Raw genomic sequence first — 230,686 nt, 5'->3', positions numbered from 1 at the left:
AGTCAGGACTAAGAACCGCAAACTTAGACTATAAGACCTACAAGATAAAAACGGAGCTAGTGGTAAAGGATAACAGTGTGGCCGTTAAGTTGATAAGCGCAGAGCGTCCTGATTGCGGCAAAAAGAGTTGTAAAGTCGACATGGACAAGGTGGAGGGCTGGTTGGTTAAACTGCGCCGGAGTATCGCTTACGATGTCACACAAGCTGTAAGGGATGATGCGCTAAAGCGCAGATTTGCTCAATAGGGTTACGATGATTTTTAGGTATAAAAAAACGCACTCCAAGGAGTGCGTTTTTATGCTCTATCATACGAGCCTAACTCATAGTGTTCGCTATGAATTAGTGCTTGAACATAGCAGAGATTGACTCTTCGTTGCTTACGCGGCGAATTGCTTCAGCCATAACCGTAGACATTGTCAACTGAGACACTTTCTCTAGAGCCGCAATTTCAGGGCTTAGTGGGATAGTGTCAGTCACAATCACTTCATCAATAACTGATTCAGCGATGTTTTTAGCGGCATTGCCAGAGAAAACTGGGTGAGTAGCATAAGCGAATACGCGGTTTGCACCGTGTTCTTTCAATGCTTCTGCTGCCTTACACAGTGTTCCACCAGTATCGATCATGTCATCAACAATGATGCAATCACGGCCTTGAACATCACCAATGATATGCATAACTTGAGCAACGTTTGCCTGTGGACGACGCTTATCGATAATTGCTAAGTCTGAATCATCAAGTAGTTTTGCTACGGCGCGAGCACGTACAACACCACCGATGTCTGGTGATACAACAACTGGGTTTTCTAGGTTTTTAGCTAACATGTCTTCTAGTAACACTGGGCTACCGAATACGTTATCAACTGGAACGTCGAAGAAACCCTGGATCTGCTCTGCGTGTAGATCACAAGTCAATACGCGGTCAACGCCAACGCTTGAAAGGAAGTCTGCAACGACTTTAGCAGTAATCGGTACACGAGCACTACGAACACGACGGTCCTGACGAGCGTAACCAAAGTAAGGAATAACCGCTGTAATACGACCAGCTGATGCACGACGTAGCGCGTCAACCATAACGATAAGTTCCATTAGGTTATCGTTAGTTGGAGCGCAAGTAGATTGAATGATGAATACATCCGCACCACGTACATTTTCATTAATTTGGACACTGATTTCGCCGTCACTGAAAACGCCTACGTCTGCGTCTCCAAGTTTACAAAATAGACGTTCGGCTATTTTCTTAGCGAGATCAGGTGTTGCGTTACCGGCAAAAAGTTTAATGTCAGGCACTGTATGAACCTCAGGCGTATGCTTCATGGTAGTGGCTGGGATTAAAAGATATCCCAGAATGTAGTTAACACTGAGCTAATCTCAGCATTAACGGCGATATGTTTGCCCCTTTCGCAACAAAGCCTTGTATCGATGCTGGCAACTTCGCCAATACATCTTTAGCTTCTTGCTCCTGTTCGAATTGACCAAAAACACAAGCTCCTGTTCCGGTCATTCTGGACGGCGCATATTCTAGCAGCCAGCCTAAGGTCTTGGCAACTTGAGGGTGGCGTTTTGCGACTAATGATTGGCAGTCATTTTGCCATGGGCTATTCATTAATGATTCAAGACTGAGCTTTGGCGTATTACGAGGCAGTTCTGGGTCTTGAAATACTTCAGCCGTAGAGACATGGACCTGAGGGACTAATACAAGATACCAGGGCTCGGCTGGTTCGACATTTTGCAGTTTCTCACCGACGCCTTCGGCAAATGCCGAAAAACCATTAATAAAAACAGGAACATCTGCGCCTAGCTTTAAACCTAACTCGCAGAGTTCCGTTGCAGACAAGCCCGTTTCCCATAGCTGATTCAGGGCGACTAAAGTCGTAGCGGCATCAGAGGAACCACCGCCGAGACCGCCGCCCATAGGTAAACGTTTATCGAGCCAAATTTCGACGCCAAACTGACATTTTGTATGCTGCTGTAGTGATTTTGCGGCTTTAAGAATTAAGTTATCGCTGTCAGCAACAACGCCAGCCAAATTTGAGTGTAATTTGAGCTCGGGTTTATCTAACACTTTAAAGTCTAAGTAGTCACAATGTTCGACGAACTGAAACAAGGTTTGCAGTTCGTGATATCCATCATGGCGCCGTGCATTGATATGCAGGAATAGATTAAGTTTTGCTGGTGCTGGCCAGCCCAATGAAAGTGGCGCGGTCATAAAGATGTCTCAGTATTTGATGTTTGTTTTATAAGAACCTGGCTCTGTGGTGCTAAGGCTTGCCATTGATTCAGTTGCAGCTTTAGGCGTATATCACCACGTTGCAAATTAAGTAGTCTAGGCACCTCTGCACCGCTTTGGGTTTGCCAACTTTTAAAATCAACCTCCCAAGGTGGAAGCTGCTCAGAGTTTACTAACTTAATCGGGCGCCCCCGGTTATCAGTGCTGATCAGTGTATCGCCCTTTGTGAGTTGGCCTGTGATCCATAGCGGTAGTGAGTCGATAGGAATCGACCAACCTGAGACGCGCGTCAACAGGCGTTGTGGATCATTGTCTGTATAGGTTTTGCCGTCAATTTCAAGAGTGGATTTACCTGCATGGCTTGAAAGTGACAGTACTGTTGTCCCCAGCATGGTCGTGAGCTTTAGTTCATCTCGCTCAGGGCTATGAAGCCAATATAGATTGGTACTAAATCTGTCTTCCGGTGTACTAACGGCGAGTTTTCCCTGCATTTCCCACGCAGAAGCCTGCTGCACTTTGTTAACAGAGACGGGAATTAGGTTGTCTGGTATGGTAGTTGAGCAACCGCTAATGAAAATAGTGCTCAATATCAACCATAGATAAGTGTTTTTTGTGAACCGGCTCAAATTATTCATCTATTACTGATATAAAAGAGACCTTATGATACGAGGGGTTGGATGAATTACCAATGCCCATATGCAAAAATATGCTTTTGTACAATGCTCAATGTCGTTTTAGCGTGACATAACTATATATGAATAGTTAAAAAAGTGATGCTAATTGAAAAAATGGGTAAGAACATAGATTATTATTCGGTTTTGTTAAGCGTATTCTGTTTTTAACAATACCAATTCAGTAGAATGGCACCAATAAATGAGATGCCCAAGAGTCCAGAACGAGTCAAATGAGCCTTGTAGCAATCGGAATTAACCATAAAACGGCCACGGTCGACCTGCGTGAGAAAGTCGCATTTGCACCAGACAGAATTCATGATGCCATGAAGAGTCTAGCGTCTTGTACTCAATCGGGCGAAGCCGTCATCATTTCCACCTGTAACCGCACAGAACTCTACTGTAATAACAGTGAAGCCGCTGATGTCGTCGCTTGGCTGGAAGATTATCATCAACTATCCCATGAAGATGTTGAACCTTGCTTGTACCAATATAAAGGTCAGGAAGCGGTTAAACATTTAATGCGTGTATCTGCAGGACTCGATTCACTCATTTTGGGTGAACCGCAAATTTTAGGTCAAGTGAAGCAATCTTTTGTGAAAGCAAAAGAAGCGGGTACTGTTGCTGCGACAATGGATCGCATGTTTCAAAATACCTTTTCAGTCGCCAAAAAAATTCGTACCGAGACTGAAATTGGTGCCGCGGCTGTTTCGGTAGCCTTTGCCGCGGTGAGCATGGCGAAACATATTTTCTCGTCGCTAAGCACGACTCAAGTATTATTGGTCGGAGCAGGTGAGACAATAGAGTTAGTTGCGCGTCACTTAAAAGACAATGGTGTTAAAGCCATGGTCGTGGCAAACAGAACGATTTCACGTGCAGAAGCCATGTGTGACGAGTTCGGTGCAACAGCAATTACACTCGAACAGATCCCAGATTTTCTCCCTAAGGCCGATATCGTGATATCCTCTACGGCTAGCCCATTACCAATACTTGGTAAAGGCATGGTAGAAAAAGCGCTAAAGCAGCGTCGTCATCAACCTATGTTGTTGGTTGATATAGCAGTTCCTCGAGATATCGAGGCTGAAGTTGCGGATCTAGATGATGCATTCCTCTATACCGTAGATGATCTGCAAAGCATTATTGAACAGAATATGGCGTCTCGAAGAGAGGCCGCCGAGCAAGCAGAATTAATTGCAGAAGATCAAGCTTATCAATTTATGGAATGGATCCGCTCACTAGAGTCGGTAGACAGTATCCGTGAATATCGCACTCAGAGTATGGCGATTAAAGATGAGCTGGTAGAGCGAGCGGTCAACAAGTTGGCCCAAGGTGGTAACAGTGAGCAAGTTTTACTGGAGCTAGCCAACAAGCTTACCAACAAACTGATCCATGCGCCGACACAAGCGCTTACCGCTGCGAGTCGACAAGGGGACCTGAATTCTCTTGGACAATTAAGAGCTGTGCTTGGACTAGATAAAGACTAAGGTTAGCGTTTTAATGAAGGACAGTGTGATTCGTAAGCTTGAAGGCTTACTTGAACGTAATGAAGAAGTGTTGGCGCTACTGAGCGATGCAAGCATTATTGCCGATCAGGAGCGTTTCCGCGCCTTGTCTAAAGAATATTCTCAACTAGAAGATGTAGTGAGAACATTTAAGTCCTATCAGCAAGCCGAAGAAGACTTTGAGTCGGCCAAAGAGATGATGGAAGAGGACGATCCTGAGCTAAAAGAGATGGCTCAGGAAGAATATAAAGCGACAAAAGAAGCGATAGCTACGCTTGAAGCTGAGCTGCAAATTCTACTGCTTCCAAAAGATCCGAATGATGACAATAACTGTTTTATCGAAATTCGCGCGGGCGCGGGTGGAGATGAAGCGGCTATTTTTGCGGGCGACCTGTTCCGCATGTACAGCAGATACGCTGAAAGCAAGCGCTGGCAGATTGAAGTTATGAACACCAACGAAGGTGAGCATGGCGGCTTTAAAGAAGTGATTGCGAAAATCAGTGGCGAAGGCGTTTACGGTAAACTGAAATTTGAATCAGGCGGACACCGTGTACAACGTGTTCCTGAGACCGAGTCACAAGGCCGAGTACATACTTCTGCTTGTACTGTGATTGTATTACCAGAAGTGCCTGAAGCTGAAGCCATTGAAATTAACAAGGCTGACTTGAAGGTCGATACCTTCCGCGCATCGGGTGCCGGTGGTCAGCACGTTAACAAAACCGATTCAGCTATCCGTATTACTCACATTCCAACTGGGATCGTAGTTGAGTGTCAGGATCAGCGTTCACAGCATAAGAACCGTGCCCAAGCGATGAGCGTACTTGCTGCGCGTATTCAAGCGGTTGAAGACGAGAAGCGTCGTAGTGCAGAAGAAAGCACACGTCGCAACCTAGTCAGTAGTGGTGATCGTTCTGAGCGTATCCGTACTTACAACTACCCACAAGGTCGTGTAAGTGAGCACAGAATCAACTTAACGCTGTACCGCTTAAACGAGTTTATGGAAGGCGACATCGATTGTGTTGTTGAGCCGCTTATCCAAGAAAACCAAGCGGATATGCTTGCAGCACTGGGTGAAGCTTAATTCTTCACTAATGTGATTATTGAGCTACAGATGAATAAGGATATTCCTTGCAATTAACTATCTCAGGGGCGCTTAAGTGGGCCTCTTCTCAGCTTGAAGGTATCTCTGACTCAGCATCTCTTGATGCTGAGGTCATGTTGCTGCACGTGATTAATAAGCCGCGTAGTTATTTATATACTTGGCCTGATAGAAGTTTAGAGCCTGAGCAGGTGTTTGAGTTTAAACAGATGCTAGCTAAGCGCTTACGTGGTAATCCTATTGCCCATATCGTGGGGGAAAGGGAGTTTTGGTCACTGCCATTTAGGGTCAATCCGACAACGCTAATTCCACGTCCTGACACTGAAATCTTGGTAGAGACCGCGCTTAACTTGCCTTTGGCTGAGAATGCTAAAGTACTCGATTTAGGCACTGGAACTGGAGCGATAGCGCTGTCATTAGCTCATGAGCGCAATGAGTGGCAAGTGTGCGCGATTGATAAAGTTGAAGATGCGGTCGCCTTGGCAAAAGTTAATCGTGCTAACTTGAAACTTGAACAAGTTGATGTGTTTCAAAGTGACTGGTTCGATGCCGTTGAGTGCTACGATTTTAACTTAATCGTGTCTAACCCACCTTATATTGATGAGGAAGATGAACACCTTTCTCAAGGTGATGTTAGGTTTGAGCCACAAAGTGCTCTCACTGCACCGCTGAAAGGGTTTGCCGATCTGTTTCACATTGCAGAGTCTGCTCGTGACTACCTTGCTCCAGGTGGCTATTTGTTACTTGAGCATGGTTATCAGCAAGCTATCGAGCTTAGAGAGAAGTTAATCGAGCTGGGCTATGAGAATGTTGCCACGGTTCGCGACTTTGGCAGTAATGATCGCTGCACATTAGGCCGCTTGCCTCGCTAAGTTTTTGGCGTTAGAAAACAAAAAAGGCACGATTGATAGTGCCTTTTTTATTTTAAGCCTAAAGGTAGCCGTTCAGACCCATTTCCAATGTTGCCAATTAAATTCAGCTATTTTACGTTTAACTGCTTAGTGATGGCTTAAGGCCATTTAGCTACCTCAAACATCATCCAAACTTCACGCGAGTATAGAGGGATGGTGTAACCTGTAAAACGCCGCCGTGGTTAAACTTTGTGCAGTTCTGCTTGTTGTCATCGCCGGATATTGGTTATGGATTAAGGTATGGGGTACACTAGCCGCCATTATCGGCTAATAGATCTTTATTCATGGAAACTTTTTACAGTTTATACCCTGCGTTTAAGCACCTGCATATGACGCTTATCGCGACTAGCGTATTGTTTTTCTTAGTCCGTTTTGTACTGCATTTACGTAAGTCACCCGTAATGGAAAAGAAAGTGATTAAGATAGCGCCTCACGTTATCGATACTTTATTACTGCTCTCTGGTGTGATCTTATGCTTCTCAATTAACCAGTATCCATTCGTCGACCCTTGGATGACTGAAAAGCTTGGTGCCGTTGCGGCTTACATCATATTGGCAACTATAGCGCTTAAAGCTAACCGAGGTACTTTATTTAAAGTGTTTGCAGCCTTGGGCGCAATCGGTTGGGTGGTTTACGCGGCTAAACTGGCAATGTTTAAGCAAGCGGTGTTACTGGGTTAATGGCTGATTTCAAAATAAACGACTCGATCCAACTTCCTGAGACTGCCTTAGATATTGCCCAGCATTTAGGTTTTTCAAAGGTTAAGAATGCTAACTGGGCATGGCTAGAATTAGCCGGGTCTGTACTCAGTTTCTATGTTGTTGATAGGCATGAACGATTAAAGGGACTGCTTAACTGGTTCTATAATGATTTAGGTTTTTGCCCGCGTGAGGACTATTACAGTGCCGAGGCCGCCGATCTCGGTAAGTGTTTAACCTCGAAGCAAGGTAATAGCACAACGTTAGCGACCGTATTAATGTTATTAGCAAAGCAGTTAGATCTTAAATTGGATTTACTGCTATTGCCCGGCCAAACCGTGTTATGTAGTCAAATCGATGATGAAGTTCGCTATATCGATCCACTTACAGGCACAGAGCTGACCAAACATCAGTTACATGTGTTTGTGCGTGGCGAGCTAGGTAATGGGGCTAGTTTTAAACCTAGCTATTTAAAGCCTGCAAGTATTAAGCGAATTATTTCTAGAATGCTACATGAGATGAAAGCGGGCAGCATCTTGGCTCACAAATTTGTGCCTGCGATGGAATGCTGTAACTTGCTGCTTCAATGGCATAGTGATGACTTGAATCTAAACCGAGAGCGTGCCTTTATTGCACAGCAATTGGGTTGTATTAGTGTTGCCGCGGCAGACTTGACTCACTTTGTAGAAAACAGTCCGCATGATCCGGTGATTGAACTGGTGAAAATGCAATTGAAAGAACTTAAAGAGGAAGTTGAAACTTTCCATTAAGAATCACAATAGGGCCTTAATGGCCCTTTTGTGTTGATGTAGCCGCTTCGAGTCAGGGCAAAATATTTAAAATAGAGCGCAACGCTTGAAAAAGTATAAAAACGCGCCGTTAAAAACAAAAATAAGATTAAAAAGTAATACCAACAAATTGAATAGCAAGAATAATAATTAGGCAAAAAATTGCCAATGTTAAGGGGATAGGATCATGAGTAGTACAGATTCAGTGACCAGCGCTCTGGTGACGAATGACGCTACCGCATTAGGTATTTTGGCGGTGGTGCTTGGTTTTGTATTTTATACCAGTAATAGCAGTAATGCGTTTTGGAAGAAGTTCTATACTTACGTTCCCGCATTGCTGATGTGTTATTTCTTACCATCGTTATTAAATACTTTCGATATTATCGATGGTAATACGTCGCAGCTGTATTTTGTGGCGTCACGATACCTGCTGCCAGCCTGCTTAGTGCTACTGATTTTGAGTGTCGACTTAAAGGCGATTCTCTCTTTAGGGCCGAAGGCGATTATCATGTTCCTAACCGGAACCGTGGGAATTGTGATCGGTGGCCCGATTGCGCTGCTTATCGTCTCGGCGATTAACCCCGAGATACTCAATGTGACTGGCCCCGATGCGGTTTGGCGTGGTATGACAACTCTTGCTGGTAGCTGGATTGGCGGCGGTGCCAATCAGGCTGCGATGAAAGAAATTTATGATGTAGGCGGTGATATATTCTCAATCATGGTCACGGTGGACGTTATCGTGGCGAATATCTGGATGGCAGTGCTGCTGTTTATGGCATCAAAGGCTAAAGAGATCGATGCTAAAACTGGCGCTGACACGACTGCACTTGAAGCTCTGAAAGATAAAGTTGAAAAGTATCATGCCGAGAATGCGCGTATTCCTAGCTTGAGCGACTTGATGATGATTGTCGCAATAGGTTTTGGTGTTACCGGCCTTGCTCATATCGTCGCCGATTTTTTAGGGCCATTTTTTGAAACCAATTATCCGTGGACTCGAGATTATAGCCTAACCTCAAAGTTCTTCTGGTTAATTGTCACGGTAACAACGATAGGCTTAATCTTGTCGTTTACACGAGTACGACATATCGAAGCTGCGGGTGCTTCAAAAGTCGCGACAGCATTCTTGTACATTCTTGTAGCCACCATTGGTCTGCATATGGATGTTTCAAAGCTGGCAGATCCTGATAACCTTTGGTACTTTGCCATCGGTATCATTTGGATGTTAGTACATGCTAGCTTCATGTTAATAGTGGCCAAGATTATTAAGGCGCCGCTGTTCTATATGGCGGTGGGTAGCCAAGCCAATGTTGGCGGCGCGGCATCAGCCCCCGTTGTGGCAGCAGCATTCCACCCAGCGTTAGCGCCAGTAGGTGTGCTATTAGCGGTATTGGGCTATGCTTTAGGCACCTATATGGCATGGATCTGTGGTCAGATTTTACAAGCTGTAGCGAGTTAGCACGACAGCGAAAACTTAGTTGATTAATGCCAAGGCATCGGCCTTGGCTCACGAAGAGAGAAGAGATTGATGAGCAATAAAATCATTAGTTTAGGTTCGATTGAAATCGCAAACGATAAGCCATTTGTGCTGTTTGGCGGCATGAACGTACTTGAGTCACGCGACTTGGCAATGCAAATTGCAGAAACCTATGCCGAAGTCACTCAAAAGCTAGGGATCCCTTATGTTTTTAAGGCTTCTTTTGATAAAGCAAACCGCTCATCAGTTAACTCTTACCGTGGTCCGGGCATGGAAGAAGGCTTAAAGATTTTTGAAGAGATTAAGTCTACCTTTAATCTGCCTTTGATTACCGATGTACATGAAGTTCAGCAGTGTGCTCCTGTGGCTGAAGTGGTTGATGTGATCCAGTTACCTGCATTCTTAGCTCGCCAAACCGATCTTGTCGTGGCGATGGCAAAGACTGGCGCCATTATCAACGTCAAAAAACCGCAGTTCTTAGCGCCGCATGAGATGCGTCATATCATCACTAAGTTTAATGAAGCCGGTAATGATGAAATCATGCTATGTGAGCGTGGCTCAAGCTTTGGCTACAACAATCTAGTGGTTGATATGCTAGGTATGGATGAGATGAAGCAAACGGGTTATCCGGTAATCTTCGATGCGACTCATGCGCTGCAGCGTCCGGGTGGCCGAAGTGATAGTGCTGGTGGACGTCGTGCTCAAGCGACAGAGCTTGCCCGTAGTGGTATGGCTCTTGGCTTAGCGGGCTTGTTTATTGAAGCACATCCTGATCCAGATAACGCTAAGTGTGACGGTCCGTGTGCATTGCCACTACATCAGTTAGAAAATTATCTAACTCAGATGAAGGCGGTTGATGATCTGGTTAAATCATTTGAGCCAATCGATACCAGTAAGTAAATTCTACGTGCTTTAAGCTGTTTTAGGCTTATTAAATAAAATAAAACCCTGCATCATGTCAGGGTTTTATTGTTTTGATCCATGTAAATTAAGTTTCGATACAGATTAGACATTTATTCTAGTAAGTTATAAAAAAGACACACGATTAAGCTGTGCCACCGATAGCTGGCATGCCTTAAGCGTGAAAGAACATAATAAATAGGTTGAATGATGAAAGCAGATAAACAGGCGCTTGAGGATCAAGGGCCGCAAGGGATATTAGGTAAGGCGTTAGACAGCATTGAAAGGGTAGGTAACAAATTACCCGATCCCGCAATGCTATTTTTGATTTTGATGTTTGCAGTGTGGGCACTATCAGCATTGTTATCGGGCGTAAGCTTTGATGCTATTGATCCAACCACTAATTCTCCAATTGTGGTTCATAACCTACTAACCGCAGAGGCACTGACTAAGTTCTTAACCTCGATGGTAACGACTTTCACTGCATTTGCTCCATTAGGTGTGGTATTGGTTGCCATGTTGGGTGTCGGTGTTGCTGAGCATTCTGGCTTTATTAACACTGCGCTAAAACGCATGTTAAAAATTACTCCGGCTAAGTTTTTAACTCCTGCTGTCGTGCTTGTTGGTATTATTTCTCACACCGCAACTGACGCTGGCTATGTCGTCGTTATTCCACTTGCTGGCGTGATCTTCTTTACCGTTGGCCGTCACCCGCTAGCGGGTATTGCAGCTGCATTTGCAGGTGTATCAGGTGGATTCTGTGCTAACTTTATCCCGTCAGGTATCGACCCATTACTGCAGAGTTTTACTCAAGCAGCAGCGCAGATTGTTGACCCCACAATTGAAGTTAACCCGTTAAATAACTGGTTCTTTGCGGCATCTTCTTGTATCCCTATTACACTTGTTATTTGGTATCTAACAGATAAAGTATTAGAGCCTCGCTTAAATCGCACTCACAAGGTTAAGCGTGACGAAGTGGATCTTCCTGCGATGGAAGAGGAAAAGCCACTTGAGATTAAAGCATTCCGCATAGCAACTTTAGTGATGGTCGTGGCTATTGCTGCCTTCTTCTCGTTAACAGTGCCAGAGACCTCAACGCTAAGAGATAGCAATGGTTCTTTAACGAGCTTTAAAGCGCCTTTGATGCAGTCCATTGTGCCACTGATTTTCATCTTCTTTATGTTGCCCGGCCTCGTCTATGGTTACATGACTGGCGCCTTTAAAACATCGGGAGATGTGGTGCAGGCGATGTCTAAATCGATGAGCGGCATGTCGCATTACATCGTTATGGCGTTTTTCTGCGCTCAGTTTGTGGCGGCATTTTCGGCATCAAACCTTGGTGCATTGATTGCGGTAGAAGGCGCGGGCGGACTTAAAGCCTTAAACTTACCGGCTGAAATTACCGTTGTCGGTATGATTATCTTAGTTGGCTTTGTGAACTTGTTTGTTGGCTCATCATCGGCTAAGTGGGCATTGATTGGGCCTGTATTAGTACCAATGTTAATGCAGCTTAATATTAGCCCTGATCTATCTCAGGCTGCTTATCGCGTCGGAGATTCTAGTTCAAACATTATCACGCCACTAATGCCATATTTCCCATTGGTAGTGGTCTATTGTCAGCGCTATGTGAAGAACATCGGTATCGGTACGCTGATCTCTATGATGCTGCCATTTAGCTTAGCGTTAATGTCGATATGGAGTGTTTGGTTGCTGGCCTACTGGGCGCTTGGTTTCCCACTCGGCCTAGGTGCTAGTTACACCTACGGACTTTAGAATTCTGGTTTTTTTAGCGAGTAAAATTACCGTGATTATTAAGGGCAACGTCTATACGTTGCCCTTTTTGTTAGCTCAGCTTTGCCAATGCTTCACTATCACCATGAGTTATACCAATCAGTATAAACATTTGGTCGCTCAGCGAGAGTTTAGCGGTTTTGAGGCAAGGCAACGAGTGCAAGGCATAGTTATTCTACGGTTAAGCTCGTTAACACAGCATCAGAACCGCTAAAACTCGCCATTCTGGAGCGTTTTTGGCTTCCTACTTCTGCGTTGAATAACTTAATAAGGGAATAACCATTATTGCAGCTATTCGTCTTGAATTAGTTTGCCAAAAATCGCTCTGAGTAGATCAAATTCTTATACTGATTGGTATTATTTTCAGTATCTAACATTAATCCCGCTTTCTATATGTAAGAGCGGCTCTGCTCAGGGCTATCGATAGCTGGGCACAAAATACTCCCAAAGTTGCACCGGCGAGCAAGTCACCAAGAAAATGATAATTTTGACCTAACTGGCCTGCTATAGCCCCAAGCATAGCTAACAACCATAACCAATAAAGCTTTGGGAAGTGCCACCAAAATACGCTGACTAATGCAAAAGTGAACAGAGCGTGCCCCGAGGGAAAGGAGTTATAGGCAGTACCCATAGCAAAAGGGTGAAATCCCTCTACGCCGTTGTGGATCCAGGAGAGGTTGCTGCCCGCTTCGGTATGGAGCCAGGTTTCTGGCCAAGTACGGCCAAATACAAATTTACCACCAACTCTAGCGATGCTAGCAATGACTATGGTTAACATCAATGTGAGCGCCATCGAGGCAAGTTTCTTACGCCAGGCTGAATTTAAGCAAGCCAGAATGATGATAGCTGAGAGACCTTCGAACAGCAACGGCATCTGGCTGAGTGGCTTAAAGATGGCGCTAGCATCAATATTGTGGTGTAGCCAAGTTGATAGTGGTCGGTCTAAAAGCAGCACGCTAAAAATAGTGCAGCTAATTGCGACTAGGTATAACCATAAACAGCTACGTAGCGAAAAAGTCTGGGGCAGGATTAATAGAGAGTTATTTGTCGATATTGGCTGTTTATCAGTTTGTTTCATTTATTCAAAGAGAGTCTCGAATAGGATAGTTGAGAGTGTATGGACTACTAGGCTTAACTACAAGTTCACCTGCAGGAATATTGCTTGGATACTAAGTTAACTAACTCTCTTAGAAATGCTTAGTAAAGCAAGAGTGTCTATTCTAGCCCCAACATCTTGTGAGGGGGCTTAACATGAACAGAACAATCATTGCGGTATCACTAGCTTTTTCTTCGTTATTCACTGCGGGAGCACAGGCTGAACTTATTCAGCATACAGACCAAATTGCAGAAGTTAAGTTTGAGGGCTCAAGTTATCAGTTAGGCAAACATGTTGGTGAGGTTGCCAAAGCTCAGATCTTAGATGGGATTGAGCGTTTTGATGAAACCCTGGGTGTTATGTTACCGGGCCTCAATGTTATCGCTTTGTCTAAGTCATTTGACGGTCAAGATGTGTTTGGCAAACTTCAAGCAAGCTCACCCGATGCCGCGGCATATATTCAAGGGTTATCCGAGTCTCTTAACCGTTCGCCAAACTTATTGCTGGCTGTAGGTATGTCTGATGAGGCTATTTTAGAGTCTCAGCGCTCAGGAGGGATGGGGTTCTTACAGGCAGAAAAAATGGCTCATGATCCAGCTGCACCAGCTAAATGCACTGTGATGGGCATGTCAGATCAAAAGGGGCGCGCATGGGGACAAGCTAACTTCGACTATATGGGAATTAATTATCAGGGTTTGATAGTGCTAAATCACACCGATTCTGATGGGAAAACCCGAGTTATTCAGACATGGGCTGGATTAATTCCTTATGGCGGTATTGCTAAAGGCGGCCAAGCCATACTGATGAATACCATGGCCGATGAAGGCACTGCTCGAGAGAAAGCTGGCGGCGAGATCTTAACGGCTAATTCAACGCCATCATATTATCTTAGCTGGGAAGCTTATAATATTGAGCAGCCAAGCGATTTGATCTCTGTGTTTAATGCTTACGATGAATACACCGCCTTTTTCACCTATACGGTTATTGACGCTGAAAAGCCCGTTATGAATATCGAGAATAACTTTAGTAGCAATGGTGGCAAGGTGAGTTACTCATATGCAGATAAGACGGTGCATGCTAATCACTCTTTGTATCAGTCTAAAACTTTCGTTGACGATACTTTTGGCGCTAAGTCTTTAGCGCGTCAGGCTGCAGCGGAAGCGTTTATGCAAAAAGCCACTGTGGATACAACGAAAGCCCAATCTCAACATTTTGCAGAGAGCTCTGTGCTTTGGAAGGGCCGAGGCGAGATGATGGGAACTGTCACTTCAACCCGTTTCGATGTTCATGGCGATAAGGTTGATATGTACATAAAAACCGATAGTGCTCATCCTGAGGTCCATATCAAGAACTACTAAATGTACAGCATGAATAAAGGAGCCTTAAGGCTCCTTTCTATTTTCAGCCCTAAACCACTTAATTCAATAGATGGATTTATTACTGTATTTATATGTCCAGCCCTAAATGTGGTTACCTATCAATGCTGTTCATTTCGTCTAGAGGCCCTCATTGCTATCGCTATGCAAACCGCTGCACCTCCCCAAGTAATTAGCAAAGCGAATATCATCATTATAATTGCACCGGTACTCATGCTTTAGGCTCCTTTGAGTTGTTGCCAGAAATGACGCTGATAAAGATGGCGACAAATAGCATGCTGGCCACTAATCCCCAGCCAAGAAATAGCTGGTCAACTATCGGATAGTCACCGTAGCCATTGGCCAATGTATTGACAAGGTTCTTAACGAGAATAATTGCCAGCATGATTGGGCCGATAAAGCGCAAGCAGATCTCAGCCCACTTACCGATACTAAACTCACTGCATCGATTGGCGTAGTCGCGAATATCGGCAATCTTAAATAGCCAGGCGAGAATAATCAGCTCTATTAGGCAACTAGAGAGTAAGGCGATGTTATTAATGAAGTAGTCGACAAGATCGAGCAGCAATAATCCGCCGTTGCTCGAAAAGGCCATGGATAAAATAAATCCAGTTCCGCAAACCAAGAGTGCGGCTTTTTTTCGAGAAATCGACAGTTTATCTATTACCGCTGAGACCACCGCTTCAATAATCGAGATATGTGAGCTAATGCCTGCCACGACTAAGGCTAAGAAGAATAGCGGACCCAGAATATAGGGGGCAGGCAGTAAATTAATGGCCGCAGGTATGGTGACAAAGGCGAGCCCTACACCAGATGACACCACATCTGTGATGGGTTTGGCTTGCTCCGCTGACATATAGCCGAGTACGGAGAAGATCATAATGCCGCCTAAGATAGAGAAGCCACAGTTGATCAGTACCGTCATAAAGGCATTGTTATTAATGTCGGACTTTTCTGGCAGATAGCTAGAGTAGGCCAGCATAATGGCGAAGCCGACACTTAAGGTGAAAAATATCTGACCATAGGCCGCGGACCAAACTCTAGCATCTAAAATTCTGCTGAAATCAGGTCTAAACAGGTAGTTAAGCCCCTCTAAAGCTCCGGGAAGAAAAATAATCCGCGCAATAAATAGCAGCACCATAATGAACAGTAGAGGCATCATTATCTTGCTGGCACGCTCAATACCGCCTTTTACGCCACTATAAACCGCCAAAGTGGTAATACTCCAAGCAATCGCCATCGGGATGGCAATATGGAACTGTATAGAGCCTAATTTGGTTGGGGAGTTATCGCCTAATTGCAGGTATTCGTTAAAGAAGAAGGCGTTGGTGTCGGTACCCCAGCTTTGGGTTATGGAAAAAGTGAAGTAGGAGATAGCCCAGCCAATGATTGCCACATAATAGATAGCGATGACTGCAGCGATAAATACTTGAAACCAGCCTAGCCACTCCAGCCGAAAACCAAGTGATTTACCGAGCTGGGCGAAGATTTTTGGTGCAGCGCCGCGGTACTTATGACCGAGGCTAAACTCCATTATCATAAAGGGAATGCCTGCTGTGAGCATGGCAAATAGATAAGGAATGAAAAACGCACCGCCGCCATTCTCGTAGGCCATATAGGGAAAGCGCCATATATTTCCGAGGCCGATGGCTGAGCCTACAGCTGCTAGAATAAAGCCTGTCCTAGAATTCCATTGTTCTCTTTGCATCGAACGCGCCTGTCTTCTCTGCCATTACACTATTGTAAATTGGGCCAACAGAATTAATTTTAGTCAGGATTGAGGATCCTGCTTGAGGTTTTTACTTTATGAAATACTTAACTTTTAGTTATAAACACAAGGAGGGCTAGTGCGTGAAAACAAAATTAATCTCACGTATGAGTATTAGCTGCGGTATTTAGCTTCTAGCGACTTTATCTGTTCGACGAGATCCTGATTATAAGGCGTTACAATTTTATGAGCCTTGGCTCGCTCTAAAACGAAGCCATTAATCGCATCTATCTCAGTTTGCCTTTGATGATAGACATCTTGATGCATAGAAGAGAAGTTTTGTGCAGTTAGCCCGATAACTTGATAAACACGCTCAATTAAAAGCGCTAGCTCTAGCTTGAGGCCATCGGCTGTGGCAACCTCAACTAGCTCTCTGACGGCTTTGTGGATCGTATCGCGATACTCAAGGTTGGCTAGCTCACCATTAGGGCAATTATGGATAGCCGTTAAGGGGTTTATTGCCGCATTGATAGCCAGTTTTTGCCAAAGCAGCGGTAAGATATCTGCATGCCATGTACTTTGGTCAATATTGCTCAGTAATAATGTCTTAAGTTCTTCACTCAGCTCGGCCCCAATAAATGGCCCAAGCTGAGTCAGGCCCGCTCCCGTCTGTTTTACCTGGTACCTATCTATTCTGAACGCGCCTTGTGAGGTTGTACCAAGGCTTAAGCTACGACCCGCAAGCTCTGGCTGAACATCTAGGTGTGGCCCCAGCCCATTATGCAGCAGCAGAACATGGGCGTCAGCAGGCAGGTAAGGCAATACAGCGCTAAGTGCTGCTCTGACTTGATAAGCCTTAACGCAGACGAGCAATAGCTCGGTATTGGCGAGCTCCTCGGCATAATCTTCAAGGCCGATAAACTTGGCGTGACGAGTGGATAGCTGGCCATCAAGCGCGGTAAATTTAAGCGGGATAATAGCGGAATGAGCCTCTTTGCCGATAAAATTTAGTCGCTCAGCCGTTTGCCGATTAGCCTTGGCAAGCTGATGGTAGATGAGCTGGCCAATGGCTCCTGCGCCTAGAATAGTTATCTGTTTAGCGGCTATCTGTTTAGGCGCGAGCGGAGTTGATGATATTGAAGACATGTTAGGTTACTGCAGGTCTGGCTCGGTGAGCTTAGCCGTTTTAAAGTAGCGACAATAAAGCCAATGAGTAAAGTAGAACAGCGAGATCCCTACCATGTCGGCAATAAAGTCGGCGAAAGAGGCACTACGATAAGAGAGCTGTGATTGCACAGCTTCGATAAATACCGCGTAGCCAGCTAAGATCACCGCAAGAGTGTACCATTTAGGCCTAAAAGCTAAATAGGTAAGGTATGACAAAACAAAGAAACTGCCAACATGGCCAATTTTATCAAAGTTAGGGATCCCCGTTGGGTAGCTAGGCTTAGAGAAAACCAAGTAACTCACCAGAATAAGCATTAAAGCTAGCGCCCATTTAAAAATTACTTGTCTGTTTATCACGTCATATTCATCTGTGTCATTTGTCTCAATCATAAGAAAACCTGCAGGTAAAGTCATTAATAACCCGCAATTTCATCTGCTTTTATGGTTTATTTACTTCAAGTTCAGCTGCTCTGTGGGTAAAATACGGTTACAAACATTTTTTAAGGACCAAACTTATGCCTTCAATGGATATTGTCTCAGAAGTAAATGAAGTTGAACTGCGTAACGCGGTTGATAATTCTGTTCGTGAATTGAAGGGTCGTTTCGACTTTCGTGGCAAAGAAGCCAGCATCGAATATAAAGACCACATTGTGACCTTAACGGCAGAAGATGATTTCCAGTGCCGTCAATTAGTGGATATTCTGCGTATGCAGATGAGTAAGCGTGATGTAGACCCTAAGTCGATGGATGTCGATGAGAAAGCGGTACACAGCGGAAAAACCTTCTCTTTAAAAGTGAAGTTCAAAGAAGGTATAGAAACCTTAGTCGCTAAGAAGCTAGTTAAGTTGATTAAAGATAGCAAGCTTAAGGTGCAGTCCTCTATTCAAGGCGATTCGGTTCGTGTAACGGGTAAGAAGCGTGATGACCTGCAACAGGTGATGGCACTGGCTCGCGAATCTGAACTTGGGCAGCCATTCCAGTTTAATAATTTCCGCGATTAATTACTTCGTGATTAATCGTTTTCGCGGCTAACGTGTAAACTTGGTTTTGCTGCGAAGAAAGAACATTAAAGACGCTTAAAAAATTGTATTTTAAGCGTCTTTTTTAATTCTAAGCTCTCACCTTATAAGCCTCGATAACTTAATAGAGTACAAACCTCTTTAGAAACTGGACTCTTTACTTACATCATTAGCCTCAACCTCAGCTTGTTCAGTAAGGCTTGGGTTGGGGGCATATTTCTGTACCAGCATAATAAGCCCAAGTACAGGGAAACCAATCAAGCTGGCAGCGATAAAGAAGCTGACATAATCATAAGCATCGATATAGGCGCCGGAGAAGCCGGCAACAAACTTAGGAAATAGCAGCATAATCGAGGATAGCAGTGCATATTGAGTCGCACTGTAACCACTACTGGTTAAACTCGATAAGTAGGCGATAAAGGCTGCAGTGGCGATCCCTGCACTGAAATTATCCACCGAGATAGCGAAGGTTAAAAAACTAACGTCATAGCCAATCATGGCTTGATAGGCAAAAAGCAGATTTGTCACCGCCACTAGAAATGCCCCTAAGAAGAGTATCTTCATGGTGCCATAACGGGCGATCAGTAAGCCGCCTGCACCAGCGCCTACCAAGGTCATTATCAGGCCATAGATCTTACTTAATGTCGCAATTTCAGTTTTCGAAAAACCCATGTCGACGTAAAAAACGTTAGCCATAATCCCCATCACGATATCTGAAATACGGTAGCAAGAGATCAGTAATAGGATAAGAATTGCGCTGCGACCGTAACGTTTAAAGAAATCGATAAAGGGCAGCACACTTGCGGTATAGAGCCAAGAAAGGCTAGCCGCGACGGCTTTAGGGTATCGCGCAGCAAACTCAATTTTTAATTTCGCTTCCTTCTCGTCAGCCTCTTTAGTTTCAACGACGGGTTCTTTACTAAACAGTGTGGTTAAAATGCCAACAGACATCAATCCGGCCATCGCTAAGTACGCTGTTTGCCAAGAAACTAAACTATAGGCCTCGTTATTCGGTTCTATCCAGGCGGCAATGGTTAAAGCCCCTGCCGTCGCAATAATCATCGCGCTGCGATAACCTACCTGATAGGCCGCTGCAAGAGCTGCCTGCATTTTTACTGGCGCAGACTCAATACGAAATGCATCGATAACGATGTCTTGAGTCGCTGAGGCAAATGCGACCATTAAGGCAAATAACGCTAGTCTTTCAAGATCGGCAAGAGGGTCGCTTTGGCTCATGCCGACAATGGCTGCAACTAGCAGCAGCTGTGCGAACATCATCCAGCCACGCCTGCGACCTAAAAGCCGGGTGAAGACAGGTAGTGACATCCGATCCACAAGCGGTGACCATGCCCACTTAAAACCGTAGGCGAGTGCAATCCAGCTAAAATAACCAATAGCGGTGCGGTCAACACCGGCTTCCCTAAGCCAAAAAGATAAAGTAGAGAAAACTAGCATCAGCGGCAGGCCCGCAGAAAATCCGAGTAACAACAGAATGAGAACTCGTTTGTGACAGTAAATTGAGGCGGCGTCTTTGAAGCGCTGAAAAAAAGAGGGCACGGATGCTGAAGACATAAGCGAGCTTTGCTGGAATAGATGTACTTAGCTTACGGCTGAGCGGAGTTAGGTTCAAGAGATTAATCTCAATGGACATTGATTTACGCTTTATGAGCAGGCAATAAAAAGCCCAAACCAAAATAGTGGTCTGGGCTTTGGTAGAGCTTAGAACGCCCTTCTGGTGGATATTTTGCGTATGGATACTAATATTTTAGCCACTATCGTTTTAGATGCTAAGGTCTAATCCCGATACAGCCTCGAGGTATTTGACCACCAATACTTAGGTAGTCACAGCAATCATCTATTTGCTTTCGCAAAAAATGATTGCCTCGAATGGTCCAACTCGGCCACCTGTCAAAGGCATGTAGTAAGTGCCAAAACACACGTTCCATATCTGTTTGCGCATCACCCTGATGATTGTACATCTGCCATTCTTCTAGGGTGTCCCATAGATATAGCTGGATCTCTTTGAAGTCGAGCTTATCGCTCAAAAACGCTTTTCCATAGAAAGCCAGCTGGGGCGCCTTGTTATCAATGAACTCGTTAGGTGTCATTGAGCCGCCTCCTTTTACTTAACGAAATAAGTATAGGCAGAAAGTTATAGCTTTTGCTCAAAATATTTCAAATTATTTCAAAATATTTCACAACTCATATCGGTAAAATATTTCAACCGACATATCTGCTAGTTTCTAGGTAGCAGGGTCGCCTTTTTTAGAACAATATCTTGCACTGGAAAGTCAGGCCACTCTATCTGAGTATTGAACTCTGTAGGAACCAGTGACATCGCTTGTAATACTTCCATGCCGGAGGTGACCTCACCAAAAACGGTATAGCCCCAGCGGCGAGAAGAGGGATCTAACTTCTCATTATCGACCACATTAAAGTAAAATTGGCTGGTGGCCGTGTGTGGCTCAGCTTCTCGAGCCATGGCTATGGTACCCGTTAGGTTAGACAGGCCATTGCCTGATTCATTGACGATAGACTTGTCAGTTGGTCTTTCTTGCTTATTTAAATCTAAGCCGCCACCTTGTACCACAAAGTCTGCGATCACTCGGTGAAACAGGGTGTTGTCATAGTGGCCTTTAACAACATAAGTTAGAAAATTATCGACGGTGATTGGCGATCGGGTTCTATCTAACTCCACCACAATTGTGCCCATGCTAGTGTCGAGTTCGACTTGTGGGTAAAGGGTGTTGGGCTGGATGTCTACCGCATAAGTAAGCTGGCTTGCAAGTAATAGGCTTATCGATACCAGCGCTTTTATAATCCAAGATCTCATAATGTTCCCTTAATAATGGTAAGCCACGACGTTATTGCTGTATGAACTGATTAAGCTCAGGATCATTGATGATGTCGCGAGTGAGTTCGCCCAATAATTTATTCATCTCAAGCTCGAGAGTTGCAAAGTCGGCACTAAATGGACCTTTTAATAAGCCTTTTGCACGATAGCGTTTTGTGAGTTCTTGATTGGCGTTCTTAGCAATCACATTGATGATAATCTGGCTATTAGCTTCAAAACCGAACGTACCTTCTTCGACATCTGTTAGTAACTGTTCTAACTGGAACTGCATGTGATTGACTGAACTAGGGTCTATTCGGTATCCAGCCTGGGTAAAGCCATCCCTAAATACTTGGTCCATCTGTACTCTTGGCGCTTCACTCGGGCTCACTAAGCGTGCGGCCTTGTCGCCGTCGTTAAAGCGGACAATAAAGTTAGCTGAACGGGTATCAATCGTTTCTAATGCGACGGGAAGTTCTATTTCAGTTTGCTGAGTAATGTTTGGCACCTCAGGGTTTAACGCTATATGAGATGGACCTTGGCTAGCGCAGCCTACAAGTGAGATTGCAGCGGTAATAAGTAAAAGTAGACGTTTCATTATCATAATAATTTATCAAATTTGAAGTGGCATCAGCATACCAGAAGATGTTTGAGATTCCAGATCCAGCTTTTAATTTTTCTATTTGACTGCTTTAGGCTCATTAAAGGTGGATTGCGTTGTCAAAGCTATTGCAGTATTTTATTTGTGCGATTTACAATCAGTTAAGCGTGCGGTGTAACAGCTTTGTGTTGAGTGCATTAAGGGATTTATATGCGTATTTTTACAATGCTTTTTATGGGTTTGTTAAGTTGTAATGTTGCTGCAGAGTCTCCCCATATTTTTGGGGGAAGTGTTGGTTACGGTTTTCAAGATTTAGATAAATCTGAAAGTCACAGCAGTAGCGGTGGTGACAATTTTGTTGCTGACATTTATTACCGCTACATGTGGCACAGTAATTTTGGTATTGAGGCTGGATACTTTGCTGGTAGTGGCGGAGTTGCGAGTATCTTTACGGGAATTATTAGCAGTGTTACGGATATTGAGTACTCTGGGTATAGAGCGACTTTGTATGGGGAGTACAGGCTATCTGCAAGTAATCGTTTGTATGCAAAAGTAGGTGCTAGTGCAAATGAACTTTCCTATGACGTTGGTCGCTGGGGCAGTGACGAAGTGAGCCATATAGAAACGAATGGGACCGACATATATGCCGCAGTTGGCTGGGGACTCAGATTTAATTCTGGAATAGGAATTAATATCGAGTACCAATATGTGCCAGTACAAACACTCGAAGTACAGAATTTGAATATAGGCATGAGTTATCGCTTTTAATTCAAGGATTGTTCGTCAATTTTTGTAAAATCGGGATCAATTAATAAAAGCGCCATTAAGGCGCTTTTATTGTTTTTAGCTTGTTTTAATGTAACGATTATTTTGTAACTTATCGCAGCTTGGTTGTTGCACGTTTTTGCTGGAGTAATAAAAAAGTTCAGCAGCTTTTAACTGGCGTCACTTCCAGCTAGAGTAAAGGTGTGACGATGCTATTGGGAACTTGATTTATGCCAGAAAATAACCCGACTTGGACACCTAAATTACTGACCAGTGCCGCCGCACCTAATAGTCTGATTGATGATACAGGTTGCCCGGTTTATGGCCATTTCGATGGCCCGGTTGAGCAACTCGCCATCGATAAGTTTGCTTACTTTAATGAGATGGATAAGCCTGCATCCTCATGGTCTAAGTATTTTGACTATAAGCAGTTTCAATTTGTCAGCATAGTAACGCCTCACTTCGTTATCGGTATGGCGATAGCCGATATTCGCTACCTTGGCAGCGCATTTTGCTACCTGTATGACATTCATAGAAATAGGCTTATTGAAACCCGTTGGCTAAGACCGCTTGGGATGGGCTATCAGATGTCGTCATCACCTATGCAGGGATTGGCCAAGATAAAAGGTGCTAAGGGCGGGCTTGAGTTTGCTATTGAGCAGGGAGTGTGGCGAATTAAATTAGATGCCCTCGGGATTGAGGCCGATTTAACTTTGCATCCAACAGCCCTAAGCTTACCGATGGCGATGTGCAACCCGACAGGCTATAGCGGCTGGACCTATACCCAAAAGCACAATGCCTTAAATGTGAAAGGCAGTCTGTTGATTAACCACGAACCACAGCCCCTACAGCGAGTCACAGCTGGATATGATTTTAGCGCCGGATACATGCGCCGTGAAACCAGTTGGCGCTGGGCAAGTATTAACTGTTTAACGGAGCTGGGGAGCATTGGGCTTAACTTAGCGGCGGGCGTTAATGAGACAGGGTGTCATGAGAATGTGTTTTGGCATGATGGTGAGCGCCATCTGCTCGGCCCGGTTCACTTTGAGTTTATTCGCCAGCGAGACAAAACTGAACCTGTGGGACACTGGCGGGTTTATTCTGACAACGGCCAAATCGAGCTATTTTTTACTGCGCAAAATTGTCGCCAAGAAAAGTTAAATCTATGGCTCTTGAAGAGTAATTTCAGGCAATATCTAGGCTACTTTGACGGTTACATTATTGATAACTTTGGGCAAAAGCATCTGTTACAAGCCGTACAAGGCTTAACCGAAGATCATTTTGCTCTATGGTAGCTTTTGAATGTGAGGTGCAAAGCCATTTCCCTTTGCCCATAAGCCATTGCTTATAACAAAAACCACCTTATTAGAAGGTGGTTTTTATTTTCGAGGCTAGAATAGATCAGGCTTTTGGTTTGCCGTATAAGGCACTTTGCGGGTGTGGAACTTCAGTGTTAGCGTCAAGCTTTGAATTAAGATCTGACTCTTGTTCTAGTTCGGGTTCTAGGGCCTTCTTGCTGATTTTCTGTGCCTGCAAAATAACAAATTTTCCATTCGATGCGACTGTGGTGCAGTTTTTAAAAATACGCTGTAACTTAACGTGATACGCCAAGTGACGGTTACCCACCACATGTAAAATTCCGCCATTTTTTAAGCGTCTAAAGGCATCTAAGAACATCTGCCATGCGATATGGTCGGTAATCGCTTCACCTTGGTGAAATGGTGGATTACATAAGATTAAGTCAGGACGAAACCCTTCGCTCATATGAGTCAAGCAATCATCCCAGCCAAAGGTAGCTTGCTCACCGACTAGTGCCGGGTTATCTAATTTATTGAGAGCCCAGTTTTCTCTGGCAGAGGCAACTGCCATCTCTGAGTCATCGATAAAGTGAATATAAGCCTCAGGGAATACCTGCTTAGCGTGTAAGCCTAAAATACCGTTACCACAGCCTAAGTCGACTATCGATTTAAAGTCGCCTTTGGGCATGTTATCGAGCATGATCCGTGCACCAATATCGAGTTTGTTGGCGGCAAAGACGTTACTGAGGTTGGTGATCTGCAGTTTAAATTCAGGTACAGACCAAGTCGTCGCTTTTGGTAAGGGACGCACTTTACCATCGCTAATACAGGTGATCACGCGGGTTTTTTTCCACGTCAGGCTGGCGCTTGCCGCTCCTAAATTCTTCTCGATCGTCTCTAGCAGTGACTTATTGATCGATTTTGCTTTAGCGCCAATTAACACTCGGGTGCCTGCTGGCAACACATGTGATAATCGATTTAGCTGGTGGCTAAAGTAGTTGAGGTTCTTTGGCAACTTCATTAGTACCAACTCAAACCCTTGAGGCAGCTCATCACAACTGTTGACCCAGGTAAGGGTGTCTGTGGGTAACTGATTACGGCTAAGGTTCTGCGTCGTGCCCAATAAGCTGGTCTTAGCGTCAGTCTCTAATGTGAGTGCCCAGCTTGGGTCGATTGACAATAGACCTGCGGTCAATGCTCCGAAGTTATCATTGATAATCGCAGTGTTGATGTTGGTTTGTTCTGTATCGATTAAGTGCTTTATTAGGTGCTCATCGGCAGCGTCCCATGCCTGCAAGTTAGACTCTTGTCTGCTAGGGTAACGGAGGAGTTCGAGTTCAATACCCGATACTGAAAATTGTGTCGTCATATGCCAATAAGTACCAAATAAATTAGGGCGCATATTATCGCAGATTTATGATCTCAGGTATATGATGTGAATTATGATATCTGCTGCAGGTGAGAGGTTTGACGATGAAACAGGAGGATTTAGGGCTCGTTAGGTCTGATTTTACCGATTTGGTCCCCTCTCAACAGGCATTAGTGACTTCAGTTGCAAGAGCTAAGCCCGAATCTGAGCTGCCTTACAGCTTAATTAAGGGCTATCTCAATAGCGCGCAACAAAAGGCGCTGATAACAGAGTCTGTAACTTATCCGTTCACCCGCCCAGAAGTGTGCGTTTATGGTTCGCAGCATCCTATTCCACGTAGCCAGGTGTGGTTTGCCGATAAAGGGTGTGACTATGTTTATTCCGGTTTATTTATACATGCCCTGCCATGGCCTAAATATGCGTATAAGCTGCGGCAAAAATTAGCCCGAGAGTTCGGGCTTAATAGTAATGGAGTCTTAGTGAACCGTTATGCCGACGGCCACGAGTCGATGGGCTGGCATAGTGATGATGAGAAGGAGATTGAAGCAGGAAGTGATATTGCTTCTGTCACCTTAGGTGCTAGCCGAGACTTTTTCCTTCGCCATAAAAAGACCCAGCAAAAAATAAGTCTATGCCTTGATAGTGGGGACTTACTTATTATGCATTGGCCTATGCAAGCGGATTGGGAACACTCACTTCCAAAGCGATTAAAGGTGACAGAACCAAGGTTAAACTTGACCTTTAGGCGCTTGATTGTTGGTTTCCATCAAACACCTTAATGTGTGGTGTTAACGCGTATGAGCTATCAAAATTTGATGTAATCGATATCGATAGTGCTGCTAGTTGATCTTTAAAGGTTATCGCAGTAACCTGCCGCAGTCGCATTTATGCCTATTGAGAACATCGTTATGTCAGTTGAACAGATCATTACCGAAAAACTCACCGCTGCACTTTCACCATCTCACCTAGAAGTGATTAACGAAAGTCATAACCATCATGTGCCCCCAAACTCTGAAACACACTTTAAAGTGATTATCACCAGTAGCGAGTTTGAAGGAAAGCGCCTTATTGGTCGTCATCGTGCAGTAAATGAGGCATTAGCTGAAGAGTTTGCTCGAGGCTTACACGCATTATCTATGCACACATATACTCCGCAGGAGTGGTTGGTAGAGACAGACGTTCCCGTATCGCCAAAATGTAAGGGGTAACCCATCCTAAGTTAGCATCACGATTATAGAGTGAGCTAATTGAATTAAAGCCACGGCTATCGCTGTGGCTTTTTTGTATCTACTCACAGCTCAAGCGCTTTAAATAGTATTTAAAAGTCGTTGAAGAGCTTGTTGTGTTATCTAATGCTAATCACGTATTTTGTATGGTTTGTGTAGGCAGGTGTTTTTAAAATGATGCGATAATAGGAAGGGTTTACGGCGTTTTTATTGACTACGAAGCGGCAGTACGTAAGTATCACTTAAGATCAGAATAAGCTTACAGTCGATTAAGGCTGTAGCTAGCATTATGCTCATGAGCTATTAGGCCGAATTTGGAGAATTAAAATGCCGTTATTAGATAGTTTTACCGTTGACCACACACGGATGAATGCGCCTGCAGTGCGCATTGCTAAATCGATGGTGACGCCAAAAGGCGATACGATAACGGTATTCGATTTACGTTTTTGTGTACCGAATAAAGAGATCTTAAGTGAACGAGGTATTCATACTCTTGAGCACCTGTTTGCCGGATTTATGCGTGAACATTTAAACGGTGATAGTGTCGAGATCATCGATATCTCTCCTATGGGGTGTCGCACAGGGTTTTACATGAGCTTAATCGGCGCGCCGACCGAATCTATTGTCGCTGACTCGTGGCTTGCTGCCATGCAAGACGTGCTTAAGGTTGCGGTCCAGTCAGACATTCCTGAACTTAATGAATATCAATGCGGCACCTTTGAGATGCACTCACTTGAGCAGGCGCAAGAGATCGCCCGTAATATTATCGCATCTGGTATCAATGTTAACCGTAACGATGATTTAAGTTTGAGTGAGGAGATCTTAAAAGGCCTTTAACTGACGACATCTTGATTACTTGATTCAAAAAAAGACGGCTGCGGTCGTCTTTTTTGGTATTGGAGTTAATACCAATCACATATTTATTGTGATTGGTATAAGTCTGCATTTTGAAACTTTAAGAGCTTTTTATCATTAAATGCTCTATTTCATTGTTTTTATGCTGTGCCTCTCTGAGTAAAGAGAGCAAATTTGCTCTGCTTCATTCGGCTCTTTTTTTGGCTAAATTAAGGCTAATTACGCTTCAAATTATCGATTTAAGCCTGATATTGGCTGGAATTTGATTTTGTGAAGGTGATCTCGTTAGGGTAAATAATCGGCACTTGGAAGAATCTTGAATTTTTATTATTTTTAGCTTGTTACTGAGCAGTCATCTGTGGCAAAAGATAATTAACCTCTTTAATTGTATGGGGAATGTGGCCTGTGGCTATATTAATAAATTCTTAATCTGCACTGATATTTAGCCTGTTTGTTACAAAAACAACCATAACCTTTTAAAACCGTCACATTTTTCATGGCGAGCTTGTGAAATTTGGGGTAAACTGCGCGCGACCAGCGTGATTACAGTCGCACTTTGGCGATAAATCTGCGCTAGCTCAACACGAATTAGAGGTTTGTTTAAAAACTTGTGTGTTTAGCAGGAACGCGGCGCATTGTCTTTCCTTCATAACGTAGTGCTTATGGATATGATTACAATAAAGAAAGGATTGGACCTGCCTATAGCAGGCGGGCCAGAGCAAGTTATCCATGATGGTAAAGCCATCAAACACGTAGCTATTTTGGGTGAAGAGTATATTGGCTTACGTCCTACCATGAAAATTAAGGTGGGAGACAAAGTTAAAAAAGGCCAGGTTATTTTTGAAGATAAAAAGAACCTTGGTGTTAAATATACAGCTTTAGCCAGTGGCATAATTAAAGAAGTTAACCGGGGCGCTCAGCGTGTTCTGCAGTCTGTTGTTATAGATGTTGAAGGAGATGAAAGTATCTCTTTTACTAAATATAACGCCACTGCTATCGACACGCTTGAGGATCAGCAAGTACGTGACAACCTGATCCAATCAGGTTTGTGGACTGCTCTGCGTACACGTCCTTTCAGTCGAGTACCCGCAGTAGATTCTACCGCTGCCGGCATCTTCGTTACCGCTATAGATACCCAACCTCTTGCCGCAAACCCCGAAGTGGTTATCGGTGAACATAAAGAAGATTTTGCCAACGGACTTAAGGTTCTGTCGAGATTGACCGAAGGTAAAGTGTATCTGTGTAAAGCTCCTGGAGCCGATATTCCGGCTGCTAATGCACAGGTAGAGGAATTTGCAGGAGTACACCCTGCTGGCCTCGCTGGTACACATATTCATTACCTTCTACCAGCCTCAGTTAACAGAACTGTTTGGCATATTGGTTATCAAGATGTGATTGCTGTTGGTCAGTTATTCACTACCGGTGAGTTAAATACTCAGCGTGTAATTGCTATTACTGGTCCCAAAGCGTTGAAACCCAGACTCATTCGTAGTCAGCTCGGTGCTTCTACCGCAGAGATGTCTGCTGGAGAGATTGCCGATGGTGATGTACGTGTGATCTCAGGTTCGGTACTTAGCGGTCGCACCGCTAACGGACCGCATGCCTACTTAGGGCGTTTCCATCAGCAGCTCTCTCTACTTGAAGAGGGGAGAGAGAAGGAGTTTTTCGGTTGGGCCATGCCTGGACCCAATAAGTTCTCTATCACTCGCTCTTTTCTAGGTCACCTCTCTCCTTCTCGTCTATTTAACATGACGACAAGTACCGGAGGTTCTGATCGAGCCATGGTACCGATTGGTAACTATGAGCGTGTTATGCCGCTAGATATTCTTCCTACCATGCTACTTCGTGACCTTGTTTCTGGCGACTATGATGGCGCAGCAACTTTAGGTGCACTGGAGTTAGATGAAGAAGATTTAGCACTGTGTACTGTCGTATGCCCAGGTAAGTATGATTATGCAATTTATCTGCGTGACTGTTTAGATACGATCGTGAGGGAAGGCTAATGGGCTTAAAACAGTTTTTCGAAAATATTGAACCGCAATTTGAAAAAGGCGGTAAATATGAGAAGTTTTATGCGCTCTTTGAAGCTGCATATACGGTGTTTTATACGCCGGGTCTGGTGAACAAGGGGGCAACCCATGTTCGTGATAATCTCGACCTGAAGCGTATGATGATCATGGTGTGGGCTTGCGTATTTCCAGCTATGTTTGTCGGTATGTATAATATCGGACTACAGGCTCAAATTGCGTTAGCGAGTGGCTTTGGAACACCAGATGTTTGGCAGGTCGGCCTGTTTGGGTTGTTTGGTACCGAGTTGACAGCAAGCTCCGGTATCGCTGCCTTAATGTGGTATGGCGCTTGTTTCTTCCTACCTATCTATGCAACAGCGTTTGCCGTAGGTGGCTTCTGGGAAGTGCTATTTGCTTCGGTTCGAGGACATGAAGTTAACGAAGGTTTCTTTGTCACTTCAATCCTGTTTGCACTGACTCTACCGCCATCGATTCCACTTTGGATGGTGGCATTGGGTATCACCTTTGGTGTTGTTGTCGCTAAGGAAATCTTCGGTGGAACTGGGCGTAACTTCCTCAACCCAGCACTTGCTGGTCGTGCTTTTCTATTCTTCGCGTATCCGTTAAGTATGTCGGGTGATACCTCTTGGGTCATTGCCGATGGCTACTCTGGTGCCACGGCACTTAGCCAAGCGGCTCAAGGTACCCTTGAGCTTGGCATTAACCAAGATTGGTGGGATAACTTCCTCGGCTTTATTCCTGGTTCGGTCGGTGAGGTTTCAACCTTAGCCCTGCTACTTGGTGGTGCGGTTATCGTCTATATGCGAATCGCTTCATGGCGCATCATAGCCGGTGTGATGGTCGGTATGATTGCCGTCTCAACGCTCCTCAATGTAATTGGTAGTGACACAAACCCTATGTTTGCAATGCCTTGGTACTGGCACTTGGTACTCGGTGGTTTTGCCTTCGGTATGATGTTTATGGCAACCGACCCTGTATCGGCCTCATTTACCAATAAGGCAAAATGGAGTTATGGGATCTTGATTGGTGCAATGGCGATATTTATTCGTGTCATTAACCCAGCATTCCCAGAAGGTATGATGTTGGCCATTCTGTTTGCCAACCTGTTTGCACCGCTGTTTGACCATTTTGTGGTTCAGGCAAATATCAAGCGGAGGATCGCCCGTGGCTAGTAATAAAGATTCGTTCGGCAGAACTCTCTTTGTGGTTGTCGGTTTATGCTTTATCTGTTCGGTTTTTGTATCAACCGCAGCGGTATTGCTACGACCAATTCAGATAGAGAATAAATTGCTCGATAAGCAGAAGTATATTCTTGAAGCTGCAGGCCTTATCAATACTAAAGTTGATAAGCTTGATAAAGCTGAAGTGCTTGCGACTTATGCTAAGTTTGTTGAAGCTAGACTTGTTGACCTAAAAACAGGTGAATGGGTTGAAGGTGATGCAGATTCATTTGATGCAGATAAGTCAGCTCGTGACCTGAAAAACTCATTCATACCACAAAATGACATCGCATCAGTAAAGCGTGTTGCTAATACCGCGGTTGTCTATGTGGTCAATAATGAGCAGGGCCAACCTAGAACCATTATCTTACCGATTAAAGGTTATGGTCTTTGGTCAACCATGTATGCATTCCTCGCGATTAAGCCTGACATGAATACCATTGAAAGTTTGGTTTACTATGCCTTTACAGGCTCTGGTGAAACGCCTGGTTTGGGAGGGGAGGTTCAAAACCCTCAGTGGATGGCGAAGTGGCATGGTAAAAAGCTTTATGACCCTCAAGGTAATTTAGCTATTCGCGTCACTAAGAATCCATCAGTTGCAGCTTCTGAGTACGGTGTCGATACGCTGTCTGGTGCGACGTTGACCGGTAACGGTGTTCAAAACTCACTTGAATTCTGGTTAGGTAAAGAGGGCTTTGGTAACTTTATCGAGAAGTTTCGTCGTAATGGAGGGCTGAGCTAATGGCTAACGCTAAAGAACTTAAGCAGGTCCTGACTGGGCCAATTGTGAGTAACAACCCGATTGCCTTACAAGTATTGGGTGTATGTAGTGCACTTGCTGTAACCAGTAAGATGGAAACGGCATTGGTTATGACGATAGCGCTAACCGTTGTTTGCGCATTCTCTAACCTGTTTATCTCAATACTACGTAACCATATCCCCAGCAGTGTGCGTATTATCGTCCAGATGACCATTATTGCATCACTGGTAATCGTGGTTGATCAGGTGCTACAAGCTTACGCTTATGATGTTGCTAAGCAATTATCTGTATTTGTTGGTTTGATCATTACTAACTGTATCGTAATGGGACGCGCCGAAGCTTATGCGATGAAAACGCCGCCAATGATGAGCTTTATGGATGGTATCGGTAACGGTATTGGTTACGGTGCTATTTTGCTCTCAGTTGGTTTTATTCGTGAACTCTTTGGTAATGGTTCGTTATTTGGTGTCGAGATCTTAAGCAAGGTTTCAGATGGTGGCTGGTACCAGCCTAACGGTCTGCTACTGCTACCACCGAGTGCGTTCTTCTTAATCGGTATGTTGATCTGGATCATCCGTACTTATAAGCCAGAGCAAGTCGAAGCAAAAGGGTAAGCGCGATGGAACATTATATTAGTTTGCTAATTCGCTCTATTTTCATCGAGAATATGGCTCTCTCTTTCTTCCTGGGGATGTGTACATTCCTAGCGGTTTCAAAGAAAGTGACCACAGCGATGGGATTGGGTATTGCAGTTGTAGTGGTACTGGCGATTTCAGTTCCGGTTAACCAGATCATCTATCAGGGGCTGTTAGCGCCTGGTGCATTAGCTTGGGCTGGTCTTCCGGAGGCTGACCTAAGCTTCTTGAAGTTTATCACCTTCATCGGTGTGATCGCTGCACTAGTACAGATCCTTGAGATGGTGTTGGATAAATTCTTCCCGCCACTCTATAACGCTCTGGGGATCTTCCTTCCACTTATCACCGTAAACTGCGCAATTTTTGGTGCGGTATCTTTCATGGTTGAACGTGATTACAGCCTAGTTGAGAGCATGGTGTTTGGTGTGGGTTCAGGACTTGGTTTTGCATTAGCTATTGTCTTGTTAGCTGGTATCCGTGAAAAGCTGAAATATGCTGATGTGCCTGACGGGCTACGTGGCTTAGGTATTACCTTTGTTACTGCGGGTCTAATGGCGCTTGGATTTATGTCGTTTTCTGGTGTGTCCCTATAACAGGGAGCCACTGGGTTCTTATTTCGGACTTTTAAGGATAAGTTAATGGATATTCTTAAATCTACTCCGCTCGAGGTTTACCTCGGTGTGAGTATGTTTACTGCTATTGTCTTAGGTTTGGTGTTAATTATTTTATTTGCCAAGTCAAAGTTAGTGAACAGTGGTGACATTACAATTGGTATCAATGATGACCCAAAGAAGGGCATCAAATTACCTGCAGGTGGTAAATTGTTGGGTGCACTTGCGGATAACGGTATCTTCGTTTCCAGTGCTTGTGGCGGTGGTGGTACCTGTGGTCAGTGTAAAGTACACGTAAAATCGGGTGGTGGTGATATTTTGCCAACCGAGATGGACCATATCACTAAAGGTGAGGCTCGTGAGGGCTGTCGTTTATCGTGTCAGGTGAACGTTAAAACCGATATGGAGATCGAGCTCGAAGAGGAGATCTTCGGTGTTAAAAAGTGGGAATGTACCGTTATCTCTAACGATAACAAGGCCACTTTCATCAAAGAGCTTAAGCTTCAAATCCCTGATGGTGACACGGTTCCTTTCCGAGCTGGTGGTTATATTCAGATTGAAGCGCCAGCCCACCATGTTAAATATGCAGATTTTGATATTCCTGCAGAGTATCGTGGTGATTGGGAGCATTTTGGTTTCTTCAACTTAGAATCGAAAGTTGATGATGAGACAATCCGTGCATACTCGATGGCGAACTATCCTGAAGAGGAAGGTATCATCATGTTGAACGTGCGTATTGCGACGCCGCCTCCACGTAACCTGTCACTGCCTTGTGGTAAGATGTCTTCGTATATCTTTAGCCTCAAAGAGGGCGATAAGGTGACAATTTCAGGTCCATTTGGTGAGTTCTTCGCTAAAGAAACTGATAATGAGATGGTTTTTGTCGGTGGTGGTGCAGGTATGGCGCCGATGCGCTCGCATATCTTCGATCAGCTTAAGCGTCTTCATACTAAGCGTAAGATGAGCTTCTGGTACGGGGCACGTTCTAAGCGTGAAATGTTCTATGTTGAAGATTTCGATGGCCTAGCGGCAGATAACGATAACTTCCAATGGCACGTTGCTCTTTCAGACCCTCAACCCGAGGATAACTGGGATGGTAAGACAGGGTTCATTCATAACGTTCTTTATGAGAGCTATCTCAAAGATCATGAAGCGCCAGAAGATTGTGAGTACTACATGTGTGGTCCACCAATGATGAACGCTGCTGTAATTGCTATGCTTAAAGATCTTGGTGTCGAAGATGAAAATATCCTATTGGATGACTTCGGTGGCTAACCGCTTCTTATAAAGTTACAATCCGCAAAAGTGTCGTCATCGAGTGTGGAAAGTGGAGGTTGATAAGCTCATGCCACTTTCCTTTCTAAGCCCTCGATAGTCTTAAGTGGAATATAAGGATTTAGGTCAATGCAAAAGATCTTGGTGAAATGGTTAGCAGTTATTGGGCTAGCCTTTTTTATTTCAGCTTGCTCAAAACCGCCCGAAATTATCTCTTTGTCTGGCAACACGATGGGGACGACTTATCATATTAAGCTTGTACCTAACGACGAGATGCCTGATGCACAGTCATTGCAAACAGAGATCGATTTAGCCCTTGAAAAGGTGAACGATCAGATGTCGACATATCGTCCTGAATCAGAGTTGTCTCAGTTTAATCAGATGATCCATAATGAGAATATGGAAGTATCGACCGATACGGCTAAAGTGATTGCCGAAGGCTTAACGCTTTATAAAAAAACCGATGGTGCCTTAGATATTACCTTAGGCCCTTTAGTTAACTTATGGGGCTTTGGCCCAGATAAAAGGCCGACGCAAATTCCATCTCAGCAAGAGATTGATTTGGCTATGGAGCGCATGGGTATTGAGGAGATTGCTGTTGATGGTAATAAAATCAGCAAGCAAAATCCTGATATCTATGTCGATCTATCTTCGATTGCAAAAGGCTTCGGTGTTGATAAAATAGCCGCCTTATTGGATAAGTATAACCTGACCGGATATTTAGTTGAGATTGGCGGAGAAGTCAGCCTTCATGGCACTAAAGCCGATGGTTCATTATGGCGTATTGCGATAGAGCAGCCAGATGATGACGGAACTGAGATCCAGCAGATAATTTCACTCAAAAATATGGCGATGGCAACATCGGGTGATTATCGTAATTATTACGAGGAAGACGGCAAGCGTTTTTCACACCTGATCGATCCTCGTACAGGCTACCCAATAAACCATAGATTAGCGTCTGTGACGGTACTGCATGAAGAGTGTATGATTGCAGATGGTTACGCGACTGCTATGATGGTGTTAGGTACTCAAGCATCACTAGAGCTGGCTAAACGCGAGCATCTAGCGATAATGCTTATTGAAAAGCAAGATGATGGCTTTAAAGTTTTCTATAGTGAAGCTTTCAAACCTCTCGTTACTCAGTAGTTGGAGTCGAATATGAGCACATTTATTGCGGCTTTTGTCGTGTTATTAGGTTTCTTTTTCTTAATGTCGATAGGCTATTTAGTCAAACGAAAAGCTGTAGAAGGAAGCTGCGGTGGTCTAGGTGCGCTCGGAATAGAGAAAGCATGTGATTGTGATGATCCATGTGATAAGCGCAAAGCCAAAATGGCAGAACAAGAGCGCCGAGAAAAGTTAGAACAGAATCGTATTATCTAGCTCGATTACTCTGCGCAAATTAAGGTTCCTTCGTTGGAGCCTTTTTTATTTTTAGCCTTAAACCACCTACTTTAGTCGATCTTATTTTTATAATTTTTGTTGCTAATAACCTTCTTCATTACCACTTTTACAGCTATTGATACTCCCCCTCCGTTTTTCTTCGCCTGTTCAATTTAAATCAAAATGACGTTAATACACTAGTTTTACTAGATAAAAACCTTGCAGAAAACTTGATAGCTCAACTAAGAATTGTAGTGATAATGAAAATCACTAAGGTTATTAAATTGTTGATATTTAACCTTATTTGTATTTGGTTGTTTTTTGCTCTAGGTTGTAAGTGTTGATATAGATCAATTTAACTAAGGATGAACAGATGAAAGGACAACCTAAGGTCATTAGTCAGCTTAATAAGGTGCTGACCAGCGAGCTTACCGCTATCAATCAATATTTTCTTCATGCGCGTATGTATAAGAATTGGGGATTAGGTGAACTAGACGAAAAGGCTTACAAGAAATCCATTCAGGATATGAAGCATGCCGATAAGTTGATTGAGCGAGTGTTGTTTCTTGAAGGACTGCCTAACCTGCAGCAGTTAGATAAAATTCGTATCGGTGAACATAGCCAAGAGATGCTCGAGTGCGACAAGGTGATGCTTGAGGAGGAGTTGTTAGTCCTTAGAGATGCTATCGCCCTATGTGAGCTGGAGTCCGATTATGTTAGCCGAGATATTCTAGAAGACTTGTTAGAAGATGAAGAAGGGCACTTAGATTGGTTAGAGGCACAGCTAGAGCTTATTTCCTTAACAGGTATTCAAAACTACCTACAGTCAAAGATAGATTAACCGGAGAACGTTATGAAAGGTAACCAAGATGTCATCGACACACTTAATAAGCTGCTCACCGGTGAATTGTCTGCAATGGATCAATATTTTGTACACGGTTTGATGTTTGAAGACTGGGGGCTAAATGAACTTCACGAACGAATTTCCCATGAGTCAGATGATGAAAGAGATCACGCGAAGAAGTTAGTGCAGCGTATTTTGTTCCTTGAAGGGACCCCCGATGTGGCGAGCAGAGAACCGCTTAATATTGGTAAAGATACAGAGCAGATGCTCAAGAATGATTTAGCCTATGAATATCAAGTGGCCGATAACTTACGTAGTGCAATTGCCTTGTGTGAGGTTAAAAGTGATTACGAGAGCCGTGAGATCTTAGAAGTATTACTCGAGGAAACGGAGTCCGATCATATGTATTGGCTTGAGAAACAATTAGGTTTAATTGATAAGGTGGGCTTACAAAACTATCTACAGAGCAAAATGTAACCCACATCATTAATTGATTAAAAAGAGATGCTTTAAGCGTCTCTTTTTGATTTCGCTTGTAATCTATTTTTGGCTTAAATAAAGAGCACTGCCACTTTGCTAAGTGCTATACAGCGAGTGTTCAGCTAGCTTGGGTTAGCCTAGAAACTGACAATATCTGTATCGACTTTACTGAGTTTGTTTTGAATAAACAGATGATGAGGTATCAGTCTAAAATTTTTATTTGACCATTGGGGAGCAGGCTATGTTGATTTCAGCGAAAGCAGAGCGGGTTTATCTCGATGGCGATAATCAATTACAGATGGATTACCTGCTGGAATATATTGAGCGCCTTGAAACCCAGCTTGCCAATGAAAAGGTGATAGCGGATCTTAGTCAGAGCTTCTCAACTCATATTAAGTCTCGATCCATTTTATCTACCGAAGAGCAGACAATGCTCAGTCAGCTATTTTACCGCGAGCCTAAAATGTAAATCATATTTTAGAATAATTACTTAGCGTTTTTACTAACCGCCAATTTCAAAAGTTAGCATTTGATCTGTGTGCTTTATATTGAATACTGTTTTTATATACAGTAATATTCTTTTCGGAGGATATTGGCTTGCAAAAAATTATTCACGTCGACATGGATTGCTTCTACGCCGCAGTGGAAATGCGCGACTTTCCTGAACTAAGAGGAAAACCTATTGCGGTGGGCGGACGCAGCGATCGCCGTGGAGTGATCAGTACCTGTAACTACGAGGCACGTCAGTTTGGAGTCCGCTCTGCGATGGCATCGGGGTACGCCCTTAAGTTATGTCCCGATTTGATTTTGGTTCCTGGGCGGATGCAGGTTTATAAAGAGGTATCAAACCAGATCCGAGCCGTATTTGAGCGTTATACCGACTTAATTGAGCCCTTATCTCTGGATGAGGCTTACCTTGATGTGACAGAGAGTTCTCATTGTAAAGGCTCTGCTACCTTGATGGCAGAGGCTATTCGTGCCGAGATCTTGGCTGAGACGGGACTAACCGCATCGGCAGGCATCGCACCGGTTAAGTTTCTTGCCAAGATAGCATCTGATTTAAATAAACCGAATGGACAATATGTGATCCGCCCTGAGATGATTGAAGAGTTTGTAAAAACCTTACCGCTGATAAAAATACCTGGAGTGGGAAAGGTCACGGCTAAAAAACTTGCCGATCTGGGGCTACATACTTGTAGCGATATTCAGGCTTACCCAGAGCCTAAGTTGGTTGAGCGTTTTGGCAAATTCGGTAGCGTGCTCATTGAGCGATCTAAGGGAATAGATAAGCGTGCTATTTTGCCCAACCGAGAGAGAAAGTCGGTTGGGGTTGAAACTACATTAGCTAAAGATATTCACACCCTAGAGCAGTGTCGGGCGGTGATGCCGCAGCTTATTCAAGAACTCGGTGCTCGCGTGAGTCGTAGCGCTAAAGATAGAGCGATCAATAAGCAGGTGGTTAAACTTAAGTTTGAAGACTTTAAACAGACCACGATTGAGCATAGAAGTGATGAAATTTCAGTAAACCTGTTTTACCAGTTGCTTGAGCAAGCGATGGAAAGGCAGCATGAGCGAGGTATTCGCCTCTTGGGGGTTTCCGTTGGACTCGCTTCTAATAGCATTGCTTCGGAACAGGCAGATGTAGACAGCTCGCAGATGGATTTAGGGTTTTAGGCGTGTCGCGAGAAATAGCTCAGATTCTAGAAATAATAAAGGCCACTTATGACTAAGTGGCCTTATTCTTATAAACCTGTTTTATTGGTTAACCTTTAACGGGTGTACGCTCTAGTACCGCTAATAATAGATCCCAGTATTGGCCAACGGTCGTGATGTTAACTTTTTCATCAGGGCTGTGTGGGTAGCGAATGGTTGGCCCAATAGACACCATATCCATCTCTGGATAGGGCTTCTTGAATAAGCCACACTCAAGGCCAGCATGGATCACCATGATAGTCGGCTCTTTGTTATAAATCGCCTTGTAGGTCTCACGTACGCTTGCCATAACAGGTGAGCTATTGTCTGGCTTCCAACCTGGGTATGCACCGCTAAACTCAACATTTGCACCTGCAAGGTTAGCAAGAGAGCTCAATACGCCTTCAATCTCTTCGCGGCCAGAATCAATTAGAGAGCGAATTAAGCAAATAATTTGCACGCTGTTATCACTGGTCTCGATTACGCCAACGTTAAGTGATGTCTCTGTAACGCCCTCTACTTCATCACTCATGCGAATGACGCCGTTAGGACAAGCATTAAGCACATCAATTAAGATCTGCTGTGACTCTTCACTCATGACCTGCTTTTCTGCCGGGATCTCTTCTAACGTTAGAATCGTACCAGGATCGGCAATGGCTAACTCTTGACGTACTAAGGCTTGAAACTCTGAAATACGTTCTTGCAGTAAAGATTGATTTTCAGGAGGTAACATAAAGCTAACGTCTGCTTCGCGTGGGATCGCATTGCGTAGTGAACCGCCAGTAAATTGAGTTAACTCAATAGCCAGTTCATCACCGTGATCAAATAGGAACCGCGCTAAAAGCTTGTTAGCATTACCACGACCTAAATGGATGTTAACCCCAGAGTGGCCACCCTTTAGGCCTGATAATGACAGTTTATAACTGGTATTAGTCGGCTCGGGGGACTGCCAAACTATAGGCACTGTTAACTGTGCGTCTACGCCGCCAGCGCAGCCCATATAGATCTCACCTTCTTGCTCAGAGTCTGTGTTGATCAGAATGTCAGCATCTAACATGCCAGCTTCTAGAGCAAACGCACCTGTCATACCAGCTTCTTCATCAATAGTCAGTAAAACCTCAAGCGGGCCATGAGCTATGTTGTCGGCACCTAAAATAGCCAATGCAGACGCCATACCAATGCCGTTGTCTGCACCTAAAGTGGTGCCTTTGGCTTTAACCCAGTCGCCATCAACATAGGCTTCGATTGGATCTTTTTCAAAGTCATGTACTTTGTCTGCGTTCTTTTGTGGCACCATGTCGATATGAGCTTGCAGGACGACGGTCTTACGGTTTTCCATGCCTGCGGTAGCTGGTTTCTTGATGATCAGGTTGCCAACTTTATCTTCGACGACGCTCAGCTGCTTGTCTTTAGCCCACGTTTGAATATAAGCACTCAATGCCTGCTCATGTTTAGATTGGTGTGGAATAGCACAGATCTGCTCGAACCATTGCCAAAGTGCTTGTGGTTGTAATTGGTTTAGAGTGGTCACTTAAAAATCCCCTGTTCTAATAAAATCACCCTATTCTAGTAAAATAGATAGGGCGCTGGTGCGGGTGTGGCTGAAAATGCAGACAGTCTAGCATAGTCTTTGTGCACCGCAGAGTCGTTTGCAACGGCTTTGTTGCGCTCTTGTCAGGCAAAGTTTCCACAATCGTTTTCATACTGGTCAAAGTCGTTGGATTCTTTAGCTCAATCTCTGCTATTGCCGTTTATGAACTTACTCAGTGAATCAAATTGAGGGGGATGAAAGTTAAATTCTGTAATAAAATAACGTAAAGTGGCTTTTTTACGCTTTTTTAATAAAAAAGCTTGTAATAAAACTACATTTATCTATAATTGCTTTCGTCGGGTAAGCAATGGTGCTTAGCGACACTTAGTCTATCCAGGATGGATAATTCTCCAAGGAATCGAGCGACAAGTTGACTCTACAAGCCAGCGAACGGCTTTTACGAAAGTAGAGTATTAGGAATTCAACTTTGTTTGGAGTATTAATTATGTATTTTAGTCACACTATTTATTCGCAGAGCTTTTGGTTAAACACAGAAATTTTGCGTGGCGGTTTATACGCCATGACTTTTAAGGGCTAACCCTCCTTTTATAAAGTCGCATCAGTTTCCATCAACCTTTATTGTATCTTTTAGATACTTAAGACCAAGTCGCAGATAGCCCAAGTTAGTATACTTTCGCTGTTTGCCATTGATTAACGCTAGCGCGCTAACCAATTTCCGCTAGGAACACTTGAAATGTCTTGCCCACTCATTGAGTGGGCTTTTTTTTATCTAAATTTTACTTCGGTGTTGAACAGCCCGCAGGGGGTTATCATTTCTTCTATTCTTCTATTCTTCTATTCTTCTATTCTTCGCTATGAACAAGTTTGCCAAAAACGCGCCGAGGGGATTAACTTCCTCTACTGATCGCTATAAGCATTTTTTAGTTTGTTTATTACCATTGTGCCTAGGCTTAAAATGTAGTTTTTTTGATCTTATTAGGTGTCTTATTGTGAAATAGAGCGTTTACGGCCTTGCTTCCGTGATCAATATCACCTTACCTTGTAGTTGAATTACCTTATACGCACTGTTTGAGTATTTTTTGATGCAAACACTTGTAATAAAATTACAGAAGCATATAATTACTCTCACTGGTTAAGCAGATGCTTTGCAGTTTTAAAGTCTATCCAGGAAGGATAATTCTCCAAGGAATCGAGCGACAAGTTGACTCATGAAATTAGTTTGGCTCAACCCCATTTGCTAATAATTTGAGATTCTATTTACAACTTTGTTAGGAGTACTGACTATGTCTTATACAGGACAAACTACGATTTACTGGCAAAACACTTGGTTTAATACTGATGTTTTGCGTGGCGGTTTATACGCCATGACTTTTAAGGGCTAACCCTCCTTTAAAGTAGTTTCATCATCCATCAACCTTATAACACCCTTTGGGTGTGTTTAGACTCAAGTTGTATATTGACACTGTCGATATGCCATTGATTAACGCTGGCGCGCTAACCGATTTCCTTATGGAACACTTGAAATGTCTTACCAGCTCTCTTTGAGCTGGTTTTTTTTTGCCTGTGATTTAGGATTTAGGATTTAGGATTTAGGATTTAGGATTTAGGATTTAGGATTTAGGATTTAGAGTTTAGGATTTAGAGTTTAGGATTTAGAGTTTAGAGTTTAGAGTTTAGAGTTTAGAGTTTGAGCTAGCTTATCTTCAAGGAATGACACCCATAATATCTTCAAGGAATGACACCCATAATAAATGACAAGGTTTGCTTCCTACGGCTAAGCTATAGTGAATGCTGAAGTAGGAGGTTGTTATGCCCCGCGCAAGAAGTACGTTAATAAGCCTAGAAGATACGCCTTACTATCATTGCTGTAGTCGTGTCGTTCGCCACGCCTACCTGTGCGGTTATGATAAATACACTGGCAAGAACTATGACCATCGCCGTGCCTGGGTAGAAGCACAAATACTGAAGTTAACAGAGGTGTTTGCGATTGATGTGGCTGCATTTGCAGTGATGAGTAATCATCTGCATGTCGTGCTTTATGTTGACTTAGAAACAGTGAATAGCTGGTCAGATAGAGAGATCGTTGAGCAGTGGCATAAGCTGTTTAACGGTACTGATTTAACAAAGAAATTTGTCAACGGTGACGTGATTGAAGAGTGCATGGTAGCAACACTGAAACACTTGATTGCGACTTATCGTTCACGCCTAAGTGATATCAGTTGGTTTATGCGTTGCCTTAATGAACCAATTGCACGACAAGCCAATTTTGAAGATGACTGTACAGGACACTTCTGGGAAGGGCGGTTCAAAAGCCAAGCGTTACTTGATGAAGCCGCAGTGCTTGCCTGTATGGCATATGTGGAGCTTAATCCTATTCGAGCCAAGATGGCAAAAACGCCTGAAAAATCTGACTATACCAGCTTGCAACTGAGAGTGAACGCAGCGCTCAAAGGTAAGCAACCATCCAAGCTATTGCCTTTTATCGGTAACGAGAAAAAGTATCAACCAAAAGGCATCAATTTTTCGCTTCAAGATTACTTAACGCTTGTTGATGAAACTGGCCGAATCATTCGTGATGACAAACGAGGTGTAATCTCCGCTAATGCGGAAAAGATACTGAATAGACTCAATATCCATAGCGATAACTGGATAAAAATTACCTCTGAATTTGGTAAGTTATTCCATGGCCCTGTAGGCACTCTACAGGAGTTAACTCACTACTGTGAACATTTAGAAAAGCGACGAAGGCACTTTGCGCATTGTTGCCAGTACCTTAAGGCAAGCTAAGCCATTCCTAAAATCATCTCTGCTCATAGAATTAATCTATGAGCCAATTTTTGCTGCCTAAAATCCATCATTTTACAGCTTAAACCATTACTAACTCATGTTTTGTCATCTTTAACACGCCCCCATAAGAATATGAGTCGATGGCTTAACGTGCCTTAGGGCCTAAGACTGGAAATCTGTAGTATCTTGTTGATTTATAATGGGTGGCTTTGCTTGTATTGATATCAAAACAGTAAGATAGTTATAACTGAAGTCTGCATTTTAAATGCGTAAATAAACAAGTGTTTAAATTACTGGTGATTTAATATGGGGGGCTTAGTTATATTTTAGATATATTTATTGATTTAATACGGGTGGCAGAGTGTTGCTATAGATGCTTGTGAATACATCAAGTAGGACACGAAATGCAATCGATTGCTTATTCTTATGAGCGGTTGACTCAAACAACACTCTAATTCACTATCATAAAGGATAATGACGCCTTGCGCGTTCAGAGGCTTGGGATAGCCCATTATTACTATTTCAGAAAAATCTGTTCCATTATAAGGAAAATAACGTGCAGACTATCAATGATTACCGCAGCAACTTTAACGTGTTGTTAGCGTTAACATTCTCTCTCACTTTCGTGACAGCTTGTGAAAGCGACGACAATGATACTCAAATACAGTCAGACCTTTTAACCGAAAAGGACTTTGCCAATAATAGTCGCTTACGTGCCAACCCTGAACAAGGTACCGTTGCTTTATTTCTCGAGCCACCTTCGGCAACTGTAGAGGGTGACTCTAATGGCGAGTCAGGCTCTGACATCATCCCCTACCAATATTCGCGTCCCCTCAAGCATACATTTTGCTATGAAGATGGTAACAGCAATTCAAATCACTCTATGGTGCTTAATAATAGCAGTGGCGATGAAGTACTTAGCGTTACAGCCAATGATGAATGCGCATCGGCAGTAATTCCTGCTGGGGAATATCAGCTGGTACTGACCCATGGTCAGCATGTAGATAGTACTGATACTACCTTCTTGGTGACGACGCCTGATAGTGGTTCGCAGCTAGAAGCTAATAGCGTTAATTATTCGATTGTTTCCAAACTACTGAGTACCATTGGCAATATCCTGATAAGCCCAGCTTATGCAGACACTGCAGATGATAATGTGACTACGCTTATTTCCACCAACGCATGCAAGAATTGTGATTTGTCAGGCGCAGACTTGGATAATGCAACACTCACATTTGCTGATCTTTCCGGCGCTGATTTAAGTGATGCCATATTAACCAATGTCGACCTTTTTGAATCAACGCTCACTGGAACCAACTTTAGTGGCGCCGATATGAGCAACGGTGATTTTCGTGGTTCGGAAATGACGTATGCAGATCTCAGTAATGCCAATCTAAGTGGGGCTTCTTTTTCCAGCGCTCAATTATCCCCTGCGGACCTTGATAAAGCGACTGTCACGGATACAGATTTTGATAACGCCAACCTCGTTGGCGCGACATGGGTCGACGGAGGCATTTGTGATATCACCTCTGTTGGCTTTTGTAATTCAACCGCGGTTGCCGAGTCTGACCCGTGCGATTCTGTTAAGCAGGATGTTACCGATGATGGCAACACCGTCTATAAATGTTTACTGCCAGCCGTTGATAAAGAAGTTTGTACCACCGAGTCTGGTGGTCTTGATGGTGGCACGTCAATAACAAGCTGTGAAGCAAAAGATACTTCAGAGCTGGTTATGTCTGTTAATCTTGTCGATATCTTCAGCCAGGTTAGCTCATCCTTTGATGCAACTCTGGACAACGACACTCCCATGGCCATTTTAGCCTGGGGGGGAGAAGGTGGCATTGGCTCTAGTGGTGGACTCTGGACCTCTGGGGGGGATGGTGGTAAGAGCGGTTTTGCATCAACAGTCACGACGTTATCTCATTTCCTAGACGATTATGGGCAAACATCATTCAATTTCTTCATCGGTGAAAAAGGCACACTGAGTAATATCGATGGTGACGGAGGCTCTTCGACACTGGTCATGATTGCAGAAAGTAGCCCTGCTTCACTTGAAGACGATATCATACTTATTGCTGGCGGTGGCGGCGGTGGTGACTCTTCTGGATGGCTTAACGATGGTACAGATGGCGGTGCTGGTGGCGTTGCAGCCTCATCAATCATCGGTCAGGGAACCATTGGCGTAGGCCAAGCCATTATCGGTGTAGCCGACGGTGGCAGCACGGATGAATGGGGGAATGGTGGAAGTGGCGCCAATGACGGCAAAAATGGCATTGGTGGTCAAGGCGGACAAGCATTTTTAGGGCTTAATAGTGAGTGGGTAAATGGCGATCCTGGGGTCGGTTCAGACGGCAGGGGCGGCAATGCAGATGATAGCTTTAGCGCTTCTGGCGGCGGTGGCGGCGGAGGTGGTTATGGTGGCGGTGGTGCTGGCGATGATGGAGCAGGAGCCGGTGGCGGAAGCTGGTCAGTCATCCCTGCCACAACCTGTAATAGCGCACCCACTCAAGACACTGCACTTTCAAACCCTAGTTCATCAGCTGATGACTTTGGCAGTAAAGATGGCGCGGTTGAAGTTTGGATATTTCCAAAGGGCTGTTAGTCACAGATAAAACAAGCTGAGAGTAGGGCATTTTTTTCCGTTCTCAGCCAGCTCGATTTACGTGTTAGCTCACCTGTTTTAATAAATGCCTGTATCTGTTTATTATTCATCTTCTTCTGCTACCAAATGGTGACTAACTGTAGCAAACAGTGATGGACAACCACAAAACCTACAACAGTAGGTTTTATAAGGGATTTATAAACAGCTTCAAACTAAGAAAAACACGACTCTTTCAGAGTGGGTTAAACCAGTTAAAAATTGGCTTGGTTAAATGTATAGCTAACAAGAATTTAAAGCGGGACTGCTATAATTGTTTGCTCGGTTTCACTTCGCTGCACATTTTAGCAAACAATTATCAGTCTCTTAAATGGACGTTATCCTATACCTGATTACCATACACTTGCTAATCTCACTACTCAAATTTTGAGCCTCAGTTCTAACGCATTTATGTCCAATAACGAGTTAGGGCTATGCCATAACCCTAAATTCCAAAGGTTGTGCTTTTCTAATTCGGTGTAGATACGGCTGAGGTCTTCGGTGGCATGGATGCCATCGCAGAGCTTACAGGGACGTACTTGTAGCGAGTCTCAGAAGTGTCTGCACATACGCCTGCCGCAGGCAATTGGAACCACTTTTGCTGATTATCATGCTCGGCTTAAAAACAACATTATAGATATGCTTTTTTCAATCATTCGGGGGCGGGCGAAGCGCCGTGACTTTAATTGTTAGACGCAGTCTAACTTATCGTAGAAATTCGACAGTTATTAATTGTCATCAACAGCAAAACAATCAAACGCTAAAGCTGAACTCAGTGGGCTCCCGAGTAGCCCAACTCACAAACGAACAGGTGTTTTAAATAACTGGTCTCTGACCTAACCGCCCCGTATAATCCCTTGTAAATGTACATCTTGAACGATTTTTGTGCATATCGGTATTCGAACTTTGTTAATTTAAACTTACTGTGAATCAAATGATGATTGTTTGCTAAATAGAAAAGTCTTACTTAAGTTACCAATGGTTACACCCTACAAATCAATATAATAAAAACCAAGGGACTGAGTTCCATGTTAGAAAAACTATTCAAATTAAAACAAAATCAAACAACGCTAAAGCAAGAGGTTGTGGCGGGTTTAACCACATTCTTGACCATGGCTTATATTATTTTCGTTAACCCTATGATGCTGGCCGATGCCGGTATGGATCATGGCGCCGTGTTTGTCGCCACCTGTTTAGCAGCAGCAATTGGTTGCTTAGTGATGGGCTTAGTGGCTAATTACCCCATTGCACTTGCGCCAGGTATGGGATTAAACGCCTTCTTTACCTATACGGTAGTCGGCGAGATGGGTTATTCATGGGAGACGGCCTTAGGTGCGGTGTTCCTGTCGGGGATCTGTTTCTTGGTGCTGTCTTTAGTGCGTATTCGTGAATGGATAGTTAATAGTATTCCTATGTCACTGCGGATCGGTATTGCTGCTGGCATCGGTCTTTTCTTGGCTTTGATAGGGCTTAAGAGTGCGGGGATTGTGGTTGCCAGCCCTGCAACACTCGTGACTATGGGGGATATAACTGCGTTTCCTGCGGTTATGGCTGTTTTGGGCTTTTTCTTGATTATCGCCATGGTACACCGAGGTATGAAGTCAGCAGTCATTGTTAGCATTCTTGCTGTTACTGCATTAGGGCTATTATTTGGTGACGTGCAGTATCAAGGTGTGGTTTCAATGCCTCCTTCAATCGCACCGACTTTTATGAAGATGGATCTTTCTGGCGTGCTTGAAATTAGTATGTTGTCGGTGGTATTTGCCTTTTTATTTGTCGATCTATTCGACACCTCTGGCACCTTAGTGGCAGTGGCTCAGCGTGGTGGTTTTTTAGATGATAAAGGCCGTTTGCCAAGGCTTAATCGTGCATTAACCGCTGACAGCACTGCAACCATTGCCGGCGCCATGCTGGGAACCTCAACCACGACTAGCTATATCGAGAGTACCGCAGGTGTGAGTGCGGGCGGGCGCACTGGATTAACTGCCGTTGTGGTTGGTTTGCTATTTCTCGGTTCGCTATTTATTTCGCCTTTAGCGGCAATGGTGCCTGCGTATGCAACGGCGGGGACGCTATTTTACGTGGCGATCTTAATGATGTCAGGCCTAGTTCATGTTGAGTGGGAAGATATTACCGAAGCGGCACCCGTTGTTGTGGTATGTATCTTAATGCCGCTAACATTCTCTATTGCCACAGGCATTGCGATGGGTTTTATCTCTTATGCTGTAATCAAGTTGATGAGTGGCCGCTATAAAGACTTAAGCTTTGGCGTGGTGATATTAGCGGCTCTGTTCATTGCTAAGTTTATTTATGGCTAGCACGTTCTGTGAGTGTGAATGGCGCGTTCAATAAATGCGAGTTGCACAATAGAAAAGCTGCACACAATGTGGCTTTTCTATTTATGGCGATTTAGAACCGACTGTTAAAAAATCTCGCGTTAAATTTCAATATTCTGCTAAATTTGCTGCAAATTCCATGAGAAATCCCTAATTCAGCTTTTTTTTCAGTTTCTTTGTTGGTGCTTACTACCATTTCAAACCTAGATTGGGTATAAGGTTTTATTCAATGTAATTTTGTTAGCAAATAATGAACTTAAGTGAGATTAGTTACCGCCGCGTAGTGGTTAAATTGGGAACAAGTGTACTGACATCTGGCAGCTTAAAGTTAGATAAAGCGCACATGGTTGAATTAGCACGACAGATGGCTTGCTTGATGAAAGCAGGTGTTGAGGTCGTATTGTGTACCTCGGGAGCAATCGCTGCGGGTAAAGAGCATTTAGGCTACCCCCAATTACCCGATACCATAGCCAGTAAACAGCTGCTCGCTGCGGTAGGGCAAAGCCAGCTAATCCTTGCTTGGTCTCAGTTATTTAGTATTTATGGTTTGCACGTTGGCCAGCTATTGCTGACCCGCGCCGATCTGCATGACAGGGAGCGCTATTTAAACGCTAGAGACTCTCTTAATGCGCTGCTTAACAATGGCATTATCCCAATTATTAATGAAAATGACGCCGTAGCAACGGCCGAAATTAAAGTTGGCGACAACGATAATCTGTCTGCTAGAGCCGCACTGCTATGCGATGCAGATTTGTTGATCTTATTGACCGACCAAAAAGGTCTATTTGACGCCGACCCGCGTAAAAACCCTGATGCAAAGCTGATCACCGAAGTCCAAAACATCGATGATAGCCTACGTATGTTGGCTGGGGGCGCGGTTTCAGGCCTTGGTACGGGTGGAATGGCGACTAAGCTTGAAGCTGCGGATATTGCACGTCGTGCAGGTGTTGAAGTGGTGATCGCATCGGGACATCATAAAGATGTCATTCAAAATGTAGTGTGCGCAAAGCCTGTCGGTACCCATTTTACTGCGCTTGAGCATCCGCTTGAGAGCCGTAAACAGTGGATTCTGGCCGGGCCTAAGGCTCGTGGTCAAGTCGTGCTGGATACTGGTGCAATTACAGCGGTAACCCAGAAAGGCAGAAGCTTGCTCTCTAAAGGGATCATCGAGGTTAACGGGCTATTTCAGCGCGGCGATACCATAGAACTTGTTGATACTAAGGGTAAGGTTTACGCCAAGGGCATGAGTCGATACGGCTCGCTTGATGTCAGTAAGATTGCTGGTAAGCACTCTGATAACATCGAAGAGATACTAGGCTACGATTATGGTGATGCAGTAGTTCACCGCAACGACATGGTGGTGTTATGAATAACGACGAATATTTAACGGCTTTAGGCCAAAATGCAAAGCAGGCGAGCTATGCCTTGGCCACGCTTTCGGGTCAACAGAAGTCAGCGCTATTACGCTGTATTGCCGATAAGCTTACGGCAGCTAAAGCTGACATAGTGAGTGCTAACCAACAAGATGTTGCAGATGCAAAAGCGAACGGCTTATCTGATGCGATGATCGATCGCTTGTTACTCGATGAAACAAGATTGATGGGCGTGATTAGCGACATTGATAACGTGATTGGTCTGACCGATCCTGTTGGTAGCGAAATCGATAGTCGCCTGTTAGATAATGGCTTGCGCTTATCTCGCAGACGTGTGCCACTCGGGGTTATCGGCGTTATTTACGAAGCTCGCCCAAATGTCACCGTCGATATCGCAGTATTGGCCCTTAAAACTGGTAATGCAGTTATTCTGCGTGGCGGCAAAGAGACGCTAGCGTCGAACAAAGCCTTATGCACAGTGATCCGTAGTGCCATGGTATCGCAAGGCTTATCAGAAGATTGCGTACAGCTTATCGATAACCCTGATAGAAGCTTGGTATCAGGGCTATTAAAGCTCGATAAGTATGTCGATATGATAGTGCCGCGTGGCGGGCAAAACTTGCAGCGTCTGTGCGCCGAGCAAGCCACTATTCCAGTGATCTTGGGCGGTATTGGTATTTGCCATATCTACGTTGATGCTGAGGCTAACCTCGAAAAAGCGGTTTCAGTGATTGAAAATGCCAAAGTACAACGACCGACAGTTTGTAATGCGCTCGATACCGTGCTTATTCATCAAAGCCATGCGAAGCAGTTTATCCCTGTATTAGCTAAGCACCTTAGTGGTTTAGGGGTTAATTTTTATGGCTGCGATCAGACACAAGCTATCTTAACAGCAGAAGGTCTAGATGTTTCTGCGGCAACCGATGAGAGCTTCGCAACAGAGTGGTTGTCACTGACTCTAGGCATTAGAGTTGTTGCTGACCTTGATGGCGCGGTTGAACATATCCGTCAATTCTCAAGTGGCCACTCAGAGTCGATTTTGACCGATAACATTCATACCGCGAGCGACTTTATGAACGCTATCGACTCGGCTGCCGTCTACGTTAATGCCAGTACCCGCTTCACCGATGGCGGTGAGTTTGGCTTAGGCGCAGAAGTTGCAGTAAGTACGCAAAAATTGCATGCTCGTGGACCTATGGGTCTAGAAGCGCTAACAACCTATAAATGGTTAGCGTGGGGCGATTATACGATTCGTGGTTAAACAGGGTTTACTTGATCTGTTTTAAGTCCACATAAAAAGCCGCATTGAGCGGCTTTTTTTATGACATATTTCCGGGGAGGAATGCCGTTAAGTGGTTAAGGACGAGAATACTCGCGGCTCATAAGTGATTATTTGGTGTAGGTATAACACAAAGTAGGTAAGGGTCATCAATACCGTATAGATCCTAAAGGATTTCAGTAGGTCCCGCATATGAAAGAAATGCCGATATCGGTTCTCTCGGGTAAAGTAGAGTGAGGGAATGAGAAAAAAGCAGTATATAAACGCAAAATACCAAGAGTAAGAGCGTCCTAGCTGTAACTCATTTAATAGCATCGCCACGGCAACTAGCATAGAGCTTAGTCTGATAAGCATCGCGACTTTGGGTTGTCTGAAAAATTTAAGTGCATCCATATATTTGTAATACATAACTAATATCCATTTTGTTACGCAGTTGTTACTTTATACCTGTGCCTAAGCTGATTTACAATTAAAGTTTAGTCTATTAATACCTTTGAACTAAAAAGCCGAACACTAGGTTCGGCTAAATGGTTAACTTATCTAATTTAGGTGTTTAAGCTGATATACGTTTTCTTGTGCGCCATTGGCCAACTTTAGGCAAAATCTGCTGTAATACCAGTGCGAGAATAATCAAGCCTAGACCTATATAGGTCGATTTTTCGATGTTTTCTTGCAATATCCAAGCGATAAAGCCTATCGACATAACCGGGGTAATAAACACTAGCGTACTGATACTCGCTGTGCGCTCAGCTTTCTTTAAGGCGACTAACCAAAGTACAAAAGTGACACCCATTTCAAATAGCCCAACATAGACGCCGGCGAACAAGGCTTTTACGTCCCAAGTTGGTAAAGACTGAGTCAGTAACAGTGCGATGACAATAAAGGGCAGACCCACTAAAAAGCTCAGCAAGAGACTAATAACGGGATCGCCTTTGTCTTTGGTATTAACGATCCAATAAAGCGACCAAAGCAGTGTACTGGTTAACGCAAGGATCACGCCCGTCATACTTTCAAAGTGAACGTTGGTGATATTGCCTTTTGTTGCAATAAAGAACACTCCAGAGTAAGCCACGAGCGCGGCTGTTATATCACTCTTTCTCAATTTTTGACCCAGTAAGGGTACCGATAGCAAAGGAAGCAAAATAGCCCAGGTGTAATTAAGGGACAGTGCTTGCTGCGCTGGCAACAGGTCATAGGCTTTGAATAGTACTAGATAGTACAAGAAAGGGTTGAGTAGGCCCGTTTGTAAATAGAACCAAGGTCTGCTCAAAAACTGCTGCTTAATCAGTGAAAGTTTTCTCTGTGCAAATAATATTGAACCTAAGGCAAAGATAGATGTGGTGACAGCAATAAACACCAATTGCAAGGGAGTATAGTGCGCTAAAGCTAACTTAAACGCTGTTGCGACCGTGGACCATAAGACAATGGCGCCGATACCGAACAGATAGGCTTGATGGGATGATTTCAATGTTTACTACTCTACAAAATGAGATGACAACTAAGCGTAAATTGACTCTTGATGAACCCAATTGACACGCTACCTCTAGATTGTATCCATTATACGTTTTGCCTCGAGTTGCGAACGAGTCACAGATCAAATTAATGCATTCTCAAGATAATTTTAAATTTCTCCCTTGTATTCATCTTAAACGTCCCAATATAGGGGTTAAGAGAAGATTTAGGGTGATAAAAAAAGACTTGAAAAGTATTCGGTCTGTCCCCACTTCATAAACCAGATAACAAATTTAGTTTTTAAAAGTTTTTCGGAGGACTCCATGGGTAGAATTATTGGTATCGATTTAGGCACAACTAACTCTTGTGTTGCAGTATTAGATGGCGGCAAAGCACGCGTATTGGAGAATGCTGAAGGCGATCGTACGACACCCTCAATCATTGCATACACTGCAGATGAAACTTTAGTTGGTCAGTCTGCAAAGCGTCAGGCTGTAACCAATCCAACTAACACTGTATATGCTATTAAGCGTTTAATTGGCCGTCGTTTTAAAGATGACGAAGTTCAGCGTGACGTTGATATTATGCCATTCAAAATCATCAGCGCAGACAATGGCGATGCTTGGGTTGAAGCTCAAGGCAAGAAAATGGCTCCACCACAAATCTCTGCTGAAATCTTGAAGAAGATGAAGAAGACAGCTGAAGATTTCTTAGGTGAAGAAGTGACAGAAGCGGTTATTACCGTTCCGGCTTACTTTAACGATTCACAGCGTCAAGCTACTAAAGATGCGGGTCGCATCGCAGGTCTTGAAGTTAAGCGTATTATCAACGAGCCAACTGCTGCAGCACTTGCTTACGGTATCGATAAGAAGCAAGGCGACAACATCGTTGCGGTATACGACTTAGGTGGTGGTACATTCGATATCTCTATCATCGAAATCGATAGCGTTGATGGCGAGCAAACGTTCGAAGTACTTGCGACTAACGGTGACACTCACTTAGGTGGTGAAGATTTTGATAACCGTATGATTAAGTATCTTGCTGACGAATTCAAGAAAGAGCAAGGGCTTGACTTACGTAACGATCCACTCGCTATGCAGCGCCTAAAAGAAGCTGCAGAAAAAGCGAAGATCGAACTATCAAGCACAACACAAACTGAAGTTAACCTGCCATACATCACTGCCGATGCAACAGGTCCTAAGCACTTAGTGGTTAAAATCACTCGTGCAAAACTTGAGTCACTAGTTGAAGATTTGATTAAACGTTCACTTGAGCCACTAAAAGTTGCACTTGCAGATGCTGATCTTTCAGTTTCTGACATCAACGAAGTGATTCTAGTGGGTGGTCAGACTCGTATGCCTAAAGTGCGTGAAGAAGTGTCTGCATTCTTCGGCAAAGAGCTACGTCAAGATGTTAACCCTGATGAAGCTGTTGCTATCGGTGCAGCAGTTCAAGCAGGTGTTCTATCTGGCGACGTTAAAGACGTATTGCTACTAGACGTTACACCGCTGTCTCTAGGTATTGAGACTATGGGTAGCGTAATGACTAAGCTTATCGAGAAGAACACTACTATCCCGACTAAAGCTTCACAAACATTCTCGACTGCTGACGACAACCAAAGCGCGGTAACTATTCACGTACTTCAAGGTGAGCGTAAGCAATCAAGCGGTAACAAGTCTCTAGGTCAATTCAACCTAGAAGGTATCGAAGCTGCTCCACGTGGCATGCCACAAATTGAAGTTGCTTTCGACATCGATGCTGACGGTATCTTGCATGTATCTGCTACAGACAAGAAGACAGGTAAAGCACAAAACATCACCATTAAAGCCTCTTCAGGTCTAAGTGATGAAGAAGTTGAAGCTATGATTCGTGATGCTGAAGCTCACGCTGACGAAGATGCTAAGTTCGAAGAGCTAGTTAAGTCTCGTAACCAAGCTGATGGCATGGTTCACGCAACTAAGAAGCAGATCGAAGAAGCGGGTGAAGCACTTCCAGCGGACGAGAAAGAGAAGATTGAAGCTGCAATGGCTAACGTTGAAACTGCTGTTAAAGGCAATGACAAAGAAGCGATTGAAAAGTCTACTCAAGAGCTAATGGAAGCATCTTCTAAGTTAATGGAGATCGCTCAAGCTAAAGCGCAAGCTGAGCAAGGTCAACCAGAAGGTGAAGCAAAGTCTGCTAAGCCTGAAGATGACGTAGTTGATGCTGAGTTTGAAGAAGTTAAAGACGACAAAAAATAATGACGGGTAACTCCTAAATTATTGTAGCGGGCGTTATGAGGAAACTCTAACGCCCGTTTGTGCAACTGCAACTTTAGCAAAGAAAGTATTTAACTATGTCAAAGCGCGATTTTTACGAAGTATTAGGTGTCGGACGTGACGCCAGCGAACGCGAAATAAAGAAAGCTTATAAGCGTTTAGCAATGAAATTTCACCCAGACCGCAATCCGGGTAATAAAGAAGCCGAAGCGAGCTTTAAAGAAGTTAAAGAAGCTTACGAAATTCTAACCGACGGCGATAAGAAAGCGGCCTATGATCAGTTTGGTCATGCAGGTGTCGATCCTAATCGTGGCGGTGGTGGTTTCGGCGGCGGCGCCGATTTTGGTGATGTGTTTGGTGACGTGTTTGGCGACATCTTCGGCGGTGGACGCCGTGGTGGTCAGCGCCAAGCTGCACGTGGTAGCGACCTGCGTTACAACCTAGAGCTGTCTCTAGAAGAGGCTGTTCGCGGCCTAACCAAAGAGCTACGTATTCCAACATTGGCAGCCTGTGACGCTTGTGATGGTAGCGGCGCTAAGAAAGGCTCTTCGCCAACAACTTGTGGTACCTGTCACGGCCAAGGCCAAGTACAGATGCGTCAAGGTTTCTTCGCTGTACAGCAAGCCTGTCCAACCTGTCATGGCCGCGGCAAGATCATTAAAGATCCTTGTAACAAGTGTCATGGTGAAGGTCGCGTCGAGAAGAGCAAGACCTTGTCAGTTAAGATCCCTGCTGGCGTCGATACGGGCGATCGTATTCGTCTTTCTGGCGAAGGTGAAGCGGGTGAGTATGGCGCACCACCAGGTGACTTATATGTTCAGGTCAGTGTTCGTGAACATGCTATTTTCCAGCGTGATGGCAACAACCTTTATTGTGAAGTGCCAATTTCGTTCAGCAAAGCCGCTTTAGGTGGCGAGATTGAAGTGCCAACACTCGATGGCAAGGTTAATCTTAAGATCCCAGCTGAAACGCAAACAGGTCGTATGTTCCGTATGCGTGGTAAAGGCGTTAAGTCAGTACGCAGCCATGCGGTAGGTGACTTGCTATGTAAGGTTGTGATGGAAACCCCCGTTAACCTTAACGAGCGCCAAAAAGAGCTACTACGTGAATTTGAAGACACCTTAACGGGTCAGTCAAAGAAGCACAGCCCAAAGGCTGAAGGTTTCTTCGATGGCGTGAAGAAGTTTTTTCAAGATCTAAATAGCTAAAACTGGATTCATCCTGTATATAATTTAAGCCTCGCGACTGCGGGGCTTTTTATTGTCTGACGTTTATTATTAACATTAGGCTATGCGTAATAGGGAATTTAGCCGATATGAAAGGAATACTAATACTGCTTGGCGCAACATTGCTGCTAACCGGTTGTGCAACGAACCAATCGCCTACAGGGCGCGGGCAAACGTTACTGTTCTCATCGCAAGAGATGTCGCAGCTTGGCGACTCCTCATTTGCCCAAATTAAGCGGCAAGAGAAAATTGGTCAGGATAAAGCGGTAAACGCGTACGTTAACTGTGTTGCCAATAGGATAACTCAGGCTCTGCCCAACCAAAGTTTGCCTTGGGAAGTGGTGGTATTTGAGTCTGATCAAGTTAACGCCTTTGCTTTGCCAGGTGGTCATATCGGTGTGTATACCGGATTGCTTAATGTGGCAGTAAATGCCGACCAACTCGCCACTGTAGTTAGTCATGAGGTGGCCCATGTACTGGCAAACCACAGTAACGAGCAAGTGTCGCGGGCACAGATGACAGGCGCAGGCATGAAACTGGCGGATCTGGCCTTAGGTGTAGGCGGCATTGCCGATAAAGAGCTTTATATGGCGGCCCTCGGTTTAGGTGTGCAAGTCGGCTACATACTGCCTTATGGCCGCGACCAAGAGTCTGAAGCCGATGTGATGGGGGTCGAGCTGATGGCGAAAGCAGGCTTTGATCCGGCCGCGAGTGTCGAGCTTTGGAAAAACATGTCAAAAGCGGGTGGCGAACAAGGGCCTGAATTGCTTTCAACCCATCCATCCCATGGACAGCGCATTGCTCAGCTGCAACAGATGCAGGCAAAAGCCCAACCTTTATATCAAGCCAGCAAAGGCAGTGTGAAAAATAGTTGCCAAAGACCAAAATAGCTACGGTTTTTAGGGCAACATCACAGAAATTATGATAAAGTTGCGCGCGAAAATTCATTTGAATCATTGAGAGTACAATCATTATGTCTGAGAAGTTCAGTACAATTGAAGCGCAAGCAAGCTACGGTGTTGGTCGTCAACTAGGTGAGCAACTAGCTGCTAACTCGTTTGAAGGTATCGATATTTCTGCTGTTCAATTGGGTCTATCTGACGCTTTCGAAGGTAAAGAAAGTGTTGTATCTATGCAAGATATGCAAATTGCATTCACTGAAATCAGCCAGCGTATCCAGAAAGTTCAAGAAGCTGCTGCTGCTGCTGCATCAGAAGTAGGTGAAAAATTCCTTGCTGATAATGGTGCTCGTGAAGGCGTTGTGACTTTGGACTCTGGTCTACAGTACGAAATTATTACTGAAGGTAACGGTGACAAGCCTAGTTACGACTCTACAGTACGTACTCACTATCACGGTACTTTCATCTCTGGTGATGTATTTGATAGCTCTGTTGCTCGTGGTGAGCCAGCTGAATTCCCAGTTTCTGGCGTTATTGCTGGCTGGACAGAAGCACTACAACTTATGCCTACAGGTTCTAAGTGGAGACTATTTGTACCACAACACCTAGCATACGGTGAGCGCGGCGCAGGTGCTGCAATCCCACCATATTCAACTTTGGTATTCGAAGTTGAATTGTTAGACATTATCTAAGTTAGACAATAAGCCTAAGTTAATACTTAGGCTTTTTTTTGACATTTTGCAGGGAGTACTGAGATGACTGAACGCGTAAGAGTGGCAATAACAGGCGGCAGCGGTCGTATGGGACGTACTCTTATTGAAGCGGCAAAACAAAATGGCATCATTTTGTTGGGCGCGGCGATTGAACGAGCTGGTTCGACCCTAATGGGTGTTGATGCGGGTGAACTTGCCGGTGTAGGCTCGATGAACGTGGCTATCACCGACTCATTGGATAAAGCGGTAAATGACTTTGATGTGCTTATCGACTTTACCTCACCAGAAGCGAGTGTGTTTCATACAGACTGGTGCGCGAAAAACGGCAAGGCAATCGTTATCGGTACCACTGGATTCAATCATGCTCAGAAAGAACAAATTTCAGCCTATGCAGATCAAATACCGATTGTAATGGCACCCAATATGGCCGTCGGCGTTAACCTGATGTGGAAACTACTTGAAGTGACTGCAGAGGTAATGGGGCATTACTGTGATATCGAGATCATCGAAGGTCACCACAGATATAAGAAAGATGCACCTTCTGGGACTGCGCTTAAGATGGGTGAGGTGATCGCCGAAACCTTAGGTCGTGATCTTGAAAAATGTGCCGTTTATGGCCGTGAAGGGATGACTGGTGAGCGTGACAGAGAAACCATAGGTTTTGCTACTGTTCGTGCTGGTGACATTGTTGGTGAGCATACAGCGCTTTTTGCCGATATCGGTGAGCGGTTAGAGATCACCCATAAAGCATCGAGTCGAATGACCTTTGCTAATGGCGCTATGCGCGCTGCCACTTGGCTGGTCGAGCAAGATGCAGGACTCTACGATATGCAACAAGTCTTAGGCTTGAAAGCATAAATATTTAAAACCGCTATTAGCGGTTTTTTTTTGCATAAAAAATTTTTTTGACAAAATACTTTCTTCAGCTATAGACAAGTTTTGTATTTACATATAAAATCGGCGGAATTTGTCAAAATTTCGTATTTTAGCGAAAGTTGGTATTTTAGAAACACTCAAAAAACAATTAAATTCAAAGGTTTGGCTCTTTTCGGAGGTCGCATTGACAAAGTCTGCCCTACTCGTACTTGAAGATGGAACCATTTTTTCTGGCACTGCAATTGGTGCTGAAGGGATGTCTGTTGGTGAAGTCGTTTTTAACACTTCAATGACAGGTTACCAAGAAATTTTGACGGATCCATCATACTCACGTCAAATGGTAACCCTCACTTATCCACATATTGGTAATACTGGTACCAATGAAGAAGATACAGAATCTGATTCTGTTCATGCATGTGGTCTTATTATTAGAGACTTGCCGTTAATCGCAAGTAATTTTCGTAATCAGCAATCTTTAAGCGATTATTTGATCGCTAACAACGTTGTTGGCATTGCTGATATCGATACTCGTAAATTAACTCGTATCCTACGTGAAAAAGGCGCTCAAGCCGGTTGTATCATGGTTGGTGATTTAGATGAAGCTAAAGCGCTAGCTGCCGCTAAAGCCTTCCCTGGTCTTAAAGGCATGGATCTCGCTAAAGAAGTGACAACAAACGAAACCTATTCATGGCGCAGCGGTAGCTGGCGTTTAGTTGGCGGTTTGCCATCTGATACGCCTGAAGCTGAGCTTAAATATAAAGTTGTTGCTTATGACTATGGCGTGAAGCGTAATATCTTACGTATGTTGGTTGACCGTGGCTGTGATGTCACTGTTGTACCTGCACAAACTCCTGCAGCCGAAGTACTTGCAATGAATCCAGATGGGGTTTTCCTATCGAATGGCCCTGGTGACCCTGAGCCATGTGATTACGCAATTACGGCTATTCAAGAGATCTTAAAAACAGAGATCCCTGTTTTTGGTATCTGTTTAGGTCACCAGCTGTTGGCATTAGCTTCAGGTGCGAAAACACTGAAAATGAAGTTTGGTCATCACGGTGCCAACCATCCTGTGAGTAATATTGAGCAAGGAAATGTGATGATCACTAGCCAAAACCACGGTTTTGCTGCTGATGAAACAACACTACCAGCCAATATTAAAGTGACTCACAAGTCACTATTTGATGGCTCATTGCAAGGTATTCACCTGACCGATAAGCCAGCATTTAGTTTCCAAGGACACCCTGAGGCAAGCCCAGGACCACATGATGCCGCACCGTTGTTTAATCACTTCATCGATTTGATTGAATTGTACCGCAAGAACGCCAAGTAGTTACCTCATCCGGGAGAAGATTTAAGCAATGCCAAAACGTACAGATATAAAGAGTATTCTTATCCTAGGTGCTGGACCGATTGTAATTGGTCAAGCCTGTGAGTTTGACTACTCAGGCGCACAAGCCTGTAAAGCACTACGTGAAGAAGGTTACCGAGTTATTCTTGTTAACTCTAACCCTGCAACCATCATGACAGATCCTGAGATGGCCGATGCAACATACATCGAGCCAATTCATTGGGAAGTTGTACGCAACATTATTGCTAAAGAGCGTCCAGATGCGATTTTACCAACGATGGGCGGGCAAACTGCACTTAACTGTGCACTTGAGCTTGAAAGCCGTGGCGTACTAAAAGAGTTTAATGTTGATATGATTGGCGCAACTGCCGATGCAATCGACAAAGCAGAAGACCGCAGCCGTTTCGACAAAGCAATGAAGTCGATTGGCCTTGAGTGTCCGCGTGCTGGTATCGCTCATACTATGGATGAAGCTCGCGCCGTTCAGGCGGAAGTTGGCTACCCATGTATTATCCGTCCTTCATTTACCATGGGCGGCAGTGGCGGCGGTATCGCTTATAACAAAGAAGAGTTTGAGGATATCTGTTCTCAAGGTCTTGAGCTCTCTCCAACGAACGAACTGCTTATCGACGAATCATTGATTGGTTGGAAAGAGTACGAGATGGAAGTGGTACGTGACCGTAATGATAACTGTATCATTGTCTGTGCGATTGAGAACTTCGATCCAATGGGCGTGCACACGGGTGACTCTATCACTGTTGCGCCAGCACAAACTCTAACCGATAAAGAATACCAGCTGATGCGTAATGCATCACTTGCAGTATTGCGTGAAATTGGTGTTGAAACAGGTGGTTCAAACGTACAGTTTGGTATCAACCCTGTTGATGGCCGTATGGTTATCATCGAGATGAACCCACGTGTATCACGCTCATCAGCATTAGCCTCTAAAGCGACAGGTTTCCCAATCGCTAAGATTGCAGCCAAGCTAGCGGTTGGTTTCACTCTTGATGAGCTAAGCAACGATATTACTGGTGGCGCAACACCGGCCTCTTTCGAACCTGCAATCGATTACGTTGTGACTAAAATCCCTCGTTTTAACTTTGAAAAGTTTGCCGGTGCCAATGACCGCCTAACCACGCAGATGAAATCTGTGGGTGAAGTGATGGCAATTGGACGCACATTCCAAGAGTCACTGCAAAAAGCTCTTCGTGGTCTTGAAGTGGGTAAGAATGGCCTGTGTCCACAAATCGATTTAGCGGAACCAGAAGCACTTTCTCGTATTCGCCACGAGCTAAAAGAGCCGGGCGCAGAGCGTATTTGGTATATTGCCGATGCATTCCGTTCAGGTTTATCGGTAGATGATATCTTCGCATTAACCAACATTGACCCTTGGTTCCTAGTACAGATTGAAGATCTGCTTAAGTCTGAAGCAGAGGTCGCTGAAGCGGGTTTTGCAGGTTTGAACGAAGAAGTACTTCGCAAACTTAAGCGCAAAGGTTTTGCCGACTCTCGCCTTGCAGCACTCGCTGGTGTGAGTGAGAGTGAAATTCGTAAACTGCGTACTCGTTTTGAAATTCACCCTGTTTATAAGCGCGTAGATACCTGCGCGGCTGAGTTTGCAACCGATACCGCTTATATGTACTCAACTTATGAAGAAGAGTGCGAAGCGAACCCATCAAATCGTGACAAGATCATGATTTTAGGTGGTGGTCCAAACCGTATTGGTCAAGGCATTGAGTTTGATTACTGCTGTGTGCATGCGGCGCTAGCGCTACGTGAAGACGGGTACGAGACCATCATGGTTAACTGTAACCCTGAAACGGTTTCTACCGATTACGATACATCAGACCGTCTGTATTTCGAGTCAGTGACATTTGAAGATGTGCTTGAAATCGTGCGTATCGAGAAGCCAAAAGGCGTTATCGTGCAGTACGGTGGTCAAACACCACTTAAACTGGCACGCGACCTAGAAGCCGCAGGCGTACCGATTATTGGTACAAGCCCTGATGCGATTGACCGCGCAGAAGACCGTGAGCGTTTCCAGCAAGCGATTCAGCGTTTAGACATGAAGCAGCCAGAAAACGACACGGTAACGACTGTCGAAGGTGCTGTTATTTCAGCTGAGCGTATCGGTTATCCATTAGTGGTTCGTCCATCATATGTACTTGGTGGCCGCGCGATGGAAATCGTTTATGACGAGCAAGATTTACGTCGTTACTTTAACGAAGCGGTAAGCGTCTCAAACGCATCTCCAGTGCTACTAGACCGTTTCCTAGACAACGCGATTGAAATCGACATCGATGCAGTATGTGATGGCGAAACCGTAGTGATTGGTTCAATCATGGAGCATATCGAACAGGCCGGTGTTCACTCAGGTGACTCAGGTTGTTCACTGCCTCCATACAGCTTGAGTCAAGAGATCCAAGACCGCATGCGTGAGCAGGTGGGCAAGCTTGCAATGGAGCTCGGTGTAATCGGACTGATGAACGTACAGTTTGCCGTAAAGGATAACGAGATCTATATGATTGAAGTTAACCCGCGTGCAGCACGTACCGTGCCATTTGTATCGAAAGCAACAGGCGTACCATTAGCTAAGATTGCCGCGCGAGTGATGGCGGGTCAAAGTCTTAAGTCACAGAACTTCACCGAGGAAGTGATTCCGCCATTCTTCTCTGTAAAAGAAGTGGTATTACCGTTCAACAAGTTCCCTGGTGTTGACCCACTACTTGGCCCTGAAATGCGTTCAACGGGTGAAGTGATGGGTGTGGGTGACACGTTTGCCGAAGCTTATGCTAAAGCGCAGCTTGGTGCGACATCAGAGGTACCTAAGTCTGGTCGTGCACTCTTGTCTGTTCGTGACAGCGATAAAGCACGTGTAGCAGATTTGGCGGCGAAGCTAATTGCGCTAGGTTACCAAATTGATGCAACGCACGGCACGGCAGTGATCTTGGGTGAAGCGGGTATTAACCCACGCCTAGTGAACAAGGTACATGAAGGCCGCCCACATATTCTTGACCGTATCAAGAATGGTGAGTACACCTACATTGTTAATACGACTGAAGGTCGTAAGGCGATTGAAGATTCACGTCAGCTTCGCCGTGGTGCGCTACGTTATAAAGTGAACTATACAACGACACTTAATGCTGCATTTGCAACTTGTATGGCACACTCGGCGGATGACCGTTCGAACGTGACATCTGTGCAAGAGCTACATAAACGTATTGTAAAATAAAGCGACGCTAAAATGAAAAGGCCGCAACTAGCGGCCTTTTTTATTGGCTTAATTTTTTGATTGAGTAGGGCTACGATAAATAAAAATTTATCTCCCATGGCTAGCAAGTCTGATGAAGGTTGAGTAAGCTCTACTGTCTCAAGTCGTGATTTGATTAGGTTGATTGATACTTAGATCGATACATAGATCGCGAGCAGGTATAGATTAAGGTGCATCGTTTGCCCTGTGCGTTTACAATAGCGCTATTCCACCAGATTATTTATCTCACTGACCGTTAGGCTCAGTGGGGCATGCTTTTGTTTTAAAGGAGACGAAAGAAGCTTATGAGTAAGGTTCCAATGACAGTTGTCGGTGCTGAACGACTGCGTAAAGAATTAGACCATCTTAAATTTGAGCGTCGCCCAAAAATTGCGGAAGCAATTGGTGAAGCGCGTGAACTTGGCGATTTGAAAGAAAATGCTGAGTACCATGCTGCTCGTGAAGAGCAAGGTTTATGTGAAGCTCGCGTTAGAGATATCGAAGGTAAGTTATCTCACGCGCAGATCATCGACGTGACTACGATGGATAATAACGGCCGCGTTATTTTTGGTTCTACAGTGACGATATTAAATTTAGACACTGAAGGCGAAGTGACTTACCGCATTGTAGGCGAAGACGAAGCAAATATTAGAGAGAATTTGTTGTCTGTGAGCTCTCCAATTGCCCGTGGCTTAATTGGTAAGAACTTAGATGATGAAATCTCCATTGTGACACCTGGTGGTACAACGGATTTTGAGATCATCAAAGTCGATTATATCTAATATCTCACCTTGGGGGGAGATAGCTGAATAAAACCGCTTTTTAGCGGTTTTATTATTTGTAACATGCAAAGATAGCTGCAATTAAGTGATTAATCGTTTGTATCAACGCTGTACAGCGTTTAATATATGCAACATAGTAAACACATTTTTAATAGGCATTAAGTGCAGTTATTTTGGCGGTTCAGATTTATCTTGTTGCTCATAGGGGGATTATTTCTCACGCCTATGGCTGCGAGTGCATCTGAGAATGTTCAAAATGATGACATGCGTTCAGCGGAACTGCTTTCGGCAGCCGTGCAGACTGAGTCCCAGAACAGTGCGGTCGTTGATATAACCAGTCTAAAATCATCTGGCTTAACTACTGACTTAACTAAAAGTATTCCTTTAACGCTTCAAGATAAGCAGGCTAGGCAAACAGACAAGAATGGCTCTGAGTATGCGCCACTTGTTTCGCAACGCTTTATCAGTTTTGCTCAGCATGATCTTCTGCAAACTCGTCCAGATTATCTTCTTGCTTTTGAATTTACCTCCCCCGCAGTGCCCTCTTTAACCGTTGGTTATCGCATAGACTTTACACCAGCTGTAGACTGGTCGCTGCATATCGAAAGCGCCTCACATCGACTCTGTGCATGGAAAGAGTCCAACCTTCTCTATCGTTTCTCTCAAGCTCGCTCACTTAGCTAACGACCGGTAGCCATTTGGCTTATTTATCGGTTGGTTTTTAAAGCAGTTATTGAGAGCGGCAGTGTTAGTTATTACTAACTTATTCCAGATGCATTGACCTACTAAGTATTTACTCACTTTGTTGTCAATTTAAGCTAATGGTGAAATTCGTAATGGCAGCTTACTTTTTTGTCACAAGCATGTGATTTAAATAGTGGCCCTCCTACCTCGATAGCTCTAAAAGCACTCTTACCAAATATCACGTGATATGAGTCCTGCGGTTTTAACCCGTTGGTCTTAATCAATGGGTATTAATTCTTCAGGTATTGATTTTTTAGGTATTAAATTTTTAGTACCAGCCCCGTTTCACTCTGGGGAACCTGTGGTTAATGGTGAGTTGCTATCACACGTTTAGTGAATTTAAAGAGCAAAAAATATGATAGAACAGAAAAAAGTGACAATCTTAAACCATTACAGTGCATGGAAGTATGTGCTATTAGTCGTCACTATCACCGTTATGTTATTCAGTGCATTACCTACTTTTTTTGGTGAAGACGCAGCGGTGCAGATCAGTGATAAGGCAGGGTTAAAAGTTAACGCTTTGGAGCTACACCAGCTGCTCGTATCTCAAGGTGTCAGCGTTAAGCGTATCGATCAATCTAATGATCAAACCTTGATTGTGCTCGACGACAATTCACAACAGAGTCGGCTTAAGACCTTACTTGCAAGCCAAGTTAACGATCCTTCAAAGCTTACCCTTACGCTAGCGCCTGCTGCGCCAAACTGGCTATTATCACTCGGTTTTAACCCTATTAAGTTGGGGCTGGATCTGCGTGGCGGGGTACAATTTCTACTCGATGTTGAAATTGAACCGGTCTATAAGCTGCACTCCAACACGTTTATTGAGTCCGTTAGGCAATTTGCACGTGAACAGTCGCTATATGGTGTCACGATTCGGGAGCGGGTTGACGGTAATGTTAATATAGCAACGACTGACTTAGCGCAAAGAGCGGCGATAAGGCAGTTTATCAATACACAATATCCCAATTGGCAAATCACTAATTCTGGAGAGCAATCCCTAGATGCTGGCCTGTCTGAAGCTGAAAAAACGAATATTCGCGATCTGACGGTGAAGCAAAACTTGCAGATCATGCGCAGCCGTATCGAGCAGCTTGGGATCAGCGAGGCTGTTGTTCAGCGTCAAGGAGAGCACCGAATTCGCATCGAGCTTCCTGGTGTACAAGATCCAGCGGCCGCCAAGTCTGTGATTGGCGCTACCGCAAGCCTAGCTTTCTATCAGGTAATGCAGCCGGGCTCAGTTAATGCCAAGGTATTGAAAGATGAGCAGGGCGCGCCTGTGTATGTCGCCAGACGTGCGGTACTAGGCGGTGAGCATATTGTCGATGCCAGAGCGTCACTTGGTGAGATGGGGCTACCTGAGGTGGTTATTCATCTAGACCGAGATGGCGGTAAAACCATGTCGGACTTTTCTCGTGACAATATTGGTAAGCCGATGGCAACCGCATACAGCGAGTATAGCCGTGGCGATAATGGCAAAATTAGACAAACAACAGAAGTGATCAGTGTCGCGACGATTCAAGCGCAATTAGGGGATCGTTTTAGCATTACCGGCTCCGCTGACTATGCCAGTGCACAGCAGCTGGCTTTATTGCTTCGAGCGGGCTCGATGACAGCGCCAGTGACTATCGTTGAAGAGCGCACTATCGGTCCAAGCTTGGGCGAAGAAAACATCACCAATGGTTTCTCTGCGCTGGCTTTAGGTATGGCGGTGACGTTGTTGTTTATGGGGCTTTGGTACCGCCGCTTAGGCTGGATAGCGAACGTGGCGCTTATAGCCAATATGATCCTTATTTTTGGCTTGATGGCACTGATCCCTGGCGCGGTTTTAACCTTACCTGGCATAGCCGGCTTAGTGTTAACCGTCGGTATGGCAGTGGATACTAACGTGCTTATTTTTGAGCGAATTAAGGACAAATTAAAAGAGGGGCGGAGCTTTGCTCATGCCATTGACAGAGGCTTTGATAGTGCATTTTCAACCATTGTAGACGCCAATTTCACCACGATGATCACCGCGGTGGTGCTTTATGCCATAGGTAACGGACCCATCCAAGGTTTTGCGTTAACTCTGGGTTTAGGCCTGCTAACCAGTATGTTTACCGGAATTTTTGCATCCAGAGCATTAGTTAACTGGGCATATGGTCGTAATTTTAGTCGTAACGTGAAGGTGTAATATGGAACTTAATAATTTTAATAAACTAAGCAAATTGACAAAAGCACGTTACCTCTCGAGTATCTTCTCTGTGCTGATTATGCTGTCATCGATAGGCATTATTTTAGTCAACGGTTTTAACTGGGGTCTGGATTTTACTGGGGGAATTGTTACTGAAGTCAAACTCGATCCTAAGATTAAATCGGCGCAAATTAGCGAGCTATTAGCTGAGACCTCAGAGCAGGAGGTCAGCGTGATTTCAGCGGGTGAGCCTGGTCGTTGGATTCTGCGATACGCAAAAGTAGACAACGCTGGAGCACACGATATTAAAACGGTATTGGCACCGTTGACTGATAATGTTGAAGTGCTTAACTCAAGTATCGTCGGACCGCAAATAGGTCAAGAGCTGGCAGAGCAGGGCGGATTGGCACTGTTGGCGGCAATGTTATGTATTTTGGCTTATCTGAGTTTTCGTTTTGAATGGCGTCTTGCAAGTGGCGCTTTATTGGCACTGTTTCACGATGTCATTTTCGTGTTGGCCTTCTTCTCGTTAACGCAGATGGAGTTCAATTTAACGATTTTGGCTGCGGTACTGGCTATTTTGGGTTACTCCTTGAATGACTCAATTGTGATTGCTGACCGAGTAAGAGAAGTGTTAATTGCTAAACCCAAGATGGCGATTGATGAAATTTGTAGCAGTGCGGTGCAAGCCACTTTTTCACGCACAATGGTCACCAGTGGTACAACCCTATTTACTGTTGCTGCGTTATGGATCATGGGCGGTGCGCCACTGCAGGGATTTTCTATTGCGATGTTTCTCGGGATCATGATTGGAACGATTTCATCAGTATCTGTAGGTACTTGTTTACCTGAGTATTTAAAGGTCAGTGCAGAGCATTACAAGGTTGAACCTATTAGCGACGCTCCGTAGTGTATTATACCAATCACATTAAATATGTGATCATTCAGCGGGAAGTCAAAGCCCTGTAGGCAAGGCGGATGATTGAAGCTAATAGTTATTCTATATCGAGAGCATCTTACGCAGTATACAGGGCTTTGAAACCCGCACTGCGTGAGCCTCGCAGGCATTCCACTTCTGCGTTGTACTAAATTAAAAGGGAATAACCATTTCTTCATCATTGCGCCTTGAATTGAAAAACCCGAGGGGCTCTGAACTGACCACATATTTAGTACGATTGGTATTATCCAAATTGACAAAAGTTGGATAAAAAAAGAGCCGCTGAATAAATCAGCGGCTCCTTTTATTTATCTTACAAAGGCTTTTTTAAATTAATGAAAAAGCTTTTGTTAATTACTTTGCCTTAGGCACAGCAATTTTCATTTCTTCAGACTGACGGAACAGTACTAAAACGTGACCGATAAGCTGTACTTTTTCAGCTTTAGTTTCACGTACAATGGCATCTACGATAGCGTTTTTAAGCTCTCTGTCACCAGAGGCTACTTTCACTTTAATCAATTCATGATGTGAAAGTGCATTATCAATTTCAGCCAGCACTCCCTCAGTCAAGCCGTTGCCACCAAGCATCACTACAGGCTTGAGACTATGCGCTAAGCCCTTTAAGTGCTGTTTTTGTTTGGTTGTTAAGTTCATTTATACCAACTTTATGCTGAGTTACTGTTGAAAACCCGCTATTCTACCCTTATATAGGCTTTGTGTAACTCTCAATTTTGTTGCGGATTTTAAATGTCAGGAAAAAAACGAACAGCCAGTTCTTCTCGCTGGATGCAGGAACATTTCGATGATCACTATGTCAAACTAGCGCAGAAGCGCGGTTTAAGGTCGCGTGCGGCTTTTAAGATTGAAGAGATCCAAGAAAAAGATAAACTCATTCGTCCGGGGATGACTGTTGTAGATTTAGGGGCTGCACCTGGTGGTTGGTCTCAGGTAGCCGTTAAATTGGCAGGAGACAAGGGTAAAGTTATCGCTTGTGATATTTTACCGATGGATCCGATTGTTGGCGTTGATTTCCTACAGGGTGATTTTCGCGAAGAAAAAGTACTGGACGCATTGTTGACCCGAGTGGGCGATGCCAAGGTTGATGTGGTGCTATCTGATATGGCACCGAATATGAGTGGTACAGGTGGTGTTGATCAGCCTCGAGCCATGTATTTAGTAGAACTTGCGTTAGATATGTGTCATCAAGTATTGGCACCTAACGGTTGTTTTGCTGTTAAAGTCTTTCAGGGGGAGGGCTTTGATGAATACATGAAAGCGGTTAAAGAGGCGTTCAAAACGGTTAAAACACGTAAGCCAGATTCTTCACGTCCACGTTCGCGTGAAGTCTATCTTGTGGCGACCGGGTACAAGTTGTAGTAATCTACCGTAAGTACTCTAACATTAGTTTTCGAAAGACTTTAAAAGAGGTCGAGTAATTTGAGTGACATGGCAAAAAATTTAATTCTCTGGGTTGTCATCGCCGTTGTGTTGATGTCAGTTTTTCAGGGCTATTCCCCCTCTTCTTCGACTAAGCAGAAGATGGATTATTCAACATTTTTAGATAACGTTAAAGATGGACAAGTCAATACTGCAACGGTTAAAAGCGACCAGCGCACTATTGAGGGAACAACGCGTACCGGTGAAAAGTTTGTCACTGTTATGCCGTTACCAGACTTAGATCTAATTAATGAATTAAATCGCAAGGGTATTACATTCAAGGGCGAAGAAGCTGAAGAGTCAGGGTTCTTAACTCAGATCTTTATCTCTTGGTTCCCAATGCTACTGCTTATCGGTGTGTGGATTTTCTTCATGCGTCAGATGCAAGGCGGTGGCGGTAAAGGCGCGATGTCATTTGGTAAGAGTAAAGCCAAATTGATGAGCGAAGACCAAATTAAAACGACTTTTGGTGACGTTGCAGGTTGTGACGAAGCTAAAGAAGACGTTAAAGAATTGGTTGATTACCTGAAAGAGCCGACTAAGTTCCAGAAGCTGGGTGGTCGTATCCCTACTGGTGTGTTACTTGTCGGTCCTCCTGGTACAGGTAAAACTTTGCTTGCTAAGGCAATTGCTGGCGAGTCTAAGGTTCCTTTCTTTACTATTTCAGGTTCTGATTTCGTAGAAATGTTTGTCGGTGTTGGTGCATCTCGAGTGCGTGACATGTTCGAACAAGCGAAGAAGTCTGCACCTTGTATCATCTTTATCGATGAGATCGATGCCGTAGGTCGCCAGCGCGGTGCGGGTGTGGGTGGTGGTCACGATGAGCGTGAGCAGACATTGAACCAGATGCTAGTTGAGATGGATGGTTTCGAAGGTAACGAAGGTATTATTGTTATCGCTGCGACTAACCGTCCAGATGTACTCGATGCTGCGCTACTGCGTCCAGGCCGTTTCGACCGTCAAGTGGTTGTTGGCTTACCTGATGTCCGTGGTCGTGAGCAGATCCTTAAGGTACATATGCGCAAAGTACCTTTGGCTGATGGCGTTAAAGCTAGTGTTATCGCTCGTGGTACACCGGGCTTCTCTGGTGCCGACCTTGCGAACCTTGTTAACGAAGCTGCGTTATTTGCTGCTCGTAACAGTCGCCGCGTCGTGGGTATGGAAGAGTTTGAAAGTGCAAAAGACAAGATCATGATGGGCGCAGAGCGTCGTACCATGGTGATGTCGGAAGAAGAGAAAGAGATGACCGCGTATCACGAAGCGGGTCATGCGATTGTGGGTTGTTTGGTTCCTGAACACGATCCTGTTCACAAGGTAACTATCATTCCACGTGGCCGTGCTCTTGGTGTGACTTTCTTCTTGCCAGAAGCGGATGCCATCAGTCAGAGCCGTCGTAAACTCGAGAGTCAGATCTCAGTTGCCTACGGTGGACGTATTGCTGAAGATTTGATTTACGGTAGTGAGAAAGTGTCTACCGGCGCATCACAAGATATTAAGTATGCGACATCTATTGCACGCAACATGGTGACTCAGTGGGGCTTCTCTGAGAAGCTAGGCCCTGTACTTTACGCTGAAGATGAAAATGAAGTGTTCTTAGGACGTAGCATGGGTAAGTCTCAGCATATGTCTGATGACACTGCTCGCGTTATCGACACCGAAGTGAAGTTGCTTATCGATGCAAACTACGGAAGAGCTCATACTTTCCTAACCGAAAATATGGATATCCTCCATTCGATGAAAGACGCATTGATGAAGTATGAAACTATCGATTCGAATCAAATTAGTGATTTGATGGCGCGTCGTGAAGTGCGTATGCCAGCTGAGTGGGAAAAAGACCTAGAGTCTGACGATAGCGATAACAATGACACTTCGTCTGAAAAGACAGAAGAGATCAAGGAAGTTAAAGAAGACAAGCCTGATGTCAACGATGTTGACGAGTCACCAGCTAAGTAATCTTTAGTTTAATAAAGAAAACCCCGTCTAGGGGTTTTCTTGTTTACGGAACTTTATTTTGTCTATATTAACCAGTGGTCATACATCTCTTGAATTGAACTCTCCCGTCATTATGGGGATCCTCAATGTCACGCCTGACTCATTTTCTGATGGCGGTGAGTACTCATCGTTCGAAACCGCCTGCCGACAAGCCGATCTAATGGTGGCTCAAGGGGCAAAGATTATCGATATCGGTGGCGAGTCGACCCGTCCAGGCGCGAAAGAGGTGTCTGTTGAAGATGAGCTGGCTCGAGTGCTTCCGTTAATCGATTACGTTAGCCGCACCCATAAGGTGTGGATCTCGATAGATACCAGTAAGGCGACCGTGATGAAGGCGGCTGTTGAGGCAGGGGCACATCTAATTAATGACGTTAGAGCACTGCAAGAGGCTGGAGCATTAGACGTTGCCGCCCAATTGGGTGTGCCAGTTTGCCTGATGCATATGCAGGGGCAGCCAAGAACGATGCAAGATGCCCCTCATTATGAAGATATTATCAGTGACATTAGCCAGTTTTTTTGTGAACGCATCGATGCTTGTCTTGCGGCAGGTATAAGGCGTGAGCAAATCGTGCTCGATCCAGGCTTTGGTTTTGGTAAATCTCTCGCTCACAATTATGAGCTGCTTAATCGAATGCCTGAGCTATTGCAATTGGGCTTACCTGTTCTTGCGGGTTTATCGCGTAAGAGCATGTTTGGACAGTTACTCGGACGTGAGGTATCACAAAGACTCAGTGCCACACTTACTGGTAATATGTTGGCAATACAAGCAGGTGCAAAAATATTGCGAGTGCATGATGTGCAAGAAACCAGCGATATGCTCGCGGTTTTAAGTGCAACAAGGAATTATAACGCTTTAAGCTAACATTAAGTGTTCAGCTAAAGTCAGTGTTTTTACGGTAGGATTGAAGGATTCAAACTACCGAGTGATAAGTCTGGAGTTAAAGTGAAGCAAAGACAATTTTTCGGAACTGATGGTATTCGTGGCAAAGTGGGTGCGGGCAAGATGACCCCAGAGCTTGCACTTAAGCTTGGTTGGGCTGCAGGGCGGGTTTTATCTCGCTCTGGCACGCAAAAAGTGATCATAGGTAAAGATACGCGGATCTCTGGTTACCTATTTGAGTCGGCGTTAGAGGCAGGACTATCTGCTGCTGGCTTAGATGTGATGTTGATTGGCCCAATGCCGACGCCTGCGGTTGCCTATTTGACGCGCACATTCCGCGCCGAGGCCGGGATCGTGATTAGTGCATCACACAATCCTTATTACGATAATGGTATTAAATTTTTCGCAAATGATGGTAGCAAGTTAGATGATGAAGTCGAGCTTGAAATTGAAGCCGAACTTGATAAGCCATTAACTTGTGTCGAGTCTCATGAACTGGGTAAAGTGGTTCGAATTGATGATGCCGCGGGTCGCTATATTGAATACTGTAAAGGCCATTTCCCTGCCGAGCAGACGTTAAGCGGACTTAAGATTGTCGTCGATTGCGCTCATGGTGCGACCTACCATATCGCGCCGAGTGTGTTTAAAGAACTAGGCGCCGAAGTGATTGCAATTGGTGATAAGCCAAATGGTCTGAATATTAACGATAAAGTCGGTGCGACATCGATGGGGCAGATCTGTGAGACCGTATTGGCTGAAAATGCCGATTTAGGTATCGCGCTCGATGGTGATGGCGACCGTATCATGATGGTTAACCGTCATGGACGTGTAATCGATGGTGATGAGATCTTATACATCTTAGCCTGTGATGCGCAAAAGCGTGGTGTGCTGCGCGGCGGTGTGGTTGGTACCTTGATGTCAAACCTCGGCCTAGATCTTGCTCTACAAGCGCTCGATATTCCATTTGTTCGCTCTAAAGTGGGTGACCGCTATGTGATGGAGCTGCTAAAAGAACATGACTGGCGCATCGGTGGTGAAAACTCCGGACATATTTTGAACTTAGATCATGGCACAACCGGTGATGGCATCGTTGCGGGTATTTTGGTATTAGCCGCTATGCAACGTCAAAATGCTACTCTAGAAGAGCTAACTGCTGATATTAAGATGTTGCCACAAGTCTTGGTTAATGTGCGTTTTGAAGGGGATAACGATCCACTGGTTTCAGAGATTGTGCTAGCAGCTAAAGCTGAAGTAGAGCAAAAACTAGGGGCTCGAGGTCGAGTATTATTACGTAAATCGGGTACCGAACCTTTGTTACGAGTCATGGTCGAGGGCGATGAGCAGGAAGCTGTGACAGAATATGCCCACTATATTGCTGACGCCGTTCGCAACTTAGTCTAATTACTTAGTCTAATTAATAGAGGTATTTACAAGGCATTATTGGCAAGTGCGGTTAATTTAGCAGCTAAGTAGCTATTAATCGTACTGCTCGCTTATTGGTAGCGTAAAAAACACGCGTTCTCGCCGTATTTTTGAAAAATAACGCCTTTAGGTATTGTAACTTAACAAGCGGTTCGCTATTATTCTCGCCGCTTTCAAAGGAGACAGTGATGGCACTCAGACGTCCCATGGTTGCTGGTAATTGGAAAATGAATGGCAGTGCGCAACTTGCGCAAGAGCTTTTCAAAAAATTCGCTACCAAGCTCCAAGATGATTCAGCGGAAGTGGTATTGTGTCCACCTTCTATTTACTTAGAGAGTGTACGACAGCTACTGGATGAAAATAAAGAAGCCTTAAATGGTTGCTTAGTCAGAATGGGCGCGCAAAACCTAAGTCAACATGACTTTGGTGCTTATACTGGTGAAATATCTGGTCAGATGTTAAAAGATTCCGGATGTCGATATGTTATTATCGGGCATTCAGAGCGTCGCCGTATGTACGGAGAGACGAGTGTTATCGTGGCAGAGAAATTTGCTGCAGCTCAGAAACATGGTTTGACCCCAATATTATGTGTTGGTGAGTCGGGTCCAGCTCGTGAAGCAAGACGCACTTTTGAAGTGATTGCCGAAGAGTTAGATGTGGTCATTGAAAAAAATGGTACCATGGCTTTTGACAACGCAATTATCGCCTACGAGCCATTATGGGCAGTAGGGACAGGTAAGAGCGCTACGCCAGAGCAGGCACAGGAAGTTCATGCGTTTATTCGCAAACGCCTCTCTGAAGTATCTCCATTTATCGGAGAAAATATCAGGATTTTGTACGGTGGTAGCGTAACACCGAGTAATGCAGCAGACTTGTTTGCTCAACCTGATGTAGACGGTGGATTGATTGGCGGTGTAAGCCTCAATGCTACCGAATTTCTCAGTTTATGTACGATAGCGATGAGCGCATAATATGTATGAAGTTCTAATGATTATTTACTTGATGGTTGCGATTGGTCTAGTTGGCCTTATCCTTATCCAGCAAGGTAAAGGTGCTGACATGGGGGCCTCATTTGGCGCCGGTGCATCAGGTACTCTGTTCGGTTCATCTGGTTCTGGTAACTTTTTGACTCGTTCAACTGCGGTTCTAGCCGTAGCGTTTTTTGCACTAAGTCTTACTATCGGTAACTTAAGTGCGAATCACACTAAAGCTGAAGGTGCATGGGACGATTTAGGAAGCGACGCAGCGCAAGTTGTAGAGCAAGTTCAGCAAGAAGCTGAAAAGTCAGAAGATAAGATCCCTGACTAAATCATAAGTAAGCTTATGATGGTATCAATCCGCAACGATTGATACCGACTGTAAAACTGCTATTAACCTCTCAAAGTAGCAGTCAAGAAAAAACAGTCAACAACACGGTTTTATGCGGATGTGGTGGAATTGGTAGACACGCCAGCTTGAGGGGCTGGTGAGCGAAAGCTCGTGGGGGTTCAAGTCCCCCCATCCGCACCAAATCTTTGATTTTGTTAATGACGAAATCGGAGATAATAAAGTGGTTAGATAAGCCCTTTATTATTGCAAGTTGAGACGATTCTCAATATACTTGCACAAGTTGTCGCGGGGTGGAGCAGTTTGGTAGCTCGTCGGGCTCATAACCCGAAGGTCGTCGGTTCAAATCCGGCCCCCGCAACCAGCTTCCCAGTAAAGAAATTTATTTCTATACTGTTACAGGTTCTGGATATATCAACCTCGTCATTACGGGGTTTTTTGTTATCTGCAACTTATAAAACTGTCACTCAAGGTGACGTGTACTGGGGCTATTAGGCCCTTTTTTGTTTTTCTGGGGGTAACCTTGGCTACATTAGAACGCAAACTGGTAGAGATGCTCAAAGCGCCAGTTGAAGCATTAGGCCATCAGCTTTGGGGTTTGGAATATATTCAAGCGGGTAAGCATTCTATCTTGCGTCTATATATAGACAATGAAAAGGGCATCTTCATTGAGGATTGCGCCGAAGCAAGCCGCCAAGTAAGTGCTGTGCTAGATGTTGAAGACCCTATTACATCTGAATACACACTAGAAGTTTCTTCTCCGGGTGTAGAAAGACTGCTATTCACTGCTGAGCAGTATAAGGCCTACATCGGTGAGACTGTAAAAGTACAATTAACGATGCCTGTAGCGGGTAGTCGTAATTTAAAAGGCACCGTTACTGGCGTTGATGGGCAAATGCTCAATCTGTCGGTAGATGGAAATGAACTTATTGTTGCTTTGGATAATATCCGTAAAGGCAACTTAATCGCTAAGTTTTGATGAATTCAAGGTGAACGAGGCAAGACAATGAATAAAGAGATTCTGCTAGTCGCTGAGGCGGTTTCAAACGAGAAAGGTGTACCGCGCGAAAAGATTTTTGAAGCGCTGGAAATTGCACTAGCCACAGCAACCAAGAAAAAATACGAAGGTGACATTGAAGTTCGTGTTGCTATCGACCGTAAGACAGGTGCTTATGAAACTTTCCGTCGTTGGATGGTAGTTGAAGATGCGGGTGTGCCATTAGAAAACCCGTTTCGTGAGATCACGCTTGAAGCTGCTAAATATGACGATCCAGAAATTGAGTTGGGCGGTTACATCGAAGATGAAATCGATTCAGTTGCATTTGACCGAATTACCACTCAAACCGCCAAGCAAGTTATCGTACAGAAAGTACGTGAAGCTGAGCGCGCACAAATTGTTGATCAGTTCCGTGATCGCGAAGGCGAGTTGATTGTTGGTGTTGTTAAGAAGAGCAATCGCGAGAGTGTGGTTGTTGATCTTGGCAATAACGCTGATGGCGTATTGTTTAGAGAAGATTTGATTTCACGTGAATCTTTCCGCCCAGGTGACCGTGTTCGTGCATTACTTTACTCTGTACGTCCGGAAGCTCGTGGTGCACAACTATTCTTGACTCGTACTAAACCCGATATGCTTATTGAGCTATTCCGTGTTGAAGTACCTGAGATCCAAGACGAAATGATTGAAATCATGGGCGCTGCTCGTGATCCAGGTTCTCGCGCTAAGATCGCAGTTAAGTCTAACGACCGTCGTATCGATCCAATCGGTGCCTGTGTTGGTATGCGTGGCGCACGTGTTCAAGCCGTATCAAATGAGCTTGGCGGTGAGCGCGTCGATATCGTGCTTTGGGACGATAACCCAGCACAATACGTGATTAACTGCATGGCACCAGCAGATGTGGCATCTATCATCGTTGATGAAGATAACCACTCGATGGATATCGCCGTTGAAGCAGACAGCTTAGCTCAAGCGATTGGTCGTAACGGTCAAAACATCCGTTTAGCGACACAACTTTCGGGTTGGGAGCTAAATGTCATGACTGTTGATGACATGAAAGCCAAGCATCAAGCTGAAAGTGTTAAAGTTGTGAATCTGTTCATCCAAGCGCTAGACGTTGATGAAGATTTTGCACAACTGCTATCTGATGAAGGCTTCACTTCTCTAGAAGAGATTGCCTATGTACCAGAATCAGAGCTACTAGAAATTGATGGATTCGACGAAGATATCGTTGAGTCATTAAGAGGGCGCGCAAAAGCGGCGATCTCTACTCGCGCACTTGCGACTGAAGAAGCACTAGATGGTGCTGAACCAAGTGAAGATCTTCTAGCATTAGAAGGTTTAGATAGACACTTGGCATTCGTAATGGCAAGCAAAGGCGTTATTACGCTTGAAGATTTAGCCGAACAAGGCATTGATGATTTGATCGAAATTGAAGAATTAACAGAAGAAAAAGCAGGTGAGCTAATTATGGCTGCCCGTAATATCTGTTGGTTTGGCGAAGAAGCATAAGTCGATCAGCAGAGGGGAGTTTTAATATATGGCAGATACTACAGTAGATAAACTAGCCACAGAAGTTGGGAAAAGCACTGATCGACTAGTCGAACAGTTTTCTCAGGCTGGTATCAAGAAGTCGGCGAACGATACGGTTTCTGAATCTGAAAAACAGCAGTTGCTTGATTTTCTTAAGAAGCAACACGGTGGCGATGCAGCCCCAACTAAAATGACATTACAACGTAAATCAGTTTCTACACTGAGTGTTGCGGGTAGTGGCGGACAGTCAAAAGACGTTAAAGTCGAAGTGCGCAAAAAGCGTACCTTCGTTAAGCGTGATGAAGCCGCAGAAGCAGAGCTAGCCGCTGCTGCAAAAGCAGAAGAAGCTAAGGCTGCTGAAGTCGCTAAGACCGCAGCAGAAGCAAAAGCAAAATTGGATGCAGAGGCGAAGGCAAAAGCAAAGGCTGATGCAGAAGCTAAGGCGAAAGCAAAAGTGTTAACAGAAAAGCCAGTTCAAGAAAGTGCTGAAGATAAAGCAGCCAAAGCCGAAGAGGCAAAATTGCTAGCCGCTCAAGATGCAGCAGCAAAATCTAAAGCAGACGAAGACGTAGCTGCAGCAGCAGAAGTTGCTCGTCGTTTAGCTGAAGAAAACGAGAAGCGTTGGGCTGAAGAAGAAAAAGCCCGTAAAGAAGCTGAAAAGACGGTTGATCATCACGTGACAACGTCAACTGAAGCTCGTGCAGCTGAAGACACGGCAGACGCTAATGCTGAAAAGCGTGGTCGTCGTCCACGCAAGCCTTCTGCTAATGCGGGTAATAACGCTAATGCAAACGCTGGTGCGGGTAAGCCTGGCGGTAAAGGTAAGCGCGGTAAAGACAACCGTCGTGACAGCCGTAATTCACGTAACTCACGTAACAACCGTAGTGTTGCGCCAGAGTCTATGGATCACGCATTCACTAAGCCTGCAGCAGTGGTTAAAGCTGATGTCAGCATCGGTGAAACGGTTTCAGTTTCAGAATTGGCTTCTAAGATGTCAATTAAAGCAACTGAAATCATTAAGCAGATGATGAAGATGGGCTCTATGGTTACAATTAACCAAGTCCTAGATCAAGAGACTGCACAGCTTGTTGCTGAAGAAATGGGTCATAAAGTTGTACTTACTCGTGAAAACGAGCTAGAGCATCAAGTACTTGCAGATCGTAACGGTGATGTATTAGCTGAGTCTCGTGCTCCTGTTGTTACCATCATGGGTCACGTTGACCATGGTAAAACATCGTTACTTGACTACATTCGCCGCGCGAAAGTTGCATCTGGTGAGGCGGGTGGTATTACCCAGCACATCGGTGCATACCACGTTGAAACTGAAAATGGCATGATCACTTTCTTAGATACTCCTGGTCACGCTGCGTTTACCGCTATGCGTGCTCGTGGTGCTAAGGCTACCGATATTGTTATTTTGGTTGTTGCAGCTGATGACGGCGTTATGCCACAGACTATTGAAGCTATCCAGCACGCGAAAGCGGGCGGCGTACCTTTAATCGTTGCAGTTAACAAGATGGATAAGCCAGAAGCTGATCCTGATCGCGTTAAGTCTGAGCTTTCACAGCATGGCGTTATGTCTGAAGATTGGGGCGGAAACAACATGTTTGTTAATGTTTCAGCTAAGACAGGTGCAGGTATCGATGAACTATTAGAAGGCATTCTTCTAGAAGCTGAAGTACTTGAGCTTAAAGCAATCAAAGAAGGTATGGCGGCAGGTGTTGTTGTTGAATCTAAGCTTGATAAAGGCCGCGGTCCAGTTGCAACTGTTCTTGTACAAGAAGGTACACTGAAGCAAGGCGATATCGTTTTATGTGGTCTTGAGTACGGTAAAGTTCGTGCGATGCGCGATGAGAACGGTAAAGCGATTACTGAAGCGGGTCCATCTATTCCTGTAGAGATCTTAGGTCTTTCTGGTGTGCCATCAGCGGGTGATGAAGCGACTGTTGTACGTGATGAGCGTAAAGCACGTGAAGTTGCACTTTACCGTCAAGGTAAGTTCCGTGATGTTAAGTTGGCTCGTCAGCAAAAGTCTAAGCTTGAAAACATGTTTGCAAACATGACTGAAGGCGAAGTTGAAGAGTTGAATATCGTGCTTAAGGCTGATGTTCAAGGCTCACTAGAAGCTATTTGTGATTCATTGAATGCTCTTTCAACTGCTGAAGTTAAAGTTAACATCATCGCACGTGGTGTGGGTGGATTAACAGAAACTGATGCTACACTTGCTGCAGCGTCTAACGCTATCATGGTTGGCTTTAACGTTCGTGCTGATGCACAAGCGCGTAAAGTCGTTGAAAGCGAAAGTGTTGACCTACGTTATTACAGCATCATCTATCAATTGATTGATGAAGTTCGTGACGCAATGAGTGGTCTGCTTGCTCCTGAATTTAAGCAAGAGATTATTGGTCTTGCTGAAGTTCGTGACGTATTTAAGTCTCCTAAGATTGGCGCAATTGCGGGTTGTATGGTTACCGAAGGTACTATCAAGCGTAGCGCTCCAATCCGCGTTCTTCGTGACAACATCGTTATCTACGAAGGCGAACTAGAGTCTCTACGTCGCTTTAAAGACGATGTTAGCGATGTTCGTAACGGTATGGAATGTGGTATCGGTGTGAAGAACTATAATGACGTCAGAGTTGGCGATCAGATAGAAGTCTTCGAGACCGTTGAGATAGCACGCACCTTGTAATCTATCTTATTATTTTATAAGGGCGGCGTTAGCCGCCCTTAATATTTATGGCAAATATATTATGGCAAAAGAATTTAGTCGTACACGTCGTATTGCACAGCAGCTTCAACAAGAGCTAGCACAGGTGTTACAGCGTGATATGAAAGACCCAAGAATTGGGTTTGTAACGGTTAATGATGTCGATGTTTCTCGTGATTTAAGCTACGCAAAAGTGTATGTGACTTTCTTCGAAGAAGATGAAAAACTTGTCGAACAGAAAGTGGCTGCATTAGATGCTGCTGCGGGTTATATCCGTTCATTGGTTGCTGGTCGTATGAAGTTGCGCGTAATGCCTGAGCTACGTTTTATCTACGATAGCTCGTTAGTTGAAGGTATGCGCATGTCTAACTTAGTTAGTCGCGTGATCAGTAATGATGAAGCAAAACAGAAGCAGCATGGCGTAGAAACTGACGCTGAACAAGGCGAAACCAAGGACGAGGGCGATAAGTAATGGCACGTCGTTCTCGCGGCCGTTTTATCGACGGTATTTTACTGTTAGATAAAGACACCGGTATGAGCTCTAACTTTGCATTACAAAGAGTGAAACGCTTTTTTAATGCAAATAAAGCGGGTCATACCGGCGCTCTGGATCCGCTAGCAACGGGCATGTTACCAATTTGTTTAGGTGAAGCGACTAAGTTTTCGCAGCATCTACTCGACGCCGATAAGCGTTACTTAGTAACAGCAAAGCTTGGTCAACGTACCGATACAAGTGACTCAGATGGTGAGATTGTTCAAACGAGAGAAGTTAACTTCACTCAAGAGCAGCTAGACACTGCTTTAGAACATTTTCGCGGTGAGACGATGCAAGTCCCTTCGATGTACTCTGCGTTGAAACATAAAGGTCAACCTTTATATAAATACGCACGTGAGGGAATTGAAGTTCCTCGTGAAGCACGTCCTATCAATGTATTCGAGTTGAACTTCATTAGCCTTGAAGGTGATGAGTTAACTTTAGATATCCATTGTTCTAAAGGCACTTATATCCGTACTATCACCGACGACTTAGGTGAAATGTTAGGCTGTGGCGCACACGTTATCATGCTACGTCGTACTCAAGTTGCTGGTTATCCGTACGATAAAATGGTGTCACTGAAACAACTTGAAGAGTTAGTGACTAAGGCTGATGCCGAGTCATTGTCTCTATCTGAGGTGTTGGACCCATTACTGTTACCTATGGATACCGCTGTCAGTGGCTTCAAAGAGATAAATGTCTCTGATGAGCTTGCGACTTACTTGATGAACGGCAATCCGGTACAGGTGGCTAATTTGCCTGTCGATGAGTTAGTTCGTATTACGATCGGCGATGCTCGTCAGTTTGTTGGTATCGGACAAATGAACGACGATGGCCAGCTTGCTCCCAAGCGCCTTATCGTATTAAGAGAACAACAAGACTAATTGCGGACTTCTTTCTAGATTAGTCTTGCTACCCTAAGTGTAAATGGGTAGAATGGCGCGCCCCTTTGGCTGAGTTAGTGATCGGCTAAAGATTTTTAATGTAATATTTTGGAGATAGAAATGTCACTAAGTGTTGAAGCTAAAGCTCAAATCCTAGCTGAATTTGGTCGTTGTGAAAATGATACTGGTTCTTCTGAAGTTCAAGTTGCTCTGCTAACTGCGCAGATCAACCACCTACAAGGTCACTTCAAAGAGCACATCCACGATCACCATTCACGTCGTGGTCTACTACGTATGGTTAGCACACGTCGTAAACTTCTTGCATACCTTAAGCGTACTGAAAACGTTCGCTACCAAGAGCTAATCAAGAAGTTAGGTCTACGTCGTTAATTTTAACGTCTGATCTATTAAAAGGAGGCTAAGCCTCCTTTTTTTGTACCTAAATTTTAGCCGCTAAGTATGAATCGTTTTTACGAGGGTATGATTTGGTTCTATGTACTTTGCTTCAAACTCTTCTTTTGATAAAGGCTGGCTGAAGTAAAAGCCTTGGCCTATTTGACAATCACGTTCCTGCAACCAAGACAACTGTTGTTCATTCTCAATTCCTTCCGCAACGATGTTTAGATTAAGCTGCTTTCCAAGCATCAAAATGGTCGAGGCTATCGCACTTTCTTCTGGAAGATCTGAGACGAAACAGCGATCAATTTTCATGGTGGTAATTGGCAGACGGCGTAGATAAGATAGTGAGGAATACCCTGTGCCAAAGTCATCTACCGCAATACCAAATCCAGCGCTTTTTAGCTGCTTAAGCTTGATTATTGCTGAGTCGATATCACTCATCAGTGAGGTCTCTGTAATTTCTATCTCTAACAGCTCCGGAGCGATTTGATAGCGCAGAGAAGCCTGCTTGATATCTGGCACGATGCTAGCGTCTTGGAATTGCTGTGGGGCAACATTAATCGCCACCGGAAGAGAGAAATTATAACGAATCTGCCAATCTCGAATTGTTTTACAGCTCTGTTCAATCACCCAGCGTCCAATTGGAATAACAATACCCGTTTCTTCTGCTACCGGAATAAAAGAGATTGGACTGATTAATCGTCCATCTTTTTGCCAACGGATCAGCGCTTCACAACTAACTACTTCACCAGTTTTAATATCTAGCTTTGGCTGGAAGTGAAGCAGGAATTCATTGTTTTTAAGTGCATCATGTAAAGATGCTTCGGTTCTTAAGCGTACTGCAGCTCGCTCAGTCATCTGAGCTTTAAAGAAGGCCCATTGGTTTGAACCTGATGCTTTTGCACTATACATGGCGATGTCTGCGTGGCGTATAAGATCCTCTGCTCGTAGGCCGTCATCTGGGTAAATTGCAATACCGACAGATGCAGCAGGGTGGACTGTATGCTCATTGAGCTGCATGGGACTGTTAAGCTGGTTGAGCAGTTTATCGACAAACTCAGCCGCTTGGGTCGGTGACGCTATGCCATCAGCGAGCACCACAAACTCATCTCCACCTAACCTAGCAACCGTTCCCATTTGGGCGACAGCCAATTCGAGATTACGTGCAACGCGTACTAAGAATTGATCACCGATTTCATGTCCTAATGAATCATTTACATTTTTAAACCGATCTAAGTCGATAAAAAGTAAAACGAACTGACTTTGTTGCTGTTTTGCACGCTGTATAGTTACCGCGATGGTTTCTAAAAGCAAAGTGCGGTTCGGCAGTCCCGTTAAGTGATCTCGTGTTGCCATTTTGCGTAACTTATTTTGAGTATTATCAAATTGAACCAAGATTTGATTCAGCTTTGAGGTGACGATTCCTAGTTCATCATTACTGTGAGATCGTGTTATTGGTAGCAGGTTTTTGGCCGGAGATTCAGGGTCTATATTATCGATTGCCTCGCTTATTCGTGCGATGGGTTGGGTTAAAAAACGGTGAAATACTACCGATAAAACAAGGGTTAGCAAGAATGCTCTTGCAAGCGTAGCCCAAAGGCTAAACCTAAGAGTTGAAATGAGAGAGCTTGTCAGTGCTTGAGTGTCATAAAGGACGGTTAAGGTACCGATAAGCTGCTCGTTCCCCTCGTTATCGATATAAGAAGGCCGGTATATGGAGCGAGAGATCTCTGTAAGATCACCAAAGAGTTTGGCGCTAATGTTGATGAAGATTTCGGCATTGATTGCAGGGGCGCCGTTATCAACCGAGACGAAGCGACTGCCGTCTTCTAGCACCATTATTGCAGAGTCAACATGCTCGACTTTTAACACCCCTTGAATCGTTTGTGTCGCGAGTACGTCATCTAAGGCCCAAATTGCATTTGTCGCAGGTTGTTCGACAGAATCAAGGAGCTCGTGCTGGGTTTCGGTTAGCTCTTGACGGGCGTCAATGAGGAGCAGAAAAACCTCAATGAGAAAGATTGCAACGGCAAAAAATAGCGTTGCCGATACGACCAAAATAGTCTGCTTCCATGTGAGGGATTTGAAACGCTCCTTCATCACCTATCTTTCCTTGTATCAATGGTTTAGGTTTATTCCATTCGGTCTATGCTTGTTGAGGCTAAGGTTGATATTGACTGATTAAGCCACTTTAGAGAAAAGATTGTGCTTTGTCATCCATCTATTCTCTTTATCTATTGAATCAACTTGCAGTATACTTACGCGCGTAATTAAGGTAATTAAATATTAAGGAATGGTTCACGTGAATCCAATCGTAAAGAGTTTTGAATATGGTCAGCACACAGTCACATTAGAGACTGGGGTTATCGCGCGTCAAGCAGATGCAGCTGTTTTGGCAAGTATGGGTGATACAACAGTATTGGTTACTGTTGTTGGCAAGAAGTTTGAAGAGCCAGGCCGTGACTTTTTCCCGCTAACCGTTAATTACCAGGAAAAAACATACGCAGCAGGTAAGATCCCAGGTGGATTCTTCAAGCGCGAAGGTCGTCCATCTGAAGGTGAAACGCTAACAGCACGCCTAATTGACCGTCCAATCCGTCCACTATTCCCGAATGGTTTTAAGAACGAAGTACAGGTTATCATTACTGTTGTTTCTGTAGACCCAGAAATCAGCCCAGAAGTTATCTCTATGATTGGTACTTCTGCTGCACTGTCTATTTCTGGTATTCCATTTAACGGTCCACTAGGCTCGGCACGTGTCGGTTATGTGAACGGCGAATACATCCTTAACCCAACAGTTTCTCAACTAGTTGATAGCCAGCTTGAGCTTTCTGTTGCCGGTACTGACAGTGCAGTACTAATGGTTGAATCTGAAGCAAGCGCATTGCCTGAAGAAGTAATGTTAGGCGCGGTTGTTTATGGTCACGACCAGCAGCAAGTTGTTATCCAAGCAATTAAAGAGCTACAAGCTGAAGTTAACAAGCCTGTATGGGATTGGGCTGCACCTGTGCAAGACGAAACTCTTGTTGCTAAGATCAAAGATTTGGCTGAAGCTGGTCTAACTGAAGCTTACCAAATTGAAGTTAAGCAAGATCGTTACGCTCAAGTTGGTGTAGTTAAGAATGCTGCTAAAGAAGCATTGTTAGCTGAAAACCCAGATGCTAATACACGTGAAATCGACGGTCTTCTAGGTAGCCTAGAGAAGAAAGTGGTTCGTGGCCGTATTATCGCGGGTAACCCACGTATCGATGGTCGTGAGCCAGATATGGTTCGTGCACTTAACGTTATGGCTGGTGTACTTCCACGTACTCACGGTAGCTCACTGTTCACTCGTGGTGAAACTCAGGCGCTAGTAACTTGTACTCTTGGTACAGAGCGTGATGCACAGAAGATTGATAGCATCATGGGCGAGTACACTAACCGCTTTATGCTGCACTACAACTTCCCTCCATACTCTGTTGGTGAAACTGGCATGGTAGGTTCTCCTAAGCGTCGTGAAATTGGTCACGGTAAGCTAGCATGGCGTGGTATTAACGCGGTTATGCCTACTGCTGAAGAGTTCCCATACAGCGTTCGTATCGTATCTGAAATCACTGAATCTAACGGTTCAAGCTCTATGGCGTCAGTTTGTGGTACTTCTCTTGCTCTTATGGATGCAGGTGTACCAATCAAGACTTCAGTTGCGGGTATTGCGATGGGTCTAGTTAAAGAAGGCGACGATTTCGTAGTTCTTTCTGACATTCTAGGCGATGAAGATCATCTTGGTGATATGGACTTTAAAGTTGCGGGTACTCGCGATGGTATTACTGCTCTGCAGATGGATATCAAGATCGAAGGTATCACTAAAGAGATCATGCAGATTGCTCTACAGCAAGCATACGGCGCACGTGTTCATATTCTAAACGTGATGGACCAAGCGATTGGTTCACATCGTGGTGATATCTCTGAGCACGCGCCACGTATCACGACCATCAAGATCAACCCTGAAAAGATCCGTGATGTTATTGGTAAAGGTGGTGCAACGATTCGTGCACTTACTGAAGAAACCGGTACTACGATTGAACTTGATGACGACGGTACAGTGAAGATTGCATCTTCAAACGGCGAAGCGACTAAAGAAGCTATCCGTCGTATCGAAGAGATCACCGCTGAAGTTGAAGTGGGTACAGTTTACAACGGTAAAGTTGTTCGTATCGTAGATTTTGGTGCTTTCGTGACGATTCTTCCAGGTAAAGATGGTCTAGTACATATTTCTCAAATCGCTGAAGAGCGCGTTGCGAACGTGTCTGACTACCTAGAAGTAGGTCAAGAAGTTAAAGTTAAAGTGATGGAAGTTGACCGTCAAGGCCGTGTACGTCTTTCTATGAAAGAAGCTGCACCTAAGGCTGATGCGCCAGCTGCTGAATAAGCACTCGCACTTTAAATGAATAGGAGGCCTTGAGCCTCCTTTTTTTATGCGAAAAATTAAAGTTGACCAATTAATCTGTGTTAATTTGATTATTTTCAATTCCTTGATAGCAGTCGTGATAAGGGGTTGCTATGATTGGTGCTATTGGCGAAATCAAAAGGTTAAATGGATGAATCAAAAGATACGAACAGCTGTAGTCGTGGCTATGGTAAGTGTGAGTATGCTGCTGACAGGATGTGTGTCCACTCAGTCAGGTAGTGAACAACAAGCATCGATTAGGGTTGCGCCTGTTTCGCCTGATTATAAATTAGAAATTACCTTAGCTAAGCTAAATGAGATATTAGCCAGCGTTGAGTTAACGCCTGAGCAAAGGGCTCGTTTTCATTATGACCGTGGTGTTATCTATGATCGTGTAGGCCTGCGTATATTAAGTCGTATCGATTTCCATCAGGCACTCAAGCTTCAACCAAACTTAGCCGATGCTTATAACTTCCTCGGAATTTATTACACCCAAGAGAGTGAGTTTGAAAGTGCTTATGAAGCATTTGATGCTGTTTTAGAGCTGTCTCCTGATTATGATTACGCCTTTTTAAATCGAGGGATTTCGCTTTATTATGGTGAGCGCATGGAGCTCGCTGTATCAGATATGAGCACCTTCTATGAGCGTGAACCATCAGATGGCTATCGTGCATTATGGCTATATTTAGTCGAGCGCGAAATTGATGAGCAGAATGCTCAAGCACAACTAGCGACCAACCGCGAAAAACTACAGTCAGATGCTTGGTCAACGGCTCTAGTTGATTACTACTTAGGTCAAAAAAGTAAAGAAGATGTTTTTAGCTTAGCAAAAGAGGGGCTAAAGCACCCTAATGAGTATGCCGAGCGCCTTTGTGAAGCCTATTTTTATATGGCTAAAATTGCACAAAAGCAGGGTGATAACGTACTGGCAGCCAATTACTTTAGGCTGGCATTGGCAACCAACATCTATGACTTTGTTGAGCACCGCTTTGCCAGACTTGAACTTGCAAGAACAAATGAAGCACTTAAGCTAGCGATTAACTAACAGTCTAGCTATCAGTTTAAAAAAGCCTCCTTTGGAGGCTTTTTTATTGCGACTAATTTGCAAAAGTGAGGCATAGCGATTTAACAGCCTAGTTTGGTAGCAAAAACTAGGGTGAACGGCTATAATTGCGGCCTTTGTGAACTCCCAGAATTACAGGTAAACATGTCAGGCAATAAAGTTGAGGTCGACAAACGTCGCACTTTCGCCATCATCTCTCACCCAGATGCGGGTAAAACCACCATCACTGAAAAGGTTCTTTTATTCGGAAACGCGCTACAGAAAGCGGGTACCGTAAAGGGCAAGAAATCAGGTCAGCACGCTAAGTCTGACTGGATGGAGATGGAAAAGGATCGCGGGATCTCAATTACGACTTCTGTAATGCAGTTTCCTTATCATGATGCGCTCGTCAACCTGTTAGATACGCCTGGTCACGAAGATTTCTCTGAAGACACTTATCGTACCTTAACGGCGGTTGACTCATGCTTGATGGTTATCGACTCTGCGAAAGGTGTTGAGCAACGTACTATTAAGCTAATGGAAGTGACACGTCTGCGTGATACGCCTATTGTGACTTTCATGAACAAACTTGACCGTGATATTCGAGACCCAATCGAATTGATGGACGAAGTCGAGGAAGTGCTTAATATTAAGTGTGCACCGATCACTTGGCCAATTGGTTGTGGTAAAGAGTTCAAAGGTGTTTACCACTTGCTGCGTGATGAAGTGATCCTGTACCAAGGCGGTATGGGACATACCATTCAAGACTCTCGGGTCATCAAAGGGCTAGATAATCCTGAGCTTGATGACGCGATTGGTAGCTACGCTGCCGATATTCGTGATGAGATGGAGTTGGTTGTTGGTGCGTCACACGAATTTGATCTCGAGTTGTTCTTGAAAGGCGAGTTAACACCGGTCTACTTCGGTACCGCGTTAGGTAACTTTGGTGTGGACCATATTCTTGACGGTATCGTAGAGTGGGCACCAATACCACAACCACGCGAAACCGAAACGCGTGATGTGCAGCCTGAAGAAGAGAAGTTCAGTGGTTTCGTGTTTAAGATCCAAGCAAACATGGATCCTAAGCATCGTGACCGTGTCGCCTTTATGCGAGTTTGTTCTGGTCGTTATGAGCAAGGTATGAAGATGCATCACGTTCGTTTAGGTAAAGACGTTAACGTAAGTGATGCGTTGACCTTTATGGCGGGGGATCGTAACCGTGCTGAAGCCGCATATCCTGGTGATATTATCGGTTTGCATAACCATGGCACGATTCGAATCGGTGATACCTTTACTCAAGGTGAGAAGCTTCGCTTTACTGGTGTGCCTAACTTTGCACCTGAGATGTTCCGCCGTATTCGTCTAAGAGATCCGTTAAAGCAAAAGCAACTGCTTAAAGGGTTGGTACAGCTCTCGGAAGAGGGCGCTGTACAGGTATTTAGACCACTAGACAGTAATGATTTAATTGTGGGCGCTGTCGGTGTGCTGCAGTTTGAAGTTGTTGTTGGTCGTTTAAAGACAGAATATAAAGTAGAAGCGATTTACGAGGCTATTAGTGTTGCCACCGCACGCTGGGTATATTGTAACGATCACAAGAAGCTTGATGAATTTAAGCGTAAGTGCAGCATGAACTTAGCATTGGATGGTGGTGATAACTTGACTTATATTGCACCGACAATGGTTAACCTTAACCTGTCGATGGAACGTTATCCTGATATTGAATTTGCTAAGACTCGCGAAAACTAATACGCGGTTAACTATTCAATACTAAAAACCCCAGGCTCTGCTTGGGGTTTTGCTTTTTATATCGCTGAGTTTTCATCTTTTCAATTATATTGGTAACCCATATTAGTTGGGATAAACTCAAATAAGGTCACTGGAGGCATGTATGAAGCTTATTAGAACTATTTGGGCAAGATATATTAGATGGTGTGATGCGATGGGGTTTACCCCTGAGAACCGTCGTAGTTGCGTGCCTCATTTATCCGATCCTCAACTTCAGTTGGCAAACAAAAAAGCCGAAGTTGAACCGCCGTCGCTATCTTCAGTCAATCCTGAAGCTTGTTGCAAACCTATTAGAAAGTAAAGGGCGACACTCATGAAGCCGATTATTGATAGCCACGCCCATATTGATTTTCCAGTATTTGATGACGACAGAGCAGCGTTATTTGAGAATATGCACGCTGTCGGCATTGATAAGGTTTTGATCCCAGGAGTGTGCCCTCTGCAATGGCAAAAGCAAATCGCTGTGGCTCGGCAGTATAACTGCCTTTATAGTTTGGGGATCCATCCTTGGTATTGCGAAACTGCAACTGTTAAGAATATTGAAGACTTACGTGATTTACTTATCCGCTATAAAGATGATTCTCAGCTAGTTGCTGTCGGTGAATGTGGTTTAGATAAATTACATAAAAGTAATTTCATAACACAAATGAATTTATTTAGAGTTCAAGTTTCTTTGGCTAAGGAGTTTGATTTACCACTCATTATTCATGTGGTCAAAGCTCATGAAGAGATTTTAAAGTGCCTTAAAAGCGAGAAACCATCGAGAAAAGGGGTCATTCATGGCTTTTATGGTGGCCCTCAGTTGGCACTGCAGTATGTTAATTTAGGCTACAAGCTAGGCATAGGAGGCTTGTTGCTCAATGATAATGCACCTAAGTTGCAACAAACCGTGGCAGAATTACCGGTAGATTCATTCGTATTAGAAACAGATTCACCTGCGATGGCGCCAAAAAATGGCCAAAATAGTTATAACACGCCACTGCTTTTGCCCGATATCCTCAATAAAATGGCACATTTACAAAAAAAATCATCCGTTCTTATTTCAGAACAGATGTTTTCTAATGTCACGCAACTCTTTGACCTTTAGTTTTTTTCTGATTAAACAGATGTTTCTCGCATCGGAAATTCCAACAAAATCATTGAAATAAAACCTCAAAAACTTGATCAATACGACGCTTTTACCGATGTGGTCGGGTATAATCGGGATCGTAAAAAAAGGTTGGTTAACAACATAATTAAAAAGTATTAACAATAGGGTGATGGTTAATGGATATTTTAATGAGTTTAGTAGGGGTGGTCACCTTACTAGCGATAGCATTCGCGCTATCAAACAATAGAAAAGCAGTTAACAAACGTACCGTTTTTGGTGCATTGGCAATTCAAGCCGCTTTTGGTGGTTTTGTTCTATATGTTCCAGTCGGTAAAGACATTCTGCAAGGAATGTCGGATGCAGTATCTAGTGTTATTGGATACGCTCAAAGTGGTATTGGTTTCTTATTTGGTGATTTAGCTAACTTCAAAGTTGGCTTTATTTTTGCCATTAACGTTCTACCAATTATCGTTTTCTTCTCTTCTTTAATCGCAGTACTTTATTACTTAGGCGTTATGCAGTGGATCATCCGTATTATCGGTGGTGCTCTACAAAAAGCATTAGGTACAAGTCGTACTGAGTCTATGTCAGCTACCGCTAACATCTTCGTGGGTCAAACTGAAGCGCCACTTGTTGTCCGTCCGTTTATCGCGACGATGACTAACTCTGAGCTATTCGCAGTTATGGTTGGTGGTCTTGCATCTATCGCGGGTTCAGTAATGGCTGGTTACGCGCAGATGGGTGTACCTATCGAATACCTCGTTGCCGCTTCGTTCATGGCTGCACCAGCTGGTCTATTAATGGCTAAACTGATGCACCCTGAAACGGAAGAAGCAAAGAACGACATGAGCGACTTACCAGAAGATCCTGATAAGCCTGCTAACGTTCTTGACGCAGCAGCTGCAGGTGCTTCATCTGGTATGCACTTAGCACTTAACGTTGGTGCAATGCTTCTAGCATTCGTTGGCTTGATTGCTATGGTTAACGGCATTATCGGTGGCGTAGGTGGATGGTTTGGAATGGAAAATCTAACACTAGAATTAATTCTAGGTTATATCTTCATGCCTCTAGCATTCCTTATCGGTGTACCTTGGAACGAAGCACTTGTTGCCGGTTCTTTCATCGGCCAGAAGATTGTCATTAACGAATTCGTTGCTTACCTAAACTTTGCTCCATACCTAAAAGACTTAGCAGACGGCGGTATGGTTGTTGCTGAGACTGGCGTAGCAATGTCTGACCGTACTAAAGCGATTATCTCTTTCGCTCTATGTGGTTTCGCTAACCTATCTTCAATTGCGATTCTACTTGGTGGTCTAGGTTCTATGGCGCCGACTCGTCGTCATGACTTAGCCAAGCTTGGTATCCGTGCGGTTATCGCAGGCTCTCTAGCTAACTTGATGAGTGCTACACTTGCGGGTCTTTTCCTAGCATTGTAAGCCTCTAGGCTGAGCCCACTGCTCGGCCTAAGCGCTACCCACCTTTTGGGTAGCGCTATATTAAATCAATCGTTTTCAAAATTAGACGTTCTTTAAGATGATCAATCACTAGGGTTAGGGGTTGTTTCGGCTTAAAAATGACAAAAAGAATGATAAAGCAGTATTTGCTGCCTTAAAATCATGAAGTTGTTCGAATGTTAAAACTTAGTGTTCACATTTTTACATTAATCATGTTGATGTTTAGCATAAATAAAGTAAAATGCGGCACCATAAAAAAGAAACGCTGACTCTTCAATAAAGAGGGGCGGCAAACCATAAATAAAAATGGGGTTGATGATGAAAAACGTTAAAACTTTAGCACTAGCTGCTACTGCTGTTGCTGCAATGTCTGCACCTACTTTCGCTGCTGATCGTACTGACCTACGCTCTGGCGATTACAGCTGGATGCAGTTCAACGCAATGTACGCTGTAAATGAACTTCCACGTTCAGATGCTGATGACGGCGGACACGACTACCTAGAGATGGAATTCGGCGGCCGTGCTGGCATCGTTGATCTATACGGTTATGTTGACGTGTTCAACCTAACGAACAGCAGCTCAGGCGACAAAGGTGCTGGTAAGAGCAAGATGTTCATGAAGTTTGCTCCTCGTTTCTCTATCGATGCGATGACTGGCTGGGATCTTTCTGCTGGTCCAATCCAAGAAGTTTACTTCTCTACTCTATTCAACTGGGGTGGCGGAGCAATCAGTGGTGTAGATGCTGATGGTAATGAGTATGGCGGCGACGTTAACATGTCTTTCTGGGGTCTTGGTGCTGACGTTATGGTCCCATGGTTAGGTAAGACTGGCATGAACCTTTATGCTACTTACGACATGAACGCTAAAGACTGGAACGGTTACCAGTTTTCTATGAACTGGTTCAAGCCAGTAATGAACTTCGATAACGGTTCATTTGTTTCTTTCCAAGGTTATGTTGATTACCAGTTCGGTGCTGACGCAGTTGATGACATGTTTGTTCCTACTACTTCAAGTGGTGGCGCTGCATACTTCGGTCTACACTGGCACTCAGAGAACTACGCATTGGGTTATGGTCTAAAAGCATACCAAGACGTATATCTAGTTAAAGATAATGGTGGCATCGTAGGTCTAGAATCTACTGGTTTCGCACATTACTTCACTGCTACTTACAAGTTCTAAGCATCGCTTAAAACACGTTAAGTATCTGTTAGAGCCGCGAATTTCGCGGCTCTAATTAAATTCTACAAACTGCAAATTTCGCTCTTATTTTTTATTTCATTTTTAACTACAGATATAACAGACAGTAATAAAAACGGGTTAATTTTTACTTAAGCATCAGCTATATTTATTATGCTCTTATCAATGGGCATAGCTAAGTCAGTTTGTTTAGGTAAGCATTAAGGCCCTTCTCATATAATAAGCATGTAAGAGAAGGGACATAACAAAAGTTACAAGATTTACTACGCGCTAAAAGGGATTTTTCGCGGAAAGGCAGAAATAAGCAGTATCAATTTCCCTTCCCGGTCTTCATGGATTCAAGTCGTGACACTAGTGTCAGGATGGTTGGGCCAAATGGCTCACAATGTTGGATACCTGAATAGTATTTTTATGCTTAGCGCTAAATAGCATTAAGCATGTAATTCGGTAATGCCGAAGGCCCGGCCCATAACTATAATCAAAATAAGCCAGTTCAAGGCATCGCCGTGCGATAATTTTCTGTTTTAATTAATTATTTGAATCTTTCTCGGAGAGCTATTATGAGCGACTTAAAAAAAGCAGCACAACAAGCCATTAGTCTAATGGATCTTACTACTCTAAATGACGATGACACAGATCAAAAAGTGATCGAACTATGTCATAAAGCTAAGACGCCTGCTGGTGACACTGCTGCTATCTGTATTTACCCTCGCTTTATTCCTATTGCGCGCAAAACCCTAAACGAAATTGGTGGCGACGATATTAAAATCGCTACGGTAACTAACTTCCCGCACGGTAACGACGATATCGCTATCGCGGTATTAGAAACTCGCGCAGCAGTTGCATACGGCGCCGACGAAGTCGACGTAGTGTTCCCATACCGCGCACTAATGGAAGGCAATGAAACTGTAGGCTTTGAGCTTGTTAAGGCGTGTAAAGAAGCCTGTGGCGAAGACACTATCCTTAAGGTGATCATCGAGTCTGGCGTGTTAGCCGATCCTGCTCTTATTCGTAAAGCATCTGAGCTATCTATCGATGCGGGCGCAGACTTCATCAAGACCTCTACTGGTAAAGTTGCTGTTAACGCAACCCTTGAAGCCGCTGAGATCATGATGACTGTGATCAGCGAAAAGAACCCTAAAGTTGGCTTCAAGCCTGCTGGCGGCGTAAAAGACGCTGCGGCAGCTGCAGAGTTTTTAGGTGTTGCGGCGCGTCTTCTTGGTGATGACTGGGCGACTCCTGCGACATTCCGTTTCGGTGCTTCGAGCCTTTTGACTAACCTGCTGCATACGCTTGAGCTAGCTGACGCACCACAAGGTGCACAAGGTTACTAATCTTTACTGATTAAGCTTGTTGTTAAGTGTGATCTAAATCTAATTAGGTGTATCAAAAGTCCGTTAGTATGTAACAATATTACGGCTTTTGATTCACTTTAGCGGAATGCTAACTGAGGGTTCTGTTTATTCGAAACTCAGTTACACTCTTGGAGGTAGTACATGTTTTTAGCTCAAGAAATTATTCGTAAAAAACGTAATGCTGAAGTCCTTTCGACTGAAGAGATCCAATTCTTCGTCAACGGTATCACCAACAATACTGTTTCAGAAGGTCAGATCGCAGCCTTTGGTATGGCGGTCTATTTCAATGACATGAACATGGATGAACGTATTGCGCTGACTACAGCGATGCGTGACTCTGGTACAGTGCTAGACTGGAAATCGCTCGATCTTAATGGTCCAATTATTGATAAGCACTCAACTGGTGGTGTGGGAGATGTCATTAGTTTGATGTTAGGCCCAATGGCTGCTGCTTGTGGTGGTTATGTGCCGATGATCTCTGGTCGTGGTTTAGGCCATACTGGCGGTACGCTCGACAAGTTTGATGCCATTCCTGGTTATAACACCGAACCCGACAGTGCGCTGTTCCGCAAAGTTGTAAAAGAAGCCGGTGTGGCCATTATTGGTCAAACGGGCGATCTTGTTCCTGCCGATAAGCGTTTCTATTCTATTCGCGATAATACCGCTACGGTTGAGTCTATCTCTTTAATCACAGCCTCCATTCTTTCTAAAAAGCTTGCTGCTGGTCTTGATGCTTTGGCGATGGACGTTAAAGTCGGTACTGGCGCGTTTATGCCTACCTACGAATTATCAGAAGAGTTGGCTCGCAGTATTACTGCTGTCGCAAACGGTGCAGGCACTAAGACAACGGCATTACTTACGGATATGAACCAAGTTCTGGCTTCATGTGCGGGTAATGCGGTAGAGGTGAAAGAAGCGGTAGACTTTATGACAGGTGCTTACCGTAACCCTCGTCTATATGAAGTGACTATGGGTCTTTGTGCCGAAATGTTAGTACTGGGCGGGATCGCAAGTAACGAAGCCGAAGCGCGCGTAAAACTAAACGCTGTACTGGATAACGGTAAAGCGGCAGAGATCTTTGGTCGTATGGTGTCAGGCCTAGGTGGTCCAGCAGATTTCGTTGAGAACTACAGCAAGTACCTACCTGATTCTCAAATTATTCGTCCAGTGTATGCGGACAGAGCCGGTTTTGCATCGGCAATGGATACCCGTGAACTTGGACTTGCAGTCGTTACCTTAGGTGGCGGTCGTCGTAAGCCAGGAGATGTTCTGGACTATAGTGTCGGACTTTCTAAGGTCTGTGCGCTAGGCGATGAGATCAATGCCGATAAGCCGATTGCATTTATTCATGCTCAATCTGAAGGTGCCTTTGCTGAAGCTGAAGCTGCAGTAAAGAAAGCGATTCATATTGGCGATACCAAACCAGACAAAACTCCGGAAATTTATCGTTATATCCGCGAGTCTGATCTGTAACGGAGCACAGTTTATGAAACGTACTATAATCATGATGCTAGATTCGTTCGGCATCGGCGAGGCGCACGACGCGCATGCCTTTGGTGATGTGGGTTCAAACACATTTGGCAACATTGCTAAAGCGTGTGCAGAAGGTAAGGCTAATGATGGTCGTGAAGGCCCCTTGAAGCTGCCCAACCTAGCTCGCTTAGGTCTCGGTCATGCATCAAAAGAGAGCACGGGCGAGTTTCCAGCAGGCTTTGGTGATGATGTCGAGATCATTGGCGCATATGGCCATGCTGACGAATTAAGCTCAGGTAAAGATACACCAAGTGGACACTGGGAAATGGCTGGCGTACCTGTTCTTTATGAATGGGGTTACTTTGGCGATAAGCAGAACTCTTTTCCAAAAGAGCTCACGGATAAAATTCTTGCCAGAGCGGGTTTAAGTGGTTTTCTAGGAAACTGCCACTCTTCAGGCACGATAATTCTAGAAGAGCTTGGTGAAGAGCATATGCGCACCGGCAAGCCAATTTTCTATACTTCGGCTGACTCTGTTTTCCAGATTGCGTGTCACGAAGAGAGCTTTGGTCTTGAGAAGCTTTATGAGCTTTGCATTATTGCTCGTGAGGAGCTTGCCGATTACAACATCGGGCGTGTTATTGCTCGTCCGTTTGTTGGCACAGGTCCCAGTGACTTTGCTCGTACAGGTAATCGTCGTGACTACGCAGTTGAGCCGCCAGCACCAACCGTGCTTGATAAGCTTAAAGCGGCCGGCGGTGAAGTGGTCAGTGTAGGTAAGATTGCAGATATTTATGCACATTGTGGTATCACTAAGAAAGTAAAGGCGACAGGCCTTGAAGAACTATTTGATGCGACATTAGAGCAAGTTAAGCAAGCGGGTGACAATACAATCGTATTCACTAACTTCGTTGATTTTGACTCTCATTTCGGTCATCGCCGCGATGTAGCGGGCTACGCACGTAGCCTAGAGTACTTTGACTCTCGTTTACCTGAGATCTTAGCGTTACTCGATGAAGATGATTTCTTGCTGTTAACGGCAGACCACGGCTGTGATCCAACTTGGCCGGGCAGTGATCATACTCGTGAACGTGTACCGGTTTTAGCCTATGGCGCAGGCCTTGAGCCTGGCTCTTTAGGATTACGCAATAGCTTTGCCGATATGGGACAATCCATTGCAAGCTACCATAAGCTTGAACCAATGGAATATGGCGAATCATTTGTTCGTTCATAAGCGGTAACAAGATTTGAATTTGGCGGCTCAGTTTGGGCCGCTAGCAAACAAGACTAAAGTTGTTTACGACGGTCTAAAAATATAAATAGGGGTTATTCTGATGGCTACACCACACATTAATGCAGTAGACGGCGCATTTGGCGATACAGTGCTATTTCCTGGCGATCCATTACGCGCTAAGTACATTGCTGAAACGTTTCTAGAGAACGTTGAGCAAGTGACTGACGTACGTAACATGCTTGGTTTTACTGGTACTTACAAAGGCGTTCGTATTTCAGTTATGGGTTCAGGCATGGGTATTCCTTCTTGCTCAATCTACGCAACTGAATTGATTAAAGACTATGGCGTTAAGAACCTAATCCGCGTTGGTACTTGTGGCGCAGTAAGCACTGACGTTAAAGTACGTGACGTGATCATCGGTATGGGTGCATGTACTGACTCACAAGTTAACCGTTTACGTTTCAAGGGCCAAGACTTCGCAGCTATCTGTGATTACAGCCTACTAGCCGCTGTTGTTAAAGCTGCTGACGCAAAGGGTACTAAGTACCGCGTTGGTAACGTTTTCTCTGCAGACCTATTCTACACGCCAGATCCAGAAATGTTTGACGTGATGGAAAAGATGGACGTGCTAGGTGTCGAAATGGAAGCTGCTGGCCTATATGGCGTAGCGAAAGAGTTCGGTGCTAAAGCTTTGTGTGTTTGTACTGTATCTGATCATATCCGTACAGGTGAAAAGACCTCTTCTGATGAGCGTCAAACTACCTTCAACGAAATGATCGAAATGACTCTAGAAGCTGCTATTACTCTGTAATAGTCGCTGCTTCGCAGTCGTTGACTGCGAGGTTGAAGAGTAATAAAACGGACGCTTATGCGTCCGTTTTTGTTTTTAGCCTCAAACTTTTCAGCCTACAAGTTGGTCGAGTTAATCTGTCTCATCCTTTGGCTCTATTTTAGGCTCAGATTTTGAATCCGCTTTGACCTCGGTTGCCGGCTTGCTCTTTGCCTTAACAGGCGCTTTAGGCTTTGCCGCAGTCTTAGGCTTAGCTTTTGCCTTTGTAGCAGGTTTAGCTTCCGTTGCTGTCTCAGAGCTAGGCTTAGCTTCTACGTTCGTCTTTACCTTTGTAGCTGGTTTAGCTTCCGTTGCTGTCTCAGAGCTAGGCTTAGTTTTTACGTTCGTCTTTGCCTTTGTAGCAGGTTTAACTTGCGTTGCTGTCTTAGAGTCAGACTTGGGCTTAGCTTTTACGTTTGCCTTTGCCTTTGTAGCAGGTTTAGTTTCCGTTGCTGTCTCAGAGTTAGGCTTGGTCTGCTCCTTAGCTTGAGCTTTGGATTGAGCTGTTGTTTTAGGCTTAGGCTTCGTCTTAGCTTTTGGTTTGACAGCGGGCTTCTCCTCTGCCGATATTTGTTTCTTAACTGCAGTCGTTTTTTTAGACACTGTTGACTGGGCTAGATTTGGTTCTAAGCTTGATTCAGTCTCTGGTTTCAAGTCTGGTTTTAAGTCTGGTTCTAATTCAGGCTTTCGCTCAGGTTCTGTTGGAGCATTAGCAAGGGTTGGCTTAGCTGTATCACTATCACTATCACTATCACTATCAGTTTTAGGTGAGAGTTTTACGACTTGGGTCTCTGTATCTGCTTGCTGAATAGCCGAGGGACTTAGTTCTGTTGAATCCGTCTCACTACTTTTAGGTTCGATACCGGAGCTTACAGTTGCTGCAGCATTTTTAGCCTGCTTTTTAGCGTCATTAGCTTGTTTTTTCGCTGCCTTAGCCGCGGCTTTTTCTTTTTTCTTTGAGAGTAATTGCCTGAGCTTGACTCTGGCTTTACGTCTATCAAAGTCGGCCCGCTTAAATGACAGCGCGCGGGATAACAACATACCAATCAAGCCTGCAATAAGCAGCATTATCTGCTGCTGTTCCATATTGATGTGGTGTGCCTCTTTAATCTCATTAAAGAAATATTTAGGTTCTAGGCGCACTTCAACATAGCCTAAGTTTTTGCCATCTTGAGAGACGGCTTCAACATAGGGCGGATATTGATCCAAGATGCTGGATAACTCTTCTGAGTCTGGCTCTAAGTCTTCATCGATGACGCTTTGAGCAAAAGAGAGTCTGACTCCATCTTCACTGAAAATACTGGCAGACATGACTTTTGGGTCTAGCACTAATGCTTGAGCTAACCATTGTAGTTGCTCATCATTTTCTAACTGTAATGCCGGTGCAGCACCATAAGCCGTTTGCTGCACCAGTAATCTTGCCATCTTTTCTGTTTGGGACTTTAGAAGCTGCTGCCCTTGTAGTAGGCTAGTTTCCCACAACTGATCGAGCCCGATGAATAATGCGATCGCAATCATGATTTGTAACAGGCGACTTATTCGATGGCTCTTTTTTAGGCCTTTTAAATAGAACACTGAAACCCTTAATTTATTGTGTACTCACCTAATCATAATTGATTATGTCTGTACTCGGTAGTTGGAGAGCTATAACTAATGGAAAGTTTGAGTCAATCGACTGTTTTTGCTTGGTTAAGTACCGAAGGTAGCATGTCTTTTACTGCTGGGGAACAAAGTTATTTTCGTCATAACGAGGCGGAATATCCAAAAGGGTTTTCTCGTTATCGGATCTTGTTTTCCGAACTAGAAACCCTAAACGCCGCGCAACTGCAGGTTATTAATGACGCTGTAGACAGTTGGCTTGAGTCCCTAAATTGCAAGCTGAGCCTAGCTCTGATTAAACGTGATTGCGGCCTGAATTGCATTGAAGTCTGTACTCCAGAGCCTTTAAGCGCCGAACAGATTGCCGCTATTAGTGAGACGGATTTTTTAGAGTTATTTGAGTTAACTTTCGACGCGCCGCAGCTAAGCCAAGTGGGTCTGTTGGTGATGGATATGGACTCAACCGCGATTGAAATCGAGTGTATCGATGAACTGGCCGAAATGGCAGGTGTAGGGCCTGCTGTAGCGGAAGTTACCGAGTTGGCAATGCAAGGTGAGCTTGATTTTGAGCAGAGCCTTAGGGCGCGGGTGGGCAAGCTTAAAGGCGCCGATGCTGAAATTATCGATATTCTAAGAGCCAAGCTGCCTCTAATGCCGGGCCTTAAGGAGATGATCGCAGAGTTACAGAGTCATGGCTGGCGTACCGTTGTGGCCTCAGGGGGCTTTACTCCTTTTGTGGATCAGCTTAAACAGCTATTGGCGCTAGATGCCGCTTTTGCTAATAAGCTAGATATTGATAACGGTAAGCTATTGGGCACCGTTTCCGGGCAAGTGGTCGATGCTCAATATAAGGCCGATACTGTGCTTAAGTGTGCTAAGCAGTGGCAGATAGCGGTGGGACAAAGAGTGGCGATAGGCGACGGTGCTAATGATATTCCGATGATCAATGCTGCTGACTTTGGTATTGCTTATCATGCCAAACCCAAGCTGGCTCAAGCGGCAGATGTCAGCATTAATCGACTCAACCTTAAGGTTTTACCTTACCTGTTTCAGATGAGTTAGCGCTTAACTTAAGTCGATGCCTGTTGTTGCTTTGCTAGGAAGACTCATAACGATTTTGTTGTGAGTTTTTCATGTTTGAAAGAGGTTGCTATCGCCTTGTTTCATTTAGCTGATAGTTTTTAAGCTCTGTTTAAAATCAGATTTATCAATCTGTTTTTTACTTTGGTTTAGAGTCTTTGCTCTTGTTTTTAGGCCGGTATTTCAGTAGGTTAGTTAAAAAAATAAGAGTGTTGCCCCTTTGAATATTCAGCAAAAATCCCTCTACGTTCCCTACCTGCATGGTCATCTGCATTTACGGCAGATCACGCCTGTCCAAGCGGATATGAGTAAGCCGCCTGTTTTAATGCTTCATGGCGCCATGTCAAACGGCCGGGTTTTTTACAGTGATTCAGGTAAGGGACTCGGTTGCTACTTAGCCGACTCCGGCGTGGTGGTTTATGTACTCGACACTCAAGGGCGCGGTCTCAGTGAGCCAAAGCTTGCTCGTGGATTTACAGCGGGTCAGGGTGAAGTGATTAGAGAGCAGTTACCACTAATTCAGCAATATATTCTATCACTTCACCCTAAAGCTAAGCGCGTGCATTGGTGTGCTCACTCCTGGGGCGGAGTGTTGATGGCCAGTGCGATTGCTCGCTATGAAAATCTGCAGCGGTCGGTAGCTTCACTGGTGACTTTTGGCAGTAAGCGCCGTATCGAGATTAAGTCAGTTAAAAAGTGGTTCACGGTCGATCTTATCTGGAATAAGGTCGCACCGATGATCGCTTGGCGTAGTGGTTATCTGCCCGCAGATAAACTGAGAATAGGTATGGATAATGAGTCTCGTGCATCATTACGTCAGAGTATTGAATGGGTGCGGGGTAATTGGGTCGACGGTGATGATGGTTTCGACTATCAAATGGCTGCAAGGGATGCTAATTGGCCCCCATCTTGGTTTATTGCGGCACAAGGCGATACCGTGTTAGGTAACCCAAGTGATGTGCAGCGAATGATTAAGGAGTGTCATATCAAGCGGGTAGATTACACCCTGCTATCAAAGAAGCAGGGTTTTAAGCATGACTATGATCACGGCGGAATGCTGACTCACAAAGATGCGGTAAACGATCATTTCCCCCGAGTTAGAGATTGGTACCACAACTTTAATGGCTAACGGCGCTAAGGCTCGTCATTAAAGTTTTTAGAACGATTCATTCTTGCGGGCTGGACTCTTTTTTAGATCGCGTAATTACCGTTAGCCATTTTACTCGCTAAATTTATTCACTCTTGTGGGCGAGCAACGGCGCCAGTTTGACGAGTTCAGCTAGGTTGTTCACTCCCAGCTTGGTCATTAATTTTGAGCGGTGTACTTCGATGGTTCGAATCGCAACACAAAGCTCGTTTGCCATCTGTTTATTGGTGTTACCGGCAATCACTAATTGAAAGATCTGCGCTTCCCGTTCGGACAGAGTATCAATCAAGGCCTGATTAGTACGTTTTAAGTGTTGATCAATGCTGTAAGTAAGCCCTTTGGCGATAGATTGTGACAGTAGGCTACCCGGAACAGGCTTTTGGAAGAAGTCAAAAGCCCCATTCTTAAAGGCATCCACAGCCATAGGCACATCGCCATGCCCAGTTAAGAAAATTACAGCCAATGGGCTCTTCGCATCACTGAGTAGTTGCTGTACTTGAGGCCCTGTTAGTCCCGGCATGCGCGCATCTAATATTACGCATCCAGCTTGGGTTAAGTCGACTTCAGCCAAAAAACGATCGCCACAGTTAAAGCTATTGAGCTTATAGCCATAACCTTCCATCAGAAAGTCGATCGAGTCGATAATCGCCTCGTCATCATCGACCAAATAGACAGGTCCATTGATTTGTTGTTGCACGCAGAGCCTTTTAATTTACTGGTGTTTAGATGATAGATATCCCAGTTTGCCGCTTTAATCCAACAATAATCTATAAAGCATGAATTGCATCACGCTCTAAAATTCCAAGGCTAGCGTAAGCTATTGCTAAATAACATAACTCCAATTTTACCTGAGCGAACGCCTGATACTGTTGGGTTATGGCTTTATTGGTAGATAAAGATTGGAGTTGATTTTAAGGAACTTTAATTGTCTCGGTTGTTGCTTTGTATATGTGTTCTTCTGTTCTCATCGGTGGCTTGGTCTAAGCCGCAGCAGTTCTATGTGGGCGTGTTAGCAAACTGGGGGCATCAGCAGGCCGTGGAGCGTTGGACGCCCATGATGGAGTATCTAAATGAGCATGTGCCAGATGCCGAATTTCATGTGTACCCGGGAAATTTTAAGGCACTAAATCTAGCCATGGAGTTGGGGCAAATTCAGTTTATTATTACTAATCCTGGGCAATACCTATATCTATCCAATCAATATCCCCTGTCTTGGCTGGCAACCATGCGTTCAAAGCGTCATGACGGCACCACTTCAGCCATTGGGTCGGCGATTATTGTTAGGGCGGATAGTGACTATCGCACCTTGTATGATTTAAAAGGCAAGGTAGTTGCGGCGAGCGATCCCCATGCGCTGGGAGGTTATCAAGCGACGGTAGGCTTGATGCATAGTTTAGGTATGGATCCTGACACCTTCTTTGGCGAGACCAAGTTTCTTGGTTTTCCGCTCGACCCTCTGCTCTATCAAGTACGCGATGGCAATGTAGATGCAGCCATTACCCCCCTGTGTACCTTAGAGGACATGGTGGCGCGTGGGGTACTTAAAAGTAGTGACTTTCGAGTGTTGAACCCGAGTCGTCCCGATGGGGTTGAATGTCAGTGCAGTACTACGCTGTATCCCAACTGGTCCTTTGCCGCGACAGAGAGCGTTAGCACTGAGCTCAGCAAAGAGATCACCCAAGCATTATTGGAGCTGCCTTCGGATTCACCTGCGGCTATCAAGGCGCAGTTAACAGGCTGGACCTCTCCTATCAGTCAACTTGCGGTGATTAAGCTGTTTAAAGAGTTGCATGTTAAGACTCCCGATAGTAGTCGCTGGGAAGCGGTTAAGAAGTGGTTGGAAGAGAATCGTCACTGGGGAATTCTGTCTGTTTTAGTGTTTATTATTGCCACGCTTTATCACCTGTGGATTGAATATCGCTTTCATCAAAAGAGCAGCTCGTTAATTGAGTCGGAGAGGCAGCTGAAGCAGCAGGCGGTAGCGCTTGAACGGTTACAAAGTGCCTCGATAGTTGGTGAGATTGGCGCGGGACTCGCCCATGAGATCAATCAACCTATTGCTGCAATTACCAGTTACAGCGAAGGCGGCATTATGCGCTTGCAAGGAAAGGAGCAAGCCGATACTGACTCTTGTATCGAACTTTTAGAAAAAATCCATAAGCAATCGACTCGTGCTGGCGAAGTGGTACATCGAATTCGAGGCCTACTTAAACGCCGCGAGGCGGTGATGGTCGATGTAAATATTCTGACCTTAGTCGAGGAGAGTATTTCACTTTTAAGGCTTGAGCTAGCGAGACGGGAAATACAAATTAATACTCAAATTAAAGGCGAACCTTTTTTTATTACCGCCGATCGAGTTGGGTTGCTGCAGGTGCTGATAAATCTAATCAAAAATAGTTTAGATGCGATTGCCGAAAGTGATAATGCTCGCTCTGGTAAGATCAATATTGAGCTGGACTTTAAAGAGTATCAGGTCAATGTCAGTATTATCGATAATGGTCCAGGACTGGCGATGGACTCCGATACGCTCATGGCAACCTTCTATACCACTAAGATGGACGGCCTAGGCTTAGGGCTCGCCATCTGTAGAGAGGTGATTAGCAATCATGATGGCCACTTCTTACTAAGCAACCGTGATGATGGGGTATTAGGTTGTGTGGCAACACTGAACTTGAAAAAACGTGGCAGTGAGGTGCCGATAGAGGTGTAATTCAAGCATTATTATGCTGTTTTTTGAAGTGAATGTGCGGCCATCTAGCCGCACATTTTGCATCTAAAACATGCAGTCATCAGCAAAATAATAAACTTTTCCCCAATATGTGGTTTACCACAATTTACAGGAATTCACTCCTGTGGTGGTGCAAATTTGAACTGTGAATTGCTTCACAAACGCCGCTATCGCAATGTCAGTATGTGGTTTACCACAATATCTAATATCACTCTGCTCAATAACAATGATGAAAACCTTAGGAAGAAGTTAATTGTGTTAAACAGTTAACTAGGGGCTTTATCTAACGCTCTCCTAAGGACAACTGTCATTGGGAGATTTAACATGAAACTAGATCGGCGAACCTTTATCAAAGGGGCCGGAGCCGGCACAGCGACTTGCGCATTAGCAACGCTTCCAGGCTCTTTAGCTGCCTTTGGGGATTCAAAACTGCAAGGTAGTGCAGAGTCTGTCGCAAGTATTTGTGAAATGTGTTCAACCCGCTGCCCAATATCGGCACGCGTCGTCAATGGTAAGAACGTATCGATTCTTGGCAACAAGAAGGCCGAGGATTTTGGCGGCGCCGTCTGTGCCCGCGGTGGTGCGGGTCACAGCCAGCTTTATGATAAACAGCGTATCGTTAAGCCATTGAAGCGCGTTGGTGAGCGTGGTGAAGGCAACTGGCAAGAGATCGAGTGGGATGAAGCCTATGCGCTAATCGCACAGAACCTTAATAAGATTAAAGCTGAGCATGGCGCAGAGTCTATCGCTTTCTCATCAAAATCAGGTTCACTATCCGGTCACCTTTTCCACTTGGCTAAATCTTTCGGCAGCCCTAATACCTTCACTCACGCCTCTACCTGTCCAGGTGCCTATGTTGTCGCTGCCAAGGCGATGTTTGGTGGCAAGCTCAAGCGTGACATAAGCCACTCTAAGTACATCATCAACTTCGGTCATAACCTCTATGAAGGTATCAATATGGCTGAGACCAGAGGCATGATGGATGCACAGATGGAGAAGGGCGCAAAGCTAGTGGTATTTGAACCACGCTTCTCGATTGTGGCTGACAAAGCCGATGAATGGTATGCGATTAAACCAGGTACTGATACCGCAGTTGCATTAGCGATATGTCATGTTTTGATTGAAGATGACTTATACGATAAAGCGTTCGTCGCGCAGTACGTGTCAGGCTTCGATGAGTTCGCTAAAGAAGTTAAAGCCTACACACCTGAGTGGGCTGAATCTATCAGTGACGTACCCGCTGAAGATATTCGCCGCATTACTCATGAATATGCTGCCGCTGCTCCCCATGCGATGGTGGATTTTGGTCACCGTTCAACGTTTACCACCGAAGAGTTTGAGATGCGCCGCGCGCTATACGCTGCCAACGTATTGATTGGTAACATTGAGCGTAAAGGTGGCTTGTATTTTGGTAAGAAAGCTGCGAGTTACAACAAGTTTGCTGGTGAAACAGTCGCACCTACCTTAGCTAAGCCTGGTGTCGATGGTATGCCGAAAATTGATGCTAAGCGTATCGATATGGTGGATGAACAGTATGCCATGATGTGGTCCTCTGGCGGTATTTACCAGACAATTCTAGATGCAACACTTGAAGCTGTACCATATCAGTTACGCGCCTGGGTGATGAGCCGTACCAACCCAATGCAAACCATGACAGATAGAGCGCGTATCGTTAAGACATTGCAAAAACTCGATTTTGTGGTGGCTTGTGATATTTATATTAGTGAGAGCGCGGCCTATGCCGACATCTTCCTACCTGAGTCGACCTATCTTGAGCGTGATGAAGAGATTGCCGACCTGTCGACGAAGAACCCAGCTTACTATGTGCGTCAACGCGTCGTTGAAACGATTGGTGACACTAAGCCGAGCTGGTTAATCTGGAAAGAGCTTGCCACTAAGTTAGGTCAAGGTCAGTTTTTCCCTTGGGAGAACATGGAAACTTTGCAGCTGTTCCAAGTGCAGCGTGATTTTGACTTACTAAGCAAGATCAAACAAGACGGTTACGTGAGCTATGGTAAGCCGCTGTTGCTGCGTGAGCGCGGCATGGTAAGAGACTTTGTTAATACCTATCCGAATGCTAAGGCTGTAGACGAAGACGGTACTTACGCGAGCCAGTTAAGCTTTAAGACACCAACGGGCAAGATTGAGTTGAGCTCTGCCAAAGTCGAGAAGATGGCGCCGGGACGTGGAGTCATTCGTTACCGTGAAGTCACGATGAAAAAGGCCGATGAGCTATTTTTCATTCAAGGCAAGGTCGCGGTACATACCAACGCAGGTACCCAGAATGTGCCTATGCTGGCCAACCTGATGTCAGATAATGCCGTGTGGATCCACCCAATCACCGCGGATCTGTTAAAGATCTCAAATGGTGACAAGATTAAGATCTACAACGATACCGGCAGTGAAGAGGGTCATGCCTTAGTTACCCCTGGTATTCGTCCTGATACTGTCTTTGCCTATATGGGCTGTGGATCAAAGAACAAGGAACTTGCTCGTGCAACCGGTAAAGGTGTGCATTGCGGTAACTTACTTCCTCATGTGACCTCACCGGTAACGGGTATGAACTTGCATACTACCGGTGTCAAGATTGCCAAGATTTAATCGGAGTTAATTATGACTAAGCGTTATGTTCTCGTGCACGATGAAAACAAGTGCATTGGCTGCCAGGCGTGTAACGTGGCTTGCCGCAGTGAAAACAATGTGCCTGAGTCGGTGACTCGCATTCAGGTCAGGATCGAGGGGCCTTACGGCAACTTCCCACATCTACATTTTAAATATAATCGCGTCTCTTGTGAGCAGTGTGAAAATGCACCTTGCGTAAAGGTTTGCCCAACGGGTGCCGCTTACGTTAATGATGATGGCATTGTATCGATTAACGAAAAGAAGTGTGTAGGTTGTCTCTACTGCGTCGCCGCTTGTCCTTACAAGGTTCGTTTCATTAACCCTGAAACACGCGTACCAGATAAGTGTGACTTCTGTAAAGAAACTCGCTTAGCTCGCGGTGAAGAGCCTGCTTGTGTGACGGTTTGCCCAACTCAGGCGCTTGTGTTTGGTGATGCCAATGATATGAGCTCTGAAGTGCGTAAAGTGTTAGATACAAAACCTCACTACCAACAAAAGGTAAACCTTGGCACAGAGCCTCGAGTCTACCGCATTCCTAGCCGTAAAGGAGGGATCAAAGCATGAACAATATCTGGGGCTCGATGGAGCAATACGATCCGGTAGTGTGGAACTGGATCATCGCGGTGTACTTGTTTATGGCTGGCCTGTCAGCTGGCTCAATGTTGGTGGCCATAGGGCTTAAGTGGTATAAGCAGAGTCGTGGCTTACCGACGGAAGGTTTGCCAGTGATTAAGGCGGCTGCGGTGATAGGTCCAGTAGCCATCTGCTTGGGTATGGCACTGCTGGTATTGGATTTGACGAAACCCTTTGAGTTTTATCATATCCTGCTCAACTACAACCTAACGTCTGTGATGGCATGGGGCGTTATCGCCCTGCTGATTTATATTCCGTTAGTGTTTGTGTTTGCGGCGCTGGTATTTGAAAAACAGGTTCTGCATTATGCGCCTTGGCTCGCAGGTGTACTTAAGGTATGCCGTCAGGTAGAAAATACGCTTAATAAGCTTATTTTTGCTCTGGGTCTAGGTGTCGGCGTGTACACTGGTTTCTTACTTTCGGCGATGATCAGTTATCCGATTTTGAACACTGCAGTATTGCCTGCACTGTTTTTAGCCTCTGCAATGTCTGTTGGCTCTGCGGGTAACATCTTAGTGGCGACTCTGTTCTTCAGTAAGAAAGAGTCAGATTGTATCGAGCAGGTTCACCGTATCGAATATCCTGTGGCCTTTAATGAAGCCTTATGCCTAGTGTTGCTGTTTGTTGGCTTAAACTTCTCAGGTCCTGCGGCGCAGGCCGCAACGGCGGCAATTACCACAGGTACTTGGGCGAGCGTATTCTGGATCGGTGTCGTGGGCTTAGGTCTCGTGGTACCAGTACTTGCCAGTACCTTGGCTCCAAAAGCGTGGCGTCATAGCAAAGGCTTCTTAATCACAGTATCTTGTAGCACCATTTTAGGGGTGCTAGCACTGAGACACTTCGTGGTTTACGCAGGGCAGAGCTATATCAGCTAATCGCTAGCGGTTTTATATCTAAGTGTTAATCATTAATAGCGGCCCTTTTGGGCCGCTATTATTTTTAGAGGAATTCTTGGTTCGTTGCTCAAAGGGGCTCGCTGCGGTAATTATGGCTTTTGATGTTAATAATCTTTTATCATTTCCCTATTATTTCTCTATAGTCAAGTAATTGCGAACTGTGTCACGCATTTTGAGTGAATGAGTGGGTAAAATCCGCGATTTTTATGTTTCCCATCACTGTAGGGCGAAACGAACAGGAACGGTGAAAATGTTACCTTTGCGCGCACGAATGAAGTCTCACGCGGTGCTAACATTAATAAATGCGTTGATATTTATTATGTTATCTGTGAGTTACTTTGATTACCTTCCCGCTAATCTAACACCTTTAGATTGGGGCTACATTTTCATAGCTACGGCTGGGCAGATGGGGTTGCTTGCTGGACTGCTTGGCTTTGTTAGCTTACCGCTTGGTTTGATTAAATCGACTCTAGTGAGAGTATTATCAACCTCGGCCATTTTTACTATCGCGCTGATAATCTTGTATGGTGATACTCAGGTTTTTGCTCAGTATCGCTTCCATATTCAACCAGTATTGGTTGAAATGATTTTCTCCGGTGGCATAGTCGAATTTTCGGCGGCAAATTATCTGTTTGCCGCGTCGTTAATTATGCTGGTATTTGCGCTGCAATGTGGGATTTATTGGCTCATATTGACCAGAGGTTGTGACCATCTCAAGCTGACTGGACGAGCTATTGCTTACCTTCTTCTCTTATGTGTGGTTGCCACGCACGCTGTCCATATATGGGCGAGCGCCAATGCAGTGAATTCAATCACCAACTTTAGCTGTTTTTTGCCTCTGTTTTACCCGGCGACAGCCAACAGGTTAATGCTGAAGTATGGTTTAGTGAATGAAGCAGAGTTAGCTCAGCAAAATAAGTTAAAAATCGATAATCATAGTAATTTATCTTACCCATTAGCGCCGATAACTTATGAACCCGTTACGCCAACTAACATTTTATTTATTGTGATTGATTCTTGGCGTCACGATAGCTTTAGCGCTGAAGTGACTCCAAATATTTGGCAATACGCTCAAAATGGTCAGGTGTTTAAGCAACATTATTCCACCGGTAATGCGACCCGTGCGGGAATATTTGGCTTATTTTATGGCTTACCATCCACCTACTGGCATAGCTTTTATCATAATCGCCAATCACCGATAATCATGGACCGAATACAGCAACTCGATTATCAGTTAGGCATTTTTTCTTCCGCACACTTAATAAAGCCTGAGTTTGATGAAACGGTTTTTGTTCATGTTCCTAATTTAAGAGTGCGTTCAAAAGGTGCGACCAAGCCAAGCCGAGACATTGAGATAACCCAAGAGTGGCTTGAATGGGATAAACATAAAGATCCTACGCGTCCAGCGTTCTCATTTTTGTTTTATGACTCTCCCCATGGATATGATTTTCCAGAGGATTACCCAAATAAATTTGAGCCACAAGTGTCTAGAATGGATTACTTAAATCTAAATAATGATACCGATAGACTGCCTATCCTGAACCGCTATAACACTAGCGTGCACTTTAACGATTCGCTGATAGGCAAAGTCCTCACCCAGCTCAAAGAGTCAGGAGAATTGGCCAACACGTTAGTGGTGGTCACCGGGGACCATGGTCAGGAAATCAACGACAATAAGCTAAACTTTTGGGGCCACAATGGTAACTTTACCGATCCTCAGATAAAAGTGCCTTTTATCATGTTTGGTGCAGATCTTAAGTCCGGGGTTAATCAATACGTTACTGATCATATGGACTTAGTTCCTACGCTGATGCAAACCTACTTAGGTTCCACCAGTCCGGCAGAAAATTATACGGCAGGCTATAACTTGTTCAAACGAGATCTTGAACGACGAAAATGGCTCATTCTTTCAAGTTACAGTGATTATGCCTTAGTCAATGAAAATAGCATTTTGCATGTTTCTGGCACTCAAGGTGGTTATCAGTATATGGATAGACATAATCATTCTAAAGAAGGTAAGCCTGATTTTCAGCAGCTAAATCAAGCTTATGAGTTGATGAAACGTTACTTGGAGTAGTATTCAGTTGCCGCACCAATTTGACCCGATGAATAGGTGCGATTAATTAGTATGGTAAAGGCTGTGATGATTTACAGTGGAAATTAAACCCTTGGCTTCCAATCAAGCAGGCCCTGTCAAATACAGGGCCTTAGAGTGAATTACTTAGCAGTTTTCTTTAGTGGTGCAGTCGATTTGGCAAGCACGGCTTCTTGAATGAGCTCGCTGACGATGGCTTTTCTGGCGCGTTTCTTCTTAATGATGAAGCTGCTTAACAGACTGACGATACCAATCGCTAGCGTCAAGAAAGGAGCGATGATGAGTACCATGGTGACAATGCGAGCAATACTCTCAGGCAGGTAAGATAGGGCGTAACCAAAACCGAGTAATAATGCACACCAACACGCCGCGCTTAGCCAGGCAAAGTAATGGAAGTTTGAGACTTTTTTAATGTGTAATCCCATCATTAATGGCAATAGTGGGCGTACAACAGGAATAAATCGCGCGGTAAATAGCGCCAACAAACCATGCTTATTAAGCAAGTTATCGACTGTCTTCATGCGATTTTCTGGTACCGCATCTATCCAGCGCTGAATTTTTGGCAGCTTATGTAGCCACCGGCCTTGAATGAATGCAACCCAGCTGCCAGTTGCGCCGGCAATGACTAAAGCGGCAAACACAATGGGAAAACTGATAATACCGGCAGCAGCTAGGCTACCAGAGAGGATTACTACGCTATCACAGGGCATTGGCGCTGCTGGAAGTAGTGCGCTTTCAAGCCAGATTAAGGTAAAAACACAAAGATAAATCATGGTGGCACTGCCAGGGGTTTGCAGTGAGGCAAAATCTTGATGCCAAAGAGCGGTAATAACTGAAATAAATGAATCTAGCATTGTTGGTGTTCCTAAAGGGGCATAGTAATCAAGACTAATACTTCATGTTGCAAAGGCTTGAGCTTGCTGCTAGTTGTGGTGTTATCAGTAACGCGAGAGACTTTTGAACACCTCCGATTTATGGACATAAATCGCCTTAGTTAGCACTATACATCAGGACTTAACGGTGCTAATTAACTATTCCTCTTCATTAATAAAAATACATCTTCAGTTCATCGTTAATTAATAATGAGCTAAATTTTAACCTCTTTAAGTTGGGGGCTTTCTGTTGGCGTATTTTTTAAAGCGACGGCTAAATTTCATTAAAGGTAATTAATACCGCCCCAATACCGAGCAAAATGGCGTAACATTAATAATAAGAATTATTTGTCACCATTGAGAGATTCGAGAATCTTCATTTCTCTCTAGAAAGGATCCCATGTCTTCAGTTAAAAGCGGCCTAAAAGCCATCGCACTCCTCGAGGCCACGAAAGGGCTAATATCTGTATTGGTTGTCTTTGGGCTGCATAAACTCGCCGGGCAAGACATTCAACGAGTGGTTGAAGAGTTACTGAGTCATTCCCACTTAAACCCTGCAAATCATTTAGTTCAGGAGGCGATTACACAGGCCGGTAAGATAACAGAGGCGAATATTATGTTTGTGATAGCAGGCGCCTTACTCTACGCTGGTATACGTTTTATAGAAGCCTATGGCCTTTGGCACAGTTTAGTGTGGACCGAATGGTTTGCCTTATTAAGTGGCGGGATCTACTTGCCATTTGAGGCGTATGAAATGTTCACCAAGCCGAGCTTATTAACGGCAGGGATATTAGTCATTAACCTCGTGGTTGTGGGTTATATGTATCGAGTTATCAAGCATAAAGGCTCTTGAATTGGTATGTTAAAGGCGGGTTCATCGTACTTAAAGCCTGATGCTCGTTGTTATCAACGTGCATTAGGGCTAATTTAGTAATGAGCTTATGAATTAACTTTCAGTGCTCAACTCTGGTTGTGCTAAAAGCTCGGGAAATCGTAGTCTCACCTCTTGAGTAATATCCAGTAGTTCACCCACCCCGATAATATTCCACAGTTGTTGTTCGAGCTTTTTCCCTCTGTGAGAGGCGTGAATAGCGATATATTCACGCTCACGACGGATGTAGTTTAAGTCAGGTTTGCCAGTGGCGCCGCGGTAGACTCTAAGCGCTAAAAACTCACCTAGATTTTGACTGCGCTTAATAAAGCTAAGTTGTTGAGCATACTCTGGTAGATCATATTCGCTAATACAGCGGACTTTTATCTGCCCTTGGGACATACGAGAGATCTGCACTAAGACTTCAAAATGAGTTAGTCCGTGTTGAGGCTTCATTGTCCGGATCGGTAAGATAAAGTCGCGCTTTAGCTTACCGTCATTAAGCAGCGGTGTTAGATCATACGCTAGCGTATTGTCGCTTTGAGATGCAAATAGGTTGGCAATATGGTTTTGCTCGGTCCCAATACCTAATGTCGATATATAGGCTGACTTTACTGTGCGCTCAAGATAAAAGGGAACCGACGCTAGTTTGCGCATGATAATATTTTTCATGCCATCGGCGAGCTCTTTACCGTAATGGTTACTTTCAGTAATTTTTTGAAGCTTGTCTCGGTTGTGTTCAATCAATCGATTTAAAAACTCGACGCCGACATGGGGCGTGTGACCGACTCGCGCTGCTAAGTGCAAGGTAACGCCGTTTTTACGGGTACGGATTAATCGATAAGGAAGCGACGCTAAAGAGATCTTACCGGCAAGGGGTTGTAGTTTAGGAAAGCTAACAAAAACAGGCTCGGCATCATCGAAGATCACTGGCGTTGTTACACTAAGCTTCATACCGCGGCTCGATATATCATCGGTACTCGCAGTTACACTTAGCTTACCTTGATTAAGCTGTATCGAAGTTTTAAAGGCAAAGCGTGACTCATTGCGTCGTTCACTAAACTGCAGTGAAATAAGCTTGGCTGTGTGTTGAGATATTTTCTTTTGGCCGAAGATTTTTAATGCATTAACACTTGTTTGATTATCCCCGTTCTGACTGACTTGGCTCCAGTTTTGATATAGCTTGGCGGCCTTGGGGTTAGTTACATCAATCAGTTGTAATACGTGGCTAAAGGCACTGAGTTGAGTCTCTGTTAATGCTGAATAACGCCCCTCGTCACCCGGTAAAATACTCGCTTTGTAGCACTGTTGATGATCGATAGTTTGTTTGCTTACCCTAAACATTTTAAAGCTAGGTTTTGCTGCTGCAAAGCTTAAAAATAGCGCTAATAAATCGCGAGAGTTTAGCTCAGCTAGGCTTGCTGAATAGAAGAATTTTGCACCTTGTACAGTGAAGGTGAAACAGAAAAACAGACTGTGTTGGTTATCATCAGCACAGTCGATAATTTGTTTCACTCGTGCTGATGTGAGAAAGCTGCTTAGCTGGCAAATCTCATTTTCATCTTTGAAGTATTCGCTAATTGTTTGGTTATCGCGACTCAGTAATTTATGACTGAGTATGAGTTGAGCCTCGTCGCTACCTTCCAAGCTTGCTTTCGTTTCAAAAAATAGAGGCAAATGAGGCAAGTGCGGTAGATAATGACGTTCAAAGCCAAGACCTTTGGTGGTAACCAATACGTCGTTAACATCGATCTTATAACGAAACTTATAGCCATGGATCAGTTTTTCTAGCATTTGCGCTAAAGCTTCTGTGCCTGATAGCCGTTTTAGCCTGAGCCAGCAATATTCTTGATTCTGCTCTGCATCGACGATTTGATAATCGACGCCTTGCTGTAGGTCTTGGTGATAATATTCATCACTTAGCTCTACAAGTTTTACTCGAATAGGTTTACTCGCTTGTAGATTATGCTTTGCCTTAAGACGAATTCTCGCGCCGCCCACCGAGAGATCGACGGTAATGCCGTCAATACTTTGGTGGCCTTGAGTCACGTTAATGCGCATGCTGTAATTCATTCGCTCTTCACTGCGGGCAAGGTAGCTGCCTAATACCACACCATCGGCTACAAAAGGCGATGAGTTGGCCTCAGGCTCACTTTGACTCGATTGCCGCTGTTTTATGACTCGTTTTTTGTGGTTTTCTATGACCTGCTCATATACGCCTAACGTATACTCGTCTCGGTAAAGGGCGAGGGCTTGCAAAAAGCTTTCTTTAGCGGGGGCGTCGAGATAGTGTTGTTGCTCAGCAAAGCTAAACACTTCACATTCAAGTTCTGTCTTATTGCGTAAATCTATATTGCGAGTACAGAGTGAGGCGAGCCTATTGAGCTCCATTTTGAGCAAAAAGCGAGTTGAATTGGTTTCATCTGCGGTGAGCTGTTCGAACAACTCTGAGAATTCAGGTTCCATCAACAGGGGTTTTAGTTGTTCAACAAGCGCTTTGTGCAAATCTAAAGTCATTAATCACTTCTTTTGGGATGCTAAAAAGACCTAGGGCTGGTAGGCTCATGGGCAAATATTCAAGGGAATGTAGATTGATCCCTTCTACCTTAAATAAGTATCGGCCAATATTGACGTTACTTTACCGATTTTACGCGATCTAAAAAAGAGTTATGGCAAAGAATAAAACAGCTTACGTATGTAATGAGTGCGGTCAAGATTTTCCTCGTTGGCAAGGGCAGTGTAGCGCTTGTCAGGAGTGGAATACTATTAGCGAACTTAAAATTTCCGCATCTAGGCCTGCTCGAAGCAGCGTTTCAGGTTATGCGGGATCCGTTGGCGGTGGTTCAAAGAAGCTAAAAGAGATTGAAGAGTTTGAAGCGCAGAAAATGCTTACTGGTATTGGTGAGCTTGACCGTGTGCTATGCGGCGGTTTAACCACGGGATCAGTCAATATTATTTCTGGCGACCCGGGTGCTGGTAAAACCACGATTTTATCAGACTTAGTCTCGCGCATGTCGCAGTTAATGCCGTCACTATACTGTACCGCCGAAGAGTCATTATCTCAGTTTAAAAACCGTGTGAATCGTCTTAAGTTAGATTGCAACGAAGACAATTTATATTTAATGGCTGAAACCAGCGTTGAAGCGATTATTGCAGAACTTGAAGAGAAAAAAATCAAGTTTGCGGTTATCGACTCTATTCAAGCTGTGGTTACCGATTTAGCCAACGGGAGTCCTGGCTCGCCATCACAGGTTAAGAGTAGCGCTCAAGCGTTGACTCAGTATTGTAAGCAAAATAACGTGACCATGTTTTTAGTGGCGCACGTTAACAAGAATAATGAAACCGCAGGCCCACAAACCCTTATTCATATCGTCGATTGTTTAACGCATATCGAGTGTAACGACGGCCAAATCCGCACACTTAGAGCCAACAAAAACCGTTTTGGTGATGTGGATACCGTGGGTATTTTTAAGATGACCGAGCGCGGCATGATAAGTGTCGATAATCCGAGTGAGATTTTTCTTTCTGGCTCGACGACAGAGTCGCCCGGTGCTGCGATTACCTGTATCCGTAAAGGCAATCGCAATCTGTTACTTGAGATCCAGTGCTTAACGACAGAAACAGAAGCTGAGTTTCCACAGCGAGTTTGTGTTGGTCTGAATATGAACCGTATTAAGATGTTAACAGGGATATTGCGTAAGCATACTAAGACAAAAATTTTCCACGATACTTATTTTAACTTGGTTGGCGGCCTTAAAATTGATGAGTCTGAAACCTGTATCGATCTGGCATTAGTCACCGCTTTACTCAGTAGTTTGAATGACTTTGTGGTACCCAGAACGACCTGCATCATGGGAGAGTTGAGCCTAAACGGTGATGTTCGCCCTATCGATAGTGGTGTGCCAAGAGTTAAAGAGGCGGTTCAACACGGTTTTACGGAAATCTATATTCCATTTCGGAATTATCATAAGTCGATGGAAGGTTCTGGCGCTAAGATTATTCCAGTGAAAACCATCCATGAACTGCTTGAGTTGATCAATTAGCTAGGCAGAGTATCTGCACTGAGTATGAAAGCAAAAACGCCGCAAAATCTGCGGCGTTTTTATATTTTTACCATAGCGGCCGAAGGGGGCTATCAGATACTCGTCTTGTTATCGTGCTCGAATAATCGTTCTAACTCTCTATCTAACAATGAGGCATCACCTAGGTTGAGTTCGAGTAGCCGACGCAGGTGGCTAATGCTCTCAACGTCAATATGCTTGCAAGATAGGCCAAGCAATTGGTTCTCTTGGTGAACTATCTCTACTAGCATCTGCAGCTTAATTTCAGAGTCTTGAATAATAATTTCGAGTTTCGCGCTCTGTATATTGGGATCCCACTGAGCTGGTCGCTCGACCAAGGCACCATTAAGACTAATATCCAATAGCTTCGTTGCCCAGCTGCTATCATGGCTATTTAGCTTGGCATCGGTGGTAAATATTAACCGCGAAAATAACCGTCTGTCATCCATATCTATCCTTGACCCTGTGGCATATTGAGCTGCTACGGCGTGTATATTGCCGTGTATATTGCATGTTCGTACCGTAATCTTAGCGCAATCATAAGCTAAGAGATTATTCTTGTACAAATTTGTAGCAAATAAACTTGAGCTCGCTAAGATTTTGCACTCTTAAGCAGCGGCTTGCTCGCTATATTCAGCCTGCCTATGGGGTAATAAGCTGTGTGCCAAAATCGCTACCGTCACTAGCTGGTATAACATCCCAGACCAAGACAAAAGATAGACGGAAAGCGTTAAGTTGAGCATATTACTGACCAGCATTGCACAGCGTAATTTTGCGCCACTTGAGTAAAATAGTGCAAAACTCATCAGTACAGCGCTTGCAACCGTGCACCATTCGCTCCAGTGTTCGGCCCATATGATCCCCTGTAGAATCGCAATGCTTGAAAACAGTACTGGCAGGATACTCCTAAAGTAACCATCTCGACTCGAGCTATGTCGACAAGTTGCAAAGCGTACAGCATTCACAAGCTGGTTGAGCATACCCAATGTGCTGCCAAGTAAGCCTAAGTGAATTGCAGTGAGACAGGAAGCCATGAGGTTGCCAGAGAGTAATTGTTGATCGTTTTTCTGAGCGTTGGCCCACCAACCAATGGCCATTGAGATAAAACCTAACGCTTGGATCCAAAATAATACTTGATGTGATAATTCGAACACTAAACTGCAAAACCTAAGAGTCACTAAAAAAACGAATGGCTATTGTCGTTTTTTTGCGCAGTAAAACTGTGATCTTAAGTGGCTTACTCGATTTTAACGGTTCAGTTTTATAGTGAGTTGTGAGCAAGATCGCTTAGTATCTGTTTAATCTAAATTAGTAACGTGGCAAGCAGTCAACTAAATCATCTCTGTCCAGTTTAAAACCCCGTACCGACATTGACATACCAAGCCGTATCTTCTGGGCCTCTAGCTACGTCAATTCCCATATGTAAGCCATAACGCCGAGCGATGGTATATCGAAAACCTGCACCATAAGCGCTTTGTTGTTCGCTGTCCCACATGTCGCTATTACTCTTACCAGCGAGCCCGGTGCCGACAAATGAGAGTAACATCCAGCGGGGATTAACTTTCCACATCAGCTGTACTTCGCCTGAACCGACATTTTGTCCTTGATAGCGATTCTTAGGGATGCCACGCAGGTCGATAAATGGGTAGGTAAAAATCGGCAGTCGGCTATCACTCTCAATTGTTTGATATTGCAGCTTTACTCCTAGAGTAAACTTGGAGGAGAGAGGCCAATAATTACTGCCTTTGGCATTAAAGCTTTGGTAGTTGTAGTCACTGCCAATATCTTTGCTAAACCAGTCATATTCAAATAGATAGTTATAACCGCTGCTGGGTAAGAAAAAGTTATTTAAGCTGTCGTACTCGACTATGGCGCCAATAGAGGAGACGCGCGGTGAGGTGTTGATAATATCACGGAGTCTATCTATGAGTTCTGGTGGTATATCGTTAAATTCGCGGCGACTGCTTAAATCGAGATTAAGGTGTTTTTGTGAGAGGCCAATAAACAGTGGGCTGTTATTAATTCGATATTGAAGCTTTTGAATAATGCCATAGCCTTGCATATTCATATCGAGGGAAAGATCTTGTGCGAAATCACTTTGGCTATAAAAGCTCATGTTTATGTCGCCATAGCCGCCTCCCACGAGATAACGAATACTGTCTTGTGCCCATGTCTGCCTATGGCCTGCAAACCCCATTTTAGTACCGTTATCAGTAGCACCTATGCCCACAACAGAGATCCCCGGAGTTAACAGCTGCGCGCCGCCATCGATAGAGTGAGTGGCAAGCTCCTTGCGCGACTTTTGTTGCTGCTCACTTTCATGCAAAAACATTCCCATTACCGCAAGGCCGTTACCTACAGAGGGCTCAGTAATAATGGTGGGGACGGGTAAGAAGCCATAGGCGTTTTCGGCAAGGTATTGCCCTGCATCAAAATAGCCGTCGATAGGGTCAAAAAACTCAATAGATGCATTGACATAAAGTGGGGAACAGCAACCTAGAGAGATTAAACCGAGTCTAACCATTCTATTGAGAAACATCTTCTTTCCCTCCTTATCCCTGTGGAGCTCCAGTATACGCAAAATAGCAAAAAAGATTCAAATATGCAGTTAATTGATAGCTTATGAATAAGGAGCAAAGGTAAAATAGCTGGTGACTAAATTAGGCTTATTTTAGGTTTAGCAGCCTGCAGACACTATGAGGTTTAATGCTTAGACTTGTACCTCAAAACAGCACCACAATACTGTCATTTTTATGTTTAAAATCAAGGAATACCATCGTGTCATTTTCATCACTGTCTTTAAGTGAAAAACTTCTCAGTGTGGTAGCACAAAAAGGTTACCAGCAGCCCACAGCCATACAAGCAGAGGCCATTCCTGCCATTTTGGCTGGCCGAGACATAATGGCAAGTGCTCAAACAGGAACGGGCAAAACCGCGGCGTTTACCTTGCCTTTGCTGCAGCGTTTAATCGATAAATCATCTAGTGACGAACAGAGTAAAGCCAAGCGCGCTTCAGTGCTGGTATTAGCGCCAACTCGTGAACTTGCTGTGCAGGTTAATACCAATGTTAGTCAATATGCGGTTAATACCGATGTTAGCAGTATCGTGATATATGGCGGTGTGAGTATTGACGCTCAGGCGACAAAACTTGCAGCGGGTGTTGATGTTATTGTCGCGACTCCGGGACGTTTACTGGATCATGTACGCCGTGGCACATTAAATTTATCTGATATCGAATACTTGGTATTTGATGAAGCCGATCGCATGTTAGACATGGGATTTATGGATGAAATTAATGCGATTTTAAAGCAACTACCAGCCAAGCGTCAGACGCTGTTATTTTCAGCCACGTTTAGCTCGGCCATTTTTGAACTGAGTAAAAAGTTACTGCAAAAGCCGCTTCGAATAGAAGTCGATAAAGCGAATAGTGCCGCAAATAGTATCGAGCAAGTTGTTTACGCTGTTGATAGCGAACGTAAAACTGAGCTTTTGTGTCACCTGATTAATAAGAGCGCTTGGCAACAGGTACTGGTTTTTAGCCGCAAAAAACAAACGGCTGATCTGATCGCACAAAAAATGTTGGCCGCAGGGATCGAGGCTAAGGCATTTCATGGTGACTTAGGCCAGGGCGCACGTGAGCAAGTACTTAATGACTTTAAGCAAGGTAAGATTAAAGCCTTAGTGGCAACCGATGTGGCTGCGCGTGGCTTAGATATTGTTGAGTTAAAGGTCGTCGTTAACTATGAAATTCCATTTGTGGCCGAAGACTATGTGCACCGTATTGGACGCACAGGCCGCGCTGGCAATACTGGTAAAGCAATAACACTGTACAGTGAAGATGATGCCTTGTTACTTGAAGAGGTCGAGTCAGTGATAGATAAGCGCTTGCCACAGCAATGGTTAGAAGGATTTGAGCCTGACTTAACTAAGCTTGAGCCTGTTACACGAAAGAATAGCAAAGCTGCTCAGCGCCAAAGAGCAAAGAAGCGTGCGTTAGGTGCGGATAAACGTCGTCGATAAGGTGTGCTGGCTGTTATAGCAGTCAGTATAAAGATGTGATTTATTATACTGACTGGTATTAATTAGCCATGTTAGGAGGTAAACCTTTAGAGCTATTTCTTGCAGTTTGAGTATGCTTGGCTTGAAAAGGCCTCATATAAAACGCTGTTGGCATATTTTTTGTTGATACTAATCAAAAATCTTCTTAGCGAGCTATTTCCACGCTGTTGATTGCTGTAAACTCCGCGCCAACAACGGCTGTGTTGGTAAGAGTAAATTTTACCAGGCATTTCGCTCGCAGGTCACTTTGTCTAAATATTCGTTTAATTATTTATCTGGTTATTCGTTTCAATATACATAAGTGGATCTCTCACCCGACATTTGTCGTCGGGGCTCTACCTGCCATAGCCAAGTGGCCAATTGAATTCAATTGGTTAACCATATTTAAGAGATCAAAAGGTATCACTACTATGAAGTCTGAACAGACTCTTGCAAGCTCTGCTACTCCTGCCGATTCAGTCTTGGATCGCTACTTCAAAATATCAGCTCGTGGAAGCACATTAAGACGCGAAGTTATCGCGGGCTTAACCACGTTTCTTGCCATGGTGTATTCGGTGATTGTGGTGCCGAATATGTTAGGAGCAGCGGGGTTCGATACTGGTGCGGTATTTATTGCCACCTGTTTAATCGCCGCGTTTGGCTCCTTGCTAATGGGCTTGTGGGCAAACCTACCAATGGCTATCGGTTGTGCCATTTCACTAACGGCATTTACCGCATTTAGTATGGTGCTTGGCCAAGGGATCTCAATCCCGGTCACTTTGGGCGCCATCTTCTTGATGGGTATCGTGTTTACTCTTGTGAGTGTTACAGGCGTTCGTCAGTGGGTACTGACTAATTTACCTAAGGGTATTGCTCACGGCACAGGTATTGGTATCGGCTTATTTCTGTTACTGATTGCCACTAACAGTGTGCAGTTGATTGTGGCTAACGACACCGGTTTACCTGTCGCGCTTGGTAATATTCATAGTCTACCAGTTATCGCGACCATTATTGGCCTAGCCGCAACTATCGGCCTTGAGCGCCGCGGCATGCCGGGTGGCATCTTATTGGTGATCGTTGCGCTGTCGGTATTTGGATTAATATTTGATCCTGCGGTTAAGTACCAAGGTCTTTTTGCTTTTCCTGATCTGATGTCAGATGAGTCGCTTATCGGCCAGCTCGATATCATGGGCGCACTAAATCCAGTCGTGTTACCGATTGTTCTGGCATTGGTGATGACAGCTATTTTTGATGCAACAGGTACGATCCGCGCCGTAGCTGGTCAAGCAGAGCTGCTCGATGATAAAGACAATATTATTGGTGGTGGCAAGGCATTAACCTCTGATTCGGTAAGCAGTATCTTTGCTGGCGCAGTCGGCGGCGCTCCTGCCGCTGTTTATATCGAGTCTGCAGCGGGTACCGCGGCTGGTGGTAAAACTGGCCTAACGGCGACGATTGTCGGTGTGTTATTCCTGCTGATGATGTTTCTTGCACCACTTAGCTACTTAGTACCGGCATACGCAACCGCGCCAGCACTAATGTATGTGGGTCTATTGATGCTAAGCAACGTGACTAAGCTTGATTTTAACGACAAAGTCGATGCTATGGCAGGTCTAACCTGCGCAGTATTTATCATTCTCAGCTGTAATATTGTGACCGGTATTATGCTGGGTTTTGTGACCTTAGTTATTGGCCGACTATGTAGCGGTGAATGGCGTCAAATTAAGCCGGGGGTACTGGCTATCACAGTCGGCTTAGTGGCGTTTTATATGGGTGGTTGGGCGATTTAAGTTCAATTGCCGATAGCCTTACCATAAAAAGCCAGTCATTGATGACTGGCTTTTTTGTCTGCGTTTAATAGCGATTAGCGTTTTATAGACCTGAGAGAGTCTACCTCGTTGTAGGCTTAAGTTTAGGCTCATATAAAGGCGTCGATTGACACGTCTGCGTGTACAGACTAACGAGTAAGGCGGGTTTCTCTGCGTCGTAAAGCGGCTCAAGGCTAGCTGCGTTCGAGGGGGAGTTAGCCATCAAGCCTTACTGGAAGCTATAAGCTGGGAAATTGGATGCAGAGAAGGGCTGTATATTGTCACTTTAGCTTAGACTCAAAGCTGGCTGAGCAAGGAATTATGTTGCAGGCTGGCTAATACAATGAATTAACGAGATAAAAAAAGCCAGTTGGCAATAGCAACTGGCTTAGTTAAAACCGTGAACCTATTTGTCGAGGCGGTTTTAGAAGATTAGGTGCGCAACACCGGCAATAACAGGTAGCGTTACTAATGTTCTTAGGATGAAGATCACGAACAGCTCAAGGAAGTTAACTGGGATCTTACTACCAATCAGTAGTGCGCCCACTTCACTCATATAGATAAGCTGAGTCACTGACAACGTCGCGATGATAAAGCGAGTCATATCTGATTCGATAGAGCTTGCTAGGATTGCCGGGATAAACATATCCGCATAGCCAACCATAATCGTCTTCGATGCCGCAGCCGCTTCTGGTACCTGTAATAGCTCAAGTAGTGGAATGAAAGGCATGCCTAAGTATTCAAAGATTGGCGTGAATTCGGCGATCATCAGCGCGATAGTACCGATACCCATTACTACAGGGATCACGCCAAAAATCATATCAACTACATTCTTCATGCCATCAACAAGGGTGTGCTTAACGCCGCCAGCTTGAGAAGCTTTGCTCAGCGCTTGGTGCAGACCCCATGAGAATGCGCCGTATCCCGCAGGAATGGTTTCATCATCAGCATGGCGAGGTGTATCGTCGACATAGAGATCTTTCTTCCAAGATAGCGGTGGTAGCTTAGGAACTACGATCGCCGCCACAAAACCAGCAAGACAGACGGTTAAGTAGAAAGGAACGAATAGGTGCTCTAGTTGAACCTGAGAAATGACCACTAACGAGAAGGTAATTGATACTGCAGAGAAGGTGGTACCAATAACAGCAGCTTCTCTTTGAGTGTAGAAGCGAGCTTCGTACTGCTTGCTGGTCATTAAAATACCGACACTACCGTCACCTAACCATGACGCCATACAGTCGATAGCGCTACGACCCGGTAGATTAAAGACAGGGCGCATCACTTTGGTCAACATAGTACCTAGAAGCTCAAGTAGACCAAAATTCAGTAGTAATGGTAGCAACATACCTGCAAATAAAAATACTGAGAACAGTACTGGTAGTAGGTCGTTGAGTACCAACGCGCCAGTGCTACCTGAACGAATGGCTTCAGGGCCCACCTCGAAGAAGGTTAGTGCGATAAAAATTGCACCAAGAATACGTACCACTAACCAGATAGGGCTTACGTTAAAGAGGGAGTGTAAAAAACGGTTCTCAACAATAAATTTTGGCTGTAATACTTTTGTAAGTAGCGTAGCTAAAGCGGTGAAGATAACAATCGCAGTTACGATACCGACGAGTACGCCGCTTAAAAGGTTTTGTAGGCCTTTTGAGATGATCGCGATAGGGATCGTCAGTGCATCTTGATAGCTGATTGGCATCATAAACAACAGTAGACCAATCAAAGACGGCACGATGAAGGTGAGTATTGTTTTAATGTTGTGGGTTGGTTTTTCTGACACTTTATTTACACCCTAAATAACGATTTTTTGCTTAATGACAATAAACAGACGTCTATGCATAAACAGATAAATTATTGAATATCCATTCAACTGTTAGTCGGCGAGATAACCGCCGTAAAATATCTCAGTAATACGATTCTATTATGATGTAGTGACATTCACTACTGTCGAATAGTTATTAGCTCAATATGATTATTTATATTGTATCGGAAGTTGACTAAAAAGCACAAAACTTTTTTATGGTTAAATCTTTTTTAAAACAGATGTTTGCAAATGTTTCGTTGGGGTTGATTTATTGTGTTTTATTTTCACTATCCCCTTTATGTTGTGACGGCGGAATGGGCTTTCGAAGCGGATTTAACTAAATGTTTTTCTCAAGTATTTTGTTTTTTCCGCATTGAACTTTAACTCCTTAATAGCGGCTTCAATCAAGTTGACTGCGCATAGAACCTCACTCGACGCTTGGCCTATTTGAGTCATATTTTGATTGATTTCACCGAAAACTAAGGATAGTTGCTCAGCTTCTAAGGCATTTTGTAGTGCTAATTGTTGAATACCTTTTATCGATTGATAGATGGTATCAACCTTTTTTGCGGGTATTTCGGCATTTTCGCTGCATAAAAATGCTTGAAACTTACTGTTATCCATCTGTATTGAGCACTGAGTCAGCATGGTAAACATTTTCTCGCAGATTTAATGACAAAACTGATAGGTATGTTGGATGCTGTATGAGGCTGATATGAGTTGGTCGCTTGGGGTTAATTTTACTTCTTGATTGATTAAGCTTGCTGGTTTTCTTGTCATTATTATTCAGTGTGGCAGTAAAAGCAGCGCAACAGCACTGCAATGCATTAACACAAGGTTGTAGAATGTAATATTAATACAAGCGTTTTAATTTTGAGCGGGTTTTTGTGTATCCTTTTGAACAACAAATTTGTTGACTAGTTTAGGCTGACTTTTTGGGTTTATTATCTTTCTACCCTATGTTTTTTAGATTGTTTTTAGTAAAACGCTTGATATTCTGTTTCTTAGGCTATAAGAATAACAAATGTGTTACATTCCTATGCCAGAAATGTTTGTTAAAACTCTGAGCTAGACCTCGTTACAGTAAGTCAATTCGATATACATTCATAAACGTTAATAAATAGGTTGAATCGGGAACTATGCTCGTTAAGAAATATAATAAAGTTTCAATGTTAGCTTTTAGGTTTGGCATGCTGGGTATTTTCGGACAAGTGCTAGGCCTCGTTCTATCTATCTTGATGTTCGTGCAGTTTGACGGTAAGGGCTTTAATTTTTTTTATAATACGCTAAGTGAGTTAGGTAGCTATGGGCATTCCTATTACGCTGTGATAGTAAATGCTGGGCTGTTCTTTGGTGGTCTCTGTGTGGTGTTATTTTGTTTGCTGAGCCTTCAAGTTGGCGACTCGGCTTGGAGTTATCCATTTCTTATCAACCTGGGACTGGCTTATTTAGCCTTTGCTGCGATGGGACTCTTCCCGATTAACGTCTATCATCTGCATATCATCGCGATGAAATATTTCTTTATCTTTGGCTGTATAAGTCTATTTTCCTACGGCTTGTATCAACTGTTCGTGAAAGAGTCGCAACGGTCAATCTTGACCCTAGTGTGTGCACTGCTGGCCTTTATTTCGATGGCCTCATTTTTGTTACTTCCTTTGCTGGAGTTAGGTTTCACGGATGGGGATCGTGCTTTTTACAATGAGATGTTGGTTGAACCTTCAAGAGCCGAAATATGGTGGCCAGCCATTATTCAATGGATTAGCTTGACCACATTTCTACTTTGGACCTGTTTAGTGATTAAGAGCAGGGCTGTTGGGTATTACTCTGACGAAAAAACTAATTAGTTAGGTGCGCCACTCATTTCCGCTGCCGCTTCAATCACCTTAGGTTTCAGCTGTTCAATGAGTGATGGCTGTATTGCTTGTGACCACTATCATTACACTAATACTTTAAAGATCTATTTGATGTGTTTTTCTATGGTTTTTAAGGGATATACCGGTTGCCTTAAACACAATAAGCGCCCGTGAGCGCTTATTGTTTTAAGCGATTATCTACTTGCCAAAGTGAAGAACGGTACGAATACTCTTACCTTCGTGCATTAGATCAAACGCGTCGTTTACTTGTTCAAGCCCCATAGTATGAGTGATGAAGTCGTCTAACTTGAACTCACCTGCCATGTAACGCTCAACGTACTCTGGTAGTTCAGAGCGGCCTTTAACGCCACCAAATGCACTCCCTTTCCATACTCGTCCTGTTACGAGTTGGAATGGACGAGTTGAGATCTCTTGACCCGCTCCTGCAACACCTATAATGACAGATTCGCCCCAGCCTTTATGGCAGCACTCAAGTGCGCTACGCATTACATGTATGTTACCGATACACTCAAATGAGTAATCCACACCACCGTCAGTGAGTTCAATTATCACTTCTTGAATTGGCTTATCGTAGTCTTTTGGGTTGATACAATCAGTCGCACCTAACTTACGAGCTAGCTCAAACTTGCTTTCATTGATATCGATAGCAATAATACGTGACGCTTTAGCCATCACGGCACCAATAATGGCAGACAAGCCAATGCCGCCCATACCGAATACAGCAACTGTTGAGCCTTCTTCTACTTTGGCGGTATTCATTACCGCACCCATACCCGTTGTTACACCGCAACCAAGTAAGCAAACTTCCTCAAGTGGTGCATCAGGGTTAACTTTCGCTAATGAGATCTCAGGTAATACTGTGTATTCAGAGAAAGTGGAGGTACCCATGTAATGGAAAATCTCTACACCATCTTTTGAGAAACGAGTGGTGCCATCAGGCATCAAACCTTTGCCTTGAGTTTCACGGATTTTCTGACAAAGGTTAGTCTTACCAGACTTACAGTACTTACACTCACCACATTCAGGGGTGTAAAGTGGGATCACGTGATCACCGACTTTAACGCTTGTTACACCTTCGCCAATAGATTCGACGATACCGCCACCTTCATGGCCAAGAATGCATGGGAAGATACCTTCTGGATCGTCACCAGAAAGGGTGAATGCGTCGGTATGGCATACGCCAGTTGCAATCATCTTAATACGCACTTCGCCCTTTTGAGGTGGCATTACATCGACGATTTCCATCGTTAGTGGCTCGCCAACGGCCCAAGCAACAGCGGCTTTTGATTTGATAGTTTTCGCGGTCATCATTTATTCCTACTTTTAAATGAGTTTATAAGTACGGCTTACCACCGTAGTGAGTGTGAAAGATTATAACTAATTCCATTTGCGTGATAATTGGCTGTGCATGCAAATAACTTTTGCAGTGGTGTAACAATAGTGTCTATCTTTATATAGAGGATTACCCTATGGATAATGTTGACTAATGTGCATAGTTTACGATAAGCATAGTGGCTAATAGTTGTTCTTTCCGATTTATTGTTTTGGCTTTATCTCAATTAACCAACTGGTTGTTGAGCAAACGCTTACCACTAGGTTTTATTCATTCATTTTTGGGCTAGGTGGTTGCGCCGCGTTCCACAAGCAGACCGTCGCTAGGTGCTAGGTGCCAGCCAAAGCCCAGCCTGCTAACCGTGCAGCGGAGGATTAAAATTAAACATAACAAAAAGCCCGCTTACCTTTCGATAAACGGGCTTTTTTCATAGAATGAGTTTTTTAGAACAACACGCTAAACCATGCCACTTAGTTGAATGTAGTGGTGTTTTTAGCAGGCAGCCACTTGGTTAAATCCGGCTGTTTGGTGCCAATAGCCATTACAGGATAAGGTTTTATCGCTGCAGGGTTGCTGTAGAACATGTTCTGCAATTTCAATACTCTTCAGGCTATTTGGTGACACTCTAAAGTAGTCGACTCCCATCTGCTTCATCTGCTCAACCTCATTGGATAGATCAATTAAGCTTGCCGATTGGGTTTGAATACCGTTGAGCCTGAGTAGAGGTTGAGCATCCATGGTTTGGGCGAGCAATCCCTTGGAATGGGATAAGCACACGATTTGGCAGTTATCTTTTTGTAGTCCCTGCTGCCTAGCGGTAAAGCAACGTGCAGAGTGAGCCAGTGGCAAATAGCCATGACCAAAGACTTCCACTTCAAAAGGGATCGGCTGTTCAGTTTCGATAACGCTGGTTAACCACTCTTTAGACAACTCGACAGGCATCACGAAGCGCTGCATACCCCACTGGTGGAGTTTTTTAAGAGTGGCGAAATTATAGTTGTTCACCGTTGGGCCGCAGACAAAGGGTAAGTTACGTTCCTTTGCAGCTTGTACCGCGCCGATATCATTGGCTTCAATAATAAATTCGCCATTATCGACATGTTTTTGTAGCTCTATATATTCAGATGGTGCCTCTAGCAGAGCAAGAGTGGAGATCACCACTTGTTTTCCAGACTCCTTTAGCATCTGTGCAAGTGCAAAATAATCTGAAAACTTAAGCTGGCGTCGGCGACTACATACGGTTTCGCCTAAGTAAATCAAAGGGATATTGCTCTGGGCGACGTGCTCATAAAAAGCGTTAACTTTTTCTTTTTCCCAGCAATATTGCAGTGGTCCGAGTGACGTTTTCATTATTAATCCTTATTGCCAGTTACGCTCATAAGCGCCAAGAGTCGTAGTTTGTCCCTCTGAAACCTTTGCTAGTGCCTGATCCCAAGCCTGTTGCGTTTGGTATTTCTCTGGTGCGGACTTATAGCTGTCGATAGCTGCGCGCCACACTTTAGTGACCTGCTCAACATAAGCAGGGCTACGTTGACGTCCCTCAATTTTCAATGAAACCACATTGGCTTTAGCCAGCTCAGGCAGCAGACTCAAGGTGTTCAGACTCGTAGGAGACTCCAGAATGTGGCTAGGACTATTGTTTTCGTCCGTGGTGTAACGACCTTTACATACCACTGGGTAGCCCATCTGCTCATCTAGGCCTGATTTATCAATCAATACATCGTTAAGTAGCGTTAGACGGTTGCTGTCGACTTCCTGCCAGCGAACATGTTGGGCTGGTGAGCATGAGCCGCCCGTATTAGGGGATTGCCCAGTAACATAAGATGATAGGTGGCAGCGCCCCTCAGCCATGATGCATAAACTACCAAAGGCAAATACCTCTAGATCTACGGGGGTAACCTTGGCTAAATCGCGCACCTGCTTCATCGATAACACTCTTGGCAGTACTGCGCGTTCAATATTGAACTCCTCTTTATATAGCTTTAGTGCACCAAGGTTGGTGGCACTGGCCTGAACCGACAGATGTAGGGGGAGATGAGGATAACGGCTATGCGCGTAATCCAGTAAGGAAACATCTGCCATGATCAAGGCGTCAACCCCTGTGCTGGCGGCGAGGTCGATGGCTTCGTACCAACGATTCTCTTCACCCGGCTTAGGAAAGGTGTTGATCGTTAAAAATATTTTCTTGCCACACTTCTTTGTAAACTCAGCCGCTTGTTGCAGCTTTTTGGGGGTAAAGTTTAATCCAGCAAACGACCGTGCATTAGTATCATTCTTCAGACCTAGGTAGACGGCATCGGCCCCAGCATTAAGTGCGGTTTTCAGTGATGCGAGGTTTCCCGCGGGGCAAAGTAGTTCCATATGCTTGCTCCAAAAGTAATGAAACAGGAGTTTAAAATGGAATGAAGATCATATTTTTGATGTAAAACATGTTTGTGATCATAAAAGCTAGGTAAAATTATCTTCTTTGCCCCATTTTGGAAACATATTCATATGCAAGGTTTTTTTCCTAACAAGTTAGCTCAACAAGTACTCGAATTGGGACCGAAAGTCATCGCTCGTCCGCTTTCACTTGTGCCATTTTCCCTTAAAGCTGACCTGTTAAAGCGGATCCTAACGTTATTACTTGCAGAGCAGGCTCAGGATGATGAGCTGGAGTTTTTAGCCGATCGTTGGGTTGCGGTAAAGGTTGAAGACTTAGGACTAACCTTTGAAGTGAGTTATAACGGCCATTGGCTAGTTAGGCCTGAGCAAGGGGCTGAGGTGACTTTTGCCGCACAATCGAAAGAACTACTGCTTGTCGCCGCAGCAAAAGAAGATCCTGATACACTGTTTTTCCAGCGTAAGCTCTGCATTGAGGGCGACACTGAACTAGGGCTTGAAGTAAAGAATTTGCTACTAAGCGTAGAGTTTGATGCTATGCCTACGGCAATTCGCGTAACGATTGCGAAGCTAGCTGAAGCGTTACAAACCTTGCAAACGAAAGCCGAGCCGTCATTCGCTTAACCAACCAAGCTAACAAGATAAGAGCATACAAGGTTGCCATCGACTTAGATTGACTCATGCACTACTTGTGAGTAGTGCATGAATGTACGATTAAGGCGACGGACGTTATATTAGGGCAAACAGCTGCCTTCTACTATGTTACCCAGTGCCAGTTCAAGAAAAACATTAAGCCTCTAGGATAAAGTCGGCATTCACCTCAAAGGTTAAACGCTCCTTGCTCACAGGATGATTGAGTACCAGCTTTTGGGCATGAAGGTGTAATCGATTGGCTTTGCTTCCATAAAGATCATCGCCAATAATTGGCAGGTGTAAGCCATCATGATGAGCGCAATGCACTCGCAGTTGATGGGTCCTTCCTGTGTGGGGATAGAGATATAGCATGGTGTGTTTCTCGCTGCGAGATTTTACCTGCCACAGGGTATGGGCATGCTTACCATGCTTATAACACACTAACTGGCGCGGCCTGTCGTCTAAGTCGACTCTAAGCGGCAAACTAATTTCCCCTTGCTCCCCTTGCACCACTCCGGCAACTTGCGCGACGTAACGCTTTTCCACTGTTCGAGCAATAAACTGCTGCGCCAGTGACTTATTGGCGTCACGGGTCAGCGCAATCACCATTAAGCCTGAGGTCGACATATCCAACCTGTGGACGATGAGCGGGCCAGTAGCCTGAGGAAACATCGACTTCATCCGAGCATAAACAGAGTCTGTCACATTTTTACCCGGCACAGAGAGAAACTCAGCAGGCTTATTGATCACTGCCATCGCCTCATCTTGATATAAAACCTCGATAGATTTGCCTTCGGCGGGATTGCTCAGCAATGGATTAGGATCCATCTCGACACCTTCGAGCATGTGGCTCAAAATGGGTTGGCACTTACCCTGACACGAACCATAGAAGTTCTTATGTTGCTTGATCTCAGACTTAGGCGACGCGCCCCACCAAAATTCTGCCATTGCGAGTGGCGTCAAGCCTTGGCTAAATGCAAATTGCAGCAGTTTCGGCGCGGCGCACTCACCGGCACCCGCTGGCGGTTGTTGATTGGGGGCTGATTTAAATATCTCATTGAGATCTTTAAATTCACCTGCACGGTTCAAGAATCGGTACTGGGCAAACAACTGTTTTTGCAATTTATTAGAGAGTAGAGCTCGATTAGACTTAATTACAGCTATCTCACCGAGTAGCTGTTCTAACTGTAATGACACCTCGGCACATCGATTATCCCACTCTTGCTTGGCAGCTTTTAACTGAAATTTCTCAGCCACACTCTCTTTACCTAGTTCAATATTAAGCTCATTAATGACAGCTTGATTTTGCTCTGCTTCTGCAAGAGTACGGCGCAATTTGCGTGCCTTACGGTTTTCAATAATTTGCGCTCGAATAGTCTCTAATTCGCTATCGGCTTGACTGCGTAGCTCAGCGACTTTTGCAGTTAACCCCTCAATTTCAGGGCGTTGCTGCAAGCTTTGTAGTTGCTCTGTCAATTGGTTGAGCGTTAGCGTACCAGCTTGAAAGAAACTTCCCTGCGTTAGCATATCGAATACTGGCGGCACAAAACCATTGAGTAGATTTTGCTCGGCTAATTTGCCGGAAAACGCCGCTAAATAGCCAAGCTGCCCGCTTGAGTTACGCACGATAAGTACGCCAAACATTTTACCAATGGCCGCAGTTTTAGCAGCGTCTGCAACCTTGTTTGAATCATCTTCTAAGCCAAAGTTATGCTGCCAGTCAGTTTGAGTCGTTAAGTACTCTTGCAGCTCGGAGGCGGCCAATAAACACAGAGGGTGCGGCTCGTAGTAAAACGGAAAGGTAAAACGCTGTGGCAGCTCGTAACTATCGATAGCCGATTTAAACGGGGTAAAACAGTGCTGAGCTAAATACATGGGCAGTTAATATCTTTTTGAGAGGTAAACGGGCGCTAAACTTGGATGAAAGCAAATAAGCTTGAATGCAATTAAGGGCTACAAAGCCAGAGCTAGCGAGGTATTGCGGCTAATTTTACGCTGTCAGACTAACGAAGTCATCAGTTGATACTGGCTTTTGAGATTGCAGCATGGCTTTACTACAAAACAAAATGGAGCCATTTGGCTCCATTTTTATCGCTAAGATAAGCTTATTCGACAGGCTTACCTGTGATGATATGGTACTTAATTAATAACTCATCGTCAGATTCTTTGTGGTCGGGGTCGACCGCGATACAGTCGATAGGGCACACAGAGATACAGGTAGGTTTGTCGTAATGGCCGACGCATTCGGTGCAAAGTACAGGATCGATTTCATAGATCTCTTCGCCCATAGTAATGGCCTGGTTAGGACACTCGGGTTCACACATGTCGCAGTTGATACAGCTGTCGTCGATTAATAATGCCATTAAATTAGCGTGCCTATTAAATTTACTTAAACCCCGCCTATGCGGAGCAGTCTAAAAATGATATCTAGCAATTATATCATACAAAGGTGTGTAGACTAGGCTCCTAGCGCGGTGAAGGCGGACTATTATCACGCTTATGGCGAGCTTTGAATCCATGTTGGTAGTTTTTGAACGTCAAGATGAGTGCTAGTGGTGTTATAGACAGGCTTTCGATATTGATTTATAAATGAAAATAGTACTTAGGGAGAAATTATCACTTAGGAAGAAACTATGCCGTCGGATTCTAATAATGAAGCAATACCGCTTATTCAGCGACAAGATGTGGTATTTTTTGCAAGTTTGCTCAGAGGGTTAGATGGCAGTATTTATCCTATGTTGCAGCAGGCAAAGGTGCCAGTTGATCTGTATTCGAGTGAGAATAGCTATGATTATCTGCCTGAAAATACGGTTAAAAACCTTATACAAGCCTTGGGAGAAAAGTTAGAGCACCGAGAGTTTATTCAGCTGGTTAGCAGCGCCTGTAAGAATATCTATATTCCCGGTTTTATTAGACGCCTGACTCAAAGGGGCTCTTTAAGAGAAGCACTGGATGAGTTTGCAGAGCAATTAAAATCAAATTTGACCCATACTAAAGTGTATACCCAATTCACAGGGGGGCGTTGGTGGTTAGTGCGGGAAAAAGAGGGGGTGGATGAGGCATGGTTTACCCATGCAGAACTTTTTTCTGTTATTTTTATTTGTGAACTGTTATCAGCGCTCACGGCTAATAAATGGCGTCCGAAACAAGTGGGGATTCAGTCTTCTGATGACGCAGTGTTTTCTACTTTACCGCAATTGACTCGAAGTCAGTTTTTTACCAATAGGCCAGTAACGGCTTTTTCTATCGAAACAATCTTAATGGCTGCACCTGTTAGTCATCCCTATATTTCGACTAAAGATCATGTTGCTGCAATCCCTTCATTAGATTGCTTTTTAGGAACTTTCAAGTTGGCAATTCAACCCTATCTGTCGATGGGAAAGTTACCAATCAAGACTGCGGCGCAAATTCTTCATTTAAATGTCAGAACATTGCAGCGGCGCTTAGCAAAAGAGAATGTTCAATATGGCGTTATTATTGAAGAGATGGTGCTTGAGCAAACCTTGGATCTGTTAAAGTGTCCTTCGTTAAAGATCACCTCAATTGCGATTCGGATGGGCTACTCTGACTCTGCACATTTTACCCGGGCTTTCAAGCGGCAAATGAATATGACGCCTACTCAATACCGTCGTCAATTCACTTAATTCTGCGCTATTTAAGAAACAAATCATTTATCTTTAAACCTCCATTTTGTTACCTCTTGTCGCCAAATGGCTATTTATCAGTCTTGAATTAGTCCAAAATTTAACCTAGCTTACGAAGTGTTAGCAATAAGTAAGTACAAATTATGTATTTACAGCGGCTAATTTTGTAACGCTTTTTTAAGTATGGACTGTTACGCGAGGTGAAAATTCACCAAGTATGGATAACTTGAGGTGCACAAATGAAAAACCGAACGTTGAAGATGTCTGTTGTTGCTGTTTCTTGCTCATTAGCTTTTTCTGTTAGCGCTGAGTCGACTCTGTTTACCAATGTAAATGTGTTTGACGGTAAGAAAGATGAGCTACTAAAAAACTATCAAGTATTAGTGGTAGATAACAAGATCAGTAAAGTATCTAGCGAAGCGATTTCTGTGCAAGATGCGACAGTGATTGATGGTAAAGGTATGACATTAATGCCGGGACTCATCGAAGGTCACGGCCATCTACAGATGAACGGCACCTCTTTACCTGATATTGAAAATAACCGTAATTGGGAAGAGTTGGCCGCACGTTCTGCGGCGCGGGCAAAGTCGGCATTGATGTCTGGCTTTACCACTTGGCGTGACGCTGGTGGTATGGGCGCTGGCCTTAAAAAGACCATCGATAGCGGTGAGCTAGTCGGTCCTCGCATTTATCCCTCAGGCGCATTTATTGGCCCTACGGGATCCCATGCGGATTTTCGTAACTTTATACGCCTAACGAAACGTTCTACGGCCACAACTCCTCAGGCGGCCGCCTTGGGATGAGCTGCACAGCAGACAGCATAGGTGACATTAAAGCCTGTGCCCGTCAAAACTACATGCAAGGCGCAACACAAATTAAGCTGATGTCTAGTGGTGGTGTCGCTTCATCGTTCGACCCGTGGCAGCTTAATGCCTATTCTTTAGAGGAGCTGCAAGCCGCTGTTGAAGTGGCCAATGCTTATGGCTCCTACGCTATGTCGCACGCTTACAGTAAGGTATCACTGCTGCGCAACTTAGAGGCTGGCGTGAAAACCTTAGAGCATGCTTTTATGTTCGATAAAGATGTGTACAAGGCGATGAAAAAAAATGATGCCTATATGACCACTAATATGACGGCATTTTCGCCTTATTTAGGCGAAATTGAAGCGATTAACTCTAACCCCGCATCGGCGCGTAAGGCTAAAACCGCGCAAGCCGCTTTTGGTGACTACATCGACAATGTAAATAAGTATCAGCCTAAGCTAGGTTTCCACGTGGACTGTGTCGGCGGCGTTGCGGCCTGTGAGCAGCAAGCTGACCACTCGATTTACCTAAGTGGCAAGTTCTTGGGCAACCATTACACCTTGCTATCGATGACATCGGTAAACGGCGAAATCGTTAAGCTGGCGGGTGAAGTGTTAGACCCTTACTTTGAAGGTAAGCTTGGGGTTGTCGAAGAGGGCGCATATGCGGATCTGCTATTAGTGGATGGTAACCCACTACAAGATCTAACGGTAATTGGTGCAAATGAGAAATGGTTTGATGCCCCTAAGCGTGATGGTATCGAGACTATGAAGATCATCATGAAAGATGGTGTGATTTATAAAAACACTCTGTAATTTGATGGGGGCGTCTTAAGGATAAAGGCAAGCCATCTAGCTTGCCTTTTTTATCAATAGGCTCTTATTTATAGGCTGTCTTGTCCTGGAATGTGTTTACAGGCCTTACTCAACAAGCTTTTATCTATAAGCGGGCTCTACTAGCGGGTTTGAACAATCAGCGTGAAGGGCTATCGGTAAAAGTATATGTAGGAAACAATATTTTAGAGGGCGCGATGAAGAAAGTATTATTAATGTTGTTGAGCTTATCTTTTGCGGTTCATGCAGACTCTGAAATGGCTAATGTACAGCCGTTAGACGTGCAAGCACTAGATGTGCAAGCATTAGATGTGCAAGCATTAGATTGGCAAGTGCTGGCGCCAATCATTAACGAGCAAGACGTGCGTTTACCCGATGTAACAGAGAGTCAAAAACGTTTATTGGCGAGCGTGATTCAACTGCAAGATAGCGCAAAAGCGCTTGATAAAGAAAATGCCGTTAAAGCACGCCAACGTCTAATTGATGATGGTGTCGATGTTGATGTGGTGCTCGATGCAAGAGCGCGCTATATGGCGCTTGCGCAGCGAAGAGCCGAGAGTTTAAATACTGAGGTTAATGGTAAGCGGGTTAGCGTGTCAGGCTTTGTAGTACCGACTAAATTTAATGGCGTCAAAGCAACAGAGTTTCTGTTACTGCCTTATGCCGGTGCATGTATCCATATGCCGCCCCCTGCGGCAAACCAAATTGTGAAATTGAGTTATCCGCCGGGGTTTGAAGTTGAGAATGTACAATTTCCAGTGACGGTGCGCGGCACAATCAACGCAGATAAGCAAACTGAGTTAGTGCAATTGGTTGATGGCAAAATGAATGTCACCATGGGCTATGCTATGGATGCACTAACGATTGAGAAATATTACGCTGATGCGATACCTAGCCCAGCTGCTCAAGATCACCAAGCACATGCTCACTAATTGATTGATACACATGGAATGAAAGGCGCGTTAACAAGGAAATCTGTATGAATACAATGCGTTTAGCGGTTTTAATCGGAGGGTGTCTTGCTTGTGGCAGCCTGTTTAGCGTTGCTAGCTTTGCCAGTACCAGTTATGCCAGTACCAGCTTTGGTAGCCCCAATACCGTAGATAACACCATCAAAGACAATACCCGTAAGAAAGAGTCTTGGCGTGAAAACTTAGCCAGTGAGCATAACCTGACTTTGGGACTGGATTATCAAGTGCTTGGGTTGTCGGCAAGTTCTCCTACCGAAGGCGGGGACGATAACTCTGCGGCGGGTGTGGCTCGATTTTACGGTTCTTGGAACCTGACAGGGTTAGAGAGCGGCAATGTAGGTGGATTAGTGTGGAAAGTAGAGCATCGACAGGCTTATACCGATACAGCTCCAAAATCCTATTCATTTATTGAGCCTGGGCTTGGCTACATTGGCATGATAGGTCCTACCTATAGCGACCAAGGTGGCCGACTGACCAACCTCTATTGGAAGCAGCAATTTAATCAGGGTAAAACCGCGCTAATGGCGGGCTACTTAGATACATCTGATTATGTTGATACCTATGCATTAGCAAGTCCATGGACTGGGTTTACCAATCTAGCATTTAGCACCGGTGCGGGGGCTATAGGCCTGCCTGACGATGGAATTTTGGGGCTTGCTGTTGGTCATATGCTTGATGAGAACTTTTATATTATTGCCGGGGCTGCTGATGCGAAAGGACGCTCAGATAAGCCTTTGGATGGTTTTGAAACCCTGTTTAATGATCATAAGCTGTTTACCACATTTGAGTTTGGCTGGACGGCATCACAGGAGCATATTTATACCGATAATGTGCACCTGACTCTGTGGCATATCGATGGGGGAACACAGCATAATCTCACCCAACCAAGTGAAAGTGGTCAAGGGGTTAACTTCTCCGCCAGTTTCTTTGTTACGCCGCAGATTATGCCTTTTATTCGCGGTGGATTTTCTGAAGGTGATGTGGCGCTATACGATAAATCGTTAACATTGGGTGTGGGTTACTTTGGTTTAGGCGCTGAGAAAAATAACTTAGGTTTTGCGATTAACTTCAGCGAAGTGAATGAGAACTTAGGCAAGGCCTATGGCGTTACTGACGACAAGCAATTTACTTCAGAGCTCTATTACAACATGAGTCTGGGTGAGTTTGTGCAGTTAACCCCTAATATTCAATATATTGATAACCCCGCTATCTCAACAGAAAAAGATACATGGGTGTTTGGTTTGAGGGCGAGAGTGACTTTCTAACAAGCTTATAGTTAACAAGCTCAAACTTATTCAACCCAAACTAAAAAGGCCTCTAAATAGAGGCCTTTTTTAAATTTTTAGCGTTCAGATTTCAGAGTTGTGTTCAGAACTCTGCAATGAGTGTTAAGCTGTAGGCTGATGTGGGTTACGGGTATCTTGGCCTTGTGGCAAGTTACGCAGTAACACAGCTTTGTCTAACTCAACGCCTGCTGGTACGTCTAGGAAGACGAAGTGTCCTGAACCTAGCCCAGCCTCAACACTTTCACCTTTACGGTTGATTAGGCTATCAACATTCATTGTTAGGTTACCTTGTGGCGTCATCACTTCAACACTGTCACCAACAAGGAACTTGTTCTTCACATCAACTTCGGCAAAACCTGCTTCGTTACGAACACCGGTGAACTCACCAACAAACTGCTGAGTATCGCTAATCGAGTAGCCATAGTCATAGTTTTGGTATTCATCATGTACGTGACGACGTAAGAAACCTTCGGTGTAACCTCGGTGTGCCAGACCTTCTAGGTTGTGCATCAAGGTACGGTCAAAATCTTTACCCGATGCCGCATCCTCAATCGCTTGACGATAAAGCTGCGCGGTACGTGCAACATAGTAGAAAGACTTAGTACGACCTTCGATTTTCAGTGAATCGACGCCCATCTTGGTTAAGCGCTCTACGTGTTGAATCGCGCGTAAGTCTTTTGAGTTCATGATGTAAGTACCATGCTCATCTTCAAACGCAGGCATATACTCGCCTGGACGTCCAGCTTCTTGAAGCAGTACGATTTGATCAGATGGCTGACCCGCACCTAGTGTTGGTGTCTCAATCTGCACTTCTGGGTTAACGGCAATAATGTCGCCGCTTTCAGTTTGCTTAGCTTCGTGTACATCGTACTTCCAGCGGCAAGCATTGGTGCATGTGCCTTGGTTAGGATCACGTTTGTTGATATAGCCTGACAATAAGCAGCGGCCAGAATATGCCATACATAGTGCGCCGTGAACGAACACCTCTAACTCGATATCTGGGCAACGTTGACGAATTTCTTCAATCTCATCAAGAGATAACTCACGAGAAAGAATGACACGCTTGATACCCTGAGATTCCCAAAATTTAACCGATGCCCAGTTAATGGCGTTTGCTTGAACTGACAAATGCACTACTTGGTCTGGAAATGCTTCACGTACCATCATGATAAGACCCGGGTCTGACATGATTAACGCGTCAGGCTGCATCGCAACCACAGGCTCCATATCCTTAATGTAAGTCTTAAGCTTAGCGTTATGCGGTGCGATGTTGCTCACCACATATAGCTTCTTGTTTAAGCTGTGGGCTTCTTTAATACCCGCTGCTAGGTTTTCCATTTTAAAGTCGTTATTACGCACGCGAAGACTATATCTTGGCTGGCCGGCATAAACAGCATCGGCGCCATAGGCAAAGGCGTAACGCATATTTTTCAATGTGCCAGCAGGGGACAATAGCTCAGGTTTAAACATAATAGCTTCTCTGTTAACGGATAAGGATTAGACAATCGGCCGCGCATTTTACTTAATGCGGGTATACTAATGCAAGAAAGTCAGCCGAATATAATAATTGGCTTTGGGACGTACCGTGTCGTTTATCTTGATATTCTGTGAACATCTTATCATTTTGAAGCCGATTTTACAGAAAACATATCGTTTGCTTAACTATTGCACCAGTAAGATGATTTTGATCGGAACTCTCAGGTTTGAGCTGATATACTCAATTCGCTGCAAATTAATACGATTTAAAAGGGAGTTGGGATGTCTACGGAACATCGAGTATTAGTTGGTTTATTAAAAAAATTAAAGTCAGATTCCTTGGTCTTGCCGACTTTGCCTGAAGTGGCCATGCGAGTACAAGAAGTGGTCGGCCAAGAAGATACTAGTTTAAAAGATGTCGCCAGTATTATTGGTCAAGACGCGGCAATTTCAGCTCGGGTTATTCGCATTGCAAATAGTGCCATGTATAGCCGTGGGATCCCTGCGGAAAACGTTAATGCAGCAATTAATCGTATTGGGCTCATGCAGATAAAATCGATTGTAACGTCGATTGCTATGGAGCAACTCTTTATCTCGACCAACCAGATGGTCTGGCAAGTGATGGATGAAGTATGGAGCTCATCCATTGATGTAACTGCTGCCGCGTGTGCGATGCTGCAAATTTACAATGCGAATCATCCTAGTAGCAAACTTAACTTCGACACTATGACATTAGCGGGTCTAGTACATAACATTGGCGCCTTGCCTGTACTGACTGAAGCAGAGGCGCAGCCAGAGCTGTTTGACAGCATCGAAATGTTGCGGGCTTTAGTGAAAAAGCTGCAGGGGCCATTAGGGCGAGCTGTACTTAAGAGTTGGGAGTTCTCACCTGATGTGATGCAGGTGGTTGAGCGTTGGTCGGATCTTACCTATAACGCTGAACAAGTTAGTTATTTAGACTTTATTCGCGCAGCAGCATTCTATACGGGAGAGCTTAGAGCGGGTAATGATTTGGAGCAAAGGATGACAGCCTTTATCGAGCGTGGTTTACCAGTATCGGTTGATGAGTTAGCGGGTGATATATTCCAAGAAGCCTATCAATCTATCAAGGCGAGTTACGAATAACCTTGATGTTTAAATAGTGATGCTATGAAAACTTAAACGATAGTGTGTGCTGGCATAGGGGCTAGCAGGCACTATAGTTTATAACAAAAGAAATTGAGATTTTATAACGGTAAAAGTACTCATAGATGGATAGTTTTTGGATGATTTCCACCGTGTGTTTGTTGCTGGTTATTTGGTTAGCATGCGCACTCTGGCGGCAGCAAAAACTTCGCCACTTTGTAAGTCAGTTACTTGAGTCCTTTGAGCAGCGCGGCTTTGTTCTTCCCGCTAACACCTCTCTATCTGTACAGCTGAGTGAATTAACAGATTCCGTTAATCAGTTACATATTCAGAGCCAGCAAGCCGAGTGCGATAAACTTACCGAGCTTGATAATCGTTTGAGTATGAAGCGCAAAATGGCCCAATTAATGCCGCTGAATAAAGGCAGCTTGGTCCTGCTGGATATTTATCGCTTTCGTTATGTAAATGACCTATTTGGATTTAACTTTGGTGATGAGCTACTAAAACAGATGGCAGCAAGAGTAAAAGACTTATCTCCCGATGGGTCTTTGATAGCCAGAATGAATGAAGATGAATTTCTTATCTATTTCACTAGCGCAATGTCGTCACCGCAACTACTGCAACTGATCGATAATCTACAACTACCCTACGATATTTTTGGTAGTATCATCACCACAAGAGTGCAGGTGGGGCACTTGGCTTTAGAGCCTTTTCATAGTGACATTAGCACCATGCTACGTAGGCTTGATTTAGCACTAAAAAAAGCCAAGACTCATGATGTCGCACTATCTGAATATCTACTGGGTGATGATGTGGTGCAACTACGAGAGGTGTCCATTATTAATAGCCTTGCTAAGGCGTTACGTGATGGTGAACTTTATATGGTTTATCAGCCTAAGCAGAGCTTCCCCAAAGGAGATTGCCAGCAAGTTGAGGCATTAATGCGTTGGCAGCACCCGCAACTTGGCAGCATATCTCCTGCCGAGTTTATTCCACTTGCAGAGTATTCTGGCATGATCGATATCGTCAGCCAATGGGTACTCGATGAGGTGTTTGCCCAGCAAGCCCTATGGCGCCAAAAAGAGATTAAATTACAGGTGGCTGTGAACCTGTCGACTCAAGACTTGCGTAGTGCCTCCTTGATAACAGGCATAAAAGCAAGACTAGAGCAGTATCAACTCGAGGCAAGCGCTATCTCGATTGAAATCACCGAAAGTAAATTGATGCAAGATCTCGATGGTGCCGTAGCAACGATTAACCACCTGCGCCAGCTTGGCGTCGATGTTGCTATTGATGATTTTGGTACTGGTCACTCCTCGTTGGCTTACCTTAAGTACTTACCTGTCGATGAAGTGAAGATAGATAAGGCATTTCTAGATGATTTAGACGTTGATGCAAGAGCTTGGCACATTATGGATACAAGTATCCGATTAGCCAAAGGCTTAGGCTTTAAGGTGACGGTTGAAGGCGTTGAGACCGAAGAGATATTACAATTATTGCTGGGTATGGGCGTAGACAAAGTTCAAGGGGATATTTTTTCAAAACCGTTAAAACCTAAAGAGCTTGAATCACGTTGGCCTAAATTAAGTGATGCAGGTTAGTCGTATAAACAGGGTAAACAATTAAAGGTAAGCAGCTCAAGCAAGAGCTTATTACCTTTAATACTCATTACATTTTAAAAGATAACGACTTCAGAAAAAGCCTCACTCAGGCGTTCAATTAATAGCTGAGGCATAGGGCTGAGTTGACGTTTCTTATTCATACATACCATTTCTATCTGCGCTGTTACCGCTGGTTTCTTACCGTCTGGACGCCAGATCTCTTGTAACCAAACAGTGCGATATTTACTTTCGAAGTAGAACTTAGTTCGAATATCGATGATTTCGGCAAACTCAACGCCATCATGGCAGAGCATATCGCTGCGATACACTGCAAAACCTAAGTCATGCTCATCCCATAAACTCGCTAAGCTATTGGCCCCAATAACGTGTTCACGGGCGCGCTCGAAATATTTTAAAAAATTCGGATGGTAGACCACGCCTGAAAAATCCGTATCTTCATAATAGATCTGCACAGGAAAGTGATAGGTTTTACTTCTCTGATCAGGCTTAGTGTCAGTAGGCTTAGGGAGTACAGTGTTGGGTTGTGACATAGTTATTTAGTCTAGTCTTTGCTGCTGTAGAGTATTTGCCGACAAGCTTAACATATACCCAAACGACTTGAACATGCTCATTTCAGAGGTCTTGTGCGAGTTCAATTCTAGGCGCATTAGCGTAGGAATGGTGGCTCCCTTTTAAGCTAGTGCAACAACAAAGTGGGCTTGCGCAAAGCCTTCGTCGATGGGGGTTAATGCACTTTCTGCTGCGTTATTGATCTTGCTAAGGGAACAACCATTAGCTGCAATCAACGCCTTGCTTAAAGCGCATTAAATTCCCACTGAATTCTGCATCTTTAGGTGGCTTGGATATAGACCTTGATTTGCTTAGGAATACATTCGGTAAATGTACAAATTGTGAGTTATATTTGAGTTTTTAGTTAATTATCCATTAGAATAATCTTATTGAATAAGGCCTTGTTGAAAAAAGTCTAATGGAGTTGTGTTGAGATGGCAGAGAAAATTATTGAGTTAAAAACACATATGGGTGAAGGCTGGAAAGTCACCGCTCAGGTAAGAGAACACCAATTAATAATCGATCAACCGACCGCGGGTGACGAAGGGGCTAACCCATTAGAGACGTTTATTTTTTCACTGGCTGGCTGTATTTCTACAATAGCGAGAATGGTCGCAAGAGAGCAAAAAATTAAGCTTAACCATTTTGATGTGTCCATTAAAGCACAGCTAAATACGTTAGGGCTGCTTGGCAAGGCTACTGACGATCCTGTTGGATTTAAACATATCGATATCACCGTTGAGATGGATGCTGCAGTCAATAGTGAGCCGTTAACCGAAGAACAAAAGCAGGTGTTTATCGATACAGTCTGTCATCGCTGCCCAGTGCATGACAACCTGCTTAAGCCGACGTTAGTGACCCATCAAGCGGGCTAATAGTGAATATTTGCAATATTTCATCATATCTCACCTGTGATGAAGTATTGCTCGATTGCTTAAGCGACTTATCGCCTAAAGAATAGCTCGCTCCTTGTTATTCATCCCCTGACTCTCTACGCGGATAGCTCTTATTAAGAGACTTTTTATCGTACTGACTATCGCACTTTTTATCGTACTTTTATTGCACTTAGTGACTCACTAGCCATAAATTCTCCCTCGTCAGATGATGAGTTAGTGCAATATTTCGCCTAAATTCTTTGAACTTTAGTTATTTAGTGTTTATCTTTGTAAGAGGCTGATAAAGCAGCTGAGTCCAATATTGTCCCACATCGGCGGAGCATTAGACTCTTTTTAGGTTTGGTAGGAGTTAATGGTTTAATTAATACGAACAAGGCGTAATCGTCGCCTTCTAGAATAGGTTATGAACTATAAAAATAACTTTGAAAAGAAATTATCAAGGATGAATAGCTTCTTATGGATCAAGGCTTAATTCTCTCTCTCATACAAAATACCGCCTTATTACTTGCGATAGTACTCGTCTATGACGCCTTTCCGCGTACTCAAAAGCGTTCATTAGCTATTTTATGGCGTGTCGGCAGCGGTTTTTTCGTTGCCGTTATCACCATCTCCCTCATGTTAATGCCCTGGCAGTACAGTGATGGTATTTTCTTAGATTCAAGAACCGTTATTCTAAGTGTTTGTGGTCTGTTTTTTGGAGGTATCCCCACTCTAGTCGCAGTGGTTCTAAGTTGCCTATATAGGTTGAGTGAAGGTGGAATCGCCGTATGGTCAGGCGTAGGTACCATAGTGACATCAGGCCTTATTGGTTACCTGTGGGGAAAGTATCGTAAAGGTGATATAGAGGATATCAGTATCAGTGAGTTACTGGCCTTTGGTCTTATGACTAATAGTGTGGCATTACTCTGGGGCTTGACCATGCCAACTGAAATGGCTATCGACCTATTAAAACAGATCACTATTCCCTTGTTGATAATCTTTCCTACCACGACTGTTTTATTGGGGTTGTTATTATCTCGGCGCATCGAAATTGAGCGAGAGCAAAAGCTCAAGTTACAGGATCACCTACTGTTTAAGTCGCACTTTAAGGCTGGCAATATGGGAATTGCCATAACGAACAAAGATCATGAATGGATTAAGGTGAATCCAAATTTTTGTGAGATGCTCAAATATTCCGAGCAAGAATTATTGGGGTTATCTTGGCCGGAGTTAATGCTACAGCAAGATTTTCACCTCTATAAGCATCATTTTAATCAGATGCTGAAAGGTGATATTAACGAATTCGAGCTCGATATTCGTCTAATTTCAAAAGATGAGGCCATCGTATACACCTATATGACGGTCGCCTGCCAAAGATCCCAGTCCAAAGTCGAGTTGGTTATTACGGGGTTACAGAATCACACCTTACAAAAAGAAGCCGAGATAGAGAAGCTTGCGAGTCAGGAGCAGCTAAGTTTAGTACTGGGTAGCAGTGAGTTAGGCTTTTGGGACTGGGACATTCATAGCGATATTATAGAGCGTAACGAGCACAGTGCTAAACTGCTAGGTTGTGATGTCGAGACCTTAAATCGCGAACAGAAACGGTGGACCAATGCTATTCATTCTGAAGACAGAGCTACGGTATTAAAGTCGATTGATGCGATCTTAAATGGTGAAACGGATCAATATAAGCTGGAGTACCGTATCCATAACCAGAGCAATGAGACCTTGTGGATCCTTGATTTGGGTAAGGTGATGAGCCGTGACGAAAGTGGTAGCCCGATTAGAATGTGCGGCATACATACAGATATAACCGATAGAAAACAGGTTGAAGACTCACTAAAGTTAGCGGCTTCTGTGTATAACAACAGTAGTGAAGCCATGAGCGTACAAGATGGACAAGGCTTTATTATTAACATCAATGCGGCATTTACTGATATTACTGGCTACAGCGAAGCCGAAGTTAAGCAGCAAAATATTAAAATCCTACAGTGTAATCGTAATAATCTTCGTACTTATGAGCAGATGAACCTAGCAGTAGAGGAGCACGGTCGCTGGGAGGGAGAGGTCTGGCTTAGACGTAAAAATGGTGAAGAGTTTGTGGTTTGGTTAACGCTTAATGCGTTATTTGATGCTAAGGATCAGGTTCTACACCGAGTCGCACTGTTTTCTGATATCACAGAAAAAAAACAAGCTGAACAAATTATCTGGAAACAGGCGAATTACGATCCGTTAACTGGGCTACCTAACCGACGTATGTTGCTCGATTATCTTAGTGCAGAAATATTAAAATCAGATTGTCGCGAGCAGCATTTTGCAATAATGTTCATCGATTTAGATTACTTTAAAGAAGTTAACGATACCTTAGGCCATGACATGGGAGATATGTTGCTCTCTGAAGCGGCAAAGCGCCTTAAAGCCTGTATAAGAGATACTGATGTCGTGGCGAGATTGGGCGGTGATGAATTTACTGTGGTGCTACCCAATATCACCGATATTAAAGGTGTGGATAACGTCGCGAAACATATATTAGCGCGCATTGCAGAGCCCTTTAACTTAGGTGAAGAGACGGCATATATTAGTGCAAGTATTGGTATTACACTTTACCCCGATGATGCCTCAACCATTGAAGGCCTGCTAAAGCATGCCGATCAGGCAATGTATGCAGCCAAAGATGAGGGGCGAAATCGCTTTCATTACTTTACGGCCTCTATGCAGCGATACGCTAAACATAGAATGCGTTTAATTCAAGATCTGCGTCATGCGATAGTAAATAATGAGTTTGAGTTATTTTATCAGCCGATTGTTAGTTTGCAGCAAGAGAGTAAATTAAAGGCCGAAGCCCTCATTCGCTGGCGTCATCCGAAACGCGGTTTAGTTTCTCCCATCGAGTTCATTACGGTTGCAGAGGAAACCGGACTTATTATTGAGATCGGTAACTGGGTCTTCCAGCAGGCGGCTCGACAGAGTGCCTTATGGCGGGACAGATTTGGTGTTGAGGTGCAGATCAGTATTAACAAATCTCCGGTCCAATTTAGAGATGAAGGAGAGAGCTTTGAGTCTTGGGCTGCTCTGTTAAAAACATTGAATTTAAGTAATAACAACATCTGTATTGAGATCACCGAGGGCTTATTGCTCGATGGTAACAGTGCGATTTCATCAAAGCTTGCTCAATATCGACAGTCTGGTATACAGGTCTCATTGGATGATTTTGGAACTGGATACTCCTCACTGGCTTATCTTAAGAAATTTGAGATAGACTATTTGAAGATAGACCAATCCTTTACACGAAACTTAGACAGTAATAGTGATGATTTTACCTTGTGCGAAGCGATTATTGTGATGGCGCATAAATTGGGTATGAAAGTGATTGCAGAGGGGGTTGAGACGGACTACCAACGTAAGGTGTTAAGCGATGCCGGCTGTGATTATGGCCAAGGATACCTATTTTCAAGGCCCGTCCCGGTTGAAGAGTTTGAGCAGGCCTTTCTCTATACGACAAACAAAGTAATAGAAAAGACTACGGCCTGATCTCGGCAATTTGTTTTGATTAGTATAATCTCACGCAGTATTTTGCTAGACTCCGCGCTCACTTTTATTCCTTATACTCTTATTAACTCTATTGAGCCGACCATGAACTTTGATGCATTCGATTTACATCCCAAAATATTAGATGCAGTTTCTGCGCGCGGTTATCAGCAATTGACCCAAGTTCAATCGCAGGTATTACCCGTTGCAATGGAAGGCAAAGACATTATGGCCTGTGCGCAAACCGGAACCGGTAAAACGGCTGCGTTCGCCCTGCCTCTACTCAATCGATTAATTCAAGAGTACAACCTTTTTACTGAAGGTGATCTGGAACCTGAACACCAGTCTAAGGTAAAGGTGTTAGTTTTAACCCCAACTCGTGAACTTGCTATTCAGGTGGCTGACAATATCTCGGCTTACGCCCAGTTTTTGCCATTTAAGACGACCGCAGTTTATGGTGGTTCAAACATGAATCCACAGCGTAAGGCCTTGCAAGCTGGAGTCGATATCCTAGTGGCTACGCCGGGTCGCCTATTTGACCATATTGGCCAATTCGGTTTAGATCTGTCGAATGTGACTCACTTAGTGGTTGATGAAGCCGATCGCATGTTGGATTTGGGCTTTGTTCGCGATATCGAAAAAGTAAAAAAGCTGGTGGCTGCGACTCACCAAACATTATTTTTTTCAGCCACTTACAGCGAAGCGGTTAAAACACTGGCCGAGAAAATGTTGCTAGCGCCAGAGTGGATTAATGTGGCGACATCGGCCACGGCAAGCCTAATCACTCAAGAAGTTTATTTGGTCGATACTCGCCGTAAAGCGGAACTACTTTCGGAGCTAATTGGCCGAAATAATTGGCAACAAGTATTGGTGTTTGTCAGTACTCGAGAGAGCGCAGAGCATCTGCACGCTGAATTAAAACTCGATGGCGTAAAAAATGCGGTGTTCCATGGTGAGAAGACTCAAGGCGCTAGAAACCGTGCATTAGATGAGTTTAAATCTGGCAAGCTACGTGTCATGGTGGCGACCGATGTTGCTGCTCGTGGTCTAGATATTGAAGCACTACCTTTAGTGATCAACCTTGAGCTGCCGTTTGCCGCCGAGGACTATGTGCACCGAGTGGGTCGTACAGGTCGTGCAGGTCTTGCTGGCCGCGCGATTTCGTTTGTATCGCCTCAAGACAGAGAGATGCTGCAAGAAATTGAACTGTTAATTGAGCAGACACTACCTTGTATTACGATGCCGGGCTATGAAGAGGGCGCACCTTTACCGGCTCGTTATCGCGACGTTGTGGTTAAGCCAGTTAAAGAGAAAGGCCATAATAAGCGTAAGTATGAAGATAAAAACCGTCCAGTCAAAAATGCAGTCGGAAAAAGTAATTACCGCAGCGCAGCGTCGGGCAAAAGTAGCTATGGCCGCTCGAAAGACAAAGCTAAGAAATAGCGCCGATATCGAATAATACTCATCTAAGAAAGTGAACATATCTATTGCTAGTGTGTTCACTTTTTTTATGGGTTAAAGTTGGTCTTTTTGCAGGAAATGTAAAAAGAAAATTTAAAGGGAAATACTAGCAACTTGGAGAAGGAATGAATGGAATCTAAATTATTGAAGATTTTTCGTAAGTAATGCTTAATGAATCAACGCTCATTCATACGCTATTTCGCGAAGTTTATGAGAGTTTTAGGCTTGAGTGCTGGGCGAATGAGCCTTATACCGACATTGAGCCCGTTGCTTGCTTTAATTCATCAATGCAGTTCTCTGTTTCGTTTAAAATTAGCCATTTAGGCTCCTAAGCAGAGATGTAAGCGGGTTATTTAAAAGCGATAGAAGGAAATAAAGATGAGCAAGTTAGTTAACTTGATTGTGGTTGCTATTATGGTAAATCTGCTCCTGGGCTGCGGCGTTAAATATGATCAAGCGACGGCGAACCAAGCCGAAGTTGAGCAAGTTTCGGTACTAGAGTCAAATCCCAATGGCTGCAATCTAGCTTGGTTTAACAAGGTCGAAAAGCAGGTTTCCACAGGAGACGGTCAAGGACACGGACCCGATCTAGGCTCGATGGAGTGGCGCAGTGTCGTTGAGTTTAAGTTAGGAATTAGAGGTAAGGAGTCGAATCCCAATTTAGACTCAGATCTGTGGTGCGATTATATCGATAAACATTATATAAGGCGTTAAGTTTAGGGCTCATTAATATTAGCTTGCAGACCAGACGCAATTATAACTCATAGATAAACCTAACTTACATAAGGCTATGACGTGACATTTGAGCCTTTTAGCGATTAGAATCTTCGGCTACTAGATAGACAGAGCTGACGTCATGATCCAGAAAATTATCCCGACCAATGTGATTACCGGCTTTTTAGGAGTTGGCAAGACTTCATTAATTAAGACCCTACTGCAGCATAAGCCTGAAGGGGAGGTGTGGGCCGTTCTAGTGAATGAGTTTGGCGAAATTGGTATTGATGCCAGTCTGCTTGATACAGGCACTGAACAGGTGCAGATCAAAGAGGTGGCAGGGGGCTGTATGTGCTGCGCCGCGGGTCTACCTATGCAGGTGGCGATTAACCAGCTGATAGCCAAAGCGAAACCCGATAGATTGCTGATTGAACCAACGGGTTTAGGCCACCCAAAAGAGGTACTTAAGGTGCTGACTCAGCCACATTACCAGCAAGTTTTGGCGATGAAAGCCTGCGTGACCTTGGTGGATGCGAGAAAGCTTGATGATAGCCGCTATACCGAACATGAGATCTTTAATCAGCAGCTGCAAGTTGCTGACGTGGTGCTAGCGAGCAAGGCCGATAGCTATCAAGCTGCATTAATCCCGCGACTATCCGATTACCTGAATTCAATCAATGGCGCCATGAGCGCATCTAGCAATGAAAGCGTGCCAATTAAGCCCTGGAGTCTAATGCAAGCTACTGAGCTTAGCGGTGCGATTATGGCGCTGCTAGATGGGCCCCATAGAGGTATTACCACAGTAAGTACTGCGTCCCTCGGCATCAAATCAACAATGCTGGGAGCTGGCGAGACGAATACCCAGACGCCACGTCTAATCGATCTTAACTATAGCCCACTATTTTCAGAGCAAGCTCCTGTTCAAAATATTGATTTTGATGGCCGAGGGATCTTGCGTAAAACCAATCAGGGCGATGGGTTTTATAGTTGTGGCTGGGTGTTTGATCCAAGCTATGAGTTCGACTTTGACCCGTTGCTGGCATTAATTAAAAACTTACAGGTTGCACGAATTAAAGCGGTGATGATCACTGAAGAGGGAATTGCGGGCTTTAATTGCGTGGACAGTGAGTTATCAATCGTTGAACTTGATGATGCAATGGACTCTCGGATTGAGCTGCTGTCCATGTCAAAAATCGATATAGAGCGTGTGGAAGAGGCGTTATTAACGTTAGCTCACCGCCTTCGATTCTAGTCTGTTTTAATGTTACCTGTTTTACGCTCTTGCATGTTAACTCTTAGATATTTCGAGTATCTTATGAGTGATTAAAGAGCTGTAAATCGGCGAAAAAATAACAATAATAAGAGAATGGCCATGACCCACCCAATGCCGCCAGCTGACGTAAACCGAGTCGCAGTCGACTCGCCTATGATCACCGAGCCAATAGGCAAGCTATTTTGGCGTTATAGCATACCGACAATTCTATCTATGCTGGTGACGGGGATTTACGTCACCATCGACGGTATGTTTATCGGCCATTACTTGGGCGAAGTTGGCCTAGCGGGCATGATCTTGGCCTATCCCATCGCTGCCGTGCTCTATGCTATTGGCGCAACACTAGGAATGGGGGGCGCCGCCTTGGTGTCCATTCATCAAGGGCAAGGTGAGCCCCATATTGCCCGGCGTATACTGGGTAACACTTTTAGTTTGTGCTTGATCTCAGGGCTTATCACTACGGTACTCGGTTGTTATTTCTCAAGGGATATCTTGGTGTTGCTTGGCGCCGAGGGCGAGATCCTAAGCAGTGCTGATGACTATCTATTTTGGTATTTTGCCTTAGGCACATTTCCCATCGTGTCGATGGCATTTACCACACTACTGCGAAATGACGGTCGCCCCGGGTTCGTTACCTTTGTTTTAATTTTAGGAGGCGTGCTCAATACCGTCCTCGATTGGTTGTTAATCGTAGTGTTCCCTTATGGATTGATGGGAGCGGCGATTGCGACCATGATTTCCCAAGCCGTGACGGGCGCGCTGTGCCTACAGCATTTCTTTTCGAGTCGAACCGAAATCGGTATTAACCTTGAGCAGATGAAGCTCAAGTGGGATCACTGCGTCAATATTATCCGTGTTGGCACACCAAGCTTCTTAATGAATATGTACCTGACCGTGGTGCTGACCCTGCACAATGTGGCATTTCTCACGGTGGGTACGCCGCTGCATGTTGCTGCATATGGAGTGGTGAGTTATACCGAGGCCTTCTTTTACCTGTTGTTTGAAGGTATCGCCTTTGGTGTACAGCCGATCTTAAGTTTTAACGCTGGGGCAAAACGCTTTGATAGAGTGAAACAGGCGTTGAAGATGGCTTTTTCTGTGACCTTGGTTTGTGCGGCGCTTGGATTAGTCTTTATCTATTCGGTGCCACAGCTGTTTGTGTATATCTTTGCTGGCGATAACGCCTTACTCACGCCGATTGCCACTGAGGGAATGCGCTGGTATTTCTGGGGTTTACCGATGGAGGGCTTGTTATTAGTTGGCGCCTCTTTCTTCCAAGCGATCAATTATTCAAAAGAGGCCTCGATTTTAACTGGGGCCAAACTGATCCTGTTTGCAGCTATTTTGTATCTGTTTGCTTGGGCTTTCGGTGTGCCGGGGGTATGGATTTCACTGGCAACCTGTAGCACTATTTTGGTTATCTGGATGGCGTGGATAATGAAGCGCACCCATGCAAAACTATCAGCATGAGAATTAGCCTAACGCTTGTCTGGCATTAGCTATAGAAGCTTGCCATTGGAGATGGCATAGAATACGCCTAAGCCATTAATTTTAGTCTATTCATCATTCGTTGTAGCCATCTGTCCGGCTTGCTTGGAGATGAGTTGCTATGTTAATTTAGTAGCCGCTGTACAAAAGTTGTACTGAAACAACTTTTGGCATCAATGAAGATTAAAATCGGAAAAATAAGCTTAACAGTGAATAAGGATTTTTCATGTTACAAGGACGACAACGCCTAAATCGCCGTAATTTGATCTGTGCAACTCTCTTGGCGAGCGCAATGGTTTTATCTCCTCAGGCCGTAGCCTCAGAGTTTGGCGACGCTTATTCAGCCTATAAAGCGGCTGTTACAACCAAGGATAAAGCGGATACCCAGATTTATGCACTTAAGGCTTACGAGCTTGGCAAAGTCAAACTCGGAGCCGATAGTTTAGATACGGCTATATTGGCACTGAATGCTGGCGATGCCTTGATTGCTAACCTGCCAGAGTACACCTTCGATGAAGAAAGCACTGCCAAGTCAAAAAAGCTAAAACAGCAGGCGTTCGAGCTGTATCAGGTGACACAAGGAACTTATCGCAAAACATATGGCGAAGAGGCGATTGAGTTGATTGACCCGCTTATGGGGTTAAGTGATGCCAGCAGTAAAAAAGATGCCCGCGAGTATTTAGATGACGCACTGGATATCGCCGAAGACTCAGACGATGCAATGTTAATCGCCGATACCCAGATGGCCTATTTTGAACGTTTGGTTAACTCTCCTTATTACACCCGCAAAGTGCGTAATTATGCTTTTGATGCACAAGAAGCTTACAGTGAATTATTGCCTGAAAATGCAATGAAACGTGTACTCACGAGCTTTAGGGTTGGTAACGTACGCTTTGCAGAGAAAGATTATGATGAAGCTGAAGCGCTATTTTTGGGCGTTATCACTCAATTTCAAAAGCTTGATTATACTCATCCCTATGAGTTGGCAGCTCATGCCAAGTTAGTACAGATTTATGAGCTTGATGGCGAAAGTGAAAAATCGACTCAACACTGTATAGCGATAGGTAATATGAAGCCATGGAAGGAAGATATTGAGCCGACGCCACTGTTTCGTAAAAATCCTGATTATCCAATATCTTATGCTAGGGCTGGCAAAAGTGGCTCTGCCCAGCTAAGTTTTACTATTGATGAAATGGGTTTTGTTAAAGACCCTGTTGTTCTTGATACTATTGGCGGAGAAAAATTTGCAACAGAATCGCTTTTAGCATTAAAACAGTGGCGTTATGCGCCTAAGTTTGTTGATGGAAAAGCTGTTGAAGCAAAAGAGGTGAAAGTTCAGTTAGACTACTATATCGAGAAAAAGAAAAGGTAATGCTAATCAGTGCGTATATCGCGTTCTGAAATAGCTTAATAAAGCCCTAATAGCAATTAGGGCTTTTTCGTACCAGTTTAATATTGATTAAACCAAGTATACGTTTAAGCTACACGCGCCGTGGGCACCGACAACCAAGGCTTGCTCGATATCGGCCGTCTTTGATGGACCTGCGATAAAGGTACCAAACTCACCGGAATCAAGAGTTAGCTTACTGGCGGCTTGATGCATGTTAGCCACTATCGTTTTAGCCTCTAGCACTAAGAATAAGTTTTCACAGATAAAGGGCGTGACGCGGTGGCCAAGGTTTTTGTTGTTAACCCAGATAGCGCCATTTTCAGCGACGCCTAAGTCTCCAGGGATCACCGCGTAATCGATATCTCTCAGCTGGTGAGCCGTATCAGTCACCTCGCGGTTGCCTTTAATGCCATCAAGCATAGAGATGATCTGCATGCCCTGTGCAATCTGCTCATCAACTTGTGCCTGTAATTTAGCTAGGCCACCTTCACGGTGCAACGTGCCAGCTACGGTATTAAGGCTGGCTTCAAACTGACCAACTAAGTCATCAATTCGCGGTGCAACCTTGATAACAGGCATGGCTTGAGGTGCAATCGCCGCGCTCTTTAGCGCGTTTAGAATGTCGTGTTTACTGGACATGTTTTACCCTCTGTTCTTCTTAAACCAAGCTTCGAAGCTTGAGTTTGGTGCCACTGGTAGCTCACGGTATTTACCCCAAGCGCCTGAGAATGGTTTTAATAGGCTACCTGGCAATATCTTAAGCGCCATACGAGCAACGCTCATTGAGCAGTTAAGCGCCGTTTCACTGGCCATAAATTTGCCCACGAGTGGCATATAACTGGCTTTACCATAAGGCAGTTTTCCTGCTTCAGCTTTAAGGCGGCGATGATGGTGAATAATCTTATCCAGTGGCACCTTAGTTGGGCATACATAAGAGCAGCTGCCACACAAGGTACAAGCCCAAGGCATGGAGTTGGTATCATCACACTGTGATCCTACGGCGATGCCGATTGGGCCTGGAATAGTGTAGTTGTAGCTGTAGCCACCTGAGCGGCGATAAACAGGGCAAGTATTAAGGCAGCCACCACAGCGAATACACTTAAGTGCTTCGGCTAAGATTTTGTCTTTCAGCATATCAGTACGGCCGTTATCGACAATAATCACATGCATCTCACCACCCTCTTGTGGGCCGCGATAGAAAGAGCTGTAAGTGGTGATAGGCTGGCCCGTGGCGTTTCTTGCTAGGGTGCGTAGCAATACCGCAGCGCTATCAATATTGGGCACAATCTTGTCTATGCCCATCGAATGCAGTTGCAACTTAGGTAAGTTAGCGCCCATATCGGCATTACCTTCGTTGGTACACACAACGACCGCACCTTTGTCGGCAATCGCCATGTTAACCCCTGTCATCGCCGCATCGGCAGATAGGAACTGCTCACGCAGGTGCGCACGGGCGGCACGGGTTAAGTACAGCGGATCTGAAGCGCCGGCATCTGTGCCGAGTTTGTCGTGGAACAGATCGCCCACTTCCTCTTTTTTCAGGTGAATCGCCGGCACCACAATGTGTGATGGTGGTTGGCCTGCAAGCTGAATAATACGCTCACCCAAATCGGTATCTATCACCTCAATGCCACGTTGTTCCAAATATGGATTCATGTGACATTCTTCGGTGAGCATGGATTTAGACTTCACTAACTTCTTAACGTTATGCTCAGCTAAGATTTCGTGCACGATACGGTTGTGCTCAGCGCCATCTTTAGCCCAGTGCACTTTGATATTGTTTTTATGACAGTTTTGCTCAAACTCTTCTAAATACTGGCCTAGGTGAGTCAGCGTGTGCAGCTTCATCTCTGATCCAATTTGGCGTAACTGTTCCCACTCCGGCAGACTACCTGCAGCGCGGTCGCGTTTTTCTCGTAGCATCCACAGAGCCTTGGAGTGCCAATCGACACGAGACTCATCTTTACAGAAGATCTCCGCTTTATGGGCATGAGTAGCTGATGTTGAAGTCGACATATCTTCTCCTAAAGCGCTGCGTTGATAATTTGAGCTATATGGCGAGTCTCAATAGGCAGTTTCTGCCTTCTGACCATACCATCGATATGTAGTAAGCAAGATGGGTCGAAGCCCACCGCATAAGCCGCGCCAGTTTCGGCATGAGCCTGTGCTTTATCTTTACCCATCTTCGCCGATACAGCACCTTCGTCGAGGGCGAATGTGCCACCGAAGCCACAGCATTCATCGCGGCGATCTGGATAGACAATTTCAATCTCTGGAATAGCAGCAAGCACGGCTTCAAACTTGTTCATCCGTGGACCCATCTGCTCACTTGGGGTCGCTAAGTCCAGCATACGAATGCCGTGACAGCTCATCTGTAGACTGATCTTGTGGGGGAACGGCTTACTAAAGGCTGGAATAGGAGAGATGTCGTGAAGAAACTCGGTTAACTCATACAATTTATCAATAACGGCCTGGGCTTCTGGGCTGCTATCGAACTCATGAAAGTTTTCTTTAGCGGCAACGAGGCAGGAAGCGGCGGGGCAGACGATGGCATCACACTCAACACCTTTAAAGGCATTAAGTAGTTTCATGGTGGTCTTCTTGGCTTCGTTATAACAACCTGAGTTTGTCATCGGCTGGCCGCAACAGGTTTGACCCTTTGGCAGTATGACTTGGTGTCCGAGTTTTTCTAATAATTCTAAGGTGGCGATTCCCACTTCTGGGACCATCTGATTCACTAGGCACGGAATGAAAAGTGCAATCTTCATTGTGTTTTCTCTTCTATTTTGCAGACATTGTTAGCGACTTTCTAACTGTAAAAAGTAGCCGCAAAAAGTCTGCTCAAAAAGCCGACTTTTTAGTAAGCGGACATTCGCCTATATTTATTTACACATTAAATATAGGCCGATACCCGTGTAAAAAGTAGTGCTAATTTAGTAAATAAAAACGGGCATTTTTGCAAAAATGAAAATAACGTAAATCATTGTATTGCAAGTGAATAATGTTCGTTCTTATCTGCAGTGTAAAGTGGGGTAACTAAAAATGGTTACTAAGATGAGGTGATGACGGTTTTGATTAAAAACGAAAAGAAACTAGGGGCTGGGTAGCCCCTAGTTTAGGAGGTCTATATTGCCAAGTGAGATAGTACTTAGCGAGTACACTCCTCCAGCAGATAGGCTAGGTGGCGATAGGATATGCCGCTATGTTGGGTTAAACCGACTTCACACATACGGTTAGCGTAGTAACCTTCACTCACATCAACAGGAATAAGCTTCTTGATGTTACGTAGTGCACTGGCGTTGATCTCTGGCTTGTATAAGCCTTTTTCACCAGCGTAACCACAACAATTAATTCCCGCAGGGCGAACAACTCGATTGCTACAAGCATCGACAATCGCCTCCATCTTAGGCTCGACCTTCATCTTGCGTGCACTACAGCCTAAGTGCAGAGCAACTGCAGGTTTCTTGCGAGTGATGGTGAGTTTATCGAGCAGTTTGTCATGGATGAAATCAACCATATCAACAATCTCGACCTTATCGCTCAGAGATTTATCACCTGCAAGGGTGCGGTATGTGCATGAAAGCGCATCGATGATAACGGGTAGCTTGCCGCCTTGTGTCATCGCTGCAACGACTTCAATTAGCTCTTTGCGTTTCGCATCGGCATTTTTAAAGTCGCCTTTAGATTCCCACATCTGACCGCAACACAGATCGCGTGTCTTCTCTGGGGTGATCACGTTATAGCCTGAGCGTTCGAGTAGCGTTACCACCACCTCTGGTAAGGTTCGGTTATCTGGATCTTTTGGTGTTGGGCCAAAGGTGCGACCACCACAGGCTGGGAAGTAGACCACGGTTTCTTGACCTGGAATTGGTGCCGCTAGTTTTGGCAGTTTTCCGCCCTTTGGAAAGTCGGGGTTCCAATAAGGCACTTCTTTGCTGATAACGCGTCCGGCTTTCATTATCGCACCGGTGACGGCACTGCCAGTGATCTTATGAATGGTACCTAGCACATCGAAACCTGTGCTGATCACTTGGTTTACCGCGCCAAAGTGCTTAGCTTGAAAGTCGAGAACCTTCTGCTCAGTGCTGGTGATATAAGGCGTTCTTAGTTTTCGCACTAATTCGCCCATGCTGTTATCCACCGGGCAGGCGATAGTACAAAGCTGACAGGCAGCGCAGGTATCGACTACATCGTATTTAGCTGCGGCACGCATCTGTTCTGCGGCCCGTTTGCCACCGGACTGCTCGAGACGCTCAATTTCACGCAAGGTTGCGATCCGTTGGCGTGGCGACATATTCAGCGCTGAAGTCGGGCAGGTCTTTTCACAGAAACCACATTCGATACACTTGTCGATTAAGTCATCGACCACAGGACAGGGCTTAATATTCTTAACGTGAATTTGGTTGTCATCGTTAAGAATAACCCCTGGGTTTAACAGACCTTCAGGGTCAAAGATCTGCTTAATGCGCTTCATCAAGCTGTAAGCATCGCTTCCCCATTCCATCTCAACAAATGGCGCCACTGCGCGGCCAGTGCCATGCTCGGCTTTCATCGAACCGTCGTACTTATTGATCACCATCTCGGCAACATCTTGCATAAATGCGTGGAAACGTTCGATGTCTATCTGAGAGTTAAAGGTTGGTGTAATGATGAAGTGGAAGTTCCCCGCAAGTGCGTGACCATAAATAACGCCCTCAGGGTAGTTATGCTTATGGAATAGCTCGGTGAGATCGTTAGCGGCAGCCGCCAAATGCTCAAGCTCGAAGGCCACATCTTCGATAATGACCGAGGTGCCTTTAGGGCGTTCACCACCAATAATTGGGAACAAAGCTGAACGCATTGCCCAGTACTGGCCAAATACCGCGGGGTCGTCACTGAAGATAATAGGGCGCTCGGTTTCAATATGAGCAAGCTTGGCGGTAACATCTTTAGTGTATCTTTCGAGGGTATCTTTATCGTTGGCCCGCGACTCGATTAATAAGATCGAGGCACCTTCAGGTAGTTGTGCTAACCACTCGGGCATACCCGCTTTACCGGTCACAGCTTTGATTGATGCCCAGTCCAGCAGCTCTGCTGCGGCGACGCTGTCACCCACCAATGGCGGAATCGCGCGTGCGGCATCTTCCATATTGAAAAATACCGCCATGGCTGAGGCTTTAAAGCGCGCTTCATCGACCGTGTGGTAAGTGACCTCTTCAACAAAGGCTAGGGTGCCTTCGGCGCCCACAATTAAGTGATTGATCAGCTCGAAGGGGTCGGCGAAATCAACTAAAGCATTGAGGCTATAACCTGTGGTGTTTTTAATGGAATACTTTTTACGGATTCTAGCTGCGAGCGTGGTGTTGTTCACGGTCAGCTCTGCTAGTTCAGTAAGCTGTTTTAAAAGTTGTGGGTGAGACTGAGTAAAAGCGGCCTTTGACTCTTCACACCCAGTATCGAGCTCTGTGCCATCGGCAAAAAGCAGTTTGGCTGAAGCAATTGTTTGATAGCTATTTTGCGCCGTGCCGCAACACATGCCTGAGGCGTTGTTTGACACGATACCACCAATTTTTGCTGCAGCAAGTGTGGCGGGGTCGGGACCAATCTTCTTGTTTAAAGGCTTTAAAGCTGCGTTTGCATCGGCGCCAATAACGGCTGTGCCTAAGGTGATCTTTGATGCGTCCTCACTCACGATTAGGGTTCTAAAACCGTCGTGGCCCAAAATAAGCAAAATACCTTCACCAATGGCTTGGCCTGAAAGACTGGTGCCGGCTGCTCTAAAAGTGACAGGCGCGCCATAGGTACGGGCAATCGCCAATGTGCGCTTAGCTTGCTCTAGCGTATCGGCATGCACCACAATCTCTGGCACGATACGAAAATAACTGGCATCGGTTGACCAAGCAAAGCGACGAACCGGATCGTTGGTGGCCGCATGTTCGCCAACTTGTCTACGTAAATCTCTTAATATGGCTTCATAATTAATCGACATCAAGTTTATCTCTCACACTTTGTTTAAGTGGATAAAGCCGCCATAACAGCGGCTCTCACGATATTATTATTTTGTTTAGCTATTTTTACAGCGAAAGGAGCAGCTAGAATCCGCCCCAAACTGCGGCGATAGTCCCTGCGACTAGCGCATAGCCGAGTGCAACTGGCATCGTCTTGCGGATGATCTCGGATTCACGTCCAGCCATGCCCACAACGGTTGCAGCTGCAACGACGTTCATCACACACATCATATTACCGGCATTGGCACCAATGCCTTGCATAGCCAAAATGAGCGCATGGTTTGCACCAATATTGTCGGCAACACTATATTGAAGGCCTGAGAACATCATGTTTGAGAAGGTCGCAGAGCCAGATAGGAAGGCGCCAAAAATACCCACAATCGGTGATACCCAAGCCCAAACTGCGCCCATGCTGTTTGCCAAGGTATCGGCCAGTGCTACTGGCATAGAGGCTAAGCCCGATGCGTTTTCACCTGAGTTTAGGAAAATTTTCACCATAGGCACTGATGCGCCAAGGGAGATAATGGTGGGCACCATCGACTTACAAGAAACAGAGATAGTCTCTTTAATTGCCGGTGATTTCATTCTAAATAGGAAGAAACCTAGGATACACACTAAAACAAAGAAAGCGCCTGGTGCATACAAGGTGGCAAAGCCCGCTTTTAATTCAGTGCCTAATAAGCCTGTCCAGCTGATATTAAAGCTAGATAACCAGGCTTTCAGTGGCTCAACGGTACGTGATAGCACGAGTAGTGACGCCATGATGAGGTAAGGAGACCAAGCCGCAAGTTGTGAGAACTTCACTTCAGTCTCAAGTTCCTGGCGCTCTTGTCCATCATTTTCAGCAAAGTCATTCCATTGCTCTTTTGGTAATAGGTATCCTTTCTTAGCAACTGGGATCACTAATGCCATACCCACAAGTGCACCGATAACCGACGGGAACTCTGGTCCTGCAAAGTAGTTGATTAACCAAGCAGGAACCGTGAAGGCAAGACCCGCAAATAGGGCAAACTTCCAGATTGCTAGGCCCTCTTTAAATGACTTATTGCGGCCGAAGAAGCCTGTCAATATCGCCACCATGGTGAGAGGGATAAGGGTACCAGTGATTAAATCGATAGTGATCATGTGCATGGCAATAAATTGCGCAAAATCGGCGAAGCTGCCACCGTGCTGGGCTATCTGCTGTGCGGCCATATTTGCGCCGCCTTGGGTTAATCCTTGCTCCATACCAAATAGTACTGGCAGGCCGATGGCACCAAAAGACACCGAGGTTGAATCTGCAATCAGGGCGACTACCGCCGCGGCAATCGGTGGAATGCCGAGTAAGACCAAGAGCGGAGCTGCAATTGCAGCAGGGGTGCCAAAGCCAGCAGAGCCTTCGATAAATGAGCCAAATAGCCAACAGATGATAATGATCTGCACACGAGCATCGCCGCTAATATTGGTGAAGCCAGCTCGAATCGTGTCCATGGCTCCAGAATACTTGAGGGTATTAAGCAGAAACACCGCGCCGAAAATGATAGTCAATGGCGTTAAAGCTGAAAGTAGTCCCTCTACCACGGAGGCGGCGAGGAAGGTGGTGTCCATCTGCCAGACGAATACGGCGGCGAGTCCGGTGAAAACCATAGAGATGGGCATTGCTCTAGATGCAGGCATCCGTAGCAAGACTAGAAACAGCATTACGCTGATGATCGGCGTTAAGCTTGCGAGTAGTTGAATAAAGGTCATACTTGCCTCGATATGTTTGAGTGTCTAACTTCAATTGTTGCTTTCAAATGTTTAGATTTGAGTCGCTAACATTAATTGTTACTACTCAAACTGTATTCAAATTTGAGTGGTGAACATTAGTGACTACCCAAACCGTATCTTAAATTTATAGTTATTACGGGTAGCGGTGCGTAATAGACGTTATTTAGAAAATCGAGAACGTGATCCAGATCAATCAGCTCGTCAATTGTGGTTGATAATGCCATTAGTGAGACTGATCACAGTTTTGTTGTGGCTTGCTCTGTGATCCGTGTCACGTAAAATTATAGGTTGAATGCTAGGTAGGCATAGGGAAAGTATAAAAGAGATCGTTTTTAGCACTAAACGTATCAAATTGTATTAACTTGAAGATTATTCGTCTTAGATTTGATCGGCAAATTTCCGATGTGACAGCAAATAAGGTATATAGAACTTAAACTTGGTGTGACTTATGTCTCGTTTTGCTGCTATGTTTTGCAGTCTTATTTATCATTATTAATCTAAGTTAATGTTTTCAATCGAGTTGATTTTTTATGAATAATATTTTGTTTTGATGCTATTGAATCAAGGCAGAATAAGAACTGTAGCTAATTAACACCAATGTCATGAAAGTTACATAGGAAGGCTGGTGAGGTTTTGAACATATTATTGAGGCGAGCAGATGCCGATAAGTATGACTAAAAGTCTATCGGCATCTGTGGTGACTTAGAAAAGCTTACTTCCCCAACCCAGCTTGGTACGGAGAACGTGGAAATAGTTATGCCCTTTCGGGTGCACCAGTCTTAAGGTTTCTTGGCTACGCTTGATGATTATCTCATCTCCAGGTAGTACAGAAAGGTGAACGTGGCCATCACAACTGACTTCTAAGTTATCGCTGTTATGTGGCGAGACCACAAGCTTAATAATGCTTGCTGCATCGACTACAATTGGTCGGCATGAGAGGGTATGGGGAAACATAGGGACTAAGATCACGGCGGAAAGGTTAGGCGTTAAAATTGCGCCACCGGCAGACAATGAATAGGCCGTAGAGCCCGTTGGAGTGGAAATAATTATACCGTCAGCGCGTTGGCTATACATGAATTTGTCATCGATATAGACTTCAAACTCAATCATATAAGCAATTTTACCGGGGTGCAGTACGGCTTCGTTTACAGCGGTATTACTCGATTTTAACTCACCATGGCGATGCACTTCTGCTTCGAGTAGGAAGCGCTGCTCAATTTCAAACTCACCTTCGAGTACCTTTGATAACGCTTCTTCAAAAGAGTCGGGTGGCAGGTCAGTTAAAAAACCTAAGTTACCGCGGTTAACCCCAATGACGCCGACACTGAATCTTGCGAGTACTCGAGCTGCACCCAGCATATTACCGTCACCGCCGACAACAATGGCTAAATCACATTGCTCACCGATCTCTAATAGATCGACTGACTGAACTTGAGGTCCAAGCTCTCCGGCAACTCTTTCTTCGACCAACACCTTATAGCCCTGCATGCTAAGCCAATGATGCAACCTTTTTAAGGTCAGTGTGGTTCCTTTGTGATTCGGTTTACCAATTAGACCAATTGTGTGAAACGTATTGCTCATATTTATGTTAGATCCAGCTTTAGGCCTTGAAACCTTCAAATTGATCCCCATAATATGCCTAGAGCATGCAGAAACAAAGCATTTTTAGCTGGAGCAAAAATGAGCAACCAAACAAATAAAGCACAAGATAACCAAGTTGAAGAGATCGTCGAAGGCGAATTGCTTAACGAAAACGGTACAGAAGCAACAGGTGAAGCCTCTTTAATGGATGAGTTAACTCAAGCCAATTTCCGTGTTGAAGAGTTAGAAAAAGCTTTGCAAGAAGCTGAAACTAAAGTTGAATCTCAGAAAGACTCAGTGATCCGTGCAGCAGCCGAGGTAGACAACATCCGTCGTCGTTCAGCGATTGATGTCGAGAAGGCGCACAAATTTGCCTTAGAAAAATTTATCAACGAGTTGCTACCTGTTTTAGATAACATGGAGCGCGCTCTGCAAGGTACCGATGCCGAAGCGGAAGCGACAAAAGCCATTTACGAAGGCGTAGAGCTGACGGCAAAGAGCTTTGTGAGTACGGTTGAGAAGTTTGGTCTGACGCAAGTCGATCCTCTGGGCGATACATTTAACCCTGAGCTACACCAAGCTATCGGTATGCAGCCAAGTGCTGATTTCCCTGCCAACACTGTAATGATGGTGATGCAGAAGGGTTACACCCTAAATGACCGCCTACTTCGCCCTGCGATGGTAATGGTTTCTCAAGGCTAGTTTTCTAGCTAAAGCCAAATATGGCTGTTGCTAGCTTAGCGGTTAGCACAAGCCTAAAAAAGGACTGCCTAGGCAGTCCTTTTTATTTCGCTATTTTTCAGATTCAAGAGCTTAGCATTTAAGCGATAAAGTCTTCGATCTGCTTTTGGATCCCCGCAGCATCTAAGCCAAGCTCACTGGTGATCTCTTCCGGTGCACCGTGCTTAATGAACTCATCTGGCAAACCAATAAGTAATACTGGCTTTGGCATCTTCAGAGTCTGCAATAGCTCTAGTACACCCGAGCCCGCACCGCCCATAATCGCGTTCTCTTCAACAGTGACTAGCACATCGTGATTAGCAGCAAGCTCTTTAACCAGCTCAACATCAAGCGGCTTCACGAAGCGCATATCGGCAACGGTCGCATCAAGTGCTTCTGCGGCGACTAGGCAGCTGGCTAATGTGGTACCAAAGTTAAGGATTGCGATTTTTTGCCCTTGGCGTTTGAGCAAGCCTTTACCAATCGGCATCGCCGTCATGGTTTCAACTTGCTTAGCTCCGGTAGCACTACCGCGAGGATAGCGCACAGCCGTTGGGCCGTCGTTATAGCAATAACCTGTGTACAGCATCTGGCGACATTCGTTTTCATCTGATGGCGCCATAATCACCATATTTGGCACTATGCGCATAAAGCTTAAGTCGAATGCACCTTGGTGAGTTGGGCCATCGGCACCAACAATACCACCACGGTCGATAGCAAACAGCACCGGTAGTCTTTGCAGAGCAACGTCGTGGATCAATTGATCGTAACCACGCTGTAGAAAGGTTGAGTAAATCGCCACAACAGGCTTGTATCCTTCACAGGCAAAGCCGGCGCCGAAGGTGACTGCATGTTGTTCGGCAATCGCTGCGTCAAAGTATTGTTTAGGAAAGCGCTGAGAAAACTCAACCATACCTGAACCTTCGCGCATAGCAGGCGTAATACCCAAGACTTTTTCATCTTTTTCAGCAATATCACAAAGCCACTTACCAAACACTTCAGAGAAGGTCGGGTCGCATGGCTTGGCTGCAGGCTTTTCAAAGGTTGAAGGATCAAACTTAGGCACTGCATGCCAACCGATAGGATCTTTTTCGGCTGGTTCATAGCCACGACCTTTTTTGGTCATGATATGTAAAATCTGCGGACCACTTAGATTACGCATATTACGCATGGTTTCAACGAGCGCATCAACATCATGGCCATCAATCGGGCCTATGTAGTTAAAGCCTAGCTCTTCAAATAGAGTGCCTGGCACAACCATGCCTTTAAGGTGCTCTTCGGTGCGCTTTGCCATCTCCTTGATAACCGGCATACCTTGAAGCACTTTCTTGCTGCTTTCACGTATGGTGGTATAGAAACGGCCAGACATTAGCTGAGCTAAGTGATTGTTGAGTGCGCCTACGTTTTCCGAGATAGACATCTCGTTATCGTTTAGCACCACTAGCATATCGTTATGCAGGTCACCAGCGTGGTTCATGGCTTCAAATACCATGCCGCCCGTCATAGCACCGTCGCCGATAACGGCAACCACTTTACGCCCCGCTTGCTCTTTTTCCGCTGCAACAGCCATTGCAAGCGCGGCACTAATAGAAGTACCAGAGTGACCCACACTAAAGGTGTCGTATTCACTTTCTTCACGCCAAGGGAAAGGGTGCACACCGCCTTTTTGGCGAATGGTATGCATCTTTTCACGGCGACCCGTTAAGATTTTGTGTGGATAGGCTTGGTGGCCTACGTCCCAAACGAGTCTGTCAAATGGTGTGTTGTACACATAATGAAGTGCCACGGTGAGTTCCACCGTGCCTAGACCCGATGCAAAGTGACCGCTTGATTTACCAACAGACTTCAGTAGGAAACCTCGAAGTTCGTCTGCCAATTGTGGCAATACTGCTTGAGGGAGCTGTCTTAGCTCATCTGGGGTATTAGCCTGTGCAAGCACAGGAAATTGAGAAATATCAAAACTCATATCGAGATTCTTTGTCTCTTTATTAAACTCTTCGCTCAATGATATAACGGGCGAATTCTGCAATTAGCTGGCTATTGTATGGTAATTTGGCCAGCGCTGATAGTGCGTCCTCAATCAAACTTGAAGCAGTTTTTTGAGCGCCCTCTAATCCAAGTAACTTTGGATAGGTACTTTTGTTTGAATCTGTATCGGAACCTTGCGGTTTTCCGAGTTCTTCGGTGCTAGCGATGATATCGAGCACGTCATCTTGCACCTGAAAAGCGAGGCCAATGGCATCGGCAAAATCGAGTAACGCCTGACGTTCTTGTCCATCGACTTTTGCGGCGATAATAGCAAACTCAACGGCACATCGAATAAGAGCACCGGTTTTTAGTTTGTGAAGCTTTATTAAGGTGGCTAATTCAATCTGCTTGTTGGTTGCGCTTAAGTCCATCGCCTGACCACCACACATACCACTATACCCAGAGGCATTAGCTAAGGCTTTAACCATGGCTAAATTTTGTGATGGAGTAATGTTTTCGATGGGATCGCTGATGATTTCAAACGCAAGTGCTTGTAGTGCATCACCGGCTAATATGGCAGTGGCTTCATCAAAAGCAATATGTACCGTGGGTTGACCACGACGTAATGCGTCGTCATCCATAGCTGGCAGGTCGTCATGGATCAGTGAGTAGGCATGGATACACTCGATAGCCGCTGCGCAGGAATCCAGTGTTGTCAGCTTAACACCTAACATGTCGCCGATGGCATAAACCAAAAAGGGTCTAATACGCTTTCCACCAATCAAGGCACCATGTTTCATTGCGGCTTTGAGCTGTGGATCAATATCTTCGAGCGCATCGATACGTAATTCAAGCTGCTGGTTACTGCGCAGCTGGTATCGCTTAAGTGACTCTACTAACAATTACTCACCCTCGATATCATAAGGTTTGAGAGTGTCTACACCCTCTTCTTGCATTAACACGGCTACTTTTTGCTGAGCATTTTCTAACTTGCTCTGGCTATTTCGAACAAGCTTAATTCCGCGTTCGAATTGCTTTAAGGCATCATCGAGAGCGATATCGCCATGCTCTAAGTCGGTTACGATTTTTTCTAGCTCGGAAAGTGAATCTTCAAATGAGAGATTTTCTGGTTTTTTTGCCACGATGATCATTCCTAGAAATAAGCGGTACACAAAGTATATCAGCAGGGCACATGGGTCAAATTAAGCCGCTGACTATTTGCGCAAAAGCACGCTTTCGATATCAAACCTGCTTTCATTGTTAGTCAAATATGCGCAAGCCAACAGATAATAGATCAAGGATCATATCGGAAGGCATCGGACGTGTTCCTGCGAGTGAAGGGGTATTTTAACGGAAACTGCGCAAGATTTGCTGGAAATATCACTCAAGAGATCCTTTTTTTGGTCGTTATATAAGTTGAAATGCTGAAAATATGACTCCTAATGAAGTGTTTGGTGACTTGTCGCTTGCCGTGACAGCAAAGGCGTAATATTTTAGCTACTAAATTATTCTTGGCATTATATGTAGCAATTAGCATTCGAGACTGCAGGTAAGCAGTGTTTTGATTGGTATTTGAGGAGCGGTTTTGGATTTAGCAACCCTAATTGGACTTATTGGCGCATTTGCTTTCATTATCATGGCAATGGCCAGTAGTGGTGGCATCGGGATTTTTATTAACGTGCCCTCGATTCTTATCGTGATGATTGGATCCTTGTTCGTCGTTATGATGAAATATAACCTTAAACAGTTTTTAGGCTCCGCTAAGATTGCAGCCAAGGCTTTTATTTTCAAGTTAGACAAACCTGAAGATCTTATTGAACAATCTATCTCTATGGCCGATGCGGCGCGTAAAGGTGGTTTTTTAGCATTGGAAGAGGCCGAGATCAGTAATAGTTTTATGCAAAAAGCGGTCGACATGCTGGTAGATGGTCACGATGGGGATGTGGTGCGCGATGCACTAGAAAAAGATATCGCTCTTACCGAGGAGCGTCATAAAACCGGTATCGGTATTTTTAAGTCGATTGGCGATGTGGCACCTGCCATGGGCATGATTGGTACCCTAATCGGTCTCGTGGGCATGCTATCGAATATGGACGACCCCAAGTCAATTGGTCCGGCGATGGCGGTGGCTCTGTTAACCACACTATACGGTGCCGTGGTTGCCAATATGGTTGCACTACCGATTGCCGATAAGTTATCCCTTAGAATGAATGAAGAGATGCTAAATCGTAACCTGATTATGGATGCAGTATTGGCCATTCAAGATGGCCAGAATCCCCGTGTAATCGAAGGGTTTCTAAAGAACTACCTTTCTGAAAAATCGAGAACAATAGATACCTTGGGCGGGGCGTAAGCAGATGGCTAAAAAAGCCAAATGTGATTGCCCACCCCCAGGCGCACCGCTTTGGTTAGCAACCTTTGCCGACTTAATGTCGCTGTTAATGTGTTTCTTCGTATTGCTGCTGGCATTTTCCGAAATGGATGTGATGAAGTTCAAGCAGATTGCTGGCTCAATGAAATATGCGTTTGGTGTGCAAAATAAAGTCGAAGTGAAAGATATCCCAAAGGGCACCTCAGTTATCGCATTGGAGTTTCGCCCAGGCAAGCCAGAGCCGACACCGATTGAGATTATTAATCAGCAAACCAATGAAATGACAGAACCTATGCTTGAGTTTCAAGCGGGCGAAGATGATAGTGCCGGCGGGATTCAGCAGCAACGCGGAGAGCAGCGTGGCGGTCAAGCATCGGCTACGGCAGTAGAGCAAAGTGAGGCCGAAGCTAAGGCTGAATCTGCCGCGCAATCTGAAACTGAGTCCACTAAGACTCAAGCGTCTGCTCAAGATAAGATAAATGAACAAGTAAAAAAGATGGCGCAGGAGCTCAACAAAGAGATTGTTGATGGCGCGATCGAAATCGAATCCCTAGGCCAGCAAATTATTATTCGAATTAGAGAAAAGGGATCGTTTGCTTCTGGTTCGGGATTCTTACAGCCTAGGTTTAAACCTGTTGTGCGTCGTGTCGGTGAGCTACTTAAAGATGTGCCGGGGATTGTAACCGTATCTGGGCACACCGATGACTGGAAAATTTCCAATGAGCTCTATAGCTCGAACTGGGATCTTTCGAGCAAACGAGCCGTTGCCGTTGCTCATGAACTTATTCGAGTAAAGGGCTTTGATCAGCAGCGTATGAAAGTGGTGGGTATGGCATCATCGGCTCCGTTAGTTGAAAACAACTCCAGTGCTAACCGTGCTCGAAATCGACGTGTAGAAATTGCGATTGAACAAGGCAAAGCCAAGGAATCAGCAGAGATCCAAGTGGGCCAATAGCAACAGTGCTTAGTAATGAATAACACGCAATCGAGGTGACTCGCTTGCGTGTTATTGTTCTATCTGCCCCAGTTTGAGCTGAAAATTTACGGTTTTGTCGAGACAAACTGAGATTGGATATACGCAATTGCCACATGATCTTGTTATAATCGGTGAATTGCTGTTTAAATAACTCCTCGCGGAAGACCAATGAAATTTATCGTAAAACTGTTTCCTGAAATCATGATGAAAAGCAAGCCGGTAAGAATGCGCTTTACCAAGATGCTTGAGACCAACATTCGTAACGTACTTAAAAAAGTAGATGAGTCTGCGAAAGTACAGCGCCAGTGGGACAAAATCATGGTAATGGTACCAGATGATAGGCCTGATCTGGTTGAAGCATTTGGTGAACGTTTAGCCTGTATTCCAGGTATTGCACACGTATTGCAAGTTAATGTTAGCACCTTTACCTCTGTTGATGACATCTACCAACAAACCTTAGTTGCCTATAAAGAGCAATTAGTGGGTAAGACATTTTGTGTACGTGTAAAACGTGCAGGTAAGCATGACTTTAACTCGATTGAAGTTGAACGCTATGTCGGTGGTGGATTAAATCAGTTTACTGAGGCCGCAGGTGTTCGTTTAAAAAATCCTGATATGACTGTGCATCTAGAGATCGATAATGACAATCTTTACCTTATTGATAAGCGTATTGAAGGCCTTGGCGGCTTCCCTATGGCAACCCAAGAAGACGTATTGTCGCTGATCTCTGGTGGTTTCGATTCAGGCGTATCCAGTTATCAGTTTATCAAGCGTGGCTCACGTACTCATTACTGTTTCTTTAACTTAGGTGGCGACCAGCACGAAATAGGTGTAAAGCAGGTGGCTTATCATTTATGGCAGAAATACGGTGAGTCGCATAAAGTTAAATTTATCTCTGTACCGTTTGATCCTGTGGTTCAAGAAATTCTTGAGCGCATCGACAACGGCCAGATGGGCGTTATCTTAAAACGTATGATGATGCGCGCTGCAACACGTGTTGCACAGAAGATGGGCATTCAAGCATTGGTAACGGGTGAGGCGATGGGGCAGGTATCTAGCCAAACATTGACTAACTTGAATGTGATCGATCGCTGTACTGAGCAGTTAATCTTACGTCCACTCATCGCCATGGATAAGCAAGACATTATCAACCTTAGCCGTCAGATTGGAACCGAAGATTTTGCCAAGTCGATCCCTGAATATTGTGGCGTGATTTCGCAAAAGCCAACAGTAAAGGCGGTCTTATCTAAGGTTGAAGCGGAAGAAGCTAAATTCTCTGAAGACTTACTTGATCGCGTGATTGCTGACGCTGAAATTATCGATATTAGGGAGATTGCGACGCAGATGGATACCAAGATCACTGAAACAGAAACCGTTGACTCGATTAATGCCAATGAAATTATTATTGACGTCCGAGCACCTGAAGAGGAAGAGAAGTCTCCACTTAAAATTGATGGTGTCGAAGTGAAGGCAATCCCCTTCTATAAATTAGCGACCCAGTTTGCAGACTTAGATAAAGATAAGAGTTACCTACTTTATTGTGACCGTGGCGTCATGAGTAAGCTACAGGCGCTTTATCTACAAGAACAAGGTTACACCAATGTTAAGGTTTACCGCCCTTAACTTGAGTTTGTAAGTACTATTAGCGTAGGTATGGCAAAGGCGACTTAATATAAGTCGCCTTTTTTGTGCTCAATATTTATTAAATCATAATTTATGGGTACAAAAAAACCACCGTAGAGGTGGTTTTAACGTTGAAGCCGATACCGCAGAATTAGTCAGCTAATATTAGCTGTGCAGTCGCTTCTTGGGTCTTTTTCTGTTCATCAGTAACGAGCATGGTATCGAGCTCCGAAGTGAGCTGTGCCTGCATTAATTCCATGCTTTCTGCTAAGTTAGCAGTTAATGTCGCTTCAATATCTTTCGTGTCGATGCTGATTTCGTCAGCGCTAACAGATGCAGATACGCTGAGCATAGCAATAACAAATACTGATTTTAGGTTCAACATACGCGGTAGCCTCCGGGCTAAAATTTGGGTTGTTAGACACGCCCCATTACGTCGTAGAGGTTGTCCAACTAGTATCATTTCGTTGGGGCTGATTTTGAACAAAAAGACTGGCCTTTACAAACGATAAAATGTAACAATGCTCATTAGAAAAACTAATTAAAAATCGGGATCTGGATCACTATGGCAAGACGATTACCTCCCCTAAATGCTGTAAAGGCATTTGAGGCTGCAGCAAGGCATTTAAGCTTCACTCGAGCAGCTGAAGAGTTGTTTGTTACTCAGGCTGCAGTGAGTCATCAAATTAAAGCGTTAGAAGAGTATCTTGGATTAAAATTATTCCGTCGCAAGAACCGTTCATTGCTGTTAACCGAGGAGGGGCAAAGCTACTTTCTCGATATCAAAGATATTTTCACTCAGCTTGCAGATGCGACCGATAGGTTATTAGCAAGAAGCGCCATCGGCTCGCTTACAGTGGCGACTTCGCCTAGCTTTGCTATTCAATGGCTCGTACCGAGACTCGCCAAATTTAGCGAGAAAAATCCAGAGATCGATGTCAGAATTAAAGCGGTTGATGACGAGGATAGCTCGCTCACCGATGATGTCGATGTCGCCATCTATTATGGCATGGGTAACTGGCCTGGAATGCGTGCCGATAAGTTAAGAAATGAAGTATTAATTCCGGTCTGTTCACCTTTATTACTCAATGGTCCTAAGCCGTTAGAGAAGCCGAGCGATCTTAAAAATCACACCTTATTACATGACTCTAGCCGCCAAGATTGGTTGGCTTGGTTTAGGCAGTGTGGAATTACTGATATTAATGTGAACCAGGGGCCAATATTTAGTCATTCTTCACTTGTGTTGCAAGCGGCCGCCCACGGTCAAGGTGTGGCGCTAGGCTACAGTGTGCTTGCAAGGCCCGACATTAAAGCAGGACGATTGGTGTGTCCATTCCCTGAAGTTTTAGTCAGTAAGAATGCATATTATCTAGTGTGCCAGCAAAACCATGCCGAGATAGGTAAGGTTGCGGCCTTTAGAGAGTGGATGCTTGACATGTTTGAAGAGGAGACCCGTAGTGAGCTGCTTACAGGATAAGTTAAAGCAAGCGTATTTAGCGGGGGAATTAGCAGAGGCTGTTGCAGGCCTAGGTCTCGAGGACTTAGTCTTCGATGCCAGCCAGTATTTGGTTGAGGATGTCATTGCTAGTGCTAATAGTGCAAACAGTGAAACGCTCATCGTGTTGACTCATGGCGCTGGGGCAAACATGCAGCATGAGTTTATGACGGCAATGGCTAAAGGCATCGCCGCGAGTGGCGCTCGTGTCGTGCGTTTTAATTTTCCTTACATGCGTGCTAATGCCATCGACGGTAAACGCCGCCCACCGGATAGAGCTCCAAAGCTTATCGCCGATTATGCGCTGCAGCTTAGTATTCTAAAGCTGCAGTTTAAGCCTAAAAAAATCTACTTAGTAGGCAAGTCGATGGGTGGGCGCATGTCGACAATCTTGGCCGAGAGCCTAAAGGTTGATGGTGTGGTGTGCTTAGGCTATCCCTTTATTCCACTCAGTGGTGGTGAACCGCGTTTAGAGCCGATAGAGAACTGTTTGGCACCCATCATGGTGATCCAAGGTGAGCGCGATAAGTTTGGTCATAAAGGGTTAGTTGAAACTTGGCCGATAATGAAAAAGGCCCAATTGCATTGGTTAACTGATGGCGATCATGGTTTTAAACCACGCAAGTCGTCAGGGACCAGCTTAGAGGCTAATCTGGCAGAAGCTATCTCGTTTATACGAAATTTTATCAATAAGTAACCATAACTTTTGATATATAGTTACTTAGAGTGCAAATTATCTACCTGTCGACGGCTATGTCGATAGGCCTTTTGGAGGTTAAATGCGTCATGGATTTTTGCTGCTAGCAGCATTAAGTGGTTTCATTGCAGTAGCATTGGGTGCATTTGGTGCACACGGGTTGAAAAACGTGGCAACAGCCGATTTAATTGCCATTTTTAATTTAGGTGTCGAGTATCAGTTTTATCATACCTTCGCACTGATCGTTGTGGCGTTTTCAGGACATTGGATTAAGTCTCGCTTGTTAGATTGGGCCGGTTATTTGTTTATCGCCGGTATGGTGCTATTTTCGGGTTCACTATATCTATACGCATTAATCGGTGCGAAATGGACCGGACCGGTTACGCCAATGGGCGGTGTCTGCTTTTTACTCGGCTGGTTGTTTATTGCGCTGGCCGTTTGGCGCAATCGAGTAAAAGAGTTGGACTAGAAGCGCTGTATATTATTGGATTGTTTGAAAGAATATAGAGCAGACTCGGGCAATGTATTAGACCTGCGTACTGATATTAAATTTTAGACAGTACACAGCTAAGCTTGAACAGTGTAAAATAGCGGGCAACAACTTTGTTGGCCGCTTTTTTGTATCAATTATTCAAATACGCTGGCTGTTTTAAGCGCTATGCTTTTGAAGCCTTGTGTCATTTTTTAAAATGACACTTTGATTGATATTATTTTTATCTTCAGGAAATTCAATGATAAACCTATTTTTATTTTGCCGTGCTGGTTACGAGAAAGATTGCGCTGCAGAGATCCAAGTGCGCGCGGCTGAGCTCGACATTGGTGGATTTGTAAAAACCAACACCAATGATGCCTATGTCATTTTTCAGTGCTTTCAAGCCGGCGATGCTGAAGTTTTGGCTAAAAACATTAGCTTGGACTCACTTATTTTTGCCAGACAGATGTTTGCCGCAAAAGAGTTACTAAAAGGCTTACCTGAACAAGATAGAATTAGCCCGATTGTTGAAGCCTTGGCTCAAGTACACAAAGCAGGCGAATTGCGCGTTGAAACGCCTGACACGAACGAAGCGAAAGAGTTATCTAACTTCTGTCGTAAGTTCACTGTTCCGCTTAGACAGGCATTGAAAAAGTCGGGCGCACTGCTTGAAAAAGAAAACCCAAAGCGTCCAATTATTCATGTGTGTTTTGTTGCATCTGGTCAAGCTTATGTTGGTTTCTCACTGAGCAATAACAGTTCGCCTTATTTTATGGGGATCCCAAGACTTAAGATTGCTGCTGACGCGCCGAGTCGCTCGACGCTTAAACTTGACGAAGCCTTTATTCACTTTATTCCTAAAGAAGAACAAGAAACTCGTCTAAGTAGTGGTATGAAGGCGGTGGATCTTGGTGCTTGTCCTGGTGGTTGGACATATCAGCTTGTGAGACGTGGTATGTTTGTTGCGGCTGTCGATAACGGTCCAATGGATCAAGGTTTAATGGATACCGGACAGGTAAAACATTACCAAGCCGATGGATTTAGATTCGAGCCTCCAAGAAAGAACATCACTTGGCTTGTGTGTGACATGATTGAAAAGCCATCTCGCGTAGCCGAGCTTATTGAAGCATGGGCGATTAATGGCTGGTTTAAAGAGTCAATCTTCAACTTAAAACTGCCTATGAAGGCACGTTATAAAGAAGTTTCGACAATTCTAGCGACGATGGAAGAGATCTTAAAAGAAAATGGTGTCGATGATTTCTCTATCGCGGCCAAGCATCTTTACCATGACCGTGATGAAGTGACGGTTCATCTTTGCTTGAGACCGTCTCAACCTTGGTAATAGCTTAATTTTATTTAGCTTAATTTTGTCTAGCTTAGCCGAGCTTGGTTTTAAACTCGGTTAACGCAAGAGCATAAAAAAGGCCTCATGTGAAAACATGGGGCCTTTTGGTTTTTAATCTTGTCTATCAATGCTATCGATTAATACTGCCGATGAAGCAGATTAAGATAGACGTTCAATGACAGCCTGAGTGAAGTCTGTTGTGCCGTGAGTACCACCGAGATCGCGAGTCGTACGGTCGCCTTCTTCGATAACGGCGGTAATTGCTGCGCGAATTAGCTCAGCTTTATCGGACATGCCCAAGTACTCAAGCATCTGAATCGACGCAAGAACAACAGAAGTTGGGTTGGCTAGGTTCTTACCTGCAATATCGGGTGCACTGCCATGTACTGCTTCGAAGATAGCGGCATCACGACCAATGTTTGCACCAGGTGCCATACCTAGGCCACCTACAAGACCAGCACAAAGATCTGACAGAATGTCACCGAATAGGTTAGTGGTAACAATCACGTCGAAGTTTTCTGGATTCATTACCAGCTTCATGCATGTCGCATCGACAATCATCTCTTCAGTGGTGATGTCAGGGTAGCGCAAGCTCACTTCACGGGCCACCTTCAAAAACAGTCCTGAAGTTGACTTCATGATGTTAGCTTTATGAACGATGGTGACCTTTTTACGGCCTTCTTTGCGTGCAAGTTCATAGGCAAATGTAGTGATCTGCTCAGCGCCTTGACGCGTAATGATACTGGTCGCTTCAGCAGTCGCACCATCATCAGATACTGTTTGACCTAGGCCTGAGTACATACCCTCGGTATTTTCACGTACCGTGATGATGTCGATATTGTCATAACGCGCCTGAGTACCTTTAAAAGACAAAACAGGGCGTACATTTGCGTAAAGGCTAAATTGCTTACGTAGGCTAACATTAATAGAAGTAAAGCCTTCTCCAACTGGTGTTGTTAGTGGGCCTTTAAGGGTAATACGATTCTTTTCGATAAGTTCTAAGGTACGCTGAGGTAATAGTTCACCGTGCTTTTCTAATGCAACCAAACCCGCATCTGCAAACTCATACTCAAAATCACAACCTGCTTTATCAAGGATTTTAAGCGCTGAATCGATAATGCTTGGGCCAATCCCATCACCAGGGATTACGGTTATAGTTCTTTTTGTCATGGATAGTCCTACCAAGGTTAGGCGTTACTGCAATTGTGTGGCCATGTCTTAGGACATGGAAAGTAACTTTGAATTCTTTTCTTTTTATTCGATGTATTTTAAACACTTTTAAACAACTTTCACAGTAAATAGTGAGCAATCTCACGTTTTTTTCTGTAGGGTAACTTGCATAAATAACTGCTTATGACGATGATTGTTCGTTAGAAGGTTAAAAAGTCTACTTTAGTCTAATAAAATAATAATGAGGAAGACCTTGAAGTCACTACCTATAAAGTCATTATTGCTATTTTCGACGTGCTTGCTGTCTGCAAACTTGATGGCGGCCACAAATAGCATCACTCCCGACGATATCATGCGGTTCGAATCGCTTAAAAAGCCTGTTATTTCAGATATGGGCAATATGCTCGCAGTTGAAGTAGCACCAGATCGTGGTGATAGCCATGGTTTAGTCAAAAGCTTAGTTGCGAATAAGCAGTTTAGTGTAAAAGGAGGCAGTAAGCCAAAAATCAGCCATGACGGTCGATTTGTCGCATTTGTTGATGTAATCCCTTTGCTTGATTCTGAGCAGGCGAATAAGAAAGCTAAAAAGAAACTCAAGTCAGGTTTAGTTTTGTTAGATACCTCAACAGGAAAAGAAATACGTTATGAGCGTGTTAAATCTTTTGAATTCAACGAGACGGGTAGCCATTTAGCCATTTGGTTTGAAGCTGACGAAAATAAAAAAGATGAAAAATCAGCCGATAAGCCTGAAAACGGTAACAAAGAGCTAAAAGTTGATGATTATGATAAAGGCTCACTTGTCGAGTTAGTAACTCTTAATAATTTAAAATCAATTAAATTTAAAGATGTTACTGCCTTTAACTTTGATAAGTCCGGTATTCATTTTGCCTTAGCAATAAATAATATTGAGGCAAATAAGCATGAACTGAGACTGGTTAAACTTGCTGACAATACAGCATCGATTATACAGAGTTTAAAGCAGCAACAAGTAGGCTCAATTGCACTGAGTAACGATGGTAAGTACATAGGTTTTACCTATGGTGACGCTCAAGCCGCCCCTTATGGTCGTGAATATCAGTTATCCTTATTGGATCTTGAGAACAACAAGCTTACCGCAGCGCCAAAATCACCAGAATGGACCTTGAATCGCTACGCCGAATTACGCTTTTCTGATGATAGCCAGCGCTTGTTTTTTGGTCGCGTACCACAGGTGAGTCAGCAGTTAGAAATCGCCAAGGTTGAAAGTCAGGCCGATCTATTTGATAAAGAAGTGATTACTTCTAGTCGTGCATTAAGAGTGTGGCATGGTGATGATCCCCGTATTAAGCCTCATGAAGTTAAGCAGTATAAAAAAGAGTTAAAACGCACCTATTTAGCGGTATTACATATCAATGGTAATAACCTTGTGCAACTTGGCGACCTTATAGTGCCGGATGTTGAAGTGCAGCAACAGCAACGCTTTGCACTAGCAAGCTCTGATCTGCCTTATCGTAAGATGATCACTTGGGCTGGTTTCTATCGTGATTTTTACTTGGTTGATCTCAATACTGGTCGCAAGATCTCATTACTCACTCAGCAAAGCACCTCTGAAGAACCGACATTATCTCCAGGCGAAAAGTTTGTCTCATATTACTTACATGGCAACGTATTTTTATATGAGATAGCGCAGGATAGGCGCACTAATGTCACTAAAACGTTAGGTGTTTCTTTTGCCGATGAAGATCATGATTACCCGTCAAATGCTCCAAGCTATGGTTTAGGGCCTTGGATTGCTGGCGATACTGGATTATTGATTTATGACAAATTTGATATTTGGCAGGTCAGTACCACATCCCATGATGCATTCAAGCTAACTGCTGGGGAAGGCCGCAAGCACGGTGTCCAGTATCGTGTGACTGGACTGGTTAAAGATAAGGAGTATCCAAGCGTACTTAAGGGGGATGAGAAAGTACTGCTGCATGGTTACAGTGATATCACGAAAGGTGATGGCTTTTATCAAGCTCAAATCGGTGTTGCAGGTGTCACGCCATTAATGGATGGTGACTATAAACTTAAGTTACTCGCGCGCAGTAAAGATGCTGAGACGATTCTCTATTCAAAGGAGCAGTATGATCGGTTCCCAGATCTCTATAGTGGCAGTTATGATTCTCCACAAGATGCCACCCGTCAAACGAACCTAGACAAGCAGCGTGAAGCCTTTAACTGGAGCCAGTCAGAGTTAGTGCAGTGGACTAATGGCGATGGTAAACCACTTGATGGTGTATTGATTAAGCCAACCAATTACGTTGAAGGTAAGCGTTATCCTGTACTGGTTTATTTTTATCGTTTTATGAGTGATAGATTGCATGCTTTCCCGCAGATGAAGATTAACCATAGGCCAAATTTTGCCTGGTTTGCTGACAACGGTTATGCCATATTCCTACCAGATATTCGCTTTGAAGTGGGTTACCCTGGTGATTCATCAGTGCAAGCATTGACATCAGGTGTGCAGCATTTGATTGATATTGGTATTGCCGATCCAAAGGCTGTGGGGATCCAAGGTCACTCTTGGGGCGGTTATCAAACAGCATTTGCAGTAACTAAAACCAATATTTTTAAGGCTGCTGTAACTGGCGCGCCAGTGTCGAATATGACCAGTGCTTATAGCGGTATTCGTCACGGTAGTGGTCTAGCAAGACAGTTCCAGTATGAAACGGGTCAAAGCCGCATTGGAGAAAGTTTATTTAAGTTCCCGCAAAAGTATATTGAGAACTCTCCAGTTTTCTATGTTGAACGCATTAAAACACCTATGATGATCATGTTTGGTGATAAAGATGATGCGGTGCCGTGGGAGCAGGGGGTTGAGTTGTATTTAGCGATGCGCCGAGCGGGTAAAGATGTGGTGTTCTTACAGTATCAAGATGAGCCTCATCACCTTAAAAAATACCCCAATAAACTCGATTACAGCATTCGCATGATGGAATATTTCGATCATTACTTAAAAGGGACACCTGCACCGAAGTGGTTGAGCGAAGGTGAGGCCTATACAGAGAATAAGAAGGCTGATTAATTCATTTGTTCGAAGCAATAACGGGCTAGTTTTTGCCTGTTCGACTAATTGCTAACTTATAGAGGGTTAGCGAATAGAGAGTGAGTTGATAAAGTGCTAAATGCCGAGGCGATGACTTCGGCATTTTTATATTTGCTTGAAAATATGAGCTTGGAAATAATAGCTCGAAAATATTAACTTTGTAATGAGCGCCGATAGTTGTTAAGTTTTAAGGTGCTAAGGAATAACCCTTAACTAAGGCCTGAGTATAGTCTCTGACAATGGATACTCTGGCGGTATTTGTCACGAGGTTGCCATGCTTACCTCATTTTTGTAGTAGCAGCTTGTAATAATTGCTCACAGTAATAGCTCGTTATAGCCGTCTTTTGCTAAGCGACTTTTGATAAGTGATGTTTACTATGAGTGGTATGGTAGCTTAAGTGTGAATTCATCAACAAGGAGCGTAAATGAATAAGATTAAAAGTGTCAGTTTAGTGAGTTTATTAATGGTTGTTTTACCGCTATCCGTTAATGCGACAGCCCCGTTAGAGGGGGAGCCAGATTGGGAAGCAAGAAAGCGGTCAACTACAGAGAGCGAGACTGAACAAACAGAGAGAGAACGTTTATTGCAAGAACTTAAACGTATGGAAGAGGCAGAGAAGGCAGCGCAAAAACAGTTGGAAAAAGACGGCTTTTAGGCAGCGTTTAGTCTATTCACAAAAAGCAGCGATAATTATCGCTGCTTTTTGTTTTAGCAAGTAAACCGCTCTATCTGCGGGTGTTTAGCTATCTATTGGACTTGCCAAATATTGGTGATAGGTATCTTCTCCCCATGCAATGAGCTTACCCTGTTTGAAGAGTAAGGGAGTGCACTCTTCTTTAGAGGTTTCACCGTCGGATGTTCTATGATGAGTGCGGTAGAATAACACTTCAATATTTTGTTCATTAGAAATTTTGGCTTCGGTGAAATCGGCTTTGCCAAAGAGACTTTTGATTTCTGTGATACTTTGTCCAATAGCCACTTCGTTCAGCATCGCTTTATTATAGGCCTGCCTATCCTCCCAATCCATCTCATCGGGGCTAGGATCGTAGGACACCATGATCACGGCGACAAAGGCCAGATAAGCCACAAAAATACTGATGACGACGACGGGGAGTTTAGATTTCATTCTAACAGTGGTTCCTTCACTTTGTTCTTTCAATAACATTAAGATACTACTTGAAGGCACCTAGGTAAATGCTGGGAACGTAACTTTATGTTAACAACTGTAAGTGCGCGCCTTACTGTTCAATTCTAAACTGCTTTAAATTTACATTTAAAGGTAGGTCTGTTTGCAGTTGAACCAATTTATAGCTTAGGCGTGCCATCTGTTTGCCCTCTTCAAGTTTCTTGGCCTGTTTAGAGCCCACTTTGTCGATGGAGTTATAAATGTTAGCTAAGGATCTAAAAATCTTGAGTAACTCTACCGCTGATTTAGGACCAATACCCGGCACTCCAGGAATTTTATTGCCACTATCACCAGCAAGAGCCAAGTAATCGATAAACTGAGTAGATTCAACGCCCAGTTTTTTTTCCATCTCTTCGATAGTCAAATAGCCTTGATTAAAATGATCCCAGCGTTTGATATTTGGATGACTTAACTGGCAAAAACCTTTATCGGTTGAAACGATAATGGCTTCGCCATTTATGCTGGTCAGTTTAGTCGCTAAGGTCGCAATGACATCATCGGCTTCTGAATCGGCATTGATCGAGTTAAGTTGATGTTCTGCAAGATAGGCTTTGAGTTCGACAAGGCCGTTAGCCAGCGCTTCTGGCATAGGTTTACGACCTTTCTTGTAGTCTTCAAATAGGGCTTTGCGCCATGAAATCGCATCTCCATCCCAAACGATAGCGGCATGACTGGGTTGATGGAACTTGAGTAGCTTACGACATGCACCATTGACTCGTTCTTTAAGGCCTGTGATATCGGATTCATTTGGCTGTGCGGCGTGAATGCGCCGCACTAAGTTCATGCCATCTATAATGAGGAATTTATTCATTTAATCGCTTTATTTAATAATTTTATAGCAGGGAACATACGCACTTCCCGGTAACTTCATACGTTGTTGTAAAACAAAGGCGCCCAATAGCTCGTCCATAAGTGCCATAAGCTTAGGGTCACCTTTTAGCTCGAACGGTCCCTTAGTTTCAATGGCTTTAATGGTGTCCATTTTGACATTACCAGCCACAATACCCGAGAATGCTTTTCTTAGGTTTGCTGCAAGTTCAGCTTTATTGGTCTGAAAGTGCAAGTCGAGATTACTCATCACTTCGTGGGTAGGCTCAAATGGTAGTTGAAACTCAGGTTCCACCTTTAAAGACCACTGGTACTGGTAAGAGTCGCCATTTTCTCTGCGGAAGGTTTTAATATCTTCCATTGCTTGCTTTTGAATTCGAGCAACTTTTACAGGATCGTCAATGACAATTTGGTATTTGCTCTGGGCTTCTTCGCCTAAGGTTGCACCGATAAACTCATCGATACGTAAGAAATACTCTTCACTCTCTTTAGGGCCTGTCAGGACGAGTGGAAAGGGAATATCTTGATTTTCTTTATTGAGTAAAATACCCAGTAAATAAAGTAATTCCTCTGCGGTTCCCGCACCACCAGGGAAAATGATAATCCCGTGGCCGAGCCTAACAAAGGCCTCTAAGCGTTTTTCAATATCGGGCAGAATAACCAGTTCGTTGACGATCTGATTTGGTGGCTCTGCGGCAATAATACTGGGCTCAGTCAGACCAATATAACGAGCGTGGTTCACCCGTTGTTTCGCGTGACCAATGGCTGCCCCCTTCATCGGCCCTTCCATAGCGCCGGGTCCACAACCGGTGCAGATATCGAGTTTACGTAACCCTAATTCATAACCCACTTCACGGGTATATTGATACTCGACGGGGTTGATACTGTGTCCGCCCCAGCAAACGACAATATTTGGGTCGAACATCGGCATTGAGCGCGCATTGCGTAAGATATCGAATACCACGTTAGTGATGTGGCTCGCATTCGTTAGGTTGATATGCTTAAGGTTATCGTACTTATCGTTGATATAAACGATATCTCTGAGTACCGCAAAGAGATGCTCTTGGATCCCAGCCATGATCTCACCATCAACAAAGGCTTCTTCCGGTGGGTTGGTTAGCTCAATCTTAATGCCACGCTCTCGGCGTAAGACACTGATATTAAAGTCACTGAACTGAGTGAATAGGCCTTCGGCATTATCACTTTGTAGGCCTGATGCGAGAACAGCGAGCGAACAGCTTCGGTAGAGCTGATAAAGCTCACTCTTTGCGTTTTGTTTCAATCGATCAACTTCGAGTTGCGACAGTTGATCTAGACTTCCACGAGGACTAATTTTTACTATCATAGCTACTCCTTAAGCAGTGATAGGCAAGCTGTCCCACAAAGACTGACGTGGTAACGAGTGTTAGCACAAGGGGATTAGCTTAAAAGTCGATAATGACTCTATCTCTGCTTTCGTTTTTGGCTTTATATAACGCTGCGTCGGCTCGGTCGAATGTTTCTGTTATGAGCTCATTTTCAATGATTTGTGCAGCGCCTATAGACACTGTAACTGTAATTCTCTGATTTTTAAACTTAAATGGAATACTTTTTACTTTCTCTCTCACTCGATTGAGTAAAGGCTGAATATCGCTTTCGGCAACATCAGGTAGTAAAAGCACAAACTCTTCACCGCCATATCGAGCGACAAACTCTGATTCTCGTAATGCGCTTTTTAGCGCCATAGCTATGACTTGTAGAGTCTTATCACCAGTGCTGTGACCAAAACTATCGTTTATGGTTTTGAAATGATCTATATCGGCAACCGCGACCCATAAGGGTTGTTTGGTGCGTTTGTAGTTGCGATATTCGATATCCATGCGCTCTTCTAATGCGCTACGATTTGGTAACTGAGTGAGTGAATCTAACAAGTTAAGCTTTTGCTGTTCAAATAAACGCTCTTTGTATGACTCTGTTTCTTTCCCAAGCTCTTTGAGTTCTTGACGTAATGTTTCAACAGACTGCTTTAGCTGGGCTTGCTCTCTATTTTCGAGTAGTTCTTTGCGGCTAAGAGACTTGCGCAAAGAGGCCAAATGAACGGTGATCTGATTTTTCAGCTCATCGATATCATCAACTTCAATTACTGTTTCTCCAACGTTATCGACTTGGTAGTTAATGTCGCGATTAAGCTGTTTAGTGACTTGAAAGCTCTTTACTGAGTGGCTGTATGAATCTGTGACCACTTCTTGAACATTGCTTAGTGCATTATTGAGTACGTATAGAAACTCTTGTGAGGCCGTTTTTTCTCTAGCAATATTATCTAGCAGTAGGCCGAGTACCACTTGATAAGCGTCAAGTAAGGTATCGAGTTCAAACTCCTCTGTTAATGAGCGCTTAATTTGCGAGATTTGATCTCGCTGATCTTTTCTAAATTCTATTTCTGATAACAGCTGTGCTAGTTCATGAGCAGCCTGTCTATGGCGAGGAAAGATCTCGAACTGCTCACCAAGGTTAAGTTTCTCTTTTAAGATCTCATTGTAAAAATTAACCACTTTCTCTACCTTCGGAATGTAATCCCAATAGGTATGAAATGGTTTAACCAGTTCTTTTTTAAAGTAAGAAATTTCTAGCTTTAACTTGCTTGGCAGAGATTCAACTCGCTGGATTTGGCTTATCATATTGGTTAATGACTGGCGGCTATCTTCGAGTTGCAGCATCACTCGAGCATATTGCTGCTTAAGGATAGTATCGGCTTCATTTAGCTCCGGCAGAGAATCTTCGAACTGACTAAATTTGGCCAATTTATGACGCAACTTGGCGAGTTTATTATCAAGCTCTAAATTTTGGCCTTTACAGGCGAGGCTTAGTTGGCCTACAAATTGTGCGAGGATGTGCAGTTTTTCATTTTGCTCTTCGTTCATCTCCTCTAACGCCTGTCTGGCAGAAAAGAGTTTCTGCTGTAACACACTTAATTGAGACGTACTTACGGCGACATCCTTCATGTTTATTTGTGTTCCTATAAATTATGCAATTTAAAAATAAAGCTTAAATTTAACCACTTATTTTACCCATAGTCTTTAAAAAGAGAAATTAACATCACTAGAAGCTGAGATTTAAATGCCTATACGGCTATTTTGTCATCATTAATATCGATGTTTTGATGACTCTTCCATCTAGGCCAAATGATATCTTCTTTATTGCCATTGGTTTCGATTTTAATAATGCCGCGAACAATGCTTTTTTCGATGTTAAGGTAAAGTGGTTTACTAAATATTCCTGCGGAAGCAAAATTCAGTGCTTTCATTGTGACAAAGTAGTCTTTGTCACTACCTAAGGTTCTCGCTGCGGACAACATCATCTGCAAGCTAGCAAAGTGTTGTCCAGCTGTCAGTTTGATGGCTAAATCACCTAAAAGAGGCAGATGTAATATCCCCATCTGCAGACTTGTTTCACCGTCGTTTTCATTAATAACGCTTCTTAGCGTAGTCAGTAGGCTATTAGGCTCTATGCTTGAGTCAAGACTCATTAAAAACAATCCAGGCCGAATAATGTAAGGCTCACAGTTCAGAGCATTTTTGATTGCTAAAAGCTGTTGTTTATTCATATCGGCATTACACTGATATCCTTGAACCAAATCATAACTTAGCTGATCAGATAGTGAGATCAGTGCCAATGTTTTGATAGGCTTATTGTACTGATTGGCATAATCCAACTTAAAAGCCAAATAGCCTGGTAGCCCAGTAAAGGGTTCAAGCAGCTGAGCTTGAGTTAGATTTGAGTTAACTGCGCTAAACTTACTCTTAAGTCGCCATTGCTTGATTAATAGCAACAAGATAAAGAATAGGGTCAATATACAGAGTATGCTAACTAAGCGAAGCATATTGAATTGTTCAGTTTTCGCCTGTAATGCATTTTGGAGCTGATTTAAATTGAGCTTAAGCTTTTGCTCTATTATTTGCGACTGTTGCATATCAAATTCGGTCGCTGGGGCCTCAGCCTTAGTATTGAGTTTATTAAGTATTAAAAGACTGTTGTAGGCATCTTCATAGCGGCCTAGCTTTTCGAAGGCGTCAGTTTGTCTTGTTAATGCTTCCTCTAACTCTTCATTTAGCTGCTTAGACTGGGCTATTTCTGCTGCTTTTGTGGCGTAATCTAAGGATTTTTGCCAATCGCCAGTACTTGCTGTCACTTCTGCGATGATTAGGTCGTTATACACTAAATAGTGATTACTCTTTTTGGATGTAAAAATTTCATTGGCCCGCTCAAGATTAATGAGTGAACTCTGGATATCACCAATTTTATAGTAGGCTTCACCCAGATTATGCAGGTTGAGGGCCAAGCCAATATAATTGCCGAGTTTTGACTCAATTTGTTGTGCATTCAAGTGGTAATCAATCGCCTTGTACCATTGTCCTTGGTTGGCGTAAATCATGGCGATTACCGTCATCGATGAAGACACATAATTTTCGTTACCCAGCAGGCTAAAAGCTTCGGCGGCGTTATGAGCCGATGTGAGCGCCTCCTCCCAAGACTCTAAATCCCGATAGATCCTAGCAAGCTGAAGTTCTATATGGGCATTCTGAGAAGCGTTTTCCCCACCTCTAGTGTACTTTACAGCTTCAGTGTAATGAGAAAGCGATTTGCCTAATTGATCTTGTTTATAAAAATATTTACCTAATATCGATTCAGCATGGGCGATGAAGTAGTCATTATTGAGTTGCTTTGAGATTGTTGAGAGCTTTTTCAAGTGCTGCAGTGCAATCACTTCTTCGCGCAAAATCATATGCATTACACTGAGGTGTTCTTGCAAGGTATACAGTAGGACTCGATCGGCCTGATTGTTTGAATGCTCTACCAGTTGCACGGCTTGTTGGTAGTATTCGATAGCGCTAGCGTAATCTTGTTGGCTTCTTCCCGCATAGCGCCCTTTGAGCATTAATAAATAGCTTTTATCAAATGCACTACTACTAATATGCTCAAGTAGCTCGGAGAGTTGTTTAGCGACTATATAGCGGTTTTTATCTTTGTTATAAAGTGCCATCTTTAAGCGAGCAGAAAGCTGAATATCGCGCTTCAGCTCTTCGCTTGATATGCGTTTCTGTTGAGCAAATAGCGTAAACTCCTGTGCCGAAGTGAAATGGGGCAGTGCAGGTAATGTTTTTGCTAACGACTGCTCAAGCGCTTTCGGTGCTTCTCTAAACTGCACTTCAGTTAAGACTTCATCTCTTGGCGCAGCATAAACATGGCTGGCATAAAATGATAAAAATATGAACGATACTCGGGTTATGAAAATATGCATTTACATGCCAGTCCTCGCGCTTACTCGTTAAATTAAACGCCTGATTTTTGTTATTCTTTGGCCTAATTAAGTCTTATGTTATATTTTGCTGACTCAATGAAGAACAATAATAACAGAAGGACGCGAGAGTGAAACCTGTAGTTCCCTTTATCTTAACTTTTAGTGCTTTAGCCTGTACTAATGCAATTGCCAACGTAAGCTACCAGATTGACTTAACGAGCCCTGAACATCACTTGGCCAATGTCGAGGTTGTCTTTCCTGAAACTCAGTCAAACTCTTTAGTGGTTAACTTACCTGTATGGCGCACGGGTAAATATCAAGTCTTGCCATTGGCGGACGCGGTTAGAACTTTTACGGCAACCGATGATAGCGGTGCAGTACTACCTTGGTCTAGAACCGCTAGTGGCGAGTGGACAATAGCCTTAAGTGAGCCAACGAGTGTCACGGTCAGCTATCAACTTTATGCCAATAAATTGGGGCAACGGGTCAACCATATCGATGCAAGCCATGCCTTTTTAGATGCGAGTGGTACCTTTGTTTATAGTCCTGAGTTTAGGGGGGAGCCCCTAACCGTTTCTCTTAATGTCCCTAGTGACTGGAATAGTTACTCGGGTATGGACAGCGGCAGTCACGCGCATAGTTTCACTGCTGATAATTACGATATCTTAGTCGATTCGCCAATCGAAACAGGGATCAGCGAGCATCGAGAATTTAGTGCTGATGGCAGGGCGTATGAATTAGTTGTTTGGGGAGAGGGCAACTATGACATCGACCAAATGGTCACTGACTTGACCAAGCTTAGCGGTCAGGCTGAGGTGATTTGGGATGATTACCCATTTAAGCGTTATGTTTATATGGTTCACGCCACCAGTGGCGCTCGGGGCGCAACTGAGCACTTAAATTCGACGATTATTCAACGACCACGTTTTAGCTATCGAGATCGTAAAGATTACTTAGGCTTTATCAAGACGGCCTCCCATGAGTTTATTCATACTTGGAACGTTAAGGCGTATCGTCCTGATGGATTAGTGCCATACAACTATCAAGATGAAGGGATCACTGAACTATTGTGGATTGCTGAGGGCTCAACGAGTTACTTCCAAAGTCAGTTGCTGTTACGGGCTGGGGTGATGACACCAAAGGAGTTTTTAGAAGACTTAGCGAAGCGAGTCGCTCAGAGTGAGCAAACACCCGGTAGAGAAGTGCAGTCAATTGCTGATGCGAGTGCTAATCAGTGGGCAAGCAGCGGTGGAGATTACGCGGTTAACCACAGCACTAACATCTACTCCGAAGGTTATTTAACGTCACTAGCGTTAGATTTTTCTCTACTTCAAGAAACCAAACTGAAACGCTCATACCGCGATGTGCACCGTAAACTTTACAATGATCACCGTATTCCAGCGGGTTACACCATTAGTGATGTGAAGGGGATTTTAAATACTGTTTCAGGAACCAGTTATGAAGGCTGGTGGCAGGAGTATGTTAACTCGCCAGTAAGTTTAGACTTTGACTCGCTACTCGGTTTGGCCGGTTTAAAAACCAGCTATGGTAAAGAGGCAAAAGTAGAGCCTTTTACTGGCGTTACGTTAAAGTCAGGTTCATTGGTGTTATCGCAAGTGCTGCGTGGTGGTCCAGCTTGGAATGCAGGCATCGTACTCGGAGACGAAATCGTTGCGATAAACGGGCTTAAGGTTACTGCGGCGGGCTTTGAGTCGCGCATTAAAGACTTTAGTGCAGGTGACACCATCAAAGTGACGCTGTTTAGTAATGACAGACTGAAAGATATCGAGCTTAAACTTGGTGAGAAACAAAGTGGCAAGTTGGTTATTACCAGTGTTGATAAGCCAAGTCGCTCACAAAAAGCCTTCTTTAAGGCGTGGTTAGGTGTGGATTGGCCATTTGATAAAGAGGGTCAGTTAAAAGCGGTTAAATAAACTGGACTGACTCGTTTTGTTATAAATAGTGGTCATAAAAAAGGCGCCAAATGGCGCCTTTTGTGTCTCAATCTAATTTGGATTAGATACTGTCTTCTAGGCCGCCAAGGGCGTCAACTACGGCATTGATAAGCGCAATAAGCTCGCTGCTCATTAATGCAAAGTCAGCATCGAGTCTTGCCATCGGGTCATCGTTACCTAAATCATCATTATCTGCTCTAAACTCTTCAGAGAACTTAAGACGTTTAATCGCTGCATCTGACTGTAACACGAAGGCAATTGATTGACCAAAATGCAGTGCTAGCTTATGCACTTGCTTACCGACTTCAATATGAGCCAGTACTTCATTTTCGCTTAAGTCTTGTTGCTTAAAGCGAACGATACCGCCTTCGTCTGAATCACTCTTAAGCTCAGCTTCATCTTGCATTTCAAAGGCTGGTGGTGTTTTGCCTTCTTTTAGCCATTCAGTCAGCTGAGTCTCAATCGGCGTTTTAAAGCTTATTGGAATAATCGGTAGTGTGCCAATCGCTTTACGTAGCAAAGCCATAAGTTCTTCAGACTTTGCTGCACTTGAGCTGTCAACGAGAATCATTTGAATTTCAGGTAAAATCAATGCACGAATTTGACTCCGACGCGAAAAAGCGCGTGGCAATAAGGTCGTGGTGATCTCATCTTTCAGTGCATCTTTTTCTTTCTTAGTGAGCTTACGGTTTTCTTCAGCCTCAAGATGTCCCACTTTTTCTTCAAGTGCTTCTTTGATCACTTGAGACGGTAAAATCTTTTCTTCTTTAGTCGCGCAGATTAGGTGTCTGTCACCAGCGGTATGGATCAAGGTTTCACCATGCTTACCCATCGCCTTAGAGAATCCAAATTTGCTGATGTCTTGGCTTGAGCAAGGAGAGAAGGTGAAGTCTTCCAGTGATTTTTCTAGTGAATCAGGGTCAACAGAGAAAGGCTTGTTAAAGCGGTATACAGTTAGATTTTTAAACCACATAGATAAGTGCTCAATCAATATTAAAGGCGCAGTGTAAGGCATTGTTCGGTTCGGGTAAACCGCTTCGCTGTTATCGATAATCATCACTATGTGACATTTCATTAAAGTGTCACATTTCTTACGTTTTCGCTCAAAGCCGCGCTAGCTCTGGGGTAGCGAATATCTGTTGCCGAAGATTTAATAAGTCAGACTTTATTCACTCTTTGCTGAAATAAAAATGCAACAAATCATCTTCATTATGGCACTCGTCCAAACCAATAACTAAGGCGAATAACGTCAAAGGATTAAATGATGAACGTTTTTTGTAAAACTCTACTAGCTTCAGCTATTGCAACTGCAACACTTTCTTCTGCTTACGCTGCTGACCCACTAACGGTCTATGGCAAGCTAAATGTGACAGCTCAGTCAAATGATGTTAATGATGAATCAACGACAACGATTCAATCTAATGCTTCTCGTTTTGGTGTTAAAGGCGCTTTCGAATTAAGTCGCTCTCTAGAGGCGTTTTACACGATTGAATATGAAGTGGATACCGGTGATGACGTAAAAGAAAACTTCAAGGCGCGTAACCAATTTGTTGGCCTTAAAGGTAACTTTGGTGCGTTCTCTGTTGGTCGTAACGACACTATGCTGAAAGTAGCTCAAGGTAAAGTCGATCAGTTCAACGATCTATCAGGTGACTTGAAGAACCTGTTTAAAGGTGAGAACCGTATTGAGCAAACTGCAACGTATGTGACACCGTCGTTTAGCGGTTTTAAAGTGGGGGTGACCTATGCAGCCGAAGGGGCGGGTTCACAGTATGGACAAGACGGCTTCAGTGTCGCAGCTATATATGGCGACGCAAAACTTAAGCAATCACCACTCTATGCCTCTGTTGCCTATGACGCAGATGTGAAAGGCTACGAAGTCGTTCGTGCAACCGTTCAGGGTAAAATTGCTGGTCTTAAGTTAGGTGGTATGTATCAGCAGCAGGAAGAGACTTATGACAAAGATGGTTCGCCTACGATTGGCGGCGAAAGTAAGACGGGTTACCTAGTCAGCGCTGCATACCAAATTGATGCGGTTGTATTAAAAGCTCAGTTCCAAGATATGGAAGATAAAGGTGATTCATGGTCCGTTGGTGGTGACTACAAACTGGGGAAGCCAACTAAGCTATTCGCTTTCTATACCAATCGCTCATTCGACAATGTCGACAATGATGATAGCTACTTCGGTGTTGGTCTAGAGCATAAGTTCTAAATCAACCACAGTTGTGAAAAGGGGCCTAGGGCCCTTTTTTACTTTAATGCTAAAACATGACGTTGGCTTTATTTAAAGGTTCTAAGCCGCTATATAAAGATAAGCTAAAGATAATATTTATGACCCAAATGCACATGAATATGGCAAAATATCTTAGTGTTTAATATTACTGTCATAAAAGTGACCAATAATAGCCAACGTAGACATTCACTGATAGAAGATCGAATATGACTGCAAGGATTTTGATAGTTGAAGACGAGTTAGCCATCCGCGAGATGTTAACTTTTGTTTTAGAACAACACGGCTTTACCACAGCAGCTGCAGAGGACTATGACTCGGCATTAGCGATGTTAACGGAGCCATACCCTGATCTTGTCTTGCTTGATTGGATGTTCCCAGGTGGTAATGGCATCCAGTTAGCCAAGCGTCTGCGCCAAGATGAATTCACACGTCATATTCCAATTATCATGTTGACGGCACGTGGTGAGGAGGAAGATAAGGTTAGAGGGCTAGAGGTTGGCGCCGATGACTTTATGACCAAACCATTTTCACCCAAAGAGTTGGTCGCTCGCATTAAGGCTGTAATGCGTCGTAGTGCGCCTACATGCTTAGAGGAGATCATCGATGTGCAAGGGTTGCAACTAGACCCTGTCAGTCATCGTGTGACCGTCAATGATCAAGTACTCGATATGGGGCCAACGGAGTTTAGATTATTACACTTCTTTATGACTCATCAAGAGCGTGTTTATAGCCGTGAGCAACTTCTCGATAATGTGTGGGGAACCAATGTTTATGTTGAAGACCGCACTGTCGACGTACACATTCGACGCTTACGAAAGGCGGTGACCCCTTCGGGGCATGATCGCCTTATCCAAACCGTCCGTGGTGCAGGTTATCGTTTCTCTACCAAGCTTTAGTTTAATAGGCACAAGGTTACTTTTTACGTTATCTTGTGCCAAGTTCTCCCATATGGTCGTTATATTGGTTAAATATGTTTGATTCATATTCAGGGTACCGCTTAATTTCACGGCTGGTGATCTATCTAACCTTATGTTTACTGGTTGGATTGCTATTTGGTGAAGTGCTTTTGTTCCTATTGTTAGGTTCGCTTTGCCTGTTGCTATGGCACTATCGCCAACTTTCTCGTTTAAATTTTTGGTTATGGCATGATCGCCGTCTTACCCCTCCAAACGGTAGTGGCAGTTGGGAAGGGGTGTTCAATGGTATCTATCGTTTACAGGGGAAAAATCGTAAACGGGTGTCACAGCTGGCTTTTTTGCTCGGGCGTTTTAGGCAAGGCGCCGAAGCGTTGCCCGATGCTGCAGTTGTATTAGACTCTGATAATAATATTTTATGGTGTAACAAGCTGGCGCAGCTGCTGCTTGGATTTGTATGGCCGCAAGACAATGGCCAACGGATCGATAACCTCATCCGCCACCCAGACTTTTCGGCTTACCTGAAAAACAAAGACTACCATGAGCCCCTAGAGTTAGCCTCGCCGCAATCGGATAGGCATATTCTTGAGATCCGTATCATGGCTTATGGCTCTGGGCAGCAATTACTGATTGCTCGAGACATTACTCGTGTACGCCAACTAGAGGGGATGCGAAAAGAGTTTGTTGCTAACGTATCACATGAGCTTAAGACCCCATTGACGGTATTGCAGGGCTATTTAGAGATGATGCAGTCGATGGCCGAGCCTGAGTCCCCCAATGTGCGAGCCATGGATCAGATGCTGCAACAAACTACCCGTATGCGCTCTATGGTTGAGCAGCTGCTGGCTCTATCAAGAATCGAAGATGCCAGTGATGTGGACCTTGAAGTCAAAGTCAGTATGTCTCAAATGATGGATATTCTACGTGATGAAGCCTTGGCGCTAGCACAAGAACAATACGAAGTGAGCTTTTACTGTGAGCCAGGACTGGACCTGTATGGCAATGAGTTACTGGTACGCAGTGCCTGCTCCAACCTTATCTCAAATGCGATTCGTTACACTGAGCCCGGCGGTAACATAGAGGTCAGTTGGCGAAAAGTTGCCATAGGTGGCCTATTTAGCGTGAAAGATAACGGTGAAGGCGTTGCCCCGCAGCATATTGGCCGCTTAACTGAGCGCTTCTATCGGGTCGATAGTGCTCGTTCAAGACAAAGTGGTGGTACAGGTCTGGGGCTGGCTATAGCCAAGCATGCACTGAGTCACCACCAGAGTGAGCTCAGTATCATGAGTCAGCTAGGTAAGGGCAGTACCTTCAGCTTTGTTATCCCAGCCAATTTGGTCGAGTTTACCAAGCAAGAGTTGGCTTAATCTCCTCCGCACACTTTAACTTTTTGCATAGGGTTGTCATGAAGAACGGGCTTAGGCCTGTTTTTTAGTAATAAATAGCGATTAAAACTGTTTGTCATCTAAGTGTCACTTATGAGTAATAGACTTGTCATCAATGGAGTCAATACTGACAGCGTTTTAAAAACGAAGATAGATAAACACTGGAGCAAAGAATGAAACTGAAACAACTTGTTGGCGCGGTAAGTTTTACTGCAGCGACTGTATTTTCTACAGCATCAATGGCTGAAATTGACCAGTCTTTACCCACTTACGAAAAGACAAGCGGCGTGTCAGGTAATTTATCTTCCGTTGGCTCAGATACATTAGCGAACATGATGACGCTTTGGGCTGAAGATTTTAAACAACTCTATCCAAACGTTAATATCCAAATTCAAGCTGCAGGGTCTTCTACTGCGCCACCGGCATTGACTGAAGGAACTTCTCAATTCGGTCCTATGAGCCGTAAGATGAAGCCGAATGAAGTTGAGGCATTTGAAAAGCATTATGGCTATCAGCCAACACCTATCCGCGTCGCAATTGACGCGCTCGCAGTATTTGTCCATAAAGATAACCCGATTGAAGGCATGAGCATCGAGCAGATCGACGGCATCTTCTCTTCTACAGATAAGTGCGGTGGCGGCGATGTGACACGCTGGGGACAAGTTGGCCTTGAGGGCAGCTGGACTGCGAGAGATATACAACTTTATGGCCGTAACTCTGTATCAGGTACTTACGGTTACTTTAAAAAGAAAGCACTGTGTAAAGGTGATTTCAAAGCAAACGTAAACGAGCAGCCAGGCTCAGCCTCTGTCGTACAGGCAGTCTCTCAATCACTTAATTCGATTGGTTACTCTGGCATTGGTTATAAGACTGCTGGCGTTAAAGCGGTTGCGATTTCTAAGAAAGGAACTAACTATATACCTGCAACGGCAGACAATGCGGCAACGGGTAAGTATCCACTATCTCGTTACCTCTACGTTTATGTGAATAAACACCCAAACAAAGCTCTATCGCCAATGGATCGAGAGTTCATTCGCTACGTGCTTTCTAAGCAAGGTCAGCAAATTGTAGAAAAAGACGGTTATGTTGCACTGCCACGCAGTGTTATCGCTAAAGACTTAGCTAAAGTGGGGATCCGTCTTTAGTCACTAATTAACCTCGATGATACAAGTGAACATTAATGAAAAGGCCTCTATTGAGGCTTTTTTGTTTTCGTGATTTAGTCGGGACGCAACATAGGTAGTAATTATCAATGACCACAGCCGCACACTTATTAGCGTTTATCATAGCTCATAGCGATGGTTTATCTGGTTTGCATAACAAAGGGGAAACGGCGAAAAAAGAATAAAAAAAAGCGACCAAAATGAGGTCGCTAAGGTTCCAATTCGGAATCCTGGGACAGTGGCGCTAGACACTACCTAAAGGGAATGATGATGAACGATGAAAGTAGACCGACCCATTTCGAAAAACACATCGATAGTAATTCTGTTCATATAATCAGAGTCGTCATGTCGCTTAAAGTTCAAAATTAAATTTAAAAAAATGAATTAATCTTGATGACATTCTCTAACGGTTTCCCTTTATCAGGTTTTAAACCTGAAAATAGGCTACGAGTTTTCAGCCTACTCACTACTCACTACTCACTACAGAGTCTAAGCATTATTACAGAGTCTTAAGCCAGATTTGAAATTCATCATCCATGCTATTGCCCCACTGCTTAATCAAAGCCTGATATCTTGGGTAATCGCCTTTACGGGTAAAGCTGAGCATCTCATCGACCTTGTCTTTATGGTTTTCAATCATAAAGCGTACCGCTAAATAACCCCAACGATAAACCCTGTCGGTTCCGCCATTTTGCTCATAGCTGGTATTGAATATGTCGCTTAGCTCAAGGTTTTTTTCGCCAATTAAGGCAAACGCCTTAGGGTTGTTCTCACCCAGAGAGATATACTCCGCGACACCTTCGCTCCACCAAACCGTGTGTGGGTAAAGCGGCGCAGGTTTAGGGCAATACTCTGGGCCACTGTGCGAGTCGTGTAGCGAGAGGCAAAAATCACCGTAGAGGTTAAAGCGCCCATCGAGGTAATGCACGTACTCATGGGCTAGGTTCCACACTTGGCCTTTTTTCTCATAGGCAACAAACTCGGCTTGGTTGTCGCTCTTCCAAGGTAAGCCCTCTAAATACATGCCACCGTTATCACTAGGCACGTCAAAATGGTTAGTCACATGGGCCACGTAGTCCTCCCTTGAGTGATAGACATTGGCGCGCATGCTGTGGTTGTTATCATCGGCAACGGGTTTGTTTAGTGTGCCAAAGAGCTGATGGAAATTCGCTTCCTGTCTTACTAACAACTCGCAAGCAGAGCTGATCTGTTCTTTAGTTAAGGCTTGTGAGCGAATGATGATGGTATCGCTACAGGCATGGTTTTGGTTTAACACGCTCTCTAGGCTAGCGGTCTCTCCTGCTTGAACAGCTGTAGGAAGTAGTGACATAAAAGCAAGGGCTGGTAAGGCATGTTTATTTTTCATTGAGGCTTTCTCTGATTTATAGTTTTGCATACAATATTCACAAGTGTTTCATTTCGCTCTATTGAAGTCAAATGGGGCTTTTATTCATATCGAATAGCGTTAGAATACAATTGATTAACCAGCCACATAAAAGGATATGCCGTGTCAAAGCAATGGGATAATAATCACGATTACCACTCGTTCGCCAATACCGATGAGGTGAGAGTTAAGCACCTTTCGCTATCCCTCAATGTTGATTTTGAGGCTAAACAGTTAGCAGGACTGGTGGAGTTACAGCTGGAGTTTATCGATAAGCAGAGCCGAGCGTTGTGGTTAGATTGTCGAGACTTAACGATTGAAAGCGTTGAGTCTAATGCTCAGCAGCCACTAGCCTTTAGCCTAGATAAGCAAGATGAGATCTTGGGGCAGCGTTTAAACATTCAATTAGATCCCAGTGTTTCGAGTGTACTTATCCGTTATCGCACATCGCCTCAGGCGCAGGGGCTACAGTGGCTGACGCCCCAGCAGACAAGTGGTAAGAAACAGCCCTTTCTCTTTAGCCAGTCGCAACCTATTAATGCTCGCAGCTGGATCCCACTGCAAGATACGCCTAAGGCTAGAATTACCTTTGATGCGGTGATCAATGTGCCAAAAGGCATGCGAGCGGTGATGAGTGCGATGAATGACGCTAAGGCGCCATTAACGGGCCAGTTTAGCTTTGCAATGGAAAAAGCGATGCCGACTCACCTCTTGGCGATCGCCGTTGGTGACTTAGCCTTTGGCGAACTCGGCGCGCGAACGGGAGTCTACGCCGAGCCTGAGGTTATTGATGCGGCAGTGGCCGAATTTGAAGACACTGAGAGCATGGTCGAGGTGGCCGAGTCGCTACTCGGGCCATACCCTTGGGGGCGCTATGACATGATAGTGTTACCGCCAAGCTTCCCATTTGGTGGTATGGAAAACCCGCGCCTCGCCTTTATGACCCCGACCTTGATTGCGGGTGATAAGAGCCTAGTATCGACGGTGGCTCATGAGTTGGCGCATTCTTGGACGGGGAATCTTGTGAGTAATGCTACGTGGCGAGACCTTTGGTTAAATGAAGGCTTTACCACTTATTTTACTAACCGTATTGTGGAGGCGGTCTACGGTAAAGAGCTGGCAGAGCTTGAAGTGGTGCTTGAAAATGGTCGTCTGCAAGAGGCGATATCAACAACAGCTATAGAAGCACAGACGTTGCCTGCAAATATGCAACAGCAAGATCCTAATGAAGCCTTTAACCGATTTACCTACGATAAAGCCTCGATGTTTGTTCATGATCTTGAAAAGCGTCTTGGCCGCACGGCGTTTGATGCGTTTTTATATGAATATGTGCAAGCTTTTGCCTTCGAAGCGATCACCACAGAAACCTTCGTTGATTATGCTAAGCAAACATTGCTACAAACTTATGCAGATAAAATCAGTGAAGCTGAGATGATGGAATGGATTTATGGTGAGGGGATGCCAAGTTGGTTTATCGAGCCAAAATCAACCAGCTTAGATAAGGTGACAATGGCGTTACGGGCATTCGATGATGGCGCCTCGGCCGAGAGTTTATTAACCGATTGCTGGCGTGTTCACCACTGGCAATACTTCTTAACGAACTTACCTCAAGCGCTTTCCCATGAACAGCTAGCAGATTTAGATATCACCTTTGGTTTTACTCATTCAACCAATGCTGAGATAGCCTGCGATTGGTTTAGGGTGGCGATTCGTAATCGTTACCCCAAGGTATTAGCGGCGGTTAGCGACTACCTAGTAAAAATAGGTCGAGGCAAGTTTGTTAAACCTCTCTATGGTGAACTGCTTAAGGCTGGGTTTAAGCAGGAGGTTAAGCAGATCTACGCCTTAGCCCGTGAAGGTTATCATCCATCGATTGTGGTGATGCTAGATCAGCAGTTGCTGTAGCCGAACCTAGATGAATGAAATTGGGGTAAAAAAAATGGCAACCTAATCAGGTTGCCATAAAAGTGTCAGTTTGAAAGTGAACTCTTTAATGCGCTAGCGAAAGAGTTAACTCTATGGCAAACCTAATAGGAATGCCTAAGGGAATGATGATGAACAATGAAACTAAGATTAAGCCAATATGTTTAGCCTTAGCAGGCAAGTATATTCACTTAAAGAGAATCGGTTCATATAGTCAGAGTCGATAAATTCTAATTAGTTCCCATCAGATGAAAAAACTTTGATTTTATTTTTTATATCTCTAAATGGTTAGTTGGTATTGTCGATAACTTTGACGTATCGACTGTTTGATATAACCCGCGAATATGCTCTTATCTCGTTGATTTTAATCCCTGCAATAAACGACAGACAAAAAAAAGGCAACCTAATAGGTTGCCGTAATAATCTATTTCGAAATAAGTCTTCATGCGCTAGCTAAACACTTATTTTGATGGCAAACCCAAAAGGGGAGATGCCAAAGAGAATGATGATGAACAATGAAACTAAGATTAAGCCAATATGTTTAGCCTTAGCAGGCAAGTATATTCACTTAAAGAGAATCGGTTCATATAGTCAGAGTCGATAAATTCTAATTAGTTCCCATCAGATGAAAAAACTTTGATTTTATTTTTTATATCTCTAAATGGTTAGTTGGTATTGTCGATAACTTTGACGTATCGACTGTTTGATATAACCCGCGAATATGCTCTTATCTCGTTGATTTTAATCCCTGCAATAAACGACAGACAAAAAAAAGGCAACCTAATAGGTTGCCGTAATAATCTATTTCGAAATAAGTCTTCATGCGCTAGCTAAACACTTATTTTGATGGCAAACCCAAAAGGGGAGGTGCCAAAGAGAATGATGATGAACAATGAAACTAAGATTAAGCCAATATATTAAGTTGTTAACACTGATATATTCACTTAAAGAGAATCGGTTCATATAGTCAGAGTCTGGGATTTGAGATTAGTTCCACTGTCATCAACTTTTTTATCTCTTTCCTGTTTATGGCCCCATTTTGGGCTGTGACTAAGAGGGCTTAAATACTGGGTATAAATGGTTGGAACACTAGTCACTTACTTACAGTGGCTGGCTTTATTTCTATCTCTAGTTTCAACACTAAGTTCAAGGAACTGCTTAAGCTAACGCCAAAGCAATATCTAAGTAATCATATGGATGTGAGAAATAGCATTACAACATCTAGTATTGTGGAGGCTCAGGTTTAGAAGCGATGACTCACCACAATGTTGATCGCACGATTAACGTTTCGTATATCCGTCAGAGGCCATAGTCGTTCAGCAGGCCATGACGATATTGCTGAAAATATAGTCATGGGGCACAACTTCACTACTGTTTCTAAATCAGATGACTTGGCGCTGACCTTGCACAAGGGCTCTAATACCAATCAGTATAAGGGGGATTCAAGTTATTTGGGTTAAATAAACAAAAGGCCATTATATTGAAATAATGGCCTTAATAGGAAATGAAGCTCGCTGTTGCTCATGGCTTCAGTATCACAAAGCGTCGAGGCTATTAGTTGTATTAGTGCAACTCTTTAAATGATGTTGCAGTAAATGACTTTTCACAGTAGTGACATTTGAGCTTCACACCTGCTTGCTCCTGCTTGATATTAAAACGGCTATCGACAGGCTCATTATGACTGATACAGTTGCTGTTAGGGCAGAGCAATACTCCCGCAATCTGCTCGGGTAATGCAAGCTTAAACTTGTTCACCACTTCGAAGTTTTCGATCAGATTAATGGTTGCGTTAGGCGCGAATAGGGCTAATTGATTCGCCTGCTGTTGACTAAAGACTGTATTCTCTATCTTGATCAAGTCTTTATTCTCACCAGCATAAGTTGGCAGATTCAACCCTATGGTGATGCGTTTATTCCCTTCAGAGAGTGCAAAGAATCGCAAGATCTTGATGCCTTGTCCAGATGAAATATGATCGATCACTGTACCGTGCTCGATAGCTTCAACTTTAAGTTGTTTTTTCATCACTTATCTCCAAATTCATTAGTCAAGACTAAGGCGAGCAGGGCTTGGCGAGCGTATACGCCATTTTTAGCCTGCTGAAAATAATACGCATAAGGCGTGCTATCCACATCGGTGGTGATTTCATCGATTCTTGGCAGAGGATGCAAGACCTTAAGGTTTTCTTTAACCCCCTCGAGCATATTGGCATTCAAGATGAAGCTAGATTTCAAGTGTTGATATTCGGTTTCATCGAAACGCTCTTTCTGCACCCGCGTCATATACAGAATATCGAGGTTAGGCAAGACCCCATCTAAATGATCATGCAGGGTATATTTACACCCTTTAGCCTTAAGCTCATCGATTATATAATCGGGCATAGATAGCGCCGCTGGGGCGATAAAATGAAACTCACAATCAAACAGGGACAAGGCCTGAGTCAATGAGTGTACTGTGCGACCATATTTTAGGTCGCCAACAAAGGCAACTTGTAGCTTTTCAAGAGTGCCTTGAGTTTCATAGATACTGAACAGGTCGAGTAGGGTCTGAGTTGGATGCTGATTCGAGCCATCACCTCCATTGATAACGGGGGCAGATGAAAATTCACTCGCAAGACGCGCCGCGCCCTCTTGATTGTGGCGCATAAAGAACGCATCACAATAGGAGGAGATCACCTGCACCGAATCGGCCAAGGTTTCCCCTTTTTTTCCTAATGAGGTATTGCCGCTATCAGGGAAGCCAATAACGCTTCCGCCTAACCTTTGTACTGCGGTCTCGAAAGACAGACGAGTTCGCGTCGACGCCTCAAAAAAGCAGCTTGCAACCACTTTATTTTTCAGTAAGTCGGGACGAGGATTTTGTTTTAGGTCGTTTGCGGTAGAAACGATAAGTTCCAGTTCAGAACGAGATAGGTCAGAGATCGATATTATATGTTTGTTATAAATGGGGTTACTCATACTTCCAGTATCCTTTTCCGATGGTGAAATCGGAGTGGTATTGTACTCGTTTCCCTTCGATGAGTATAGAGATATATCGCTAGAGTCAAAAATATTTATTCTGTTAATTCAATGTCTTTTAAGAGGTGTTTCATTTAATTCGCAAACCTATTAAATGCACTGGAACGTCGATATTCGATGGTTGTAATATATTGGCTTTTATCCGTTAACATTTGCTGGGATTTCGCAGAGTATAGATAAAAAAAGGGCAATCCAAAGGATTGCCTGATTGATCTACATTGAGATCAAGGGGGGCTGCGCTAGAAGCCCCAGGGAGAATGATGAACATAAAACTCAATGCTCAAAAAGTTAGAGGCGAGTAATTCGATAAAGTTCAAAAAATAACCTGTTTTTTTGTTTTTTTTATAGAGTAATTTTAAGTCGTTAATTTAATAGATTAAAGCAGCTTTAATATTTCAGCTTCAATCGCCATGGGGTTTGTTGTTGGTGCAAAGCGTTGCGTGACTAGCCCCTTTTTGTTGACTAGAAACTTAGTAAAGTTCCATTTGATCCGCTCAGAACCCAGCAAACCCTTAGCGGAATGTTTTAAGTAGACATAAAGCGGTGCGGTGTTAGCACCATTGACCTCTATTTTTTCAAATAGAGGAAAGGTCACACCAAAGTTCAACTGACAAAAAGTGCTAATGGTTTGGTTATCGCCTTTTTCTTGCGCGCCAAACTGGTTGCAGGGAAAACCGAGTACCACAAAATCTTGTGTTTGATGCTTCTGATATAGAGCTTCGAGTTCCCTATATTGGGGGGTAAAGCCACACTCACTAGCTGTATTGACGATTAAGATGACCTGGTCTTTAAAGTCCGCCAGTGAAACCGTTTGCCCCTGAATATCCTTCACTGAAAAATCATAAATTGAAGCTGTCATTATTTCCCCCTCGTTGCGTTAGGGATACTCTAGCGTGATTTTATCGGCTTGTGCAGTGAATTTACTGAAGAATGTGGCTTACAGGAGAAGTGCTATTGAGCGAATACAAAGCTGAAAAGAAAGGGGCGATATTCGCCCCTTTTATAACGATTGCAGCTGTAATTTTGAGTTAAGGAGTTACTGGCTCAAATGCCTCAGGAAAATTACGTATTGTTGTTTCACCAAGGGTCACAATTACATCTTGCTCGTCTGAGTCGATGAAGAATGGTGCACTGCCATCTTCAGGTTCACGAACGTTAGACTCTTCAGGATCATCATTTTGAGCTAAGCAGGTGTAGCCAAGGCTATAGGTGTCGGCTACGATAAAACCAAATTCGTACTCATAACCAGTGACATTTTCACTGTTATCAAGGATAGGATTTACTCTCGCAGACGTGATTGGAGCAACCTGCGTCAAGACATTTGGACCCGTTCTAAAGTCTGCCATCTGATCAAGCGCCGTCTCGCTAGGGTAAAGGTAAACTGCAGGGCTAAACTCAGAGCCTCCAGCCTCAGCTTCACAGCTAACCATAGTTTCTTGGCTAATTTGGCCTTTAATTGCACCGACTTCCGAGGCATTAACAAGTTGCACTGAGGTCGGTTTTAGTGTCCAGTAATCTTTGTTTCCGTGTGGCGCTTGTAAGCCTTTTGCGAGGTTGAACTCGGCAACAAAGCTGTTATTACCCGCAGCAATAGTAAATGACTTATTAAAGAATAGGCGGCCAGTATTTTCTTCATCGGCACCCACACCACCACAAGAGCCGTTACTGTTGGTGACTAAGCCTTCAATATCACCGCCTACAAAATCACCATTTTCATCTTCAGTTGCGCCACTTAATACATAAGAGCTTTTATCGCTAGAGATGGTGTTGTTTTCCATGTAAATACACATCTGGTATTCACCCACGGGCACAGATTGGCCGCTGACCAATGTTTCCACGTCTTGCCCTTGAAAGCTTAATAGGTCGACATGTTGTAAACCGTCATCACCAGTCGAAACATCGAATGAGAAGGCGCCTTCACTGTTCTTTAAGACAACTTGCTTAAAAGCCACGTTGACGATGTTAGCGTCAGCTGGGTTGTCTGAAACTCCAAGGCTAAACAGAGCTTGTTCTGGCTCATTAGAGTCACTGTCTGAACCACCGCAACCAGATAGCATCAAGCCTGTGGCGATAGCGATTGTGAGTGAAGTTAATTTTAACTGTTTCATCTGTGCTCCAAAGCAGTTTTCTTTTGATAATGTAGTATAGTTGCTGCCCACCATTTTTGCGGAGTTTGAATCGAACAAAACTCGCTTCAACTCTAGGGTAGGCAAGACTTTGAGGACTAATGCTCGATAAAGTCAGGCTTAAATTACCACATAGAAAATAAGATATTTGTTTTTTTTTACGCTTAAGACTCAAGTCGTGTTAAAGCTAGCGATAACATAAAGATTTAACAGGTAAAATTAATACTTCTTCTCTGCGTTGCAATTTGATACACCTACAATGATGAGGTTGTTTTTGTTGTATTGGGGTTTTTCAGTTGTCGGTGTTTATTTAAATGCACTGTTTGAGATCAGGTTTATATAAAAAAGCGTCAGGGCTTTGTGTATGCTTGCCGAAAGCTTATAAGTTTCGGAATTATCAATGACAGTTAAAACTATAATGGCAACGCTTGTATTGAGCGCCTTGTCTATCAATGCTCATGCGACAGATTTTACATTTGGCCTCAATGACGACACCTTGTCGACTGAGTTACAATTTGATCTCAATAAAGATGTTAATGGCTCTGTTGAGTATATCTATGCCGATAAAGGTGGGCAGATGTTATCTGGTGCGCTGCATATTGCTCATGATGCGGGAGCTCACCACTTTGAGCTGGGGGCTAAGTTTTCTCAGGTGTGGTCAAAGAAGAGCCAAAACGGTAACTTCGTCGGAATTGGCGGTCGTTATGCGATGCACTTAGGTTCTAATGTTTCTATCCATGGTTCAGGCTACTATTCGCCATCGGTGCTGTCGTTTGGCGATATTGACGGCTCTTGGCAGTTAGATGGTCGAGTGCAGTATAACTTGAACCCTGCGTTAGCCCTGTTTGTAGGCTACCGTGATATTCGTTTGCAGTATGACAATGCATCAAATACCAGCTTAGATTCTGGCTTATACCTAGGTGCTAAAGCCTCATTCTAAGGTGCATTCGGCCTATTGATACTGGTATTTTGATGTGGTCGAAAGAGCAAAATAAGCTGATAAGCATATAGATAGGCGAGAATATATTGCCAAAAAAAAACGCCATACGATGTATGGCGTTTTTTTATCATTAATGTATCGCAACTAGTGCTTTTTCATCTTAGCGACGAACATGCCATCGGTATCGGCCTCGTGAGGCCAGATGGAGAGCATCTGTGTTTGCTCCCCGGTAAACGGATGCGTCAGTGTTTGTAGCTCAAACTCTGTATTTGCCGCTAAGAAGGCGTTCACTACCTGCTCATTTTCGATAGGAGAGAGTGAGCAAGTGGCGTAAACCAGCTGACCCTGCGACTTAACCGCGTTGGCGCTGCGAGTCAGAATATCCAATTGCAGAGCATGTTTGTCAGTCACAACGCTTTGATCATCTAGCCAGCGCATATCGGGGTTACGTCGCCAGGTGCCGGTGCAGCTACAAGGTGCATCGACTAACACTCCATCAAAAGCGTTAGCGTTAACGGGTAACGCTTCACTCTTCCATGGCGCCGTCGTGATCCCATTAAAGCCTGCACGTTTGGCGCGTTTAGTTAGCTCCTCTAACGGCTTACGGCGAATATCTGAGGATACTATCGAGCCTTGTGCCGATGAACCTTGCCTTAGCATTAAAGAGCGTAGTTGTAGTGTTTTACCACCCGCGCCGCTGCAGGTATCCCACCACTTTTCATCCGCTTTTGGCGCACAAATTTGCCCAATAACCTGCGAACCGAGATCTTGGATCTCCAGCTCGCCACGTTGATAGGCTGTAATCGCATTGAAGTTGACGCTCTTATGCCCAAGGCTCACTGCATCATCAAAGTACTCGTTGGCAACGGCGGTGATTTCATCGTTAGCGAGGGACGCAATAAGTTGTTGCTGGGTTATTGTTTGTGCACGACCCCAGATTGGAGGGCGTGAGCACATGGCTTCGATTATCGCCTGCTTATCGCTGTTATCGACTTCGGCAAGCAGCCAAAACCACTCAGGTAATAACTCCGTATCGCAGAAGCTTATATTGGCAAACTGCTGGTTTAAATACGCACAGCGATCACTCACACTGACTAAGGCTTGCGTGGCAGGGCTTAGGTTAAACTCAGGAGACTGGTTGGCAAACTCTCGCCACGCATCACTAAATTGAGGCCATTTATGGGCTTCAAGTTCAGCTACTAGGCTCAAGCAGGCAAACCAGCTCGTGTCTTGTTGCTCACTGGTATGGATCTTTTTCAGCCAGCCCCACCAACGAAATAGCGCAAACAGACTCTCGCGAATGACGCGTCTATCTTTAGAACCGTGCTTTTTATGGGTTCTGAAGTACTCACCGACGATGCGGTCAGCTGGTAGCTTTTCATTCATTACACTGACAAACAGCTGATATATGGTATTGCTATAGCTTAATGCTCGTTTTTGCGCAGGAGTCTCTGCTTGAAAAGCGTCTTGTGGAGATGATGAAGGTTCTACCATTAAAATGTGCCTGAACTTGCCTAAATTGGCTGGAAATAAAAACTGGCGCAATTGTAACAGAGATTACAGTGGAGTGTAGAGGCGCTTGCAAGAAACGCCTCGCTCTGTTGTTGCTAGGAAGGGAGGCTAAAAATCTAAGTCTAACGCAAAGCAGAGATAGCTCATCAGCTGCTGGCAGGCGGCAAACTCTTGGGCGCATATATCGACAAACTCAGGTGCACACACCTGCTCGATGCTCAACGACTTAATTGCGATAAAGTCTTTGCGCTTAAGCTCCTCTAGCATTGGGTGGCTGTTGTCATAGCCTTTAGGTGGGCGAATAAGCTTGCTGCCTTGCATCTCAAAACCCTGACTCGTTAACTCACGCAGTGCTTTTTTGTAGCCGTTGGGGTTTTCATCGATACAACTGCGAATAGCATTGAGGGCTTTAGATTCTGGATGCCAAATCCCAGCACCCAAAAAGCAGCCATCGTTGGCTAGGTGAAGATACAGGCCAGGCGCATGCACATCTTTGCCCTGAAAGTGGCGAAACTGAATGCCGACATTGGTCTTATAGGGGGTCTTATCTTTACTAAAGCGGCTGTCACGTTGAGGACGCATCATGCTGCCGCCGACCTTTTTAGGGACTGCAGTCAAACGGGGAGACAGCGCAAGGATCTGTGGCTGCATCGCTTCGATGAACTTAAGTGCAGGGGTACGCACCTTGTCTTCATATGTTTGTTGATTAGCCTTAAACCATTCTCTGTCGTTGTTGACTGAAAGCTGGTTTAAAAAGTCAAAACACGCAGGAGAAAACACACTCATAGAAGTAACATCCTAGCTTTGAAAAGAAAATAAGAATAGAGCATATCTTAGTGGTACAGCTTGATCTACTTTAGCCGTGTACGCCGCTAAGATTAATACAAAATAGCTGTTATAATCAGCGCTCGTTTTTATGGCGCAAATCTAACAGCGCAAAGAGGAGCATAAATGAAGGTTTGGGTTGACGCCGATGCATGTCCGGGTGTGATTAAAGAGATTTTATTTAGAGTAGCAGACCGGGCTAAAGTCGAAGTGACGCTGGTGGCGAATCATTGGATGCGCATACCGCCATCCCCTTTTATTAACTTGAAAACAGTCTCTTCAGGTTTTGATGTGGCCGATGATGAAATCGTTAAGCTACTCAGTGCCGGTGACTTAGTGATTACGGCGGATATTCCGCTGGCTTCAGAGGTGATCGATAAAGGTGGTGTCGCCCTCAACCCTCGCGGGGAGCTCTATACCGAGCAGAACATTAAATCGATTCTCAATATGCGCGACTTTATGGACACCATGCGCGCCAGTGGCGTACAAACTGGGGGACCTGCAGCAATCGGTGCCAGCGAAAAGCAAGCCTTTGGTAATCAGTTAGACCGGTTTATTACCAAGCATCATAAGCCTAGTTAAGGCCTTATTTCCCCCTAGTTCATGCTCGACTTATCGTGTCTTAAAATAGATCTAATCCTAAAATTGGCTGAATAGAAAAGGAGAGCAAATGCTCTCCTTTTTTGTATGAAGTTGAGTCTGCTGCAACGAATTATTCGTTATCGGCTTTACCTGTCCATTTTAAGGAGACTGTGACCCTGCCTGATAAATGGATTGTTCAACTATAATGTTAGCTGTACTGTGGTGTTATAGTGCGATAGACAAAATATCATTTGCTCAATTGATTTAGGTAGGTAGGGATTATGGCTGAACTTAAAATACAGGTGGTTGGTGAAGGCTTAGGTTTAACATTACCAAAGGAGGTCGTCGAGCAGTTACACATTCAGGCGGGGGATAGTATTCGTCTAGATAAACTGCCTCATGGAGGTTACCGCTTAGCTAACCTTGATGACAAACTCTCGGAGCAGATGGAGCTGATCGAGGGCTATATGCATGAAGAGGATGCATAAGCCCTAACATAAGGAAGCTATTTGAAAATAAGACGACTCTCTATTCTCTCTTTTCTACTCTCAATTCTCTATCTTGTTACTAGCGAGCGAGGCATGGGTCTGACTTAAGCTTCTTCTCGCTTAAGCTATACTCACTTAACCGATTAGGGTCATCTCATTGAGAGTAAAGGCTTCAACTATTCCCTCGGTCGCCGCGACATAGTCCTTTAGATGCGGTGCATTCATATGAGCTTGCCAAAGCGTTCTTGAAGCCCAGTTCTCATAAAAGGTGAAGTGAGCCGGATTATCATTATCTTGGTGCAGATCATACTGCAGGCAACCCTCTTCCTCCCGGGTTATTGCAATCAACTTTATTAGCTCGGCTTTTACCTGTTCTACTTTGTCTGTATGCGCTGTGATATTTGCCACTATGCTTAACTGAGAGGTTAATTGAGCCGTTGATTGAGTATTTAGCTTAGTCATACGTATTCTCGATTCGACGCTGTTTGAATAAGATTTATAGTAGAAGGTTATGCGGCTCTTAGTAACAGGGTAATGGTTGATTTATTATCAAAATAAATTTGAAAATTGTTCGGTGAGGACTGATAACGTCACAAGCCAATTGGAATACTGCTATTAACTTGTTTTAGCGGGGGGCAATCGAATCTCAATGGTATGAGTCTGATTTTAAGTAGCTGTTAATGAGTGATAACTTAGCTTTTTAGTCAGGTTATTGAACAGGTTTTAAGGTTGTTTTAAGGTTGCTGTAATGGGGTGAAATGCTGCCGATGGTTATTTCACTGTTATTTTTGGCTGCACATTTGGTCTTTGTTGGTTTTTTTGTGTGGATTATAGATTGTTTTTACAGATTTATTTTAATTTGAGTATTGCAGGGAGTCTTACTATCTTCTATGTTGTTTACATCAGCTGACCATCGCCAGCTAGTAGGAAATTTTATTTAATTCATTGGAGTAAAATATAATGCCTCTTCACTCAAAAGATACTGTGCGAGACGACCTCTTAGATGATATCTACTCATCGACAGATTTAGCTTTATCTATGCCTAAATATAAGATGCCGGAGCAGGAAAATAATTCTCGCCACGCATATCAAATCGTACACGACGAGCTGATGATGGACGGAAACTCCCGTCAAAATCTTGCGACATTTTGCCAAACCTGGGTTGAGGATGAAGTTCATCAATTGATGGACGAATGTATCGATAAGAATATGATCGATAAGGATGAATACCCTCAAACCGCAGAGCTTGAAGCCCGCTGTGTGCATATGCTTGCCGATCTATGGAACTCGCCGGATGCAGAAAACACATTAGGTTGCTCTACGACAGGCTCTAGTGAGGCTGCGATGTTAGGCGGTATGGCTCTTAAGTGGGCTTGGCGCAAGAAAATGAAAGCGCTGGGTAAACCTACTGATAAACCCAATATGATTTGTGGACCGGTGCAGGTTTGCTGGCATAAATTCGCGCGTTATTGGGACATAGAGTTACGTGAGATCCCGATGGAAGGCGATCGTTTAATCATGAATGCTGAAGAAGTGATTAAGCGATGTGACGAAAATACCATAGGCGTAGTGCCAACATTAGGCGTTACCTTTACCTGCCAGTACGAGCCTGTAAAGGCTGTACATGATGCGCTCGATCAGCTGCAAAAAGATACCGGATTGGATATTCCAATGCATGTTGATGCCGCAAGCGGTGGCTTTTTAGCGCCATTTTGCCAACCAGATCTAGAATGGGACTTCAAACTACCACGCGTTAAGTCGATTAATGCGTCAGGACATAAATTTGGCTTGAGTCCACTCGGTGTAGGTTGGGTTATTTGGCGCGATGCTTCAGTTTTAGATGAAGACCTCATTTTTAACGTGAACTACTTAGGCGGTAATATGCCGACCTTTGCATTGAACTTCTCTCGCCCTGGTGGGCAGATTGTCGCGCAGTATTATAATTTCTTACGTTTAGGTAAGGAAGGCTATCGTAAGATCCATCAGGCTTGCTACGACACGGCGCAATACCTGTCGAGCGAGATTGAAAAATTAGGCATGTTCGAGATTATCTATGATGGCCATGGCGGGATCCCTGCGATGAGTTGGTCCTTAAAAGAGGGCGTTGATCCTGGGTTCAACCTGTTTGATCTCTCGGATCGTATCCGCTCTCGAGGTTGGCAGATTGCAGCCTATGCAATGCCGCCTAAAAGAGAGGACTTAGTCATTATGCGTATTTTGGTTCGCCATGGCTTTAGCCGAGATCAGGCAGACCTCCTAGTGGCAGATTTGAAGCATTGTGTCGACTTCTTTGCCTCCCATCCGATTTCACACGGCAGTGATGCCAAAGAGTCATCCGGTTTCAATCATGGTTAACTAGTCGAGAGGTCGTCTGCAAAGACGGCCTTTTTCTATCCAGTTTAATACCAATCGGTATAAAGGTGTGCTCGCTCAGCGTGAGTTTAGTGCTTTTGAGGCAAAGCCATTAATTGCTCTTCGGTAACAGCTCCTGCGTTACTCTACTTCCTATATCCATATAGTCGTGCATTAATGGCATTCACAATATCCATGCTGCTCGCAACGAGTGAAGAGCATAGTAGAGCTAGGTCTAAGCTTGTTATACGCGAAAACTCGCCTTTTAGGAGTGCTTTTGGCTGGTGACTTCTGCGTTGGATAGCTTCGCAAGGGAATAACCATTCCATCATCCACTCGTCTTGAATTAGTTTGCCAAAAACACTCTGAGTCGCTCAGCTTCTTATATCGATTGGTATTAGTACGAGAAATGATCATGAATATTTCTGAGTTATTTGGTTTTTTGTTTGGTTATATCGCACATAACCCCTTTGTGTTCCTGTTTATAGCCATTGCTATCGGCTATCCACTTGGAAAGGTTTCTATCAAGGGAGTCGCGCTAGGTTCGACGGCAGGAACCTTAGTCATTGGCCTTGCTATCGCCCTGACCGCTTTTTCTGTTTATGGTTTGAAAATAGAGGAACCCGGATTAGTGTCTGACATTTTCTTGATGATGTTTATGTACGCGATAGGCATGAAGGTGGGGCCACAGTTTTTCTCCGGCCTTGCCAGAGACGGTCTCGATTTTGTGGTCATAGGCCTGATAGTGGTCTTCAGTAATTTTTTTATCGTATTCTTAGGCGCTAAATTACTCGGCTTAGCACCGGGCTATGCTGCTGGGATCATCTCTGGCAGTTACACCGTCACGGCTGTGATGGGAGTGGCGCAATCAGCTATCTCCTCCGGTGCATTTAAGGCGCCAGCAGGAATGACTCTAGATCAAGTGAGTGCCAATATTGCTGTGGGCTATGTTATCAGTTATGTCTTATCCAGTTTTTTCATTATTTTACTTATAAAATACTTACCAGCGATGTTTGGCATCGATCCGATTAAGGCGGGTAAAGAGGCTGAAGCAGAATTTGGGGTCGGTGATGATATCGAGGCGCTGCCCAGTACTCATGGTTTTTCAAATATTGGCGTGTTGCCGTTAGATATTCGAGCCTACCGTGTAGAGCATCAAGAGCTAGTCGGCCAGAGTGTTGAGTCTCTATTTCAACACTTTCCCCATGCCGCTATCTTAAAGGTGGTTCGGGGCAAGCAAGTATTTGATGCCGCTGATAATCCAAAACTTGCGCTTGGTGATGTGATCGGTATTCGAGGCGACTATCATGTTTTGATAGACGATGGCGCTTTTGTCGGTGTCGAGGTCGATGAACCCAGAGCAAGAAACGTTGATATTGAAGTGGCCGATATCCATCTAGGTAAGTCCTGCTATACAGGCAAAACTATTGCTAAAATTAGCGATGAAGTGGGATTCGGTGTGTACATTAAAGCCCTGTTTCGACAAGGTCACCAATTACCCGTTACTGGGCAAGCTGTTGTAGAAGTCGGTGATGTCATTCGTATTGCAGGCTCGGATTGGTGTGTCCAACAGGTCGCCAAGAAACTCAATAGCACCCCTATTGTTGAGAGCACGCTAACAGAAACATTTTATCTCGCATTGTCCCTGCTCATTGGCTATGTTTGCGGTCACTTCAGTGTGACTTTTGGGGGGATCCCCTTTGCTTTAGGGACTTCAGCAGGCTGCATGTTGACGGGGATTATTTTTTCTTTCTTAAGGGCCCGTAATCCAAACTTTGGTGGGGTGATGAGTGAAGGCGCTAGAAGCTTCTTGCAAGATATCGGTTTGAGCGTGTTTGTTGCCGTGCTCGCCTCAACGCTTGGACCTAAGATTCTGGCATCATTTCAAGGTGTGGTGGCCATAAAGATCGCCGCCTTGGGAGCAACAGCCGCGCTGGTTCCTCCCTTACTCGCTTGGATCTATGGCTTGTATTTCTGCAAGATGAATCCAGCCATATTGGCAGGGGCTTGTGCTGGTGGGCGTAATAGCACCTCAGCAATGAAAGGGGCCCAAAATGTCTGTCAAAGCGATATGCCTGCGATAGGTTATCCGGTGCCTTATGCGATTACCTCTATGATAGTGCTGGTATTAGGATACTTATCTATGGTGCTTTAGCACTCAGATTTAGCACTCAGATTTAGCACTCAGATTTAGCACTTAGATTTAGGGCTTGGTTTAAGCACTTAGCTTTAGCTCCAAAATAGTACTTCTCTAGGGTGAGAAGATAGATAGTACGTTTGCGATATTCATATCTTTATGGAGAGGTTTCTTATTGAAATAGTCCTTATGGAAATGGTCCTTATAGAGTGTGAATATCGCCCCTTCTTACGCCAATCGGTTTCAACTTTGTTTTCAGCCGCCATATCTATAGGCTCCTATATCTAGGCGCATCCATTTCTAGCGTTTCTCAATTAAATCAAAGCGCCTTATCGCTCTGAACACTCGTTAAATAGCAGGGCAGTTGTAAGCCCTATTGCTCTTGAACTGATAGTGGACGCAGTCTTAAGCAGCGAGAGTATTTTATTTTCCTGCTGATAACCACTTGTTAATTTAAGCCTAATTTAGCGTTGTTTGAGGTAGGATTGTTTTAGCATCCCGATCACAATTTCCTCCAATGAAAAAATGTTGTTCTTGATTACTCTGGTAATTAGGCATACCCTGAGTGCAAGTTTAAACAAAAGTTTGGTATCCAAACAAATGTTTGTTTGGCCGTGTCGACTGGATAATAACAATGACAGAACGCGAACTCGAGATACTAGCACTACTTAAACAAGACCCTTTGATCCCGCAGCAAAGTATTGCCGATCAACTTGGGATCAGTCGCTCCGCTGTGGCGGGTCATATTATGAATTTAACCCATAAAGGCGTGATTAAAGGTAAAGGCTATATTCTTGCCGAATCACGTTATGCCATCGTAATTGGTGGCGCTAACATGGATATTCTTGGCCGTCCTCTGCATACCCTACAAGTTGGCGACTCAAACCCGGGTAGTGTGACCTGCTCACCTGGTGGCGTGGGCCGAAATATTGCTGAAAACTTAGCAAGACTTGGCTCAGATACCCATCTGATTAGCGCACTAGGTAAAGATACCTATGGCCAGATGATCATGACTCAGTGTCAGCAGGCCGGTATCGATATGAAGGCCTGTATTCATCTCGATGAGTTTGCAACTTCAACCTACCTATCTGTGCTCGATGGTGACAGCGATATGCATGTTGCCATTAATGATATGGCGATACTCGATAGACTCAGCGTCGCTGTGTTAAAGACCCATGAGGAAGTGCTGCGCCGGGCAGAGCTTATCATTGTCGATGCCAATCTATCGGCAGAGTCTCTAGAGTATCTACTTAGCAACTTCTCAGATAGACCTATTTTCGTCGATACGGTTTCTTGTGCAAAAGCCAAGAAAATTAGGCCGTTCTTAAGCTCCGTCCACACCTTAAAACCCAACCTTAAAGAAGCTGAGCAACTGTCAGGTATTAACATCAACAGCCACGAGCAGTTACCAGAGTTAGCTAACTGGTTCCATAGCCAAGGCGTGAAGCGCATCTTCTTAAGTCTAGGGTGTGATGGGGTGTTTTATAGCGATGAAGGCGTGCAAGCCTTAATCCCTGCGATGCAAGTTTCTATGGTCAATGCCAACGGCGCTGGCGATGCGTTTCTTGCTGGCCTCGCTCATGGCTGGATCCAACAGTGGACCACCGAAGAGTCTACTCAATTTGCTATGGGAGCAGCGGTCGTTGCGCTGTCTCACTTAGCCACAATAAACCCTAATATGTCTGAAATTACCGTTAAGCGCGTTATCAAGGAGTCGTTATGTTAGAGCAGTACCTAGATATTAATCCAGAAGTTGCAGCAGCATTAGCAGCAGGTAAGCCTGTGGTTGCATTGGAGTCGACCATCATTTCTCACGGTATGCCTTATCCGCAAAACGTAGAAACGGCGCTTAAAGTTGAGCAGATCATTCGTGACAACGGTGCTGTACCTGCAACTATCGCCATCTTGAAGGGCCGTTTAAAAGTGGGCATGACCCATGAAGAGATTGAGTACTTAGGTAAAGCGGGTCTAGATGTGATTAAGACTAGCCGCCGCGATATTCCATTTATTGTTGCTAAGGGTGTTGACGGAGCAACAACGGTTGCATCGACTATGATTTTGGCACAGATGGCGGGCATTAAAGTGTTTGCAACTGGTGGCATTGGTGGCGTTCACCGCGGCGCACAGCAGACTTTTGATATCTCTGCCGATCTTCAAGAGCTGGCGAATACCGACGTAGCAGTGGTTTGTGCTGGCGCTAAATCAATCTTAGATATCGGTTTAACACTAGAGTACCTTGAAACTCAAGGTGTACCGGTTGTTGGTTATCAAACAAGTACTCTGCCTGCATTCTACACTCGTGAGAGTGAGTTTGGAGTCGATTATCAGCTCGATACACCAGCCCAAATTGCTGCGGCAATGAAGGCGAAGTGGGATATGGACTTGAAAGGCGGCTTAGTGATTGCTAATCCAATTCCAGAAGCGCATCAGCTAGACCGCGCTATGATCGATCAAGTGATTGCTGATGCGGTTGCTGAAATGGACAGCAAAGGTATTTTTGGTAAGGCATCGACGCCATTCCTACTGGCTAAAGTGGCTGAAACCACCAAAGGCGTGAGCTTGGCGGCAAACATCGAACTTGTGTTTAATAACGCAAAACTTGCGGCTAATATTGCGGTTGAATACGCTAAATAGTCCAAGATTCAAAGTAAATAAAAAGGCACCTTGCGGTGCCTTTTTTCATTTAAGCTCTTATTGAATCAATGCGCGATTATGTACGCGGCTATACGCGACTAAGTACGCGTTTGTGCATTAAGTTCCAGAGACGACTCAGGAGATAAATCGTACTGCTCACTGTGGTTGACAATACTGACCACAGCAGAGTCACCGACCACGTTGGTGCTGGTACAGAACATATCGATAATACGGTCGAGGGCAGCAACGAGTGCGATGGCTTCGATTGGCAGTCCCATCTGATGAATAAGCACGCCGATCATCACAATACCGCCTCCTGGAACGCCACCGGCACCGATAGATAGCAGAAATACGCTAAAGGCGAGTGCTGGAATTTGCTCCGTGGTGATTGGGTAGCCAAACGCATTGCCGACAAAGAAAGCGGCGACGGTGATGTATATCGCAACGCCACTCATGTTCATGGTTGCCCCCATTGGCACACCAAAGCCCGCCACGCTAGGTTTAACCCCTAGTTTATCGGTTAAGGTGCGCATGGTGACTGGGATAGTTGCATTTGAGCTTGCGGTCGAGAGAGCAAATAGAAACTGCTCGCGTGTTTTACGGCGAAATTCACCTGCAGAGATATTGGTAGTCATACCGACAACAACAGGGTAAACCACAAGGGCCCATACAGCTAGTAAGCTTAAAATCACCGCCATGTAACTTAAAACGCTGATAAATGCTGAAGGCTCGAAGGTCGCGCCAAGTTTAGCCATTAGCGCAAAGACACCAATCGGCGCAACTTGCATAACCACAGTTATCGCCTTGAGCATGACTCTATTGCCGTACTTGAAGAAAGTGACGATGGGCTTTACATCATCTCCTAGGGCCTTAATGATGCCGCCAGTTAGCAGTGCCATAAAGATAATCTGTAGCATATTACCGTCTGCAAACGCCTGAAATGGGTTGCTTGGAATAATATTAACAATCATATCGATAAAGCTAGGTAGGCTGGTGGAGGTAAGGGCTGCGCCGTCCTCTCCAGTTAGTTGCATGCCTTGACCGGGGGCGATGAGTAACGCAAGGCCGATAGCTGCTGCAATCGCGATAATGGTGTTGACTAGGTACAAGCCAAAAGTCTTGCTGCCGAGTCGGCTAAATGATTTTAGGTCTTTAAGCTCGATAATTCCGCTAACGATACTGAAAAAGACCAGCGGCACAACCAGCATCATGATGAGCTGGACAAACATGCTACCCGCACCAGATGCGATATCGACAAGAGTGGTATTGGCAAAGCTGTTTTCGCCAAAGCCGTATTGGATCAGTGTCCCTAATATGAGGCCGGCAAATAAGCCGACGAATATACGGGATGATAATGATTTGAACATAAGTCTGCTGCCTTCAATGATGTTGGTTACTTCCTTCCTTAGAAAAACGCTCCTTGATTGGTATAAAAAGTATTCAACTAAAGAGACGGGGTTCACAAGTCCGACCAAGCTATTTTATGCAGTTTGTCTAAATTACACTCAACTACAAAACTTGTTGTTATCAAACTGTTAACGTTTTTGTGTCGTTTACCGTATATCTTCCGATGTTTGTTTGCAAGTTTGGCGCTTTGTTGCGTCCACGCGGATTGGCTTATTTTGTCTAATGCACGTAGCGATTAGGTTTGTATATCGCGTGGCTGATAGTCACAGTTGAAGATGCGTCAACTAATGAGGCATAAGCTTATGCGGGCTGATGAGTTTGGATCGTTTTAACGCGAGGTTAAATCATTGTAAAATAACGGGGTGATTAATTAGCGTAATGTCTATATGATGGTGCTTTCTGAGCCGAGTGGTGCCGATGCGCCTTAAGTCAAGCCCTAAGCTATGCCTTAAGCGAAGTTTAGGTTATCTGTTGGTATTCGGCAGCAAGAGGGGGGAACCTCTCTTTTCAGCTATTTCTTATTAACCTTCCACAGGGATTAATCGATTGTCATGGAACCACAGTTAATTGAAATTAAAGACTTTGTCTCATTTACCTTAGCGATCATTGCGCTATTTATCGGTAAAAGTATCATCTCTCGATACGAGCTACTCAGAAAATACAGTATTCCTGAGCCCGTTGTTGGTGGCTTCGCTTGCGCCGCTATCGTGGGCATCCTCTATTATGCCTTCGATATTCAGATCGAGTTTAACCTCGAAGTTCGCGATGTGCTGTTGCTCTATTTCTTTGCGGGAATTGGTTTAAAGGCTGATTTTGCAACACTGCTTAAAGGCGGCAAGCCGCTACTTATCTTAATTATGTTGGCGAGTGTATTCATCTTCCTGCAAAACTTTACTGGTGTGACCATCGCCTCACTGTTCGGCTTAGATCCTAAGGCTGGCTTGATGTCGGGGTCGATTGCACTGATTGGTGGCGTTGGCACTGCAATGGCTTGGACCCCAACCTTTGTTGAAGAGCTGGGCATCGTCAATGCGAGCGAGCTGGGCATTGCCTCTAATACCCTAGGACTAATTTCTGCCTGTGTGATTGGTGGTCCTATTGCAGCGTATTTGATGAAACGCCATAAGGTTCAGGCTAACCATGACTCAGAGCTTGATATTGGTACCAGCCATCAAGCTGGTTCATCACATATTAAGGTTGACTACTTTGGGGTGTTGCGAGCTTGGTTATGGCTAAACGTTACCTTAATTATTGGCTATTTTATCGATCTCGCTTTGCAAGAGGCTGGGGTTAAGCTGCCTATGTTCGTCGCCTGCTTATTGGCTGGTATTATCATCGGTAACGTTGGAAGAGCCATCATCAATCGCAGAGAGGTCAAAGATAGAGCCTACTTAGATGATGCGTCACAAGGCTTGTCTCTTATTCAAGATATCTGCCTAGGTATGTTTCTTACTATGGCTTTGATGAGCCTTAAGATTTGGGAGCTAGAGGGCAGCTTGCTCTATATCTCGGTGGTGATGTCTGTACAGGTATTGTTATCGATAGTCTTTACCATCTTTGTTGTCTTTAGAATGATGGGCAAAGACTATGAGGCGGCGGTGATCTGTTCAGGCTTTGGTGGCGTAACCTTGGGCTCTACCGCAACCGCGATTGTGAATATGACGGCGGTGACTCAGCAGTATGGTGCGGCGCATAGAGCCTTTATTATTGTACCTCTGGTATGTGGTTTCTTTATCGATATTATCAATGCGATGATCATCAATTTATTCGTCTATTTTTAAGCCTAGTTTTAAGGCTAGTTTTAAGCGTTAGCGTCAGGCTGTGAACCGGGCGAGATCGATAAGCAAGGACTTGATGCAAAGAATTAACCGTTTGATTTGAAACCAGGAGGGAGCAGAAGCTCCCTTTTTTATTTTATTCTGTGAACCTTTTAGTCCGCTGCATCATCTTTATTAAAAACAGATAAAGGAGCGCTTATCAGCATCCCACACGGAACCGTTAAGTTGTGCTTTTTTAGAGCTAGAGAGCGCTTAAAGCAAACACTAGATTCGCATTAGATTCAGCATTAGAGTAAGCATTAGGGGAAACAGTAGGAGTAGAGATTATGGATATCGATGAAAAGATCCGTCAGCAGCTGCTAAAGGAGTCGGAGCAGATAAATAATCAGCTTAAACGCGACCCAAGCTTATTCGCCATGCTAGGCGATGCCTACAAGGGCCGCTTAGGTGGCTGGTTGATATTAATGAGCATTATTGCCTTTCTATTAAGCTTGTTGATGCTGTGGTCGGGCTACCAGTTCTTTTTTGTTGTGATCAGTCCGGTAGCGCTAATCAAGTGGGGGGTAACGCTTATGTTGGCAAGCATGATGCAAATTGCGATTAAGATGTGGATCTATAACGAGATGAACCGCAACGCGACCGCCCGCGAGATAAAGCGTTTGGCGCTGGCTATTGCCAAGCTTCACCCGAAGGGAGAGTCGTCATTAGCGCGTGAATAGGTTAATTCACGCGTTTTTGGCCTAGCTATTACAGCTTAGCTATGGGGATTATGTTGATTATAAAAGCTCTGCCACGATCTGCTTGAGCAAAAAGGTTTCTCGTTCAATCGACATGCCTTTCTTAGGGCTGTTGGCCATGGTGTGCTCATTGTGGGCGATGGCTTGATGAATATTGATCCAAACTGGGGTCATGCCATTTTGGATCTCATGGGCTTCTAGCTTTGTCTCACCAAGCTCTGGATGAATATCGCAAACAAAGCAGAATGATTCCATGTGCACCATATCGAAATCATCTTTATACCAAGGGCGAAACTCTTCGTAGCGGCCAAATTCACTGATGATCTCGATATGCTGCGCCCCAGTTTCTTCCTCTAGTTCGCGAATGAGCCCACTGCGAATATCTTCACCCTCATCGACGCCACCGCCAGGAATACTGTAGTCATGATAACGCTCGGTGTAGAGCATTAAGATCTCTTCACCTTTAAGAATAATGCCTCGTGCCGCTTGACGGTGGAAGCTATTGGCATGGATAGAGCCATCGCTTTTATTATTTAGCTGACTAAAATCTAGCTGGCTAAGATCTAGGTGGGCGATATCGGCATGAACGGTAGATTTTAACAGACGCATTGATTAGCTCGGCTCGTGTTGATTAATGTGAGTTGGCGGCGATGATAGATAAAAGATGCAGGATTATACCCTAAATCATAGAGGCGATAGGTTTTGCAAGCCCTGATATGCAGCAATAACTGCACCTATCATCGCTTTTTCCTTTTGTTGCTCCGCATTTAACGGACTGTTTTGCTGAGCTTTTGATAGGCCTTGCTCAATTCTTTGATAATGCTTAACACTCTTTTGTAGATAATCCCTATCAAGCTCACGACTCAAATCCCACATACTAGAGCCTACAGGAGTTAGCGCAACGGGGCTCGTGGTCGATAGGTGTAAGATCTCGTAGAAGCGCTTGTTCTCTTGCATTAGATGCTCATCGACTAAGCCTAAACCGAGTTGCTGCATCGCCGTACGCACCTTATAGATGTGATGCACGGGGCAGAGGATAAACTCCAATGAATGCTGTGGATGGCGGGCCATAATTTGCTGGACTAACTCAATGGTGAGTTCGCCGCCAACCCCGGCGATGATAATGAGTTGTCGCTGCTCTTTTGCGGCTAATGCTAGCTTGGTGACATCGAGACAATGCACCTGCCAGTGGCTTTGGACATGGGTTAAGGCGGTCTGCTGCCCTAGCTCTGCCTCAGGATAAAATCGTTGCAGCTTTTGTTTCACTTCATGCATCAAACTTGGCACAACATCAACAAAATGTATGTTGTCAGCGGCCTTTCGCTTTAGCAGTACCGCCCCTAATAAGCCATGATCGCAGCAGCAATCCCAAATATGATCGTAATGGTCATTGATCATGGTGTTTATATGCTGCAGACGCTGGCTAATTTTCAAGTGGATTCTCGATGACATCAGGTAAGGGCGGCTATTTTAGGGGCTAGAGTCGATAGCCGCAAGCTCTAGCGGTTGAACTAGAGCGCGTGTAAGGTGCGAGTCAGAGCACTAGTTACTAGGGCACTTAGCTGCTAGAGCATTATTTATTAGAGCATGTCGTTATTGGAGACAAGGGTGACAAGCTGAGTCGAAGTTGCTTGTGTAGACTGGCTTTGTGAAGAACGGGCATGGGTCAACATGGCACTCGCGACCTTTTCCGCCTCGATAGGGCGGTACTGCTTAAGTGAGCCGATAAACAGAGGCGAGATAAGCTTAGATAGCAGTTTGCCCATATCTTCTAGTGTACGTTTTTCCTTGCGCTCACCTAGCAGTAAGCTGGGTTGAAACAGCCATAATCGCTTCATTGATAACGGCTTCTGTCTTTGGTTTAGCAGCTCAGCAAGGGCTTCTTGGGTTTCCCCCTTAACACGGTTATAGAAGGTGCTTGATTGGCTGTTTGCCCCTAATGCCGTGACCACATAGTTATTGCTTGCATCACACTTAGCGATAAAGTCGATACAGGCAGTTTTATCAACCGCAATAAAGGCCGCTTCGCTACCAGCTTTCTTAAGGGTGGTGCCTAAGCAGCAAAAGGCGTGTTCGATTGCAAAGGGGAGCTCTATGCTGGCAAGCTCACTGAGTTGACACGAGATAAAGCAGACTTGTGTGTCATGCTCGTTACGGTAGTGCGGCTGCTTTCTGCCAAGCACTAGAATATTCTCATATTGCCCCGAGTCGATTAACTTCTGTAGCAGTAGTTGTCCAATAAGTCCTGTAGCACCAATGATTGCTGCGTTCATTTCAGTCTTAGTTAGCGGTATTAATGATGTCAGTTTAGAGGGTGTGCCAAAGGAAGCAAATACTATTTGTTTTTTAGCTAGTAATCATCAAGAGCGAATAAAGAAAAAATAACAAGGCCAGCAGGGCAGACCTTGTTATGACTCAATCACAGTAAAAATTACTTGTGCTGCGCCGTGAGTTTAGCGATTTCAACGATGGTCTCGGTCGCTTTTACCATGGACTCAACACACACGTACTCGTGCTTACCGTGGAAGTTATGTCCGCCAGTAAATAGGTTCGGGCAAGGCAGTCCCATATAGGACAGGCGCGAGCCATCGGTGCCACCACGAATAGGCTTAATTATCGGTTCAATGGCTAAGTTCTGCATCGCTTGTTTGGCAATGTCGATAATATGCGGGTGCGGTAAGACTTGCTGCTTCATATTCAAGTAGGAATCTTGAATATCTATCGTTAACTGACCGATAGACAACTCAGCATTATATTTTTCGACTAACTCCGTTAGCCAGCGCTTTCTCTGTTCAAAAAGCTCAAGGTCGAAATCGCGAATGATATAGGTCAACGTCGCCTTTTCGGTCACGCCTTCCATGCCAAGCAGGTGAAAGAAACCGTCATAGTCGCGGCTGTGCTCCGGTGTATCTTTTAGTGGCATTTTAGCGTGGAATCGAGCCGCGATGGTTTGGGCATTGACCATCACGCCGTAGGCTGTGCCTGGGTGACAGTTGTTACCCATTGCGGTGACCACCGCTGTGGCAGCATTAAAGTTTTCATACTCAAGCTCACCGACTTGACCGCCATCAATGGTGTAGGCCCACTGAGCACCAAAGCTCTCAACGTCAAAATGATCGGCGCCGCGGCCAATCTCTTCATCAGGCGTAAAGCAGAGTCTTATTTTTCCGTGAGGGATCTCTGGATGTGTGAGCAGATGGTGCAGAGCACTGATGATCTCGGCAATACCCGCCTTATCGTCGCCGCCTAATAGGCTACTGCCGTCAGTCGTGATCAGCGTTTGACCGATATATTGGTTTAGGCTGCTAAATTGCTTTGGCGACAGTACCTCTTCGAGACCTAATTGAATATCTTCGCCGTTATAGTTCTCAATGATTTGAGGAGATACATTCTCTCCGCTGTAGTCGGGAGCTGTGTCTAAGTGAGCGATAAAGCCGATGCATGCCACACCCTCTACATTGGCAGGTACCGTTGCGGTTAAATAGCCCTTATCTGAGAGTTGCACATCCTCAAACCCAAGACTGACAAGCTCTTGACGTAAATGCTGAGCAAATACAAATTGGCTATGAGTGCTAGGTACATTCTGGCTTCGACCGTCAGATTGAGTGTTAAAACTGACGTAACTTAAGAATCGCTCAAGTAGCTGCTGCTTCATAATTTTGGTGTCTAAAATAGCAAAAAGTGATCAGAGTCTAGCAAGGCAAAATGTGAATTCATTAGATATTGATCAAGTTTTTCTCAATGGGTGAATATTTTATTAGTCTAATGTTAACGTCATTATTAAGACTGATGTCACTGAATGCGGCGCTATTAAGCGAGTCATAGTTTAGTTATATTAGTGTTCAAGTTTTTGTTGCTTAAGAGATAAGTCTGAATGGATATAGCTTGGTTGCAGTTAGGCCTATTTATGCTGGTGCTATTGGTTCCTATGGCGATAGGACGATACTTTCAGTTAGGTCTTAGCCGTGATATGACCTGGGCCGTTGTGCGCATGACGGCGCAACTAGTTTTGGTGGGACTCTATCTGCAATACCTCTTTTTGCTCGATAATCTCTGGGTAAACCTTGCCTGGTTATTGGTGATGTTACTGGTAGGCTCGAGCGCGATTATTAGTAAGGCGAAACTACCAAGAAGATTGCTCTACTTTCCAGTGTTTAGTGGTTTAGCACTAGGTTTATTTCCTATTTTGTGGCTGATGATAGTTTATCTCTTGTCACCGCAGCCACTTTATACCGCGCAATACTTAATTCCCACAGCTGGCATGTTGTTGGGGAATTGCTTGAGCGGCAACATAATTGCGTTGCAGCGACTATTTGGTGCCTTTAATGATAGAAAACATGAATACCAAGGGGCGCTGGCGCTGGGGGCATCGCCGAGTCAGGCGAGTCTGCCATTTGTACAGAGTGCGATGCAGCAATCTTTTGCGCCAATTCTGGCCTCAATGGCGACAATGGGGCTGGTTACCTTGCCTGGAATGATGACAGGACAGATCTTGGGCGGCGTCGATCCGCTGATCGCCATCAAGTATCAGCTGGTGATCTCGGTGGCGATTTTCGTGACCCTCTCGGTTTCAGTGTCGACCACTTTAGTGCTTTGTATTCGCTCAGCAATCAGTGAGACTGGACGAGTGCGAATTAGCCTTTGATTAAGCGAAGATAATTGAAGCTCTGAAACTCAATTTTGGCAGTGCTGGATTGATGTGAGAAAGATGAAATAACACGCAAAAAATAAAATGGCTGCACAGCAGATTAATGCTGGCAGCCATTTTTTATTGAGAAAGAGAGACTCGTGCTAAAGCACAAGCTCCATATCAAGCTCGATATCGGTACAGCCTTTCTTGCAGCAGATCCCTGAAACACTGTCTTCTTGTCCTTTTACTGGCAGCTTCATCACAAGTGCTTGATTGCACACAGGGCAGAGAACGGTGTTGCCTTTAAATACTCTTTTGATCAGGTTTTTCTGTTCAATAAAAGATTTTGCTGTGGTGTCATTGATCACCGAGAAATCCATCTTTGCCATAGGAGTTGTTTGCCTTTGTATTTGCTAATCACAATATTGATTGTGTCTTCGCCCCGAGTATATCTAGGCTTTAGGCGGTAATAAAGCCTTAGCATCGCTAAGAGAGGGATATTTGCGTTTGCCTTACCCCTTCAGCGTTTCTTAATTGAGAAGCGTAAATTCTCTGAGTATACTAGCCCACTCTTTCCCCCTCTAATTTGAGTTAACCAACATGAGTGATGACAAGCAACCGAGTGAGCTAGACAGGGCTCCTGATGAGGTGAAACTGGCAGTTGACCTTATTTATTTGCTCGAGAGTCACCAAATAGAGCCAAGTGTTGCCCTCGCAGCCCTTGAAATTGTTAAAACAGATCTACAAGCAAAGCTTGCATAAGCAAGCAAATTTTGGATAGCTGAGTTAGCCCATTTTACTGATATTGGCGGCTGACTTTGATAGACAGGTAATGATAGACAGGTAATTTTTTGATGAACACCGGCATGACCATTTCGCTGCTCGATCTTGTAGCGCCTTTCTGCTTTATTTCTAGCTGGGTTGGCTATACCTATTTTGCTAAACGTAAAGCTAAAGACACTAACTGTATTGCTCGCTGCCTGCATCAACATCGCATTCATTGGATGTATGGGCTATTAGGCCGAGAGGTGCGAGTCAGTGATGCTGCGCTGTTGGCAAACCTTGAACGGAATATCGCCTTTTTTGCATCAACCACCATGCTAGTGCTTGCGGGTGTGTTAACCCTGTTTGCTCAAGTTGAACGCCTAGAGGCAGTGATCGCAACGATCCCTTTTGCCGCGTCTCCCAACCATGCCTTAGTGCAACTTAAGCTCGGCATGTTGACCTTTATTTTTGTGATGGCATTCTTCCAGTTTACTTGGTCGATGCGTCAATATGGTTTCTTAAATGTGATGGTGGGTGCCGCACCCGTGGATAAAGCAGGGACTAATGAAAATTTACACCGTTATGCTGAGCAGATGGCGGTGATACAAGATCAGGCAACACACACTTATAATTACGGTTTGCGTTCTTATTACTTCTCAATGGCTGCCCTATGTTGGTTTTTTCATCCTTTAGCCTTGATTACTGCCAGTATTTTCGTTGTCATCACGTTATATCGCCGCGAGTTTAAGTCCAAAGCGGTGATGGCTATTACCAAAGGGCAAGAGCTACTACAAATTGAGCGTAACGAAAGAGCTAGGCTTACTAAATCTACAGAAGAGAGCCTGACCAACTAGCCCACTGGGTTATTGAATTGTTCGGTGAGGCCCTTACCTGTCCAAAATACATTAGCTCCATAATGCGTTAGCTTCTAGCATTTGGCTTTCTCATTGATGGAGAATCGTATAGTATTGCGCGCTGTTTTTTATCAGGGTTAAGGTAAGGGTTTTGCATACTATTGAGCAGTTAACATCGGGACAGTTAAAAGGGATAACACGGCTACAACTCTCAAAGGGGCTGACAGCGTTTCCGCAAGAGATATTTGAGCTTGCCGACACGCTAGAAATACTCGACCTATCGGGTAATCAACTTAGTGATTTACCCGCAAACTTTAGCGATTTGCATCAATTAAAAATCCTATTTCTAACCAACAACTGTTTTGATTCTATTCCGGCCGTACTAGCCCTGTGCCCTAAGCTTGAAATGATCAGCTTCAAATCGAACAAATTAACGCAGCTGCCTGAAAAAGCACTCCCCGATAATACCCGCTGGCTTATCTTAACGGATAATAATCTCGAATCTTTGCCTGAGGATATGGGGCGATTGCACCGCTTGCAAAAGTTAGCCCTAGCGGGCAATAAGCTCACGTGTCTACCTGAGAGTATGGCTGAATGTACCAACTTAGAGCTCGCACGCTTATCGGCTAATGCCTTTAAGTCATTGCCAGATTGGCTATTTCAGTTACCTCGTCTGAGCTGGTTAGCGCTTGATGGGAGCCCGCTCATACCGCAGCAAGAGTTAGCCGATAAAGTGCGTACAGATGTTGTCTCTATGCCCAGTGTTAGCCTTGAAGATATCGAACTGAAAGAGATTATTGGCCAAGGTGCATCGGGTGTGATTTACCGAGCGATATGGGTTAAGCAGCCTGTTTCGTTGATGGGGACGCCGCTCGATATTGCCGTTAAAATATTTAAAGGTGAGGTCACGAGCGACGGATACCCAAAAGATGAACTGGCCAACTGTTTGCAGGCGAGGCAGCATAGCAATCTGATAAAGGTCGTGGCTCAGCTTAAGCAGGCCGATAAATCGGGTCTCGTCATGGAGCTTATTCCTAGTCATTTCCAAAACTTAGGTCTGCCACCCTCACTGGATACTTGTACTCGAGATACCTTCACCGATAAGTCTAGCTTTGAGATTAAAGAGGTATTAAATATCTTGAAACAGATGGCGTCGGGGCTGACTCATCTGCACCAGAATCGAGTCAGTCATGGTGATATTTATGCTCATAACACCATGTTCAATATGAACGTAGAGATCTTATTCGGCGACTTTGGCGCGGCGACGAATTTAAGCCAACTGCCTTTACTGCAAAGAGAGGCGATGGAGGCAATAGAGGTTCGTGCCTTGGGCTGCCTAATAGAGGATTTAGCCGAGCACTGTTTACAAAATCCTACAGAAGCAAGCCAAGCGATTCTTGCCGAGTTGCTTAAGTTAAAACAGACGTGTTTACAGCCAAATTTAGGGTTACGTCCGCGATTCAAAGAGATAGATGCGCTGTTACAACAGATGCTCGAGCAGTTAGATCCTGAAACCTGTTTAAGTGCTTAGAGATTGCTTAGCATTAAGCATAAAAATGCCGTCGATTGACTAATGCCATTCACTTAAGGAAGTGACTCAGAGAAATCTGATGACTTTGAAAGATAAGAATGGACCACAGAGGACACGAAGAGCACGAAGAAAAGCCACCCTGAGCCTTTTCTTTACTTCGTGTCCTCCGTGTAGCAAACGAAGTGAGCGCTTCGTGGTAAATAGCTTTTAAAGCAAAGAACCCAGTTTGTGCTGGGTTCTTAGTTTTTGTTGGTTAATCAGCGTTGGCCTTAACTTAGGTCTTAACTTAGGTCTTAACTTACCTGCATTACCGTAAATTGACGGCTTTCTTGTTTGAAATGCTTGATAGATTTACTCCGTCTTAGGCTAATCTTTCCTTGGTTTGTACTGATGGTTGCTACGAGGTGCACTAGCCCGTGGAGAAGGGCTGCGACTTACTTTGCTTCTCGCTGTTTGGTGTGGCTTAGTGCTATGGCGAGACTGGCTTTGATGCTTCTGCCTGTTGTTATAGCTTTTATTGGCTGTTGATTGATGAGCCTTTGAGTTTGAATTGAGCTTACTGCGCATCTGCTGCTCACGTTGGTGAGTGATTTGCTGATGGCTCTTGTTTCGCTCAGGGCTGTTTCCACGCATCTGGCTTTTGATACGCTCATGGCTCTTAATACGCTCAGGGCTTTTTGCGCGCAGAGGGCTCTTTACCCGCTCATAGCCTCTAATCCGCTCAAGGCTGTTCTTATGGTTAACATGCTTGCGCGGGTCGTGACGTAGCGCTTTACTCTGGGCGCGGCTCGGGTGGTGGCTGTTATATTTGTGGCGTAACGTATTGTTGCTGTAAGCCACACCGCGCCTATGTTGCGGCTTGTGGGCCCAGCGCTTGGCGCCGTGACTGGTGACGATACGACCGTGATGACGATATCGGTGCGAGTTATGGTGGTGCACCACTACCACATGACGTTTGTGCCAATGGAACGCACTGAAGTAATAGTTAAAACTGATGTGCACACCTGCTCGCCAATAAAAGTGGCCGTAACCGGGTCTAATATAGCCAGGGTAAACCGCCCAATAGATGGGTGGATAGCGATACCAGCGCCAATATCCGTAAACCGTTCTCGGGTCATAGTAGGGCACATAGACAATCTCTTTTCTCACCGGCTCGATAATGATCTGATTACTGACCCGAGTGACCTGCATATTGTCCATCTGCTCTAGACTGTTTGCATTATCCGCCTCTTGTCTCAGAGTTTGAATACTCGCTAATACTTGGGCTTCATCTTGCAAGAAGGCATCACCTAACGATTGGGTCCAGTTGAGATCCTCACTGAGCTTTTGCAGTACATTCGGAAAGGCAATAAGCGCGACCACACTGGGATCCCAGTCTTTATCTTGCGCCTTGTCGATCTGCTTTTGTGTGCTTAGATTGTTATATTCCACTTGCCATCTATGAGCCTGCACCACTTCGAGTGGATAGGTCGCGGCAATGAGAATATGGGTGAGCAAACTATCTGGATAGAGCGCGATAGGTGCAAGCATCTGCGCCAGCTGCCCCTCACTATACTGTCCTTCATTATGCAGGGGCTCACTAAATTGAGGCTCATTAAATCGAGAGTGCTCAAGCTCGTGATCTTGTGCCTTGACTGTGGCCGCTGACATCATCAAAGGCATTGCGATAGCAAGTGTGATGATAAATGACCAACACCATCTCTTGAATCTGTTCATGTGCTCTCCTAATCGTTTTATAGGTTAGCACCAGTATAAGAAAGCCAAGATGAACAGAAGCTGACAGCTAAAAAGCTGCTAGATTAGTACGGTTAGATTAGGCTTTGAATCGCAGTTCGAACTTAGCGCCGCCAAGCGTTGTTGAGCGACTCACAATCAATTGCCCTTGATAACTGTCTACTAAGTCGCGAACAATTGCGAGACCTATGCCGTGCCCCTGTTGATAGGAGTCGGCGCGAATACCCCGCTCAAATATTTGTGCGTGCAGCGCCTCATCGATGCCTTTACCGTCATCTTCGATACCGATAACTAAACTAGAGTCGACAGTTTTAACGGTTAATAACACACGGCTCGCTGCGGCCTTACAGGCATTATCTAGCAGGTTTCCAAGGATCTCAGTTAAATCACTGGCGTCCCCTTTAAAGATTGCTGCACGGTCGACATCTTCGGTGATCGTTATCGCTGGCTGGCAGTAGATTTTAGGTAGATTACGTACCAATTTGTCGGAGACCTCAACCACCTCGACGCCTAGGTGCCAGGCCGAACCTGCCGCCGATTGCGCTCTTTTGAGCTGGTGGCCAATGATGCGATTGATATGAGATATCTGCTCAAATGATTGTTTGCTTAAATCTTTCTGGCTTTGAATAACCGCCAGCGGTGTTTTCAGGCTGTGGGCCAAGTCCGCTAAGGCATTACGGTAGCGTTTTCGTTGGTTTTGCTCAGTATTGAGCAAGGTGTTGAGCTGCTTGGCAACGGTACTGAGTTCGGTGGGGTAGTTGTCATTTAAGTGATCGGCTTTACCGTTTTCAATCGCGGCTAACTCATTTTGCAAACGAGTGAGGGGCTTTAGTGTCCACCATAGCCATAACATTTGAATTGAAAGTAGGGCGACCATCAAGATCAATAACCAGCGCCAAAGTTGCTGATTAAACTCGTTCACTTGGAGCTGATAGTCACTCTGATCTTTAATGATATAAACCGTGACCGGAAAGCGCGTGATCTGCTCATCCCCTTGCTTATCGACTTGCTGGGTTTCGAAACTCGCGCTAAAGCCATAAACCAAATGAGGTTCGCCATTAAGAATAATCTCACTGAACTGGCCTTGGCCTTTTTCTGGTTGTGGAAAGGCCGGGTCAGTATGAACCGCTGTGGTGATTGCCGAAGTGAGATCGATGCCAAGCAATGAGTTGGAGCGCCAAGCGACCTTTGTTCCTGCTGTGACTTGTTGCTCGGCGATAATCGCATCTCTTGCTGGTTTTATGGTTTCAGGCCCAACAAATTTAGCATCGAAGCTAGAATCTTGTTGATGGTCACTTGTGGATGTGAGTGTCTGTTGTAGGCTTTCGGGAATAGTAATCAAGGCGTACAGGCCTGACTGGATCACATTAAATTGATTCTCTAACAACACCTCGGGCATAAATAACTGTTGGTCGTCGACCTCGGTCACCGCCAAGATGGAATAAACATAGGCTTTAAGCTCTTTGACCGAGGCACTCTTGACCTGCAATTTAAAGGCGTCGTTGAGGGTTAAGCCAACAATGGGAATTAAGACTAAGCTCAGCAGCATGGCGCTGACGATAAGGCGCGCCTTTAAAGAGTGCATGAGTGTGGGCAAGCGCTTAAGGTTAATCATTAGTTTACTTTTTAGCGTCGTCATCAAGTGACACAAGACGATAACCTTGGCCTCTAAGGGTTTCAATCAAGCCTAGTTGATTATCGGGATCGAGCTTTTTGCGTAATCGGCGAATAAACACCTCAATGACGTTAGAGTCCAAGTCAAAATCTTGATCGTAAATGTGCTCTGTCAGTACCGTTTTTGATTTCACCTCACCAATATGTAGCATCAAGTACTCAAATAATTTGTATTCAGAGCCACTTAAGGTGATGGTCTCGCCAGACTTAGTGATCTCTAAACTGCTGGTGTTTAGGCTAAAAGGACCATTGGTGATAATCGGACTGGCTTTACCCGCCGAGCGTCGAATTAATGCTTTAAGACGAGCAACCAACTCTTCTGGATGAAAAGGTTTGGTAAGGTAATCATCGGCGCCCGCATCTAAGCCTTCGACCTTATCTTGCCAGCTATCACGGGCAGTCAAAATGAGAATAGGAAAACCGATATCTAGGCTTCTAAGCTCTTTGATGAGGGCGATGCCATCGAGCTTAGGTAGGCCGACATCGATAATTGCCGCATCGTAATTGTATTCGCTGCCTTGGAATAGGCCTATCTCGCCATCATCGGCGGTGTCGACGGTATAATTAGCCTCGATAAGGTGTTGTTTAAGATTGGATTGCAGCTCTAAATCATCTTCAACTAATAACAATCTCATGCTTAAGCCCTCGTTATTGGATGTTGGAAAGCGCGTTCAATTATTCTGAACAGGTGTTGTTTCTAAGTCAGCGCTTATGTTGTTTTAGGCCGATTTGTGCAGCAGGTTTTTGGCCACTAATTACGAGAAACACGACCTGTTTTAGCATCGACTTTGACATAAAAAACCACACCGTCACTGGATAGTAGCTTTACGCTATAACCTGGATTGCCATTAACTCGGCTAGATTGAACCTTCAGCACCTTGCCGCGATACTGCCTCTTTGCTAACTGTACAGCTTGCTCTTTGTTGCTAACTTTTAATTTTTGCTGCTGATTACTATTGGCCTTCATAAAGACCGACATCATAGATGTGACGGCATGCACAGTACTGGCCGCAGCAGACTGAGCGGCTAATAGTGAGAGCGAGATCAATATGATAGATAAAGCAGTTTTCATTAAGGGTACCAAAGGGTTGAGATATCACCAGTTTAAAAGATCCTATTCGATTAGTCATTACCTTGCCAATGTCTAGCGGGTAGATAGGTTATACATAAGACTAGATGAACGCTGGCTGAATGTGTTCAACTTGGAGTGCTTGGGCAGATTGGTAGCTGTAAGCTGCTTTGAGAGAGGGGATTTTACTGAATGATATGGCTTTTAGCATATTTATAGCCCGTTACTGAAGGTGCGAACACTTCAGAGACTCGGCACAAGTATGTCCCTATAACCTCTACGACAGCTTCCCTGCTGTCGAAGGTCACTGCCGTATTCACACCTCAGCATTCATCTCATCAAATTTGCTTATCTAATTGCTGCCAACTCACTTTTGGACATTTTCAATTTAGAAATCGAACCACCACGGCTAAATAAATGCACCAATTATCCAGTGTAGATGCGGCCGTGACCGTCCATGACATGGACGTCATGGTCGAGCTTCCAAGGACGGACTTGCTGCGTGTCACAGCAGTATCTGCACATACCCCGCTGGAGGCGATTAGGTACACCTTTACTCAAAGATAAACACACTTTGAGGCATTTTCAATTTAGAAATTGAACCACCACGGCCAAAAGAAGGCTCCAATTATCCTGTGTAGATGCGGCCGTGACCGTCCATGACATGGACGTCATGGCCGAGCTTCCAGGGACGGACTTGCTGCGTGTCACGGCAGTATCTGCACATATGCCCGCTGCAGGCGATTAATAACCATGAAGTGGCAATCCAGAACTCGCTACCCTGTGGCAACGATCCAAAAATAAATGTAAACAGCCTTCATTCCAAGGCTAACCAGCTTTGGGGCATTTTCAATTTAGAATTGAACCACCACGGCCAAAAGAAGGCTCCAATTATCCAGTGTAGATGCGGCCGTGACCGTCCATGACATGGACGTCATGGCCGAGCTTCCAGGGACGGACTTGCTGCGTGTCACGGCAGTGTCTGCACATAAGCCCGCTGCAGGCGATTGATAGCAATGAAGTTACAATTCATAACTCGCTATCAGATAGCGCTACCCAAAAAATGTAATCAGCCTTCATTCGAAGGCTAGACAATTTTTAACGTTCAGCTTGTGTTCACACTCAGTGGACTCTAATGGCCTCATTAAGAATGAATATTCGAGGTGAAGATGAACACAAAACAAAATCATAAAGCTCATACAACTCATATAAGTGAGCAAAAGTGCATGTTGGCGCGAGCAGCGGGTGTTGCTCTGTTAACCTTATCAATGAGTGTGATACTGCCTACAAATGCCAGTTCGGATATGGAGCTGCTTTCACCGCCGAAAAGCACCTCGGTTGCGCAAACTGTTTTTGCAGAGGCTGAAGTAATAAATGACTCTAATGGTTTATCTGAGCAGCAAATAAGTCAGCTCGATGCTCTGAGAACGAAGCAAGCGATAGCTGAGCAGGCGTTGCAAACAAAAGGAATAGCTAGCCCTGAAAAGCTTACCCGAGAACAAGTCATCCAGTCCCATATCAATAAGGCGATTCAGGCAAATCAGGATTTAGCAAAGAGCGGTTCGATTAAGCAGTTTGCCAATGGGGTTTATCGGGATTTTTATATCTACGATGCCTATAGCCGATTGTTTGTCGATAACGATTACGACGGTTTTTACCAGACCTTTAGTGTGACCTTCGATGCGGATGTTGAGGGCTATTATGCCAATGAGCGCGCAGATGTGTTTGCAGAGCTTTACTTGAGTCGCAATGGCGGGCCGTGGGAGCATTATTACACCACCGATATCTTTAGAATTTATGGTAATGCCACCGATGATGATTTTGAGGTACTAACCACGCTGGATTATGGCTACCCGACCGATCACTACGATGTGTTAATCGATCTTTATGAAGTGGGTTATGGTGATATTGTGGCAACCGTGAGCTCCTACGATTTTGACAGCTTATATGCGCTGCCATTGGAGAGTAGCGATAGAGACGATATCTATATTGAT

General features: G+C 44.4%; 193 protein-coding genes and 2 tRNA genes (2 of these 195 running past the window's edge). 127 read left to right on the top strand and 68 right to left on the bottom strand.

Annotated elements, in window-relative coordinates:
* Positions 1 to 245 carry the 3' portion of a hypothetical protein gene (locus SHAL_RS16585; RefSeq protein ID WP_012278286.1) on the top strand. The gene continues 172 nt to the left of window position 1, outside the view, so 245 of the gene's 417 nt are visible here — the last part of the coding sequence; the start codon falls outside the window, past its left edge; the stop codon is at positions 243 to 245.
* A 94-nt stretch (positions 246 to 339) separates the two neighbouring features.
* Here SHAL_RS16585 and SHAL_RS16580 read toward each other — a convergent pair whose 3' ends face one another.
* The 3 genes from SHAL_RS16580 to lolB form a co-directional block, all read right to left on the bottom strand.
* Complete coding sequence (locus SHAL_RS16580) at positions 340 to 1,287, bottom strand: ribose-phosphate pyrophosphokinase (protein WP_041416508.1); 948 nt, start codon at positions 1,285 to 1,287, stop codon at positions 340 to 342.
* 64 nt (positions 1,288 to 1,351) lie between these two features.
* Positions 1,352 to 2,206: a 4-(cytidine 5'-diphospho)-2-C-methyl-D-erythritol kinase gene (gene ispE, locus SHAL_RS16575; RefSeq protein ID WP_012278284.1), complete on the bottom strand. Its 855-nt coding sequence runs from the start codon at positions 2,204 to 2,206 to the stop codon at positions 1,352 to 1,354.
* The gene (gene lolB / locus SHAL_RS16570; protein ID WP_012278283.1) at positions 2,203 to 2,862 is read right to left on the bottom strand and encodes a lipoprotein insertase outer membrane protein LolB; all 660 of its coding nucleotides are present in this window, start codon (positions 2,860 to 2,862) and stop codon (positions 2,203 to 2,205) included. Before lolB ends, ispE begins: the two co-directional genes overlap by 4 nt.
* A gap of 269 nt (positions 2,863 to 3,131) precedes the next feature.
* Here lolB and hemA point away from each other — a divergent pair, with 269 nt between their 5' ends.
* The 8 genes from hemA to SHAL_RS16530 all read left to right on the top strand — a co-directional run bounded on the left by hemA (position 3,132) and on the right by SHAL_RS16530 (position 12,043).
* Complete coding sequence (hemA, locus tag SHAL_RS16565; protein WP_012278282.1) at positions 3,132 to 4,382, top strand: glutamyl-tRNA reductase; 1,251 nt, start codon at positions 3,132 to 3,134, stop codon at positions 4,380 to 4,382.
* 13 nt (positions 4,383 to 4,395) lie between these two features.
* Entirely contained in the window at positions 4,396 to 5,481 is a 1,086-nt protein-coding gene (gene prfA / locus SHAL_RS16560; RefSeq protein WP_012278281.1) for a peptide chain release factor 1, read from the top strand.
* A 47-nt stretch (positions 5,482 to 5,528) separates the two neighbouring features.
* Positions 5,529 to 6,371, top strand: a complete 843-nt coding sequence (prmC, locus tag SHAL_RS16555; RefSeq protein ID WP_012278280.1) for a peptide chain release factor N(5)-glutamine methyltransferase — start codon at positions 5,529 to 5,531, stop codon at positions 6,369 to 6,371.
* Positions 6,372 to 6,694: 323 nt separating this feature from the next.
* On the top strand, positions 6,695 to 7,090 hold the full coding sequence (locus SHAL_RS16550; RefSeq protein WP_012278279.1) for a SirB2 family protein: 396 nt from the start codon (positions 6,695 to 6,697) through the stop codon (positions 7,088 to 7,090).
* The gene (locus SHAL_RS16545; RefSeq protein ID WP_012278278.1) at positions 7,090 to 7,878 is read left to right on the top strand and encodes a transglutaminase family protein; all 789 of its coding nucleotides are present in this window, start codon (positions 7,090 to 7,092) and stop codon (positions 7,876 to 7,878) included. The genes SHAL_RS16550 and SHAL_RS16545 overlap by 1 nt, the downstream gene beginning before the upstream one ends.
* A 205-nt stretch (positions 7,879 to 8,083) precedes the next feature.
* Positions 8,084 to 9,352: a DUF819 family protein gene (locus tag SHAL_RS16540; RefSeq protein ID WP_012278277.1), complete on the top strand. Its 1,269-nt coding sequence runs from the start codon at positions 8,084 to 8,086 to the stop codon at positions 9,350 to 9,352.
* Between the two features lie 69 nt (positions 9,353 to 9,421).
* Positions 9,422 to 10,270, top strand: a complete 849-nt coding sequence (gene kdsA, locus SHAL_RS16535) for a 3-deoxy-8-phosphooctulonate synthase (RefSeq protein WP_012278276.1) — start codon at positions 9,422 to 9,424, stop codon at positions 10,268 to 10,270.
* A gap of 210 nt (positions 10,271 to 10,480) precedes the next feature.
* On the top strand, positions 10,481 to 12,043 hold the full coding sequence (locus SHAL_RS16530) for an AbgT family transporter (RefSeq protein ID WP_012278275.1): 1,563 nt from the start codon (positions 10,481 to 10,483) through the stop codon (positions 12,041 to 12,043).
* A 394-nt stretch (positions 12,044 to 12,437) separates the two neighbouring features.
* Here SHAL_RS16530 and SHAL_RS16525 read toward each other — a convergent pair whose 3' ends face one another.
* The gene (locus tag SHAL_RS16525) at positions 12,438 to 13,139 is read right to left on the bottom strand and encodes a phosphatase PAP2 family protein (RefSeq protein ID WP_012278273.1); all 702 of its coding nucleotides are present in this window, start codon (positions 13,137 to 13,139) and stop codon (positions 12,438 to 12,440) included.
* Positions 13,140 to 13,312: 173 nt separating this feature from the next.
* Between SHAL_RS16525 and SHAL_RS16520 the strand changes: the two genes are divergently transcribed.
* The gene (locus SHAL_RS16520; protein ID WP_012278272.1) at positions 13,313 to 14,515 is read left to right on the top strand and encodes a C45 family autoproteolytic acyltransferase/hydrolase; all 1,203 of its coding nucleotides are present in this window, start codon (positions 13,313 to 13,315) and stop codon (positions 14,513 to 14,515) included.
* Between the two features lie 119 nt (positions 14,516 to 14,634).
* On the opposite strand, the gene SHAL_RS23125 is transcribed toward SHAL_RS16520, so the two are convergent.
* From SHAL_RS23125 to SHAL_RS16500, 4 genes are all read right to left on the bottom strand, one after another.
* Positions 14,635 to 14,724, bottom strand: a complete 90-nt coding sequence (locus tag SHAL_RS23125; RefSeq protein WP_263053421.1) for a MetS family NSS transporter small subunit — start codon at positions 14,722 to 14,724, stop codon at positions 14,635 to 14,637.
* Positions 14,725 to 14,744: 20 nt separating this feature from the next.
* Positions 14,745 to 16,241: a sodium-dependent transporter gene (locus tag SHAL_RS16510; protein WP_012278271.1), complete on the bottom strand. Its 1,497-nt coding sequence runs from the start codon at positions 16,239 to 16,241 to the stop codon at positions 14,745 to 14,747.
* Between the two features lie 174 nt (positions 16,242 to 16,415).
* On the bottom strand, positions 16,416 to 17,387 hold the full coding sequence (locus SHAL_RS16505; protein ID WP_012278270.1) for a ketopantoate reductase family protein: 972 nt from the start codon (positions 17,385 to 17,387) through the stop codon (positions 16,416 to 16,418).
* 6 nt (positions 17,388 to 17,393) lie between these two features.
* Complete coding sequence (locus SHAL_RS16500; RefSeq protein ID WP_398363414.1) at positions 17,394 to 17,798, bottom strand: VanZ family protein; 405 nt, start codon at positions 17,796 to 17,798, stop codon at positions 17,394 to 17,396.
* Between the two features lie 125 nt (positions 17,799 to 17,923).
* Here SHAL_RS16500 and SHAL_RS16495 point away from each other — a divergent pair, with 125 nt between their 5' ends.
* Positions 17,924 to 18,409, top strand: a complete 486-nt coding sequence (locus tag SHAL_RS16495; protein ID WP_012278268.1) for a YajQ family cyclic di-GMP-binding protein — start codon at positions 17,924 to 17,926, stop codon at positions 18,407 to 18,409.
* 159 nt (positions 18,410 to 18,568) lie between these two features.
* On the opposite strand, the gene SHAL_RS16490 is transcribed toward SHAL_RS16495, so the two are convergent.
* From SHAL_RS16490 to SHAL_RS16475, 4 genes are all read right to left on the bottom strand, one after another.
* A complete protein-coding gene (locus SHAL_RS16490; RefSeq protein ID WP_012278267.1) occupies positions 18,569 to 19,999 on the bottom strand; it encodes an AmpG family muropeptide MFS transporter in 1,431 nt (476 codons plus the stop codon).
* A gap of 215 nt (positions 20,000 to 20,214) precedes the next feature.
* The gene (locus SHAL_RS16485; protein ID WP_012278266.1) at positions 20,215 to 20,535 is read right to left on the bottom strand and encodes a hypothetical protein; all 321 of its coding nucleotides are present in this window, start codon (positions 20,533 to 20,535) and stop codon (positions 20,215 to 20,217) included.
* A 128-nt stretch (positions 20,536 to 20,663) separates the two neighbouring features.
* Positions 20,664 to 21,260, bottom strand: a complete 597-nt coding sequence (locus SHAL_RS16480) for a peptidylprolyl isomerase (protein WP_012278265.1) — start codon at positions 21,258 to 21,260, stop codon at positions 20,664 to 20,666.
* 31 nt (positions 21,261 to 21,291) lie between these two features.
* Complete coding sequence (locus tag SHAL_RS16475; RefSeq protein ID WP_041416503.1) at positions 21,292 to 21,858, bottom strand: YajG family lipoprotein; 567 nt, start codon at positions 21,856 to 21,858, stop codon at positions 21,292 to 21,294.
* 213 nt (positions 21,859 to 22,071) lie between these two features.
* Between SHAL_RS16475 and SHAL_RS16470 the strand changes: the two genes are divergently transcribed.
* Together SHAL_RS16470 and SHAL_RS16465 are read left to right on the top strand one after the other, a co-directional pair.
* A complete protein-coding gene (locus SHAL_RS16470; RefSeq protein ID WP_012278263.1) occupies positions 22,072 to 22,629 on the top strand; it encodes a porin family protein in 558 nt (185 codons plus the stop codon).
* 227 nt (positions 22,630 to 22,856) lie between these two features.
* Positions 22,857 to 23,921 carry a DUF2804 domain-containing protein gene (locus SHAL_RS16465; protein ID WP_012278262.1) on the top strand — a complete coding sequence of 355 codons (1,065 nt, stop codon included), beginning with the start codon at positions 22,857 to 22,859 and terminating at the stop codon, positions 23,919 to 23,921.
* Positions 23,922 to 24,027: 106 nt separating this feature from the next.
* Here SHAL_RS16465 and SHAL_RS16460 read toward each other — a convergent pair whose 3' ends face one another.
* Positions 24,028 to 25,293 carry a methyltransferase gene (locus SHAL_RS16460; RefSeq protein ID WP_041416502.1) on the bottom strand — a complete coding sequence of 422 codons (1,266 nt, stop codon included), beginning with the start codon at positions 25,291 to 25,293 and terminating at the stop codon, positions 24,028 to 24,030.
* 104 nt (positions 25,294 to 25,397) lie between these two features.
* On the opposite strand from SHAL_RS16460, the gene SHAL_RS16455 reads away from it, so the two are divergent.
* From SHAL_RS16455 to dinB, 15 genes are all read left to right on the top strand, one after another.
* Positions 25,398 to 26,072 (top strand): alpha-ketoglutarate-dependent dioxygenase AlkB family protein, encoded by a 675-nt coding sequence (locus tag SHAL_RS16455; RefSeq protein ID WP_012278260.1) that lies wholly within the window; start codon positions 25,398 to 25,400, stop codon positions 26,070 to 26,072.
* Between the two features lie 129 nt (positions 26,073 to 26,201).
* Positions 26,202 to 26,501: a BolA family protein gene (locus tag SHAL_RS16450; RefSeq protein ID WP_041416500.1), complete on the top strand. Its 300-nt coding sequence runs from the start codon at positions 26,202 to 26,204 to the stop codon at positions 26,499 to 26,501.
* Between the two features lie 345 nt (positions 26,502 to 26,846).
* Positions 26,847 to 27,356 carry an S-ribosylhomocysteine lyase gene (gene luxS / locus SHAL_RS16445; RefSeq protein ID WP_012278258.1) on the top strand — a complete coding sequence of 170 codons (510 nt, stop codon included), beginning with the start codon at positions 26,847 to 26,849 and terminating at the stop codon, positions 27,354 to 27,356.
* A 686-nt stretch (positions 27,357 to 28,042) separates the two neighbouring features.
* Entirely contained in the window at positions 28,043 to 29,377 is a 1,335-nt protein-coding gene (locus tag SHAL_RS16440) for a Na(+)-translocating NADH-quinone reductase subunit A (protein WP_041416499.1), read from the top strand.
* Positions 29,377 to 30,576 carry an NADH:ubiquinone reductase (Na(+)-transporting) subunit B gene (locus SHAL_RS16435; protein ID WP_012278256.1) on the top strand — a complete coding sequence of 400 codons (1,200 nt, stop codon included), beginning with the start codon at positions 29,377 to 29,379 and terminating at the stop codon, positions 30,574 to 30,576. Before SHAL_RS16440 ends, SHAL_RS16435 begins: the two co-directional genes overlap by 1 nt.
* Positions 30,569 to 31,366 (top strand): Na(+)-translocating NADH-quinone reductase subunit C, encoded by a 798-nt coding sequence (locus SHAL_RS16430; RefSeq protein ID WP_012278255.1) that lies wholly within the window; start codon positions 30,569 to 30,571, stop codon positions 31,364 to 31,366. The genes SHAL_RS16435 and SHAL_RS16430 overlap by 8 nt, the downstream gene beginning before the upstream one ends.
* On the top strand, positions 31,366 to 31,998 hold the full coding sequence (locus SHAL_RS16425; RefSeq protein ID WP_012278254.1) for an NADH:ubiquinone reductase (Na(+)-transporting) subunit D: 633 nt from the start codon (positions 31,366 to 31,368) through the stop codon (positions 31,996 to 31,998). Before SHAL_RS16430 ends, SHAL_RS16425 begins: the two co-directional genes overlap by 1 nt.
* Before the next feature lie 5 nt (positions 31,999 to 32,003).
* Entirely contained in the window at positions 32,004 to 32,612 is a 609-nt protein-coding gene (gene nqrE / locus SHAL_RS16420; RefSeq protein ID WP_012278253.1) for an NADH:ubiquinone reductase (Na(+)-transporting) subunit E, read from the top strand.
* Between the two features lie 45 nt (positions 32,613 to 32,657).
* Positions 32,658 to 33,905 carry an NADH:ubiquinone reductase (Na(+)-transporting) subunit F gene (nqrF, locus tag SHAL_RS16415; RefSeq protein WP_012278252.1) on the top strand — a complete coding sequence of 416 codons (1,248 nt, stop codon included), beginning with the start codon at positions 32,658 to 32,660 and terminating at the stop codon, positions 33,903 to 33,905.
* Between the two features lie 129 nt (positions 33,906 to 34,034).
* Positions 34,035 to 35,051, top strand: a complete 1,017-nt coding sequence (locus SHAL_RS16410; protein WP_012278251.1) for an FAD:protein FMN transferase — start codon at positions 34,035 to 34,037, stop codon at positions 35,049 to 35,051.
* A 12-nt stretch (positions 35,052 to 35,063) separates the two neighbouring features.
* Positions 35,064 to 35,285, top strand: coding sequence for a (Na+)-NQR maturation NqrM (nqrM, locus tag SHAL_RS16405; protein ID WP_012278250.1), 222 nt, complete (start codon positions 35,064 to 35,066; stop codon positions 35,283 to 35,285).
* Positions 35,286 to 35,658: 373 nt separating this feature from the next.
* Complete coding sequence (bfr, locus tag SHAL_RS16400; RefSeq protein ID WP_012278249.1) at positions 35,659 to 36,126, top strand: bacterioferritin; 468 nt, start codon at positions 35,659 to 35,661, stop codon at positions 36,124 to 36,126.
* 12 nt (positions 36,127 to 36,138) lie between these two features.
* Positions 36,139 to 36,606, top strand: coding sequence for a bacterioferritin (bfr, locus tag SHAL_RS16395; protein ID WP_012278248.1), 468 nt, complete (start codon positions 36,139 to 36,141; stop codon positions 36,604 to 36,606).
* A gap of 244 nt (positions 36,607 to 36,850) precedes the next feature.
* Positions 36,851 to 37,078, top strand: coding sequence for a hypothetical protein (locus SHAL_RS16390; protein ID WP_041416068.1), 228 nt, complete (start codon positions 36,851 to 36,853; stop codon positions 37,076 to 37,078).
* A gap of 128 nt (positions 37,079 to 37,206) precedes the next feature.
* Positions 37,207 to 38,283, top strand: coding sequence for a DNA polymerase IV (gene dinB / locus SHAL_RS16385; protein WP_012278246.1), 1,077 nt, complete (start codon positions 37,207 to 37,209; stop codon positions 38,281 to 38,283).
* A gap of 88 nt (positions 38,284 to 38,371) precedes the next feature.
* On the opposite strand, the gene SHAL_RS16380 is transcribed toward dinB, so the two are convergent.
* Positions 38,372 to 39,832 carry an aminoacyl-histidine dipeptidase gene (locus tag SHAL_RS16380; protein ID WP_012278245.1) on the bottom strand — a complete coding sequence of 487 codons (1,461 nt, stop codon included), beginning with the start codon at positions 39,830 to 39,832 and terminating at the stop codon, positions 38,372 to 38,374.
* 1,830 nt (positions 39,833 to 41,662) lie between these two features.
* Between SHAL_RS16380 and SHAL_RS16375 the strand changes: the two genes are divergently transcribed.
* From SHAL_RS16375 to SHAL_RS16355, 5 genes are all read left to right on the top strand, one after another.
* Complete coding sequence (locus SHAL_RS16375; RefSeq protein WP_012278243.1) at positions 41,663 to 42,640, top strand: hypothetical protein; 978 nt, start codon at positions 41,663 to 41,665, stop codon at positions 42,638 to 42,640.
* 556 nt (positions 42,641 to 43,196) lie between these two features.
* Positions 43,197 to 45,242, top strand: a complete 2,046-nt coding sequence (locus tag SHAL_RS16370) for a pentapeptide repeat-containing protein (protein ID WP_012278242.1) — start codon at positions 43,197 to 43,199, stop codon at positions 45,240 to 45,242.
* Positions 45,243 to 46,306: 1,064 nt separating this feature from the next.
* The gene (locus tag SHAL_RS16365; RefSeq protein ID WP_012278241.1) at positions 46,307 to 47,596 is read left to right on the top strand and encodes an NCS2 family permease; all 1,290 of its coding nucleotides are present in this window, start codon (positions 46,307 to 46,309) and stop codon (positions 47,594 to 47,596) included.
* Positions 47,597 to 47,864: 268 nt separating this feature from the next.
* Positions 47,865 to 48,983, top strand: a complete 1,119-nt coding sequence (gene proB / locus SHAL_RS16360; protein WP_012278240.1) for a glutamate 5-kinase — start codon at positions 47,865 to 47,867, stop codon at positions 48,981 to 48,983.
* Positions 48,980 to 50,248: a glutamate-5-semialdehyde dehydrogenase gene (locus tag SHAL_RS16355; protein WP_012278239.1), complete on the top strand. Its 1,269-nt coding sequence runs from the start codon at positions 48,980 to 48,982 to the stop codon at positions 50,246 to 50,248. The genes proB and SHAL_RS16355 overlap by 4 nt, the downstream gene beginning before the upstream one ends.
* A 571-nt stretch (positions 50,249 to 50,819) precedes the next feature.
* Here the strand turns inward: SHAL_RS16355 and SHAL_RS16350 are convergent.
* Complete coding sequence (locus SHAL_RS16350; protein ID WP_012278238.1) at positions 50,820 to 51,734, bottom strand: DMT family transporter; 915 nt, start codon at positions 51,732 to 51,734, stop codon at positions 50,820 to 50,822.
* Between the two features lie 307 nt (positions 51,735 to 52,041).
* Between SHAL_RS16350 and dnaK the strand changes: the two genes are divergently transcribed.
* The 11 genes from dnaK (at position 52,042) to secF (ending at position 66,894) form a co-directional block, all read left to right on the top strand.
* Positions 52,042 to 53,958: a molecular chaperone DnaK gene (gene dnaK, locus SHAL_RS16345; protein WP_012278237.1), complete on the top strand. Its 1,917-nt coding sequence runs from the start codon at positions 52,042 to 52,044 to the stop codon at positions 53,956 to 53,958.
* Positions 53,959 to 54,053: 95 nt separating this feature from the next.
* Positions 54,054 to 55,184 (top strand): molecular chaperone DnaJ, encoded by a 1,131-nt coding sequence (dnaJ, locus tag SHAL_RS16340; RefSeq protein WP_012278236.1) that lies wholly within the window; start codon positions 54,054 to 54,056, stop codon positions 55,182 to 55,184.
* 107 nt (positions 55,185 to 55,291) lie between these two features.
* A complete protein-coding gene (locus SHAL_RS16335) occupies positions 55,292 to 56,092 on the top strand; it encodes a M48 family metallopeptidase (protein WP_012278235.1) in 801 nt (266 codons plus the stop codon).
* 83 nt (positions 56,093 to 56,175) lie between these two features.
* Positions 56,176 to 56,793, top strand: coding sequence for a BamJ family beta-barrel-assembly machinery protein (gene bamJ, locus SHAL_RS16330; protein WP_012278234.1), 618 nt, complete (start codon positions 56,176 to 56,178; stop codon positions 56,791 to 56,793).
* Positions 56,794 to 56,856: 63 nt separating this feature from the next.
* On the top strand, positions 56,857 to 57,672 hold the full coding sequence (gene dapB / locus SHAL_RS16325) for a 4-hydroxy-tetrahydrodipicolinate reductase (RefSeq protein WP_012278233.1): 816 nt from the start codon (positions 56,857 to 56,859) through the stop codon (positions 57,670 to 57,672).
* A 202-nt stretch (positions 57,673 to 57,874) separates the two neighbouring features.
* Entirely contained in the window at positions 57,875 to 59,020 is a 1,146-nt protein-coding gene (gene carA, locus SHAL_RS16320; RefSeq protein WP_012278232.1) for a glutamine-hydrolyzing carbamoyl-phosphate synthase small subunit, read from the top strand.
* Positions 59,021 to 59,048: 28 nt separating this feature from the next.
* Positions 59,049 to 62,270: a carbamoyl-phosphate synthase large subunit gene (gene carB, locus SHAL_RS16315; protein ID WP_012278231.1), complete on the top strand. Its 3,222-nt coding sequence runs from the start codon at positions 59,049 to 59,051 to the stop codon at positions 62,268 to 62,270.
* A gap of 323 nt (positions 62,271 to 62,593) precedes the next feature.
* A complete protein-coding gene (gene greA, locus SHAL_RS16310; RefSeq protein ID WP_041416067.1) occupies positions 62,594 to 63,070 on the top strand; it encodes a transcription elongation factor GreA in 477 nt (158 codons plus the stop codon).
* 225 nt (positions 63,071 to 63,295) lie between these two features.
* Positions 63,296 to 63,754, top strand: a complete 459-nt coding sequence (locus SHAL_RS16305; RefSeq protein WP_223296204.1) for a hypothetical protein — start codon at positions 63,296 to 63,298, stop codon at positions 63,752 to 63,754.
* Between the two features lie 415 nt (positions 63,755 to 64,169).
* Positions 64,170 to 65,984, top strand: a complete 1,815-nt coding sequence (gene secD, locus SHAL_RS16300; protein WP_012278228.1) for a protein translocase subunit SecD — start codon at positions 64,170 to 64,172, stop codon at positions 65,982 to 65,984.
* A gap of 1 nt (position 65,985) precedes the next feature.
* Positions 65,986 to 66,894 (top strand): protein translocase subunit SecF, encoded by a 909-nt coding sequence (secF, locus tag SHAL_RS16295; RefSeq protein WP_012278227.1) that lies wholly within the window; start codon positions 65,986 to 65,988, stop codon positions 66,892 to 66,894.
* 381 nt (positions 66,895 to 67,275) lie between these two features.
* Here secF and yhbY read toward each other — a convergent pair whose 3' ends face one another.
* On the bottom strand, positions 67,276 to 67,575 hold the full coding sequence (yhbY, locus tag SHAL_RS16290; protein ID WP_012156290.1) for a ribosome assembly RNA-binding protein YhbY: 300 nt from the start codon (positions 67,573 to 67,575) through the stop codon (positions 67,276 to 67,278).
* 93 nt (positions 67,576 to 67,668) lie between these two features.
* On the opposite strand from yhbY, the gene rlmE reads away from it, so the two are divergent.
* The 14 genes from rlmE (at position 67,669) to rpsO (ending at position 81,021) form a co-directional block, all read left to right on the top strand.
* Complete coding sequence (gene rlmE / locus SHAL_RS16285) at positions 67,669 to 68,298, top strand: 23S rRNA (uridine(2552)-2'-O)-methyltransferase RlmE (RefSeq protein WP_012278226.1); 630 nt, start codon at positions 67,669 to 67,671, stop codon at positions 68,296 to 68,298.
* Positions 68,299 to 68,367: 69 nt separating this feature from the next.
* Positions 68,368 to 70,311 carry an ATP-dependent zinc metalloprotease FtsH gene (gene ftsH, locus SHAL_RS16280; RefSeq protein ID WP_041416066.1) on the top strand — a complete coding sequence of 648 codons (1,944 nt, stop codon included), beginning with the start codon at positions 68,368 to 68,370 and terminating at the stop codon, positions 70,309 to 70,311.
* Between the two features lie 112 nt (positions 70,312 to 70,423).
* The gene (gene folP / locus SHAL_RS16275; RefSeq protein ID WP_012278224.1) at positions 70,424 to 71,212 is read left to right on the top strand and encodes a dihydropteroate synthase; all 789 of its coding nucleotides are present in this window, start codon (positions 70,424 to 70,426) and stop codon (positions 71,210 to 71,212) included.
* 81 nt (positions 71,213 to 71,293) lie between these two features.
* Positions 71,294 to 72,631: a phosphoglucosamine mutase gene (glmM, locus tag SHAL_RS16270; protein WP_012278223.1), complete on the top strand. Its 1,338-nt coding sequence runs from the start codon at positions 71,294 to 71,296 to the stop codon at positions 72,629 to 72,631.
* 209 nt (positions 72,632 to 72,840) lie between these two features.
* The gene (tpiA, locus tag SHAL_RS16265; protein ID WP_012278222.1) at positions 72,841 to 73,623 is read left to right on the top strand and encodes a triose-phosphate isomerase; all 783 of its coding nucleotides are present in this window, start codon (positions 72,841 to 72,843) and stop codon (positions 73,621 to 73,623) included.
* A 1-nt stretch (position 73,624) separates the two neighbouring features.
* A complete protein-coding gene (secG, locus tag SHAL_RS16260) occupies positions 73,625 to 73,960 on the top strand; it encodes a preprotein translocase subunit SecG (protein ID WP_012278221.1) in 336 nt (111 codons plus the stop codon).
* 114 nt (positions 73,961 to 74,074) lie between these two features.
* Positions 74,075 to 74,161, top strand: a tRNA-Leu gene (locus SHAL_RS16255).
* Between the two features lie 104 nt (positions 74,162 to 74,265).
* A tRNA-Met gene (locus SHAL_RS16250) sits at positions 74,266 to 74,342 on the top strand.
* A 159-nt stretch (positions 74,343 to 74,501) separates the two neighbouring features.
* Positions 74,502 to 74,957: a ribosome maturation factor RimP gene (gene rimP, locus SHAL_RS16245; protein ID WP_012278220.1), complete on the top strand. Its 456-nt coding sequence runs from the start codon at positions 74,502 to 74,504 to the stop codon at positions 74,955 to 74,957.
* A 27-nt stretch (positions 74,958 to 74,984) separates the two neighbouring features.
* The gene (gene nusA, locus SHAL_RS16240) at positions 74,985 to 76,484 is read left to right on the top strand and encodes a transcription termination factor NusA (RefSeq protein WP_012278219.1); all 1,500 of its coding nucleotides are present in this window, start codon (positions 74,985 to 74,987) and stop codon (positions 76,482 to 76,484) included.
* A 28-nt stretch (positions 76,485 to 76,512) separates the two neighbouring features.
* Entirely contained in the window at positions 76,513 to 79,194 is a 2,682-nt protein-coding gene (gene infB / locus SHAL_RS16235) for a translation initiation factor IF-2 (protein ID WP_012278218.1), read from the top strand.
* 61 nt (positions 79,195 to 79,255) lie between these two features.
* A complete protein-coding gene (gene rbfA, locus SHAL_RS16230) occupies positions 79,256 to 79,684 on the top strand; it encodes a 30S ribosome-binding factor RbfA (protein WP_012278217.1) in 429 nt (142 codons plus the stop codon).
* A complete protein-coding gene (gene truB / locus SHAL_RS16225) occupies positions 79,684 to 80,631 on the top strand; it encodes a tRNA pseudouridine(55) synthase TruB (protein ID WP_012278216.1) in 948 nt (315 codons plus the stop codon). Before rbfA ends, truB begins: the two co-directional genes overlap by 1 nt.
* Before the next feature lie 120 nt (positions 80,632 to 80,751).
* Complete coding sequence (gene rpsO / locus SHAL_RS16220; protein ID WP_012156278.1) at positions 80,752 to 81,021, top strand: 30S ribosomal protein S15; 270 nt, start codon at positions 80,752 to 80,754, stop codon at positions 81,019 to 81,021.
* Between the two features lie 63 nt (positions 81,022 to 81,084).
* Here the strand turns inward: rpsO and SHAL_RS16215 are convergent, their stop codons facing one another.
* Entirely contained in the window at positions 81,085 to 83,130 is a 2,046-nt protein-coding gene (locus tag SHAL_RS16215) for a putative bifunctional diguanylate cyclase/phosphodiesterase (RefSeq protein WP_012278215.1), read from the bottom strand.
* A 202-nt stretch (positions 83,131 to 83,332) separates the two neighbouring features.
* Between SHAL_RS16215 and pnp the strand changes: the two genes are divergently transcribed.
* The 11 genes from pnp to deoD all read left to right on the top strand — a co-directional run bounded on the left by pnp (position 83,333) and on the right by deoD (position 96,897).
* A complete protein-coding gene (gene pnp / locus SHAL_RS16210; RefSeq protein WP_041416064.1) occupies positions 83,333 to 85,438 on the top strand; it encodes a polyribonucleotide nucleotidyltransferase in 2,106 nt (701 codons plus the stop codon).
* 169 nt (positions 85,439 to 85,607) lie between these two features.
* Positions 85,608 to 86,501 carry a lipoprotein NlpI gene (gene nlpI / locus SHAL_RS16205; protein WP_012278213.1) on the top strand — a complete coding sequence of 298 codons (894 nt, stop codon included), beginning with the start codon at positions 85,608 to 85,610 and terminating at the stop codon, positions 86,499 to 86,501.
* Positions 86,502 to 86,663: 162 nt separating this feature from the next.
* On the top strand, positions 86,664 to 88,244 hold the full coding sequence (gene prfC / locus SHAL_RS16200; protein WP_012278212.1) for a peptide chain release factor 3: 1,581 nt from the start codon (positions 86,664 to 86,666) through the stop codon (positions 88,242 to 88,244).
* 142 nt (positions 88,245 to 88,386) lie between these two features.
* The gene (locus SHAL_RS22715; RefSeq protein ID WP_083758324.1) at positions 88,387 to 88,584 is read left to right on the top strand and encodes a DUF5363 family protein; all 198 of its coding nucleotides are present in this window, start codon (positions 88,387 to 88,389) and stop codon (positions 88,582 to 88,584) included.
* Positions 88,585 to 88,596: 12 nt separating this feature from the next.
* Positions 88,597 to 89,370, top strand: a complete 774-nt coding sequence (locus tag SHAL_RS16195) for a TatD family hydrolase (RefSeq protein ID WP_012278211.1) — start codon at positions 88,597 to 88,599, stop codon at positions 89,368 to 89,370.
* Between the two features lie 179 nt (positions 89,371 to 89,549).
* Positions 89,550 to 90,809 (top strand): NupC/NupG family nucleoside CNT transporter, encoded by a 1,260-nt coding sequence (locus SHAL_RS16190; protein ID WP_012278210.1) that lies wholly within the window; start codon positions 89,550 to 89,552, stop codon positions 90,807 to 90,809.
* Between the two features lie 336 nt (positions 90,810 to 91,145).
* Positions 91,146 to 92,006, top strand: a complete 861-nt coding sequence (locus tag SHAL_RS16185; protein WP_012278209.1) for a nucleoside-specific channel-forming Tsx family protein — start codon at positions 91,146 to 91,148, stop codon at positions 92,004 to 92,006.
* Between the two features lie 578 nt (positions 92,007 to 92,584).
* A complete protein-coding gene (gene deoC / locus SHAL_RS16180) occupies positions 92,585 to 93,358 on the top strand; it encodes a deoxyribose-phosphate aldolase (protein ID WP_012278208.1) in 774 nt (257 codons plus the stop codon).
* Between the two features lie 162 nt (positions 93,359 to 93,520).
* Entirely contained in the window at positions 93,521 to 94,852 is a 1,332-nt protein-coding gene (gene deoA, locus SHAL_RS16175) for a thymidine phosphorylase (protein WP_012278207.1), read from the top strand.
* A 13-nt stretch (positions 94,853 to 94,865) separates the two neighbouring features.
* Positions 94,866 to 96,086: a phosphopentomutase gene (locus tag SHAL_RS16170; RefSeq protein ID WP_012278206.1), complete on the top strand. Its 1,221-nt coding sequence runs from the start codon at positions 94,866 to 94,868 to the stop codon at positions 96,084 to 96,086.
* Between the two features lie 100 nt (positions 96,087 to 96,186).
* A complete protein-coding gene (gene deoD, locus SHAL_RS16165; RefSeq protein ID WP_012278205.1) occupies positions 96,187 to 96,897 on the top strand; it encodes a purine-nucleoside phosphorylase in 711 nt (236 codons plus the stop codon).
* Between the two features lie 111 nt (positions 96,898 to 97,008).
* Here deoD and SHAL_RS23500 read toward each other — a convergent pair whose 3' ends face one another.
* The gene (locus tag SHAL_RS23500; protein WP_223296203.1) at positions 97,009 to 98,433 is read right to left on the bottom strand and encodes an AhpA/YtjB family protein; all 1,425 of its coding nucleotides are present in this window, start codon (positions 98,431 to 98,433) and stop codon (positions 97,009 to 97,011) included.
* 135 nt (positions 98,434 to 98,568) lie between these two features.
* Here SHAL_RS23500 and serB point away from each other — a divergent pair, with 135 nt between their 5' ends.
* Positions 98,569 to 99,576: a phosphoserine phosphatase SerB gene (gene serB, locus SHAL_RS16155; RefSeq protein WP_012278203.1), complete on the top strand. Its 1,008-nt coding sequence runs from the start codon at positions 98,569 to 98,571 to the stop codon at positions 99,574 to 99,576.
* A gap of 238 nt (positions 99,577 to 99,814) precedes the next feature.
* Entirely contained in the window at positions 99,815 to 100,723 is a 909-nt protein-coding gene (locus SHAL_RS16150) for an alpha/beta fold hydrolase (RefSeq protein ID WP_012278202.1), read from the top strand.
* Between the two features lie 103 nt (positions 100,724 to 100,826).
* Here the strand turns inward: SHAL_RS16150 and SHAL_RS16145 are convergent, their stop codons facing one another.
* A complete protein-coding gene (locus SHAL_RS16145; protein ID WP_012278201.1) occupies positions 100,827 to 101,438 on the bottom strand; it encodes a response regulator transcription factor in 612 nt (203 codons plus the stop codon).
* 228 nt (positions 101,439 to 101,666) lie between these two features.
* Here SHAL_RS16145 and SHAL_RS16140 point away from each other — a divergent pair, with 228 nt between their 5' ends.
* The 5 genes from SHAL_RS16140 to SHAL_RS16120 all read left to right on the top strand — a co-directional run bounded on the left by SHAL_RS16140 (position 101,667) and on the right by SHAL_RS16120 (position 109,697).
* A complete protein-coding gene (locus SHAL_RS16140) occupies positions 101,667 to 103,451 on the top strand; it encodes a sensor histidine kinase (RefSeq protein ID WP_012278200.1) in 1,785 nt (594 codons plus the stop codon).
* Positions 103,452 to 103,793: 342 nt separating this feature from the next.
* On the top strand, positions 103,794 to 106,070 hold the full coding sequence (phsA, locus tag SHAL_RS16135) for a thiosulfate reductase PhsA (protein WP_012278199.1): 2,277 nt from the start codon (positions 103,794 to 103,796) through the stop codon (positions 106,068 to 106,070).
* Positions 106,071 to 106,082: 12 nt separating this feature from the next.
* Positions 106,083 to 106,655: a 4Fe-4S dicluster domain-containing protein gene (locus SHAL_RS16130; protein WP_012278198.1), complete on the top strand. Its 573-nt coding sequence runs from the start codon at positions 106,083 to 106,085 to the stop codon at positions 106,653 to 106,655.
* Positions 106,652 to 107,599 (top strand): NrfD/PsrC family molybdoenzyme membrane anchor subunit, encoded by a 948-nt coding sequence (gene nrfD / locus SHAL_RS16125; protein ID WP_012278197.1) that lies wholly within the window; start codon positions 106,652 to 106,654, stop codon positions 107,597 to 107,599. Before SHAL_RS16130 ends, nrfD begins: the two co-directional genes overlap by 4 nt.
* Positions 107,600 to 107,870: 271 nt before the next feature.
* Complete coding sequence (locus tag SHAL_RS16120; RefSeq protein WP_012278196.1) at positions 107,871 to 109,697, top strand: DUF3413 domain-containing protein; 1,827 nt, start codon at positions 107,871 to 107,873, stop codon at positions 109,695 to 109,697.
* Positions 109,698 to 109,837: 140 nt separating this feature from the next.
* On the opposite strand, the gene SHAL_RS16115 is transcribed toward SHAL_RS16120, so the two are convergent.
* Complete coding sequence (locus SHAL_RS16115; protein ID WP_012278195.1) at positions 109,838 to 110,569, bottom strand: DedA family protein; 732 nt, start codon at positions 110,567 to 110,569, stop codon at positions 109,838 to 109,840.
* Positions 110,570 to 110,987: 418 nt separating this feature from the next.
* Here SHAL_RS16115 and SHAL_RS16110 point away from each other — a divergent pair, with 418 nt between their 5' ends.
* Positions 110,988 to 111,440, top strand: coding sequence for a DUF2127 domain-containing protein (locus SHAL_RS16110; protein WP_012278194.1), 453 nt, complete (start codon positions 110,988 to 110,990; stop codon positions 111,438 to 111,440).
* A gap of 93 nt (positions 111,441 to 111,533) precedes the next feature.
* Here the strand turns inward: SHAL_RS16110 and SHAL_RS16105 are convergent, their stop codons facing one another.
* Positions 111,534 to 113,975 carry a PilZ domain-containing protein gene (locus tag SHAL_RS16105; RefSeq protein ID WP_012278193.1) on the bottom strand — a complete coding sequence of 814 codons (2,442 nt, stop codon included), beginning with the start codon at positions 113,973 to 113,975 and terminating at the stop codon, positions 111,534 to 111,536.
* Positions 113,976 to 114,127: 152 nt separating this feature from the next.
* Here SHAL_RS16105 and radA point away from each other — a divergent pair, with 152 nt between their 5' ends.
* The gene (gene radA, locus SHAL_RS16100) at positions 114,128 to 115,501 is read left to right on the top strand and encodes a DNA repair protein RadA (RefSeq protein WP_012278192.1); all 1,374 of its coding nucleotides are present in this window, start codon (positions 114,128 to 114,130) and stop codon (positions 115,499 to 115,501) included.
* 92 nt (positions 115,502 to 115,593) lie between these two features.
* On the opposite strand, the gene SHAL_RS16095 is transcribed toward radA, so the two are convergent.
* The 3 genes from SHAL_RS16095 to SHAL_RS16085 form a co-directional block, all read right to left on the bottom strand.
* Positions 115,594 to 115,968, bottom strand: a complete 375-nt coding sequence (locus SHAL_RS16095; RefSeq protein WP_012278191.1) for a PilZ domain-containing protein — start codon at positions 115,966 to 115,968, stop codon at positions 115,594 to 115,596.
* Positions 115,969 to 116,127: 159 nt separating this feature from the next.
* Positions 116,128 to 116,673 (bottom strand): YgjV family protein, encoded by a 546-nt coding sequence (locus SHAL_RS16090; protein ID WP_012278190.1) that lies wholly within the window; start codon positions 116,671 to 116,673, stop codon positions 116,128 to 116,130.
* A 197-nt stretch (positions 116,674 to 116,870) separates the two neighbouring features.
* Positions 116,871 to 118,058 carry a BamA/TamA family outer membrane protein gene (locus SHAL_RS16085; RefSeq protein ID WP_012278189.1) on the bottom strand — a complete coding sequence of 396 codons (1,188 nt, stop codon included), beginning with the start codon at positions 118,056 to 118,058 and terminating at the stop codon, positions 116,871 to 116,873.
* Between the two features lie 239 nt (positions 118,059 to 118,297).
* On the opposite strand from SHAL_RS16085, the gene SHAL_RS16080 reads away from it, so the two are divergent.
* Entirely contained in the window at positions 118,298 to 119,539 is a 1,242-nt protein-coding gene (locus SHAL_RS16080) for a DEAD/DEAH box helicase (RefSeq protein WP_041416062.1), read from the top strand.
* 449 nt (positions 119,540 to 119,988) lie between these two features.
* The gene (locus tag SHAL_RS16075) at positions 119,989 to 121,347 is read left to right on the top strand and encodes an NCS2 family permease (RefSeq protein ID WP_012278187.1); all 1,359 of its coding nucleotides are present in this window, start codon (positions 119,989 to 119,991) and stop codon (positions 121,345 to 121,347) included.
* 442 nt (positions 121,348 to 121,789) lie between these two features.
* Here SHAL_RS16075 and SHAL_RS16070 read toward each other — a convergent pair whose 3' ends face one another.
* A complete protein-coding gene (locus SHAL_RS16070; protein WP_012278186.1) occupies positions 121,790 to 123,145 on the bottom strand; it encodes a YjiH family protein in 1,356 nt (451 codons plus the stop codon).
* Positions 123,146 to 123,502: 357 nt separating this feature from the next.
* Positions 123,503 to 123,826, bottom strand: coding sequence for a methyl-accepting chemotaxis protein (locus tag SHAL_RS16065; RefSeq protein ID WP_012278185.1), 324 nt, complete (start codon positions 123,824 to 123,826; stop codon positions 123,503 to 123,505).
* 512 nt (positions 123,827 to 124,338) lie between these two features.
* Here SHAL_RS16065 and SHAL_RS16060 point away from each other — a divergent pair.
* Positions 124,339 to 125,013 (top strand): DUF998 domain-containing protein, encoded by a 675-nt coding sequence (locus SHAL_RS16060; RefSeq protein WP_223296202.1) that lies wholly within the window; start codon positions 124,339 to 124,341, stop codon positions 125,011 to 125,013.
* 207 nt (positions 125,014 to 125,220) lie between these two features.
* Here SHAL_RS16060 and SHAL_RS16055 read toward each other — a convergent pair whose 3' ends face one another.
* The 3 genes from SHAL_RS16055 to ubiU all read right to left on the bottom strand — a co-directional run bounded on the left by SHAL_RS16055 (position 125,221) and on the right by ubiU (position 128,737).
* Positions 125,221 to 126,351, bottom strand: coding sequence for an S-(hydroxymethyl)glutathione dehydrogenase/class III alcohol dehydrogenase (locus SHAL_RS16055; RefSeq protein WP_041416059.1), 1,131 nt, complete (start codon positions 126,349 to 126,351; stop codon positions 125,221 to 125,223).
* A 517-nt stretch (positions 126,352 to 126,868) separates the two neighbouring features.
* On the bottom strand, positions 126,869 to 127,726 hold the full coding sequence (locus tag SHAL_RS16050; RefSeq protein ID WP_012278182.1) for a U32 family peptidase: 858 nt from the start codon (positions 127,724 to 127,726) through the stop codon (positions 126,869 to 126,871).
* A 9-nt stretch (positions 127,727 to 127,735) separates the two neighbouring features.
* Complete coding sequence (gene ubiU, locus SHAL_RS16045; RefSeq protein WP_012278181.1) at positions 127,736 to 128,737, bottom strand: ubiquinone anaerobic biosynthesis protein UbiU; 1,002 nt, start codon at positions 128,735 to 128,737, stop codon at positions 127,736 to 127,738.
* Positions 128,738 to 128,869: 132 nt separating this feature from the next.
* Here ubiU and ubiT point away from each other — a divergent pair, with 132 nt between their 5' ends.
* Entirely contained in the window at positions 128,870 to 129,382 is a 513-nt protein-coding gene (ubiT, locus tag SHAL_RS16040) for a ubiquinone anaerobic biosynthesis accessory factor UbiT (protein WP_012278180.1), read from the top strand.
* 165 nt (positions 129,383 to 129,547) lie between these two features.
* Here ubiT and SHAL_RS16035 read toward each other — a convergent pair whose 3' ends face one another.
* Both SHAL_RS16035 and SHAL_RS16030 read right to left on the bottom strand, forming a co-directional pair.
* On the bottom strand, positions 129,548 to 131,266 hold the full coding sequence (locus tag SHAL_RS16035; protein WP_012278179.1) for an RluA family pseudouridine synthase: 1,719 nt from the start codon (positions 131,264 to 131,266) through the stop codon (positions 129,548 to 129,550).
* Between the two features lie 230 nt (positions 131,267 to 131,496).
* Positions 131,497 to 131,754 (bottom strand): YfhL family 4Fe-4S dicluster ferredoxin, encoded by a 258-nt coding sequence (locus SHAL_RS16030; RefSeq protein WP_012156237.1) that lies wholly within the window; start codon positions 131,752 to 131,754, stop codon positions 131,497 to 131,499.
* Positions 131,755 to 132,024: 270 nt separating this feature from the next.
* Between SHAL_RS16030 and SHAL_RS16025 the strand changes: the two genes are divergently transcribed.
* From SHAL_RS16025 to SHAL_RS16010, 5 genes are all read left to right on the top strand, one after another.
* Entirely contained in the window at positions 132,025 to 133,035 is a 1,011-nt protein-coding gene (locus SHAL_RS16025) for a helix-turn-helix domain-containing protein (RefSeq protein WP_012278178.1), read from the top strand.
* A gap of 239 nt (positions 133,036 to 133,274) precedes the next feature.
* Positions 133,275 to 133,838, top strand: a complete 564-nt coding sequence (locus tag SHAL_RS23590) for an amidohydrolase family protein (protein ID WP_012278177.1) — start codon at positions 133,275 to 133,277, stop codon at positions 133,836 to 133,838.
* Positions 133,835 to 134,653 carry an amidohydrolase family protein gene (locus SHAL_RS16020; RefSeq protein WP_012278176.1) on the top strand — a complete coding sequence of 273 codons (819 nt, stop codon included), beginning with the start codon at positions 133,835 to 133,837 and terminating at the stop codon, positions 134,651 to 134,653. Before SHAL_RS23590 ends, SHAL_RS16020 begins: the two co-directional genes overlap by 4 nt.
* 215 nt (positions 134,654 to 134,868) lie before the next feature.
* The gene (locus SHAL_RS16015; RefSeq protein ID WP_012278175.1) at positions 134,869 to 135,603 is read left to right on the top strand and encodes a DUF3299 domain-containing protein; all 735 of its coding nucleotides are present in this window, start codon (positions 134,869 to 134,871) and stop codon (positions 135,601 to 135,603) included.
* Between the two features lie 47 nt (positions 135,604 to 135,650).
* Positions 135,651 to 136,907 (top strand): carbohydrate porin, encoded by a 1,257-nt coding sequence (locus SHAL_RS16010; protein WP_012278174.1) that lies wholly within the window; start codon positions 135,651 to 135,653, stop codon positions 136,905 to 136,907.
* Between the two features lie 123 nt (positions 136,908 to 137,030).
* Here the strand turns inward: SHAL_RS16010 and trhP are convergent, their stop codons facing one another.
* Positions 137,031 to 138,398, bottom strand: coding sequence for a prephenate-dependent tRNA uridine(34) hydroxylase TrhP (trhP, locus tag SHAL_RS16005; protein WP_012278173.1), 1,368 nt, complete (start codon positions 138,396 to 138,398; stop codon positions 137,031 to 137,033).
* A 288-nt stretch (positions 138,399 to 138,686) separates the two neighbouring features.
* Between trhP and SHAL_RS16000 the strand changes: the two genes are divergently transcribed.
* Entirely contained in the window at positions 138,687 to 139,529 is an 843-nt protein-coding gene (locus tag SHAL_RS16000; RefSeq protein ID WP_012278172.1) for an HDOD domain-containing protein, read from the top strand.
* A 125-nt stretch (positions 139,530 to 139,654) separates the two neighbouring features.
* Positions 139,655 to 141,130 carry a putative bifunctional diguanylate cyclase/phosphodiesterase gene (locus tag SHAL_RS15995; protein WP_012278171.1) on the top strand — a complete coding sequence of 492 codons (1,476 nt, stop codon included), beginning with the start codon at positions 139,655 to 139,657 and terminating at the stop codon, positions 141,128 to 141,130.
* A 74-nt stretch (positions 141,131 to 141,204) separates the two neighbouring features.
* Here the strand turns inward: SHAL_RS15995 and SHAL_RS15990 are convergent, their stop codons facing one another.
* Positions 141,205 to 141,681: a thioesterase family protein gene (locus SHAL_RS15990; protein ID WP_012278170.1), complete on the bottom strand. Its 477-nt coding sequence runs from the start codon at positions 141,679 to 141,681 to the stop codon at positions 141,205 to 141,207.
* A gap of 453 nt (positions 141,682 to 142,134) precedes the next feature.
* Here SHAL_RS15990 and SHAL_RS15985 point away from each other — a divergent pair, with 453 nt between their 5' ends.
* The 7 genes from SHAL_RS15985 to SHAL_RS15955 all read left to right on the top strand — a co-directional run bounded on the left by SHAL_RS15985 (position 142,135) and on the right by SHAL_RS15955 (position 152,411).
* A complete protein-coding gene (locus SHAL_RS15985; RefSeq protein WP_012278169.1) occupies positions 142,135 to 142,575 on the top strand; it encodes an OsmC family protein in 441 nt (146 codons plus the stop codon).
* A 477-nt stretch (positions 142,576 to 143,052) separates the two neighbouring features.
* Complete coding sequence (locus SHAL_RS15980; protein WP_012278168.1) at positions 143,053 to 146,106, top strand: EAL domain-containing protein; 3,054 nt, start codon at positions 143,053 to 143,055, stop codon at positions 146,104 to 146,106.
* Positions 146,107 to 146,208: 102 nt separating this feature from the next.
* Positions 146,209 to 147,546, top strand: a complete 1,338-nt coding sequence (locus tag SHAL_RS15975; RefSeq protein ID WP_041416056.1) for a DEAD/DEAH box helicase — start codon at positions 146,209 to 146,211, stop codon at positions 147,544 to 147,546.
* 396 nt (positions 147,547 to 147,942) lie between these two features.
* Positions 147,943 to 148,278 (top strand): hypothetical protein, encoded by a 336-nt coding sequence (locus SHAL_RS15970; RefSeq protein ID WP_012278165.1) that lies wholly within the window; start codon positions 147,943 to 147,945, stop codon positions 148,276 to 148,278.
* A 142-nt stretch (positions 148,279 to 148,420) separates the two neighbouring features.
* Positions 148,421 to 149,530 carry a CobW family GTP-binding protein gene (locus SHAL_RS15965; protein WP_012278164.1) on the top strand — a complete coding sequence of 370 codons (1,110 nt, stop codon included), beginning with the start codon at positions 148,421 to 148,423 and terminating at the stop codon, positions 149,528 to 149,530.
* A 132-nt stretch (positions 149,531 to 149,662) separates the two neighbouring features.
* On the top strand, positions 149,663 to 151,021 hold the full coding sequence (locus SHAL_RS15960) for an MATE family efflux transporter (RefSeq protein ID WP_049763930.1): 1,359 nt from the start codon (positions 149,663 to 149,665) through the stop codon (positions 151,019 to 151,021).
* A gap of 244 nt (positions 151,022 to 151,265) precedes the next feature.
* Positions 151,266 to 152,411 carry an energy transducer TonB gene (locus tag SHAL_RS15955; protein WP_012278162.1) on the top strand — a complete coding sequence of 382 codons (1,146 nt, stop codon included), beginning with the start codon at positions 151,266 to 151,268 and terminating at the stop codon, positions 152,409 to 152,411.
* An 87-nt stretch (positions 152,412 to 152,498) separates the two neighbouring features.
* Here SHAL_RS15955 and SHAL_RS15950 read toward each other — a convergent pair whose 3' ends face one another.
* The 6 genes from SHAL_RS15950 to nadK form a co-directional block, all read right to left on the bottom strand.
* Entirely contained in the window at positions 152,499 to 153,068 is a 570-nt protein-coding gene (locus SHAL_RS15950; protein WP_012278161.1) for a LutC/YkgG family protein, read from the bottom strand.
* A gap of 3 nt (positions 153,069 to 153,071) precedes the next feature.
* Positions 153,072 to 154,445 carry a lactate utilization protein B gene (locus SHAL_RS15945; RefSeq protein WP_012278160.1) on the bottom strand — a complete coding sequence of 458 codons (1,374 nt, stop codon included), beginning with the start codon at positions 154,443 to 154,445 and terminating at the stop codon, positions 153,072 to 153,074.
* 8 nt (positions 154,446 to 154,453) lie between these two features.
* Positions 154,454 to 155,197, bottom strand: a complete 744-nt coding sequence (locus tag SHAL_RS15940) for a (Fe-S)-binding protein (RefSeq protein ID WP_012278159.1) — start codon at positions 155,195 to 155,197, stop codon at positions 154,454 to 154,456.
* A 380-nt stretch (positions 155,198 to 155,577) separates the two neighbouring features.
* Positions 155,578 to 158,397, bottom strand: coding sequence for an FAD-binding and (Fe-S)-binding domain-containing protein (locus tag SHAL_RS15935; protein ID WP_012278158.1), 2,820 nt, complete (start codon positions 158,395 to 158,397; stop codon positions 155,578 to 155,580).
* A gap of 103 nt (positions 158,398 to 158,500) precedes the next feature.
* Positions 158,501 to 160,144 (bottom strand): L-lactate permease, encoded by a 1,644-nt coding sequence (locus tag SHAL_RS15930; protein WP_012278157.1) that lies wholly within the window; start codon positions 160,142 to 160,144, stop codon positions 158,501 to 158,503.
* Between the two features lie 723 nt (positions 160,145 to 160,867).
* The gene (gene nadK / locus SHAL_RS15925; protein ID WP_041416055.1) at positions 160,868 to 161,746 is read right to left on the bottom strand and encodes an NAD(+) kinase; all 879 of its coding nucleotides are present in this window, start codon (positions 161,744 to 161,746) and stop codon (positions 160,868 to 160,870) included.
* Between the two features lie 99 nt (positions 161,747 to 161,845).
* On the opposite strand from nadK, the gene grpE reads away from it, so the two are divergent.
* Positions 161,846 to 162,448: a nucleotide exchange factor GrpE gene (gene grpE, locus SHAL_RS15920; protein WP_012278155.1), complete on the top strand. Its 603-nt coding sequence runs from the start codon at positions 161,846 to 161,848 to the stop codon at positions 162,446 to 162,448.
* A 118-nt stretch (positions 162,449 to 162,566) separates the two neighbouring features.
* Here the strand turns inward: grpE and dxs are convergent, their stop codons facing one another.
* The 3 genes from dxs to xseB are packed head-to-tail and all read right to left on the bottom strand — an operon-like array spanning position 162,567 to position 165,576.
* A complete protein-coding gene (gene dxs, locus SHAL_RS15915; RefSeq protein ID WP_012278154.1) occupies positions 162,567 to 164,432 on the bottom strand; it encodes a 1-deoxy-D-xylulose-5-phosphate synthase in 1,866 nt (621 codons plus the stop codon).
* A gap of 22 nt (positions 164,433 to 164,454) precedes the next feature.
* Positions 164,455 to 165,336, bottom strand: coding sequence for a (2E,6E)-farnesyl diphosphate synthase (gene ispA, locus SHAL_RS15910; protein WP_012278153.1), 882 nt, complete (start codon positions 165,334 to 165,336; stop codon positions 164,455 to 164,457).
* Entirely contained in the window at positions 165,337 to 165,576 is a 240-nt protein-coding gene (xseB, locus tag SHAL_RS15905; protein WP_190273609.1) for an exodeoxyribonuclease VII small subunit, read from the bottom strand.
* A 443-nt stretch (positions 165,577 to 166,019) separates the two neighbouring features.
* Between xseB and pomA the strand changes: the two genes are divergently transcribed.
* From pomA to thiI, 3 genes are all read left to right on the top strand, one after another.
* Complete coding sequence (pomA, locus tag SHAL_RS15900; protein ID WP_012278151.1) at positions 166,020 to 166,787, top strand: flagellar motor protein PomA; 768 nt, start codon at positions 166,020 to 166,022, stop codon at positions 166,785 to 166,787.
* A 4-nt stretch (positions 166,788 to 166,791) separates the two neighbouring features.
* On the top strand, positions 166,792 to 167,760 hold the full coding sequence (locus SHAL_RS15895; RefSeq protein ID WP_012278150.1) for a flagellar motor protein MotB: 969 nt from the start codon (positions 166,792 to 166,794) through the stop codon (positions 167,758 to 167,760).
* Between the two features lie 189 nt (positions 167,761 to 167,949).
* Entirely contained in the window at positions 167,950 to 169,404 is a 1,455-nt protein-coding gene (thiI, locus tag SHAL_RS15890) for a tRNA uracil 4-sulfurtransferase ThiI (protein WP_012278149.1), read from the top strand.
* A gap of 151 nt (positions 169,405 to 169,555) precedes the next feature.
* Here the strand turns inward: thiI and SHAL_RS15885 are convergent, their stop codons facing one another.
* Entirely contained in the window at positions 169,556 to 169,789 is a 234-nt protein-coding gene (locus tag SHAL_RS15885) for a hypothetical protein (RefSeq protein WP_012278148.1), read from the bottom strand.
* Positions 169,790 to 169,969: 180 nt separating this feature from the next.
* Between SHAL_RS15885 and SHAL_RS15880 the strand changes: the two genes are divergently transcribed.
* The 4 genes from SHAL_RS15880 (at position 169,970) to rlmM (ending at position 173,410) form a co-directional block, all read left to right on the top strand.
* Complete coding sequence (locus tag SHAL_RS15880; RefSeq protein ID WP_012278147.1) at positions 169,970 to 170,881, top strand: transcriptional regulator GcvA; 912 nt, start codon at positions 169,970 to 169,972, stop codon at positions 170,879 to 170,881.
* Complete coding sequence (locus SHAL_RS15875; protein WP_012278146.1) at positions 170,862 to 171,596, top strand: alpha/beta fold hydrolase; 735 nt, start codon at positions 170,862 to 170,864, stop codon at positions 171,594 to 171,596. Before SHAL_RS15880 ends, SHAL_RS15875 begins: the two co-directional genes overlap by 20 nt.
* 82 nt (positions 171,597 to 171,678) lie before the next feature.
* Positions 171,679 to 172,065: a DUF423 domain-containing protein gene (locus tag SHAL_RS15870; RefSeq protein WP_012278145.1), complete on the top strand. Its 387-nt coding sequence runs from the start codon at positions 171,679 to 171,681 to the stop codon at positions 172,063 to 172,065.
* 262 nt (positions 172,066 to 172,327) lie between these two features.
* Complete coding sequence (gene rlmM, locus SHAL_RS15865; protein WP_012278144.1) at positions 172,328 to 173,410, top strand: 23S rRNA (cytidine(2498)-2'-O)-methyltransferase RlmM; 1,083 nt, start codon at positions 172,328 to 172,330, stop codon at positions 173,408 to 173,410.
* 162 nt (positions 173,411 to 173,572) lie between these two features.
* On the opposite strand, the gene SHAL_RS15860 is transcribed toward rlmM, so the two are convergent.
* Positions 173,573 to 174,583, bottom strand: coding sequence for an isocitrate dehydrogenase (locus SHAL_RS15860; protein ID WP_012278143.1), 1,011 nt, complete (start codon positions 174,581 to 174,583; stop codon positions 173,573 to 173,575).
* Between the two features lie 253 nt (positions 174,584 to 174,836).
* On the opposite strand from SHAL_RS15860, the gene SHAL_RS15855 reads away from it, so the two are divergent.
* Positions 174,837 to 177,632 (top strand): alpha/beta hydrolase family protein, encoded by a 2,796-nt coding sequence (locus SHAL_RS15855; protein ID WP_041416054.1) that lies wholly within the window; start codon positions 174,837 to 174,839, stop codon positions 177,630 to 177,632.
* Between the two features lie 446 nt (positions 177,633 to 178,078).
* Positions 178,079 to 178,309: a hypothetical protein gene (locus SHAL_RS15850; RefSeq protein ID WP_041416053.1), complete on the top strand. Its 231-nt coding sequence runs from the start codon at positions 178,079 to 178,081 to the stop codon at positions 178,307 to 178,309.
* Positions 178,310 to 178,393: 84 nt separating this feature from the next.
* Here the strand turns inward: SHAL_RS15850 and SHAL_RS15845 are convergent, their stop codons facing one another.
* The 5 genes from SHAL_RS15845 to SHAL_RS15825 form a co-directional block, all read right to left on the bottom strand.
* On the bottom strand, positions 178,394 to 178,780 hold the full coding sequence (locus SHAL_RS15845; RefSeq protein WP_012278141.1) for a DUF3192 domain-containing protein: 387 nt from the start codon (positions 178,778 to 178,780) through the stop codon (positions 178,394 to 178,396).
* A gap of 112 nt (positions 178,781 to 178,892) precedes the next feature.
* Entirely contained in the window at positions 178,893 to 179,651 is a 759-nt protein-coding gene (xni, locus tag SHAL_RS15840) for a flap endonuclease Xni (protein ID WP_012278140.1), read from the bottom strand.
* A gap of 9 nt (positions 179,652 to 179,660) precedes the next feature.
* Positions 179,661 to 181,013 (bottom strand): nucleotide 5'-monophosphate nucleosidase PpnN, encoded by a 1,353-nt coding sequence (gene ppnN / locus SHAL_RS15835; RefSeq protein WP_012278139.1) that lies wholly within the window; start codon positions 181,011 to 181,013, stop codon positions 179,661 to 179,663.
* 79 nt (positions 181,014 to 181,092) lie between these two features.
* Complete coding sequence (locus SHAL_RS15830) at positions 181,093 to 182,649, bottom strand: GGDEF domain-containing protein (protein ID WP_012278138.1); 1,557 nt, start codon at positions 182,647 to 182,649, stop codon at positions 181,093 to 181,095.
* Between the two features lie 119 nt (positions 182,650 to 182,768).
* Positions 182,769 to 184,946 (bottom strand): tetratricopeptide repeat protein, encoded by a 2,178-nt coding sequence (locus tag SHAL_RS15825; RefSeq protein ID WP_012278137.1) that lies wholly within the window; start codon positions 184,944 to 184,946, stop codon positions 182,769 to 182,771.
* 128 nt (positions 184,947 to 185,074) lie between these two features.
* Between SHAL_RS15825 and SHAL_RS15820 the strand changes: the two genes are divergently transcribed.
* Positions 185,075 to 186,880 (top strand): M61 family metallopeptidase, encoded by a 1,806-nt coding sequence (locus SHAL_RS15820; protein ID WP_012278136.1) that lies wholly within the window; start codon positions 185,075 to 185,077, stop codon positions 186,878 to 186,880.
* An 82-nt stretch (positions 186,881 to 186,962) separates the two neighbouring features.
* Here SHAL_RS15820 and rdgC read toward each other — a convergent pair whose 3' ends face one another.
* A complete protein-coding gene (gene rdgC / locus SHAL_RS15815; RefSeq protein WP_012278135.1) occupies positions 186,963 to 187,874 on the bottom strand; it encodes a recombination-associated protein RdgC in 912 nt (303 codons plus the stop codon).
* A 288-nt stretch (positions 187,875 to 188,162) separates the two neighbouring features.
* On the opposite strand from rdgC, the gene SHAL_RS15810 reads away from it, so the two are divergent.
* The 4 genes from SHAL_RS15810 (at position 188,163) to SHAL_RS15795 (ending at position 192,578) form a co-directional block, all read left to right on the top strand.
* Positions 188,163 to 189,113: a porin gene (locus SHAL_RS15810; RefSeq protein ID WP_012278134.1), complete on the top strand. Its 951-nt coding sequence runs from the start codon at positions 188,163 to 188,165 to the stop codon at positions 189,111 to 189,113.
* Between the two features lie 227 nt (positions 189,114 to 189,340).
* Entirely contained in the window at positions 189,341 to 190,030 is a 690-nt protein-coding gene (gene phoB, locus SHAL_RS15805) for a phosphate regulon transcriptional regulator PhoB (protein ID WP_012278133.1), read from the top strand.
* Between the two features lie 74 nt (positions 190,031 to 190,104).
* The gene (gene phoR / locus SHAL_RS15800; RefSeq protein WP_012278132.1) at positions 190,105 to 191,415 is read left to right on the top strand and encodes a phosphate regulon sensor histidine kinase PhoR; all 1,311 of its coding nucleotides are present in this window, start codon (positions 190,105 to 190,107) and stop codon (positions 191,413 to 191,415) included.
* Positions 191,416 to 191,606: 191 nt separating this feature from the next.
* Entirely contained in the window at positions 191,607 to 192,578 is a 972-nt protein-coding gene (locus SHAL_RS15795; RefSeq protein WP_012278131.1) for a PstS family phosphate ABC transporter substrate-binding protein, read from the top strand.
* Positions 192,579 to 193,095: 517 nt separating this feature from the next.
* On the opposite strand, the gene SHAL_RS15790 is transcribed toward SHAL_RS15795, so the two are convergent.
* The gene (locus tag SHAL_RS15790) at positions 193,096 to 193,962 is read right to left on the bottom strand and encodes a collagenase (RefSeq protein WP_041416489.1); all 867 of its coding nucleotides are present in this window, start codon (positions 193,960 to 193,962) and stop codon (positions 193,096 to 193,098) included.
* 141 nt (positions 193,963 to 194,103) lie between these two features.
* Between SHAL_RS15790 and SHAL_RS15785 the strand changes: the two genes are divergently transcribed.
* Positions 194,104 to 195,885, top strand: a complete 1,782-nt coding sequence (locus SHAL_RS15785) for a M1 family metallopeptidase (protein ID WP_012278129.1) — start codon at positions 194,104 to 194,106, stop codon at positions 195,883 to 195,885.
* A gap of 113 nt (positions 195,886 to 195,998) precedes the next feature.
* Complete coding sequence (locus SHAL_RS23585; RefSeq protein ID WP_263053407.1) at positions 195,999 to 196,130, top strand: hypothetical protein; 132 nt, start codon at positions 195,999 to 196,001, stop codon at positions 196,128 to 196,130.
* 1,336 nt (positions 196,131 to 197,466) lie between these two features.
* On the opposite strand, the gene pyrI is transcribed toward SHAL_RS23585, so the two are convergent.
* From pyrI to SHAL_RS15765, 4 genes are all read right to left on the bottom strand, one after another.
* Positions 197,467 to 197,925 carry an aspartate carbamoyltransferase regulatory subunit gene (gene pyrI, locus SHAL_RS15780; protein WP_012278127.1) on the bottom strand — a complete coding sequence of 153 codons (459 nt, stop codon included), beginning with the start codon at positions 197,923 to 197,925 and terminating at the stop codon, positions 197,467 to 197,469.
* Positions 197,925 to 198,857 (bottom strand): aspartate carbamoyltransferase, encoded by a 933-nt coding sequence (gene pyrB, locus SHAL_RS15775; RefSeq protein ID WP_012278126.1) that lies wholly within the window; start codon positions 198,855 to 198,857, stop codon positions 197,925 to 197,927. Before pyrB ends, pyrI begins: the two co-directional genes overlap by 1 nt.
* Before the next feature lie 436 nt (positions 198,858 to 199,293).
* Complete coding sequence (locus SHAL_RS15770; protein WP_012278125.1) at positions 199,294 to 199,776, bottom strand: glutathione peroxidase; 483 nt, start codon at positions 199,774 to 199,776, stop codon at positions 199,294 to 199,296.
* 169 nt (positions 199,777 to 199,945) lie between these two features.
* Positions 199,946 to 201,025: a DUF4382 domain-containing protein gene (locus tag SHAL_RS15765; RefSeq protein WP_012278124.1), complete on the bottom strand. Its 1,080-nt coding sequence runs from the start codon at positions 201,023 to 201,025 to the stop codon at positions 199,946 to 199,948.
* A gap of 418 nt (positions 201,026 to 201,443) precedes the next feature.
* On the opposite strand from SHAL_RS15765, the gene SHAL_RS15760 reads away from it, so the two are divergent.
* The gene (locus SHAL_RS15760; RefSeq protein WP_012278123.1) at positions 201,444 to 201,983 is read left to right on the top strand and encodes a YfaZ family outer membrane protein; all 540 of its coding nucleotides are present in this window, start codon (positions 201,444 to 201,446) and stop codon (positions 201,981 to 201,983) included.
* 144 nt (positions 201,984 to 202,127) lie between these two features.
* Here SHAL_RS15760 and SHAL_RS15755 read toward each other — a convergent pair whose 3' ends face one another.
* On the bottom strand, positions 202,128 to 203,477 hold the full coding sequence (locus SHAL_RS15755; protein ID WP_012278122.1) for an RsmB/NOP family class I SAM-dependent RNA methyltransferase: 1,350 nt from the start codon (positions 203,475 to 203,477) through the stop codon (positions 202,128 to 202,130).
* 126 nt (positions 203,478 to 203,603) lie between these two features.
* Entirely contained in the window at positions 203,604 to 204,281 is a 678-nt protein-coding gene (locus SHAL_RS15750) for a DUF2461 domain-containing protein (protein ID WP_012278121.1), read from the bottom strand.
* Between the two features lie 165 nt (positions 204,282 to 204,446).
* Here SHAL_RS15750 and SHAL_RS15745 point away from each other — a divergent pair, with 165 nt between their 5' ends.
* A complete protein-coding gene (locus SHAL_RS15745) occupies positions 204,447 to 204,902 on the top strand; it encodes a YaiI/YqxD family protein (RefSeq protein ID WP_012278120.1) in 456 nt (151 codons plus the stop codon).
* A 281-nt stretch (positions 204,903 to 205,183) separates the two neighbouring features.
* Positions 205,184 to 205,390, top strand: coding sequence for an AbrB/MazE/SpoVT family DNA-binding domain-containing protein (locus SHAL_RS15740; RefSeq protein ID WP_012278119.1), 207 nt, complete (start codon positions 205,184 to 205,186; stop codon positions 205,388 to 205,390).
* A gap of 135 nt (positions 205,391 to 205,525) precedes the next feature.
* Here SHAL_RS15740 and SHAL_RS15735 read toward each other — a convergent pair whose 3' ends face one another.
* Positions 205,526 to 205,852: a putative quinol monooxygenase gene (locus SHAL_RS15735; RefSeq protein ID WP_012278118.1), complete on the bottom strand. Its 327-nt coding sequence runs from the start codon at positions 205,850 to 205,852 to the stop codon at positions 205,526 to 205,528.
* Between the two features lie 498 nt (positions 205,853 to 206,350).
* Here SHAL_RS15735 and gad point away from each other — a divergent pair, with 498 nt between their 5' ends.
* From gad to SHAL_RS15715, 4 genes are all read left to right on the top strand, one after another.
* Positions 206,351 to 207,745 (top strand): glutamate decarboxylase, encoded by a 1,395-nt coding sequence (gene gad / locus SHAL_RS15730; RefSeq protein ID WP_012278117.1) that lies wholly within the window; start codon positions 206,351 to 206,353, stop codon positions 207,743 to 207,745.
* 412 nt (positions 207,746 to 208,157) lie between these two features.
* A complete protein-coding gene (locus tag SHAL_RS15725) occupies positions 208,158 to 209,897 on the top strand; it encodes an aspartate:alanine exchanger family transporter (RefSeq protein ID WP_041416051.1) in 1,740 nt (579 codons plus the stop codon).
* A 616-nt stretch (positions 209,898 to 210,513) separates the two neighbouring features.
* Positions 210,514 to 211,605 carry a PfkB family carbohydrate kinase gene (locus SHAL_RS15720; RefSeq protein WP_012278115.1) on the top strand — a complete coding sequence of 364 codons (1,092 nt, stop codon included), beginning with the start codon at positions 210,514 to 210,516 and terminating at the stop codon, positions 211,603 to 211,605.
* The gene (locus tag SHAL_RS15715; RefSeq protein WP_012278114.1) at positions 211,599 to 212,513 is read left to right on the top strand and encodes a pseudouridine-5'-phosphate glycosidase; all 915 of its coding nucleotides are present in this window, start codon (positions 211,599 to 211,601) and stop codon (positions 212,511 to 212,513) included. Before SHAL_RS15720 ends, SHAL_RS15715 begins: the two co-directional genes overlap by 7 nt.
* A gap of 98 nt (positions 212,514 to 212,611) precedes the next feature.
* On the opposite strand, the gene SHAL_RS15710 is transcribed toward SHAL_RS15715, so the two are convergent.
* Positions 212,612 to 213,880 carry a dicarboxylate/amino acid:cation symporter gene (locus SHAL_RS15710; RefSeq protein WP_012278113.1) on the bottom strand — a complete coding sequence of 423 codons (1,269 nt, stop codon included), beginning with the start codon at positions 213,878 to 213,880 and terminating at the stop codon, positions 212,612 to 212,614.
* Between the two features lie 591 nt (positions 213,881 to 214,471).
* Between SHAL_RS15710 and gltS the strand changes: the two genes are divergently transcribed.
* On the top strand, positions 214,472 to 215,701 hold the full coding sequence (gltS, locus tag SHAL_RS15705; RefSeq protein ID WP_012278112.1) for a sodium/glutamate symporter: 1,230 nt from the start codon (positions 214,472 to 214,474) through the stop codon (positions 215,699 to 215,701).
* Between the two features lie 323 nt (positions 215,702 to 216,024).
* Positions 216,025 to 216,417, top strand: coding sequence for a DUF6768 family protein (locus tag SHAL_RS15700; protein ID WP_012278111.1), 393 nt, complete (start codon positions 216,025 to 216,027; stop codon positions 216,415 to 216,417).
* A gap of 57 nt (positions 216,418 to 216,474) precedes the next feature.
* On the opposite strand, the gene SHAL_RS15695 is transcribed toward SHAL_RS15700, so the two are convergent.
* The 4 genes from SHAL_RS15695 to pepT form a co-directional block, all read right to left on the bottom strand.
* Positions 216,475 to 217,044, bottom strand: coding sequence for an NUDIX hydrolase (locus SHAL_RS15695; RefSeq protein ID WP_012278110.1), 570 nt, complete (start codon positions 217,042 to 217,044; stop codon positions 216,475 to 216,477).
* 75 nt (positions 217,045 to 217,119) lie between these two features.
* A complete protein-coding gene (locus tag SHAL_RS15690) occupies positions 217,120 to 217,869 on the bottom strand; it encodes a tRNA (adenine(22)-N(1))-methyltransferase (protein ID WP_041416050.1) in 750 nt (249 codons plus the stop codon).
* 146 nt (positions 217,870 to 218,015) lie between these two features.
* Entirely contained in the window at positions 218,016 to 218,708 is a 693-nt protein-coding gene (locus SHAL_RS15685) for a Rossmann-fold NAD(P)-binding domain-containing protein (RefSeq protein ID WP_012278108.1), read from the bottom strand.
* Between the two features lie 158 nt (positions 218,709 to 218,866).
* Positions 218,867 to 220,090: a peptidase T gene (pepT, locus tag SHAL_RS15680; RefSeq protein WP_012278107.1), complete on the bottom strand. Its 1,224-nt coding sequence runs from the start codon at positions 220,088 to 220,090 to the stop codon at positions 218,867 to 218,869.
* Between the two features lie 219 nt (positions 220,091 to 220,309).
* Here pepT and SHAL_RS15675 point away from each other — a divergent pair, with 219 nt between their 5' ends.
* On the top strand, positions 220,310 to 221,080 hold the full coding sequence (locus tag SHAL_RS15675; RefSeq protein WP_012278106.1) for an ABC transporter permease: 771 nt from the start codon (positions 220,310 to 220,312) through the stop codon (positions 221,078 to 221,080).
* A 146-nt stretch (positions 221,081 to 221,226) separates the two neighbouring features.
* Here the strand turns inward: SHAL_RS15675 and SHAL_RS15670 are convergent, their stop codons facing one another.
* On the bottom strand, positions 221,227 to 221,454 hold the full coding sequence (locus tag SHAL_RS15670) for a hypothetical protein (protein ID WP_012278105.1): 228 nt from the start codon (positions 221,452 to 221,454) through the stop codon (positions 221,227 to 221,229).
* Positions 221,455 to 221,665: 211 nt separating this feature from the next.
* Between SHAL_RS15670 and rsmS the strand changes: the two genes are divergently transcribed.
* The 3 genes from rsmS to SHAL_RS15655 all read left to right on the top strand — a co-directional run bounded on the left by rsmS (position 221,666) and on the right by SHAL_RS15655 (position 224,215).
* The gene (gene rsmS, locus SHAL_RS15665; RefSeq protein WP_012278104.1) at positions 221,666 to 221,827 is read left to right on the top strand and encodes a pleiotropic regulatory protein RsmS; all 162 of its coding nucleotides are present in this window, start codon (positions 221,666 to 221,668) and stop codon (positions 221,825 to 221,827) included.
* Positions 221,828 to 221,931: 104 nt separating this feature from the next.
* Positions 221,932 to 222,684 carry a DUF599 domain-containing protein gene (locus SHAL_RS15660; RefSeq protein ID WP_041416486.1) on the top strand — a complete coding sequence of 251 codons (753 nt, stop codon included), beginning with the start codon at positions 221,932 to 221,934 and terminating at the stop codon, positions 222,682 to 222,684.
* Between the two features lie 151 nt (positions 222,685 to 222,835).
* On the top strand, positions 222,836 to 224,215 hold the full coding sequence (locus tag SHAL_RS15655; protein ID WP_012278102.1) for a leucine-rich repeat-containing protein kinase family protein: 1,380 nt from the start codon (positions 222,836 to 222,838) through the stop codon (positions 224,213 to 224,215).
* A 366-nt stretch (positions 224,216 to 224,581) separates the two neighbouring features.
* Here SHAL_RS15655 and SHAL_RS15650 read toward each other — a convergent pair whose 3' ends face one another.
* The 4 genes from SHAL_RS15650 to SHAL_RS15635 all read right to left on the bottom strand — a co-directional run bounded on the left by SHAL_RS15650 (position 224,582) and on the right by SHAL_RS15635 (position 228,695).
* Complete coding sequence (locus SHAL_RS15650; protein WP_012278101.1) at positions 224,582 to 225,931, bottom strand: DUF3300 domain-containing protein; 1,350 nt, start codon at positions 225,929 to 225,931, stop codon at positions 224,582 to 224,584.
* A gap of 97 nt (positions 225,932 to 226,028) precedes the next feature.
* Entirely contained in the window at positions 226,029 to 227,564 is a 1,536-nt protein-coding gene (locus SHAL_RS15645) for an ATP-binding protein (RefSeq protein WP_041416485.1), read from the bottom strand.
* A gap of 4 nt (positions 227,565 to 227,568) precedes the next feature.
* Positions 227,569 to 228,258, bottom strand: a complete 690-nt coding sequence (locus SHAL_RS15640) for a response regulator transcription factor (protein ID WP_012278099.1) — start codon at positions 228,256 to 228,258, stop codon at positions 227,569 to 227,571.
* A 116-nt stretch (positions 228,259 to 228,374) separates the two neighbouring features.
* A complete protein-coding gene (locus tag SHAL_RS15635) occupies positions 228,375 to 228,695 on the bottom strand; it encodes a PepSY domain-containing protein (RefSeq protein ID WP_012278098.1) in 321 nt (106 codons plus the stop codon).
* A gap of 1,166 nt (positions 228,696 to 229,861) precedes the next feature.
* Here SHAL_RS15635 and SHAL_RS15630 point away from each other — a divergent pair.
* Positions 229,862 to 230,686 carry the 5' portion of a choice-of-anchor H family protein gene (locus SHAL_RS15630; protein WP_041416048.1) on the top strand. 102 nt of this gene lie beyond the right edge of the window, so the window shows 825 of its 927 coding nt (coding positions 1-825); its start codon is at positions 229,862 to 229,864; its stop codon lies off the right edge, out of view.

Origin of the sequence: Shewanella halifaxensis HAW-EB4 (genome assembly GCF_000019185.1) — a bacterium.
GTDB lineage: Bacteria > Pseudomonadota > Gammaproteobacteria > Enterobacterales > Shewanellaceae > Shewanella > Shewanella halifaxensis.
Note: the sequence above shows the minus strand (reverse complement) of the source record. Positions and strands in the feature narration are given on the sequence as shown.

Coding starts and splice junctions, on each gene's coding strand:
- pyrB (WP_012278126.1), bottom strand. CDS start 198,857: ATGAGTAACCCCATTTATAACAAACATATAATATCGATCTCTGACCTA.
- SHAL_RS16035 (WP_012278179.1), bottom strand. CDS start 131,266: ATGTATTTAGCTCAGCACTGTTTTACCCCGTTTAAATCGGCTATCGAT.
- SHAL_RS16010 (WP_012278174.1), top strand. CDS start 135,651: ATGAATACAATGCGTTTAGCGGTTTTAATCGGAGGGTGTCTTGCTTGT.
- SHAL_RS16530 (WP_012278275.1), top strand. CDS start 10,481: ATGAAAGCAGATAAACAGGCGCTTGAGGATCAAGGGCCGCAAGGGATA.
- truB (WP_012278216.1), top strand. CDS start 79,684: ATGGCACGTCGTTCTCGCGGCCGTTTTATCGACGGTATTTTACTGTTA.
- ppnN (WP_012278139.1), bottom strand. CDS start 181,013: ATGATAGTAAAAATTAGTCCTCGTGGAAGTCTAGATCAACTGTCGCAA.
- pepT (WP_012278107.1), bottom strand. CDS start 220,090: ATGAAGCAGCAGCTACTTGAGCGATTCTTAAGTTACGTCAGTTTTAAC.
- rbfA (WP_012278217.1), top strand. CDS start 79,256: ATGGCAAAAGAATTTAGTCGTACACGTCGTATTGCACAGCAGCTTCAA.
- SHAL_RS16030 (WP_012156237.1), bottom strand. CDS start 131,754: ATGGCATTATTAATCGACGACAGCTGTATCAACTGCGACATGTGTGAA.
- nlpI (WP_012278213.1), top strand. CDS start 85,608: ATGAATCAAAAGATACGAACAGCTGTAGTCGTGGCTATGGTAAGTGTG.
- folP (WP_012278224.1), top strand. CDS start 70,424: ATGGGGATCCTCAATGTCACGCCTGACTCATTTTCTGATGGCGGTGAG.
- pyrI (WP_012278127.1), bottom strand. CDS start 197,925: ATGAAAAAACAACTTAAAGTTGAAGCTATCGAGCACGGTACAGTGATC.
- nqrF (WP_012278252.1), top strand. CDS start 32,658: ATGGATATTCTTAAATCTACTCCGCTCGAGGTTTACCTCGGTGTGAGT.
- hemA (WP_012278282.1), top strand. CDS start 3,132: ATGAGCCTTGTAGCAATCGGAATTAACCATAAAACGGCCACGGTCGAC.
- gad (WP_012278117.1), top strand. CDS start 206,351: ATGCCTCTTCACTCAAAAGATACTGTGCGAGACGACCTCTTAGATGAT.
- thiI (WP_012278149.1), top strand. CDS start 167,950: ATGAAATTTATCGTAAAACTGTTTCCTGAAATCATGATGAAAAGCAAG.
- luxS (WP_012278258.1), top strand. CDS start 26,847: ATGCCGTTATTAGATAGTTTTACCGTTGACCACACACGGATGAATGCG.
- SHAL_RS16060 (WP_223296202.1), top strand. CDS start 124,339: ATGTTAGCTTTTAGGTTTGGCATGCTGGGTATTTTCGGACAAGTGCTA.
- SHAL_RS16195 (WP_012278211.1), top strand. CDS start 88,597: ATGAAGCCGATTATTGATAGCCACGCCCATATTGATTTTCCAGTATTT.
- proB (WP_012278240.1), top strand. CDS start 47,865: ATGAACTTAAGTGAGATTAGTTACCGCCGCGTAGTGGTTAAATTGGGA.
- SHAL_RS15810 (WP_012278134.1), top strand. CDS start 188,163: ATGATGAACGTTTTTTGTAAAACTCTACTAGCTTCAGCTATTGCAACT.
- kdsA (WP_012278276.1), top strand. CDS start 9,422: ATGAGCAATAAAATCATTAGTTTAGGTTCGATTGAAATCGCAAACGAT.
- SHAL_RS15670 (WP_012278105.1), bottom strand. CDS start 221,454: ATGGCAAAGATGGATTTCTCGGTGATCAATGACACCACAGCAAAATCT.
- SHAL_RS15660 (WP_041416486.1), top strand. CDS start 221,932: ATGACCATTTCGCTGCTCGATCTTGTAGCGCCTTTCTGCTTTATTTCT.
- SHAL_RS16335 (WP_012278235.1), top strand. CDS start 55,292: ATGAAAGGAATACTAATACTGCTTGGCGCAACATTGCTGCTAACCGGT.
- bfr (WP_012278249.1), top strand. CDS start 35,659: ATGAAAGGACAACCTAAGGTCATTAGTCAGCTTAATAAGGTGCTGACC.
- SHAL_RS16545 (WP_012278278.1), top strand. CDS start 7,090: ATGGCTGATTTCAAAATAAACGACTCGATCCAACTTCCTGAGACTGCC.
- ubiU (WP_012278181.1), bottom strand. CDS start 128,737: ATGGAACTACTTTGCCCCGCGGGAAACCTCGCATCACTGAAAACCGCA.
- SHAL_RS15930 (WP_012278157.1), bottom strand. CDS start 160,144: ATGACCTTTATTCAACTACTCGCAAGCTTAACGCCGATCATCAGCGTA.
- SHAL_RS15935 (WP_012278158.1), bottom strand. CDS start 158,397: ATGTCGATTAATTATGAAGCCATATTAAGAGATTTACGTAGACAAGTT.
- SHAL_RS15715 (WP_012278114.1), top strand. CDS start 211,599: ATGTTAGAGCAGTACCTAGATATTAATCCAGAAGTTGCAGCAGCATTA.
- SHAL_RS16095 (WP_012278191.1), bottom strand. CDS start 115,968: ATGGATGACAGACGGTTATTTTCGCGGTTAATATTTACCACCGATGCC.
- rpsO (WP_012156278.1), top strand. CDS start 80,752: ATGTCACTAAGTGTTGAAGCTAAAGCTCAAATCCTAGCTGAATTTGGT.
- SHAL_RS23125 (WP_263053421.1), bottom strand. CDS start 14,724: ATGATATTCGCTTTGCTAATTACTTGGGGAGGTGCAGCGGTTTGCATA.
- SHAL_RS15880 (WP_012278147.1), top strand. CDS start 169,970: ATGGCAAGACGATTACCTCCCCTAAATGCTGTAAAGGCATTTGAGGCT.
- SHAL_RS15870 (WP_012278145.1), top strand. CDS start 171,679: ATGCGTCATGGATTTTTGCTGCTAGCAGCATTAAGTGGTTTCATTGCA.
- rsmS (WP_012278104.1), top strand. CDS start 221,666: ATGAGTGATGACAAGCAACCGAGTGAGCTAGACAGGGCTCCTGATGAG.
- SHAL_RS16550 (WP_012278279.1), top strand. CDS start 6,695: ATGGAAACTTTTTACAGTTTATACCCTGCGTTTAAGCACCTGCATATG.
- xni (WP_012278140.1), bottom strand. CDS start 179,651: ATGAATAAATTCCTCATTATAGATGGCATGAACTTAGTGCGGCGCATT.
- secF (WP_012278227.1), top strand. CDS start 65,986: ATGGAACTTAATAATTTTAATAAACTAAGCAAATTGACAAAAGCACGT.
- SHAL_RS15720 (WP_012278115.1), top strand. CDS start 210,514: ATGACAGAACGCGAACTCGAGATACTAGCACTACTTAAACAAGACCCT.
- SHAL_RS16470 (WP_012278263.1), top strand. CDS start 22,072: ATGCGTATTTTTACAATGCTTTTTATGGGTTTGTTAAGTTGTAATGTT.
- infB (WP_012278218.1), top strand. CDS start 76,513: ATGGCAGATACTACAGTAGATAAACTAGCCACAGAAGTTGGGAAAAGC.
- nrfD (WP_012278197.1), top strand. CDS start 106,652: ATGAACAATATCTGGGGCTCGATGGAGCAATACGATCCGGTAGTGTGG.
- SHAL_RS16305 (WP_223296204.1), top strand. CDS start 63,296: ATGGCTGCGAGTGCATCTGAGAATGTTCAAAATGATGACATGCGTTCA.
- yhbY (WP_012156290.1), bottom strand. CDS start 67,575: ATGAACTTAACAACCAAACAAAAACAGCACTTAAAGGGCTTAGCGCAT.
- phoB (WP_012278133.1), top strand. CDS start 189,341: ATGACTGCAAGGATTTTGATAGTTGAAGACGAGTTAGCCATCCGCGAG.
- SHAL_RS16115 (WP_012278195.1), bottom strand. CDS start 110,569: ATGCTAGATTCATTTATTTCAGTTATTACCGCTCTTTGGCATCAAGAT.
- SHAL_RS15700 (WP_012278111.1), top strand. CDS start 216,025: ATGGATATCGATGAAAAGATCCGTCAGCAGCTGCTAAAGGAGTCGGAG.
- SHAL_RS15825 (WP_012278137.1), bottom strand. CDS start 184,946: ATGCATATTTTCATAACCCGAGTATCGTTCATATTTTTATCATTTTAT.
- SHAL_RS16110 (WP_012278194.1), top strand. CDS start 110,988: ATGTCTTCAGTTAAAAGCGGCCTAAAAGCCATCGCACTCCTCGAGGCC.
- greA (WP_041416067.1), top strand. CDS start 62,594: ATGAGTAAGGTTCCAATGACAGTTGTCGGTGCTGAACGACTGCGTAAA.
- SHAL_RS16510 (WP_012278271.1), bottom strand. CDS start 16,241: ATGCAAAGAGAACAATGGAATTCTAGGACAGGCTTTATTCTAGCAGCT.
- SHAL_RS15950 (WP_012278161.1), bottom strand. CDS start 153,068: ATGTCCAGTAAACACGACATTCTAAACGCGCTAAAGAGCGCGGCGATT.
- SHAL_RS15650 (WP_012278101.1), bottom strand. CDS start 225,931: ATGAACAGATTCAAGAGATGGTGTTGGTCATTTATCATCACACTTGCT.
- SHAL_RS16425 (WP_012278254.1), top strand. CDS start 31,366: ATGGCTAACGCTAAAGAACTTAAGCAGGTCCTGACTGGGCCAATTGTG.
- prfA (WP_012278281.1), top strand. CDS start 4,396: ATGAAGGACAGTGTGATTCGTAAGCTTGAAGGCTTACTTGAACGTAAT.
- trhP (WP_012278173.1), bottom strand. CDS start 138,398: ATGTTTAAACCTGAGCTATTGTCCCCTGCTGGCACATTGAAAAATATG.
- SHAL_RS16500 (WP_398363414.1), bottom strand. CDS start 17,798: ATGATTGAGACAAATGACACAGATGAATATGACGTGATAAACAGACAA.
- SHAL_RS15725 (WP_041416051.1), top strand. CDS start 208,158: ATGAATATTTCTGAGTTATTTGGTTTTTTGTTTGGTTATATCGCACAT.
- SHAL_RS16085 (WP_012278189.1), bottom strand. CDS start 118,058: ATGTTTCTCAATAGAATGGTTAGACTCGGTTTAATCTCTCTAGGTTGC.
- ftsH (WP_041416066.1), top strand. CDS start 68,368: ATGGCAAAAAATTTAATTCTCTGGGTTGTCATCGCCGTTGTGTTGATG.
- nqrM (WP_012278250.1), top strand. CDS start 35,064: ATGAGCACATTTATTGCGGCTTTTGTCGTGTTATTAGGTTTCTTTTTC.
- SHAL_RS15765 (WP_012278124.1), bottom strand. CDS start 201,025: ATGAAACAGTTAAAATTAACTTCACTCACAATCGCTATCGCCACAGGC.
- SHAL_RS15790 (WP_041416489.1), bottom strand. CDS start 193,962: ATGAAAAATAAACATGCCTTACCAGCCCTTGCTTTTATGTCACTACTT.
- lolB (WP_012278283.1), bottom strand. CDS start 2,862: ATGAATAATTTGAGCCGGTTCACAAAAAACACTTATCTATGGTTGATA.
- ubiT (WP_012278180.1), top strand. CDS start 128,870: ATGCAAGGTTTTTTTCCTAACAAGTTAGCTCAACAAGTACTCGAATTG.
- SHAL_RS15850 (WP_041416053.1), top strand. CDS start 178,079: ATGAATAAGATTAAAAGTGTCAGTTTAGTGAGTTTATTAATGGTTGTT.
- SHAL_RS16435 (WP_012278256.1), top strand. CDS start 29,377: ATGGGCTTAAAACAGTTTTTCGAAAATATTGAACCGCAATTTGAAAAA.
- SHAL_RS15965 (WP_012278164.1), top strand. CDS start 148,421: ATGATCCAGAAAATTATCCCGACCAATGTGATTACCGGCTTTTTAGGA.
- rlmE (WP_012278226.1), top strand. CDS start 67,669: ATGTCAGGAAAAAAACGAACAGCCAGTTCTTCTCGCTGGATGCAGGAA.
- deoA (WP_012278207.1), top strand. CDS start 93,521: ATGTTTTTAGCTCAAGAAATTATTCGTAAAAAACGTAATGCTGAAGTC.
- SHAL_RS16065 (WP_012278185.1), bottom strand. CDS start 123,826: ATGTTTACCATGCTGACTCAGTGCTCAATACAGATGGATAACAGTAAG.
- SHAL_RS16215 (WP_012278215.1), bottom strand. CDS start 83,130: ATGAAGGAGCGTTTCAAATCCCTCACATGGAAGCAGACTATTTTGGTC.
- carB (WP_012278231.1), top strand. CDS start 59,049: ATGCCAAAACGTACAGATATAAAGAGTATTCTTATCCTAGGTGCTGGA.
- radA (WP_012278192.1), top strand. CDS start 114,128: ATGGCAAAGAATAAAACAGCTTACGTATGTAATGAGTGCGGTCAAGAT.
- SHAL_RS16055 (WP_041416059.1), bottom strand. CDS start 126,351: ATGACCGCGAAAACTATCAAATCAAAAGCCGCTGTTGCTTGGGCCGTT.
- SHAL_RS16475 (WP_041416503.1), bottom strand. CDS start 21,858: ATGAAACGTCTACTTTTACTTATTACCGCTGCAATCTCACTTGTAGGC.
- SHAL_RS16000 (WP_012278172.1), top strand. CDS start 138,687: ATGTCTACGGAACATCGAGTATTAGTTGGTTTATTAAAAAAATTAAAG.
- SHAL_RS16495 (WP_012278268.1), top strand. CDS start 17,924: ATGCCTTCAATGGATATTGTCTCAGAAGTAAATGAAGTTGAACTGCGT.
- rlmM (WP_012278144.1), top strand. CDS start 172,328: ATGATAAACCTATTTTTATTTTGCCGTGCTGGTTACGAGAAAGATTGC.
- SHAL_RS15770 (WP_012278125.1), bottom strand. CDS start 199,776: ATGACAGCTTCAATTTATGATTTTTCAGTGAAGGATATTCAGGGGCAA.
- SHAL_RS16540 (WP_012278277.1), top strand. CDS start 8,084: ATGAGTAGTACAGATTCAGTGACCAGCGCTCTGGTGACGAATGACGCT.
- SHAL_RS15750 (WP_012278121.1), bottom strand. CDS start 204,281: ATGAGTGTGTTTTCTCCTGCGTGTTTTGACTTTTTAAACCAGCTTTCA.
- SHAL_RS16520 (WP_012278272.1), top strand. CDS start 13,313: ATGAACAGAACAATCATTGCGGTATCACTAGCTTTTTCTTCGTTATTC.
- SHAL_RS16015 (WP_012278175.1), top strand. CDS start 134,869: ATGAAGAAAGTATTATTAATGTTGTTGAGCTTATCTTTTGCGGTTCAT.
- nusA (WP_012278219.1), top strand. CDS start 74,985: ATGAATAAAGAGATTCTGCTAGTCGCTGAGGCGGTTTCAAACGAGAAA.
- SHAL_RS15990 (WP_012278170.1), bottom strand. CDS start 141,681: ATGTCACAACCCAACACTGTACTCCCTAAGCCTACTGACACTAAGCCT.
- ispE (WP_012278284.1), bottom strand. CDS start 2,206: ATGACCGCGCCACTTTCATTGGGCTGGCCAGCACCAGCAAAACTTAAT.
- SHAL_RS16025 (WP_012278178.1), top strand. CDS start 132,025: ATGCCGTCGGATTCTAATAATGAAGCAATACCGCTTATTCAGCGACAA.
- tpiA (WP_012278222.1), top strand. CDS start 72,841: ATGGCACTCAGACGTCCCATGGTTGCTGGTAATTGGAAAATGAATGGC.
- SHAL_RS16375 (WP_012278243.1), top strand. CDS start 41,663: ATGCCCCGCGCAAGAAGTACGTTAATAAGCCTAGAAGATACGCCTTAC.
- SHAL_RS16170 (WP_012278206.1), top strand. CDS start 94,866: ATGAAACGTACTATAATCATGATGCTAGATTCGTTCGGCATCGGCGAG.
- SHAL_RS15685 (WP_012278108.1), bottom strand. CDS start 218,708: ATGAACGCAGCAATCATTGGTGCTACAGGACTTATTGGACAACTACTG.
- SHAL_RS16465 (WP_012278262.1), top strand. CDS start 22,857: ATGCCAGAAAATAACCCGACTTGGACACCTAAATTACTGACCAGTGCC.
- SHAL_RS22715 (WP_083758324.1), top strand. CDS start 88,387: ATGAAGCTTATTAGAACTATTTGGGCAAGATATATTAGATGGTGTGAT.
- SHAL_RS15960 (WP_049763930.1), top strand. CDS start 149,663: ATGCCGCCAGCTGACGTAAACCGAGTCGCAGTCGACTCGCCTATGATC.
- SHAL_RS16130 (WP_012278198.1), top strand. CDS start 106,083: ATGACTAAGCGTTATGTTCTCGTGCACGATGAAAACAAGTGCATTGGC.
- SHAL_RS16120 (WP_012278196.1), top strand. CDS start 107,871: ATGTTACCTTTGCGCGCACGAATGAAGTCTCACGCGGTGCTAACATTA.
- prfC (WP_012278212.1), top strand. CDS start 86,664: ATGTCAGGCAATAAAGTTGAGGTCGACAAACGTCGCACTTTCGCCATC.
- gltS (WP_012278112.1), top strand. CDS start 214,472: ATGGAACCACAGTTAATTGAAATTAAAGACTTTGTCTCATTTACCTTA.
- SHAL_RS15995 (WP_012278171.1), top strand. CDS start 139,655: ATGGATAGTTTTTGGATGATTTCCACCGTGTGTTTGTTGCTGGTTATT.
- SHAL_RS15675 (WP_012278106.1), top strand. CDS start 220,310: ATGGATATAGCTTGGTTGCAGTTAGGCCTATTTATGCTGGTGCTATTG.
- deoD (WP_012278205.1), top strand. CDS start 96,187: ATGGCTACACCACACATTAATGCAGTAGACGGCGCATTTGGCGATACA.
- bfr (WP_012278248.1), top strand. CDS start 36,139: ATGAAAGGTAACCAAGATGTCATCGACACACTTAATAAGCTGCTCACC.
- SHAL_RS15710 (WP_012278113.1), bottom strand. CDS start 213,880: ATGTTCAAATCATTATCATCCCGTATATTCGTCGGCTTATTTGCCGGC.
- phoR (WP_012278132.1), top strand. CDS start 190,105: ATGTTTGATTCATATTCAGGGTACCGCTTAATTTCACGGCTGGTGATC.
- nqrE (WP_012278253.1), top strand. CDS start 32,004: ATGGAACATTATATTAGTTTGCTAATTCGCTCTATTTTCATCGAGAAT.
- SHAL_RS23500 (WP_223296203.1), bottom strand. CDS start 98,433: ATGATTGCGATCGCATTATTCATCGGGCTCGATCAGTTGTGGGAAACT.
- grpE (WP_012278155.1), top strand. CDS start 161,846: ATGAGCAACCAAACAAATAAAGCACAAGATAACCAAGTTGAAGAGATC.
- SHAL_RS15980 (WP_012278168.1), top strand. CDS start 143,053: ATGGATCAAGGCTTAATTCTCTCTCTCATACAAAATACCGCCTTATTA.
- SHAL_RS15945 (WP_012278160.1), bottom strand. CDS start 154,445: ATGTCGACTTCAACATCAGCTACTCATGCCCATAAAGCGGAGATCTTC.
- SHAL_RS23585 (WP_263053407.1), top strand. CDS start 195,999: ATGGCAAACCTAATAGGAATGCCTAAGGGAATGATGATGAACAATGAA.
- SHAL_RS15975 (WP_041416056.1), top strand. CDS start 146,209: ATGAACTTTGATGCATTCGATTTACATCCCAAAATATTAGATGCAGTT.
- SHAL_RS15795 (WP_012278131.1), top strand. CDS start 191,607: ATGAAACTGAAACAACTTGTTGGCGCGGTAAGTTTTACTGCAGCGACT.
- SHAL_RS16185 (WP_012278209.1), top strand. CDS start 91,146: ATGAAAAACGTTAAAACTTTAGCACTAGCTGCTACTGCTGTTGCTGCA.
- SHAL_RS15645 (WP_041416485.1), bottom strand. CDS start 227,564: ATGATTAACCTTAAGCGCTTGCCCACACTCATGCACTCTTTAAAGGCG.
- SHAL_RS15735 (WP_012278118.1), bottom strand. CDS start 205,852: ATGACTAAGCTAAATACTCAATCAACGGCTCAATTAACCTCTCAGTTA.
- SHAL_RS15695 (WP_012278110.1), bottom strand. CDS start 217,044: ATGCGTCTGTTAAAATCTACCGTTCATGCCGATATCGCCCACCTAGAT.
- SHAL_RS16450 (WP_041416500.1), top strand. CDS start 26,202: ATGTCAGTTGAACAGATCATTACCGAAAAACTCACCGCTGCACTTTCA.
- SHAL_RS16485 (WP_012278266.1), bottom strand. CDS start 20,535: ATGACACCTAACGAGTTCATTGATAACAAGGCGCCCCAGCTGGCTTTC.
- SHAL_RS15830 (WP_012278138.1), bottom strand. CDS start 182,649: ATGAAGGATGTCGCCGTAAGTACGTCTCAATTAAGTGTGTTACAGCAG.
- SHAL_RS15955 (WP_012278162.1), top strand. CDS start 151,266: ATGTTACAAGGACGACAACGCCTAAATCGCCGTAATTTGATCTGTGCA.
- SHAL_RS15745 (WP_012278120.1), top strand. CDS start 204,447: ATGAAGGTTTGGGTTGACGCCGATGCATGTCCGGGTGTGATTAAAGAG.
- SHAL_RS16365 (WP_012278241.1), top strand. CDS start 46,307: ATGTTAGAAAAACTATTCAAATTAAAACAAAATCAAACAACGCTAAAG.
- bamJ (WP_012278234.1), top strand. CDS start 56,176: ATGTCTGAGAAGTTCAGTACAATTGAAGCGCAAGCAAGCTACGGTGTT.
- dapB (WP_012278233.1), top strand. CDS start 56,857: ATGACTGAACGCGTAAGAGTGGCAATAACAGGCGGCAGCGGTCGTATG.
- serB (WP_012278203.1), top strand. CDS start 98,569: ATGGAAAGTTTGAGTCAATCGACTGTTTTTGCTTGGTTAAGTACCGAA.
- dxs (WP_012278154.1), bottom strand. CDS start 164,432: ATGAGTTTTGATATTTCTCAATTTCCTGTGCTTGCACAGGCTAATACC.
- SHAL_RS16505 (WP_012278270.1), bottom strand. CDS start 17,387: ATGTCTTCAATATCATCAACTCCGCTCGCGCCTAAACAGATAGCCGCT.
- SHAL_RS15860 (WP_012278143.1), bottom strand. CDS start 174,583: ATGACAAAAAGAACTATAACCGTAATCCCTGGTGATGGGATTGGCCCA.
- SHAL_RS23590 (WP_012278177.1), top strand. CDS start 133,275: ATGAAAAACCGAACGTTGAAGATGTCTGTTGTTGCTGTTTCTTGCTCA.
- SHAL_RS16075 (WP_012278187.1), top strand. CDS start 119,989: ATGAAGTCTGAACAGACTCTTGCAAGCTCTGCTACTCCTGCCGATTCA.
- deoC (WP_012278208.1), top strand. CDS start 92,585: ATGAGCGACTTAAAAAAAGCAGCACAACAAGCCATTAGTCTAATGGAT.
- SHAL_RS15895 (WP_012278150.1), top strand. CDS start 166,792: ATGGCTAAAAAAGCCAAATGTGATTGCCCACCCCCAGGCGCACCGCTT.
- SHAL_RS16525 (WP_012278273.1), bottom strand. CDS start 13,139: ATGAAACAAACTGATAAACAGCCAATATCGACAAATAACTCTCTATTA.
- SHAL_RS16020 (WP_012278176.1), top strand. CDS start 133,835: ATGAGCTGCACAGCAGACAGCATAGGTGACATTAAAGCCTGTGCCCGT.
- rdgC (WP_012278135.1), bottom strand. CDS start 187,874: ATGTGGTTTAAAAATCTAACTGTATACCGCTTTAACAAGCCTTTCTCT.
- SHAL_RS15635 (WP_012278098.1), bottom strand. CDS start 228,695: ATGAAAACTGCTTTATCTATCATATTGATCTCGCTCTCACTATTAGCC.
- nadK (WP_041416055.1), bottom strand. CDS start 161,746: ATGAGCAATACGTTTCACACAATTGGTCTAATTGGTAAACCGAATCAC.
- SHAL_RS15740 (WP_012278119.1), top strand. CDS start 205,184: ATGGCTGAACTTAAAATACAGGTGGTTGGTGAAGGCTTAGGTTTAACA.
- dnaK (WP_012278237.1), top strand. CDS start 52,042: ATGGGTAGAATTATTGGTATCGATTTAGGCACAACTAACTCTTGTGTT.
- SHAL_RS16410 (WP_012278251.1), top strand. CDS start 34,035: ATGCAAAAGATCTTGGTGAAATGGTTAGCAGTTATTGGGCTAGCCTTT.
- SHAL_RS16460 (WP_041416502.1), bottom strand. CDS start 25,293: ATGACGACACAATTTTCAGTATCGGGTATTGAACTCGAACTCCTCCGT.
- SHAL_RS15985 (WP_012278169.1), top strand. CDS start 142,135: ATGGCAGAGAAAATTATTGAGTTAAAAACACATATGGGTGAAGGCTGG.
- SHAL_RS16455 (WP_012278260.1), top strand. CDS start 25,398: ATGAAACAGGAGGATTTAGGGCTCGTTAGGTCTGATTTTACCGATTTG.
- SHAL_RS16390 (WP_041416068.1), top strand. CDS start 36,851: ATGTTGATTTCAGCGAAAGCAGAGCGGGTTTATCTCGATGGCGATAAT.
- SHAL_RS16050 (WP_012278182.1), bottom strand. CDS start 127,726: ATGAAAACGTCACTCGGACCACTGCAATATTGCTGGGAAAAAGAAAAA.
- SHAL_RS15940 (WP_012278159.1), bottom strand. CDS start 155,197: ATGAAGATTGCACTTTTCATTCCGTGCCTAGTGAATCAGATGGTCCCA.
- SHAL_RS16190 (WP_012278210.1), top strand. CDS start 89,550: ATGGATATTTTAATGAGTTTAGTAGGGGTGGTCACCTTACTAGCGATA.
- SHAL_RS16440 (WP_041416499.1), top strand. CDS start 28,043: ATGATTACAATAAAGAAAGGATTGGACCTGCCTATAGCAGGCGGGCCA.
- SHAL_RS16105 (WP_012278193.1), bottom strand. CDS start 113,975: ATGACTTTAGATTTGCACAAAGCGCTTGTTGAACAACTAAAACCCCTG.
- secD (WP_012278228.1), top strand. CDS start 64,170: ATGATAGAACAGAAAAAAGTGACAATCTTAAACCATTACAGTGCATGG.
- SHAL_RS16355 (WP_012278239.1), top strand. CDS start 48,980: ATGAATAACGACGAATATTTAACGGCTTTAGGCCAAAATGCAAAGCAG.
- SHAL_RS16490 (WP_012278267.1), bottom strand. CDS start 19,999: ATGTCTTCAGCATCCGTGCCCTCTTTTTTTCAGCGCTTCAAAGACGCC.
- SHAL_RS15970 (WP_012278165.1), top strand. CDS start 147,943: ATGAGCAAGTTAGTTAACTTGATTGTGGTTGCTATTATGGTAAATCTG.
- secG (WP_012278221.1), top strand. CDS start 73,625: ATGTATGAAGTTCTAATGATTATTTACTTGATGGTTGCGATTGGTCTA.
- dnaJ (WP_012278236.1), top strand. CDS start 54,054: ATGTCAAAGCGCGATTTTTACGAAGTATTAGGTGTCGGACGTGACGCC.
- SHAL_RS15640 (WP_012278099.1), bottom strand. CDS start 228,258: ATGAGATTGTTATTAGTTGAAGATGATTTAGAGCTGCAATCCAATCTT.
- SHAL_RS15885 (WP_012278148.1), bottom strand. CDS start 169,789: ATGTTGAACCTAAAATCAGTATTTGTTATTGCTATGCTCAGCGTATCT.
- SHAL_RS15845 (WP_012278141.1), bottom strand. CDS start 178,780: ATGAAATCTAAACTCCCCGTCGTCGTCATCAGTATTTTTGTGGCTTAT.
- SHAL_RS15760 (WP_012278123.1), top strand. CDS start 201,444: ATGACAGTTAAAACTATAATGGCAACGCTTGTATTGAGCGCCTTGTCT.
- SHAL_RS16480 (WP_012278265.1), bottom strand. CDS start 21,260: ATGAGATCTTGGATTATAAAAGCGCTGGTATCGATAAGCCTATTACTT.
- SHAL_RS15755 (WP_012278122.1), bottom strand. CDS start 203,477: ATGGTAGAACCTTCATCATCTCCACAAGACGCTTTTCAAGCAGAGACT.
- phsA (WP_012278199.1), top strand. CDS start 103,794: ATGAAACTAGATCGGCGAACCTTTATCAAAGGGGCCGGAGCCGGCACA.